Genomic DNA, 230,686 nt, shown 5'->3' with positions numbered 1-230,686 from the left:
TGTTGTCCCCCTGATGATACGCCACTTCTCCACACAGGGTCAAGGCAGTGCATTTGCCCGCCGGCAGTCAAGGTTGTATAATGCAACTGTATGCATTTATTCCCATATGATCCAGAGGAGGAATTGTAATGAACACCGGCTCCCAAGCAAAATATGCGAACATCATTCCCATGAAAGAACTCGATACCGTACACAAGCAGCTGAATCCGTTTGAATTCTACCGCGATGCCCGGGCGAACACGCCCGTACGGTACAACGAGCACCGCGGCGCATGGGATCTGTTCCTCTACTCCGATGTGCACCGCGTGCTGAAGGATCCGGCCGCTTTCTCGTCCCGCCGAGGAATGAATATGCGGACGGAAAGCCTGCTGGTCATGGACCCCCCGAGACATACCCAGATGCGGGATCTCGTTAACAAAGCCTTCACGCCCAAGGCGATCAATGCCCTCGAAGAGCATATCCGCAGTGTGACGGCGGACCTGCTCGATGAGGCCGCTTCACGCGGCACGCTCGAGACGGTGCACGATCTGGCAGGCCCGCTGCCGGTCATCATCATCGCCGAGCTGCTCGGGGTTCCCACCCGCGACCGGAAGCTGTTCAAGGAATGGTCGGACGTTCTGGTGAAGGGCGTGGACGAGAATACCGAGGAAGCGTTCGCCCGGATGGCGAAAGAGCGGGGCCAAGCGGCCGGCGAGCTCAGCGCCTATTTCTCCAAGATCCTGGAAGAGCGGCGCGCCGAGCCGCGGGAAGATCTCCTCTCCGCCCTGCTTGCAGCCGAGATCGAAGGGAAGCAGCTGACCGAGGAGGAAGTGATTTCCTTCGCGGTGCTGCTCCTCGTCGCCGGCAATGAAACGACGACGAATCTCATTACCAACGGTGTACGGCGTCTGACGGAAGAGCCTGGGCTGCAGACCCTGCTGCGGGAGCAGCCTGATCGCGTTCCCGCGTTCGTCGAGGAGATTCTCCGCTACTATCCGCCGATTCTCGCCGTCGGGCGTGTGGCCTCGCAGGATGTGGAGATTGGCGGACAGACGATCCGTGCCGGCGACCAGGTCGTCTCCTGGGTCGCTTCGGCGAACCGGGATGAGAACAAGTTCGAGGACGGCGAAGCGTTCCGGCCGGACCGGCGCCCGAACCCCCACCTCTCGTTCGGCTTCGGCCCGCACTTCTGCCTCGGCGCCCCGCTGGCCCGTCTGGAGGCGAAGGTCGCGTTCGAAGAGCTCGTCCGCCGGTTCGGCGATCTGCAGTTGACGCCGGGAGCCGAACTCGTGCCGATTCCGAGCCCCTTCGTGTTCGGCGTCAAAGCGTATCCAGTCACCTTCCGGGTGCAGAAGTAGACGCCGCCGCCCTTGGCTGGCGGGTGCCTTACCGCCCTCTTACTCCTAGGCATCGATCATTCCATAGCGAAGAAGCCGGCCCCTTGGGGAACCGGCTTCTTCGCTATGCTGCGATGCTGCAGCGTGTGTTCCTATCTCTTGCTGCTAGTGAGTGGGGATGCAAGGCATCCCTTCGCTTCCTACGTTTCCTCCGCAGCCCGATACCCTGCGATATACTTACCGGTCGTGCGGTTGAACTTGGCTATGAGCTCGCCAAGCGCCCTTGCTTCTTCCTCGGGCCATTCCTTGAGCAGCCCGGCGTAGAATGCGGCCCGGGTCCGGCCCATCCCGCCCAGCTGCACGCGTCCTTCCTCTGTGATCCGCAGCAGCTTGTACCGCGCGTCTCTCGGGTCGGTGATACGCTCGACATACCCCTTCTCTTCCAGCGCCGCCGTCTGCCGGCTCGCCGTCGATATGTCCAGCAAGAGCGCCTCCGCCAAGGCCTTGATGCCGAGCGGCCCCCTGCCGCTGAGCTCCTGAAGCAGCAGGTAGGTAGAGCGGTCCATCTGGTGGTCCTTCAGCAGCGCGATTCTGGCGGCCTCCGCCCGGCGGACGAACACCGCAATCTCGCGCTCAAGCAGACAGAAGACATGATCGTTCGGTGGATGCATGATGTGCCTGGTCTCCATTCCTGTTGCCGTTCTTTATACCCCTAAGCTTAGCGGGAGACGGCGCACGATGCAAGAGGCTGCTTCTGCGGCAGCGCGGCAGGCTCTGTCAGACGAAGCTGCGCTTAATCGACGAACTCCATGGGTTCCATCCGCAGCCAGACCCAGGCCAGCAGCAGATAAGGGATGATGAACAGAAGGAAGGCGGCCACGATCAGAAGCTTCCCGAATTTGCGGCGACTCCTGATTCGCTTGATGCCTGCTGCCAAACACCCTAGAGGGAGGAGCATCCAGCCCCCCGGACAATACAGGACGAGGAACAAGGCCGCAATACCGGCCAGCCATAGACGTACGCGTGTTGGTTTCATGCCTATTAGACGATGCAGGCCTGCCTGGTGTTCCCTTAGAGGACCATTCTACTCCTGGCAGGGTCTGCAGGCCATATGCACCTGCTGCATCTTCCGCTGCAGTCCGAGTGAATCCAGCGCTTTCATCAGATGAGGCTGCGTATCCGGCACGGCGTTCGCGGTCACTCTGCGGGCCCCGCCGACAGACAGCACACTGCGGAGCAGTACCTGCAGAATCTCCTGGGTATCCTGGCGTCCTCCGTCCGTGCAGCACTGCAGAATCGAAGTCGCTGCCAGTTTGCCTTCTTCGTTGTACGCGTTCCTGTACAAGAGATAGCCGGCCGTCCTTCCCGTCCCCGGATCCTCTGCGATCACCGCCTGCCCTTCCTTCGCGCTGCCCCACTGCATCTGCCAAGGTACCGGGTCCGGATGGAAGGCCATCTCGGCAGCCTCCCGCGGGCTTGCCGGCCGCAGCACATAGGCACCGGCACGATTCGCCGAAGCCTCACGCGGGCGCTTCTCCGTTGAACGGCCGCCGTCCTCCGCGACCTCGCCCCCGTACACATGGAGCGTCTCCACAGTACGGTAGCCGAACTGCTTGTAGAGGGCGATCGCGCGTTCATTCTGTGAGACCGCTTCCAACTGGGCTGAATCTACTCTCAGCGCCCTGTATTCTTCCAGCGTCCGTGTCATGAGTTCCCGGCCGACGCCCAGCCGCCGGAAGCCTGGGGCTACCGCCGTCCCGCCGTTCCAGACCACCTTCCGTCCACGAATGCTTCGGATCCCGTTCAGCAGCAGGCCTACGGGCACCCCGCCTACATAAGCCAGGAACGAATGGTCAGGATGAATATCTTCGATACCGTACTTCACACGAGTGAACAGGCTTGCCGTCATGGGAATATCGATATAATAGTCGCTGAACCCCTGGTTCCATGCCTGAACGGCATCGTTCAGCGTACAATCCGCCAGTCTTCTGATTTCCACAGTACTCATGTGTATCCTCCCCAATGATCGTTTACGCTTCCCTCTACATATAACTTCGAGCCCCTCTCCCCGAATTCCTTCCAGGATCTTCAAGAACGGCTGCTTGCCGGTTACTTTATCTAAGAAGACAGGATCGAGCCCTGGCGGGATATAAGTCTTATCTATTCAAAAGCGCCATAGACGCTGGGGGAGCGACTATGGCGCTTTTGAATTTTTATGGGGGACAAGCAGGTCTGGTCGTCCTTACGCTCCCCCCAATACGGTTAAGCAGTCCGCCTCCGCAGCGCCCGCAGCCCCGTATACAGGAGCCAGCCGAACGGGCCGAACATCAGCGTGAGGAACAGAAGAATGGACTGGACGGGCAGCGGGACGACGCGATGCTCCATGTTCTCCCGGTAGATCCGGTGTCCGATGGCCTGGTCGAAGCAGAGAATATGTATCCATACGATAAGGGCAAATTCCGGAGCGGCCAAAAGACGGATGACGCCTTCCTCCGACCCGAAGTCCCGGACGAATCCCAAGCCTCCTTGTACGACAGCAGTACCGACACCGACCGTATACAGCAGGGCGAGCAGGACCGGGAACACCTGACGGTCCGCCAAATACTTCGTAACGCGCCAGCCCGGCAGGAAGATCATGAGCAGCCAAAAGGGGGTTGCGAACCCCGCTGCGGCAAACAACCAAGAATACATGTGCGCACCTCTTCTAGTCTTACTAAAGGATTGGAATGATGCCACCGTCAGATCATCCATGCGGAACCATCGCCGAAATCTGCAGCCGGTTTATTCATATGAAGCTTGTGCAATACTCGCGGATTCCACGTCATGCCCTTCCTTCCGCCGGAGCCGCACCTCCCTCCCTCTCCCGCCGGACCGGCCGGCTGCGCCAGAGCAGGAAAGCCGTTACGGCTGCAGCTGCCCATACCAGAAGCAGCAATGCGGCGAGCAGCGGAAGCGGGCTCGGTTCGAACACCGTGAATCCCAGGAACGTTTGAATGCCCACCAGCACAACCCCCAGGTTCCATGCAATCCCCCCGGTATGAAGCAGCCTGCGTGCGCGGCGGGACTGCGCCCCGTCGAATTCGAGCAGCCAGCCGAGAAGCGGCACCGTCTGCAGTGCGTGAAATCCGAGTCCGTGCAGCACCATGAAGTTGCCGGATGAGCCCGTAAAACGGCTTTGCAGAGCAATCATAGCTATGCCTGCCACAAATGCCAGCATGGTGGATACGAAAGCATACCGGATGCCGATGACCAGCAGGGTACGGTCCCCTGCAGGCCGGCGGCGGAAGAAAGGGACCGCCACCAGGATCGTGGCCAGAATCAGCAGCATAGAGTCAATCCCGAACAGCAGCCCGAAGATCGAGTCCACAGTCGAGCCCGCCTGCGAGAAGCGCGGGTTGATGCCCCGGAGATGCTGGATCGTCTCAATCAGGTAAGCATACAGCGCCCCGGAGAGAAACAGTACGCGGAACCTCCGCTTCCCTGCTTCCCTCATCCCGCTCAGAGGCAGGACCGCACCTATGGACAGCACGAAGATCCCAAGAGCGGCATTGAACGAAAAGGCACTTTCCAGGTCTCCCTCCGGCAGTACAACCGCCCCTTTCCACAAGATCAGGACCCGGAGCAGCACGGCTAGGGCCAGACCCAATAACCCCACAAGTATAAACTTCCGTTCTCCTTTGAACAATGTCTGCTCCTCCAGCTGCAGCGATGCTTGTTTGGCCATTTTTTCCTGCATAACACCCATCCATCCCTTCCACTTTATTATTTATTGATAAATAAATGAATCTCTTTAGAAAAAGGCAGCGTCTGCTGCCCTGTCCGTAACCCTTGGTTAGCGCAATGAGTGGTGGAAGATGAAGCAGGAATGTATGCTGGCCGAACAATAGGGCCTCACGGAATCACCCGGGCTCCTTACCTTGAATCTCAACCCAAGCCATCGCTCCATGTCAGCACGCACCGTACCGGCACGCACTACACCTCTAAATCTAAACACGCGATCCGCGGCAGGCCCAGCACCTCGGAAGCGGTAATGAGCAGGCCCATGCCCATGAACTTCGAGGCAGCTTCGGCCGCACTGCAAGGCGGAAGTCCCGATTCTACATACTTCGCCGAGATGGTATCATAGATGAGCTCATATCTCCCGCGGACATGCTCCCGGATCTGCGGCTCGGCGATTACATACGCCTGCATGACCATCAGCGTCTCGTCCCGGTGCGCTTCCAGAATTTCCATGAACGCCCCGCCCATCGTATCGGTCAGCTGGTCTGCCGGCGCCTCGGCCTGATTGAAGGCATCGCGCATCCGGTTCATTGCACGGTCGATCACGGCCAAGAAGAGTTCTTCCTTGTTCTTGAAAAAGTGAAACACATACGGCTGGGTAACCCCCGCCGCTTTGGCCACGAGTGCGGTAGTCGCCTTGTAATAACCGCGCTCCGCGAAGATGCCCACGGCTCCATCGATGATTTGTTCTTTTTTGCTCTCGCGGACCAACAGCTTTGCACCCCATTTGATTTATTGATAAATAAATATTAATCGAAGAGCGGATGGTCTGTCAATTGTTTCCTGTTCTTACGGACTGCAATATTTTTCAAGCTGTTCAACGGGGCACTCTTGGGGAAGCATGCACTTGAATGGACAAAAAGCTCCCCGCCGCCCATCAAAATCAAGCTGCGAAAGGGAGCCTCCCTCATTCCATTCCTGCGCTTGCCTGCGTCTCGGGGCTCCGAGGCCTTCAAGCCCGGAACAAACCGTACCCCGCCAGCGGCACTACCGGTGCTTCGTCGGCATGGAGGCCGTTCGCTCCCGCGTTCGCCGCCGCATCCAGCAGCCAGCGCGTGAACGGCGCGACATTCATCGACTCGATCTCCTCCAGCGTGAAGAACCCGGCGGCGTCCACCTCGACCCCATCCGGGACCGGCTCCCCGCCCACATATTCCATCTCGAATGCAATATACACGTTATGTATCGTTCTAGGCTGGTCCCGCAGCGCGATGATCCGGCGTACGACCGCATCCACCCCGGCCTCCTCCCGCACTTCCCGGCGGATCGTCTCCTCGATCCCCTCGAGCTGTTCGATATACCCGCCCGGGTTGGTCCAGTAGCCCATCCCCGGATTCTGCGCCCGCCTTACAAGCAGGAACGCCTTCTCCTTCACAATCAGCGCGCCGACCCCGATACTGTAACTGCCCCAGTGGACAAAGCTGCACTCGGGACAGGCTCGGCGGATCGTTCCGTCCATATCCCGGTCTTCCAGCGCCGCACTGCAGTTCATACAAAAGTTCGCTTCCATGTGCCCCACCCTGCCTGCATCATAATGGTATCCCGCCAATCATTGGTCTATTGTACTCCAGCCACCTGTGAGGTACAAGGCAGGATTTCAGACTGCGGCACAGCAACTTATAGGGCAGCCGTCCCGTCAGGATGACTAAGAACAGTATAAGTAGGAGGAGGCGCTTGCCCTTGCTGCATCATATCGAATGTTACGTATCCGACTTGACAACCTCCCGCGCTTTCTGGGGCTGGCTGCTCGGACGTTTGGACTACCGGCCCTACCGCGAATGGGATGGGGGCGTGAGCTTCATCAAGGACGGAACCTATCTCGTGTTCGTTCAGGCCGAGGAACGGTTCCTGGACATCCCGTATCACCGCCGCAGGCCCGGCTTGAACCATCTCGCTTTCGTCGCCAGGTCCAGAGAGCATGTCGACGAAATCGCCACGGAGCTCGAGCAGAGAGCAGTTCCCCTTCTTTATAGGGATAAGTATCCTTATGCGGGCGGTCCGGAGCACTATGCCGTATTCTTCGAAGATCCCGACCGCATCAAGGTGGAAGTCATCGCGCCGCCGGAGGGCTGCGGTCTGCCCCGCCTTCACGGGTGAAGCATCAGAATCTCCCGCACCTCCTGCTCGGTGAGAGAGGATAAGGTCTCCTCCCCCGGCCGGATGATCTCCTCGATAAGGTTCTTCTTGCGCTGCTGCAGCTCGAACATCTTGTCCTCCACCGTGCCGCGCGCGACGAGCCGGACGACCTGCACGACATGCTTCTGCCCGATCCGGTGGGCCCGGCCCGCGGCCTGCTCCTCTACGGCGGGGTTCCACCACAGATCATACAGGACGACGGTATCTGCGCCCGTCAGATTGAGGCCGGTGCCGCCCGCCTTGAGCGAGACGAGGAAGAGGTCCCCTTCCCCCTCGTTGAACCGGCTGCAGAGCTCGACCCGCTCGGCGGCAGGCGTCCGGCCGTCGAGATAGAAGAACGGCACCCCGCGGTATCCGAGCTCCCGCGAGATGATGCCGAGCATCTCGGTAAACTGCGAGAAGACGAGCAGCCGCCTTCCCGCGCTCCGGCAGTCGTCGATGAGTTCGAGCAGCTGCTCGAACTTGGCCGAGCTCCCCTCGTAGCCCTCGACGAACAAAGCCGGATGGCAGCACAGCTGGCGCAGGCGCGTCAAGCCGGCCAGAATCCGTATGCGGTGCTTCTCGAAGCCCTGCTCGCTCAAATGCTTCAGCGTTTCTTCCTGGAGCTGCGCAAGGTACGCCGCATACAGCTTCTTCTGCTCCGGGAGCAGCTCGGAGGACTGGAGCGTCTCGATCTTGTCCGGCAGCTCCTTCAGCACGTCGGTCTTCAGCCTGCGGAGCAGGAACGGACGGATCCGCCGCGCCACGGACTCCCGGGTCAGTTCATGGAAGAGGCTGCGAGGCGGCAGCAGCTCAGGGAACACCCCGTTGTAGATCGACCACAGCTCTTCGAGCCGGTTCTCCACCGGTGTCCCGGTGAGTGCGAACCGGACCCTGGCGCGGACCGCCCCGACCGCCTGCGCCGTCTGCGTCGCATGGTTCTTGTACGCCTGCGCCTCGTCGAGGATCAGCGTGTGGAAGGTTTGTCCGGCATACCAGGCGATATCCCTCCGCAGCAGGGGATACGAGGTGATGATGACATCCGCTCCCGGCCCTGAGTCCCGCAGCAGGGCATTGCGCTGCGTCCTGCTGCCGTCGGCGACCACCGCGCGGATCTCCGGCGCGAACTTCCGCAGCTCCCCGAGCCAGTTGTACATGAGCGAAGCGGGGCAGACCACCAGTGCCGGCTGGCGCTCCTCCCGAATCTCGGGAAGCACGGAGAGCAGGAACGCGATGCTCTGCAGCGTCTTGCCGAGCCCCATATCGTCGGCGAGGATGCCGCCGAAGCCGTAGCGCGCGAGCGTCTTCATCCATTGATAACCGTAGGCCTGATAATCCCGGAGCACCGGGGCCACGCGGTCCGGAACCGGGAACTCCAAGTGATCCGGGTTGCGCATATGCTCCAGCATCCGCCGCAGCGATTTGCCGAGGCTCACCGAGCCGCTCCGCCCGTCCGCCTCCGCCAGGTGAAGTCCCCGGAAGACGGGCAGACGCAGCACCGGGCCAGACAGCTGCTCCGGCCGGATCCCGAGCTCCGTCATCGTACGGAGGATTTCCTGGAATGCCTCCCCCTCGAGCGGCAGCAAAGAGCCGTCCGGCAGCCGGTGATAGCGGCGCTTCTCCTGAAGCGAATGCAGCAGCCGCCGGATCTCGGATTCGGGGATGCCCTGCAGCTCGAACTTGAACTCCAGCCAGTCGGTGCGCTCGCCGACATCCACGGTGGCCTTGGGGAGGAGGGTCCCGGTGACGACTCTGAGCTTGACGGCCGAGGTGGCGAACACCTGCAACAGCTTCTCCAGCTGCGGTACGACCCGGTAGAGGAAGTCGTACTCCGCCTCTTCCTCATCCATCACGTACCCGGCTTCCGTCTTCGCGAATTCCCCCTGCTCCATGAGCTCCAGAATGGCCCGTTCCCGCTCGCCGTCCCGCATCAGGATCGGTCCCGACGTCCGCTCCGAAGCCGCGTCCTCGAGCGGATTGATAATCAGGTCGCCGTACTGGAACTCCAGTGCGGCAAGCAGCCGGTCCCTCACGCGGTCGAGATACAGTCTAGCCTTCAGCGGAGCGTGCAGAATCCGCTCCGACACCTCCTCCTCGATCCGGACGCTGCCGAGCTTCGCCAGGCCGGGAATGACCTTCTCGAGGAACGACTCCGCCTGCTCCGCGCCGATACGGACCGCTCTGCGGCGTGCGGCCCCGAGCATACGCTTCAGCTCCGAGAGCCGGACGCACTCCTCCTCCGGCACTGTCCGGAACGTGCCCTCGCACAGGACGAGCCGGTATGCCTCCAGTACGACAATCCGGTCCAGCCCTTCCACTTCAAGCAGGTAAGCCTGCCTCTGCCTGTCCTCATCAGCGGGCACTTCGGCGAGACGGAACTCCAGAGGGAGGGTTCCCCCCGCGACCGTTATACCGGCATGCACAGCTCCGTTCTGTTCGATCCGCACTGCTGGAGCCGCAGCGAGCAGAGGAGACAGCGTATCCCAGACATAGGGTGGAAGCTCGAGCGCCTGTTCCCGTCCGGCCGCTTGCGTACGGCTGCCGCTCCAGGACGGGTCCCGGTAGAGCGTCTCATTGCGGCAGATCCCGATGAGGCAGCGGAGCACCGCGTCATCCGCTTCGGCGAAACTGTGCAGATCAGGGTCATAGCGGAACCCTTTGGCGATCCCATAGGGCTCCCTCCGGTCAATAGCCTCGAGCAGCTCCCTGATATGCTGCACGGGATGCAGCCGCTTAGCCCCCATTCTCAGCGTGAGCACGAGCATACTCCGGCCGTCTCCGTAGGCGACGGGCTTACAGGTGAACTCCGCTCCCAGCACCGTGCGGGTATCGAAGAGAGGCCTGGCCCCGCTCGCACGCCGCGGCTTATAGCCGAAGAGACCGAGCATGCCTTCGGCAAGCTGCCCGTCCACCGCTTCGTCTTCCTCGGGCTCCGGGGGCGGGTCCCTGTGCAGATTCATCAGCACGGCGGCAATATGCGCACAGTATTTGTCATCCGGATGGTAGGCGGGACAGGAGCATTCCGAATACACCTCGCCCTCCCGGTCGAGATCGACCGATACCCGGCAGAGCCCCCGTTCCCCTTCGACGTCCGCTTCGTAGATTGCGGGCAGGCCCGACATCCTATCTCCTGGCAGCAGGTTTACTTTGCCCCCCTCATAGTACGCTTCTCCCTCCTCGTAAGAGAACCGGCCGCACAGCCCCTTGATGCTTTCCTCCGTCAATATGAAACCCATCACACGATTCCTCTCTCCGTCGAAGAACGTGTCCGTTCCTCTTCTTGTTCCTATTATGATACCAGAATACCGAATCATACCGGAATAGCGAAGGCCGGGAATGCGAGGAATGACCACAAAAAAATAAGGACCCTCTTCAGGATCCTTATCATCATGACGACACACTCTAGTTCCATCACCAGCAGAAAGTCACCGCTCGCTGCCGGTAACCCCCCGCTCTTTTTCCGCTGCCCTCTCCTATCCCCGTGTGGTTAAGCTCCGGACATCCGCTTTCCTCACTTCGTATATTCACTGATCACCCGCACCATGAGATCGTTCAAAAATTCCACTTTGTATTCCCCGACGACGGGGTCAGCATGCGAGCCTCCGATCCCGCTGTGGTTCGTAAGGAACACATAGGTCCCGCCGCTGAAGGCAGCCAGGGAGCGCATCAGGAATTCCGTATTCGTATCGACGCCGCTGGAGGCGACGGGTATGATCCGCACGCCCATCCTTGCCGCCGTGCGCGCCAGCTCCCCCATCTTGGAGACGGCGGCCTCGCTCCCGTGCGGAGGGGCGTCCAGCACGAGGAACAGCAGGCGTGCCCGCGCCGACTCGCTCCACTGGTGCCCCAGCAAAGCATCCTCGAGCGCTTCCTCTACGGCTTCCGGCGTATCGCCGCCCCCCTTCGCCGTCTGCCGGCCGAGCTGTCCTACGGCTTCCTTCACGTCCTTCGTAAACGAAAAGGGCCGGACCACATAGTCGTCCCCATGGTCCCGGTAGAAGTTCGCGGAGAGATTCATCTCCAGGGGCGCCCCCTCATGCTGCGACTTCACCCGCTCCACCACGTCCGATAGCTCGGCGGTGATATAATCGAGTTCATCCGCCATAGAACCGGTGGTATCCACCACGAGCATCAGGTCGGCGGTCCCGCCCGGGTTCCGGACGCCGCCGCCAAGATCGACTGCAAGCTCGGTCCGGTATTGCAGCTGGACCGCATCCAGCTCTTTCGACACTTGGCCGCTCGTCACCTTGATCTTGTAGGTGTCTTTCGGCCTCGGGCCGAAGGCGCCGACGAACAGCTCCGCCTCTCCCCTGTTGTTCGTACGCGCCTTCCAGACTTCCTGTCCGTCTCCAAGAGCCTGCAGCTCGACAGCCGCGTCCGCTGCCGGTTCCTGGCCGCTGGTCACCTTCACCGTGACCCGCTGCTGAGGATACATCCGCCAGCGGCCGAGGTATCCGCTGTACTCCGGCTTGTTCAGCGTGCCGAGCCACGCATCCCAACCCCGCAGGTCGTTCCACTCCCCGGCCGTGAGCTGTCCGGCCTGGGCTTGGTTCGCGGCCGGCGGTTGGCCCGTCGGCACCGTAATCCGCTTCTCCGCCGGCGGGCTGCTCTCCGGCGCCCGGTCTCCTGCAGACGGCTTAGCTGCACTGTCCGTTGTGGCGGACGGCGCCGCTGCTTCGCTCTTCGTAGAGGCCGATGAATCGGTTTGCGCCCCTGTCGGCGTTGTACCCGCCTGCTCCCGGGACGAGCTGCTGCAGCCTGCCAGGAGCATCAGGCTCATCAGCAAGCCGGCCAGCCCTGCGACTCCTGCCCGAAGGCGCTTTTTTCTTATATATTCCCCCACGACCCCTGCCCCTTTCGAGAACTCATCTTTCCCTCTCCAGACGAACGGCAAATGGGGGATGTTGCTTCCCTTGTTCATTTTATGCAAATCTTTCTATGCCGGTTTCTCCTGATGAGCTTAGAGTCCTAGATAGTGAGGGAGTAGGGGAGGATTCATAGAAACAAGGTACGGATAGACCTGGCTGGAAGATATAAGATTGCAAACAAGTATATTGTTTAAAAGTATAGATTGAGCGGGTCTACGTGTTGGTTGGTTAACGACAAAAAAGCCCCCTACAACAAGGGGGGGCCACTCTGCGCTTAATCGCTTTGCCGTAAACTATCGATTAACTTCAATTCTCTTCCCGCTCACTTCGGCTCCAGCGCTTCCTCGAGATCGGCGATCAGTTCTCCGGGAGGCTCCAAGCCGACCGCCAGCCGGATCAGGCCGGGAGATAACCGCTCCTGCTCCAAAGCCTCCAGGTTATATCCGTAGTTGGGCGATACGACCTGGCTCTGATAGCCGCCCCACGAGGGGGCGATCTCGAAGCGTTTCATCCGGTTGATCACCCCGGCGACCCGCTCATATGTCGCTTCCTTGAGCTCGATGCTGAACACGCCCGAATAGCCCCGGAGCACCTTGCGCCCGAGCGCATAATCCGGGTGCGAAGGCAGGCCCGGATGGTTCACTTTCGCTACAGCCGGATGGGCTTCGAGAGACCGGGCTACCGCCAGCGCGCCTTCCTGGTGCGCCCGCATCCGGTGAGGCAGCGTCCGCATCCCCCTCGTGAGCAGCCACGCCTCGAAGGGAGCGAGCGCCGCTCCGAACAGCTGGAACTCCTTTGAGAACATCTTCTCGAGCGCTTCCTGCGACCCGACGACCGCTCCCGCCAGCAGATCGTTATGGCCGCCAAGGTACTTGGATGCCGCTTGGATCACCAGATCCACTCCATGCTCCAACGGTTTCTGGTACAAGGGCGTAGCCCATGTGTTGTCGATGAGGGTGCGAATGCCAAGACTTCTGGCGAGCCGTGCGATCTCAGGAACGTCGGTTAGACGGTAGGTCATCGACGACGGGCTTTCCATATAGATGACTTGGGTGCGCTCCCCTATCGCCTCTTGGACGGTCTCGATCCGGCAGTCCGCCGTAACCGTATGCGAGATGCCCCAGCGCGCCAGATAGTTCAGCAGCGAGACTGTCGTTTCGTACACCCGGCCTACCGCGACGACATGGTCGCCCGCCTTCAGGCTGCTCATGAGCGCGGCCGTGATCGCCGCCATGCCGGAGGAGAAGCATTTGCAAGCCTCGCCCCCTTCGAGCTCGGCCAGCTTGCGCTCGGCGAGCTCCACCGTCGGGTTCGTGCCGCGCCAATACACGTACTGCCGCATGTCTTCGCGCTCCGCCTCAGCGTACGCCTCGAAGGTATCGTAGGCGAACGGCGCGGTCTGGTAGATGGGCGGCACCGCCGCGTGACCGAAGGCTTCCTTCTCGTCCCCGTGGTGCAGCAGCGTCTGCCGGTCCTCCTGCGGGATCTCCTGCTTCTCCAAGGGCCCAGCCTCCTTATAGTACAGTTCGTACAATCCAGCGCTTGCTTTGGCACTCAGTTTCTGCCACAACTCCCAGTTCTATACGGATCCATGGTCGAATCAAGGATTCAGCCGGATGGGAACCCTTAAGCGTCACGCCGCTGGGTTCGCCTTCTTACGGTATCTTCGCTTCAGGCGGCGCTTCCCTCTCCCCTTTTTCTCATAAACGCCAAAAAAGAGCGCCCGGTATCCCGCAGCGCCCTTCCTATGGAGAGTTCCTTGTTATGCGATTCCCAGCTCTTCCAGCTTGGCCCGAACGTCGGCCACAAGCTGCCTGGCATCTTCCGGACGGTTCACCACGTCCATCCGGTCCATATCCACGATGAGGACCTCCGAAGCGCGGTAATGGTTCATGACCCAATTGTCATAACCCGACCAGAGCTGCCGGTAGTATTCCACCAGCGAAGCATCTTGTTCGAAGCTGCGCCCGCGCAGTCCGATCCGGTACATGACAGTTTCGAACGAAGCCTTGAGATACACCATAAGGTCCGGCGCTTTCTTCGGCAGTTCGGCCAGCTCGGACATCATGTTGTCTGCCAGTCCCTCGTACACCTCGAACTCCAGCGGAGAGATCCTGCCGAGCTCCAGATTCACTTTGGCGAAATACCAATCCTCATAAATACTGCGGTCCAGCACGTTACGGTTATGTATAAGTGCAGCTTTGATCGCCTTGAATCTCGTATTCAAGAAATGAAGCTGAAGAAGAAACGGATAGCGCTTCTTCTCGATCTCCTCGGGCGCCGAAGTATAGAACAGCGGCAGAATCGGATTATCATCCACACTCTCAAAAAACACATCCGACTTCAACGTTTCTCCGAGCAGCGTGGCTACCGATGTCTTCCCCAGCCCGATCATTCCCCCAACCACTATCACAGACATATTCCCCTTTCCCCTCTAACCCGGTTCGCGCCCTGCCCGGCACCCCGGACAGAGCTTCCCTATTATAGCAGGGAATGAAGCGGGACGGGAGTCCTTTCTTTTGCCAGGCGGAGGTCCATCCGCTAGACGTCTCTCAGTCCCGGATACCGCTCTTCCATCGTGCGTACGAGCTCCGCGTACGTATCCCGCAGCTGCGTAATCGTCAGAAGCTCCGGTATATTCCGCTTCTCTTCATCGGAGTGCTGCTCCAGCACCCCGTTCAATCCTTCCAGATTGAAGAGCAGCTCCTTATAGGTAAGCTGCATTTTCTCCAGCACGACGCCGATCAGGTTCTGGTAGGGTTCCATCCTCTTCCCTCCTTTTTGCATGCTGTACTTCGATCATACACGATCCCCGCACGGAAGAGCCAGCGGCGTTCCCCGGACCACAGCAAAGCCCCCTGCGGTGATTCCTCTGAGAGGGGCTGCCCTGGCTTGCTTGCTCTACTCCTTTTGAAGTTACTTACTAGTTTTCAACATTTAGGCTCGAAGAAATCTTAACGATTGATGATAGAAGGGGTCATCCATAATATGCCACATGGTGATATAGTAGATACAACCCTTAGGATATACTTGTTCCAACCTGGGCCGGTACCCCCAAGATGTATTTCATCGTTTGTTAAGTTGGTTATATCAAAAGAAATCAAGTTGCATATCTGCCTATCAGGGCGATTGACTTCAGTTATAAACTCATAATCGACGGGAGGTTACGATAGTTACGTTTATGGAAAAAGAATATAAAGCTCGGATCTATCAGGTGGTCCGATACATCGAAGAGAATTTGGCTTCTCCACTTACCGTAGAGGAACTGGCCAACGTTTCCAGCTTTTCAGCTCATCATTTTCACCGTGTATTCAAACGCGTGATGAATGAGAATGTGCTTCAGTTTATCAACCGGCTGAGGGTGGAAATGGTTATCAAAATGATTCATCATAAACCGGAGCGCAGCTTCACCCAGATTGCGCTTGACTGCGGTCTGCAATCCCCCGCCCATCTGGCAAGGACGTTCCGCCGCTATATGGGGATGAGCGCTTCCGAATACAGGGGTTCTATGGACCCCACCAAAGAACGGTATGATAAAGCGCGGGTGGCTAAAGCGACCGGGAGCGATCTGACTCAGGAAATGGAGGAGAAAATGGAGGAGAAGTACCGCAACCTGGGAATCACGATCCGGCGGCTTCCTGAAAGGCGTGCGGCCTGCATTCAACGTGTAGGGACACTTATCCGTGACGTCGCCGAGCTGATTGTCGAACTAGAGTTCGACAAACTCTATACTTGGATGCGATCTCATGAACAGATAGAGAACGACAGTCAGGCAGTTGTTTCTATACTCGACGATCCTTATATTACCCCGGAGTCGAAGCAGCGTTATGCGATTTGCTTCACGACATCAAAGGCCATCCCCTCTGGCACAGAGATACAGTCCCTTACGGTTAAGGGTGGGATGTACGCCGTTTTACCACTGACCGGACCGATTGATGAGCTGCACCCGCTCATACATTTGGTGTCACTACAGTGGCTTCGTCTCAGTCCCTATCAATGGGATGAAAGCCGGCGTATGCTTGCGATATTTCCGGACAACTCGTGGGAAAATCTCCAACCGGTTCGTATGGAATTCTGTATTCCCATTCAACTAAGGTGAGGAGATGAGTTTACACGAGATTCCATGGGGCCTGGAAGGGTTAGCAACCGTACCAAATAAGCCTTAGCGCTGCGCGGAAAGATTCACCAATTGAACTCAAACTTCGTCATATTATAGCAAGAATCGTTAAAGTATCCAGCAAGAACTGGGTAGAGTCTCAAGCCTCTACTATATTAAACTATTATTTGTTGGGCAGTTAATTTACAGTCGTTTTTGAAAATTAAGGAGGTAAAATTATGTTAAAAGGTATGAAAAAGCTAACATTACTCACATTATCAGCAACTGCATTACTTAACATGGGCTTGTTTAACAACGAAACAGCTCAAGCGGCTGCTTATAGCTGTGATGGAACTCCCGGAGTTTATATTTATGCGGATGCCAATTATGGGGGAAGCTGCGTTCGACTTTCTGATGTTGGAGATTATGACCTTCCTTCTTCTATGAATATCGGAAACGATAGCGCTTCGTCCGTTAAGATTGTTAACGGCAATGGCAAATATTATGAAGCCACGCTTTATAAAGATTCATACTTTGTAGGATCAAGCAGCAGACTTCTTTCCTCTACTTCCGGGTTAGGTAACACTCCTGTCGGCAATGATAGTGTTAGTTCCGCGAAAATAAGAACCGTCTCGTCTGATGTTTCCCAGCCTACCGCTAACAATAGTTTGAGTTATGGTGAAGAGCTTCGATATGCTATGAAGTATCTAACATCACAAAACGGCAGATTCAAATTAATATTCCAATATGACGGGAATCTAGTGCTTTATAAAGATGGCGGTGTTCCTGTCTGGTCCACAAATACAACTGGTGTATATGGATTTAACTCTCACGCCAATAGAGCACAATTTACCGGCAAGCTTAACGTATATGCGAATACAGCTATTCTTGCGTGGAGTTCAAACAACTCCGTTATTGGACAAAATTTAGTTGTTCAAGATGATGGGAATGTCGTCATTCGGAATGCGGCGGCAGGTGGAGGCTCGACTATTGTCTGGTCTACAAATACAGCCGGACAATAAGAATATGGATTGTATAGAAACCCAGCGTCTTATCTTAAGACGTTCTGGGTTTCTTTTTTTCCAACTCGACATATTCCCTCCTTTTGTTCGCTGCTGCAGAACTCCATCTCCGGATAAAAAAATCCCCGTAACGATGATCGGGGATCCGACGCCATCCGTTATGGCGTTCATTATATTCTTCCAGCCGCGGCCTGCTCCATGATGTGCTCGACGACCGGATAGGACACGATATGCCGCAGCAAATAGGTGCCGTGGACCGTCTCCCTATGCTCGCTCAGGATGCCGCCCTGAAGGATAGCTGCTCTCCATCCGCGCTCAACGGCCCCCTGGTAGGTGAACAGTACGCAGTGTTCCGCGGCAAACCCGCATACGATAACGAAGCCTGCTCCGCTCTCCCGGAGCACCGCTTCGAGCTCTGTCTCCCAGAATGCATTCGAATGTGATTTCTCAAGGTGAAGATCTTCCTCCCGCACGTCAATGTCCGGCAGGATCGCCAGGTCCCCGGATGTCCACTCGTCCGCCGCTTCCACATCCCGGATATGAATGACCGGATGACCTTGGGCACGCAGCAGGCCTGCCGTATGATTGATAACCTCACATACCGATGCCATGCCGGGTTCGCTGCGCCGGTGTCCGAGGAACCCTTCCTGCATATCGATGATGCACAGTGCCAGTTTCGATTTCATAGCCAGTCCCATCCCTTCTCTTGTCAACCTACAGAATACAGGAACCCTGTCTCCCGGTCGAAGCCTTGCTTGGTTATAATTAAATTTTCTTATGAACCTCCCTTTCGCTTCCGAATGCCAAGACGCAGAGGCTCCTGCTGTCATACCTTCCAAATCTTGTATTCTGCTATTGAATCCGGCAAGGCAATATGGTAGGTTAATAAATAATTCACATCCATCACCTAAGTTCTACCTCCCCTGCTCTAATCTTCCATTCGCACTTCTCGCATTTTCATTTTGAATCTGCCTTACCGCATGGAGCCGGATCACCGAACGAGATCACTTCGTTCTTGATTGCATAAAACATGTGAAGGAGCGAATCTATGAAGCTGCGCAAATGGCTCTCCACCACGGTTGTACTCTCACTTGCCTGTGCACTGGCCGCCGGCTGTTCCGGCAGCACAGCGCCGTCCCAAACCGATACCGCTACGCCAGAGGGGAAAGAGACTGCGGCACCCAAGCAGCAAATTTCGGGCAATTACCGGGCCGAGCCTGGTGCGCTTGATGTCTCGAAGACAACCCAGATCGCCGCATTCACGATTCTTAATGCCGTAGGGGAAGGCCTGTACCGGCTCGATAAGAACAACAAAGCGCAGCCGGGACTCGCCAGCGGCATGCCCAAGATCTCGGAGGACGGCAGAACCTACACGATCACCTTGAAGGACAATATCACTTACTCGGACGGCGTGCCGGTCAAAGCGCAGGACTTCGTCTACTCCTACCAGCGCAGCGTGGATCCGGCCACCAAAGCCATCTACGCGTTCATGGTCGCCTGGGTCAAAGGCGGTACCGACGTCATGAAGTCCAAGACCCCGGAAGAAGCCGAGGCGAAGAAAAAAGAGATGGGCGTGAAAGCGCTCGACGACAAAACGCTCCAAATCACGCTGGAACGGCCGATCCCTTTCTTTACGGAACAATTATCCTTCCTGAACTTCTTCCCGCAGCGCCAGGATCTCATCGATAAATTCAAAGAGAAGAACGGTGCGGATGCCGAGTCCGTCATCGGAGCCGGCCCCTTCAAACTCGAGAAGTGGGATCATGACCAGCAGCTTGTCCTCGTCAAGAACGACAAATATTGGGACAAGGACAGCGTGAAGCTCGAACGCATCCAGCTCAATATCGTCAAGGATGAGAATACGGGCCTGAACCTGTTCCAGACGGGCCAGTCCGATCTCCAGACGGTTACGGGCGAGAATATCCGCCAATGGGAGGGCAAGCCGGAATACGTGCTGCAGCCCGAGCTCTCCTCGTGGTTCATCAAGCTCAGTGAGAAGAATGTGCCTGCCTTCCGGAACAAGAAGATCCGGCAGGCGCTCGCTATGAGCATCGACAATACCGCCTTCATCGAGACGGTCATGGGCAAAGGACCTGTCGCCGCGACCGGGTTCGTGCCTGTGGGCACCAGCGACGGAACCGGAGAAGAATTCCGCAAGAAAGCCGGCAGCATCATGCCGAAGTTCGACCCGGCCAAGGCCAAGCAGCTCCTGCAGGAAGGGCTGCAGGAAGCGGGGCTCAGCGCGATGCCGTCCTTCAAGCTTCAATGCGATGACCACAACACCGGCCCCAAAGCGCTGGAGTTCCTCGTCGCCCAGTGGAAGCAGAATCTCGGCATCGACGTCATAGCCGAGCCGCTGCCGCACAAGCTGCGGGTGGACAACGAGAACAATCACAAGTACCAGGCTTCGGTCTCCGGCTGGGGTGCGGATTACAACGACCCGATGACGTTCCTCGACATGTTCATCACCGGCTCCGAGCTCAACGATGTCGACTGGTCTAACGCCGAGTACGACAAGTTCGCCAACGGTGCCATCGCCGAGCTCGACAAGGCCAAGCGTTCCGATCTCATGGTGCAAGCCGAGAAGCTCCTCATCGAAGAAATGCCGATCGTGCCGAACTACTTCCGGGCGACGAGCTGGGTCAAGAATCCGAAGATTCAAGACCTCCTCTTCCCGGCTTACGGCGTCGAGCTTGAATTCAAATGGGCTTCGGTAAAATAAATAAGAATCCCCTAAAGGCCCTTGTCTCTCTATGGAGATCAAGGGCTTTTGGGGCTGGCGCAGGTGCGGTAACAGATGCCGCATCTCGAATCCGGCGCTGCGGATCTACCTCCCGGCGCTTCATCTTCACTTCGGAGGACAGTAGACCACCTGCGGCCAGGAACGTCCTGCCGCCTCCAGCCAGAGGCTCCCCGCAACGAATACAGCGAGGCTCCAGTCCAGTTCTCTGAGCACAGCCTCTCCCCCCATCGTTTCAATTTCTAATTTCATGTTTACGCAGCTTCCAGTTTGTCTAAGTACTGTAGGGAGGGGAGAACGAGAGCGTTTCCATAAGGAAGTAAACCAACCTAAATGAAGCATAGATTGGCACAATTATGAACGAATATGGTAGTATAGTGGAAATGCCGGGACCCAATCTTCAAAGTCCCGCCGAACAATTTGTTGCAAGACCTCCGCTGTAAGAGGCATCCGAGCGGCAAGGTCAGTACAAGAAGCACATACATAATGGGTTGACCCATGTATCGATTCCTATGGATAAGGAGGTTCCGCAGCATTGAAAAGACTGACAGCAGCAGCCACCCTATTCGCGGTGGCACTTGGGGTCCTAGGGACATCGGAAACCGCCCAAGCCTACACGTTAAAGCAAGGAAACAAAAGCGCGCAGGTGCTTGACCTGCAAGAGAGGCTCGCCAGCCTCGGCTATTTTAAGGTCGGCACGACAGGATACTATGGAACCGTAACGGCCGAGGCCGTGAAGAAGTTCCAGAAGGCGTACAAGCTGCCTTCGAGCGGCATAGCGAATGATGCCACCATCGCCAAGCTCAAGAAAGTAACCAAAGACAGCGGGAACACGCTCGAACAGATGGCACGCATCATTCATGCCGAGGCCCGCGGCGAATCCTATACCGGCCAAGTGGCCGTGGGAGCCGTCGTGATGAACCGGGTGAATCACTCCATGTTCCCCGGCTCGATCCGCGAGGTAATATTCCAGGAGGGACAGTTCGACGCGGTCCTCGACGGCCAGTACAAACTGAAGCCGAATGCATCCGCTTACCGCGCCGCACGGGAAGCCCTGAACGGCAGCGACCCCACCAAGGGCTCCCTGTTCTACTATAACCCGAAGATCGCCACCTCCAAGTGGAGCATGTCGCGTCCGCGGGTTACCAAGATCGGCAACCACGTGTTCACTCGGTAGAGCATACAGGCAGTGTAGCAGGAGAGGATGGCCCCCGCGGCCGTCCTCTTTTTTTGCGCCGAATCCGCGAAAAGCATGGAAAGCCCCCCCATTCCCGCACGATATCCCATGTTTCCCCACCCTCATTTCGACAGTAACTTCGCCAGGGTTCCTTTATGATATAAATATCATTTGGAAGTTGGAAGAGTAGTAGACACGGAGAATCGATCCTATCCCTTGCCGCTCCGGCTTACCGGGCCACGATGCCCGAAGACTTCACAACCGCCATCCCGGTCCCTGCCCGGCCGTTTGTTCTACGGAGAGTGCGGTTGTATAATCGAATGGGGGCGTAAATAAGCATGTTCGCACAAGAAACCACGGTGGATGTCCGATTGACCCATGATCTCGCCAAACAGCTCGGGATCTCCGACAGTTCGCTTCGCAGGTGGTGCCGCATTCTGGAATTCCAAGGATACCAATTTGTGCTCGGCGAAGACGGCGCCCGGGTATTCCGGGAGAGGGACATGGCCGCGCTGCAGCGGTTTCAGATTCTCGTGAAGCACAAACGCATGAATCTGGAAGATGCCGCCAAAGAGGTCATGGATGCCGAGGCAGGCCGACCCGAGGACGAGCCTGCGGCCTTTGAAGCGCAGCTCACCGCGCTGCAGCCGGCCGGGGAGGTACCTGTGCCCCAGGCGGATCTCATAGCCCATCTCAAGACCACGATCGAGACCGAAGTGCGGATGGGACTGCTCCCGGAGCTGCTTACGCTGAAGCAGACGATCAATGAGATGGATTTTGAACTGCAGGAGCTCAAAGTCCGGAGCAAAAAAATGCAGCAGCAGTTCGCCGAGCAGCAGCAGGAGCTCTTCACGCTGAAAGGCTACATCGAGAACCGGGTCGAACAGCGGGATAAGGAACTCATGTATGCGCTGCGCGAGATCCAGCAGACGAAGACCCAGATCGCCGCCTCCCGTGACCGGCGGTGGTGGAAGTTCTGGACGTGGAGCGAGCCTCAGCGGGGATAGACGGAGAGCATCCGCCAGGATAAGGAATCTGCTGCGAAGGTGTCATTCCCCTATCTCGATAGGCAAACAAGACAGGGGGACCTTGCCCATGAAAATTTATGTAGTGCTTTCCTTTACGGAAGAAGAACTGATCAATGTGTATGTAGGCGAAGACGAGGAACGGGCCCTGGCGCTGCGCCCTGAAGAATTCGACAACTGCGATGCGCTCTTCGTGGAAATCTGGGAGGATGGGGAGAAGATCGACGATTTCCGGCTGGAGCCTGAATCTCCCCTACTCGATGAGCCGGACTCTGGATTGGAACCTGGATAAGCGGTCAATGAGCAGCTTGGACAAAGCAGCCATGGCGACCAGGCTCAGCATGGAGAGGTGCGAGTTCCAGTGCTTCTCCATATAGATGCCGGCCAGCTTCATCAGCGGCAGGGCGATATAGGATAAGGCGAAGCTGAACGCACCGAGTGCCAGGAGGTATTTCCTCCATGGGGAGAAATACTGGTACACCAGTGTCAGGCCCATCGGGATGAAGAACAGGTTGGCCGGCAGCATCGTCGGAATGATCGGCTCGAGCTGCATCCGGTAATCATACCAATCCTGCGCCGTAGCCAGGTCGTCCAGATTCTTGTTCAGAAGATAGATCGCGCCGTAGTAGGCGGTCATGCGGAGGGCCTGCTTCTTGTCTATGAGCAGCAGCAGCGCTCCGAGCGAGAATACACAAGTCAAGGCAAGCATCCACCACTGCCATGTAAAGAGCGTATGCTGGTACCAGAAGTCCCAGCGGAGCTCCGTGAGCTGGTTGGACAGCTTGTCGATTTTTTTGCCCATCGCTTCCATTGCGGAACCTCCTCCGGTCGTTACATCAGCCCTCTTGTTCTTTACGGGTACGGTTCCCTGTTTCTCCCTGCCCTATGCGGGAGGGAGCCGCTTCTTGATGCAGCCGCATACGATATGAGCTATAGGAATGAGGATCCTCTCTTTGAGGAAAAGTAAGAGGTATAGGCTGCCCGTGCGAAGGGGCGCACTCCGGTCTGCGGCCCGGGAGGCGCCCTCCTGAAAGGAGAACCCCATGATTGCTTTTCTGCTGTGCGCGATGCTTCTGCTCTACCCCTTATTCCTCGACATCCTGGATATCCGGAGCCTGCAGGATGTGCGGGTCATCACGTATTTGCTCCCCTATACGATGGGATCCCTCGGCTTCACGATCATTCTCTCGGGCATCATCGATCTGTTCAAAACCAAAGAGGATTCCGGAGCGAAGTAAGTAAGCCATGGGGGCTTCCGCCTACGAATAGCGGACTAGGGGATGGCGAACTCCAGCACGCCCAAAAAGACGGCATGAGCTCAGGGCCCATGCCGTCTTTTGGTCGTATGTTCTTCGGTGACCGGCGAGGTGATTATCTCCGGTCCTCTTGTTCGTCCAACCGGTCTTCCTTGCGCTCCTGGCGCATCTCCTGGACCGGATTCTGCAGCACACGGTCTTCGCGTTCGTCAAGCAGGTCCTCCTGGCGTTCCTGCTGCATCTTTCGTCTTCGAATCTTCGCAGCCCGTCAACGCAGAGAGCAGCAGTCCCGCCGCCAAGATGGCTTTTACTCCCCGTCGGTTCCTCATGAATATAACCTCCCCTTGGGTGTTAAGTCTTGTTCAGCGTTAGATTGCGCTGTCAGGGGAGGTTTTATTTACAACACGGGATTCGGCGTTATTTCGCGACCGTCACGATCATGCTGCCGGTGACGCCCGAGCCGTCCTTCGCAGCCGCCACGACCTTCACCGTACCGGCGCCTTTGCCTGTCAGCTTGCCGTTCCCGTCGATGACAGCGAACGGGGTGGCCGCGCCGTTCAGGCCGACCACTTTCCAGCTTACGGACGGATCGGAAGCATACACGGGTATCACGGCCGCTTTCATCTGCAGTGTGGAACCGATGCGCACTTTGTTCGTGCCCTCCGCAGAGCTTACCTTAATCTGGAACACTTTCACCGGCTTCGTGATCGTGATGAAGGCGCTGCCCTTCACGCCGGAGCCGTCCGCCGCTACGGCGAATACTTTGACGATGCCCGTCGACTTGGCCTGAAGCAGTCCATCCGCCGTAATCGCCGCAATGCTTGTGGTGCCGCCGAATTGGCTCTGTACCTTCCACACCACCGCCGGGTCCGCGGCGTCAGCAGGCAGCACCGCCGCCTTCATCTGAAGCGTTCGGCCAGCTACCACGGCTGTCGCTCCGCCGGCGCCCGATACGGTCACTGAAGTTACCTTGACATTCGGCACGATCACTACGTCCAGGAAGCCCGCTGCACCCGAGCCGTCCTTGGCAGCCGCCGTGACCCGCACGGTTCCTGCCGCCTTGGCCTGCACGGTACCGTCTGTTCCGACGGCTGCCAGCGCTGTCGACGACCCGTCCGGATTCGTCACCGACCAGGTGACGGAAGCGTCTGTCGCGATCAAAGGAAGAACCAGCGCGGACATACGAAGCGTACCGCCCTCGCGCACTTCCGCTTTGCCGCCCTCGGCGGCGACGGAGACGCTCTTCGCCTTAATGGCATTGACATACATATGCGGTGCGGCCGGCTCGCTCATGCCCTGCCCCAAGAAGAAGCTCGGGTGCGGCGGCTGGTTATAGCCTACGTTCTGCCAAGCTACCGCCAGACGGTAGTTCGGATCATGCATCAGGGTACGGATGCGGTGCTCCGTCGGTGCCGTCGTCGTATAGATGCGCAGCTCCGAAGAATCCTCCGCCTTCCAGATGACCTCCTCGCGCCAGTCGCCGAACAGATCCGCTTGAAGGGCCGGCGTGGACTTCGTCCCGTTATTCGACGAGCTGCCTGCCGCGGTATACAGGTTGTTCGTCACCTGCGCGTTATAATCCCACTTGTCGATCCGGTTGGAATCGAGCAGCTCGCGCATCAGATCCCCATCCCACCAGATGCCGAAGTTCGTCGAGGAAGGAATCGCTGTCGAGATCTTCTCCCCTTTGGCGTTGTAGAGTCCCGATATCGGAATATGCTGCGCATTGGTGATCGTAGCGCTCCACATCTCTTCCCCGGCATAGTTCGGGTCGATATCCGCGGACATCCCCCGCCCGGTGTCGATGCCTGTCCAGACGCCCCACAGTATCTCGCCGGTCTCGGCATCCCGCATCTCCATGCCGTACGGCGAATCCGTATGCTCGTGCACATCGAACTGCTCGAGCCCCGGCCGCGCAGGATCGAGATCCCCGAGGTGCTGCGCATCCCCGTGGCCAAGCCCTGTCGAATAGAGACCGGTTCCGTCGTCGTCTACCGCCATGGCGCCGAAGGTGATCTCGTCCTTGCCGTCTGCGTCCACATCCCCGACCGTGAGGTTATGGTTGCCTTGTCCGGCATACGCGCCCTTGCCCTCGTCATTCGTATCGAACCGCCATACCTTCGTCAGCTGTCCGTCGCGGTAATTGTAAGCGCTGAGGACGGTTCTGGTGTAGTAGCCGCGGCTAGTAATGAGGCTTGGACGCTCGCCGTCCAGGTAAGCAACAGCCGCCAGGAAGCGGTCTACCCGGTTGCCGTACGCATCGCCCCACGAGCCGACGTCGCCGCGCGGCGGATCATACTCGGTCGTCGCCAGCGCGCGTCCCGTAGCGCCTTCGAACACCGTAAGATATTCCGCGCCCTGCAGGATATACCCCGAGCTGTTGCGATGGTCCGCATCCACCCTGCCGATGACCTGCCCGGCAGCGTCCACGGTGCCGTCCGCCGTCTTGAAAGCGACCTCCGCCTTGCCGTCGCCGTCGAGGTCATACGCCATGAACTGCGTATAGTGCGCACCGGCCCGAATGTTCGGCCCAAGGTTGATTCTCCACAGCCGCGTTCCGTCCAGTTTGTAGGCATCCATGTAGACGATGCCCGTGTAGCCTGCCTGCGAATTGTCCTTGCTGTTGGAGGGGCTCCACAGCATGACGATCTCGTATGTGCCGTCGCCGTCCAGGTCGGCCGCACTAGCGTCCCCCGCAGAGTAGGAGTAAGGCAGGCCGTCCTTCGTCACATCATCCGCCGGCTTCTGGACCGGCACGGAGAGATAATCCTTCTGCCAGACGGCCGTTTCCCCGGAAGCGGCGCGTTCCACGCCGTCCGCCACCACCGTCAGCTTGTACTTCGATTCCACCGTACCCGACGCATCGAGGAAATTGGTGCTGCCGGTGATCGGCGAAGCGTTCAGCTTGACGCCGTCGCGGTATAGATTGAAGGCTACCGTACCCGGATCCTGGCCGAGCATCCTCCAGCCGGCATAGACGCCTCCGCCAGTCTTCACGGCCACGAACGCCCGGTCGATATTCTCCATCTGACGCGAGAGTACGGTCACCGCCGGCGAAGCCAGCGTATCCGACGGCTCGGAGACGCCGCCCGCACTAACGGCTGCCACCCGGTAGTAATAAGGGATCGTCGTCAGCACTTCGTGATCCGTATACGTCAAGTCACGGGTCTTGCCGACAAGCACGAACCTGCCGTCCGCTTTCTTCGAGCGGTAGAGATTGTACGTCTGGGCCCCTTCGACCGCTGCCCAGCCGAGCGTGATGTCGTTCTTGCTGACCGTCCCCAGGGCAAGTCCGTCCGGCTTCGCAGGAACCGGGACGGACGGGTCGATCATCGAGACGCCCAGCGCCTTGGAGGCGACACTCTCGACACCGGCGCTGTCCACGGTCGTGACCGTGTACTCATAGCTCATGCCAACATCTGCCGTGGCGTCCGTATAGGCGGGCTCCGCCGACACGCCGAGCCGCTTCGCGGATGGGGCGCCTGCATCCTTACGGTAGACGCGGTATTCCGCCGCTTCCTCCACGGCGCTCCAGACGAGCTTCACCGAGGGCTGCGAAGGATCGAGCTGGAGGCTCTCCGCCTGGAGCCCGCCCGGCGCCTGCAGGACCGGTGTGATCTCCACGCCGTTCGCGATCGAATTCACCCCGGCCGCCGAGCTGCCGAAATAGAAGTTCATCTGGCCGTCTTTGACTTCGACCCCGTTGAACACCTTCTCGGCCACAGAGCCTTTGCCTGAGGACACGGTGCCGTAATCTTTGCCTTCGATGCTGACGACCGTACGCGCTGCACCGGTGGGCAGCATCTCGCCGATGAACGCTTTGACCGAATACAAGCCGTTCGGCACATCCACCTTGAACTCGTACCCGCCTGAGCGCATCAGGAAGTCGCGCTGGAGGTTCGTGCCGATCGCACGGTCCCGGCCGTCCATCCCGGCAAGGGAGGTAAGTCCGTACCCTGTTTCCGGCGTATACAGGGTCATGGTCGTGACTTGGGTATACCCGGATTCGACCGGGCTGGCCGGCAGACCGAAGTCGTACTTGTACAAAGCTTCTTTGGTCCGGAGGAGCAGCTCATCCGACTTCTCGGATTCGCCCCGGCCGTTGACAGCGGATACGCGCAGGGCGTACTGCACTCCCTCGGCCATCCCGCCGAGCGAGATCGTCGGCACGGTCGCCGTACCGACCAGCGTCTCTTCCGTACCGGCGGCCGGCCTGCGGTAGATCTTGTAGATCTCCGCCCCCTGCACGGCGTTCCACTTCAGAACCGCTCCCGCATTGGAGATGGAAGAGGCGGCCAGTCCGTCCGGCTTCGCCGGAACGGCAGCCGGCGGCTCCACATCCTGGACCAGCGGCGAGATCGCGAGGCCGAGATCCTTCACCGATCCGGAGATGATGCGGGCCAACTGGATTGCGCCGTATTCCTGGAAGTGGGTATTGTCCTGCGACCCGTTCGGGAACGCCTGGTAGATGCCCGGCTCCACATGCAGGAAGACGGACAAGGTGGCGGCCGCACCGATCGAGTCGTAGTAGGCCCGGCTCAGCGAGCTGAGATCGACGAGCTTCACGTCCAGCTCCGCCGCCACTTCTTTCATGCCGGCCACATACTCGGGGAAGCTGACGTTGAACTTCTCCGTCTCCGGATTGTAATCCCGGCGGCCTACCGGCGTGACGAACACCGGCTCGGCTCCGCGCTGCCTGGCTCCATTCACGTAAGTCTTCAGGTAATTCTTGTAATCCGGCACGGAAGCATACCGCTCCGGCACCGAGATCGTAGCGTCATTATGCCCGAACTGGACGAAGAGATAGTCGCCCGGCTTCAGCTGGCGCAGCACGGTGTCGAGACGCCCCTCCACGATGAAGGACTTCGAGCTGCGCCCGCCGATCGCATGGTTCTTGAACTCCACGCCGGAGCCGAAGTAGCGCGGCAGCATCTGGCCCCAGCCCGCTTGCGGCTTCCAGTATTCGTCGTAGGTCTGCACCGTCGAATCGCCGGCAATGTAGACGGTCGGCACTTCGCCCGGGGTGCGGTCTGGCAGCTTCGTAATGACGAGCGCGTTGATCTTCGGCTTGGCCCCCGAGAAGGCCAGATCGAGCGTACCGTCGACCAGCGCGATGTCGAACGACTGCTCCAGGAACTCTCCCGCATTCTTCGCGGTGAGCGGCAGCTTCTGGATCGATTCGGCGGCAATGGCCACCTCTGTCGCTTCCAGCGTGTCGCCGGCGGTCACCGACACGTGATAATCGCCACTCGGCAGATCGACCCGGAAGGTGGTGCCGGACGGCGAGACGAAGTCGCTCTGGAGCGGATCCGCCGTACCCCGGTCTCCCGATCCGACCTTGGACGGATCGGCGAAACCGTAGTGCAGCTCGCTGGTATATGCGGCCCAAGCGTTCACCTGCAGGTAGCCGGGAGCGACGGCCCCCGGGCCGAAGTCGAACTTCTGCGTCGTGCCGGCCGGAAGCGGCCCCGCTGGCTGGTAGATCCAGCTCGCCGCCGTATTCGAAGCTTCGGAGACCCCTGCCGCATTGTAGGCCGCGATGCGGTAGTAGTGCACGGTCGCCGTATCGGCAGCGGTATCCGTGTAGGAGGCGGTGCCGCTTGTGCCGATCTCGGCAAACGGCCCCTCAGGCGCCTCTGCCCGGAGTATACGGTAGCCGCCGGCGCCGGAGGACGCCGTCCACTGCAGCGAGACCGCGCCCGGCTCCACACGGGTGACCGAGAGAGCGGACGGGACGCCCGGAAGCTGCTGTGACACGCGGACTTCCGCCGTGACCGAAGTGCTTGGAGCGGACTCCAGCCCGGAGGCGTTCACGGAAGTGACGCGGTAATCATACGCTGCGCCTAGCGCAACCCCCCGGTCCGTGTAGACCGCATCCGTCACGCCGCCGGCCACAAGCCCATATGCATCAGCGCCGGATGGAGTCCGGTACAGCTGGTAATATACTGCGTCTGTGACGCTGCCCCACTGCAGGGATACCGAAGCGGGATCGCTGTAGGAGATGCCCGTGACGGTAAGCGCTTGCGGTACGGCCGGAGCCGAAGCCGCCGCGCTTTCGATCACCACGCCGTTCAAGTAGCCTCCGGCTCCCGCCCCGCTGATCGCGAGAGTCAATTGCCCGTCCCGGACGGTCGTCCGGTACTTGCCCTGAGTCACCGACTGCCGGGCCGTGATCGCTCCCTTCGCTTCCCCTTCGAGCGCAATATTCGTCTTGGTCGTGGAGGTGCCTGCAAGCAGATCTCCCGAATAGACCGTGACGTCATACTCACCGTTCGGCACATCCGCCATGAAGGTGTAATCAGGATTCAGCACAAAATCATTGAGCAGATCGTCGCCGCCGGACCGGTTGCGCGAGACGACCGTCCGATCGAGCCCATACCCCCGCTCCGCCGTGTAGAGCAGCGATTCGCTCACCCCGGTGAAGCCGGCCATAACCGGACTGGCTGCCGTACCGAAGTCGAACTTTTTGACGACTTGGGCTGCCGTTTCGGCCCGGGCAACGCCGCTGCCCGCAGGGATTCCTGCCGACAAAGCACCAAATACCATAACCGCGCTCATGAAAGCGCATACTTTTTGCCGCACCTTTCTTCTCATCTTACTGCATTCCCCGCTTTCCGAATGTTCATATCCACCTTGATACCATCATGAATTCCTTGGGCGCCTGCCCCGTTATGGGTCTGCTGACCATGCAGCCTAAGCCCCGATCCTCCCCTTCCGTCCTGCCTTCTGCAATGATCTTACTCTGCCTCGTGCGTTTTGGACATGCAAAAATCCGTAGTCTTTGTTCAAAAATCCGCTCATTCTGGGTAAAAACGACAAAAATACGAGACCGCTTCCTGCGGTCCCCTCCGTTAAACATAAGAAAAACGCCCGTCGGCGTCCTGTAAGATCTCTGCGTGCCAGTCCTTACGTTGGTGCACGGCGAGGGAATGGGCACGGGGTTCCAGCTGTTTATCGTTTATATAAGATAGATATGATTACGGGTGCGGTCGCTTTCTATTCACTTTCTGTCATTCGCCGAATCAGGATCTCAAGTCGGGCTTCTGCGCTGCTGAGCTCCGCATGCACCGACTCCAGGCCCTCCTCGTCCTTCATTCCTTCTCCCTGAAGCGCCCGCGTCATTTCCTTTGCCTTCCGGACCGTCTGCAATAAGGTTTGTGCTTGAAGCGGCGCGTTCCCTGTCTGCTCGGGAGCTCTCTCTTTATCGATATGCTCCGCAAGCTTCTTCATGTGGCCCAGAATCTCGCGCTCCACCAGATGTTCAGGGGTGGCTTGAAGGTAGAGCGAAGAGAACGAACGCACTAATCTGGCATGGGGCGCCCGGTAGATCAGTTTGATTTCCTCATCCACGGACTTCAGAACGCCTTGGCACACAACCCCTGCGTAATCCTTAAGCCTGCCATCCCCCACTTTCCAATGATACGTGCCTATCAATTCTTCCTTGCCCTCTTCCCCGGCAGCCCCGCGGCGCCATACGTACACTTCCGTCTCCATCTATCCAGACACCCCGATCCGCATATTCTTTTCACCGCTGCCGTTCTCTCTGCCTGTCCTAAGATTCCTTCCCCGGCAGCTCCGCGTCTCTCCCGATTCCTCTCACGTCTGCTGCATGAACCCGTCCTGTATTGGAAAATATATCATACATGATAAGGAGGAGACTGCATGCACCTTGCGTTTGCCGTAATGATAATCCTTGCCGCTTGGCGGTGGGCCGATTGGCGCAACTGGAAACAGTACCATTCCTCCATGCTGTTCATCACAGCCGGCGGGTTCCTCTACGAATACCTTACGAAAGACCAGACGATGTGGAAATTCCATCCGGACTTCTTATATAATCAAACGGTTACGGTAGTAGTGTATGCCATTGTGACGATGCCGCTCTCCGTTCTCCTCTTCCTATCCCTGTATCCGAGGACACCCGGAAAGAAGCTTCTCCATCTCGCCCTCTGGGTGGGTATTTATGCCTCCGGGGAATGGGCGCTCCATGCCTTCGGCAGAATCTCTTACCAGCACGATTGGAACCTGGCGTATTCCGTCTTGTTCGATATCATGATGTTCCCGATGATTCGACTTCACCATAACCGTCCCTTGCTGGCTTACGCACTCTCCGTCCCCATTGTCGTCACGCTGATCTATTTGTTTCACATCAAGCTTCAATAATCAAGTTCAGTAATCAAGTCCAATAATCGGACACGAGGGGAGGCGGTGGAGGGAGGCGCCAAAAGTCATCCGTCCGTCGGAGTTATCCGGAATGCGCCTCCGAAGCAGGGGGACGTCCGGCCCAAAGGAGCTCGTTCCCATGACAGACTGGAATCAAATCAATATACTGGAGGAAGCCAATCAAGATAAACAGGCCTTCCTCTTATTAAAAAAGGCTTGGACGGAAAGCGGCCCGAATCTGCCTCTGGCGGTCAGACTCGGTTTTTTGTGCTGGTATGCCCTGGTGGAGTGGGGCTGCAGCAAACCGGCGGACGCTGCCGAGGAGGATTATGACTCCTTCGAGAGCACGCTCCAAGAGGTGACGAAGCAGGGGATGCGCTGCTTTGCCGGGGACCCCGGCTTTTTGTGGTTCTTTGGATATGCCATCACCCTTTTTCCCTACCACTTTGGAGACTATGAGGAGTGGCACGCCATAGGGAGCCGGATGCTGCTGCAGGCTCACCGCCTGCGGCCCCACGACCCGTTCATTGAGATGCTCTATTGGGGCAGCCAGCCCTCCTCTTCAGCCGCGTATGCCGTGGCACGCAGCAAAGCCGCCCTCACCGCCAAAGAACGATTCGCAGGCGGCGGACGGTTCCAACGCTATTTTCTTGATCTGGTCTGCCGGATGTAACCGATTCTGAGCTCTCGGAAGCTTTGCCCGGCCGGTGCCAATCCACTATACTAAGAGCATGCCCCGCCCAGTCCTCAAGGCTCGGGAGACTCACTCTGCCAGGGGCAGGGAGAAGGCGCCGGCTTATTTGAAAAACAGCCGGATCACGTACATCACCAGCGAAAGCAGCACGCTGACCACGAGGCAGGTCACGATAGGAAAGTAGAATTTGACATGTTCCTTCTCGACCGCGATATCGCCGGGAAGCTTGCCTAAGGGCAGGAACCGGCCGGCGAGGGACCACAGCAAGCCCGCCAGAATCAGGACAATGCCGGCTGCGATGAGCATCTTCGGTATGGAACCCATGGATTGCATCCGCTCCCTTCGTATATGATTCCAGAGTGTGCTGCGCTCCAAGAGCCTTGGGGCACCAATGATACCTATTGTACCCGGGTGCGGCCCTCCTGCACAAGCCGCGCCCCACCCGAATACCGATACCCGCCGGAGTTCTCCAGGGGACGATCCGGCGGTCCGAAGGAGCCGACAGTCCGTTATGTACCGTAACCGTAAAGAAGCCGAAGAAGAAATCATCCGCGGATACCAGCGGGACGAACAAATGATGATCCTGGTGTTCGCCCAGTGGTGCGTGAACCAGGGGCTCGACCCGCACGAAATGTATCTGCGCGCTTATCCGGACCAAGCCGAGAATCCGGCGCTGGCCCAGGCCATCGAGCTCACAGTGCCGAAGGAGGAAGCCGGCGAGATCGAAGCCGAAACGGTGCTCGGAGTCCTCTCGCTGTTCGGCAACGACGAACTGGGCTTCGTGGTCACCGAGGAAGCCGACCGCCTGAAGAAGAAAAGACGCCCCTAGAACGCGTCCTACGCATGAAGGAGGTGCCTCATGAGTTCCATCCAAGGAATCCGCACGTCACGCCTGCGCAATTTTTTTGCTTTTCAGGGCGATCCGCTGGGATTCATGATAGGCCAGCTGCACGAAGGCGAGCTGGTCTCCCTGCGCACCAGCCGCACCAGGCCTACCTTCATCGTCAACTCGCCAAGGTTCATCCAGAGCATTCTCGTAACGCAGGATGCGTCCTTCCGCAAGGGGCGCTCGTCGGACGTGCTGCGCCGGACGATCGGCGACGGCCTGCTGACGACCGAAGGGGAAGCGCACGGTGCGCAGCGAAGATACATGCAGCCCGCCTTCTACAAAGAACGGATCCAGGCATACGCCGAGACCGTCCGGGATCTTACCCGCGCGGCGGCGGACCGGCTGAACCCCGGGGACATCGTATCCCTGCATGACGAGCTCATGCAGCTGACGCTGACGATCATCGCGAAGACGATGTTCGGCGCGGAGGTGGACGAGTTCAAAGCGGAGCTGGCCTCGGCCGTCAATGATACGATCGAGCGAACCGCGAAGACGCTGTTCTCGCCGCTGCTGCTCCCCCTCTCCTATCCGACCCCGGGCAACCGGGTGCACCGCAGAGCGATCCGCACCCTGGAGAGCATGGTCTATGAGGTCATGGATGCGGCAGCCCGGGATCCGGAGCGCTACCGGCTCACGCTGCTCGGCCTGCTGCTGGATACGAAGGATGAGCAGGGGGTACAGCTCTCCCGCGAAGAAATCCGGGACCAGATGATGACGATGCTGCTCGCCGGCCACGAAACCACCGCGAACCTGCTCACCTGGGTGTTCTACAGCCTGGGCCGCGAACCCGCTGCCGCCTCCAGGCTGTACGGCGAGCTGGATGCGCTGGCCGGCATGCAGGCGACCGCTTTCGAGACGTACCGCAAGCTCGATTACGTGCCGAAGGTGATCCAGGAAGCGCTGCGGCTGTATCCGCCAGCCTGGATGATCCTGCGGGAGTCGCAGGAGGAGGTCGCCATGCACGGCGATTCGTTCCCCGCCGGCAGCACGTTCCTGATCTCGCCGTATGCCATTCACCGCAACGGAAACGTGTTCGAGGAGCCGCTGGCGTTCCGTCCCGAACGCTTCGACGGCGGGGAGGCCGCTTGGCCCCGCTTCGCCTACTTTCCGTTCGGGGGAGGCTCCAGGGCGTGCATCGGCTCGAACTTTGCGATGATGGAGGCCGGTCTCATCCTCTCGAACCTGTGCGCCCGCCTTCGCTTTGAGCCGCTGGACCTATCGCCCGCCGTACCGGAACCGCTCGTGTCCCTGCGGATCCGGGGCGGCCTGCGGATGCGGGCGGTGCAGCGGTAGGGCGCCGGCCTTGGAGGGACGCCCACGGTTCCGCCGGAGGGCAGCCGCTGCAAAGAAGATCGGGCTGGATTACCGCCTCTTCCCGGGCCGGCGCAGCATGCCTCTACCGCAGGAGGCACCGTTCCCCTGTGCAGCTTGGTGAGCCGCTGCCGTTCCTAAGACGCAAAAGAGCCGTCCGGCGGTAACCGGGCGGCTCTTTTGCGTCTTAGGATCCTGCTTCCCTACCCTCTCGCCAAACTTGCGGCAGTCCGATCCTTGCGTAAGGGGGCCGGGGCAGGCCTCGACAGTTCGGCGCATTCGTCGAAGGTGAACTGCCGGCAGCCCGAGCACCGGGACGGACTGACCTTCGTCAGCGCATAAGCGATCGCTTCGCCTGTCCGGCGGAACAGCCGCTCTTCGCCGATGCGGGCACTCAGCCCGCTCGAATCCAGCACATGGCGGACGACCGGTGTGATCCCGGTGAGCAGCAGCGTGCCTCCGCGGGCCTTCACTTCATCCGCAATATCAGCCAGAGCCGCTTCCCCGGTCGTATCCATATCGGAGACCCGGCCCATGCGCAGCAGCAGAATTGGCTGCGGCCCGCCCGAAGCCAGCGTCTCCTTGATGCTGTCGAGGAAAGCCGGCGAGGTGCCGAAGAACAGCGGACCTTCCATCGTGAAGATCCCGATCTGCGGGCAGGCCCGCTCTTTACCGCCCCCGTGGGGCTTCACGAATTTGTCCTGCGGATCCGGCAGCGCGCCTTCGACGTGCAGCGTGCCGCTCATCCGCTTGATGAAGAGCACCGCCGCCAGGACGAGCCCCGCACCGACGGCCGTCGTCAGATCGGCGAACACGGTGAGCAGGAAGGTCACGACGAGTACGACCGAATCGCCCGTGCGCGTCTTCAGCACATGCAGGAATTCGCGGCGCTCGCTCATATTCCAGGCGACGAACATGAGCACGGGGGCCATGGCGGCCAGCGGAATATGGGAGGCATAGGGGGCGAATACCAGGAGCACCATCAGCACGACGAGAGCGTGGACCATGCCGGATACGGGCGAGGCCGCCCCGTTCTTGATATTCGTCGCCGTGCGGGCGATGGCGCCGGTGGCCGGGATGCCCCCGAAGAGCGGGGTCACAATATTCGCGATCCCCTGGCCGATCAGCTCCTTGTTGCTGTTATGCTTGTCTCCGCCCAACCGGTCGGCCACCATCGCCGACAAGAGGGACTCGATGCCCCCAAGCATCGTAATGACGAGGGCGGCCGGCAGGAGGCTCACCATGAGATCCCAGCTCAGAGCAGGGAACTGGAAGCTCGGCAGCCCGCTCGGAATCTCCCCGTAGGTCGAGCCGATCGTATCGATCTTGCCGCTGAAGAACACTACGGCTACGAGCGTCGCCGCGATCAGCCCCGCGAGCGCCCCCGGGATTTTGGTTGTGATGCGCGTGGTCAGCAGCAGGACGGACAGGCACACCAGTGCCGTACCTACACTGTACCAGTTCACGGTCTCCAGATGGACGGCGATCTCCCGCATATTCTCATGGAAGCTTTCTTTCTTCTTGATGTTGCGCAGACCCAGGAAGTGGGCGATCTGCCCGCTGAAAATAATAACGGCAATCCCTGCCGTGAACCCGATCGTGACCGGCCGGGGAATATACCGGATGATCGACCCGAGCCGCAGCAGCCCGAGCAGGACGAGCAGGACGCCGGACATCAGGCCGGCAATGAGCAGGTTCTCGTACCCATGCTCCATGACAATGGCGAACAGAATCGGCACAAAAGCTCCCGTAGGGCCGGCAATCTGGAACTTGGAGCCGCCGAGCAGCGACACGAGAAATCCGGCCAGAATGACCGTATAGATGCCGTACTCAGGACGCACGCCAGAGGCGATGGCAAAGGCCATCCCGAGCGGGATCGCCACGATTCCGACGATGAGCCCCGCCGCCAGATCTTTCTTGAGATGACCCGCCGTATACCCGGCGAATCGGCTGTCTCCTAACATTAGTTCAGTCCCCTTTCACTTGACTAACCGGCGGATGTCCCCGTTCAGGAGCCTGCGGCACCTGCCCGCGGCTGGACGGCGCCGCCTTCCACCACCACATCGAGCCGGCCGGTCGAAGGATGGATGACCAGCCCGTGGACCGGAACGGAATCCGGGAATAGGGGATGAGAGCGGATCATGCTGACGCTGTTCGCCACGCTCTCCTCGATATGCCGGAACCCGGTCAGCCAGCCCTTCAGATCGATCCCCGCCTGGGTCAGCGTGTTGATATGCTCCTCCGGAATGCCGTACCGCTTCGCGCTCTCAAGCACATTGGCGCTCTCCAGATTCGCCATCCCGCATTCATGATGACCGATGACGCACACTTCCTCCGCTTTCAATTCATAGATGGCGAGCAGAATGCTCCGCATAATGCTGCCGAACGGGTGCGAGACGACCGCCCCGGCATTCTTGATGATTTTGGCGTCTCCGTTGCGCAGCCCGAGCGCCTGTGGCAGCAGTTCGAGCAGACGCGTGTCCATGCAGGTGAGGATTACGAGCTTTTTGTCCGGAAACTTGGTGGTCTGATACGGCGTATACCTCTTTTCCTCGACGAACACCCGATTATGCTCCAGCATTGTGCGAATAGTTGACATCTAATTTACCCTCCATTCAATATTTTAGTAGAAAATAATTTAATAATATTACTTTTTATAGATTATTTTCCATTTATTATGATATATAAGTAACATTAAGCTAACCTTAAAGAAAGATAAATTTTACATGTTCATTTTATGAACATGTTAGGTTAACTTATCTATACGCCAAGGGATGCAAGACAAACGCGCATTGTCCTTAAAGGACGATGCGCGTTTATTAGAAAGATGACAGGATCGAGCCCTGGCGGGATATACATTCTTAGATATACAAAAGAAACGCCCTCCCCTTCCTCAGGGAGCGGCGTCTTTCGGCAGCCTTCATTCCAATTACACCAACCCAACCTATCCGATGCCGTATAAGGATGCCATACAGTCTACGAACATTTTGTTATAATCCTGGCGGGACAAATCCCGGCTGCACGCAATATCCCTGCCGAGAAACGCATGCCAGGTGATTCGAATGCCGTCTTTCTTATACACAAAAAGATCGGGCTGGAGCTGGAACGTCTCGTTCTCGAATTCCGGGACGTTGTTGTAATCCAGCTTCCCGCCTCTCTGTTCGGCTACCAAGGTAGCCAGCAGAATCAGCATTTTGAACGGATCGTCAAAGATTTCATACTGGGTCTCCATCATGGTTCACGCTCCCTTTCGAATTACTGCCATCTTACACCAGGAAGCCTTCCAGGCATAGGACTTGGGGCCAGTTCATGAGGATATCGAAGAAACTGGTGAGGATCCTATAGATTAGGACTCTTCCCCGCTCTCTCCAGTATGTTCAGCAGACTCTCCGTCCAACCCCGGAAGCTAAGGATCTAGCCAAGCACGACATCGCCCGCCAGCTCCAGCTCCGCGAACAACCCGCCCAGCACCATATGGTGATGCCCGATAATCTGCTGGGCCGTCAGCGTCCCGTTGTCGAAGGTCGTGTGGCCGTCACGCACGAGCACTACGCTGTAGCCTAGCCCGTACGCGGAACGGCACGCCGTATCTACGCAGTATTCCGTCTGAATCCCGGTGATGACGAGCCTCCCGATCCCTTCCGCTTGGAGCCTCTCATGCAGATTCGTGTTCAGGAACGGGTCCGCATGGGTCTTCATCAGCACCCAATCCCCATCCTGCGGTCCAATATCCGGATGGATATGCCACAGCGGCTGACCCTCCCCCCTCGGGGTCCCCTCCCCTTCGGTATACTGCAGATAAACGACCGGAACGCCGGCCCCGCGGGCTCTCCCGATCAGCGGCCCCAGCACTTCGAGCAGCTCCGCGCCGCGGTATAACGCCGGCCCTCCATAATCCTTCCATAGGAACGGAGCCACCTGTACATCGACGACAAGCAGCGCGGTTTTAGTCAGCCGCTTCCTCATCCGCCTCTCCCTCCTTCCGTTTGTTATACCCCTGTTCCCCGTAAGGCTGAAGCTTCTGCAGCCACTTGGCCTCCAGCTTCTTCAAGGCATCCTTGGCGTCAAAATATCCCGTCTCCTTGCGCTGCAGCACTTCAAGCACCTCCATCTGAAAGGCCGCGTCCCCGTACTTCGTCCAATCGGCCTGCAGCGCTTTGTTCTTGTGCACGCCCATGGATAGCTCAAGCCTCTTGCCGTTCATCGTGCGGAAATTCGGCGTACTGGCCACCCACCGTTTTCCGGTATTGGTATGGATGATTTGATATACCCCGCCTTCGGTTTTCGTCTCTTTGTACTGTTGAATCAGTTCGCTTCTGCGTTCCGATGGTTTCATCCTGTTCACTCCTCGATAGGCAACACAATCTTTTTGACTGTGTTTGTTTAATTATATATAGACATTTTATAATTTTGTTTGATTTAATGTCAACCTTTTTCCACAACATCTTCTGCCTCCGGGCTGATCTGCCGGCTCATATGGACAAGCGCAGACAATTTTCCGGCCAACAGGACATAGCAGCATACAGAAATGGAAGGGAACCCTGGGCTAAAATGAAAACGTTAACAAGAAGGAGCGGTCCGTTGTGACCATCCCGCCCGCATCCCGTTCACCCTACTGCATGTCCGGGCGTATTCCCATTCCCTATGAAGCCAGGAGGTTCCAACTATCATGACCATCCAACCTTGGAATACTCGGCGGCTGTTGTCCGCCGTCTGTGCCGCAAGCCTGCTCCTGCCCGCCGCCCCCCACGCTCTGCAGGCGGCCGAATCCACTTCCTCCGCACCGATCCGGATTGTCGACGCGAAGGCGGTCTCGCCGACGAAGATCCGCGTGACCTTAAGCGGCCGGCTGGCCTCGCTGCAGCCCTCGGACTTTGAAATTCAGCCGGCGCTCGGGGACTGGTACAGCCTGAATCCACAGCTTTCGAGCCCCTACGCCGTCAAAAAAACCGTGATGACCACGGACCGGGAGGGACGTACGGTCCTCACGTTCGAGACGGAGCAGGCGCTGAACCCCGATGCCACCTTCACGCGGACGCCGGCCGAGAACCCGAAGAGCGTCCCCTTCCTGAACGCCGCTTACTATACGGGAGACCGGGAGGCGGACATCCGGCAGGCGGATAACCTGCTGGGCTGGCAGATGCCCCACGGCGGCTGGTACAAGATGGGCGACAAGTACAAGCGCGCCTGGGACGGGAAGGAAGCCAAATCCGACTGGCTGGCTCCGGACGGCACCGAGCTCGGAACGATCGACAATAATGCGACGACGAACGAAATCCTGTTCTTGTCGATCATGTATAAGGAAACCGGCGATGAACGGTACCGGAGCGCGGTGCTCCGGGGCTTCGAGTTCCTGGAGAAGCTACAGTATGCCAGCGGCGGATGGGCGCAGGTCTACCCGGCGCGGGGCAATTATTCCGATTATGTCACCTATAACGACAATGCGATGATGCGGGTCATGAACGTGCTGCGGATGGCCAAGGAGTCCCAATATCCGTTCAACTCCGGTCTGCTCCCTGCGGAAAGCAAATCGAAGCTGCAGGCGAGCCTCGACCGCGGCCTGGATTATATTCTGAAGTCGCAGATCTTAGTGAACGGCAAGCTCACCGCCTGGTGCGCGCAGCATGATCCGCTCACCTACGAGCCCCGCGGCGCCAGGGCTTACGAGCACCCTTCGATCTCCGGTTCGGAGTCCATCGATATTATCAAATATTTGATGGCGCTGCCGGAGCAGACGCCGCAGGTGAAGAAGGCGGCCGAGAGCGCGCTCGCCTACTTCGAGGAGAGCAAGCTAAGCGGCATCAAATACGTATCCGCCGATCCGAACAACGTGTACTTCGTGCCCGATCCCGCTGCCGACACCTGGTACCGGTTCTATGATGTCGCCACGAACCTCCCCATCTTCTCGGGACGCGACGGGATCATCAAGCACAACATCCTCGAGATCGAGGCCGAGCGGCGCAACGGCTACCGCTGGGCCGGCTCCTGGGCGCAGAAGCTGCTCGCCACCGTCAAGAGCACGGGCTATTACGAAGGCCGCGTCTATGTCAAGATCGTCGGCAGCGCCTCTGCATCCGCCTCCGGTGCCCTGCTTGCCGCAGACGATCTGAGACGGATCGAAGACGGCATCCGTCCGGAGCTGCATGTGGATGAGCCGGGCCGGAAGACCGGCAGCCACTACCAGACAAGCAGCAGCTCCCTCTCCCTGTCGGGATCGCTCAGCGAAGCGGGCACGGTGAAGGTGAACGGCGCAGAGGCTCCCCTGAGCGGCGAACGGGCCTTCCGCTCCCAGCCTGTAGACTTGAAGCCGGGCCGTAATGTCATTACCGTATATGCGGTAGACCGGGCCGGCAACAAGTCGGAGCCCCAGCAGGTGAATATCGTACGGACCGGCCCGAAGTAAGCTGGCAGCCGGCAGGCGTCCTATAGAGGGCATACGGCGTCGCCCTTAAAGGACCATGCCCGTTTATAAGAAATACAAGAAGACTTCGATCGAGCTCTGGCGAGATATTTTCTAGTATTTGCACCAAAAAGGTCACACCCCTGTCCGGTACCGGACAGGGGTGTGACCTTTTCTTTTTTGTGCAGCCCTGCTGCGCACGGCTCTTGGAGAAGGAACGCGGCGGTGCAGAGCACTTGTTCGGAAAGCAGAAAGCGTGCGGGCTCGAGTTGTTCCTCAATCGACCCGCCTCCCCCATTCCATGTGGAAAACTAAAGGGAGAACCTAAAGGGATTCCCGGTAAACAGGTCGCTGCCGTACTGCCATTGTTTGACCAGCTCGGGCTTGGTAACAGCAGGAATGCGAGCGGTCCTAGCCGTCGTACCGCAGCTGCTCCTCTTCGGCTATGCTCTGCAGGTCCAGCGCATTCACCGTAACGATACGATACCCCGGCACCCGCTCCGCATGCTTCAGCGCCATCTCCCGGATGAACCTTGGCGAGCCTTCCTGCTCTTCATCATAGACGAGCAGCAGCCCGTCGGTATTGCGCAGCAGGAACCGGTCCTTCTCCTTGAACTGCCAGGGGCCGTCATATTTGGTCTTCGTGACGCTGTTCACATAATCGGCCCGGCCGGTCACACTGCGGTAACTGTTCTGCTTGTCTTCGCTCCAGTTTTCTTCCGGTTCCAGGAAGGGCGTGATGACGGCCAGCTGCAGCGCCCAGCCCTCCCCCTTCAATTCGAGCGCCGTTTCTGCCGCCCAGAACTCCACGCCCCACTGGCCGCTGACAATCACCCATTCGAGGCCATCGTCCAGCAGCGACAGCAGCTGTTTGCGGATCGCCTTCTTGATGATGGGGATGCCGGGATGCTTCAGCGAGAAGATGCCGAGCTCCGACGCTTTGTATCCGGTAACCAATACACGTTTCAACAGGGTAACGCTCCTCTGTCTGCACCTCATAGGAGTGCGGCTGTTCTGACCTCTGTAGGATTCCACGCCCGCCGGCCCAAACCCTGCTCCTCCACCCAAAAATAATCGGGACGCCCGCACCAATGCAGCAACCGAATGGGACAATCCTTAACCAAACAGTGTGGACTAAGGTACCGGATTAGGGGGCCTACGGAAATAACGGAGTGTGAAGAAGCATAACGGGACGTTATCGACTTCCGTCTTGGGGCAGGTCCCTGGCTCATCATCGGCATGAGGCCATGGCAGACGGCTACGCCCAGGCACAAGTTAAACGGCTTCCCGCCCTCTCAGGACGATGCGCCTTTATTAGATATATAAGATGACAGGATCGAGCCCTGGCGAGATATACATTCTTATATATAGACAAAACCGCCCGGGCGGATGCCCGGACGGCCTTGTCTTGCCGATAGGATTCAACATTCAAAAGCTGGGCTTCTTCCCTCCCAGGTTGCCTTGATCCTCCAGCTTCTCGATTCTTGCGCAGATCTCATGCTGCCACTCCGTATCCTGCGTCATCGAAGCGGCCAGCGACAAATTGTATAAGCCCGCCAGCTTTCTGGCGTAGATCGCATTATATTGCAGACAGGCGGACACTTCGGACTGCTCCTCTTCCGTCAGTTCCCTGGATTGCTGGAGCGTCCATAATTCCGCGAGCCGCCAATGTACAGGAAGCATTCGCCGATCCTCCTACGTATTCTCTGTCCCTACCAGTATGGACAGAGCTTCCCGGGTTTAGACCCGGGAGATGGCCGGGCTCTCCTTCCGGGAAAACTCGCCCAGCCCGTGCTCCTGAGCGGTCCGGGCAAGGGCTGGGCGGGAGTCTCCCTCTCCAGCTCCGGACGGCACGCAGGCCGGATCGCTTCTTCCCTTCATAGCGGCAGGAGCGCAGTTTCACCCGCACGCTACACTCCTCTTACCCAGACAGCGCACTGCGCACCGCAAGGATATATTTGGCCTGGTCGAGCGGGTTCACGCCGCGTCTCGGCCGTACTGCCGACGTACCCGCCGGGGCCTCCTGATAGCCGGCGAACGCCGTCGACAGTACCCCCCGTCCCTTCGTCAACGAACCGAGACGCGACGGGAAGTCCAGCGAGGAGGCGACCGGCAGCAGCCCCTCCATCTCCATCCGTCCCCCAGGCCCGGCGGCCGTCTCGAAGGAGGCCCGCATCTCCGCCAGCTCGTGCAGCAGCCGGCCGGCGGCCTCTTCGGGAGCCGACAGACGGAAGCGCAGCAGCGGCTCGAGCAGCCTCGTGCCGGTTCTCGCCAGCCCATCCATAATGCCCATCGGCGTCGCCACGACAAAGTCGAGCGGATGCGTATGCCACACATGGTGCTCTCCTTCGAGCAGCGTTACTTTCAGATCCGTAACTTCCCAGCCATGCAGCCCCTGGCGGAGCGCCTCCGGCACCCGGCGGGCGACCTCGTTCTGGTAGCTCTCGAGCAGCCTCTCCTCACGGGCGAGCGACGCATACTGCAGACCGCTGCCCCGCTCGCCCGGCTCGATCCGGAAGCGGAGCACCGCCCAGCAGGGCTTCGGCATCGTATAGGCGACGAACCCTTCGCCGGAGGACGCCGGCGTTTCCTTGTAGATGACGGACGGTGCGCCGAAGGTGACCCGCTGTCCGAACCGGCTCAGCAGGATGTGCTGGAGCACCTCCATCTGGATGGGCCCCATCACCTTCAGATGCAGCTCCCGGTCCTCCTGCATCCACTGGAGGTCGAGCAGCGGATCCTCGTCTGCCAGCTCCTGGAAGGCGGCTACTACGGCCGGATACGCCGCATCGCTGGCCCAGTAGGCCTGCACGGTCAGCAGCGGAACGGCGAGCGGCCGCTCGCCGGGCACACCGGCGGGACAACCGAGGATGTCCCCGATCCGGGCCCGGCTGAGCCCGTAGACCGCCGCCATGTCTCCGGCCCCCAGCATGCCCGTGTCCTCCGTCTTCGAGCCTTCGATCCGGCGGATCTGGGTGACTTTCTCCTGCAGCCCCTGGGTATGGTTGCTGACCGTGTCCCTGTTGCGCAGGACGCCGCCATACAGCCTCACATAAGCGATACGTCCCATAGCCGGGTCCTTATCGAGCTTGAACACGACGCCCGACACGTCCTCCCCGGCAGAGGACGAGGGGGGCGGCAGCAGCGCATTCACCGCACCGAGCAGCTCCGCGATGCCGATGCCCCGGCTCGATGCGCCGAAGAGGACGGGAAAGCAGCCGCCCTGCCGGGACGACGCAGCGATGACGGGAAGCATATCGGCCGGGAGAAGCCCGCCGTGCTCCATATAAGAGAGCATCAGCCCAGCGTCGCGGTCGGCAGCCGCTTCGGCCAGCAGGTCCGCGTAAGGCAGGACACCCGGCCCTCGGTCCCCGGCGCATTCCTCACCGGAGAGGCCGAGCAGATCCAGGACCCCGCTGAAGCCGTCCTCCACTCCCAGCGGTGCCTGCACGGGAACGGCATCCGGCGACAAGGTCAGCTTGATCCCCGCGAGCGTCCCGAGCGGATCGGCTCCCGTCCGGTCCAGCTTGTTGATATAGAGCAGCGTCGGAATCCGCAGCTCGCGGAGCGCCTGCCAGATCACCTCGGTCTGCGCCTGCACGCCCTCCACCGCCGAGACCACGAGAATGGCCCCGTCCATTACGCGCAGGGACCGTTCGACCTCCGAGAGGAAGTCGACGTGGCCCGGCGTATCGACCAGATTGACCGCCACGCCCTGCCAAGCGTAGCGGGTGACCGCCGACCGCACCGAGATGCCCCGCTCCCGCTCCACCTCCATCGAATCCGTCTGGGCCGTGCCGGCGTCCACGCTGCCGAGCGTCCGGATGCGTCCGCTGCGGAACAGCATTTGTTCAGTCGTGGTCGTCTTGCCCGCGTCGACATGCGCGAAGATGCCGACATTGCGCAGTTCCTGCTCTACTGCCCCTTCTTCTGACTGTACACGGATCACGTTACGGCTCCCCCATCGCTCTTCGAATAGGTCCGAAACCACTCGCGAAGCAGCTTATTCACGTGTGCGGCTTCTTCATGCTGTACCCAATGCGTCGCCTCGGGCAGCTTCTCCAGCCTCGCGCCCCCGGCACACCAGGCCATGCTCTCGCCGGCCATCTCCGGCAGCAGGAACAGATCCTGCTCCCCCCAGATGATAAGGACCGGGATCCGGATCTCACGGATCGGCGCCCGGCCCTTCTTCCGCCAGAAGCACCGGTACCAATTCAGCATGCTGGTATACGCCCGCGGCTGGTCCCAGGCCCTCCGGTAATGCTCCATGTCCGCCTCCGAGAAGGTGCCTGCCCGTGAGCTTCGCTCCAGAACTTCCACCAGCGTCTTCCATCTCCCCCACTTCGCAGCCGTCTCGGGAAGCCACGGGAGCTGGAAGAACATCGCATAGGAGCTGCGCACCATCTGGCGGAGCGAGCTCCGCACCTTGCGGAACATCACCTCGGGGTGCGGCACGTTGATCATTACCGCGCTGCGGACCTTCTCCGGGTACAGTGCCGATGCATACCAGGCGACCATGGCCCCGAAGTCATGGCCGACCAGATAAGCCGGCCCTCCGCCTGCGGCGTCGATCAATCCGGCCACATCGGCCGCCAGCTCGTTCATCGCATAAGCCGGGACGCCTTCCGGCTTGTCGCTCAGGTTATATCCCCGCTGGTCGGGCACCCATACCCGGTACCCCTCCGCCGCCAAGAATGGAATCTGGTCCTTCCAGCCGTACCAGAACTCCGGGAACCCGTGCAGCAGCACGACCAAGGGCCCGTCCTGCGGCCCGCAGGTCACCACATGCAGCCGGACGCCGTTCGTCTCCACGAACCGCTCCGACAGACCGGCCATTCCGCGCGCCCCCATTACACGCCCGCGGTTGCCGTCTTATAGTCGATCTCGAGGAAGCGGGTGACTTCCTTCTCCCATCGCTCGGACACGAAGGCGGTATGAACGGGATGGAGGTTGTAGGCTTCATAGGCGGCAGCGTCCGAGAAATCCATCGAGAACCCATACTCGTACTCGTTTTTGGGGCTCACCTGACGGAACACTTCAAAGCGTTCGACGCCGGGAATCGAAGTCAGCGCCGCTCTCCCGTCTTCCAAAAAGCGCTGTGCCTCCGGCGAACCCGCTGCATGCTTCAGACAAAAAATAACGCTGTGGCGTATCGTGTGTTCGTTCATCTCTCCTAGTGCCTCCTATACATAAGATTCATCGTTCCCCCCGCGGACGGATCCTGCCGGGTTATACCAGGTTCACCTGCGCGCCGCCCGGCACTTCCACCACCTCGCCGTCGACCTGCAGCCACACAGCCGCAGCCGAAGGATTCTGTACGAAGGAAGCATCGGCGGAGAAGCGCAGGCTCCGGAAGCTCTTCATATAATCCACAATCTCGATATTCGTCGCGTACCACATGTCGTCCCGGCCGCCGATGAACTCGCAGAAGTCCGCGAACATGTCCCAGTTGTTGTCGCTATCGAACTCGTAGCTGTGGCCCCAGACATACATCATGTAGAGATACTGCTGCTTGTGCAGCCCGGCGAACTGCTCCGCAAGACTCCGGAGCGCCCCGTTGTGGTGGCAGGTCGGCTTCCATTCGTACCAGTCGTCCGGCATGCCGAAGCCGCCTGTGCTCTCAACGGTCCGGGCATATTCGATCCCGAGATAAGGCAGCAGCTCCTTGATCTGCCGGCTGTAGGAGCCGTTCGGATACGACAGCCCCCGCACAGGATAGCGTACCAGCGCTTCCAGTCCCCGCCGGTCTTGGGACAGCTCTTCGACAAGCTGTTCCTTAGGACTGCGGGCAATAGTCGGATGCGTCACCGTATGGGCCGACACCTCGTGGCCCCGGTACTGCTCCGCGATCTCTTCAGCAGCCAGCCGGTCGCCGGTACCGAGCAGGCCCGAGTTCAGGTGGAAGGTTCCTTTGATTCCGCTGCGGTTCAGCAGTTCAACGAGCCGCCGGTCGGCCGTACGGCCGTCATCATAGCTCAGCGTGAGCACTTTGTGTTTTCCCTGCGGGAAGGTTACGACCACTTTGGGCATGGGATGGGTCCCCTCTCGTGAATATTTCGGGCTCTCGTCATGAAGCCCATAGTCTGCAGCCCTGTTGCCGAATCTAGCTGTTTTCTCTATTATAGAATAGATTGGAGAAGAATGCATAAAGCGCTTTCCCTCCCATTGATGTTGTTTGACGCGCCTGCTTCTGCTATGATAGTGTTTATGCCTTTTTCCCATAACATCTTACATGCAAAGGAATATATCCGCTTATGAAGCCCACAAATACACTCTCTCAAAAAATGCGGCAGCTGCTCGTCATTCTGCTGCCTATCCTGGTCACGCAGGTCACCATGTTCGCCATGTCCTTCTTCGATACGTTCATGTCCGGCCACGCCGGATCGACGGATCTGGCCGGCGTGGCGATCGGGGCATCGATCTGGGTGCCGGTGCAGACCGGCCTAACCGGGATTCTATTCGCCGTCACGCCGCTTGTCGCCCAGCTCGCCGGCGAGAACCGCAAGGACCGGGTTCCCTACACCGTCATCCAGGGCGTCTATGTTTCCATTATTGTCGCAGCGGCCGTAGCGGCCGCCGGCTTCCTCGCCCTCGATCCCATCCTGGACCGGATGAGCCTGGAGACGTCCGTACGGCACACCGCCCGCGGGTTCCTCACCGCGATATCGGCCGGGATTCTGCCGCTGTTCGTGTACACCGTGCTCCGCTGCTTCATGGACGGTCTCGGCCAGACGCGGATTTCGATGATGATTACCCTGATCTTCCTGCCCGTGAATGCGGGGCTGAACTACCTGCTTATCTTCGGTAAGCTGGGATTCCCCCGTATGGGCGGCGTCGGAGCAGGGGTCGCTTCGGCCATCACCTACTGGTTGATCTGTCTCGTAGCCCTGGCTGTCGTCGCGAAATACCGGCCGTTCGCCGAATACCGCGTCTTCGGCAGACTGTACGGGTTGTCGCTCTCCGCCTGCGGCGAACTGCTGCGCATCGGCGTGCCGATCGGCTTCGCGATCTTCTTCGAGACGAGCATCTTCGCAGCCGTCACGCTGCTCATGAGCGAGTTCGACACCGTGACGATCGCAGCGCACCAAGCGGCCTTGAACTTCGCTTCGTTCCTGTACATGATTCCGCTCAGCATCTCGATGGCGCTGACCATTCTCGTCGGCTTCGAAGCTGGAGCCCGCAGGGAAGCCCATGCGCGGCAGTACAGCTATCTCGGCATCGGGTCCGCACTCGGTATGTCGGTCGTCTGCGCCGTAGTACTCTACGTGTTCCGCGGCGGCATCGCCGGCATCTATTCGGCGGAGCCGGATGTCCTGGCACTCGTCGAGCACTTCCTGCTCTATGCGCTCTTCTTCCAGTTGTCCGACGCCCTCGCCGCCCCGATCCAGGGCGCCCTGCGCGGATACAAGGATGTGAACATCACGCTGGTCGTCGCGCTCGTCTCCTATTGGGTGATCGGGCTGCCTGTCGGCTACTGGCTGGCCCATACCTCGCTCGGCGCTTTCGGCTATTGGATCGGCCTCATCACCGGCCTGGCCTTCGGCGCTGCGGGCTTGTTCTCCCGGCTGGCCTATGTTCAGCGCAGCCGCGCCCGCGGGCAGGCCCATTCGTAGCGGAACCCCGCGCTTGGCAAGGCGCATACCGCTGCTGGGTGGACCTCCCCGGCCGTGGCACCTTCGCTCTTGCGCCCCGCCATCTCGCAGCAAAGCAAAAAACCACTCTCCGTGAGGTGCGGAAGGTGGTTTTTTGCTTTGCTGCGTCACGCTGGGCTTACTCCAAGCTGCGTGCGGGAAGCTGCGCCATAGCGCTTACGGATTCAGCTTCGGCAGTACCGGAATGCTCTGCGAGCAGTCGCCTGCGAGCGGCAGGTTGCGGCATACATATTGCCCTGCGCTGTTCTCGGTAGCCGCTCCAGCCGGAGCCGGCTGGTGAACGCGCTGCTTCCACAGCTGCCACAGCATGAAGCCGTCTGTCGCTTTGCCTTTGTTCTTGATATACTTCACCATGGTTTCCACATTGTAGTAAGAGGTTGCCATGTTGTTCTGTCCTGTCATCATGTCGGCATCGTACACGGTGCCGGCCGGCGCTTCCACTTCCAGCACCGCTCCGCCCGCACCTTCCGGCGCGACCTGCATGCCCATATTGAGAATGCCGCCGTAGATGGCACGGTAGGCTTCGTAGCTTTCTCTCGCGTCGAAGTAATCGCCGGCATCATAAGACATCAGGTTGATCATATCGATCTTGCTGCCCTGGTTCTTCACTACGGTGTACATGGTGCCGCCGAACGGCGAACCCCACTGGACCTTGCCTTCTTCGAACGGCGTGCCCTTCACATAGTAGGCCCCTGTAGACCAGCCTGCAATCGAGATCTTAAGCCCGGCCTGGCGGGATGCGATCTCGCTGTGAAGGGTCGAGATGATGCCGCTGATCTCCGCGTCCTTGGTGCACGAGAAAGTGGCTTCCGTTCCTTTATTGCACACGCTTGAGCTCGATTCCCAGTCGATATCTACGCCGGAAGCGCCCAGATCCAGCGCAAGATCCACCACGTGCGGAGCGCTGAAGCGCGACCACTGGTCGCCCTGGCTGTAAGACCAGCCGCCGACCGATACCCATACTTCCGTACCGCGTGCCTTCAGGGCCGCGATGGCGCTGCGAAGATCCTGCGACTGCTGGGCGGTGAACTTTTTCTGCCCTGCGTTCGTGGCTGCGCCTTCGAAGAATTCAAAACCTGCTACAGCTTGGTCGAACTGATAAGAACCTTTGACATATGCCGTATCCGGGCGGGCGAACGACAGGTTGACGTTCGTGATGTAGTTCGGGATGTTCTCCGGCTTCAGGTCATAAATGCTCGTGTTCCACGTACTGGCGTAAGCGACGTACTTGCGTCCGCCTGCCGGCGTCGTGCCCGCCTTATCGGTCGTTGCGCTCACAGAAGCGCTCGCCGCCGACGCATTGCCGGCCGCGTCCTTCGCCTTCACTGCGAACGTGTAGGCGGTGCTTGCCGTCAGTCCGCTCACGGTCGCCTCCGTGCCAGTTACCGTGGCTGCGAGCATCGTGCCGCGGTATACCTCGTACTGCGTGACGCCCACATTGTCGGTGGAAGCGCTCCACGACAGAGAGACGGAGGAGCTGGTTACGCCGGTCACCTTCAGGCCGCCCGGCACGGTAGGAGCGGCCGTGTCGGCCGGGGCCGGTGCGCTGGTCGTGACGGAGACGGCGCTGCTCGCTGCCGATACGTTGCCCGCCGCGTCCTTCGCCTTCACGGTGAACGTGTAGGCCGTGCTTGCCGTCAATCCGCTCACAGTGGCGGTCGTGCCGGTGACGGAGGCCGCCAGAGCCGTGCCGCGGTATACCTCGTACTGCGTGACTCCGGTGTTATCCGTGGAGGCATTCCAGGTCAGTGTTACGGATGTGGATGTCTTGGACATCACGGCCACGTTCGCCGGTACCGACGGTGCCGCCGTATCGCTGCCCGTGCCGCCGCCGGCTGCTTCCTTCCACAGCGACGGAACGTTCGGCGGTTCCCAGCCCTGCAGAGCCGTGTGCGGCTGGAGGCATTGGTACGTTTTGGCGCTGTACGTCACCTGGTCTCCCGCCTTGTAAGCGGTGCCGGCCTGCCAAGGCGCGGCTGCGCCCAGCGATTGGGACGGATAAAGCGGAAGGAGGCTGAGGAATAGAACGGCGATCAAAGTCAGAATGAGTGCTTTCGGCTTGGTTCGCTGCCGGGTCATGAAGAACACGCTCCTTTGGGGGATGGGCCATCGGGTCACTTCGATAAACCCTATGCTTCTATTTTTGGACAACCCGCCCTTTTCTTCAAGGTGGAAATAACAACAATCGAGGGGATAAAATCGGCTTGTCTTCCGTACGGTAAAGCATTGTTCCGTCGCCCCAGTACTCCTACTATCCGTAAATACTCACGTTGACGAAGGCGGCCGATGAGCAGCGGCTGGACTGCTGGCTTCCTTCCCCGCGAGCACGCGCAGGGCTGGCCGCTTCCAAAAAAGTTCAAGGCGCGCGCGGCGCCCCTATGATCACGTCCACTCGGAAAACAGCCATCCCTCATTTCGCCGCCGTCTTTTTGAATGCCGACAGCGTTGGATGAAGCAACAGAGATACAAGAACGCGTTTTGCGTCTTTCACTTTCAGTCATGACAAACAAGCCCGGATCCTGGGGTTCCGGGCTTGTTTGTTATGACTTTGTATCCTACTTCGTGTATGATCCCGATTACCGATTCAACTCTTCGCACCCTGCCCTGCCTGAAGCTCTTGCAGCAGGACGCCCGTAGGCAGCACCGCCTCGATCCGCGCGCGGATCGCGCCCTCTTCCGGCCGGTCTTCGGCGAACACCGCCACGATGCCCCGGTCCTCCCGGGAGCGGATCAGCCGGCCCATGCCCTGGCGCAGCCGCAGCAGCATATACGGCAGCTCCACTTCCTCGAACGGCGAGGCGGAAGCGCTCCGCTTCACCATAAAGACGGGATCCTGCGGCGGGAACGGCAGCGACCAGATGATGACATTCGACAGCGCCGGCCCCGGCACGTCGAGCCCCTCCCACAGGGAGACGGCGCACAGGACGCTCTCCTCATCCGATTGGAACGCTTCGATGAGATGGCTGATCTCGGCGTCGCCTTCGTAGAGGAAGCGAAGGGCTCCGCACGCCGGATAGCGGCCGATTTCGCTCTTGAACCGCCGCAGCTCCTCGCGTGTCGGGAAGAGCAGCAGCGCCCTGCCCGCCGTGCGCTCCAGGAGCCGGACCGCCATATCCAGTTTCTCTTCGAAGCGCCCCCCCTCCCGCCAGCGTGGATAGATCGCTTCCATCTGGTGCTCGTAATCGTAAGGGGAAGGCACGGAGAAAGAACGGTACTTCCCGATGCCGAGGCTCTCCGCCATGTAATCGAAGGACCCGTCCACGGACAGCGTCGCCGAAGAGAAGACGACCGGCATCTTCGCCGTGAACACCTGCTCCCCGAGCACTTCCTTCACCGTCCTCGGCATGATCGAGAGCGTCAGCGCGTTCCCGCTGCCCTCCGCCCAGCAGATCAAGGTATCCGGCGAATCGAAGAGCACCAGCGCCCGCTGCATCATCTCCAGATGCTCCTCGACGATGCGCAGCTGGTATTCGTTCAAGGTATAGAGCTCGCCCTCGAACACGAGCTCCTCTTCGATGGCGGTAAGCACGCTGCGGAGCGCCCGCACCTCCCGCAGCAGTTCCGGAACCAGCTCGATGCGCATGCGCTCCGTGCCCGGGACCGGCGTGCTCGCGCGGGACAGCTCCCGGAAGAGCATCTCGCTGGTGTCGATCGCCTCATCGATCAGCACCGCGAGCGTCTCCCGGATCTCGCCTTGCAGCAGCCGGGTGATGAGCTCCTCGAATACGGCATGCTTCAGCTTGTAAGTGAGCGCCTTCTGCGCAGCCGTCTCAAGCAGATGGCCTTCGTCGAAGACGACCGAGCTGTGCTCCGGCAGCAGCGGCAGCTGTCCTTCGCGCTTGCGGCTGTCCGCCGTCCATACATGCTCCATATAGAAGTCGTGGGAGCAGATAATGACGTCGGGCGAACGCCGGTAATGATCCCGGGACAAGGTTTGGCCGCAGCGGTGCCTTTTCTCACAGACGAAGCAGTCCTGGAACGTATCCCATCCGATCTTGTTCCACTGCCCGTCATTCAGATGGGGATAATGCTTGCGGTCCCCATACGGATGGAACGACTGCATGGCCGCATTCGACCGGGTGAAGTCCGGGAGCCCCTCATAGACTTCTTCGAACAGCTCGCCGTCTTCATCCTGGAACCGGGCCTCATCGAGCTTCATCAGGCAGAGATACTGGTCGGGCGACTTGCCGAGCCGCGCATCGATCACGAGGTTCAAGTGTTCCGCGAGCTTGGCGATGTCGCCGCCCGGCTTCACGAGCTGCTCGATCAGCGACTCGTCCGCACAGGCAATGACCGCGGGCTTGCGCGTGTACCTTGCATAGCACACCGCATAGAGCAGGTAGGCGAGCGTCTTGCCCGTACCGACTCCCGCTTCCGCGAAGATAATCTCCTTATCCGCATACGCTCTCTCGAGCTGGAATGCCATATAGATCTGCTCGTCGCGGACCTCGAAGCCCGCTTCCGGCAGGATATCATAGAATACATCCGCGACCCACTCCCCCACCTGCTCGGTGAAAGGACGGGACGGATCAAAAGCAAATGGGTACCGCTCCACTATAGTTCGTTCCTCCATGACGTAGAATCGTTCATTATATGTATTCGACAGACAATGGGCCCTCCCCTGCCGGCTGCCTCAGTCTTCTTCAAGTTCCAGGCGGTACAGGCGGATGCAGAGGTACCCGAACACAAAAAAGATCAGATACGTAGACAAGAGGAACAGGTCTTCCAGAAAATGAACGGAAATATTCGAAAACCAGACCGAGCAGAAGGTCAGGGCAATAACGAGCCGGTAACGGGCCGAGATGCTCGTTTTGCGGTGTTTGTTCACAACGGTGAACCCCAGCCGGAAGAATGTGAAGGCATACGAGAAGAGGAACAGCAAAAACGCAAAGATCCATTCCTGATGCATAATGCCGCTGGCCAAGGTGCTTGCGGCCCTCTCCATCTGGTAATCGTTGACGATCATGGAGGTGATATTCTCCATAAAAACGGCAATACCGTACGAGAGCGTGACCATCATGAATGAATCGGTTCCGTTCAGCTTGAACAAGTACCGCATGCACAAGGCTGCCGCCGTGATTTCCAGCGGGGCATTCAGGATATGGAAATAATGATTGATCTTCATGAGCTGGATCAAGGTCCAGGATAAAGGGGTTAAGACAAGGACGGTGAGCAGCATCGGTTTGATGTATGGATACAGTTTGATCCGAAAAAAAGCAAGAGCCAGTGAAAAGATACCGATCCAGGTGACAAAAAAGAAGACGGCCAACGGCAAATTATCCAAAAGACTCACCTCGACTCATATCCAGTTTTATGAGCCTTTGGACTTATGGACACATGACCATTAGACTCTTATAGGATAATATTCGACATTTTTCTCCGATTTCCTTTCGCGTCTAGTCTCTTTCTTCTCTCCATATTTATCCTCCGCTTTCTTCCACATAACCGTATACGGGCCGCCATTCATACAGGGCTCTTACATCGCATCCGAGCGTTCCGGCGATCGACACCGCCACTTGGAGCGGCATGACACGCTTCAGCTCCATATAGTCATAGAGCTTCTCTGGTTTATACAGCAGCCGGGCCGCCAGTTCCTCCGCAGCCATCCCGCTCTCCTTCAGCCTCTCCCGCAGCAGACAGGAGACGATTTCCATTTTCATCCCGGGTGTCCTCCCCTTCCTTGGAATGCTCTACGTTTCCCATTCTCCCCAGGGAAGGAAGTCTTATCCTCCCTGCGGGCTCGGGCAGCCCTTATTACCCGTTTTTCCTGAACAAAAAAAGCAGCACCCCCGAGGATGCTGCTCAGTACGCTGCCTTGCATGGTGCCTTAGTATGCTGCTTTGTCCGCCGCCCTGCATGCGGCCTTGCATGCCATAGATGCCTTAGATGCGGCCTTGAATACCGTGTCGTCCCTCTTCCGCACCTAGACGTAACCGAAACTCCGCAAGGCCCCAAGACACGCCTTACTTCGAATCCAGTGCGCTGCGCAGGCCGTCGCCGATAAAGTTGAAGCACATGATCGTCAAGAAAATCATAAAGCCCGGAATGAACGGCAGCCATGGCGCCTTCGTGAGTATCGTCAGATTCTGCGCGCTCTGCAGGAGATTGCCCCAGCTCGATGCCGGAGGCTGGATCCCGAGGCCCAGGTAGCTCAGCGTCGACTCCGTCAGAATCATCGTGCCCATCTGCAGCGTAGCCGAGATAATGACCGGCGCCAGGCTATTGGGCAGAATATGGACGAAGATAATACGGGCGTCGCTCATCCCGATCGTGCGGGCCGCCTCCACGAACTCGCGGTTCTTCACGGTGAGAATCTGGCCGCGGAGCAGGCGCGCCTTCGTCATCCAACCGAAGAGGACGAAGACGAGAATGATATTGAACAGGCTCGGCCGCAGCAGTGTCACGACGGCGATCATCACGAACAGGGACGGGAATGCCAGCATCATGTCGACGAACCGCATGAGCACGGCATCGACCCTGCCGCCGTAATACCCGGCGACCGACCCTACCGTGACGCCGACAATGACGTTCAGCACGACCGACACGATACCGACGGAGAGCGATACCCGCGCTCCGTAGAGCACCCGGGAGAGAAGATCCCGGCCCAGGTCATCGGTCCCGAACCAATGCGCCGCGCTCGGCGGCTTGAGACGGTTCAGCAGATCCTGCTCCGCGGGGTCATGCGGGGCGATCGCCGGCGCCAGCAGTGCGAGCAGCACCAGCACGATCATGATCACCAGGGAAGCCATCGCCGCTTTGTTGCGCTTGAACCGGGTCCAAGCCCGGCTTTCCTTCTTGACCGGTGCCTGCCCTGGCGGGACAGCTGGAATCGCTGCTTCCATAAGACTACCCCTTTGCTGCTTTAGTGGAATAACTGACTCGCGGATCCAGGAACGCGTAGGAGATGTCGGCGAGAATGCTGCCTAGCACGTACAGGAACGCCGAGATCGTCGTGATGGCGAAGATCACCGGATAGTCCCGCTGGAAAGCCGCTTCGGTGAATAAGCGCCCCATCCCGGGGATGGAGAAGATCGTCTCGACGATCAGCGTGCCGGCGAAGAGTCCCGGCAGGGAGAGGCCGAACAGCGTCGCCAGCGGAATGAGCGCATTGCGCAGCCCATGCACGCCGAGCACCCGGCCGTCCCGCAGTCCCTTGGCCTGGGCGGTCCGCATATAGTCCTGATGGATGACCTCTAGCATGCTCGAGCGCACATACCGGGTCCAGATCGCCACCTCACCGCACACAATAGTGAACAGAGGCAGCACCAGATGCTGCAGCCGGTCTCCAAGACTGAAGGAACCCCCCACCGTCTGAAGTCCGCCGGAAGGCAGAACCCCCAGCTTCACGGAGAAGAACATGATGAGCATGAGACCAAGCCAGAACGCCGGCACCGACATCCCGACGAAGGTCAGGGACGAGACGAGGCGGTCGAGCCGCGAATCCACACGCAGCGCGCATAGGATGCCGAGCGGAAGAGCGATGAGCAGCGAGATCGCCAGGCTGGTGATCGTCAGCAGCAGCGTATTCGGCAGCCGGTCGATAATCAGGTCCGAGACCTCCTGGTTCTTGAGGAACGAGGTTCCGAAGTCACCCGTCACCATCCCGCTGACCCACTTCCAGTACTGGATGTACATCGGCTGGTCGAGCCCGTAGGAGCGGATCAGGTTCTCTTTGTCGCTCGTCTTGATGGTCGGATCCTCCAGGAAAGCCGATAGCGGGCTGCCCGGCGCCATGTGAATGATGGCGAACGAAATGATCGTGATCCCAATCAAAATCGGGATCGCATTGATGAGTCGCTGCAGGATATAGCGGGACACGGGGTTCCCCTCCTATCGGTTAGGGTAGAGCGGCGGCCGCTTTCCTTTACTTGGTAAAATACCACTTTTCCACTTCCTTCAAGGAATCGCGCGCAGGGTTGAAGCCCTCCAGATTGGCCGGATACGCGACGGTCGCGGTCGGCGAGTACAAGAAGGTGTACGGCTGGTCTTCCGCGATCAGCGCATCAATCTTGCCGAGCAGCTCCTTGCGCTTGCCCATATCGAAGGTCCTCAGGTCCTCGTCGATGAGCTTGTCGACTTCCGGATTCTTATAGGAGATCGTATTGAGCCCGTGTTCGATCTCGGCGGAGTGCCAGATGCCCTTCGGATTCGGGTCCCCGTTGATATTCCAGGCGTACAAGATCGATTCAAACTGCTTGCTTTGGAAGTTTTTAGAGAAAGCAGATCCCTCGACGACCCGCGGCTGTACCGAGATTCCGATTTTTTTCAGCTGCTGCTGAATGACCGTAACCGCTTTCTCGCGTACCTTGTTGCCCTGGTTCACCTGCATCTCGAACTCGAACTTCTTCCCGTCCTTGTCGAGAATCGTGTCGCCGTCCGAATCCTTCCAGCCGGCCTCCGCCAGCACGGTCTTCGCCTTCTCGGCATCGAACGCGAACTTCGGCACATTGTCGGTGTAACTCCAATACGTCGGAGGCGTCTGGCTGTGGACGATCATCCCCTGGCCTTCCGCTACGCCCTCCACGATGCCCTGCCGGTCAATGGCCATGGTCAGCGCCTGCCGTACTTTCTTGTCCTGGAACAGCGGGTTCGTTTCGTTCCACGCCACGTACAGGTAGCTCGAGGACTTGATGCCCTTCTGCAGCTTAATCTTGCCCGATGTCTTCGCGTACTGCTCGATCACATCCAGATTGTCCGCCGGCACCGGACCTGCCGTCACCTCTCCGGTCTGCAGCTGCGCCATGGTGGCGTTGGCATCCGGTATAATCTTCACCGTAATCTTCTCGATCGCCGGCTTGCCGCCGTAATATTTCTCGTTGCGCACGAAGCGCAGATACTGCCCCTGCTTCCACTCCTCGAGCTTGTAGGGCCCCGAGCCGACCGGCTGCTTGATGAACGCCGACTTGTCCATATCCTTCACCGGCGTATCCCCAAGAATATGCTTCGGCAAAATATTGTAGGCCATGAGGTCGATATAGCCGGCATACGGCTCCTTGAACGTGAATTTGATCGTCGCATCGTCGACCTTCTCCACTTTGGCCAGCGGCTCGAATACCCCTTTGCGCGGTCCGTTATTATCCGGGCTCAGCGCAACCGAGTAGGTAAAGACGATATCATCCGCGGTGACCGGCTTGCCGTCGGTATAGAGCGCATCGGTGCGGATCTTCACCGTCATCTCCTTCTTATCCTCGGAGAAGACCGGCTGTCCGGTGGCGAGATCGGGTTCCAGCTCCTGCTTGGAGCTGTGGTGATACAGCGAGCTCGTCACCAGGTCAATGACTTCGCTGGAATTTGTCGTCGTCGCCCAAAAGTCGCTAAAGCCCTGCGGGTCGGCCAGAAAAGCCCAAATGATCTCGCCTCCGTCGGCTTTCTCTTTCTTGGCGTCTGCAGCCGGCTGGGCCTGTTCGCCGGACGGTGCCTTGGCCCCGTCGCCGGATGAGCAGCCGGCCAGCAGCAAGGCGGCGGACAAGAAAGCGGACATCGCAGCCGCAGCCGGACGGGAATACGGGAACTTCATAAACGTGGACATGGACATTCTCCTCACAATGGGATGTTAACGCATACTATCAGACGGCAGACAGCGGCCTGGCTGCAGTGGCTTGCTCGGCAAGATGGCAGGCGGCCATATGGCCCCGGTCCACTTCGCGGTAGGCCGGAACCTCCCGGCTGCAGCGCTCTACGGCGACCGGGCAGCGCGGATGGAACGGACAGCCGGACGGCGGGTTCGCCGCGCTGGGCACTTCGCCGCGCAGGATGATGCGTTCCCTGCGGCGGTCCACCTCCGGCTCAGGTACGGATGAGAGGAGCGCCTGCGTATACGGATGCCGCGGACGTTGGAACAGCGAGTCTCTGGAAGCCAGCTCCACGATCCGGCCGAGGTACATGACGGCGACGCGGTCGGAGATATGGCTGACGATGCTGAGGTTGTGCGAGATGAACAGATAGGACACCCGAGTCTGTTCCTGAAGATCCTTCATCAGGTTCACGATCTGCGCCTGAATCGACACATCGAGCGCCGAGACCGGCTCGTCCGCCACGATCAGCCGCGGCTGAAGGGCAATGGCCCGCGCAATGGCGATCCGCTGCCGCTGTCCGCCGGAGAACTCATGGGGATAGAGGGCGGCGGAGGCTGCCCCGAGCCCCACTTGGTCGAGCAGCTTCTCCGCGCGGGCCGCCGCTTCCTTGCGACCGAGCTTGCCTTGCACCATCAGCGGTTCGGCTACCGTCTGACCTACGGTCAAACGGGGGTTGAGCGAAGCGTAAGGATCCTGGAACACGCACTGCATCTGCCGCCGGTAGGGCCGCAGCTCGCGCTGGCTCATCCGGGCGATGTCCTTACCCCCGAAGTTTATTTCACCATCGGTCAAATCCAGCAAGCGCAACACAAGACGGCCCACGGTCGATTTGCCGCAGCCCGATTCGCCGACGATCCCAAGGGTCTCGCCTTCGTATACGGTGAAGCTGACGCCGTCGACCGCGCGGACCAGACCGGCCGCTGCGCCGCTCCCGTATGGGAAGCTTTTCTTCAATTGGTTCACTGTCAGCAGTGGAACGCTCATAGGATTCTCTCCTCCTCCGAAAGGGACGACTCAGGACGGCACGGCGATGCAGCGCACTTCGTGCGACGGACCGATGCTCCGCAGCGGCGGCATCCCGTCCCGGCATTCGGGCCTCGCGATCCGGCACCGGTCGGCGAACCGGCATCCGGGTCCATGGCTTCCGGGCCGCGGCACGCTGCCCGCGATGGGCTCCAGACGGCCAACGTTCCCGTGCATCCGCGGCGTCGAATGCAGCAGCCCCTGCGTATAGGGATGCTGCGGCGAAGTGAAGAGCGTACGCACGTCGGCGGTCTCGACGACCTGCCCCGCATACATGACGATGACGCGGGACGCCATCTCCGCCACCACGCCCAGATCGTGGGTGATGAAGAGCACGGCCATATCGGACTCCTTGAGGAGCTCCCTGAGCAGATCAAGCACCTGCGCTTGAATCGTCACATCGAGCGCCGTGGTCGGCTCATCTGCGATCAATAGCTCGGGCCGGCAGGCCATCGCCATCGCCAGCATAACGCGCTGCCTCATCCCGCCCGAGAGCCGGTGCGGGTATTCGCGGCAGATGCGCGCGGGCTCCGGGAATCCGACCCGCCTCAGCCACTCTTCGGCCGCAGCGGTTGCGGCCGCCTTGTCCACCTTGAGGTGACGGATCAGACTCTCGGTCATCTGCGTGCCGATCGTCAGGACCGGATTGAGCGAAGTCATCGGCTCCTGGAAGATCATCGAGATATGTTTGCCCCGGATTTGAGACAGCTGGCGTTTCTTCAGCCCCACCAGCGAGCGCCCGTTGAATCGCACATCGCCTCCGGATATCGATCCGGTCCGCGGAAGCAGACCCATGATCGAGAGCGAGGTCATGCTCTTGCCGCAGCCCGATTCGCCGACCAGGGCAACGACTTCCCCCTTGCCGATGGTGAAATCGATGCCGTCGACAATCGTTATTTCCCGGCGCTTGTCCCGGATGACGGTAGTGAGTGACTCTACTTCCAAGATGCTTTCGGACACTACGAACACCTCGCTTAGGGAATAGCCCGCGTTGATACGGAATGTATCTTCCGTAATCTAAAGATTCTTAAGAATCTTAAGAGAACTTCATAATTGCGTATGACCATTGTATAAGGTGAGGAAGAAATTGTCATCTAATATTTTTATAATTTGGGATTATTCAGGAGGTTGATTCGTACGCCAAAAAGGCGCAGCAACTGCCTGCACCTTTGGACCTATGAGAGCTCCCGCCTCCGAGACTTCCTCTAACGCAGGAGTACGCTCTGCTACGGCGTATGAACCTTCATCTCATCGAGACTCTTGAACTGGTATCCTTGGCCCCGCGCCTCATCGATGATGCGTCCGAGCGCCTGCGCATTGTCCTTCGATACGGAATGCAGCAGGATAACCGCTCCCGGATGCAGCTGGGCCATGACTTTGTCGAAAGCGTACTGGGCGCCCTTCTGGTCCGTCGTATCCCAGTCCTTGTAGGCTACCGACCAGAATACATTCGTCAGTCCCAGCTCCTTGGACACGGACAGCGACCGCTCCGTGAAGATGCCCCGCGGCGTCCGCAGGTAGCGCATCTCCTTCTGTCCCGCCACCTCCGCGACCGCCTCCTTCACCCGCAGCAGCTCTTCCTTCATCCGTTCCGCCGAGATGGCGCTCATATCGGGATGATGCCACGAATGGTTGCCGATCAGATGCCCCTCCGCCGCCATCCGCTTCAGCAGCTCCGGGTGGCTCTCGATATAGTGGCCGGTCACAAAAAAGATGGCCGGCACGCCCTTCTCCTTCAACGTATCGAGCATGCCCGCGGTGAATCCGTTCTCGTACCCGTTATCGAATGTCAGGTAGAGCTCCTTCTGGGCGGGATCTCCGGTGAATACCGCGTCGTACTTTTTCAGCAGGGGCTTGAAGCCTTCCTGGTCAATAGAGGGGGGCATGCCTTTCGACGACTTCTTGAAGCCGAAGTGAAACCCGCCGTCCGCGGATACGGCTGCTTGCGGTCCCGCTAGCTGGGCGGCCAGCACTAACCCGGCCGACAAGATGCCGATCAGGGCCTTGTGGCGCATGGAACAACACACTCCTCGCTGGTAGAATAGCATGGCCGGACGTGTAATCCGATCCCCTGTACTATTCCCACTTCACCCAAATTCAGGAGCGGCCGGCGGATGGAAAATGGCTCCAGCGCCAAACAAGCAGGCCGGCAAGCCTGCTGCTCTTACAGATGTCCCGGTCAACGGATGACCCGGGACTATTTGAATTTCCGCCAGTTGGGGTCCGAGTTCGACAGCAGATGCCCGAAGTCGTTATCCAGGCGTTTTTGCTCCGCCTTCCTGGCTTCCTCCGCCCGCTTCCTCGCTTCTTCCTTCTGCTGCTCGGCCTCCGCCTTCATGGATTCGGACTGCGCTTTCAGCTTCTGCAGCACATCCGCACCCAGCAGGTCCTTCAGTGTAGCCGGCTTCTCTTCACTGCTGGGCTTCGGCGCCGGCGCTCCGCCTCTTCTCTTCACCATGGTTCCAGCCTCCTTCCCGTAATTCCCGGTCCGGACGTTCCCGTCCGCTTCCCATCCGGGAGGTATCCTATTCATCATACCGCGTCTGGGAGACAGCCGCAACCGCCCTTCCCGGATAATGCTTCGGATTTTTATTTGGATTTTTATGCTTGACCGAGTAGACTGGAATCAAGCGAGCGCAAGCCTCAAAACGCATGTATAGGAGTTGAAAACGTTGTACCTTCGCGAAGTTTCCCTGGTCCGCAGCCGCATCGAGGACGACTCCGGATATCCGTTCACGATCCCCATGGTCCGGCATCTCGATACGATTTCCTTCACAGGCAGCATCACGTTCTTCGTCGGCGAGAACGGCTCGGGCAAATCCACGCTGCTCGAAGCCATCGCCTATCAGTGCGGCTTCCATACAGCCGGCGGCGGGCGCAACAACAGCTACGAAGTCGATGCTTCCCACTCGGCGCTCGGGGAGTATCTGCGTCTCTCGTGGCTGCCCAAGGTGACAAGCGGCTTCTTCCTGCGGGCGGAGACGTTCTACCAGTTCGCCTCCCATCTCGACGAGCATCCCATGTCGCTGCGTCATTACGGAGGCAAATCCCTGCACCACCAGTCCCACGGAGAGTCGTTCCTCTCCCTGTTCCTCCACCGGTTCGGGGAGAAAGCGGTGTACCTGCTCGACGAGCCCGAAGCCGCCCTCTCGCCCGCACGCCAGCTCGCACTCCTGCGCATCATGAAGAATCTCGAAGACCGCGCCCAGTTTATCATTGCCACGCATTCCCCGATTCTCCTCGGGTACCCCGGCGCCCGCATCCTGAATTTCGATGAGACTCCGATCGCCCCCATCCGCTATGAAGACACGGCCCATTATGTACTGACCCGCCAGTTCCTCGAGAACCGCGACCGGCTCCTGCATGAGCTGTTCATGGAAGACGGGGAAGACGGCTAGCCTGCCGCGGCGCTGCCGAACCAGGACCGGCACAAATCCAGCGAGCGCTGGATGCAGAGGTCCATGCCGTGGCGCACGTCTTCCAGCGAGAGGAGCTGCAGCTCCTCGGCCAGATGGGCCGCGGGATAGTCAAAATCCTGCAGCGCCCTGCGCTTCAGCTCCTGCAGAGCGGCGCCGTCCGCCTGCTCCTGCACCCCGTGCTGCGGAAACTCCGCTGCAGCCAAGGTATCATAGAGCCTTCGCCTCCCCGGATAAGCGTCCAGCAGCTTCGCATTGCAGAGCAGGAAGTCGCGGTAATAGGCTTTGGCGAGCGCCGGCTGTTCCATAATGCGGGCGCGTACGCCGCCGGCATGCACGAAGATCGACCAAATATCGTCTCCGACGAGATGCGACAGATAGCCAAGGAGATACAGATCGGGCATCCGGTGGGCGTACTGCTGCAGGAAAGCGCCGTAGGCGATATAACGGCGGCCGGCAAAATGGGCTGCTTCGGACCTGGCCGCATCCGGCTTCGCCGCGTCGGGAGCCAAGGAACCAAGCAGCAGGGCTCCTGATGAGGCCAATCCAAACTCCTCCGCCAGGCCGTCCGCTATGATCAAATGCATGATTCGGGATGGCATGCTGCATGCTCCTCTCTCGGGTTCTGGAGTCCGGCCCGTATAGCCGGCCCCCTGTCCCTCCACTATCCCACAGGGATGCCTGTTCCTTCAATGCCTCGCGGGTGATGGTTCCATGATACGCTTCTATTGGGATGATACGTTCTTCAGTCATGGTCTCCCGGGAAGAACGTTCATTTCCATTATGTACTTCTGGTGAAATCCATGTTCCCCCCGCTATGATAGGGGAAGAGGGGCTGCACCCGGCCCTATCCTTCACTCGGAGGCCCGCCATCATGAAATATCATGTCCTACATAGATTGACCCGGGAACTGCATGTGCTCTATCCCTTGGAAGTGCTCGACATGGAGACGGATGCGGAAGGCCGCATTATCGTTCACGGAACCGACGGGGAATTCTATTACCTGCTCGCCGACGAATCGCTAGCGACCTGACCATACCCCATTCCCAAGAGCCCCTTTTGCCGCTCCTTCCCCAAGGAGCAGCAAAAGGGGCTCTGGTCATTCCATGCCATGTATAGATTATTCAGGCAGCTTCACCTGCACTGGAGCCCAACCTCACCGGCTAGCGAATATGCGGCGTCTCCTGCGGTGGTGCGGCCGGCTCGGTCTGCGGACCTATAGCTGCTGCCCGGTTCCTCCCCATCCCCAAACGTCCCCATTCTCTTACCTCTGATATTATTGAATTTATTTCCATTTATTTTGTTATCGCCAGGTGTGGTCATGCCCCCCACTGCCCCAAAACATTTTGCCAGAATCTCTCGAAACGTAGTCCGGAAGTCTATACAAATCTGCCCGGAATCAATACAATAGAATTATAGCTTCCGACAAAGGCAAACTTCTCTAAAGGGAAGGACGCAAAGCCACGGGCCTACCGAACGAATCGTTCCATGGTTGCCGGGCTGCCGTGAGTGTATTCTTAACGGCTGTTCTGCCTAAGGCAGTCCATGCGTGATCAGCGACTATCAGATAGCAGGAATGGACACGACGACTCATCTGATCATCGCGAGAAATTGTCCTTTGGAGGTTACAAGCTTGAACCCTTCCCTTGAAAAATTATCGGATGAAGATCTGCTGGAGGCGTACCTCCTCGCTCTCGATTTGAAACTGGAGCCCAGCTTCGTCCGCTTGCTGCGGGATGAAATCGACCGCAGACAACTCCATATGGATTGATTCACAAAAGGAGCAGAAGCAGGCAGGATGTCAACTAACCTTCAAGGATTGCTGTTATCGCAAAAGAACCTCATCATTAGCCAGTGGACCCGCGAGGTGGACGAGAGGTATCCGGGCAGATACGATTTCACTGAGCTCGAGCGCACGGCGGATTCCTACTATCAGCTTGTCACGGACTGGCATGTCCCTTTAGAACTGCATCCGCTGTACCCGATCATCCCTGCGCTCTGCCGCTATCACTTGTCGATCAGCACCCCTCCGACGCACCTTCTTCAGAGTTCCCATCTCTGGCGTTCGCTTCTCACCTCGGCGGCGTGCGAATGGTACGAGAAGGGCCTGGCCACAGGTGAAGATATGGCTGTGTATATGCCGAAGATCCATGCGCGGATCGATGAGATCCAGTATGTCATCTCTTCGGGCTTCTGGGAGCACTCCCAGAAGCAGTTCGACTCCGCAATGACCCAGATGCACAAAGAGAGGCTTCAGATGGCCGGCAAGCTGGCGGCCAGCATGGCGCATGAGATCCGCAACCCGCTCACCACGATCTCCGGATTCCTGAAGCTGCTGACCTCAAAGATACCCGCAGAGTCGGCAGGCGCCGTCCAACACTATGTCTCGATCATTCAAGAGGAATTCAACACGATCCAGATGCATATCAACAACTTCCTGAACTTCTCTAAGCACAAGCAGGAGGAGCCCTTCCGGGAAGTCAGCATGGAGGAGCTCATCCACGGGATCGTCAATCTCGTTGCCCCCCGCCTCAGCAGCGAAGGCATCGAGCTGCATTCCGGGGTCGACTGCCAGAACATCCGCCTCAGTGTGCAGCATGTAGGCATGCAGCAGGTGCTCGTGAACCTCATCAACAACAGCATTGATGCGGTCCAGAGCATGGACCCCTCCTCCCCCAAGCTGATTGCGATACAAGGTTACGAAGACGGGGAGCATACCTGTATTCGCGTCACGGACAACGGTCCCGGCATTCCTCCCGATGTTAGAGACAAGCTCTTCTCGCCCTTCATTACCAGTAAATCGACCGGAACCGGTCTAGGCCTTGCCATCTGCAAGCAGCTCGTTGAGCAGCATGCCGGCCGGCTGGTCTGCGAATCGCGGCCCGGTGAGACGTCCTTTACGATCCAGCTCCTCAAGAGCCGGGCGGGAGCCGTACCGGTGAACAGCGCTACCGTATGATCTGCTATACCATGTTGAATGAAGCCCGCTGCGAAGCAGGGCTTTTTTTGCTGCAAGCGCTCCAGGCTGCGGTGTTAAGTTTGTGTGAAGATGGCTCCAGCCGGAGGAATGCAGGCAAGCCAGCAAGAATATAGATGGGATAGCCCGCCATTACAACACGTTGGGAGTTGGGACTTTCTGCATTGCATATGTACACCAAGGGAACATGGACCGTCTGCTTGCGCTTGACGCCAAGGTGTTCCCGCCGAATTACCGGATTGATGCAGCCACGACGGAGCAGCGGCTTTCGGTGAATCCGTACACGGATATTGCGGTTCTGGATGGCGAGGAGCTCATGGGCTACGTTTCTCTCTATCCGATCCCCCGTGCGATTTACCAGGAGATCCGCAGCGGCACATTTGACGAAAAAAGGGTGGAACGGCACACCCTGCCTTACCGGCGGATAGGCAAGTACGATGCCTATCTCTGCAGCATTGCGATCGACAAGGCGCGTTATCCGCGGCTGCGGGCAGCCTTCCTGTTCGGGCAGCTCTCCAAGCATCTCATGGCCCTGAAGCGTAGGGGCATGTTCATCCGCCGGATCATCGCGCACGCCGTATCGGCAGCCGGGCGGAAGACGCTCGAGCGTATGGGCTTCAGGGAAGGCAGCCCCGGCATTTATTGTTACCACTGCATCCGGCAGGGACTTCACTTTATTCGTCCGCGGTCTGTGGTCAGCGTCCCTCCGGTCATCTCCCCAGGGGAGTACGGCTGGATGTTCAGCGCGGCACCGAGCGCGTATAACGGTGAATCCGTCTGGGATACCGATACATAGCGGTCCGAACGAAGCATACATCAAGACAGATGCAAGGAAACCGATCAACAGGAAGAACCTCCCTGCGCCGCGCTACGGCGGAAGACAGGGAGGTTCTATTCGTTCATACGGCGCTGCCGGTGACCTCATGCGGCTCAGAGCTTTCTATACATTCACGCGTCTTTATCGGAGACCTCATGTAGTTCAGAGCTTTCCACCATACGGCGGTCAATAGGGCCCGCGGATGTGGGACGCTACCGAATCGCGGTAGAACGAGCGCAGCCGCTCCAGCTCCTCCGCGGAGAAGGCGCGCGCGTCCGCCGCACGCAGGTTATCTTCGACCTGCCTCACATTCTTGAAGCCCGGAATCACGCAGGTCACGTTCGCATCCTCGAGAATCCAGCGCATCGCCGCCTGTGCCATCGTGAAGCGTCCTTCCGCGATCCATGCCAGCTCTCCGGCCAGCTCGACCCCGCGCGGGAACGGCAGTCCGGCGAACGTCTCGCCGACGTTGAACTGCTCGCCGTTGGCATTGAAGCTGCGGTGGTCATCCGCCTCGAAGGTCGTGCTCTCCGTGAATTTGCCGGTGAGCAGGCCGCTGGCGAGCGGAAGCCGGGCCAGGATGCCGACGCCCGCTTCCTTCGCTGCCGGGAACAATTCCACGGCCGGCTTCTGGCGGAAGAGGTTAAAGATGACCTGAAGCGCTTTCACTCCAGGCACGCCAAGACAGAATTGGCCCTCCTCCACGGTCTCTACGCTCACGCCGTAGTGCCGGATCTTGCCTTCCTGCTGCAGCTTGTCCAGCACTTCAAAGACTGATCCGTCCTTCAGCACGGCCAGGGGTGGACAGTGAATCTGATACAAGTCGATCCTCTCGCGCTGCAGCCGCTTCAGCGAGTCCTCACAGTACCGGCGAACCTCCTTCTCCGAGTAGGTTCCGGGGTCATGGATATCTCCCGCACGGCAGAATTTGGTCGCGACATGGATGCGATCTTCCTGTCCCCGCGTCGCCTTCGCCAGCAGCTCCTCCGCATGGCCGGCCCCGTACACATCCGCCGTATCGAAGAAATTCACGCCTTCCTCGATGGCACGCTGCAGTCCCTTCAGTGCTTCCTCATCACTTGAGCGCCCCCAGCTGCCTCCGATGGCCCAAGTGCCGAAGCTCACCTCGCTTACGCGAAGCTCCGTATTTCCCAGCTGTCTGTAATTCATTTCCGAATTCCTCCTCATAGCGGTACTGTCTACAGCCTAACGAAATCGAAGGCTCGGCGCAAGAACTTACCTTGACGTTACTAGCTACCCTTTGCCTGCCGGGCTGCCCGGATTCGGAGAACCAAAAAAATCCGGGTCCCCGTATGGGTACCCGGATGGGCGTACGCTGCCTAGTGATGGGTCCCGCTGCCGCCGGATTGTTCGCTCCCCTGCAGGCCGATCTTGGCGATCGACGCCCCGATCCCCGGCTCGCTTGGTTTGTTCGCTCCGCGCGGCTGGTCAAAGTTGCTGATATACAGCGCTCCGCCCATGATATGCACGCTGGCCGGGAACTCGAGCGGCCCGTCGCTGCCGTTGGCCGCAAGCTCTGCCGCTTCCCCCTGCGGCGTCACCTTCACTATGCTGTTCCGCTCGTTCGCGCATACATACAGCACGCCGTCCGGTCCGAATGCGATCCCGTCCGCACCATAGAGCAGCGGGCTCTTCGCGAAGCGCTCCGCCGTACCGATGGAACCGTCCGCCGCGTTCACGGGCGCCTTCCAGATCTCGCCCGAGCTCGTATTGGCGATAGTCAGCCTGCCCTCCGCATCGAAGGCCAGGCCGTTCACCACGATCTTCTGCTCTTCCCGTTCGGCGGCAAGCCCGCTGGCCCATACCGTCAGCTTGCCGTCCGGCGTGACGATATACACATTGCCTGTCGCTCCGCCGCTCACATACAGCCGGCCGCCGGTGCCGAAGACGAGCCCGTTGGCCCCGTTCGTGCCGCTGACGAAGGTCTCGACCTTCGAAGCGTCGAAGGCGCCGCCATGCAGTGCTTCTCCGGGAATCCGCAGGACCGTGCCTTCCACACCCTGCCCTCCGCCGCTCGCCAGATACAAAGCGCCGTCCGGCCCGAAGGCCATCCCGGTTGCGGAGCGCGGCAGGATCGTCAGCACCTCGGCCTTGCCCGTCTCGGGCACGATCCGGTAAAGCCGCTTCGAGTCCATATCCACCGTATAAAGGTGTCCCTGCTTGTCCCCTGTCACGCCTTCGATCCGCATGCCGGCAGCCTGCTCCGGATCCAGATCGGCGATGATCGCCGCCTGGTGGGCTTCCGCGGCTGGAGTTCCCCCGGAGGTGACAGCCACCGCACGCTTCTGCGGGTCATACCCCACCTTGTACCCGAAGCGCTCATAGACGAAGCGGACGGGAACATACGCATTCTCGCCGATGACGAGCAACGGCGCGCCGGCCGGCTGCCCGGCGTCTTCCTTGCTCTCGGCCGGCTCGGCGCTGAGCTCGACGGTGACGTTTCCTTTGTGCAGCCTGAGGCTCTTGGCGTCCGCGTCCCACTTCGCCTCGGCTCCCATGGCAGACGCAGCCGGCAGGTACGGGGCATAGAGCTGGTTGTCTACCAGAAATGCGTTATTGCCGAGCGCCGCCGGCTCCCCGTCCCAGTGTACGGTCAAATTGGACGGAAGGGGCGCTGAGGCTGATGCAGCCGCAGAAGCGAAGGAAGCTGCCGGCCCGAGGCAAGCCAGAGCAGCCGTCAGGGAAATCACCATCGATTTTCTCATGATTATCCACCCTTTCTGAGTTAGGAATAGACAAGTTCCGGGTCTTCTTCCAAAACTTCGACACACCCCCAAGGGATTCCTGCCGCTGCGCCAGGTCCGCCCCGCAAAGACTTCGCCCTCCGCCTCCCCTTCTCCCAGCCGGCCAGGTATGGTAGACTGATGTATTGATAGATTCGCAGACTGCCCGCTTCTCGTACCGGAGAAGGGGGCTCCCGCCAATACCACCCCAAAGGATGATGAATTTCTATGAACGCAGTCGAAATGTTAAAAGGCCGCAGAGCCGTAAGGGCGTACCTCCCCCGTGAAGTGGAAGAAGCCAAAATTCAAGCGCTGCTGGAAGCGGCTACTTGGGCGCCGAACGACCGGCTGAGAGAGCCGTGGCACTTCTATGTCGTACGCGGGGAAGCTAAGGAACGCTATGGTGCCCTGGCCCGGACGTTCCTCGAAGAACGGTTCCCGGCCAAGCCCCACCTCGTCAAAGAATCGCTGCTTGTGCTGGAGAATACGCCGGTCGTTATCGTCGTGACGGCCGACATTGTACCCGGAGACGATGCCTCCTCCGAGGATAACGAGTATGCGGCAGCCTGCGCGATCCACTCGATGTGGCTGGCGGCGCAGGAGCTCGGCTTAGGCCTCGTCTGGCGGACGAGGGGGATTGGTCTGGCGCGCGACGAGCGGCTCCACGCCTTCCTCGGTTCGCCGGAGAATAAGAAGATTATCGGTTCCGTCTTCGTCGGATATCCGGCGGGCGACACCTCCGTTACCCCACGGAAGTCCTACCGCGAGAAGAGCACCTGGCTGTAGACTGGCTTGTACGCATCCGCGGGAGAGCAGGGCGCAGTTCAGCCTGCTTCTCCTGCGGATGGCCCCTTCGTGCCGCCTACTGCCCCTGCCCATCCACCCAGCGGTTGGAGGGCGGGGCCTCCTGTAGATTAGATGGTGTTCCTCATACGAAAAACCCGCTGCCGGGGCAGCGGGCTTTTCATATGACTCAAGAATCCAAGGTACTGCGATTAGATGAATGCACTGGAAACGATAACGAGCAAAATGAACAGGACCAGGATCGTTCCCGTACTAGTCCAGCCGCCGCCACAACCTGCGCCTACTCCGCCGACATAACCCATCGCTGCCGCCTCCTTCCGGTTTAGATTCTGCATTGTATGAGGGGGAGACCGTCAGGGGTTGGGCCGTACGCAAATTGTGTCCTTGTACGGGGCTGTCCGCACACTCCGGTTTGCTAGATTCACATAAGATATAAGTATGGAACCGTCACCGCCGGCGGTCCATATCAGCGCCCATCGTGCTCCTTCAAGAGATAGACGGCTGCATCGCCAGATGCGCCGTCTATTCTCATGTCCGGACCCGCTTATTCTAGAGTCTATGAACTACTGCGGACGCTAGATCAGGCTGGACCCGAACCGCTGCCGTAAGAGAAACGCCTGTCGGCGTCCTTTAAGATCTCTGCGTGCCAGTCCATACGCTGGTGCACGGTGAGGGAATGGGTATGGGTATGGGGTTCCAACCGCTGGTGGAAAACAAGCCCCCCATATGCCATCCCGGCCATTCCTGCCCCGGTACTCTGACCGATTACTTCAGCCGCAGCCAGCTGATCTGCACAGCTCCGCGCATGAGGAGATACACATCCCGCACCCCTTCCGCCCCTGCCAGCCCGGCGCTCACCGTCGTCCATGCCTGCCATCCGCCGGTAGGCGGCACATCCAATCTGCCTGCCGCCGGGCCGTCCGGCGCGTCCAGCCGGATCTCGAGCGTTCCTCCCGGCTGCGGCGCGGTGACACGTGCTTCGAAGGCGGCTGCTCCCGCGCCAAGGTCGGCGCCATAGAAGGCGATCCGGCTCTCGCTGCCGGAGCTGCGCACGCTCAAGGATCCCTCGCGGCATTCCTCGATCGTCACACCCTCGTAATCATCATAGTTCGCCGCAAAGACAGCGCTGTCGAGCCTCCGTGGCGGCACCGTTTCTCCCTCCACCGCCAGGTTCACCAGGAGAGGAAGTACGGCGGAAGAGCCTCCGGCCATGAACGTATACGTGCCCTTCTCCACACACCACTGCTCCCGGGTCACATCCCAGAATGCCAGCTGCTCGAATGGCACCGCGAAGGTGACGGTCTGTGTCTCCCCCGGCTCCAGGTGCACGCGACAAAAGCCTGCCAGCGTTTTCAGCGGCCTCTTCACTCGCGATTCGCCTGCTTGGACATAGAGCTGCACAACTTCGTCCCCGGCAAGGCCGCCCTTGTTCTCTACGGTAACGCTTAGGGTCACACTGCCGTTCGCAGCATCCCCGCCTCCCTGCACGGCTGCTGTATGCCCCGTAACGTCTGCCTGCAGATCCCTGTAACAAAACTCGGTATACGACAGCCCGTGTCCGAACGGATAGAGCACGTCCCCGTCGTAGTATTGGTAGGTCCGCTTGCCTTTGATAATGTCGTAATCGAGCAGATCCGGCAGCGCGTCCGTAGAACGGTACCAGGTCATGTTCAGCCGGCCGCCGGGGTTATAATCCCCGAAGAGCACATCCGCCACCGCTTGGCCCAGCTCCTGTCCCGCGTGTGACGAATACAGGATCGCAGGCACATGGTCGTCGGCCCAGTTCACGGCGAACGGATAGCTGCCGATGAGGACCGCAACGGTGCGCGGATTGGCCTCCATCACCGCCCTCAGCAGTGCTTCCTGTGCTGGAGCCAGCGTGAGATCCGGCCGGTCGACGCATTCCTTGCCGTTAATAAACGGCGAGTTGCCGAGGACTACGATGGCCGTGTCCGCTTGGCGGGCCGCCTCCGCCGCCGCCCGGATGCCGTCCTCGACCAGCTCGGTCACGAACCGCTCCGCTGCTGCATGGCCGGTATCGCCTCCCGCACCTGCCGTCAGGAACCCTTCACCGGCGGCTGTAATTTCCCTGCCGTCCCAGGACCTCCAGACCCAGGAACCCTCCGGCCCTTCTGCGAAGGAGAAAGCTTCCTTCACGAACCAGCCCCTGGCCTCCTCCGCCGAAGCCCGGAGCGTCCCCTCCTCGCTTTCCGTTACGAACAGCCCCCGGCTCTCGCTCTTCAAGGTGGTGCTTCCCCAGCCCCAATCCGTGAGCTCGAAGATCTCAGCGTCTTCGGCCGCACTGGCATCCGCCGTAAGAGTCTGACCCACCGCGCCGCTGAGCCGGACATACTTGCCCGTCCGCAGCGAACGGATGCGGATGCGGTCCCCGCCGGTGCGGTGTACGACCCCCTCACTGCACAGCCGCTCCCGCACACCCGCAAGCGGGGTAACGCGATACGGCGGCGTCCCGCTGTACCAATCGGTGTGAACCACGTCTGCCAGCGGGCCGATCACTGCGGCGCCCGCCGGTGTACCCAGCGGCAGCAGGCCGTCGTTCTTCAGCAGCACGATGCCTTCCCGTGCAGCTTGCAGCGCGAGCTTGGCGTGCTCCGGGGCGCAGAGCTTCTCCTCCGGCACATTCGCATACGGGTTGTCCTCTCCGCTGTCGAATTCGCCGAGCCGGATGCGGACTCGGAACGTATTGCACAGCGCCCGGTCGAGGTCTGCCTCTGCCAGAAGTCCCGCTTCCAGCGCATCCCGCACCGCGCGAAGCGTAATCTCTGCGTCATCGGTAATACTGTCGATGCCGCTGCGGACCGAGGCCGCCACCGCTTCCGCGTAGGAAGCGAAGTACCGGTGGTCGTTCACCGTGCCGAGCACGTCTCCCGCATCGCTCACCACGAATCCGTCCATGCCCCACTCGCCTTTAACGATGGCGTTCACATCCCCGTTCAGGTTGCACGGCGTACCGTTCACCGCGTTATATGCGGTCATCATCGACTGCGCTCCGCCTTCGCGGAAGGCCGGTTCGAACGCCTTGAGGTAATACTCCCTTAGATTGCGCGGGTCGATGGAAGCCGAGCATTCGCCGCGCCCGATCTCATTATTGTTGCCAAGAAAATGCTTCAGGGTCGCTGCCGTCTTGAGATAGAAGGGGTGGTCTCCCTGCAGTCCTTTCACGAGCGCCGTGGAGAGGCGTCCTGTCAAATACGGGTCTTCGCCGTACGCCTCCTCCGTGCGCCCCCACCTTGGGTCCCGTTCCATATCCACTGTGGGAGCCCAGATCGTCAGGCCGTTGATCTCCGGATCGCGCTGGTAATACACTCTCGCTTCGTCCCCGATGGCCGAGCCGATCTCCCGCAGGAGCTCCGGATGCCAAGTGCAGGCCAGCCCGATGTTCTGCGGGAATACCGTCGCCTCGCCGAGCCAGGCAATGCCGTGGGCGCCTTCGGTTCCATGCTTATACTTCCGTATGCCGAGCCGGGGGATCTCCTCCTGGTACTGGCACATCTGACCGATCTTCTCCTCGAGCGTCAACCGGGATACGAGATCCCGGACCCGCTCTTCAAGCGGCAGCCCCGTGTCCAGGAAGGGCAGCTTGGTATGTGTCGTCATGCTCCATCTCTCCTCGCAACAATCTATCTGTAATCGCTTACGAATCTCAGTATATCTGCTATTGTAGCTCCTCCTCTTCCCCCCTCCTACCCTGCGAATTCCCTCCCTTTTCATATCAAAACCGCACATACAAAGCTGGAAAGAAAGGACCCGACCCCATAGACCTTTGCCGGTTGGACAGAAAAGGGAGTCCCCGCTTCTCCAGCCCAAAAAGAGCTGCCGCCGGCAGCTCCTTAAGTGTGCGGTTCCCGCGTAGTGCAGTGCGCGGGCCATTTCCTTTTGTGTTTCAGGGACCGGACCGCGAGCTCAATCTGGATGACGGATAAGCCGGTCACCCTGGAGACCAGGGTCAGATCCTGCTCTTCCGACAAATACGGATGCCGGGTGAATACAGACAGCACCGTCTGTTCTTGAACGGACAAGTCCTCCGGTAGTGGCGCCTGCTTGGACTCTTTCATAGCTTCCTCCTCTGCTGTCAGAAGTGGACATGAACGGGTCCTACGAATGTATGCTTGTCCCCGCCATATTATTCGTCTCTGCCGTGCTTCCTTGAGTCTGGGGAAACTTGATAGGTTTTGATCGGAATTGTCCCCTTTTGTCAATCTTAGCTCGTCTCTCCTCATTCGGGTTGCTTTCCGCATTCGGCAACGTTATAATAACACTCAAGTGTATATGTTACAGTAAACTGTATATTTGTCACCTTGCTGATAAGAAGAAGAGCGTTACAAAGGAGGATACGCATGCAAACCTACACCGCCAAAGAAATCACCGAAAGACTGCTTGGGGATTATCCGCAGATTAATCTGCGGACGGTTCGGTATTACACGCAGATCGGCATCGTCCCCCCACTCGAGCTGTCGGGCAACAAGCGAGTCTATACGGAGAAGCACCTGCATTACTTCCGTGCTGTAATGACGCTCGCCAAGACCGGGGAAACGCTCGCTTCCATCCAGCAGAAGCTGCAGGATCTGCCTCTGAAGGAGATCGTCCGAATCGGAAACCAGAGTGCCGTGGTGGGAAGCCGGCAAGTCCTCCACAACGAAACCCATAAAGTGAATGAGGATGTGTACATCACTCTAGGTCCCCGTGTATCGGCTGAATTGAAGACTAAAGTCATTGAGACCGTAACCCGGCTCGTGAAAGGGGAGGATGCACCGTGATCCGGATCCAATGGGCCAAATCGGTCATGGAAAACGAAGAGGGAATGAACCACTTGTGGCTTCGGCTGCCGGCAGATCCGCACATCCGAACGATGGACATTACGGTCGAACTTCCCCCAGGGATGTTCCGGTCACCGAACTTGAACGGTTATCCCGAAGACACCTCGGGCGTAGCGCGGGTAAATCGGGGCGGCCCAGAGCTAGATCTCCTTTACGAGATCTATACGGTTCAAGCTGTTCCCTGCGGGGAAGCCGACCTGCTCATCCGGCTTCGCTGCATCGATATCGATGGAAAGTCTCGGGAATACATGCGGCAGGCCAAGCTTCTTCTAAGCGCCGACCCTTGCCTCGTGCCGGAGATCGACGAAGAGGTAGCTGAGCGGGTCAAAAGTCTCGCAGCCCCTCTGGACGAATCCTCGCCGCTTTCGGAGAACGGCAGTGATGCTTGGCAGGTTGTGGTTCCACGCGTGGATGCTTCCGGGGAGCTGTCCGAGTGGGAGCGCAAATACCGTGTCGATGGCTGAGGGGGTAACCCCCTCCTATCGGATTCTCCTCTGCCATTTTGAATAGCAGATTCTATGAATTGTTCTTTATAAAGGATTCTTTAGAACCGAGTTCTGTAATTTCTGATATAGTTAACCTAACAAGTTTTTGGGAGCTATGACTTCGACATCCGCAAACTGGGCACTTGGATGCGAACGAGCTGGTAGTGCAACCGACCATCTTCTATTTGGCGGAGGGTCTTTTTTATTATCCTCTCCAACATCAATTAGGGGGTGTCATCATGGAACAAGAGAAAATCGTCAAGGCAGAGGACATTATTGCATTCTTGGAAATCGATCCGAAAGCATTCACCGCCTGGTGCGAACGGAATCTGCCGCAGAGTTCTGCGTGTGGACCGCAAACCTACCGGGAGTTGAAGGAGCTCGTCTCCTAGAACAGCCTGAACGGACGTTACCGGTAGGATGAGGAAGTCTGCTTTTATATACCCGGCCCAAATAGGGACATGTCAAGCTTTCGTTGACATGTCCCTATTTATTTGGAGTACGCCCCCCATCACTCAACCCAAGCTACCCCGAACGATGCAGCCAGGCCGTAACCGCGCCAAGCACCTTCTCGAGATTCGTCGAGCCTTCGCTGTCGCGGTAAGAGGCTCCGCTGCGGAAGTAATCCGGATGCCCGCCGAGGAGCGGCAGCGAAACGACCGCCCCCGGCGCATACTTCCCGGCCCGCCATACCGGCAGCCCGCCCCGCCCTCTGTCCCAGCCGCCCCAATGGCCGAGCCGCGTGACGGGATCGGATGCCCGGCCTCCCGCATCCACGCCGCGGATGTACAATGTAACAGGGGCCAGATCCGGCGGAACCGGGCACTTCGGCGCACCGATCATCACGATTCGGAAGGCGTCCGGCGGCCTACCTGTACGGCGCATGAGGATCGCTGCCGCGTGGACGGCCGCAACGCCTCCGGCACTATGCCCGGCCAGAAGGACAAGCCTTCCCGGAGAAGGCGGCCCTGCAGACCATACCGTTTCCGCCGCCCGGCCGCCGCCCAAGGACCGCTCTACCCGTCCGGTTCCCAGCAGCAGATCGTGCCTCGATTCGTGCAGCTGCCGCAGCAAGCCCCGGCTCCGCTCTCCGTATGGATACAGCTGCTGCTGCGGAGCCGTTCCGCTCCCGGACGCAGGGAAGCGCCGCGCGAGTTCCCTGCCGAATTCCTCCATGAAATTCGGGTACGTCGCGATCCCGGCGAGGCAATAAATGGTTAAGGCAGACTGCTGTCCGCCGCAGGCGTGTTCATCGTTCATTAGGACCCTCTCCGCTCGACATGGAAGCTGCATCCATTATACCACACGAGCCTCCTTGCCCATTAACCAAGGAGTTTTTCGTTAGAATCGAACCTTTTGGGTAGTTCAAAGCGTATAGGGTGCGAATGAAGCAACAGAGGAGGAGCCCGTGGAACAACTTGGGATTTCGGAGATGGAAGCACAGGACATGTTCCGCGAACATGCCCCTTATGTTTATGGTATCGCCCTGATGATGACAAACTCCGCCGCTGCAGCGGATGATCTTACGCAAGAGACGTTCCTGCGCGCTTTTGCCAAATACAAGCTGTATGATCCGGCCAAGCCGCTGCGTCCCTGGCTGTACCGCATCACCGTTAACTTGGCAAGGAGCATGCACCGCAAACAGCGGTGGCTCACTTTCCTCGGACAGGTGCCGGAGACAGACAGCGGGAACTGCGTCGAGGACATCATGGTACGGCAGGAATCGGACCTGGAAGTCTGGCAGATGGTAGGCACGCTGTCCAAAAAAAGAAGAGAAGTCATCATTCTCTTCTATTATGCGGGTCTGCCCCTTCCGGAAGTGGCCGCGACCCTCGGCATCCGGCTCGGTACCTGCAAATCGAGACTGCACGCCGCGCTGCAGCAGCTGCGAGGGCTGGACCGCACGCCCCTCAGCCAGCATCCGGCACTTGTGAAGGAGGGCTTCAAATCAACGCAGGCCATACGAATGAGAAGATTGCCCCGGGGGGCGAGGCGGAGACGGCCGGGACTTCCACCAGGCACATGGAGTCGCTCTCTCCCTCCTTCCCCTTCGAGGTGCTGTGGCAGCGATATCAGCAGGGCGCAGGGGACAGGAGGCCGCGCAGTCGGAACCGGGCGGCTTGGGGAGCAGCGGTGGTCATCACAGGAGCCGCCATTCTGCTCGGCACCGCTTATACGTCCCCTGGAGTCAGCGCCGCGCTGAGACGCATTCCCATGATTGAGCTTCTGTATCAGAAAGCCGGGGAGAACAGCTTGCTATTGAGCCATGGGCTGGACCGGATCTGGGAGCAGGAGCTCAGTACGGCCGTCAATCTGTCGGTCACCGATCAGGATATCCGCTTCACGGTCACCGACGTTTTTTATGACGGGGTGCAGATCGTCGTCTCTTACGAAGTGGAATACTTGAAGATGGAGAGAAAGATGACCGAGCAAGAGGTGGGCGTCTATTACGACTACAGCATTGTCGGAGCACATCCCACCCTGAGCGGCACCCATGAGTATACGATTACAGGCGACCATACGTTCGTGTGCACAACGATCATCGAAAGCGATCCTCTGCCGGACCATCCCCTTCTGCATGTTGAGGTGCCGCGGATCGGCGATACGTACGGTCAATGGAACGTCACGGTCCCCCTCTCGCTGGCCAAGACCGCACCGGGTACGCACGTCATTCGGCCGGCACTTGTCTCGTCATATCGAGGAATGGAATTTACCGTGGACGAAGTGAAACTCACACCGGTGTCGACACAGCTCGTGATCAAGACGAACTATCATCAGCAGCTCGGATTTATGCTTCTCGACGACCTGGATACCCCTTGGAAATGGGCGGCGGCATGGGCGGCAAAGGAGAAGTCCGAATGAACTTCGATCCTCCTCCCGCCATTAATCCTCATCCTGAATTTCTGACATTGGTCGTCAGGCCTACAGATCAGATCAATGACATGGCTCAACGCGAGGTGTACCTGGAGTACACGGGAGTCTTCCCTATGGTGATGGAGGGCGCCCAGGGAGGAACCGTAACCGTGACGGATATAGAGTTCGGCCCGGAGAAGACCATCCTCCGTTACACCTCCAGCGACGCGGCCAACCAGCTCCCTTTCCTGAGGCTGGAGGATGCAGCCCAGGAATGGTACGGCGCGACAAGCCAGCCGGTCCGCACATCAAAGGACGCTTTCTCCTACGAAGCCGAATACCCGCCCATCCCTTCTACGGATGGCTTGCGGCTGCTTCTTGTCATCAATAAGTGGGAAGAGGACGCCCAGGCCAAGGAGCCACCCCTGCGCATTCGGATCCCTGTCGAGTGGCCGGATTCCACGGCGTCAGCCCCAGCCCGCTAACTGAGGACGCGTTTCCCCATGATGAAGAACAGCCGCAGACTTCCGGCAGGAAGTTTACGGCTGTTTTTTACAATACATCCTTATGATGACCGGATTGAAGCGAATTGACCCACATACGAGTCGAACAGCTTGTAGACCTTTTGCGCCAGCTTCACGCGGTCCGGAAGATCGGAGAGCAGCGCACGAAAGTAGACCATGCCGGAATCGGTGATCTCATAATACCGGTTATACCGGTTGTCGTCTCCCCATTCCCGCTTAACATGCCCGTTTTCCGCCAGCTTCTTGAGCCGGGCACTGAGATATCCGTCATTCACGCCGACCCCGTCCAGCGACTTGATGATCCATTGCTCCATCTCGCTTGCATACCGTCTGCCCTTCAGAAGTTCCGACAACACCATGAAGTCGATGACCTGCTGCACTTTCACTACATGTCCAAGCGATTCTTCCTTGACGACCGGGTCCTGGTTGCGTGCCATCCGCTTCTCACCTCGTCTTCTGGATATAGTCATCCGTCCTGCTCCCATTATATCCCACGATTTATGGGGAAACAACACACTTGTTCCCCTTTTGCGAGATTCATGGAAACGGTGTGCATCGCGACAACTTCATATTCAGCGCTGAAATATAACCGATTATCAAGCTCCCCGGCCTCTTCCTCTTCTTCTTATGAGAACATGTGCATCCGACCTCCCCTTCTGCCTTAGCAAAACTTTAGAATGGTATATCCATTTTATGCGAATACTTTTACCACCAAATGTAAAAGGGTGAGGGCACATGCCACCGAAGCAACAAACTTTTTTTGAGCACTTGCGGCAATTAAAAAAACAATTTTCTACCGATCATATGGAATACTGGTTTCAATATTCTACCATGAATACATGGCAGTTTTGGGTTTGCCTGATCTTACTCATCGGTCCGTTAGTTCTGCTTTACTTCCAGCTGGATCGGAGCAAAGCTTTTCACTTTGGATTTTTCGGTTACAGCGTCCATGTTTTTACCGCCTACGCGGATACTTTTGGCGTTACCAAGGGACTCTGGGACTACCCCTATAAAGTAATCCCGATTCTTCCCGTCAGTTTGATGGTCGATGCATCCCTGGTACCCGTTGTCTATATGCTGGTGTATCAATGGGCCGTCAATCACCGTAAATCCCCAGTGCTTTTCTTAACGCTAACCAGCGTATGCTTTGCCTTTATCCTCAAACCTTTTCTATCCCTCATCGGACTCTTTTTGCTATTTGACGGGATGAGTTTCTTCCTGCTGTTTATTGCCTATATGGTGGTCATGTCATGTGCATTGCTTGTCATGTACCTCTTTAAGTATTTGCAAAGAAGTTCCATTCGCAGGCTAACGTAACACTTGCCCGGACTGCCCTACCTTCACCGGCGCTTCCGGTTGGCAGTCTCCGCTGCCCTTTTCCTGCCCCCTTTCGAGCCTATTGAAGACCTCGGATACTAGAGAAGGCCGGCCGGTTCAGCCCCCAATGAACAAGGCAGAGGACGGCTTTCCATGCAATCTTTAAGTGTGCAAACAAGTGTATTGAAAACAAATATATTCCGCTTATCCAAGCTTAGACGAGGAAAGGAACGTGGTCCGCGCCGCCTTCAGCCCGGTCTGGCCTCTGGAGATTCTGAACACCTTGACTCTCACCGAACATGAGGGTCAAACTACGCTGACCCTCCGCGGGGTCCCGATTGATGCGACGGACGAGGAGCGTGCCGAATTCGAAGCCATGCGGGGCTCCATGGAGCAGGGTTTCGGCGAGACCTTCGACCAGCTCGCCAATTACCTGGCCAGCGGCTTGTAAGCGGGGAACGCCAAAGGGGCATCCAGCCAGCTTGGTCTGTATGCGCTCCTTCCACACCACCCGCAGACTCGGATTCCACATACACCCCTCGGCGCCATCGGAGCGCCCGTCGTTCCAGACGGGCCGTACCGATCGCTTTTTTGGTATGGGAGGGCTTGCCGAAGCTTAGGAATAATGCGCCAGCAGGCCATGGAGCCTGCGCTTGATCTCCTCCACGAGCTCCGGCGGCCGGGTCACCCTGGCTTCCGTGCCCACCCCCACGAAGAACGCCGCCAGAAAGGGCAGGTCACTCTTCGGCCAATCCCCTTCGAGCCAGCCGGTTCCATCCTCGCGCCGATGCAGATGGGACACCAGCCCCACCTCGGCCTCACAGTCTTCTACCCCACGAGGGCTCAGCTCCACATAGAGAGGGGCAGTCTCCCGCTTATCAGGACTCTGGAAGCTCCGGTTCTCTAGATGAACGTGCCGCAGATCGACCGGTTCTACACCGGAATCATCCGCCGCCGCCGCATGCATCCGGTCACAGCGGAATACCCGGATCTCCCCGCGGAGAAAGCAGTAGGCGGGGCAGTACCATAGCCCGCGGAAAGCATAGATGCCGACCGGCTGGATCCGGCGGGCCGCCTTGCTCTCCGGCGGGCCGTATTCTACCGTCAGGACGTATTGACGGACGGCGGCGTCGAGCAGCACCGGCAAATACGGAAACTGGGCCAGCCGGACCGGCGTGACAAAATCGATCCGGTTCTTCATCCCATCGATCCGCTCCCGGATGTCTCCGGACATATAATGGTAGAACTTGGTCAAGGCCGAGGCCATCTCGGTGTGGAACGGCAGATAGGTATAATGGCGGAGCGCGTGGCATGCAAAAAAGATACCGACAGCTTCTTCCTCCGTAAAAGCAATCGGAGGCAAGATGCGTTCGTTCAGCACCTGATAGCCGCCGTGGGGCCCTGTCTCCGAGTACAGGGGAACACCGAGCTCGCTAAGCTCCTGCAGATCGCGGAGCATGGTTCGGGTCGATACGCCGAATTCCTGGGCCAGCTCCTTCACTGTGAACTTCCGCTTCCGGTTGACGGTCTGCATGAGCTCCAGCAGCCGTTTGGATTTGGGCATAGTCTCCCCTCCCTCTCATTGTTGTGATCTGATTTTATAATTTGTGACAATTGTTGTCACTATTATACGTTACAATAAGCCTGCAGCCCACCCCAAGGGGGACGGGCAATCCCCAATCCAAAAACCAAAGGAGCTGTTGCACATGATTACCCTGCTGACCCCCTTTATTCTGCTCGACGGCCAGGCCAAGGAAGCGATCACCTTCTATCAATCCGCGCTGGGAGCCGAACTGCTCTTCGTCCAGACGTTCGGCGAGTCGCCCGACACCTTCGATCCCCCTCTTACGGAAGAGGCCAAACAGCGCGTGGCCCACTCTGTGCTGAAGGTCGGAGAGGCCGAGCTCTACGTGGCGGACCGGCTACCCGAAGAGCCTTCCCGCCCCGGGAACAGCGTCTCCATCTGCCTCACCACCACCGATGCGGAGCAGGCCCAAATGCTGTACGAAGCGCTTCAGCGGAACGGCCGGGTAGATGCACCCTTACAGGAAGTACACTTCAGTCCGGCATACGGCATCGTCACGGACGCCTTCGGCATCACCTTCCAGCTCTTTACGAAACGGAAGCAATAGAATAAGGAAGCGAAAGAACACGTTCTGCGAGTTCCACTTTCCGAAGTCCAATAAGAAACAGGCTGCCGCGGGCAGCCTGTTTCTTGTGATTCGCTATTCTGCTCAGGGCCCGAGCTTCTCGAGCAGCTCCCCTACGTTGTTCTCCGAGTACACTTCGATCCCGTGGCGCTGCAGCAGCGCGGTGGTAACGCCGAAGCCGGGCTCCTTCGTTCGCGTGTACGTGCCGTCATAGATCATCGAGCTGCCGCACGACGGGCTCGATTCCTTCAGCACGGCGTACTGTGCTCCCGCCGCCTGCGCGGTCTTCAGCGTCTGCTCGGCCCCACGGACGAACTCGGCCGTCACATCTTCGCCTCCGTTCGTCACGACCCGGGCTCTGCCATCGAGCACATCCCCGCCCCCGCCGCCTACAATCTCGGCCGGCGGCCTCGGAGTGGGCAGCCCGCCGAGCTGCTCGGGGCAGACGAGCACGGCCCGTCCTTCCCGCAGCAGCCGGGCAATATCTTCCCGGTAGTTGTCGCCTCCGTCGTAGCGTGTCGCAAGTCCCGCCAGACAGGAACTGATGAGTATCATACGGATTCTCCCTCCTCTTTATAGCGCTAATGCTTAAGGCTTCGCCCTCATGTCCCCCGGAGCACCCGCCGTCTGTCGATCAGCCTGTGGAACTCGGCATCGAGCTCCTTCGCACCCTCCACGCCCGGCATGCTCAGCCGCCCCAGCACTTCCGCCAGCCGCAGCTCCACCTGAAGCAGCTCGTTCGCGGTATCGTCCGGGGCCGGTGCGGCTTCCGCTCCGCCCTTCCGGCCCTCCCGGTACTCCGCATATCCTCCTGCGAAGGAAGATACCCCTCCGTCCCGGATCTCGAGGATGCGTCCGGCCGTCCGTTCCACGAAGCGCCGGTCATGGGAGACGAAGAGGACGGTTCCCGGGTAGCCGGCAAGCAGGCCCTCGAGCGCCTCCAGGGACGGCGTATCGAGATAGTTCGTCGGCTCGTCGAGGATGAGCACATTCAGGTCGCTGAGCACCAGCTTAGCGAGCGCCGTCTTCACCCGCTCGCCGCCGCTGAGATCCCCTGTCCGCTTATGAACGTCATCCCCGCGGAGCAGCAGGCGTGCCAGTACGAGGCGGGCTAATGCATCATCATGGATGCTGGTTTCCCTTACATTCTCCAGCACGGTACGCCCAAGGTCAAGAATATCGAGCGTCTGACTGAAATAACCGAGCTTCACGCCGGGTGCGGTGCGCACGCCCGCCCCGCCGCCGACGATGCGGCGGATCAACGTCGTTTTGCCGCAGCCGTTCGGTCCCAGCAGCGCCGCTTTCTCCCCGAAGCGCAGCCGCAGCGAGACATTGCTCCACAGCAGACGTCCGCCCGCCGAAGCTTCGAGGTCCTGTACCTCCAGCACCACCCGGTTCTTCGAGGAAGGCGGAACGGGCACGGTGAGTTTCACCTCGGGCAGCTCCGCCGGCTTCTCGACCTTCTCCAGCTTCGCAAGCCGCGTTTCGAGCGCTTTGCGGGCCTGGTGAATGCCTGCCTGCGTCGACCCTCTGCGGTCTTTGCCTAAGCGGGCTTCCGAGTTGCCGATTCGGGACGGGGCCTTCAGCGACCCAGCAGCCTTCCGCTCTTTGAGCCGGACGGCGCGCTCCAGCGCACTCCGCTTCTCGGTATAAGCTTCGTACCTCTCCTGGTGCCGCCGCTTCTCCAGCTCCTTCTGCCGTTCGTATGCACTGTAATCCCCGGTATAGACCGACACCCGCCCGCCGTCGATCTCCCAGATCTTCGTGCATACGCGGTCCAGGAAGACCCGGTCATGAGAGATCACGACCAGCGCCCCCCTTACCCTGCGCAGTCTCTCCTCCAAGTCTTCCGTGCGCTCCGCGTCCAGATTCATCGTAGGCTCATCGGCGAAGAGGATGTCCGGGTCCTGGGCCAAGACGGTATCGATGACTCTGCTCGTTATTTCGCCCCCGCTGCCGATCCCGTCTTCTTTGAACTGCGGAATGACACCGACGCTGCCGGAACGCGTCACATGACCCGCATCCGGCTCCAATGCCCCGGCGAGAATCCGCAGCAGCGTCGTTTTGCCGGTACCGTTACGGCCGACAATTCCGATCCGGTCACCGTCCTCTATTCTCAGAGCATCGGCCCCGAATAACAATCGGGGGCCGATCCCATGCTTCAAGCCGTAGGCTTCTATTCTGCTCATATACCACAAACCTCCTGTCCGGTATACCGGACAGGAGGCGCAGATGAACAGCACCCCAAGACCGCGGCAGGCAGGCCAACATGCCAAATATACGGCGGCAGGCCTGCCTTGCAGTCTTCCAGGAAGCAGCTCAAAAAGGCCGCACGAATCCTATCCGGTCCAAGATATCGTTACAGTACGATGGTCTTCTTGGGAAAGATAGGATTAGTTCTTCATCGGCCTCGGTTCACCCTCTCGTGCAATCTCTCCGTACAGCATATCTTAGACGGATCCCGCGGTTCAAGGGGGAGAATCGTTATACGGATTCTTTCCGTACCAGCTGCAGGAACGTCGCGCTCGAGGTGGACACAAGTTCACCCTGGTCCCCCCGGATATCGCAGGAAACCTGGAGCAGCTCCCGGGCCTGGTGGGTCAGACGGGCTTCGGCCGTGAGCTTTTTGCCTTTGCCCGGATGATGATAAGCCACATGCATATCGATCGTAACGAACTTGCTTCCCGGCTCGAAGCGGTGCTCGAGCATCCAGCCCATGGCCATGTCGGCCAGCGTAGCCGTTACCCCGCCGTACACGATCCGATACGGATTCAGCACTTCGGGGACGATCGGCATCGAACAGACGAAGACGTCCGGGTCTGTGCTCTCTTCCTTCACCACGTTCAGGAAATTGCCGAGAAACGGATACCGGTTTTCCTTCATCTTCTCCAGCGCGCGCAGCGTATTCTCCACGGCACGGAAACTGCGGTCGGGCAGCGCCGCGATCCGCTCAATCACTTCTTGACGGTCCATGAGATGCCTCACCTTTTATGCAAAATTGGAATGATTGTCCAGCTAACTGGATGGCTGGGCGGGATCCCCGCAGGTCATATCATGGACGATCGCCGCCAGCGTAACACTGCCGAGCTCCTCCTCCATCGCCGTTTGGGCCCTGGAGAAGGCGATCTCCAGCGTCGACTGGATGCCCCGGCCCACTGTACACTGCGGATTCGGCTTCTCGTGCAGGGAGAAGAGGCCCTCCGCTTCTCCGGCCTGCACGGCCCGGTATATGTCCAGCAGAGTGATGCGGTCCGCTTCCCGGGACAGGACCGCTCCGGGCACACCGGCCGAGGTGACGACAAGGCCCGCGCGGCTGAGCATGGACATCAGCCTGCGGATGACGACGGGGTTCGTATTGACACTGCCGGCAATATAGTCCGACGTGATGCGCTCGCCTCTATTTACCTCCAAGAGGGAGAGGATATGAACGGCGACGGCAAATCGGCTGGAGATGGCCACTGGAAGTCCCCCCTCGGTCTCATACAGTATAACGCAACTGCTTCTTGTATCGATTGTAGTTACAGTACGCCGGCTTGTCAAATGACTGGGTTCACCGGCAGTGACCGGACCAAGGCACAAAAAAAGCTGCCGAAGCAGCGAATTTTCTCTGTTATGAAATCATCTCTAGCGCAGAAGGGCAGCGATGATTGCGGAGACTACGCGCCTGCGGGAGACGCACCGGTTACTTCGCGTCAACCATCACGCTGTCAAACACGGCCGTTTGATTCACGGTTCGCAGGCCGATATGGCCCTCACCAATCAATGTGGTATCGGTGGCGCTAAGCTTCTCTACGCCGTTCACATACCCTTTCAGGGCATTGCCTTTCAGTTCAAGCCGAAGAATATACCAGGTGCCTGGAGCAGCGAACCAATCCTTCTCGGCCAGCCGGGTCCAAGTGTCATTCACTTTCTTGTACAACTGAATCTTATTCAATTCATAATTGATGCGAAGCGTGTAATAGCTGGACATATCGGGCGCTGCTCTGGCGATGAGCCCAGTGGAGGCTTGGGATCCGGTATCGTGCGCCTTGATCGCTGACGTCACACTGAGATCCGCAGGAGACAACGGGCCGAGGGCCTCCGCAATGCCGCCTCCTGTTTGCTTCATGACCTTGGTTCTCTCATCGGTTGCGAGCGACCAGCTGCCGCTGAGCAGTGTCCAGGAGTTCGTATTGCCGTCCTGGAAGCCGTCCCCGTAATAGACCGGCTCGAACATCACGGCATCCGCACGGTGATTGGCCGTAGTGGTTACTTTGAACTTGACGTAGTTGCCCGTACCCTGGCGCAGGTAGACGGTCTCGAGCAGGCGCCACTGGCCACTCGCGATCGTCGTCTGGTCCACGTACGAGTTGTTGTTGACTCCGTTATAGAGCGTATAGAGCACGTTCTCCTCGGAATCCTTGTGGAGCGGGTAGCGGACATACACATTGTAGTATCCCGCCTGCGGAATGTTCGGCGTCCACTGCACCGTGCTGCCGTTCGTACTGCTGAATCGGGAGAGGCCGCCATAGCTGCCGGGCATGTCGCTGTCTCCCCAGGTACCCGTCTCCGTGTATCCGCTGTCGCCCTGGTCGATCACGATCACCTTCTTGGGGACGATGGGACCGACCACATTCGAATACGGAGAAAGAATGCCATCCGGATTCTTCGCCCGGATCCGGTAATAATACGAACCGCCGACAGCGGCCGACCCGTCATCGAACAGCGGTACGGTGAACGTATGGTGCCTCGGCACGGTAACATCATCGGTCACCTGGCTTGCGATCATCAGCCACGGTCCGCCCGGCGCTTCGGCGCGTTCAATATCATATGAGCTGACACCCGAGGCCCCCAGCCAGGAGAGCGTATGAACCGAATCCGACGGGAACATCACCGGCGTCTCCGGCGCAGGCCATGGCGGCACCGACCCGCCGCGGATGGAGTACGCATAGGAACGCATCAGGTTGATCGTCGTGGTCTCGTTCGCCCAGTCTCCGGTGGAGAAGCCGGGATACCGCAGATAAGACCAGCCATTGGCGGGCTGCCAGTGCCATCCCCCTTGGCGGTGATGGTGCATCGTACCCCAGAACAGCGCGCCCGTGGTACCGTTCGACTGCACGGTGGAGAGAAGCTGCTCGATCTGGGCTGCGCTGTAGTCGCCGAACTCCCCGATCATCAGCGCCTTCTTGCCTTGGGTCGTCTTCCTCCACTCGGCCAGCTTCGCGCCGAGATCCACTTGATGATAACCATAAATATGCGGATCGATAATATCGATATTGGGATCTTTCAGTGCATTCGCCTTAATTCCCTGGGCACGGACATAGCCCCCGTCGGCCAGCAGGTGGTTGGTGTCGATGCTTTTGACATGGGCGGCCATCTCGGTCGTCCACGTATCCGAAGAACCGAGCTCGTTGCCGAGCTGCCAGGCCAGAATCGTTGGATCGTCCTTATACAGGGCTCCTGTATATTTATTTTTCCGGTTCAGGACATACGTAATGAAGGCCTTGAAATCCTGCTTGACCTGAGGGTCGCTGTAGAACTCGACCTTGGTCTTGCCGCGGAATCCCGCCCAATCCTCCACGCCGCCGATATAGTTATGGGAATCGACGAAAGGAACGATGAGGCGCACGTTATACTGCGCGGCGAGATAGAGCACCCGGTCCATCAGCTGGAACGCCTTCTCGTTGTATTGTCCGGGCGCCAGAACGTGTCTCGGCGTGCCGGGGGGATCGGCTTTCATTCTCACCTCGAAAGGGTAGGTGCGGATAACATCTATGCCGGACAGCCTTGCCGCCCGGATCGAATCCTCGACCTCCACCACATCCATCCACGAGCGCTCGAGGAACGGATGATTGGACCCGATGAAGCGGTACGGCGTGTCCCCGTCCATCAGCTGGTCTCCGCTGCGCGTAATAAAGCTCGCGAAGCCGGCCTCGGCACGACCCGGAAAGGACAAGCCGTTGAAAACGGTTACAAATATCACGACAAGTAAGGCGGTGGAGATAAACTTCAGCCATTTGTTCAAATGGATGACCTCCTCTTTGGGGTGACGGTCACCAGGCGAATGGACACACGGGCAAGGCGTTGCGGTGCAAATCCGAAATAGCGGTCCCTCCTCGGTGTCTTCTGCGCTGCAGCAGGCATCCCGGAAGGTAACTCCAATAAGCCCGCAGGCTGCAGAGCGTTCCTCCGCCGGCTTCCAGTCGAATGGTCTTGACGGAAATCCGCGCGTGTCTTACCGCCGACTTAAAGAGAACGGGCGACGTTCGTGGAAGCGTACTTCACTCGGTGCCAGCCATCGCCTTCAGGCGAACCCTCTATCTCTATACAAGCCCAAGCCCCCAGCCGTTCCTGCATCGACCCGCCAGTATTTCGGCGGATATACTGCCTTGTTGCCGCATCCTTGTTATATAAGGATGATCGGCCCTCCTCACCTCCCCGGGCTCCGCCCGCAGGATTATACACTTATGAGCTTACAATCGCTCCCATGCCCCGGCAGACCGTTAAGTCCCCGCAGGCACAAAAAGCGCTGTAAGCCCTCAAGTTCCCGGGAAGAGACTTCCCGGGAACGGAGTGCCAAGCTTATGGTACTGCCATCTGCTGCGGAATATCGGCGGCAGGAACGGCCTCGCCCGTGCCCGGGCCAGCGGCGTTCAATTTATTTAACGTACCCGAGCCCTTTCAGCGTTTTGTCCGCTTCGTCCAGATACCCCTTGAAGTTAAAGGTTTTCTCCAGGGAGCCGAGGAACGCGTCATACTCTTCGAGCTTCGCCTTGCCGGTGTAGAACTTCAGCATTTCTTCGCCGATGAACCGGTTGGCGTCGGTCACGTTGAAGCCTTTTGGCGGAATGACGAAGCCGTTGTAGACCTTGAGCTCGGGCAGAGAACTCGACTCCTTGATGAGCTGGGCCTGCGGAGGGAACTTGGTCATGAGGTAATCCATCTCCGGACGCCCGGTGAGCTGGTAGAGCCATGTATAGGAGGCTTCGCCCTTCTTCTCGGTCAGGACGATCTTCTCGCCTTCTTTCTTCCAGTGCACATCCTTCTGGCCGTAATAGACGAGATTCGCTCCGTCGCCGTCCGAGACGTAGTTCAGGAGTTCGAATACTTTAGCCAGCTTCTCAGGATCCTTCTCGAGCTTCTTCGGAATGGCGATGATGGCGGTAATCTGACCGACATCGTTGAAGCGGATGTTCTTCGCTCCCTGAAGTGCCGGCAGCAGCACCAGCTCGGCGTTGGGGTTGATTTCCTTCATCTTCTTGACATGCTCGTCGCGCACCAGTCCCGCCCACTGCTCGTAGAAGATCCCCGCGAAGCCTTTGGCCGCTTTGTCCGTCACATCCGCCACTTTATTCGTGAACAGCTCCGGATCAACCACGCCCGCTTTCAGGAAACGCTGGAATTCCTCGATACCCTTCTTCATGTTCGGGTCATAGAGCGAGTTGATCAGCTTGCCGTCCTGAATATAGAATTTGTTCGGCTCCGTCGTACCATGGGCGCCCAGGAAGCCGCGCTCGGTCTCCCGGGTGCCGGAGATGCCGTAGGTGTCTTTCTTGCCGTTGCCGTCCGGATCTTTTTCCGTAAACGCTTTCGCAACTTCGAGCAGCTCATCCATCGTCGTCGGCGGTTTCAGTCCCAGCTTGTCGAGCCAGTCCTTGCGGATCCAGAAGCCTTGGGGCACGATCCTTGGGGCCTGCGAGAAGCCGAATACTTTCCCGTCGACCTTCCCTTTCGTAAAGCCTTCTTCGCCCACCTGCTTTTTCACGGCGCCAAGCTTATCAAGATACGGCGTCAAGTCAAGCAGCAGGCCGTTGCGGGCCATCTGGTAGTAAACCGAGAGATCCTTCTCCTTGATCTCCAGCAGATCAGGCAGGTTCTGCGAAGCGGCCAGCACGCTGAGTTTGTTCGCATGCTCCTTATCGTCGGTCAGGTCGAGCTTGAAGTTGATCCCGAGCTTCGCGTCGAGTTCCTTCTTCACGAAGTCTTCTTTGGGAATCGCCGAAGGCGACCCCGCTCTCGCCATCGTGATCGACACCGGTCCGGCCGATGGGGCCGCTGACGGCTCAGCCCCTTTGGCCGCAGGCTCCTTGCCCGCAGCCGGATCCGCCGCTTTGGGAGCGCAAGCGCTTACGAGAAGCCCCGAAGTCAGCATGGTTCCCATCAATACCCGCACCCACCGTTTGTTGTTCATGAACGATCCCCTGCCTTTATATATAGATAAGGTACTATGCTGAATTTGGTTCCTCTGGGGAGGACCAAAATTTCACCCGATGCCCGGCCCCTCCCGATCAGCCCTTGATGCCGCCGAGGAGCATGCCTTTGGAGAAGTGCTTCTGGATAAAAGGATAGACGATGATAATCGGGATGCTCGCCAGCACGACCGCCGCCATCTGGAGCGTGGTGGTCGGCAGCACCTCATCGACGTTGGTCATCGAAATTTCGTTCATCGACAGGATGCCCCGGATGACGACCTGCAGAGGCAGCAGCCCCTTATCCTGCACGTACATGACCGCCTGAAAAAATTCGTTCCAGTGGCCGACCGTATAGAACATGCCGACAGTCAGCATTGCCGGTACCGACAGCGGAATCACGATCTGCAGCAGCACCCTCGCCTCTCCGGCTCCATCCATCCGGGCGGATTCGAAGAGCTCCTTCGGCAGTCCTTCGAAGAACGTTTTGAGCACGAGCAGGTTGAACGCCCAGACGATATTGGGCAGAATCATGGCCCACACACTGTTGAGCAGCCCCGTGGACTGCACGACCATGTAAGTCGGAATGAGCCCGCCGTTGAAGATCATCGTGAACACGACGAGGAACAGGAAGATCTTGCGGCCAGGCAGCGTCTGGCGGCTGAGCGGGTATGCCATCAGGACGGTCAGCACCATGTTCAGGAATGTGCCGACCACGGTGATCCAGACGTTGACATAGAGCGCGTTCGGAATGAGCGGCGTCTCCCAGAGCAGCTTGTAGGCTTCAAGCGTAATCTGCTTCGGGATGATAATGAAACCGCCGTTCTTCAGCACCTCGGAATACGGGGTAAGCGATACCGAGATGACGTACAGCATCGGAGCCAGCGAGACGACGGCAACGACGAGCAGCAGCGTGTAGACGAAGAGGTTGAAGACCCGGTCGGACGTGTGCTTTACCATATGCCTTCATCCCCCCATCGCTTCGCCAGCATGTTGGATCCCAGGACGAGCACGAGCCCGATCAGGGATTTGAACAAGCCGACCGCACTCGCCAGACCGAAGTTCATCTGCTCCAGCCCCACCCGGAACACCCAGGTATCGATGATATCGCTTACGGGCATCACGTGCACGTTGTACATGACATAGATTTGTTCGAAGCCCGCGTCGAGCAGATGGCCGAGCTTCAGGATCAGCATAAGCACGATAATATGGCGGATGCCCGGCAGGGTGATGCTCCAGATCATCCGCAGCCGGCCCGCGCCGTCCACCCGTGCGGCTTCGTACAGCGTCGGGTCGATCGAGCTCATCGCAGCCAAGTAGATGATCGCCCCCCAGCCCATGTCCTTCCACATATCGGTGCCGACCAGCACGCTCCGGAACCACTCGCTCGAGGTCAGGAACGGGATCGGGTCCACGCCGCTCTCCGTGAACCAGCGGTTGAACAGCCCTGTGGTCTCCGACAGGAAGGCGATCGAGATTCCGTAGACGATGACCCAGGACAGGAAGTGGGGCATGAAGCTCAGCGTCTGGACGATATTGCGGAACCATAAGGTGCGGCATTCGTAGAACAGGACCGCCACCAGGATCGGCGGGATCGTGCCGAACACCAATTTATAGAGCGAGATGAGAAGCGTGTTCGTCAGCAGCTGCGAGAAGTACGGCGACTGGAAAAAGAATGTGAAGTTCTTGTGCCAAGGGTCCGCCCAAGGGCTCGCAAGAATGCCGAGCGAGAAGTCGAATTCCTTGAATGCGAGAACGGCTCCAAACATCGGTACATACCGGTATACGATAAAATAGGCCAAGCCCGGCAGCAGCATCCAATACAGCATCTGGTGCTGCAGCACGGCCTTCCATAAGGAACGTGCCGCTCTTTTCTGCGGACGGGCCGTAGAGCGGATATCCAGAGCTCTCTCCATCTTCCACACCCTCCTTGTTGATACTTTCTCTTGTTGTACCTATCGTACCAGAGAGGCTTCCAAGGATGAATGCACAGGTTTGTCTTCCGGACTGCACATTTTTGGTGACGCTTACAGAGGAGCGCCGGAATGTGCAGTCCGGTGATGGAGACCGGGAGCGGTGCGCAGGCGCGATTGCTGGGACGAGCTGACCAGGGGCCGCGGGCGCCCGATGCTGCGGTGCGCAACGCAGGGGCACAACAGTGCGGATCCGCGGAACGGCGAGCGGCGCGGGGCCGACTCGCGGGCCGCAGCGCAGGATCAGCCGGCGGGCTGAACGGGCCGGTGCGGATCGGAGTCCGGGCAGAACGGGAGCGGTACGCTGGCGCGATTGCCGGGACGAGCTGATCAGGGTCCGTGGGCTCCCGTGCACCGCGCACGCAGCGCAGGATGGCGTACACAACAGACCGGCCAGTGTGCAGGGATTGCCGGGCCGGCGCTGGCCAGAGGCCGTGGCGCCCGCGCTCCTGGCACGTGGCGGCGGAACGGCGGCGGCAGGCGGACTTACGACGTCGGGCTGCCGCCCTTGCGGAAGGCGCCCGGCGTCTCGTTCGTCCACCGCTTGAAGGTGCGGAAGAAATAGTTCTCGTTCTCGAAGCCGAGGCGCTCGCCGATCTCCTTCACCGCGAGATTCGTCTCCAGCAGCAGCTTCTTCGCCTGCTCCACCCGCTGCCGCTGCACGTAAGAGATGAGGTTCTCGCCTGTTTTCTTTTTGAACAGCTTGCTGAAATAATGCGGGTCCATGTTCACGGACCGGGCCAGCCCCGTCAAATTCAAATCCTCGTGCAAGTGCGCATGAATGTGGCGGAGCACTTTGTTCAGTTCGGCGTGGTCGGTCTGCAGCGCCCGGCTCCCGTCTGCCTCTTCCTGGTAGGCCGCCAGCCGCCGGAACAGCGTCCGCTTCGCCTCCGCATGGCTGCGCGTGCTCCACAGTTCCTCCTCGGATGCGGCCGCAGCGCCCAGCACCTTGGCGAAAGTCCGGTCGCAGTGGAGGGCGAACGTCTTCACCGCAGGAGAAGGCCAGCGGCCTTCCTCCATCGCGGACCACAACCGGCCGAGCTGCTCCTCCGCCGAGCCGCGCTGCCGCTCTTCCACACTTTTCCAGAGATCCCTCTCCCACTCCCAAGCGGCATGGGGCGGCCGGCCCTCCTTACGGACGGAATGGGCAGGAAGCCGTCCCCTGGCGCCCGAATACCACCCTTCGTCGAGTGCGTCCAGCGCCGTCTGCCAAGCTGTCTCCCACTCCGAAGCCCGGACGGCCGGCAGCCATACTACGGGCTCCGGATGCTCCGGGGGGTCCAGCGGCGCCGGAGGACGTACCGGGCTCCAGAGGAACCGGGTGGCGACTCCCTCCCGCCGGTAAGTGAAGAGATACGCCGACTGGCCTTCGGAGTCCGTCCGGGGCTCCTGCGCTCCCGCCTCCTGCCCCGGAGCACCGAAGTCCGCGCTCCATCCTGTCAGGATGGTGACGTAGGGGAACGGCGACAGCGCCGCAGGCTCTGCAGGCGCGCCGGGGGATTCCGGCGGGGCCGAGGCTGCCGTCTGCATCCGGCGCGCCCAGATGGCGTCGCAGCGCCCCTGCAGATACACCGCGGCAGCCGCTTCCCGCCGGGACTGCTCCCGCTCCAGGTCCTTGGCCGCTTTGGCCAGCGCGCCGAGCAGCGCTTCAGGCCCCAGGGACAGCTTGAGCAGATACCCAATCGCCCCATGCTCCAGAGAAGAGCGGGCGTATTCGAATTCGTTCATGCAGGTGAGCATGATGAACCGGCTCTCGGGGTAAGCCTTGCTCGCCGTCTCCAATACTTCAATCCCGTCCATCACGGGCATGACGATGTCGCAGATGACGAGATCGGGACGCAGCTCGCCGATCAGCTCCAGCGCCTGTGCGCCGTCTTCGGCCTCCCCGACCAGCCGGAAGCCCGCGGAGGACCAGTCTACGGTCGATTTGATCGTTTCCCTGACGTAAGGTTCATCTTCCACCAGCAGCAGTGTCCACATGTCTCATCCCTCCTATGCTTGAACTTGCGCCGCCCCGTCCGAGAACGGTTTGGACAGCAGGAACGGCTGGCATACGACCGCTTTGCACCCGATAGGCAGAGGCCGCAGTTCCAGGTACGCCTCGTGGCGGAACAGCAGCTGCAGCCGTTCCCTCAGGTTGTGTAGGCCGATTCCTTTGCGGGTACGCAGCTTCTTCCTCGGCGCTCCTTCATCTGCAAGCCCCTGCCCGTTGTCGATCACTTCCATGAACAGCTTCCCCCGCTCCTGATACACCCGGATCCGGATATGCCCTCCGTGCTTCATGCGCTCGAAGCCGTGAATGATCGAATTCTCCACGAGCGGCTGCAGGCTCAGCTTCGGAACCAGGGCATAATCGAGGTCCGGTTCGTATTCGAATTCGACCGTGAATTTATCCCGGAACCGGAAGTTCTGAATCTCCGCATACGCATGCACGAGTTCGACCTCCTTGATAAGATGAATAAGATCCTCCTCCACGTTCAGGCTCTTCTCGAGGAGCTTCCCGAGCGCCAGACAGACGCGGGCCGTGTCCGGGTCCTGCTTCGAGGTGGCGTGCCACTTGATCGTGTTGAGGGTGTTCATCAAAAAATGCGGATCCATCTGCGCCATGAGCACCTGGAAGCGGACGGACTCCTTCTGCCGCTCCTCCGACTTCAGCCGCTGGATCAGCTGGTTCATATCCGTAATCATGCCGTTGAACGCCTGCACCAGCGTCAGAATCTCGCCGGAGTACCGGCCCGGCGGAATATGCAGCCGGAAGTTTTTGTGCACGAGATCCTTCATCTTTTTCTGCAGAAGGAGCAGCGGGCGCGTGGCCGCTGACAGGATATAATACGTCACGAGGACGAAGAACAGCGCCAAGACAAGGAACAGCGAGACGAATTGGCTCTTGATTTTGCGTGCGTTGCCGAAGTAGATGTCGAGCTTCGAGCCGGACACCAGGTGGGCGTCCAAGGCGGGTATCGGGGTGCTCTGGAGAAGAACGCCGAGCTTGTCGTCCACCATCACGCCCGAAGAACCTCCGGCCTGCAGCAGAGACCGGACCGTGTCCGAATGAAGGTCGCTCCGCCCGCTCTGCGTCAGGATCGTCCCCTGCCGGTCGATGAGGTAGTAATCTTGGATGATCAAGAAAGTCCTCGTATTGGCATATATCCACGAAGTGAACAGGAAGGAAATTTTGATCCGGCCGATGGCCTCTCCCTGCGCATTCGTAAGCACGTCGTAATAGGCCAGCATCTTGCCTGCGGGCGAATCCTCCAGCAGCGGCTGCATGCCGGGAGCCGGTTCCTTGGGGAAGGCGAACTGCTCGGCGTCCACATCGCCCATTCGGCGTTCACCCGACTCATAGAAATGCCCGTACCGGTCGGCAAGCTGCAGGTGAAAAAAAGACGAATTGTCCCCGCTGCGGGACTGGATCTTCTCGAAGGCTTCCGCGATCGTGCCGACCCGCTCCGACGTATCGAAGCGTTCGGGATATTCGATCATCTCCATGAGGCGGTAGTTCATCTCGATCGAGATCACCTCGGGAATGAGCATCCCGCGCGTCGTCTCGAAGGCGGATTTGAGCTGCTCTAGCTGAATCCGGCCCGACTCATGCACCTGGTCGAACAGGCCGTTCTCGATACGCTGGAACGCATAGAGCTGCAGGCCCAGCATCGGCAGCAGGACAAGCACGGTGAAGGCCAAGAAGACCCGGTGGCTCAGCTTAGACGGCATCATTCTTGCAATCCCTTGGATCATGGGGCACCTCCTTTTCATCCACCCTACAATTGTCATAATATTCGCACAATTAATATAGCATTCCTCGCGAACGGTGTCTAATCACCTTTTTGGAAACTTCTGGGCCCCGGGCGAGATAAACGCGCATCATCTTTTAAGGACGATGCGCGTTTATAAGAACTACAAGAAGACAGGATCGAGCTCTGGTGCGATATATATTCTTCAACAAAAAAAGCAGCCGCACCGGCTGCTTTCCCCCATCCTGTAAGGGATGTTCCGCTTAAACGATATAGAGCAGGTAGACTCCGATAATCGCCATATCCGCGATCGCATGGCTCGCCACCGACCCCCAGAGGGAGCCCGACCACTGCCGCATCACAGCCCATACGACCCCAGCGGCGAAGACCGGCAGGGTGAACAGCACATTGGCAGGCCAAAGCATCATGGGGAGGAGCGGACCAAGATGATAGAGCGCATAGAAGAACGAAGTCACGAAGACCCGCGCCCCGCCGGGCAGTCTCCCCTCGAGTCGATGGAACATGAACCCGCGCCAGTATGTCTCTTCGAGCAGCGGATTGACGGCGATCAGGATGAGAATGAGCCATCCGGTATACGCGCCGGTGAATTCCCACTGCTGCAGCAGCCGGTCCAGGTGATCCCGGTCGAAGAAATAAGGATGATACAGGTACATGGACACGGACATCACGAGGAAGAAGACCCCGCCTACGAGATAACCGGTGAAGAGATTGCGCTTATTGTAGAAGAGCCCGAACTGAAGCAGGGTCTCCCGGAGCCCCTGGCGCCGGATCAGCAGGCTGTCCACCAGCGGCGCGAGCAATAGCCATCCATAGAAGAGGATGAAGGTGACTGGAATATTCTCCAGCAACAGAAGGCCAAGGGCAATCATCACCGAAGGACCCAAAAGCAGCAGCAGCAAACTCATTCGTTCATTCACCCCAGCCCTGATGTTCTATCCCAAATCCCCGTAGGGGTGTTCGCAATGACAACGATACGGCATCCCAAAGGTTGGCGCCAGTACTAGATTTCCCTAGTACCGTCCCATTCAACCGCAGCCGCAGCCTCCTTTGGCTCGCCCCGCTCCTCATGCCCCCTGTCCGGCTGTGCATAACGGGAGCCGGATGGGCCATGACGTCCGCCCGCAATGACGTCCACCTCAATGATTTCTACCTCAATGACTTCTACCACAATGACTTCTACCGTAATGATGGTCCCGCAAAGAGCGCTCAGCGGCAATGGCACGATTCCGGGATCCGGGCAGGGATCCATCCCCGTCTCACTCGACCGTGACCTTCAGCCGGACCGGCTGTTCCAGGATTCCGGTCCGGCCGCCGCTATCCGTCAGAGCTGTATCCGGCAGCACCGAGAACTCGCCTGTGCCGGGCTGCAGCGCCCGGAACTTCAGCGTCAAGAGGCCTATCTCGCCGCTGCGTCCCGGCGTGGGGCCAAGCAGGACGCCTGCGAACGAGGCGGTCTCCCCCTTCAGGCTCCTGCCGAGCACCGCATCCGATGACGCTTGCCCGAAGCCGCTGCCGAGTGCTGCTCCGGTAAGCTTGAACCGGGCCGGATCATACTGCAGCTTGAGATGAAATCCATACAGGTCCGACGCTTCCGCGGCCCGCACCTGCAGCTCGACTTCGGATCCCCGCACGACCCTGCCGGCCTTCTTGGTCAAGGCGATCCGGCCCGACGCTTCCTCGGGTCCGTATACGCCCGTCGTGACGCTGATCTTCGGATTGTCCGTCGTGAAGCGCCCTGACGCATCGCGCGCCTCGACGGAGAATTCGTAGGTCGTCCCGGGACGCAGCCCTTCGGCCCGGTACCGGTTGACCCCGCCGGGGACGGCTCCCTGCAGCTCGCCGTCCCGGTAGATCCGGTACTCCGCAATCCCGGCGGATCCGTACACCCCGCCTGTGACCCCGCCGCCCGGGAGCGGCAGCTTCTCCGCTCCGCGGACCGGCCCCGAAGGGGCCCCGGCCGTGCCGATGGCAGGCAGCCACTGCAGCACGGCGGCATCCGGGCCGACCTCCGCCGCGGAGAGCGGGTCGCCTGCCGGCCACAGCGGACCGGATATACCGCCTGCCTCGCGAACCGCGAACAGCGTGTCGCCGAGCGCCTTATGCCAGCGCCCCCCGCCGAGCTCCTTCAAGCTCCCGCGGTCCGAAGCCGTCTCCTGCACCTGCGCCTCTCCCGGCAGGAGACGCCACAGCTTCCCGCCGCCGCGCAGGAACATGGTGCCGTCCTCGCCGAGTCCCGCTATCTCTGCGCCGCCGAAGGGCAGCTCCGCCTGTACGGCCTTCCCCTGCGGCGGAAGCAGAACAGCCTGCGTGGCTCCGTCCCCTGCGCCGCTCAGGTACGCGGCCCAGCCGCCCCGGCTCTCATAGGCCTTGTGGGCCTCCAGGGTGCCGGACAGCTCTCCCGCCAGCTCCTGCAGCCGGCTGCCGTCATACCGCATCAGCCGGTCCCCCGCCCGGAAGAGAATCCGGTCTCCGTCGGAGAGCAGCCCCGCCGCTTCACCCGCACCCGCCAGAACCTCGGTCACGGTCCCGTCCGGGTGAAGACGGGAGATCGCGCCTTCCGAGACATAGAGCAGTCCGCCGTCTTCCGTCAGGACGCCTTCCCGGTAGAGCGACCCGTCGAACGTCCGGAGACTGCCCGTCGACGTGTCGAGAATCGACCGGGTAAGGCCGTCTCCTTCGTCGAACAGCACATAGGCTCCGCGCACTTCGACCCGCTCCCCGATCCCGTCACGTATCGCCTCTACCCGGTGATCGCGCCAGACGTAGAGACTCCGGGATTCGGTGCCTTGGACGACCGCGGCCGCCCCGTTCGGCGTCAGCGCGGCAAGCTCCACCGTTCCGAGTCCGGCAGGCAGGACTACCGCGTCCCCGCCTCCGTTGCGCTCTCTGAGCACCAGCGCGTTCGCTTCTCCCCGGTACAGGATCCGGCGTTCGCCGAAATCGACGATCTCTCCGGGAGCGCGCTCCGCCTCAGCTATTGCTTCGGACGGCTCGTAATGGAGCAGATGAAGCTGCTCGTGCAGCACGTTCCGCTGCTCATCGAGCACGTTCACCCGGTACAGCAGCTCCGGACCTGCAGCCTCCTGGAGTTCTACGGCCTGGTCGATCCGACCTTGACCTTGGAATTCGGCCAGGGTTTCCCCTTCCGAGGTCGATACGCTTCCCCGGATCTCCATGGCGGCGGGGTCTTGTAAATAGCCGTACGGCACAATTCGGACTGGAAGACGAAGACTTGTGAGGGTGGTCAGCGGGGCGGGAGTCGTGAGGAGATACGGCGAGGGAACATAAAAGAACGGCTGCTCCGCCTTCGGTCCCGCGCCCGCGGCACCGGTCGGCTCAACGGTCAGCGTCCGGGGACCTTTGGGCAGCCCTCTCAAGTCCAGACTGCCCACCCAGGAGCAAGTCTCCGGGCAGACGCGGACCAGATCGATGCCCCGGCCGTCCACGCTGGCCGTCATCCTGCTCCACGATTCGACGCCGGAGGCAGCCACCTCCACATTCAGGAACGAATCCTGCCTCGTATCCGCATCGGGGCGGATGATCGCGGGAGGTGCGGCTTCGGCATCAGCCCCGGCCGGCAGCAGCAGGAGCATCAGCAGACCGCAGGCTGCAGTCCTCCATCGTTTGGTTGCCATGGTTACACAACACCTGTCCTTCCTTGGTCGATACGAAACGTATCGGAGATGTCCGCACACCGCGCTTGGCGGCAGCGTAAGGCTGTGCAAAGGATAGACTGCCCGACCTCCTTCCCGCTTTCCTCCCCGCTAGAGAAGAAGTAATAGAGTATAGACTGCAGCGTCTCGGGCAATAAGATCTACTACAAAGATTCGACACTTCCCAGCTTTTTCCTTCCCCTCCACCCATGTCGAAGCATAAAAAAAACCGTCCGGCTGCCCGGACGGCGGTGCTGGCGGCGAAGCCTACTGGTTAATATAGCGCTCGAAAACGGAGCCAAAATCCTTGACGCTGTACTGCTTGCGGGTTTCGACAAGCCACGCGAACGCACTCTGATTCAGTTCCTTGAAACCTTCGACCAGGTTCCCCTCCGTCTTCGTCATCCGGCCGAGCGTTGTGGACGCCAGCTCCAGGCTCTGCTGCGCAAACCCGAGCGCGACTTCATTCTCCCGCGTGATCTCGGAGATTTTGATCAGGGCCTTGTACAGGTCCTTCAGCTCTTCGAGATGCTTCTTATTCACATCGATCGAGTAGACCGATTGGCCCATGGTGAACTTAATCTCCACATCGAGGTCCACCGTACCCGCAGTCTCGAGCGATACGTTCGAGACCGGATACGCCGCATAGGCGAACCGCCGCAGCGTCCGTTTCTTGCTCGCCGCCGAGGTGCCGTCCAGATGGATCAGTGCCTGGTTCGTAAAGCAGTACTCGTCGGACCTCGATTTGATCAGAAAAAAAATTTTCTCCCCGTCTTCATGCAGGACATAATCGTCCGCATCCACCTTATCGTAATTCTCCGGACGGATAACGCTCCCCACATCGCTCAATCCAAGAATATCTGCCGCTACTTTACCGAACATTCCCCTCATCCTCTCTCTCAAGCGTTCTCATCCGGTTTATTATACCAGATCAAAGATGCTGCCCGCCAAGCGAGGAAGATCCGCGGCGATGACTGCCCTCATGGTCGCCGACGCCGACGCCCCGTAACTGCCCAGCCCCGCGGCGCCAACGAAATCCATCCTTGCACCCGCGCCCCCGGATTCATTAACAAGTTCGTCACATACAGTACCCCGGATACCGTATATAATAGGGACAGACTGACCATCCGCTACTCTAAGCGAAAGCGAGGTGTACTCCATGACCCCTTACATGATTGCATTTGCCGTTATTATGCTGGCTGGAGCGGCAGGAACCTTTCTCGTCGGCTTCTCCAAAACTAACAAGGAAGGCAACCCGGGCTACGACAGAAGCACAACCGGCAACCTGTCCCGGCTTACGCTGTTCTATATCGTCATGGTACTGATCCTTCTGGTGATGCTCTTCCTGCTGTTCCGGCAGTATTTATAGACGTATGACCGCTTCCCCCAATCGCTCCGCCTTCGGCGATGCTAGGGTTCCCCATGCCAGACATGCAAAGTTTATCCGCACCTTCAGCCATACAACCCAAAAAAGCTGCCCGGTCGGGCAGCTTTTTTGGTGCTTATCGAACCGTATCCCCGCTTACTGCAAAAGAGGCGTTTCCAAATGAAGATCCAGCTTCTGCCCGTCCGAGCGGATATAGCCCCCGGGCAGCGGGGTTTCCTGGACTTGATCGCGGCCGATGAACGCCCCGATTTTATCCTCCACCGCGTTCGCGTCCGAGAATACATTCGCGATGCGGATGATCGTTTGGGCCGCAGCCGCATCGCTTGAGACGGAGGATACGTCGAGCACCAGCATATTGCCGCTTACGCCGACCAGTCCGCTGACCCCCTGCCCCGAGGTGAACGCGATCCCGTTCTCCCGGTAGCTGAGGTCAAAGTCCAGCTCCTCCAGAAGCAGGATAAGCTTGGACGCTCCCTGCACCACCTGACTGTTCACCGCATCCAGCGAGGCGACGCTCGCCCCTATCGTTTCTCGGAGGCCGGATACTGCGCCTGCTACCTCGTCTTTGATACCGGCTACCTCATCTTTGATCACGGCCAGCCGGCTGTCCGCCTCCGCCGAGCAGCCGCCAAGCGCAGCCGCCAGCAGCAGGAGCACCGGCAGCAGCGTGCTGCGATTTCGTCTGTTTCTTGTTTTTGGATGCATGCCATTCGCTCCCCTTCGATATTCTTAGGATACATACGCACGAAGGAGCCCGCGGTTGTATGGGCGACAAAAAACGGGCTGGAATCCGAAGATACCAGCCCGTTTCAGTCTATCCTCTACTTGGAGGTATAGATCCGGTAGATCAGAACAGCCGTCTCCGCCCGTGTGGCGGTGGCCAGCGGCTTCAGCTTCGTTCCGTCTCCCTCCACTACTTTGTTCTTGATGAGGGTCGCCGCACTGTCGACTGCATAAGCCGCCACCTGTCCGCGGTCTGTGAACCCGCTCAAGTCCTCGGGTGTGCCTGCCTCCAGGCTGCGTCCGGCAGCCTTCAGCGCTCTCGAGATAAGCACCATCATATCCTGTCTCGAGATGGCCATCTTCGGATTGAACTTGCCGTCTTCTCCCCCTTGGGCTATGCCCAGGCGCTTCGCTATGCCGACGGCTTCCGCATAGTAGGCCGCCGAGGACACGTCGACAAAGGACATATCCGGTTCGGCCTTCAGTCCGAGCGAACGGACCAGCAGCGAGATGAAATCCGCGCGGGTTACATTCGCAGCCGGTGAGAACGTGTTCGGTCCCGTTCCGTTGACGATGCCTTTGGCGGCCAGCTCGCCGATCTGGCTGCTAGCCCAAGTATATTTGGCCGTATCCTGGAAGGACACCGCATGAGCCGGGATCGTGAACGTTGCCTGCATCACAGCTCCGAGCGAATCCTTGGCGTTCACGGTCATCTTGATCGTTGGAGTGGTCTGCGTCACTGTGATCCGCGGATCTGCGGATACGGTCGACACGCCTTCGTGGGCCAGCTCGACCTCGATGATGCCGTCCTCGCTGCGGGATGGATCGGAGATGCTGACCGTAAGCTCTTTGCCCTGTACCTGCGTCATCACGGCCGAACGCTTGTTGACCGTAATGCCCCCCGCATTCATCGGACCGTCATTCCAGAAGAGGGCGGCCGTTACGCCGCTGACATTCTCCTGCACCGCGTGGACGCTGCCGTTATTCGCCAGCACGCGGATATCCGGATTCGCGGCATACGTTCCGACCTGCTGGGCCGACTTGTTCGGCAGAAGCACGTACTGGTAAGAAGCGCCCGCTGGGTTGGTCCCGTGATCGAACCAGAGCGTAAGATAGTTCCGGGTATGCTCGGGGTTGCCCGGAGGAGCCTGCAGCACGTTGATCGTCCCCCACTTGCCCTTGCGGGACTCGCGCAGACCTTTCACATTCGCGGCACCTTCAGGGAAATAGTAGCCTATATCGGCTCCCTCTCCGTTGCCCGCCTGATGCGCCCACTGGACTCCCGTCATCGACTCGGTCCATCCAAGGGTTGCCGGTTTCTCGGAGCCGTTCACCGTCAGTGCGTTCGATCCGTCCTCGTTGATCTTGCGGTTGTCGATAATGGTCTCGACCGGATTATTGTCCGTCGAGTTGATATCCGATCCCAGCGCCACTACCTCATCATCGAACATGAACCAGGATTTCTTCGCGGTAAGCGTCGGATCCCAAGGCGATGCAAGGTCCATCCCCGCCGCACCGAAAGTACCGTTCGACACGCCTCCGACCCAATCCTTCGGATTCGTGAAGCCCTGCTGGTCCCCGGACTTGATCGCCTTCTGGGTCACAGTCGTCCCCGGCAGCCGGTACGGATTGACGGTGGCCCAGAATTCATCCGCATACTGGGTGTCATCCTCGTTGTAAAGATACGTCATCCCGCTGCCCGTGTACCAGCCGCGCAGGTTCTCCGGGTTCGCCTCATAGTTGGCGATCCGCTTGGAGAACATGCTCAGTCCGAATGCAAAACCAGGGCGGTGATGCACCGCGCGGGCCATCTGGTTGAACACTTTGTTCTGGGTGAGCTCGCCTTTTGGCTTCACCGATTGATGAGTGACCGTCGCCTTAGCGAGTACGAGCATGTTAAGCGTAGCGATATCATAGAAGCTCGGGTCGTTCGCCACCCAATTCTTGATCATGCTTTTGTATTCCGCCGCGTATTCGATCGGTGCGACCTGCGAGAGGCGCATGATGCCGCTGATAAGTTTGTGCCCGGCGACATCATCCTGGAAGTAATACCGTGAAATTTCGCGCCCGCGCACCATATCCATCAGCTGCCCGTCCTTGTAGAGGAACGGCTCGAAGGAATCATGCACCCATTTCCAGACGTTGGCGGTCTCCGGATCCTTGACTTCCCATTCCGTGCCCTTCAGCAGGTACATCAGTCCTGCAAGTTCCTGAAGGAACGAGTTGCCGTAACCTCCGTTGTAAGCGAACTCCCCGTGCTGTACGAACGATCCGTCGGCGTAGAAGCCGTCGTTCGAGGTGACGTACTTGAATACGTTCTTTTCCCCGGTATGCCCGTCGGTCAAGTCGCTGAGCCCGTCGCGCCCCATGACCAGCTTGTCCCGGTTCCCGTCGAGAATCCCCCGCACGGCGTGCACTTTGGCCCGCCATACGCGGTTCGCTCCCCAGTATTCATATCCGAGCCCGGCTTGGTTCGGGGAATGGTGGTCGATGGCCGCAATCCACTTCGCGCGCTGCTCCGGCGTCAGGTCGTTATACATGAGCACCATCGTGTCCTCAAGCCGCAGCGGCGCCCCGATCTCCCAGTCCCACCAGTTGCCGTAGGCCTTGCGAACCGTATAGCGGTTGTCTCCCATCCACTCGAGGCCGCGGATAATGTCGGCTTTCAGGTTCTGGTTCTTCTCTAGACCGCTCCCCTTGGTCGAATAGGCCAGGGCCATCGCTTTCAGCCTGTCGTACGCCTCGGTGATTTCCGCCGAAGCGCCGTTATTTTTGAGATCGGTCCATAAGCATTTGCATTCGGCGCTCGCCGCGTCCTTCTGGAGCGTGTCCCAATAGCCCGACTTCTTGTCGTTGGTGACTTCCCCGTCAATCTCTCCGATCCGCCTTGCGATATCCGGATCTTTGGGATCATAGGCCGTCCCCCCGGTCATGGTCTCCTTCCATTTCGTCCGCATCCGGCCGAACGTATCGGCAGCCTCGGCATCCCCGCCCGTCAGGGACTCACAGGAGACGAGGAGCAGCGATACCAGCGTGATCATGCCGACCCACTTTTTCATCTTTCCTTTCAATAGGAACACTCCCACCATCCGATAATTTTTCTCTGTTTGACTCACTTGTTCTTCACACGCTCTTCCAGTCGTTCTACTTGCTATTCCTCTTTCTCTTCCCTGTCTCTTGCTTCTTTCTCTTCGCGCTGTTCCTGTGTCAACTCGGTCAGACGCGCCCCCTGCCCGCCGGGCTGCATCGCGGGTTCGATACGAATTGTATCGAGCAGGACCTACCTGTGCCTGCAGCAGGTACTCCAGCCGGATTCTTCGATGGCTGCGGCCTGAGCATGCTGCGCCCGGTTCAAATTCACGGACACTCCATGAATGAAAGAGCCCTGGGATCTTGCGCTCGGTATACAGGAAATGGGGGTGCGCGGGGAAGAAGGAACAGCCAGAGGCTTGGGAAGAGACGGCGCTTCCGTGGAAGCGGCTGATTGGGCATCCGTGGACATGCGGAAGTCGATCGGAGCATAGATGTACACCGGGCACACCCTGCCGATCAGCCTGTTTCTACCATTGTAGCGCTAAGAAACTCTTTCTTGCAAGTTTATTCTCCGAAAAAAGACAAAAAGAACCCCTTGAAAACGCGTTCACTTCCGCCTTCTTTGCACCCGCAGGTTCGGTTGCGGGAACGTCAAGGCTCGAAAGCACCACGAAAGACTTCGCTCCGGTCCTATTCGCGGCAATTTCCGCTTATTAGGGCCGCACCCGGTCACCGGCAGCCGCCCTTTCGTCCGGAAGGCAGGATTTGGATTCACGTGCAATCCTGTGGGATAATCAGGAAGAAGGCCCGAAGTCCTGAAGGCAGCCGCCCCTGTGTGAACATAGACCGGCGGGCCGTCCCCCGGGCCGGCACTTATCCGATAAGGAGGCTATCCTAATGAATCCTTTCCTGACACCCGAAATTCTGCGCAACCCTTATCCGATCTATGAATCCATGCGAGCCCGCCAGCCTGTTATGTATATGGAGCAGATGAACTTCTGGTCCGTGTTCCGCTTCGACCATGTGCGTACCGTCCTCTCCGACTCCGCCCGGTTCTCCTCCGGCGGGCGTCCGCCGGAAGAGAAGGCGGCAGCCGGCCAGCGCGAAGGCGGCCTCTCCCTGATTACGACAAACCCGCCGCGGCACACCCAGCTGCGGTCCCTCGTCAACCAGGCCTTCACTCCCAAAGCGGTGGCTGCCATGGAACCCCGCATCGCCGAACTGGCGCATGAGCTGCTCGACCGGGCGGCCGAAGGCGGGGAGTTCGATCTCATCCGGGACTTCGCCTACCCGCTGCCGGTCATCGTTATCGCCGAACTGCTCGGCATTCCGAGCGAGGACCGGGACCGCTTCAAGCATTGGTCCGACGAGGTCGTCGCCTCGGCCGATACGATCCTCGGCGGATCGCTCTCCGGCTCCCAGCAGGCGCACCGGGAGATGAACGAGTATTTCTCCGGCATTATTGAGCAGCGCCGCAAAGAACCGAAGGACGACCTCATCTCCGCGCTGATCGCTGCGGAAGATGGGGAGTTCCACCTCTCCCAGTCGGATATCCTCGCCTTCTGCGCTCTGCTGCTCGTCGCCGGCAACGAGACGACGACGAACCTGATCGGCAATGCCGTCCTCGCCCTGATCGAGCACCCGGAAGAGCTGGCCAAGCTGCGCAGCCGGCCCGAGCTGCTCACCTCGGCTATCGAGGAAGTGCTGCGCTTCCGCTCCCCTGTACAAGCGATGTTCCGCACGGCATCCGGGGATGTGGAAATCGGCGGCCAGCTGATTCCGGCAGGCAGCCGAGTGGTCGCCTGGATCGGATCCGCGAACCGCGACGAGGACAAATTCCCGGAAGCGGGACGATTCGACATCGAACGGACGCCGAACGGCCACATCGCCTTCGGGCACGGCATCCACTTCTGTCTCGGCGCCCCGCTCGCCCGCCTGGAGGCTAAAGTAGCGCTCGAAGCCGTGCTCTCCCGGCTGCCGGAGCTGGCCCTGGCGAGCGAGGAGCCGCTGCCCCCGGCCCGCGGGTTCATCGTCCATGGCGTGAGCAAGCTGCCGCTGCGCTTCCGTCCGGAAGCGGGCAGGAGGTAACCGGTGCCCATGCCGCTTGGCTGGCAGGGGGCGGCATGGCTGCGGTGAGGAAGGCGGCCGGACTGCCGGTTCCTGAAGCCTAGGGCCCTTGGACTTGCCTCAGCGTCCTGATGCCCGCCTGAGGCCGAATCCGCGGCCGCACGGATTGACTTATGCGGGCAGCTTGTTCGGGGAGCTGCCAAGCCAACCCTTATCCTGGTAAGCCATCATATGACGCACTAAGCCACATAGCCGTGTCCGGTAATCCCCTTCTTCCGAAGGGGAGCCAGGCACGGCTATTGCGTCTGCACCGCCGGGTATCCAGGAAGGCTGATCCTGGCATCCTGGCCCCCCCGGCTTCACGGGGAGCTGCAGCGCGATCCTGGCGTTCTCTTCCTGCATGCAGTATATGCAGATGCCCAGTTCAAGTTCTTCCCGGGTCTAACAAGGATGGGGCGTTGATCACCAGAACCTTGGGCCCTGCGTATAAAAGGCAGACTCCGGTGGGAAACCATAGAGGACCGACAACTTAAGCACAGGGAGGAAATCGCATGAAGACTCGCCATACGCTAGCCTTCGCACTCATACTATCCTCTGCCGCGCTGACCTCTCCGGTTCATGCCTCAGGGAACATGCAGAACTGGAGTACCTCCCCCGATCAGGGAACGAGCAGCGCGCAGCGCGGCTATACCAGCCATATCAGCGGCAACAGCGGCTTCAGTGCCACGACCGACACGAGCGGCTACGGCAGCTCCAGCCTGTTCGGAACCTACAATTCCAATGACAACGGACAAGGCGCGATCCCAGGCCGTGATGCGAACATTCAATCCAAGGGTACGAGCAGCGGCTCCGAGGCCGGGAGCGGCACAGGAGCAGGTACACAGGGCGCCTCGGCCCATACGGGCGGCGCAGACGGACACCTGGGGATCCGCTCGGGAGACCAGGGCGTGAATATGCTGGATACCGATGCCGATCAGGATACAAATTGGGGCTGGGTGGGTCTTCTCGGCCTGCTCGGATTGGCCGGGCTCAGGGGCCGCAACAGGGAGAGCCAATATTAGAGAGCCCGGCAGACTAAGGCATGCCGACAATCCAAAGGAGGACCGACATGAACGACAAAGCGTCCGAGGGGCTGCTGAACAACTACCGGAAGGTTGCCGGCCAGAGTTATGATGTATCGGATTACACCAGCAGCGACGAGTCCTCGCAAGGCACGGCGGTAACCCATGAACAGTTCAGCGATGCCTATACGGCGGGAACCAGTGACGGAATGTTCCAGCTCGAACAAGGAGTTGTACATTCGCCGGCTGCAGGCTATGACGAGGAGCAAGAACAACAGCTATAACGCAAAAAGCCCTCGGGTACCCAGAGTCGGGTCCGAGGGCTTCTGCTATCCGGCGCTTATTTCGACGCCAGCAGGTTATATATCACTTGTGCGCTTTCGGCTCGGGTTGTCGTGCCGCCAGGAGCGAAGATACCGGCATCCCTGCCTTGGAGCAGCTTCAGCTTCACAGCGGACTGCACCGAATCCACGGCCCACGCGGATACATCACCCGCATCCGAGAAGATGCTTGAGAGTGTGCTGCCGGACGGAGCTTTACCGCCGGCCTTCACCGAGTAAGCGCGCATGATGAGCATCGCCATCTCTTCCCGGGTGATCAGCTCATCCGGTGCGAAGGTCTGGGCATCCCGTCCTCCCACAATCCCGCTGTTGTAAGCCGTCGCCACCGCTCCGGCGTACCAGGAGCCGGACGCCACGTCGGCGAACGGATGCGCTTGGTTTGGCCTTACTTCCAGCCGCAGCGCACGAACAACCATTGCCGCGAACTCGGCGCGGGTCACGCTTTGCTCCGGAGCAAAGCGCTTGCTGCCTGTACCGTTCACGATTCCCTTGGCTGCCAGCGCCTGAACCGCTGGGGAAGCCCAGTGGCCTGCAGGCAGATCGGTGAACTCGGCTTGGAATTCCAGTACGGCATACTTGCTGAAGTGGCTTACCTTCGCGCTCAGTTCGCCGCCGTTCCAAGTCCCTTCTGCATATTCCAGCTCTCCGTTGTCAGCCAGGTAATAGACACCTGTGGAGCTGCGGTCGGCCGAAGCCTCCACGCTGAAGGTCAGGGTGACCGGCTCACGGAAAGTCTGCAGGCTTTGACGCTTGCCGTCCTTGTCGAGGACCCCGAGCTGGAAGTCATACACCTCACTGAGAGCCTTCACTGCTGCTTCGTTTGCCTTTGACGCTTGGGCAGCAAGCGATTCAGCTTCAGCCTTCGGCAGGGCGGAGATGTGCAGTGTAAGGCTTCCTCCATCGCTGCCTGCCGGGAGCAGCTTCGCCAGTTCGCCGAGCAGAGCGGCGGTCAGCTGCACGGAGACTCCGTTCTTCTTCACCCGGAGGGAGCCGCCTTCCAGTAGCGTCGCAGCGTTCGCCGGAAGCTGCAGCTCGCTCTCCGCTGCTCCGAGCTCCACGGTGACTTGGCCGTCTTGACGCTTAGCCAAGTCGCCTGGGGTTACCTTCTTCGGCTGTTCCTTCGTCCCATCCTGTTGTGCAGGTGTACCCGCGGAATTCCCCGAAGTGCCGCCGCCGCTGCTGTTGTCGCTGCTGTTGTCATTATCGTTATCGTTACCGTTGTCTCCGCCGGAAGCGGCTTCTGTCACGGTAACGTCTACGACAGCCGTTTTGCCTTCATAGGTGACCGTAATCTTCGCCGTGCCTGCGCTCTTCGCCGTGATCCGGCCCGCAGCATCGACACTTGCCACCGCTTCGCTGCTGGATGCATAGGCTGCTTGCGCCGTAACAATCTTATTCAGCGCTGCGTCCGCATAGACCGCCGTGGTGACAACACTGTGCGTGCCTCCCACGGTCAGATTCACGGTTTCGGTGTTCACCGTGATACGCTCGGCAGCCGGAGCCGGAGCAGTTACCGTGACCGTCACTTCCGCTGTCTTGCCTTCGTAAGTGACCGTAATCTTCGCCGTGCCTGCGCTCTTCGCCGTGATCAAGCCCGCCGCGTCGACACTCGCTACCGCTTCGCTGCTTGATGTATAGGCTGCTTGCGCCGTAACAATCTTATTCAGCGCTGCGTCCGCATAGACCGCCGTGGTGACAACACTGTGCGTGCCTCCCACGGTCAGATTCACGGTTTCGGCGTTCACCGTGATACGCTCGGCAGCCGGAGCCGGAGCAGTTACCGTGACCGTCACTTCCGCCGTTTTGCCTTCATAGGTGACCGTAATCTTCGCCGTGCCTGCGCTCTTCGCCGTGATCCGGCCCGCGGCATCGACACTTGCCACCGCTTCGCTGCTGGATGCATAGGCTGCTTGCGCCGTAACAATCTTGTTCAGCGCTGCGTCCGCATAGACTGCCGTGGTGACTACACTATGCGTGCCTCCCACGGTCAGATTCACAGCTTCGGTATTCACCGAGATTCCCGTCAGTTCCGCCGAAGGCTCTTCTCCGCCCGTCGTGCGGGTGATATTTAGCGTCAGCGTTTTGGTCGCATTGTCCTTGCGTCCCTTGTCTTCGTACCATGGCTGGTTCAAGGTTTCGGCCGTAGGCTCGATGTGCAGTTCGAACCGGTTCTCCCCCGGATTCAGCGGGATCTGCTCCAGGTTCACTTCCCCGAACCTGCTCATGGCGCCCTCCGGCAGCGGCTGGCCGTTGATGGTGAAGGCGACGCCGTAAGGCACGACACCCTTCAGATGGAAGGAGCTCTCCGCGGTGGAGTAGGTCACATCTTCACCATAAGTGGTGCGCGGCAGGGTCAGGATCATCGGCATATCCTTCCAGCGGAGGATATAATCGTCGACGACCATCTGGTTGCCGCCCTGGTTCTTGATCGTCAGCTGCATATTCGTATTCGTGGAGCCGTAGGCCCAGTTGCCGTAATCTTCGGTATCCGGGTTCATCCGCTTGTGGCTCGTGAACGCTTCCGTCTCCCACTTGCCCCTTGCATACTTGTAGTCGATCGACTTGCCGGCCATCATCTTGAAGGTGTATTCCACCACCCGCCGGTCCGTAGCTCCGCTCGGCACCTGCAGCTTCGTCGACGATACATTCCAGCCGTTGAACGAGCCGGCTATCGTGATATCGTCGGTGGTCGGGGTGTAATCCGGCAGATGCAGACGCATCTTCACATCCACCATGACGAGCTTCGGCGTAACCGATTGTTCCGCGGAGCGGCTGCGGTTGTAGAAGGCGTCATAGGCCGCAACCGCATACGTGTAGGCCGTATCGTTGCTCACCGCATAGTCGGTGTATTCCCTGGCGGATGCAGGCATGACGGCGATCTTGCGGAACCCGGCCTCGCCGGCTTCCTTGCGGAGCACCTCGTAGCCCGATACGCCTTCCGCATCGGCTGTCCATTTCAGCGTCGCCCGGTTGGATTCCGTCGCGATCTCCTCCAGGAGCGGCGCGGCAGGCGGCGTCGTATCCGCCGGATCGCCGTACACGGCTACGGTCACCGAAGGAGACACGGTGTAAGTCTCGCCGTTATCGGCCGATACCTTGGCCAGGTAGCGGTACAGCCCGGTATCGGTCGGCTCGAACGCCGCCTGGTACACTTTGCTCCCGAGATCCGTATCGCTCTGGTAGCGCAGCTTCGTATCCTGCGCCGCTTCCGGATCCGTGCCATCCTTGTAATAAGCGAGCCTTGTGATCAGGCCCGGCGCTTCTTTGCCCGTATAGGCCGGATTGTCGGTCAGCCCGTACACCGTCACGGTCACCGTAATCGGCTGCGTAGCTTTACCAACACCCGCATAGACACTCTCCGTAATCGTGGATGGCGCGCCTACTTCGTTCACGAGATAGGCAGGAGTGGCGGACGCCATATCGCTGAGGAAGCCTTCGCCCCCGCCAGCCAGTGCCGTTACGGCGTAATAATATTTGGTACCGTTGGCAACGGTGGTATCCTTGTAAGCCGGAACCTCCGCCGTGCCGATCAGCGTCACGGCGCCGCCTTCCATAGCTGCACGGTAGATCCGGTAGCCATCGGCCCCTTCCGCCGCGTTCCAGCTCAGGGAGACTTCACCGTTGCCGCCGGAGGCCGATACCCCGGTCACCGCCGGCGCCGCGTGCAGCTCGCCTTCGGACACCATCATCAGGCCTGTCGTCGCAGGAACCGTAAGGGTCACCTTGCCGCCGGACACTGCCGCCGTAAGGCCGCCCTGGAGCAGATCCTTCAGCTGCAGGCCTTCCGGCAGGAAGCCCGCTACGTCCGCCTCGATCGTCTTCGCTTCGCTGCTCCGGTTGATTACGACCAGCGCGCCCTTGGCGTCGTCCTTGCGGGCATAAGCGATCACTTCCCCTTGGGCGTACGCCGCCTTCAGGTCGCCCGTACGGAAGACGGGATACGTGTTACGCAGCCCCGCCGCTTTCTGGTACGTGGAGAACAATCCGGCGTATTTGCCGGTGCCGGTGAAGGTGCCGTCCCCGTTCGCGCTTACGCGCTCCCACGGGAAGGCTTTCCGGGAATCCGGGTCCTTGGTGCCGGAGAGGCCGACCTCGCTGCCGTAGTAGGTCGACGGCGCGCCGGGATAGCCCATCTGGAAGATCGCAGTCAGCTCTTGCAGCTTCACCGCTTTATCGCTAGCCTCCTCTGCGATGACCAGATGCTCCTCTTCCCACTCCGGATGATCGTACTTCGTAATGGAGCGGATCGTATCGTGGGAGTCTACCAGGTTCATCAGTGCCTGCCAGGCTTCCTTCGGATAATCCTCGCGGATCGATTCCAGCGCCTCGTTCATCGATTCGGCGCTTCCGCCGCCAAGGAAGGACTGCAGAGCCGCGCGGAAGCGGTAGTTCATGACGGAGTCGAACTGGTCGCCGAGCAGGAACTTCGTCGCCACGCCCCACTCTTCGCCGATCAGCACCGGCTCGTCGATCGTGCTGCCGTTCGCATCGGTGCGGCCTGCAGTGGACTTCACCGCTTCGCGGAACTTGGACCAGGTGCCGGCAGAGACGTCAGGCGCCACGTCGAGCCGCCAGCCGCTGGTGCCCATCCACAGCCACCGCTGGGAACCCGTAGTCTGGAGATGCTTCTGCGCCTCGGCCTCGCCGAGTCCCGCCAGGCTGCTGCCGATCACGTTGTCGCGGTAGTGGATACTGTTCCACTCATGCTGTCCCGGCAGAGACATGCCGTCCGCCGGCAGATACTCGGTCGGTGCGAGCTGCGGTTCCTTCGCGTCCATGACCGGAAGCGAATCATAGCCCCACCAGGCGTCATATTTGTAATGCAGGCCGTCGTCGTCCCGGTTTTTGACCATGGCATTCTCGACCGTGAACCAGGTGACATACATAAAGTCCTCTGGGAATTTGTAGTTCACGCCGGTCAGCGGGTTGATCTGCGAGGTGAATTCGGCCCGTACCGCGGCTTCCGCCGCTTCCTTCGACAAGCCCTCCCCGTTCACCTTGCCGTAGACGGCTGCCCAATACTCGTAGGCTCCGATCTCCGGGTACTTCGAGTACCTGTCAAAGTAGATCGAATCGTCTCCGACGTGGTTGAATACGCCGTCGTTGATAATCCGGATACCGGCCGCCTTGGCCGCCTTCGCGAAGTTCGAGAACACGAGGTCCGACGCTTCGCGGGTCTTGACATAGTCGAGGCCCGAAGCAGGATCGCCCGGCGTGTTGTACACCGGCTGCCCGAACATCGGATCGAGGTGCTTGTAGTCGGTGGCATCATACTTGTGGTTGGATGCCGCCCATGCGACCGGATTGAGATATACGGCCGTAATGCCCAGGTTCTTCAGGTAGCTCAGCTTCTGCTCGATCCCCTGGATGTCGCCGCCGTAGAATTCGTTCGTCCACGCACCGTCCGACTCCGACTCCGGATAGTACGGCTGATTCTCCGGCTTGAGGCGGTCCGGGTTCTCCGGCGCATCATTCCAGGCGCCCCACACTTGGTCCGCTGCGGGATCATTCGGCACGCCGCCGTCAAAATACTGCAGCTTCTGCCCGTTCTTCGGAGTAGCGTGCTGCGGATCCAGCGCTCCGCGTGCACCGTCGAGCAGCTTCGCGCGGTTGTTGTCCTTGCTCCCGTCGAAGAACCGGTCCGGGAAGATCTGGTATACGACCGCGTTCTTCATCCAATCCGGCGTCTTGAACTGCGGAGCATAGACGGTCAGGTCGTACGGGAGCGCCCCTTCGTCCGCCACCGCGCCGCTGCCACCGCGGGCGCTGTCGTCGCCGAACTCCACCTTGCTCATCCCGTCCACGAGAATGAACTTGTAGCCCCATACGCCGATACGGCCTCCGAACGCGGAAGCAGGCACGGTTACCTCGAAGTAATCCTTGCCGTCCACCGTCGTCGCTTTGGTCATCAGGTAGGCGGCCGACATGCCGTCCGGCGAAGTCAGCTCCGCCTTGGCCGTCTGTACGTCGCCCGCTGCCGCTGCGATACGCAGCTTAAGATCCTGCCCGGCAGCCGGGATCGCGCCGAATGGCTTCTTGAACGTCACGGAGCGGCTGTCGAAGGCGATCGCTTCCTTCTTGATCTTGCCGTCGAAAGCCCCATCCTGTGCCACATAATTATGGCTAAGCGCTTTCACATCGGCCTTGAGGTCGATGGTGAACGTGACGGCCCCCGCATCCAGCACAGCCAGCTCCAGATTCTTCCCGTCGGCCGTGCCGTAATTCGCGCCCGACCAGCTCGATCCGAAGAGCACCTTGGCTTGATAAGTCCCTGCCGGCAGAGTGCGCTGCAGCTTGTACACGGTGTTGTTGAAATTGTAGTCAACGAAAAACTGCTGCGCCTGGTCCGGGGACCATTCCGCTTCGCCGAATACCCGCTGCACATCGCCCACAAGCCGGGGATGCTGCGCCGCATCCAGCTGCGGGATATACTGCTGCAGGCCCGCTACGCCAGGGACGGAGATCCGGGCTTGCCCCAGCTCTTCGTTCACGTAGAACTTCACGGAGGCAGGCTCCGCCAGCTGGAGCGAGAAGTTCTCGCCGTTGTTGTCGTATCCGGTCCATGTGCCGCTCTTCACGAGCTTGAATTCATGGGTTCCCGCCGGTAGAATCTCACTAGTGTAAGTATAGAACCCTCCCACAATATGCTTCATCTGAGTCTTTTCGGAAGCATTGTTCCAGCCTTGGAAGCTGCCGACGACGACCCACTGGCTCGTCCCGCCCGGCTGCTCCTCATACGTTACGTTGTCCGAAGCGGCCGAAGCCGAACCCGCGAACACGCCCGCAACCAGCTGAATCATCATGAGAACGGCTGTGAATGCCGCCAGCAGTCTGACCCTCTGTCTCCTCTGCCATAATGACATGAATATGTATCCTCCATTCGCAAGATGTGGTAATAAAGCGTTTTCTCGAACATCATAGCATGGGGCAGAAGCCCCCGGCGGTGTACAATATTGACTACCTGCTCGTATTCCGTTGACCATTTGAGGTAGATGGAAGGAATTCGGGAACCCCGCGGATCAAGGAATAAAAACCGGTTTCCTATTCTTCTTGCATTACTGGGTAAATTTGTTTATAAATGCCTTTATTAGGGGACTCTATGGCATGAGAATGCTTGAACGGAAGAGAGCACCATGGACGGAAGCCAAGATTCCGCGCAGGACCTCATGCACGTGCTGCAGGTCTCTTTCAGTAGAGACGATGATCCAATGACCAAGATGCTCCCAAGGACCATATCGAGACAAGCCCCACTAGGGTAAGACGATGGTATAAGAGCGACCGGCTGCGGGGTTCACCCTTGCCAACACGACGGGGTTCGCACCCATAAATTACTCCGTCTCCTCGAATTTGCTCAGTCCCTGAAATGGGCACCGTTCCTTGAACATCGATCCATCCGGCAGCCGTTACCGCCTCCCCCTCGCTTCAGGAGGAAATGCCGGTGGCCGCAAACGAAATCGCCTCCCGCCTGATCGGTACCATCGAAGAGCGCATGACCGAAGCGGGATGATTCCGGTGCATTGCCTGTACACCTGCCTTTCCTGTAAAATAACCGACGGAGGGGAAGTCATGGAAACCGCACTGCTAGGAAGCTTAATCTCAGCCATGGCTACGGTCCTCGGCGCCGTACCCTTATTCTTCGTGAAGACGCTGTCGGAGAAGTGGAAGGATATTCTCATCGCGTTCACCGCTGGCATCATGGTGTCGGCCTCCACCTTCGGCCTGATGCCCCAAGCGATCAAGGAATCGGGCATTGCGGCCTTGACGGTCGGCCTGCTCATTGGCATCGTCGTGCTCGATCTCATCGAGAGGAACATCCCGCATATCGACGTCGAGAATGATACGGGCATCTCGCAGTTCGACTCGAAATCCCTGCTCGTCATCATCGCGCTCTTCATCCATAACATTCCTGAAGGCCTCAGCACCGGCTTCAGCTATGCGAGTGCTGATGAGGGACTCGGTCCGATGGTGGCGATCTCGATCGGCGCGCAGAATATGCCGGAAGGACTCGTGCTTGCCGTCTTCCTCATGAACTCAAAGGTCAGCCGGCTGCGCTCGTTCCTGCTCGTCACCTTGACGGGACTTATGGAGATGGTCTCGGCGGTCATCGGGTATTTTACGGCAAGCTACATTCAGTGGCTCGTAGGCTACGGACTGGCCTTCGCCGCCGGCGCCATGATGTTCATCGTATACAAGGAGCTCGTCCCCGAGAGCCACGGCCACGGATTCGAGAGGCAGTCCACCTACTCGTTCATTCTCGGCCTGCTCGTCATGGTGTACATCAGCTATTGGTTCGGGTGAGGTTCCGGTGCATCTCGCGCGCCGGCCCGTAGGACAAACGCAAAGAAGCCCCGTCGGCCGCCTCAAGCGGCGTGCGGGGCTTCTCTTGCTTACCCTTCGGGCGGATAAGGGTCGTTACCATACGAAACAGACTCGGAGATCCGACCGTCCTTGTTGTGAATTTTGTGCTCCGTCTCGTCCTTCTTGGCCTCTTCCCGGCCGCGCTTCTCCGCTTCCTTCTTCGTATTCTTGTGGCTCACCTTCTCCCCGCTCTGCTGGACGTCCCAGCCGCCTTCCGGGTTCGGCGTCGTATGCACGGTGATCGTGCGCCGGTCTTCCGCCATATGCGTATCCTCCTCTTAGGCTTGGATGATGTTGGGATGATGATGATTGGATAAAGATGCCGGGATGATGAGCTAGGGATAGACAGCTCAGCAGGAAGCCGGTGGGCTCTTCCGTAGAAACCGCACAATGTCACCCAGCGACTGCCGCTCCGCAGCTGCCGGGAGGTCTCCCCGCTCGTCCGGAAGCCGTCCCACTTGATCTCATAGCCCCAGGGCGTCCCTTCCCGGAAGCGTATCGCATAGGATGGGAGACGATTGGCTTGAAGGAGTCCATAGGCTCCTTACGCTCCCGTCCGCTTCGGGCGGGGCTTGGCCCGCCGGGTCTTCGGTTGCGGCTTGCCCGGCGCCGGCGTACGGTCCGCCCCTTTGTCCGTGGACTGGGCCGCTTTCATCTCGTTGAGCGAAGCCTGCAGCGCCTCCATCAGGTTCACGACCTTCTTCTCCGTCTCCTCGGGTGCGAAGGTGACCTCTTTGCCTTCCACCTTCTCCTCGATGGCTTGGAGCAGGCGTTCGCGGTATTCATCCTCGTACTTGCCGGGATCGAAGGAGGCGGAGAGCTGCCCGATCAGCGACTTCGCCATCTCCAGCTCGCGCTTGTCCACCTTATCCTTCTCCCGAAAGCCCGGGATTTCTTCCTTTGGCCGGATCTCCTCCTCGTAATAGAGGATCGCGAGCGACAGGACATCGCCGATAACCCGCAGGGCCGCCAGGCTTCCCTTGCCCCGGATCGCGACATTGGCGATGCCGATTTTCTCCGTGTCCTTCAGCGCTTCGACCAGCAGGTTATACGCGTGGGAGCCCGTTTCTTCGGGTGCCAAATAGTACGTTCTTTGATAGTAGATCGGATCGATCTCTTCGAGATCCACGAAGTCGAGTATGCGGATCTCCCGCGACGTCTCGGAGGCGAGCTCTTCGAGTTCTTCCTTTTCGAAGGTCACATACTTGCCGGGCTCGTATTCGTACCCCTTGACGATCTCGCTCCATTTGACTTCCTCAGCACACTTGGGACATGTACGGGAATAATGAATCGGCACCTTGTGCTCCTTATGAAGCATGCGCATCGGGATATCGTTCTCCTGGGTCGCGGTATACATCTTCACGGGGACATTCACGAGCCCGAAACTCACGGCCCCTTTCCACAGCGTCTGCATCGTTCCCCCTCCTCCACACTCTCTTCAGCGGATGACCACTAACCGGGCCCGCCCGTATGCATTTCATTAACCGGAGGATCTCCCCGTCAATCATAGCGGATGAAGGGAATGGGCGGGCCTTCCGAACCGGCTGGAGCGCCACGGGCTGTGCTGGATGATTCCGCCTGCTGCCTCACCGCCCGAAGGCCGGGTGCCCCGCCCCTAACCGAAGCCGGGGATTCTTCTGCACCTCACCGGCCAGCACGGCATCGACCCTGCTGCCGGCAAGATGGGCTGCGGCATGGAGACCGATGTGTCCGCCGGCCGCTTGATCCGGCAGCCGGCCGACTATATTTGCCTCACCCGGGCATCCGCCCTAGCGGCGGGCGTATAATTTGAATTCATTAGGGTATAAGGGATGGTGAATGGAATGAGCGATACCCGATTGATCCCGCTGCAGCAGTGGATATGCGATAGCTGCGGGGAAACGATCTCCTCCGTACAGGAAGGACAGCTGGAGTGGATTCAGCACAAGGACCGCACGTCGCTCCAGGGCTTCCGGATTGTCCATCTGAGCGGGTGTCATTACCAGGAGGATGAGCTGCAGAAGATGGAGATTTCCGAACATACGGCCCTTCAGGACTGCGTGGGTTCCAAAGGTCTGGTGAAGCTGTTCGGCCTCCTGGAGAGCAAGAATTACGTAGACCGCACGGAAATTATGGACCTGATCCGGCGATTGCACATCCACTATTATGAGGAAGCAAGATTGTATTGGCCCCGGGCCATCCAGGAGGATATCATCGCCAACAGCAGCAGCTGGAGCAACTATGATCCCGATTTCCTGCTGGAGCTGATCCGCTATTACAACCGGCCCCGGGACTTCCGGAGGAAGGGAGCCTACTGATGCGTCCCGGCACGGACCCGGGGAAGGCTTCAGCATAAGAGTTCCCCTTACGCCGGAAGGTTCTTCCGCGCTGCGATTCCAAGGTCTTCACGCGTTCCATGGCCTTCGCCCAGGTACCCGAGGCTCCGCTCCTTCTTGTCCTTTGCAGGTGCTTTTTGACGATGCGGCAGGATTGACTTCAGGTTACGGCCTGCCCTTTTGCTCGCTCCCTTTGCAGGGCTACTTTGTCACAGGGCTTCAGCCTTAGGAGCTCTCCACCAGGGCTGCCTGTCAGCTACGAGGCGACTTGGCTCTTACCTCGGCCGGACTTGCACCGGCTCGTTGTGCCTAGCTTGGCTAGGCGGCGATATCAAAAAAGCCGGCACCGAATCGGTCGGTACCGGTCTGCTTCTGACTCTGCCTGTTCATTGTCCGGACCGGACCGGGCTGACCGCCTGCTCTGGCCGGCGGCCGCACACCGGAACCAAGTCCCGGCAGCTTACCAGGCGTATGCCTGCGGCGCTTCCCCTCCGGGACCCGGGAAGATCTCATCGAGCTGCTGGCGCGTGTCCTCGCCGAGCTCAATGTCCACCACGCGCAGCGCCTGCTCGAACTGCTCCAGGGTCCTCGGCCCGATGATGGGCGCGGTCAGTGCCGGGTGGGCCAGCGTCCACGCGAGCGCCACGTTGGCCTCGCTCTCCCCCAGCTCGCGGCAGAGGGTGGCGAATGCTTCCAGCTGCGCCCGGTGCTTCTCCGTGCGCTCCGGGTTGTTCGCGCGCTTCGAGCCGGCGGCCGGCTTCAGCGCGCCCCCGCCGAGCAGGCCGCCGTCCAGCGGGCTCCAGGCGATGACGCCGATGCCGTGCTCCTGCGCCGCCGGCAGCACTTCCAGCTCCGGCAGCCGGCACAGCAGGCTGTACTTATGCTGCTCCGAGACGAGGCCGAGCAGGCCTCTATCCTTCGCTTCGTACTGGGCCTGGACGAGGTCGCGTCCGGCGAAGTTGCTCGAGCCGACATAGCCGATCCGTCCGCTGTGTATCGCGACCCGGAAGCCTTCCCACAGCTCGTCCCATGAGACGCTGCGGTCGACATGGTGCATCTGGTAGAGCTCGATATGATCCGTCTGCAGGCGGCGCAGGGAAGCTTCGAGGTGACGCCGGAGCTTGTACGCGGACAGGCCTCCCTGCCCGTTCGGCCCGTCGGCCGCATCGCTCATATCCCCGTAGAACTTGGTGGCGAGCACCACCTTCTCCCGCCTTCCGCCGCCTTGGGCGAACCAGCGTCCGATGATCTCCTCCGTGCGGCCCGCGTTCTCTCCCCAGCCGTAAATATTCGCCGTATCGAAGAAATTCACGCCCGCATCCAGTGCCGCATCCATGATGCGGCATGCTTCCCGCTCGTCTGTGTCTACCCCGAAGTTCATCGTGCCGAGACACAGCCTGCTGACCCGCAGACCTGATTTTCCAAGCTTCGTATAGTTCATTCGATAGCTCCTCCTCTTCGCTCTGCTCACCGGTACTCCGTTAACGCTTCCATCATACCCCAGATGCAGGAAGGCGCCCAGTACGCACTTTATCTGCAACTGCTCTCCATAAGGGTACAAACTTACCTGGGCGTAAGTGTGAACCCGCCCGCATGGCGGCCGCGCGGACCTCTGTCGGTTACCCGCCGCCAAACCCGCCAAAATAAGTCCAGCGCTCTGCCGGCCGCTTCAAGGTCAGCCGCATCGAACCCGGAGCCCCCTCGATGTCCCCGGCCGAGATCCACTCTGCCGCCAGGTTCTCCCGGAGCCGGTCCGGCTTCCACTCCGTAAGCGAAACCTTCTGCGGACGCTGAAGCACATGGATCTTCGCCCCGGTCATGTCCTTGCTGTAACGGTGCACCCAATACGCCGCGAAGCGCAGCAGATTGCGCTCCGTCTGCTCCATGGGGAGGCCGGGCCGGGCCGTCTCGAAGGTCCAGACCTCCCACAACCGGCCGAGCGTATACCCTCCGGTGAATGTTTCCCCGCCATCTCTCCGGTTCATCGGCAGCACCTCTTCCCTGCCGTCCTTCTCGTAGACGAGCATCGTCTGGAAGCGGTAGTCCTCGAACTGCTCGTCCATGAATACGTTGTGGGAGGTCCAGCCCGTCCAGGGATACACCAGCCCTTTGTAGGCCTCAGCCAGCCGCTTCAGCTGCCGAACCTCCTCCGTATCGCCGAGCACATAGACGCGGAGAACCGGGCTGCCGAGTAAAATAACGCCGAACGAGAACAGCCATGCAGCCAGGAATCCGTAAGCGAGCCGGCGGCCCCGATTGGCGTTCGTACGTTTCCTCACGCCGGGCTCCCCGGCGGACGGATGGGGATGTCGCAGGGAGCATACGCCGTCCCGGCAGCCGCCCTCCCTGGCCCGCCGCTCCGCCACAGCCTCGTAGATGCGCCGGGCGGCAGAACGCACCGGCCACAGGGACAGCAGCAGGCCAAGAGGCCACAGCCAGCCGGCGGCCCGGAAGACGGCGGCATAGGTGACCGCTCCCCGGTAGACATGCCCCCGGGCATCCACCGCGCGGATGTCGTGCAGCAGGTCCTCCTGCGGCAGGCCTGCGAGCTTCGGCTCGTCCGCCGCGTGCTCCTGCACCGTCTTCCACGACACCGCACCGCGCGGGTCTAAGGCTTCGAGCACGGCCGCCGTCCGCCTGCAGAGCGGACACAGCCGGTCATAGTACACGGCAAGCGAGGGGCGGCGGGAGCGCAGCCAGCCTCCCGTCCGTTCCCACACGCCGGCCGGAACCATGCCCAGGTAGAGGCTCACGGTCATCAGCGAGATCACCGGAATCGGCAGGACGGCCATCACCCCGAGATGGAAAGCGATGCCGGCTGCGATGAGCGGCAGCCGCAGCGGCCGGAACCAGAACAGGAAGATGAACAGCGTCTCGAACGCTGTCACCGTATAACTCATCATCTGGACGAGCAGGGGATGCTGCGTCAGCCAGGAGGCGTCATAGAAGGCATTGATCGCGAGCGACGCAGGCGCCCAGACGCCGAGACCGTTCAGATACATCGGCGAGGACAGCTTGAAGAAGGCCGAATCGAGATAGAACAGGCCCACCGTCAGCACAAGAAAAGCGGTATGTAGATAACCTACGGTAACCGGCCCCCGCTCCGTCGGCTGCTCATCTGCCATCCGCTTTCGTTCGAGCAGCCGGTCGACGGACAATGCACGTCCCGCCGGCATGAAGACGAGCAGCAGCGACGAGGTCAGGAGGAGCGAATCGCTCTGCCAGTCCCTGCCGTGCGAGGAGGCGCCGAACCCGAGGAGAATGACCGCCAGCACGTACTGGCTGGCCGCCGCCAAGCGGGTCCGGTACCCGAGCAGCAGACACGAGGCGGAGGCGAGCCAGACCCATAAGAGCGGGCCGGAGGGGATGATGCTCTCCAGCACATAAGGCACCGGATCGAACAGCAGGTGCCGGAATGCGTACATCTGGCCGATCTCCGCGAACAGGACAAGCGAGAAGGCGATCCGGAACACCGCCAGCGGCAACGGGTTAACCTGCTTGTCGAACAAGGAGCTCAGCTTCGTTCCCATCCCTCTCGCCTCCTATCTGTGGATTCGAAGGGCGCTTCCCTTCCATCCCCTCTCATTACCCTCCCCCAACCTTATCCAAACCTTATACAACATAGATACACTTATTGATCCATTCTTGATCCAATCAAGCCTCGTTCTCGTTTCTCCCGCCATGGGACGAAGCATGCCGGCCGCAGCAGAGGCGCGGCCGCCTCCGCTGCGGTCAGTCCACGCCGAATATCCTGCTCGCACCTGCGGCAGGATATTCCGGTTCTTTCTATGTCGCCCCGGGGCAGAGGCCATACCTCATCCGCGGGGTCACCTCGGCTCCGCCGCCTCTTCCTTGTTCATGGCCACCAGGTGGCTCAGCACGAGCCCGGTCAGCGCTGAGAGGAGCATCGCTCCGCCCCAGCCCGAAGGGGACCAGCCGAGCCCGCCGCGCAGATGCAGCAGCAGAAAGTAGAAGCCGGTAAAACAAAGCGGTACCGCAGTGAAAAGGACGTGCTTCTTCCAGTTATTGCGGTGCGAAGCGCCGAGGAACCCGTACAGCAGATCCGCGGCTACGCCAGTGAGGATCCCCGCCGAGCCTGCATACAGCGACTTCTGAAGCAGGCTCATGAACAGTACCGGCACGCCGGCCAGCAGCAGGAAGGAGCCGAACGGCAGCTTCCACCGGTTCACCGTCCATATCAGAGGCAGGATGAGGATCGCTACAGTCAGAAGAATGCCCGCCATAGCATGCTCGTATGCCGTTCCGAGCAGCTCCGTACGCAGGCCGGCCGCCAGAGGCGCGATCCCCGCTTCCAGCCGCTCCACGGCCCCGGCAGACGGAGCGTCGTTATTGTACATCCAATAGCCTCTGGCGAGATAGGCAGCCACCGATGAAGCCAGGGCCATCGACAGCAGGCCAGGCCACAGCACGCCCCGGGCGGGAATCCGCCCTGCCGTGCGCCAGACCGCACGCAGCGGTGAGGAGACCATGAGCGCCGCTCCGACAAGCTGCAGCAGCCCGGACGGCGAATAGATGGCCTCCGCCCCGGCCGGCTCCCCCAGGATCGCACGCCAGAGCACTCCGCCAAGCATGCCGATCCCCCCGAGTACGGCTCCGGCCATACCGGATCCATAGCCTTCCGGCACTCCGCTCCTCCAGTACCCCGTGAGAAGTCGGCCGCTGACGGCGAGCCATGCCAGCCACAGCACGGAGACGGCATATCCGGAATACCATACGCCGTTCCATGGCGTTAGCATATGGTCGTTAGCCGCCGGCAGGCGGTCAAGCGCTGCTTCCCTGAGGAAGAGCCCGGCGGTCATCCATCCCCCGAACACCAAGGTCAAGATCTGGCTTGTCCTGCCTGCCCTTCGGATCCCACGCTCCCCTTGCATTCGCATCCCTCCCTCTTCTTTATCGATTGTCGGATTCGTGTACACCGCTTGGGCTCCATCTTTCATCCTTCATCGTTCAGCCTTATGCCCAAAGTCTATCATATTCTCCCGTTCCTTGCCTTCTTTATCCTATCTTTATAAAATAGAGAGAACCTTTTGGCCCCTGCCGGAGTATAACTAGATAGAAACCGCATGAGGAGGGCTCCCCATGACCGAAGCTCAGCAAAAAATTCTGGAAGCATTAAAGCGCGACCGCTTCGTCAGCGCGGCAGGACTCGCGCTGCTGACAAGCCTGCCGGTGCCCGAAGTAATGGAGGAGCTGCCGATTCTCGTAAGCACCCACAAGATCAAATATTTGGCCCTCAAAAATGGACAGGGCAAAGAAGAGAAAGCCTATTATCTCTCCTCTCGTTAAACCGCGGCAGCCTGCCGGACGCCGTGCCCCTCTTTTGGGGGTCCTCCTGTGATCGGAGAACCCGCCGGACACAGGGTGAGGCTTCCCCTTTGCGTGCAGGAGGTACTCCCTCCCTCGGAAGGGCAGCCCTATGATGTACCGGCCTGAGCCCAGGATTCCGCCGCCCGACCTTCCCGCAACACAAAAAACCAGCACGCAGGAGCCTGCGTGCTGGTTTTTTGTGGTTGCCGCCCGCTTGTCCGGCGGGCCCTCTCCTGGCTAATTCAGCACATTCGGATACCCGCCGAGGCTCTGCTCCGAAGCCGCTCCTTCCCCGCCATCCAGCCAGCGGCGGATCATCGAGAGCAGCTGCGCGGAGTTCACCGGCTTCGTGATATAATCCGAAGCCCCGGCGTCCAGGCACGCCTCCCGGTCGCCCTTCATGGCCTTGGCCGTCAGGGCGATGATCGGAAGATCTTTGAATTCCGGCATCTCCCGGATCGCGCGGGTCGTCTCATACCCGTCCATCACCGGCATCATGATATCCATCAAGATAATCTGGATATCCGGCGTCGTCTCCAGAATGTTGATGGCGTCGTAGCCGTTCTCTGCCGGAATCACCTTCATGTTGTGCCGCTCGAGGATGGTCGTCAGCGCGAAGATGTTGCGGATATCGTCGTCGACGACGAGCACCTTCTTATACTTGATCATCTCATCGGATTGATGGAGCTTCACCAGCGTCTCCCGCGAACCGTCGGGCAGGTCTTCCGCCTTCCGGTGGAGGAACAAGCTCGTCTCATCCATGATCTGTACTGCTGAGTGCACCTCTTTGATGACAGCCGACTTCAAGAGATCCTCAAGCTCGCTCTCCTCTTCCGGCGAGAACTTGCGGCTGCGGTTCATGACGACCGGCTTATATTTGTTCTTCGCATTCTTCTGCATCTCGCGGACGAACTGCAGAATGCCCAGATCCGGCAGGTCGTTGTCGGCCAGCACGCAGTCGAACTCCTTGCTCTTCAGCTGCTGCAGCGCCTTGCGTCCCGTATCGACGGCGGTGATGATCACATCGTCGCCGCCGATCGTCTCGGCCCACTCCTGCCGCTGCTTCGCATCGCTGGCCGCGACCAGCAGGTGGTGCACCGCCCGGTCGGCGAACCCGTTGAGCTTGTCGAGCGCATTCTCCAGCTCTTCATTGGACACCGGTTTGCAGATGTAATCGAAGACGCCCTTCTGCATGAGCTGAACCTCGTCTTCTTCCACCGTAATCACGCAGACCGGAATATGACGGATGCCGATGTCATTCTTGAGATGCTCGATGACAAGCCAGCCGTCCATGTCCTTCAGACGCAGGTCGAGGGTGATGGCCACAGGCTTGTACTTCTGGGCCAGCTCCAGCGCATCGGAGCCCTTGGCCGTGATGACCGCCTTAATCCCGCGCTTGTGCAGCAGCTCCAGCAGAATCTCATTGAACTTCAGGTCGTCTTCGATGATCAGGAACACCCGGTCCCCCGGCTGAATGCGGTCCCGGTCATCGGTCATGTCGGCGACCGACTTGCGCGGCAGCAGCCGCGTCTTCTGCGGCGGCGTCACATCGATGACCTCCGGCACGTACTTCGGCTTCGGCTCCGGACTCGGCGCGTCCGCATCCAGCGGCAGGTACAGGTTGAACGTGCTGCCCGTATTCACGACGCTGTACAGCGTAATCTCGCCGCCCAGCATCGCCGCAATCTCGCGGGAGATCGCAAGGCCCAGCCCCGTACCGCCGTACGTGCGGTTCGTGCTGCCATCGGCTTGCTGGAACGCCTCGAAGATAATCTGCTGCTTCTCCGGATGGATGCCGATGCCCGTGTCGCTGACACAGAAGCACAGCACCAGCTTCGCCCGGTTCAGCGCTTCGTGATCCCGGCTCCATCCGTTGTTCGCCCGGCGGACCAGCAGCTGTACCTGGCCTTCCTCGGTGAACTTGAAGGCATTGGAGAGCAGGTTCTTCAGAATCTGCTGCAGCCGTTTGGAATCGGTGACAAGCGTGTTTGGCACGTCCGGATCGACCTTGATGCGGAAGTCCAGCTTCTTATCATCCGCCATATGGCGGAACGTCCGTTCCATCCCGTCCGTGATCTCTTTCATCGTGGTTTCGACATAGTCCGGCGTGACCGTACCCGATTCGATCTTCGACAGATCGAGGATGTCATTGATCAAGTTGAGCAGCTCGAAGCCGGATTCCTGGATCGTCATCGCGAACTTGACCTGATTGTCGGTCAGGTTCGTCTCCGGATTCTCCGCCAGCTGTTCGGCCAGCAAGAGCAAGGAGTTCAGCGGCGTGCGCAGCTCATGCGACATGTTGGCCAGGAACTCGGACTTGTACTTGGAAGTGAGCGCAAGCTGTTCCGCTTTCTCTTCGAGGAAGCGCTTGGCAAGCTCGACTTCATTATTCTTGCTCTCGACTTCGGCCTTCTGCAGGACGAGCAGCTTCGCTTTGTCCTCCAGCTCTTCGTTCGTGTTCTGCAGCTCGAGCTGCTGCTTCTGCAGTTCCTCGGTGAGGGACTGGGACTGCATCAGCAGTTCTTCGGTCCGCTGGTTCGCCTGCATCGTGTTAATCACGATCCCGATCGACTCCGTGAGCTGGTCGAGGAACGCGATATCGATCTCGCTGAACTGGCGGAACGACGCCAGCTCCAGTACCGCGAGCACCTGGTCTTCAAAAATAATCGGCAGGAGCACGATATTCAGCGGCGTGCTTTCGCCGAGTCCCGAAGAGATGACGACATAGTCGCCCGGCACATTCGTCAGCAGGATACGCTGCTTCTCGATGAGGCACTGGCCGACAAGGCCTTGTCCGGCGCGGTATTCGTTCGAGAGATGCTTGCGTTGCTGGAACGCGTAGCTCGCGAAGAGCACGAGGGCGCTCTCGCCGTTCTTCGGTTCGTTGATGTAGATTACGCCGTGCTGCATAGAGACGAGCGGCGCCAGCTCCGAGAGGATCATCCGGCACACCGCGTACAGGTCGCGCTGGCCCTGAAGCAAGCGCGAGAACTTGGCGAGGTTCGTCTTCAGCCAGTCCTGCTCGGTATTGATCCGCGTCGTTTCCTTCAGGTTGCGGATCATCTCGTTGATATTGTCCTTCAGCGTCGCCACTTCGCCCGCCGCGGCTACGTCGATCGAACGGGACAGATCGCCCTTCGTCACGGCCGTTGCGACGTTCGTGATTGCGCGTACCTGGGTCGTCAGCGTACTCGCCATGTAGTTAACGTTATCCGTCAGGTCGCGCCATGTCCCTGCGGCGCCCGGCACGTTCGCCTGGCCGCCCAGCTTCCCTTCGGCGCCTACCTCGCGCGCCACGGTGGTGACCTGGTCGGCGAAGGTGGCTAGCGTATCGATCATGTTATTGATCGTATCGGCCAGCTCGGCGATCTCGCCCTTGGCCTCCACGGTCAGCTTCTGCTTCATGTTCCCGTTCGCTACGGCGGTAACGACCTTCGCGATGCCCCGCACCTGGTCTGTGAGGTTCGTCGCCATGATATTTACGTTATCGGTAAGATCCTTCCAGATCCCGCCTACGCCGCGCACCTGGGCTTGACCGCCGAGCTTCCCGTCCGTGCCTACCTCGCGTGCCACCCGGGTGACCTCGGAAGCGAAGGAGTTCAGCTGGTCCACCATCGTATTGATCGTATTTTTGAGTTCCAGAAGCTCGCCCTTCACATCGACGGTAATCTTCTTCGACAGGTCGCCGTTCGCCACCGCCGTCGTCACGCCGGCGATGTTCCGCACCTGATTCGTCAGGTTCGACGCCATGTAGTTCACGGTATCGGTCAAGTCCTTCCACGTACCGGAGACGTCCTTCACGTCCGCTTGCACGCCGAGCTTGCCTTCCGTGCCTACTTCGCGCGCCACGCGCGTCACCTCGGATGCGAAGTTCGAGAGCTGGTCCACCATCGTGTTGATCGTGCTCTTGAGCTGAAGCATCTCGCCTTTGACGTCGACGGTGATTTTGCGGGAGAGGTCGCCCTTCGCTACCGCGGTCGTCACGTCCGCGATGTTGCGGACCTGGTCGGTCAAGTTGCTCGCCATGTAGTTTACGCTCTCGGTCAGATCCTTCCACGTGCCGCCGACGCCCTTCACCTGCGCCTGGCCGCCCAGCTTCCCTTCCGTGCCTACTTCGCGCGCTACCCGCGTAACCTCGGAGGCGAACGTGCTGAGCTGGTCCACCATCGTATTGATCGTGTTCTTGAGCTCGAACATCTCGCCCTGTACGTCGGCCGTGATCTTCTTCGACAAGTCGCCGCCCGCTACCGCCGTCGTCACGACCGCGATGTTGCGCACCTGGTCGGTGAGATTCGAGGCCATGTAGTTTACGCTCTCGGTCAGATCGCGCCATGTGCCCGCGACACCCTTCACCTGCGCCTGGCCGCCGAGCATCCCTAGCGTACCTACCTCGCGCGCCACCCGCGTAACCTCGGAGGCGAAGGTGCTGAGCTGCTCCACCATCGTATTGATCGTATTCTTGAGCTCGAGTATCTCGCCGCGGGCATTGACGGTAATCTGCTTCGACAGATCGCCCTTCGCTACTGCCGTCGTGACCTCCGCGATATTGCGCACCTGGTCGGTCAGCGTGCCCGCCATGTAGTTCACGGAATCCGTAAGATCCTTCCACGTGCCCGACACGCCGCGGACATCCGCCTGGCCGCCCAGCTTCCCTTCCGTCGATACTTCCCTGGCTACCCGGGTGACCTCGGAGGCGAAGGTCGACAGCTGCTCCACCATCGTATTGATCGTGCTCTTGAGCTGGAGAATCTCGCCTTTGGCGTCGACGGTAATCTTCTTCGACAGATCGCCTTGGGCTACCGCCGTCGTCACTTCCGCGATGTTGCGCACCTGGTTCGTGAGGTTCGACGCCATGTAGTTTACGCTCTCGGTCAAGTCGCGCCATGTGCCCGACACGCCCTGCACGTCCGCCTGGCCGCCAAGCTCCCCTTCCGTACCTACCTCGCGCGCTACCCGCGTCACCTCGGAGGCGAAGGTACTGAGCTGGTCCACCATCGTATTGATCGTTACTTTCAGTTCGAGAATCTCGCCCTGTACGTCCATCGTGATTTTCTTGGAGAGGTCCCCGTTCGCCACCGCCGTCGTCACGACCGCGATGTTCCGTACCTGGTTCGTGAGGTTCGACGCCATATAGTTAACGCTTTCGGTGAGATCGCGCCAAGTACCCGACACGCCTTTGACGTCGGCCTGGCCGCCGAGCTTCCCTTCCGTACCTACCTCGCGCGCCACCCGTGTGACCTCGGAGGAGAAAGTGGAGAGCTGGTCCACCATCGTATTGATCGTGTTCTTGAGCTCGAGTATCTCGCCCTTCGCGCTCACGGTAATCGTCTTGGAGAGATCGCCGTTCGCCACCGCCGTCGTCACGGCTGCGATGTTACGCACCTGATCGGTCAGGTTCGTCGCCATGTAATTCACGCTGTCCGTGAGATCCTTCCATGTGCCGGAGACGCCTTTGACGTCCGCCTGGCCCCCGAGAATCCCTTCCGTACCGACTTCCCGCGCCACCCGCGTCACCTCGGAGGCGAACGTGCTGAGCTGGTTCACCATCCGGTTGATGTTGTTCGCGGTGCGCTGGAATTCGCCCGTCAGCGGCCGGCCTTCGAACTCCAGCTCGACTGTCTGCGACAGGTCGCCCTGCGCCACCGCGTTGATCACCCGCACCATCTCGCTCGTGGGCTGAATGAGATCGACGACCAGTCCGTTGAGCGACTCGGTCACTTTCTCCCAATCGCCTCCCGTGTTCTTATGGGCAAAACGGCGGGACAGCTTGCCTTCCTTGCCGACCACCGTCGCCACGGTCTGGATCTCGGTGGCGAGGCTCTCCTGCATATCCATAATTTCATTGAATGTATCTGCAACCTTGCCCGCGACACCGGTGTAATCATAAGGCAAGCGGTATGAGAAATTTCCTTTTTTGAAAGCCACCAAGGCATTGAGCAGTTCTCCCGCATCTAACTGATCCACGGAAGATTGAGGGGTATGTTCCTGTTCCTGTTCCGACATGATCTTAGTCCTTTCGTCGATAGATTCGGATGTTCGTCTTCTTATATATGAAGGGATGCATTCATCCTTTCTATTCTACTATCCGGCTTCTTCGCTGTCACAGGACTAATGTCCCAAGTATGGAGATCTCAACAGTCGAATATAGTCGAATAACCATATATTCCTAATCCGCATCCGGTCCGTCAAGCGACCGTCTCCCCTGGGGCAAAATCCGCACGCCCACCCCGCTTCCCCTGCACGCCCCCCCGGGCTGCTCCTCTCCTGCCCCGCCGGCCTCCTCGCCCAAGCAAAAAAGTACAGCCGCCGGGCGGTTGGCATGCTTTCCTGACGTGCCGTTGTACTTCGAACCGTCCCTGGGTCTCTTGCAGTTAGTCTGCAGTAAACGGCCGAATCATCGGACGGGCCGCGCCGGCAGTATACCTGTCCGCACCAAAAAACCGTGCCCCCCGGAACAACGTCCGAATCAAAAGGGGCACGGCTTCAGCCGTAAGGGAATGCTATGGATTATGCCGTCTCGCGCTTGTCCTCCGGCTGCGCCGCACCGCCGGTCCGCGTCACGCTGCTCCGTCCGTCAACGCCGACAGGCACATCGCCGGCGATGGTCACGCGGCGCACGATCCGGTGCTGGCTGCCGTAATCGTTCACGGCGTAATGCTGTGTGGCCCGGTTATCCCAGATCGCCACATCGCCTTCCTTCCAGCGCCAGCGGACGGTGTTCTCGATCTGGGTCACATGGTTCTGCAGCACGGTGAAGATATGGGCCGAATCCGCGGAAGAAAGCCCGACGATCCGTTTCACGAAGTGCCCGAGCAGCAGTACGCGCTCGCCGGTCTCCGGATGTACGCGGACTACCGGATGCTCCGTCTCGTAGACGGTAGAGGCGAACACCTCCTTATGCCGGCGTGCCGCCTCGCTTGAAGCCTGCGGCCGTCTTGCGGCGTAATCGTAATCGTTCGAATGCACGGCCCACAGCTTGTCGGCCAGCTCGCGGAGCTCCTGCGGCAGATGCTCGTAAGCCGAGGCCGTATTCGCCCATACTGTATCGCCGCCCGCTTCGGGTACCTTGACCGCCCGCAGGATCGACGCCTGCGGATAATCCGCCACGAACGTGACGTCCGTGTGCCAGGAATCCGCCCGGCCGCCGTGGCCGGAAGAGTCGAGCTCGAGCACATAGTCGCTGCCTTCCTTGACCGGTACGGTCGGATGGGCCACAGGCTTCCCAAGCAGGCTGGCGAAGGCTTCCTGCCCCGCATCATCAAGCTCGTGCTGGTCACGGAAGAACAGCACCTTATGCTGCAGCAGCGCTTCGCGGATCGCGCCGATCTGCCGTTCGTCCAGGTTGTCCGACAACCGGACCCCCTCGACTACCGCGCCGATTCTGCCGGCCACCGGCCGTACTTCCAGTCCCCTGCCCGCTTCTTGCTTCTCCACTGTGCTCATATGGATCTCCTCCTTGGGTTCTTCACCGGCGCAGGCCGGGATCGGTATGGACCTCTCTTACGGTGCGGCTGCAGTCCGCCCGCCGTAACAGCAAAAGGCCGGATAACGGCTTGCACCGTTCCGGCCTCCAGTGTTCTGGCGGGCAGCAGATTATGTAATTAATAATTCATATCGGATTACTTGTATTTTAAACCATGCAATCCCCCCTGTCAATATATTCCTCAATAAAAAGATAACTCTGTTTCTAACCGGCGCCAAATGGTTATATTTATAATAACTACATATACTTGGATGGTGATGAGCATGCGTTCCACAGTAATGGCCAAAATCGAGTCCCTGCGCAGCGAACTCAATGAACTTGCGCCGCAAAAAGAAAAACTGGTGGACGGCGCCGTCGTCCGTCTAAGCCAGGAACTCGATAAGATGATCATGGACTATTATAGAAGCAGAGCCCGCAAGGCCGATGCCCGCAGCGCCAAACTCGCGCAATCCTAACCAGCTTATGCCACGGCTTTGATGAACCCGCTACTCTACCTGAGCAGCGGGTTTTTGATTGCGGATCCGGCTGCGCTTCCTTCCCCCGGATCTCCGCTTATCCACGGGCTCTCCCTCCCCCGCCTGCGGCCTCCGCCCTTCTCCCTTCGCTGCGCTTGCGCAGGATGATGAACAGCAGGGCCGGCAGCAGCAGCTGCACAGGCAGCGCCAGCACCGGCCAGAACCGGTTGAAGCTCAGCAGCTGCGTCGTATTGTCGAACAACCAGAAGGAGCCCACGAAGGCCACGAGGCCGAAGGGGCCGGCCAGCTTCCGGGCTTCGACCTTGGGGAGTATCCGCTGCAGCCCGTGGCAGACGACATAGAGGCTGAAGGCCACCTTCGTGATCATCGTCGGTAGATAGATGCCCACCAGGGGCAGATCGAACCGGTCGAGAAAATCCGTCGCCCGGATCTGGCGGACCATCTCGTAGGTCGGGAAGAGCAGCCGTTCGGGAATGAGCGTACCGAGCGACAGGACCGTATACAGATTGATGAGCTGCAGAGCCGCCATAGCCATGGCCAGCGCGGTGAGTCCCGTGCGGAAGCGGTAAGTGCCTCCCGGGCAGATCAGCGGCAGGGCGAGCACCTCACCGATATACGGAGCGATGATCCAGGCGCCATGAAGCGGCCGCACGAGACCCTCGTCGAAAAAAGGGCGAAGGAACCGGGTGTCGAAATCCTGGAAGAGAAAGACCGGAACCAGCACGATAATGATCAGGAGGGCGGGAAGCCACAGCTCGGTCATGCGGCCGAGAACCTCGACCCCGCCCCGGGCTATGAGAACCAGCGTGACCGCGATCAATGCCGCAATGATGGTCAGCGGCGTCAGCGGCAGAAGCACGATGCTCACGAAGTCGGTCAGCATCCGGAGGTCGCGTATCAAGACGAAGAGGTACAAGCCTACGAAGGCTCCCGCCATGAGGCGCCCGGCGGCCGGCATCCCTTGGATCATGGCGCCGAACAGGTCCTGGCCCGGAAATCGCTGGAGCACCCGGGATAGCATCCACAGTACGGGAACGAACAGAAGCCCGGCGGCCAAATAGGAGAACCAGGCGTCCATCCGGGCCATCCCCAGCACCTGGTTCGGTACAGAGATCAGCGTGGCGTTCAGAATGTACGCCGTACCGATCATGTATAGCTGACGTTCCGACACCTTCTCCATGCCGATCGGGCCTCCTCTAAGGGCTTTGGGGCACATAGGGCTCCATCAGTTTTTGAAACCATACCGTGGGCCGCGGCACCTGGAACGTAAGCTGCATGTACAACCATACCGCGATGCATGCAGCTACGACCCCGTACGTAAGCCACCGGTTGATTCGCGCGCTGCCTTGGAGATCCGGCACACTCCACCCAAGGATCAGGGCGGTGAATAAGCACATGACCAGCACATCTCTAACCATCGGACAGCTTCCGTTCTACCCGGCCGATCGGTTTGACGATCGTCCCCGTGTGCTGAACCTGCGTCTGCACGTTTACGTTCATTTGGATTTCTTTGTATTGCTCCTTCCAGCGGCCTTTGATTTCCTTCCACAGCTTCGGTTCGCTGCGGTACAGAATATCCCCGAACCCGACGGGATCGGAGCCGTATTCGGTCTGCAGCTCCTTCAGGCTTTTCTCGACCATTGTTTTGATCTTCTTGTTCAGCGTTTCTTCGAGCTTCGAATGGGTATAATCTTGGCCCGAAATATAATTCGACTGGTTCTCCGCAATGGAGCCGCGGGCCCGGATGTTGATATTCATCGTAATCTTGCCGCCGCTGACCACCGGCTTGATCTTCGTTTCGGCGATGGTGAAGTGGATCGCCTGCTTCCCCGTGCCCCCGGGAGCGGGGAGGACGATAGTCGGCCGTTTGGCTTCGTTCATCACCCAGAGCACGCCCTGGGCGGATTCCTCCTTGAGCAGGCCGGCCAGCTTGTCCCCGCTGAAGACCGCGAGGCCTTCGACCTTCATCATCGGCTTCGGCTTATCAGCCTTGCCCGGGCTTGTCCGCTCGACGATACAGTAAGGCAGCGCCGGATCCATGCCTTCCGACAGCAGCGCGTTCACCGTCTCCTTGACCGTGCGGGGCATCTTCATATAATTCACGGCCAGCTCCCGGATCATCTCTGTCGGAATCTTCTCGATCTGCACGTCCACATCCATAAAATCCCTTGCATCCCCCTTGCTCACCACGATATAAGCGGTCAGCCGGTTCTGGGGCAGCCGTGCCACAATATCGAGTATGGGCGCAAGGCCCGAACGCGCAGCCCCTTCCCCGATGACGAGCACCCGCCGGTGGGCGAAATACAGCTGGCGGGACAATGACTGCTGCTGGATGTTGTTCGTATCCTTCAGCGAAGCGCCCGACACCGAATCGAGGTGCCAGGACCGGCTGCCGCTCGTGCCGCCGCCGCCGCCCGAGCTTCCTACCCCTCCGAGCTGGCCGGCGAGCGGAAACAGGACGGTGGTACGGTAGCCTTCCTTCACTTTGTCGATCCCGGTGCCGGAGACGAAGGCTACGTCATTGACCTCCCGGCGGTCCCAGCAGCCGGAGAGCAGCAGCATGACACCAAGCGCCGCAGCCTGCAGCCAAACCGGTCTGCTCATCGAAGCCTCACCTCTTTCCACTGGAGTCCGGCGGGGCCGGTTTCTGGCCGCGGGGCATCCTCGTCCGGCCCACCCCCGAGAGACTGGATGGCCTGCTGCGCATGCTCCACCACGGCCGGCGGATCAGAATATCCCCGAGCTCCCCCTTCTGGTAAGGCGCAATGCCCGACAAGTAAGGCAAGCCGAAGGAGCGCAGCTGGCACAGGTGTACCCCGAGCCAGACGGTAGCGATCACCATGCCGAATAACCCGAAGAGGCCGCCCATAATCATAATGGGAAACCGGAGTATGCGGATGGCGATCGCCGCATTGAACCGGGGGATCGTGAAGGAGGCGATGCCCGTCAGGGAGACGATAATCACGACCGGCGCGGAGACGATCCCGGCCTGTACCGCCGACTGCCCGATCACCAGCGCTCCGAGAATGGATACCGCCTGCCCTACGGTCTTCGGCAGGCGGATCCCCGCTTCGCGCAGCGCTTCGAAGGCCACTTCCATCAGGAGCGCTTCGACCAGCGCCGGGAACGGAATCGACTCCCGGGAGGCCGCAATGCTCAGCAGCAGGTTGGTGGGCAGCATATCCTGATGATAGGTGGTCACCGCCACGTACAAGCCCGGAAGGAACAGCGCGAAGAAGAGAAACCCCATACGCAGCCACCGCAGCAGCGTACCGATGAAGTACCGCTCATAATAATCCTCGCTGGCCTGCAGCATCTCCCAGAATGTAACCGGAGCCATGAGGACGAAAGGCGTTCCGTCGACGAAGAGCGCGAAGCGCCCTTCAAGCAGCTGGGCCGCCGCCGTATCCGGCCTCTCTGTGTAATGCAGCTGCGGGAACGGCGAGAAGGGCTCGTCCTCGATCATTTCTTCGATATAGCCGCTCTCCAGCACGCCGTCGATCCGGATATCCCCCAGCCTGCGCCTCGCTTCCCGGATCACCCCGGGATCGGCCACCCCTTCGAGGTAAGCGAGCACCACCTCGGTCCGCGTCTGCTCCCCGACCGTGAAGGACTCCATCTTGAGGTCCGGGGATTTGATCTTGAAGCGCACCAGGGAGGTGTTCACCTTGATATCCTCGTTAAAGCCTTCCCGCGGTCCGCGGACCACCGATTCGGTCGCCGGCTCCTCGATAGAACGCCGGGGCCCCCCCGCCGGCACTGAGCAGCAGAGCCTCTTCCTGCCCGTCACGGAGCACCACGGCCTGCCCGGCAAGGATGGCTTCGACGATCTTATCGTAATCGGAGGAGCAGGCAAGCTGCGTTGAGGTCAGGATCGGCTGCTTCTCATCCTCGCTGTCCGTCACCGCCAGCAGCGGGCGCAGCACCTCCTCCCCGATCCGGGCGGAATCCACGATCCCGTTCACATAGATCAGACAGTAGCGGTGCGTCTTCGAGGTGCCTTCCGCAGCCCGGAACAGGACATCGGAGCAGCGGTCGAATGTCTTGCGGAGCCGGTTCACATTCTCGTCCAGCTGCCGGCTGATCCGGGAAGCCGGCGTGGCATTGGGCTTCAGGGTCATAAGCCGCCTCCATCCAGTCTGTCAGGGGGGACGATGAGCGAATTGCCCGCTGATGCGTCCGTACCGCTGCCTCTTCTCAAGGTAGAAGCATTTCCCCAGGCAGCCCAAATTATCCAAGCTTAGGAAGCGGCGCACTGCGGCACGTGTACCAAAAAGCAGAGAGGAAATCAGTCCTCTCTGCCCTTTGCCTCCCGCAGCTTCTTGAGCAGCCGCTTGGACGCGGTGCGCCCGTACCCTTCTACAATCAAGTCTCGCAGTTCGTCACCGGGCACCGCATCGGGGCCATGCAGGGATACCCAGCCGTGCTGTCCGATATAGGGCGTCTTGGTATAAGGCCCTTTTGCCAGCAGGAACGCCTGCGTCTCCTTATCGGCCTTGATGGAGATCGAGATGCCCTGCTCGCCCTCGCCCAGGAAGACGAACGGCTTGTCCCCCACCCGGAACGTCGTGTGACCGAAGCCGTCGATCTTCTCCACCGTCTCCGGCAGCCGGGCGCAAATCTCCCTTACGTCTGCCACGAGCCTCAAGCCTGCGGGGGAAGTGATGGTCTTGTGAACGGTGTCCATTCTTGAGGGTCTCCTGTCGGCAGTAAAGGGTTGTACCTCCCTCATGGTGTCATAAGGAAGAAGCGCCTGCCAAGCTGCAGGGCATCGTTCATTGGAGGCTCCTCAGCAGGACAAGGACCCGTGTATACAGGGAACGCCAGTTGGCAAAAATAACCTCACAAAATATCCGAAGGAAGGTAAGTGTCCATGCATCATGCCGTCCCCTATGTCCTGCTGAGTGCAGCGGACCTGAGCCTCCTGCTGTACACATGGCTTCGCAAGAAGCAGTCCTTTATGTTCGTTCTTCTCCTGTCCTTCACCGGCATGGTCTATACCTTTGAGTACGTGATTATGGTTCTGCTCGACAGCTACACCTATCTCCCCCGCATCTTTCCTGCGCGGCCTTACCAGGATAACGTCATCGGCGCGACCATCTCGAATCTCCTCACGGTCCCTGTCCTGGCTGTTGCCATCGTCCAATTCAGGCTGCGGTGGGTTCCGGTCCTGGCGGTCACGCTTTTGTTAGGCCTCATCGAGTGATCCTTCGTCCGGATGGACGTTTATGAGCTGCATTGGTGGAAGATTCCTTACACTCTCGCGGCCCTGAACTTCTTCTTCCACTTCGCGAAGGCTTGGGCAAAAGGGCTGGCCCGTGGCTCGCGGCCCCTTGCATTCCTCACGCTGTTCACGTCAGCCTTCTCGCTGGCCGCGACCCTGATGTTCGCCTTGTCGCTGGGAGGCGTGCGTTTATTTCAAGCCGGCCTGTTCCTTGACCCGTATCGTGATGACGTGTTCCTTGCTACATTGGACGCTGCCGTGAAGGCCGCCGTCCTCTCCGGCGTCTTGTGCTGGACGCGAAGCCGGGTATGGTGGGGCGGGGCGCTCCTTCTCTTCGCAGGGCTCCAGCTTTTTCTGATCGGGACGGGCCGGCTGCTGCTCTTTATGCCGCAGCCGGCGTATTTCGCCATGTATATGCTGTGCTGTCTGGCCGTACTCGTGCTGTTGTCCAAGGTTGACGACATGATCAATCGCTTCGCCCAGCTCCGCTGACCCTTCTCCCCCTAAGCCGCCCTTCCCGCACACGACCAAACCGAGCAGGTAGCCTTACGGCTTCAGCACCACCTTAATGCAGTCTTCGAGCTTATCGGTGAATACTTCGTAGCCCCGCTCCGCTTCCGTCAGCGGAAGCCGGTGCGTGATGATGTCGGCCGGATCCAGCCTGCCCGACTTGATCTGGGCGAAGAGCTCCGGCATGTAGTGGATAACAGGGGCTTGTCCCATCTTCAGCGTAATGTTGCGGGCGAAGAGATCCCCGAGGGGGAACATGTTGTAGGTCATGCCGTACACTCCGATGAGCTGGATCGTGCCGCCCTTGCGGACGATCTGTCTCGCCGTCTGGATCGGCCCGAGCGTGCCGCCCTGCAGCTTCAGCGCCGTCTCCACCTTCTCCACGACCGACTTCTCCCCGTCCATGCCCACACAGTCGATGACGACATCGGCACCGCCGCCGGTAATCTCATAGAGATGCGATTCGAGATTGTCCACATCCTTGAAGTTGAACGTCTCCACCCGGTTCGTGTTGCGCGCATGGAAGAGCCGGTAATCGAGATGATCGACGGCGATCACGCGCTTCGCGCCCTTCTGCCAGGCGAATTTCTGGGTGAGCAGCCCGACCGGCCCGCTGCCGAGCACGATGACCGTATCGCCGGGCTTCACGCCTGAGTTCTCTACCGCCCAATACGCCGTCGGAAGAATATCGGAGAGGAAGAGCACCTGTTCGTCTTCCACCTCCGCGTCCTGCGGAATGACGAACGGCATGAAGTTGCCGTAAGGCACCCGCAGCAGCTCCGCCTGTCCTCCGGCATAGCCGCCGTACGACTCCGAGTAACCGAGATAGGCTCCCGTATCGTAGAGGGGATTCTCGTTGGAGTTGTCGCACTGGCTCTCGAGCTGGTTCTTGCAGTAGAAGCATTCCCCGCAGGAGACATTGAACGGAATGATGACCCGGTCCCCTTTTTTGACGCGCGTCACCTCGGGCCCCGCTTCCTCCACGATCCCCATCGGCTCGTGGCCGATGACATAGCCTTCCGGCATGCCCGGCACCATCCCGTTCACCAAGTGAATGTCCGAGCCGCAGATGGCCGTCGAAGTGATCCGCACGAGGATATCGTCGCCTTTCTCCAGGATCGGGTCCTTGACCTCTTTCACCTTTACTTGCTTCTTGCCCTGATACGTTACTGCTCTCACGCCTGCCAGCTCCTCTCGCCATCCTAGGCTAAGTTTCCTGCAGGCCGCAGCCTGCGGGACTCGCCACTACTTACCCTTTTTCCCGGTCCAAAAACCACGGGGAAAGGGCTAACGCCTGTCGAGAGAAGCGGTAGAGCCTTACGATATACGCCGGCTTCACCTGGCACGGTCGTACCCCGCCTGCTGGGTCTCCTCCGGCGTAAACCTCCAGGGCAGATCCACTCCCTTGGATATGCCGATCCGCGGGGTCGCCCTCCAGGGCAGCGGGAGCGAAGACGGACTCCTCTCGAGCCACAGCCCGCTGTCCGTGTCCAGAAGGTTCCGCCCGTTCCATTCGATCCCGATCCCGAGCCCCTTCGCCAGCTTGCCCGGTCCGTTCAGCAGCGCCTTGGCAGCAGCGCCGGGCCGGTTGGCCCGCACGAGCTCCTCCCCTTCCTGTACGCAGGCCCCGCGCAGGAGCACCGCGCCTACGCCGCCCGGCTCATGCGCCACAATATTCAGGCAATAATGCATGCCGTAGATCAAATAGACGTACAGTACGCCGGTATCGCCGAACATGAGCCGGCTGCGGGGAGTGACGCCGCGGCTTGCATGCGATGCCGGGTCCTCGGCCCCTTTGTACGCCTCCGTCTCGGTGAGCACCACCCGGATCTCCCCATGCTCCGTCTTCCGCACCAGCGTGCAGCCGAGCAGCTCCCGGGCCACTTCCACCGTATCCCTGTCGTAGAACGGTCTATCCACTCTCATCGTAAGTTTCCTCCTTCTCCCCGCCGTCATGCCAGCACGTAAAAATGGGCAAGCTCCCGACATCCTCCTGTCAAGAACTTACCCGTTCTCCTGCCTTGTCTATCTCTGGGCCGCCTTAGCGCGCTGCAGGGAGATATAGACCCAGCCTGCCGCCGCGCCTGCCGCCAGCCCCCCGAAGTGGGCATAGTTGTCGATCCCCGGCACGATAAATCCCAGCACGACGTTCATGCCGAGGCCTCCCCACATCCCCACGCCTCCGGTATCGCCCCAGAGATCCGGATCCATCACCGAGAGCACGAGCAGAACGCCCATCAGCCCGAAGATCGCGCCGGACGCCCCGGCTGAGATCGACGGGGAGAAGGTGTAGGAAGCGATGTTGCCTGCAATCCCGGCCAGGAGATAGAAGAGACCGAACCGCAGCGAGCCGATCCCGCGCTCGAGCCTGCCTCCAATCGAGAGCAGGGCCGTAGAATTGAACCAGAGGTGAAGCCCTCCGATATGCAGGAAGATCGGCGTCAGCAAGCGCCAATATTCGCCTCGGTCGATATAAGGATTGTATTTGGCCCCGAAGCGGATCAGCGTCTCCGGATTGTCCGACCCGCCGTAAGCGGTCATAAGCAGCCATACGATCACATTCAGCGCCGTCAGCGCGAACGTGACAGGCGAGCCCTTGCGGCGTGCGCCTTCCTCCTGCCGCGGCAGCCGCTCTTCCTGCGCGCGGACGATCGCCCCATGCTGGCGCTCGATGCCCGCATTCAGCGCTTCGAGCTCGTACATCGTAGGAATCGGCTCCCTCAGAACCGCTTCCAGCGACTCGCGGCCGGTTACCTTCGTCTCGCTGGCGAACATCTTGTGCTCTCCGGGATCGGCCACCCAGGCTTCCGCACGGTACCGCTCCGTGACTGAGCTGACCCGGATCTTCGCAAGATCCTCCAGCGGCGTCTGGAGACCGGGGGACGTGCGGATATACAGATGAATCTTCCGGTGGACGAGCGCCGACTTGCGCCTGCCAAAGGTCTTCATCCAGTCGACGGATTCCGCGAGCTGGCTGCGGATGAGCTCCTGCTGGGCTTCCGGCGTCTCGCCGTAGTAGAGGGGCAGCAGGAAGACGTAGGTCACCCGGATGCCCTCCTGCTTGCGCAGCGTAAGCATGCCTTCGTCATTATCGATCAGCGTATAGCCATGGCGGACGCCCAGCTCGTGGGCCATCCGCCAGATGAGGTCGTTGAGCAGATGTACGTTCATTCGGTACTCCTTATCTTCCAAGGGATACCTTTATTATAAGGGGACCAAGAATTACTATTCAAAATTAAATTCCTATTCAAAATAAATTTCTATTCAAAATTACAATTGCCCCCAATACCGCCGCGAGATGCAGTGCTCATCCGCCAGGCGGTACGAAGCCAGGTCGACCAGCCCGATCCGGGATGCCGAGTCCGGCGAATGCAGCATCCGCCCCTCTCCCGCATAGATGCCGACATGGTGGATCCGTCCCTCCCCCCCATCGTGGGCAAAGAACAGCAGATCGCCCGGCTCCAGCTCCGAGGGCTCCACCAGCCGGCCTTCTCTCGCCTGGTCCGAGGCGTCCCGCGGGATCAGGATGTCCAGCGCCCGGTGCATGGAGTGGGCGAATCCCGAGCAGTCGTAACCGTAAGAGGACATCCCGCCCCAGAGATATGGCAGGCCGGCGAATCGCAGGCCTTCCCGGACGATCGCTTCGCCCGTATGCAGGCCGGCATCCCGTCCGCCAATCCCCACGCCGGCAGCCGCCTCCCCTCCGCCGCCGCTATTGCTCAGGCGCACATCCCCCCGGAGAACGATTCCCGGTCCGTGAGGCGTAAGGACCCCGACCCGGGTGGCGTGTATCGAGAGGACGGGCAGCTTCGTCAGATAGCTGAGCTCGATACACTCGCCGGTCGAGGCGAAGGAGAGGATCGTCCGCGGCGCCGTCACCACGGCGAAGGCCCCGTCTTCCCCTGCAGGTTCGAAAGTCCCGTCCAGAGGAGCCAGCTGGCGGGACGGCACCCAGCCCGGGTAGCCGAGCGGCTCCTTGGATGTCCGCTGATCCGCGATGAGGACCTTCGACCAGCCGCCGTGTTCCTCGCATACCTCTACTGGAGTGCCGTAGAGAAGCTGGGTCTGCACCCGGTTCGATGCGTAGAGATCGAGCCGCTCCTCCGGCGTCAGCGAGCGGGTCCACCCGGCCGTGTCCGCGGGCGCGCCAAGAGCCGCCTCATCCACGGGCCGCGTGGACTGCGGGGAGGTCCATACGGTGGCGACATTGACGGCGGTGACCAGCCGCTTGCGCTCCGTCATGATCCCGCTCCGCAAGCTGCTGCCGCGTCCCCAGCTGCAGCAATGCCCTGTCCGCGGACTTCCGCGAACCCCCTCGCGCTGCCGGCATCGTATACATCCCCGCGCACGTTATCGCGGTCGAGTCTCAGCGGGGCGGCATCCGGGCAGCCGAATCGCACCCTGTCCTTGCTGCGCACATGCTTTCCCGTGAGCAGCGGATCCGGCCGGCATGCCGCCGCAGCTTCGCTGCCGCAGAGACCCTGCCCGGATAGGGCCTCAGCCGGCGGCGCTTCTCCCCGCACGGCCCCTCCGTCACCGGTAACGAAGGGGCTCCGTACCGGTTCGGCATGATGAACGGTATGCACTACGGCAGCGGACGTGTTCTGCTGCGCTGCAGTTTGACGTTTCGCCTGGATTCCATGAATATACACGATAATCTTCCTCCTCTAGACCGAGACTCCCGGCTCCAGCCACTGCGCCTCTCCCCCGGTGGCGTCGAGCTTCACCATAGTGCCAAGCGGCACCCCCAAATGCGGGGTCGAGTGGCCGATCGGAAAGCCCGACACGGCGGGTTTGCCGGCCGCACGGATGTAATGTTCGATCACTTGCCGTGCGGTGAACGAATCCTTCCTCTTCACGGGACCGCAGTCCCGGAAATCGCCGATGAGAAAACCGGCGGCCTCCTCCAGCTTCCCCGCCTGCCGCAGCTGATTCAGCATCCGGTCCAGACGGTACGGCTCCTCGCCGATATCCTCGAGCAGGAGCAGCTTCCCCTGGGTATCGAGCTCGTAAGGAGTGCCCAGCGTGCTCGCGAGCAGCGTCAGGTTGCCTCCTGTGAGCCGCCCGCAGGCTTGCCCCGCCACTATGGTGGTCAGGGGAGCGTCCTTCCGTGAACAGCGGAGGGGCTGCGGCCCGAAGAGCTGCCCGAAGCTCGACAAGGTCACGGGATGCGTCTGCTCACCGGCAAGACAGACGAGCATCGCGCCGTGGAAGGTGACCAGCCCCGCCCACCGGCCGATGGCCGCATGCAGGAACGTGATGTCGCTGTAGCCCCAGAACACCTTGGGGTTCGCCCGGATGACCGCGTAGTCCAGCAGCGGCGCAATCCGGGCAGAGCCGTACCCGCCCCGGGCGCAGAAGATTCCCCGAATCTGCGGATCGGCGAATAGGGAGAGCAGCTCGGCTGCCCGCACTTCGTCTTCCCCTGCAAGATAGCCGTGCCGCAGGGACAAGGTCTCCCCCAGACGGACACGAAGCCCGAGCTGCTCCAGCACGGACGCTCCCCGGAGAATCCCTTCCCGGTCTCCGCAGGAAGCCGGGGCCGTAATACCTACCGTGTCCCCGGGCCTGAGGGCCGGCGGACGGATCATTCCGTTATTCATCGGTTCACCCCCTCCTTACAACATATCGGCCCACTTCAAATCAATATATCCGTAAGGATGCCTCACGATGTCCTTTACTTTGTCGCTCTGCAGGTACGTGGAACTATAGAAGTAAATCGGCAGAATCGGTGCTTCCTCCATGAGGAGCTTCTCCGCTTCATGCATGAGCGCGAACCGCTTCTTCTCGTCGGTCTCCTTGTACGCGCTGCGGATCAGCCCGTCGTACCGGCTGCTGCTCCACCCCGTGCGGTTCATCGGGCTGCCGGTCTGGAACCCGTCCAGGAAATTGATCGGATCCGCGAAGTCCGGGAGGAACGACGAGCGCGACATCTGAAGCTGCAGCGCCTTCTGCTCTGCGGTCAGCACCTTGCTCTCCATGTTCGCCAGCAGCACATCCACGCCGAGGTTCTCCTTGAACATCGCCTGCAGCGTCTGGGCGATCTTCTGGTGGAGGTCGTTCGTGTTGTACGTCAGCGTCACCTCAGGCCGCTTCGCATAGCCGGCTTCGGCCATCCCTTGGGCAAGCAGCCGCCTGGCCTCGGCCGCATCGAAGCTTACGAGCTTGCCTCCGGCCTCCCGGAAATCGCCTCCCGCCGGATCCTTCAAGCCGTAAGAGACGAAGCCCCATGCTGGCTTCTGCTTCTGCTTTGTGACGAGATCGACGATTTTTTGCGAATCGACGGCAAGGAGGAACGCCCGGCGGATCGACGTGTTGTCGAACGGCGGCATCTTCGTATTGAACCGGTAGAAATACGTTCCCGCCCCATCCTCTACGATGACCTTTTGGTCCGCGAACAGCTTCTCGCTCATATCGGGCGGCACTACCGAGGTATGGAGTTCCCCGGTCTGGAAGAGCTGGTATTCCGTATTGGAGTCGTTGACCATTTTGAACGTGACGCCGTCCAGCTTCACATTCGCCGTATCCCAGTACTTCTCGTTCTTCACGAGCTTCAGCTCGGCATCATGCTTCCACTCCGCTAGCTTGAAAGGCCCGTTGCTCACGATCGTGGAAGCTTCCGCCGCCCACTTCGCGTTCTTCTCCGCCGCAGCCTGATGGACCGGGAAGAAAGCCGGGTTCGCCACCATCGAGATCAGCCAGGACGCCGGCTGCGTCAGCTTGACCTCGAGCGTCTTCTCGTCGATCGCCCTGATCTTGACGTCCTCGGCGGTCCCCCTGCCGGAGTGGAATGCCTCGCCCCCTTGGATCACATAGGCTAGAGGCGCCGCCTGGGACGGCTGCTTCGGGTCGAGGAGCCTCTTCCATGCGTACTCGAAGTCCGAGGCTCTGAGCGGCTCGCCGTTCGACCACTGGAGCCCGTCACGCAGCAGGAACGTGACGGTCTTCCCGTCCGGCGAGATCTTCCACTCCCGGGCCATAGCAGGCTCGGGCGCATGGTTCCTGCCGAGGCGCGTCAGCCCCTCCATCAAGTTATTGAGAATATCGTAGGAGGCCATGTCAAAGCCGACCGGAGGATCGAGCGAAGTCGGTTCGCGGACATTGTTGTACATGAGGATCTTGGCCCCGCTCTCCTTCTTGGCGGCATTCCCCTGGGAGGCCTCTTCCCCCCTGCAGCCGGCCAGGATAGAGCTTAGCGCCAGCGTACCGCAGACGAGCAGCATGGACAACTTCTTCATATAATCCGCTCCTTCGTGGAATGGGATGGATGGCCTGAGATCGTCACGGCCGGGGCCTGCAGCCTCTCCGGTCCCCGGCCCGGATGAGCCTTACGTGCGCGGGGGTCCTGCAGCCAGCAGGCAGCCGTATGCGTCTCGGTCAGCTTCGAAGGGGGCGGGGCATAGCTGCCGCACACCTCCATCGCCGCCGGGCACCGCGCAGCGAAGGCACAGCCCGGCGGCGGCGAATACAGATCCGGCGGCGTGCCGGGAATAGACTCCAGGGGCCGGTCTCTCGGCGTATCGAGCCTGGGCATCGAAGCCAGCAGCCCCCGGGTATACGGGTGCTGCGGAGCGCGGAAGATCTCAAGCACCGTGCCGCTCTCCACGATGCGTCCCGCGTACATGACGGCTACGCGGTCTGCGGCTTCCGCCACAACCCCGAGGTCGTGGGTGATGAGGATGACGGAGACGCCGCGCTCGCGCTGCACCGACCGCAGCAGATGCAGAATCTGCGCCTGGATCGTCACATCCAGGCCGGTTGTCGGTTCGTCCGCAATGAGCAGGGAGGGACGGCAGATCAGTGCGACTGCCATCATGATGCGCTGGCGCATGCCCCCGCTGAACTCATGCAGGTACTGCCCGAGGCGGGTCTCCCCCTGGGCGATGCCCACCTCGCCGAGCACCTCGAGCGCCCTTCGCCTCGCCTCGCCGCGCGGTACCTTCCCATTCAGGACGAGCCCTTCCATGAGCTGCTCGCCGATCGTCAGCGTCGGGTGGAGCGCGGTCATCGCATCCTGGAAGACCATCGCCATCTCCGCCCCGCGCAGCGGGCGCAGCTCCGCTTCCTTCAGTGAGATGAGCTCCCGGCCGCGGAAGCGGATGCTCCCCTGCTTGATGCGGGCTGTGCGCCCGGGCAGCAGCCGCAGAACCGCCCGGGCGGTGACGCTCTTGCCGCAGCCGGACTCGCCCACGACCGCCAGCGTCTCTCCCGCGCGGAGCGAGAAGCTGACTCCGCGGACTGCCTGCACTTCCCCTCCTCGGGCGGCGAAGGAGACGTGGAGGTCCTCCACTTCCAGCAGAAGCTCCGACCGGGACCGCGGCGAAGATGCCGCAGCCTCCGGAGAGCGGGCGTCCGGCTCCCGCCTGGCTGCATCGCCGGACATCGAAGTGAGAGACATGGAAGTGTGGGGTATGGAAGTATGGGTCATGGAAGTATGGGTCATGGAAGTAGGTGCCATAGAAGTATGGGTCATAGAAGTAGGTGCCATAGAAGTAGGTGCCATAGAAGTAGGTGCCATAGAAGTAGGTGCCATAGAAGTATGGGTCATAGAAGTATGGGTCATAGAAGTATGGGTCATAGAAGTATGGGTCATAGAAGTATGGTACATGGAATTAAATGGAAGGCCCTGGGAGCTGATCTTGTCGGAATCAGGGTCTCTGTTCACGCGGACCTACCTCCTTTTGGGATTCAATGCATGCTGCAGTCCATCCCCCAGGAGGTTGAATGCCAGCATCGTCAGCGAGATGAAGAGCGCCGGATAGAACAACCGCCACCAGTGCCCTGAGAGAACGGCAGGAAGACCGTCGCTCGCCATCACGCCCCAGGAAGCGAGGGGCGGCTGGATGCCGAGCCCGAGGAAGCTCAGGAATGCTTCGGCGAACACCGCCGACGGGACGGAGAAGGTCACCTGCACGATGATGACGCCGGCCGCGTTCGGCAGCAGGTGCCTGGAGATGACTCGCCAGGCTCCGGCGCCCAGCGTCCGGGCGGCGAGCACGTACTCGGAGGAACGCAGCTGGATCACCTGCCCGCGGACCATCCGCGCCATGCCGAGCCAGCCTGTGGCGCTGAGCGCCACGATAATCGTGAGCAGCCCCGGCCCCATCGCGACCATGAGCAGGATGACCACAAGCAGGTACGGGATGCCGTACAAGAGATCGACCAGACGCATCAGGAGCTGGTCGGTCCGGCCGCCGAGATAACCTGCGATCCCGCCGTACAGGGCACCAATGCAGAGGTCGATCAGCGCCGCCGTAATCCCAATGAACAACGAGATCCGGGCGCCGTACAGGATGCGTGCGAATACGTCGCGTCCGAGCTCGTCCGTGCCGAAGAGATGCTCTGCCGACGGGGCCCCGTTCGCGTGGAGGAGATCCTGCTTCAGGAAGTCATGCCCGGTGATCAGCGGGCCGAAGGCAGCCAGTAGGATCAACCCCGCGATGACGATGAGGCCGGCTGCGGCGAGCCTGTTCTCCAGCAGCCGTCCGCGCGCTTCCTGCCAAGCTGTCAGCCGCGGGCGGACCAGGGCCTCCCGGCTCCCCTCCTCCCTTTGCACCGGCACAAACAAATGATCGGGAACCTGCATCCGGCTCTACGCCTCCTTCCGGTGAAGCTTCATGCGGGGATCGATGAACCCGTAGACGATATCGACGAGGAACGTCATCACGAGCAGCAGCGCGCTGTAGAATACCGTGGTCCCCAGGATGACCGCATAGTCCCGGTTGTTGATACTCTCCACGAAATACTTGCCCATACCCGGCACCGCAAAAATTTTTTCGATCACAAAGCTGCCCGTGAGCACATTCGCCATCAGCGCCCCGAGCAGCGTGATGACGGGCAGGATGGCGCAGCGCAGCGCGTGCTTCAGGATAATCACATGCGGAGGCAGCCCCTTGGCACGCGCCGTATCAATGTACTCCTGCGTCAGCACCTCCGCCATCTGGGCCCGCGTCAGCCGTGCGATCATGGCGAGGGGCCCCGCTGCCAGGGCCAAGGTCGGCAGTACGGCATGCCTCCAGGTTCCCCAGGTCGCTGCGGGGAGCAGTCTCCACTCGACGGCAACATACTGAATGAGCAGCGGCGCGATGATGAAGCTTGGGACGGCCGTACCGAGGACCGCAAGCAGCATCGAGAGCGAATCGATGAGCCCGTTCTGCCGGAGCGCAGCCAAGGTGCCGAGCACCACGCCGCAGACGACGGCCAGCGCCAGCGAGGCCAGTCCCAGCTGGAACGAGACGGGGAACCCTCGTCCGATCATTGAACCTACGCTGTCCGGGTAATGGGCGATGGACGGCCCGAGATCCAGTGTGGCCAGCCCCTTAAGGTACAGCACATATTGGACAGCTAGAGGCTGATCGAGATGATAATGTTCCATCATGTTCTTCACCGCGGTCGGATTCGCATTCCGGCCGTCCTTCTCGAAGGGCGAGCCCGGCACCGCGTGCATCAGCAAAAAGGTCACCGTCACAATCAGCCATAAGGTGAGCAGCATCGAGAAGAGCCGCTTCAGGATATAAGGCAGCATAGTCCATAGTTCCTTCCGTTCCGGCTTGAATTACTAGCACGAATGATTAGCAAAATGAGGTGCGGGAAGCCAGCTCGGTCATCACGAGCATCGCACGGTACGCTTCCAGAATATCGGAAGCGGGGAACGTCACCACGGGCGAACGCTGCTCCAGCTGTGTGCCGGGCATCAGGCTCGCCCACTCCGCCTGTCCGTAATTCGCGAACTCGATGGACAGCACGGGGCGCTCCGGCGGGCTCAGCGGCTGTATCCGATCTTTGGCGGCCAGCGCTTCCGCCGTCTTCCCCCGCAGCAGCTCCTCGCTTTTCTCCGGCGTAAGGCAGAGAGCCGAGGTGCGGGATAGGCGACGCTTGACGCTGGCGGTCACGACGCCCGGAATGAGCGCTTCGGCCTCGGCCGCCGCTTCGTCGTCGCCGGCCACGAGCAGCACCGGCACCCCGTAGTGGCCCGCCACGTACGCATTGAATCCGAGCTCCCCGATCTCCCGGTCCCCGATGTACATGCTCCGCACCCCGAAGATCATCGTGTGGCTGAGTACCCCGGCCTTAGACGCCATGGCATGGTACCCGAGGAATGCCGCCCCGGTGAAGCCGGGCCCGAGCCCCTGGACCATCGAGAACGGCTTGACGTCGCCGGTGATGAACTGCACCTCGGGGTGAAGCCGTTCGATGAGCAGATTGTTCATCTTGGAGTGGCTGTCGTTCACGAGCACTTCGGTACAGCCGCTGCGCAGCGCCGTCTCGGCGACCGCGTTCGCTTCCATCGTCATCAGTTCCTGGCCCCGCCGGTAATTGCGTCCTCCCGAGTCGATGAAGGTTGTGTCCGCCAGTCCCGTGATTCCTTCCATATCGATGGAGATGTAGAGTTTCATACGGATCCTCCTCTTCCTTGTCTACTTCAAGGTATATGCAGGAAAAACTAAAAAATCCGGCAAACGTCACCCCGGCTGCCTGAAAGGCGGCCAAAATGATCTTTTGTCGGATTTTCTCGTCCTTAAAGGACGGCGAAGCCGTTTATCTTACGTGACAGCCCTCTCCAGGGCATGGAAACAAGCGGCTCCGCTCGCCCGCCGGGAAGGGCCGGCGACGGAATGACCGCGGACAACAACAGAGAGGCTGCCCAAGGCAGCCCCCCTATCGTGCTATTTGGCCGAAGAGGCCACCGCGTTCGCAATATACAGCACATCCGCGCTGTCGACCGCTCCACTGTTGTTGAGGTCGAATCTCGCCTCGTAGCCGGGCTGCCCGGCCTTCGTGCCGCTGTGCTTCGAGATCAGCACGAGATCGCTGAGTCCAACAATCCCATCTTGATCGAGATCCGCGCCGCTCACCTGCACGGCCAGCTGCACCGGGTTATCTAGCCGGACGATCCGTCCTTGGCTGTCCGACAGGGTGGATCCGGGCTGCAGGAAGAAGGTCCCCGTCCCTTGGGCCAGCACGGTGAACTTCAGCGTCAGCAGGCCTACCTTGCCGTTCTTGCCCGGTACGTCGCCGAGAAGGGTCCCTGTGATGTTCGCCTGATTCGCAGCCGGACTCGATTTGGCGAGCACGGCTGTGTCATTCTCCCGGCCGAAGCTGTCCTGAAGCTTCACCTGCATGAGCTTGAACTTCGCGGGATCGTAAGTCAGCTTCGCCAGGAACGCATACAGATCCGCCGCGTCTCCCTGCACGTTCACTTCGAGAACGGAGCCGGTATCGAGGAAGCCAGGCTTCGCCTGCAGGCTGAGCTTGGCGGACGGCACCGGCTCGCCCGTTCCGGTCGTGACGGTCGATGCCAGCGGGGTCTCGCTCACATTCCCCGCCGCATCCCCCGCAGCCACGGAGAACCGGTAGGCCGTCCCTGCCTGAAGGCCGCTCGCCGCGTACCCGTAGACCGATCCGTCCACCGTATCCAGCAGCTGTCCGTCTCTGTAGATGAGATAAGAAGTGACCGCCGTATCGTCCTCTGCCGCAGGCCAGCTCAGCTGTGCGCGGTTGTAGGTGACATCCGTAACCGTAAGCGCACTGCCGGCAGGCCATACAGGAGCCTGCCGGTCCCCGCTCTGGTATGCGGAGGTCGTCACGGTGACGGCAGGGTTCGCTTTGCTTTTGTTGCCTGCGGCATCCCATGCTTCCACGGTGAATTCATAAGTTGTGGCTGGCGCAAGGCTGTCATCCACATAACCGTATACGTCCCCGGCCACGGAGGCCAGCGGCTCGCCGTCCCGGTATACGTGATAGGAGGCCACCCCTGTGCCGTCCGACGCCGGCAGCCACTGAAGAACCGCGGAGCTGTAGGTCACCCCTGTGACCGTCAGCGCCTGCCCGCCGGGCCATACGGGCCCTTCCGCGTCCGGTCTAGCCGTTTGGAAGCGGAACAGGGAGTTGCCGATGGTTTTGTACCAAGCGCCGTCCAGAAGCTTGATCGAATCCAGTTCGGCTGTGCCCGCCGATACCGGTGCTTCATTCCCGGGCTGGTACAGATAGACCCGGCTTCCGGAAGCATAGCTGAGGCTTCCGTCCGCTTCCAGCCGGCCGATGCTCGGTGAACCGTTCACCGTCGCTACCCGGGTGACTGCGCCCTCCGGAGACCGCAGGAAGAGACCCGTTCCTTCTTCATCGGCAGCGATATAAGCTATCCAGCCGCCGTTCAGCTCATAGTCCTCGTGTGCCGCCGCCCGTACGTCAAGCCCGCCCGAGATCAGCGCAACTTGGCTCCCGTCATAGGCATAGAGCTCCTGTCCCTGCTGGAAGAGCAGCCGGCTTCCGCTGGCGGCCAATCCCCGGATGCCCTTGCCCTCATCACCCGATACATAGGCCTCTGAGGCGCCCTTCAGCGGATGGCGGAAGATCGTGTCCCCTTGGACAAAGTAGAAGCCTCCGTCATCCGTCAGCTCGAACCCGTCGAATGATTCCGTGATCGTCTCCGCCGGCGTACCGGGGATCGAAGTATCATAAAGTACGAATGGCGTCGGTGCCCCTTTGTGGTCAAATAAGGCGTAATTCCCCTTGATCCCGAACTTCGACCGCATGGAATACGGCGCCTTCGTCAGTTCCCCTTTCGTCCAATAGTGCACGAAATTCGAAGTGCCCGGACTTTGGATGAACAGGGCTCCCGTCGGGGTTAACTGCATCCTGTTATTGAATTCGGCCCTGTCGGCCACGAGAGATTCGGTCCCGTCCTTCCGATCCTTGATCACAAGAGCGTACCCGTGCGGACCTGACCGCTCGAGCAGATACCGCTCCCGGTCGAAGTCCACGATCCGGCCGGATGCCGTGTCCACCGGAATATTCCTCGGATCCGATGTAACGTGTACGGTATGCCAGAGGCTGTCGCTCTCGGCTCCCTGATCATCCTTCGCCGTCACATAATATTTCAATTGCTGTCCGGCATAATCCGAGACATCGATCACTTGGTCTATGCTGCCCTTGCCGCTGAAATCTGCGATCGTGTTGAAATCGCCAGTGACCCGCACCCGGATCTCCGGCACCGAGCTGTCATCCTCCGCAGCAGCTACGGCATGAAGCTTGCCGTCCGTCACGACGGCTTCATGGGCCGGCTCTACCCTGGTCAATACGGGAGCCGAATTATAGTAGAAAGGAGCTTCCTCTGTGCTGATCCCGCCCAGTTCATCGGTTACCTCGATTGTGAGCCTCTTGGCTCCTTTGGTTAATCCTTCGAGCGCAATTTCTCCGCGCCATCCGCATTCGCCCACGCATGAGTACACGAGCTCAGCCTCACGGTCTTCCACCTTCGCGACGGCTCGCACAGCCTCGATTTCCGAATACGTGCTCGCCCTGATGCCCAGAACACGGTCATAAGAAGTGTTCGGATAAGGGCTGTCGATCCGAATCATGACCGGTCCTTCCGCCTGCACGCCAATCGCCAGCAGCAGTGACAACATGCAGCCCATCCACAGCGCAATGAGTGTCTTACTCACAACGAACACCTGACCTTCCACCCTAAATTGATCGGTAATGCGATACAGAATGTATCCATGGCAGCAAATGAATACGCTTCTTTTTCCATTTCTATCATTCTGCCTCTCATTATACTCTACTTCTTCTTTCAAGAAAATTAAAAAAAATTGATATAATAGGTTGAAAAAATTGATATTTCTTCCTCCTATAGGAAATTAAAGGCTATCCATTAGTACGCAGATGAGGCCAGTCCCGATTACTTATTCTAAAATAAATTACAAAAAACAGGTTCCGGTGTCCCCGTCCTGAAGTAAACCAGCCGCGGCAAAAAGCACGACTCCCCCATGGCGGAATCGTGCTCTGAATGTCATACCTGTTACGGCTTAAGAGTTAAGGGGGCTTCGGCGGCAAAGATACTGCCGTCCTTCAGCTTCCCGCGGAAGCTTACCCTGTGAACGCCGGCCGGTGCGCCTCCCAGCGCCCGGGCGAGCCCATGGCGGTCGAACTTAACCATGAGATCCGGGATGCGGTCGCCGTCTGCATCGCCTATCGACGAAGGCCGGCTCTGTGCCGTGACGCTCTGCCCGTAGACGCTGAGCGTCACGGAGGAAGGCACGAGCTCACGCGCCGCCCCGTCCGGCAGCTCGAGGTAAGCCGTGACGGAATTCGCCCCGCCCCCGCCCTTCAAGCTCCATGCGGAGGGCTCGAGCGCTGCGGTCCCCCGGCGTACCACGTAGACTGGCGGCGCAGGCGGCGGCGCCATCCCCTCGCCCAAGTAGAAGCTCGGATGCGGAGGCTGGTTGTAGCCTACATTCTGCCAGGCCACTGCCAGCCTGTATACAGGGTCGTGCATGAGCGTCGGCAGCCGGCGGTCCGTCACCGCGGTGGTCGTATAGATCCGCAGCTCCGAGGAGTCGGTGGACCGCCATACCGCCTCTTCCCGCCAGTCGCCGAAGAGATCGGCCTGCAGATTCGGCGTCGCTTTGGTGCCGTTATTCGAGGCAATCTCTGCCGAGGTGAACAGATTGCGGGTCGTGCCGGTCTCATAGTCCCACTTGTCGATGCGGTTCTGGTCGAGCATCTCTCGCAGCGGGTCGCCGTCCCACCAGATGCCGAAGTTCGTGGAAGAAGGGACCGTGGTGCCGATCGGCTCGCCTTTGTCACTGTACAGCCGTCCGTTCGCCCATACCTCCTCCCCGCGGTAGCGCGGGTCGATGTCGGCGGACATGCCCCGGCCCGTATCCTTGCCGGTGAACACGCCCCAGATCATCTCGCCGGTACGGGCGTCCCGGAACTCAATGCCGGCAGCTGCGTCCTTGTGCTCGTGCACCTGGAACACTTCGTAGCCCGGACGGTCCGGATCGAGATCCCCGAGGTGGATCGCATCCCCGTGCCCAAGTCCTGTCGTATACAGCGGCTTGCCGTTATCATCGATGGCCATGGCACCGTAAGTGATCTCATCCCGGCCGTCCCCGTCCACATCGGCCACGCTCAGGTTATGGTTCCCCTGCGCCGTATACTGGCTGCCCTCGATATTGCTGTCGAAGGTCCACTGCTTGCTCAGCTTCCCGTCCCGGAACGTGTAGGCGGCAAGCACGGCACGGGTATAGTAGCCGCGCGCCATCACGAGGCTCGGATGCTGGCCGTCCAGATACGCCACAGCCCCGAGGAACCGGTCGACCCGGTTGCCGTAGTTGTCGCCCCAGTCGCTCACATTGCCCCGCGGAGGATCGTACGGCACTGTATCCATCGCCTTGCCCGTCAGCCCGTCGAAGATCGACAGGAACTCGGGGCCCGACAGAACCCGGCCCGAAGCATCGCGGTAGTCCGCCGTGGCGTCGCCGATGACCTGTCCTGTGCCGTCGACCGTACCGTCCGCTGTCTTGAACGCCACTTCCGCCCGGCCGTCGCCGTCAAAGTCATACACCATGAACTGCGTATAATGGGCCCCCGCCCGGATGTTGCGGCCGAGCGAGATCCGCCACAGGAACGTGCCGTCCTGCTTGTAGGCGTCGATGAACACTTCGCCGGTGATTCCGTTCTGCGAGTTGTCCTTGGAATTGCTCGGGTCCCACTTCACGATCAGCTCATACTCCCCGTCGCCGTCGAGATCCCCTGCGCTGACGTCATTGGCGCTGTAGGTGAAAGCGGTGCCGTCCGGATTCACGCCGTCCGCCGGCTTCTTCAGCGGTACGCTGAGATAGTTCTGCCCCCAGACGCCTGCCGGCTTCGACGGCGCCTGCTCCGTCCCGGATACCACAGCGCGGACGGTGTACTTCGACGAAGCCGTACCGGCCGCATCCACGAAGTTCGTCGAGGCCGTAAGCGGCTTGCTGTTCAGCTTCACTCCATCGCGGTACAGATTGAACGCCGTCCCGCTCTTGTCCGTGCCGAGCAGGCGCCAGGAGACGAAGACGCCGGCTTCGGTCTGCACGGCGACCAGACCGCGGCCCAGGTACTCGGCCTGCCGCTTCAGGGCCGCGGCGGATGAAGTGCTGCCGGAATCGACCGCAGCGTCTGCGGCGGAGACAGGAAGGGCCGCTGCAGGAACAAGCAGGGCGAGGGACAGAACCGCACTCAGCAGACGCTGCCGCTGGCGGCGGGAGATGGAACGTAGTTTCACAGGAATATTCCTCCTTGAATTGGGATTGAAGGTAATGGCAGGCAGCGGCCGGCCGAAGTCACGCCGCTGCCGCTGCACTTACGATGGCGAAGTAACTGGCTCACCTCCCCTGTCGGCTGTGCCGGCTTCCTCGCTCCCGAGCCACCGGCCGATGAGCTCCAGGCATAGAATCGTATTGAGCGACCACTGGGAGACGGAGTTCGTCGAGACGTCCGGGATCTCCCGGAGCGGGCGAACGAACGCCAGCCGGTCCACCTCGTCCGTGCGGTCGATGCGCTGCATCAGCTTATCGCCGCGCAGGATCTCCCAAGCCTGGCGGGCCAGCGCTTCGTCGCCGTACCGGGCGGCGGCATAAGCCATCATCACCGTGAAGAACACGGGATGGTCCCAGCCCTGCCTGCCGATCGCCCCGCCCGTGCGGGCCGCCTTCTCCTCCGGCGTCAGCGGGTAGAACGCGCCGAACTCGGCGAGCATCTCGCGCCACTGGTCGTCGCCGAGCAGCTCCGCAAGCTCGAACCAGACCTGCGGCGCACCCATGCAGATCATGAGGTGCCGGCCCCAGTTGTCGTCGCTCATATGGAGCAGCCCCCCGGTTTTCGGGTCATACCCGAAGGTCGGGCCCGTGAGCAGGCGGTGCGGCATCCCCTTCATCGCTTCCCAGCCGACGAGCAGCTTGTCGCGGTAGGCGGTATCTTCGAAGCGCTCCCAGCGCGTCATCCAGTTGGAGCAGAACGCCGACCAGTCCGGGCCGACCCGCGTATGGGTCGGGAACTCGTCCTTCGGGAAGTAGTAGCGCATCGGATCGAGCGTGACGGTCGTGTAATCCGCATCGACCACTTCTTCCATGATGTCGCCAGTCCGCTCATCCCCCGTCAGGTAGTAGAAGTAACGGTGCAGCCCGGCCATCGAGATCCGGGCTTCCTTGCAGCCGCAGCCCCAGTGCACGACATTGTGGCGGGAGCCGAGCCCCGCATACTCGCCGAAGTGGTAGGTGTCCACCTCGCTCGTATGGCGGGTCATCGCCTCCGCGAGGCGGAACACATCCTCGCGTCCCGTGCGCAGGAACGTCAGCCACAGCCACATGTTCGGCACAAGCTCCGTGTTCTGCCACGCGCACCCGCCGATGTCGTAGCGCCACGTGTGGCGGACCGGATCGTAGCTGTGCATCACATCGCCGTAGTCCCAGAATCCGTACCAGCGCCGCTGCTCGATCTCCGCCTTGTAGAACTCGACCGCGGCATCGAGCCGGTCTTCGAGCTCCGCCTGCAGCGGGGTCTCCCGGGATGGCAGGCTCCACACGCCGAAGGCGCCTGTGTCGTAATAACGCTGGGGCCGGCACACCAGCTGTGCGGGCCGCTCGAGGGAGCCGGCCATCGCATCCAGCTCCTCATGCGACGGCGTGCGCTCCAGGCACCAGAAGGTGATCTCGTTCGTGTTCGCCACCCCGTACGGCGTGCTTCGCAGCTCGTGGAATCCCTCGTAGGACGACTCCAGGTGCGTCGTCGTGTCGTAGTGGCGCAGATCCATCGCCGGCGCATCGGGCGACCAGAACCAGGCCGTGGCTTCCGCCTCTCCCCCCGACAGACCGGAGATCTCCAGCGAGGCCGGGTGCTTGCGCCAGAAGTGCCGCAGACCTAACGCCAGCCCTCCCGCCCCGCTGCCGGCATAGGCGACGCCGCGGGACCGCGAGCCGGTGACCGCCCTCAGCCAGGAGCAGCCCGGCCCCGTCCGCTTCGACACCGAGTACGTGTCCGCACTGTTCTGCACGAGCTTGAAGTGGTCCCAGACGGCGGAGTCGTCGAGCAGCGAGAGGAACCGGGCATCCTCCTGCGGATCGAAGCTCACGTTCTCCCCCGACGTCTGGCTGCGGTACAAGTCTTGATAACGGCCCGTCGTACGGATCGTCATCAGCGTCTTCGGCGACTCGCTGAAGACGCCCGTATCCCCGGTGAACCGGACATGGCGGTTATACAGCGGCCCTTCGAGCGGAATAGAGAACGACAGGCCGAGGCCCTTGACCCCGTCCTTGCCCGGGTCCCCGTCATAGACGAAGGTGTGCACCGCCCGGACGGACTCCTGCCCCGCATAGAAATACAGCCGTACGGTGAACGGGAGCCACGCTCTCGGGCTGAGGCCTCCGAGGAGCTCGTGGCGGCCTTCGAACTTCACGACGGCCCGCACCGGTCCCCGTTGTTCGACGGTTACCCTGCTCAGCCGGCTTCGCAGCGCCTGTGTCCGGGTTACCCGGGAGCCTTCGGTGAGGCTCTCTTCTTCCCTGAACCCGACCAGCCGGGCTCCGGTGCACAGCGTCTTCTCCCCCCGCACGATGGAGCGGATCAGCGCATCCCCTGCCGTGCCTAGCGTGAAGACGGCTTTGCCCGTATCCACAATGACATCCCCGGCGTTCTCCTCCACGGATATGCCCTGCAGCGGCGCTTCGCCTTCGCCTTTGGCCAGCTTGTAAGAGCCTTCGGCCCCTTCTCCCAGGGACACCGCATGCGCCGTCCACTTCACGCTGCCGTCCGGGTAATAGGCGGTCGGCCAGCTCTGCACGGGAACCGGCATGCCGGAGTCCGAGAGCAGCCTCAGCGGCTCCTCCCTGTCCAGCTCGCCGGCTTTCCAGGGCACCCCCCATGTGACTCCGGCAGCCCCTCGCGGTGCAGCTTCACCCAGCCAAGATACCGTTACAGCCGGCTCCTGCACCGGCGCCTCACGAAGACCGCTGTCCTCCGCCGGCGCGTTATTGCTCATGCCATGCTCCTGCTCTTCCCTGTCCATCTCCGTTCCTCCTCGCGTTTCTGCCGGTGAAGCGGACTTTCCTTCTGTTATGATCCCGGCAGGATCCGGGAGCCCAGCGCGCACGCACCGTCAGCCCCCTCCCGCCTCTGCTTACTTCTTCGTTTTCTCGTATAGCTCGTTGATCTCTTTCACATACTCGTCCCCGCCACTCTTGCGCCACAGGTCGACCGCCGCCTGGAAGCCCGCTTCGTCGATCTGGCCGACGATGAACTTCGTCCGCGCGTCGCTGATCATGGTGTCGAGCTGCGGCCCCTTCTGGGAGTACACGTTCGAGACCAGCGGCTCGGCCGGGTTCGGCACGATATACTGCTCAGCGTCCTTCTGCAGCTTCGCGATCTTCTGGCGCAGCGGCGTCTGCACGACCTTCAGCGTGCGGTCCTCGGGCAAGAAGGTCAGCATCTGGTTCAGCCCTTCCACTTCCCCTTCGATCTTCGCCGCATCCTTGATCATCTCGATCCCGCCTTCGACCTTCTTGTAGTGGGTGCCTTCAATGCCGTTGCCGGCCAGAATCTGCGCCTTGTCGTCACCCAGCTTGTCGAGGAAGGTCAGCGCCTTCTTCAGGTCCGCTTCGGTCTTCGCGCCCGACTTCGAGACCGCAATCACGCCGGCATAGCCGGAAGTCGGCAGGTTCTTCTTGCCCTTCGGCCCTTCCACCGTGTCGAGTATATCCATGAACTGCTTGCTCTTGTCGTCCTTGCCTGCCTTCTCCAGCGCCGCATGGATTCTGTCCTCCACCCGGGCCGAGTTGTCGGTGACATCGACGATCACGCCGGCCTGTCCGTTCACCACCGGATCGCTCCACTTGGCCGTATCCATCACAGCGAAGTCGGCGTTGATCAGCTTCTCGTCATAGAGCTTCTTGAAGAACTTCAGCGAATCGAGGTATTCCGGGAACAGGTGGGCCGGCTGGAGCTTGCCGCTCGCATCCGGGCCCCATTTGTTCGGCACGCCGAACCAGGTTTGGATAATATCGAACGGTCCCGAGAACTTGGAGATGACCATGCCGTACGTATCGTTCTTGCCGTTCTTGTCCGGATCCTTGGTTGCAAAGGCTTTCAACATATGGTAAAAGTCGTCGATCGTCTTCGGCTCCTGCAGTCCTACGTTCTCGAGCCAGTCTTTGCGGTACACGATGCCGTTGCGTGCGAGGGCCCGTGTCCGGTAAATGCCGTAGATTTTGCCGTCAATGGAGGAGTTGTTCAGTACGATCGGATTCGCCTTGCTCAGGTTCGGATAGTCCTTCAAGTAGGGACCAAGCTCCCAGAAGGCGCCTGTCCGGGCCGCATTGATGTACGAAGGCGACTTCGAGTCGATCACCATGATCGTCGGCAGCTTGCCGGAGGCCAGCGTGATATTCAGCTTCTCCGGATAGGAGTTGTTCGGCACCCACTCGAGGTGCATCTCCGCATTCAGGTACTTGTTGAGCTCCTGCACGACCGGGCCGTTATCCTTCGGGAACGTCGTCTTATGCGCCGGCAGCATGATATTGAGCTTGTACGGCCCGCTGTCCGAGCCGGATGCGCCTCCGCCCGCAGCTCCCGAGGCCGGTGCGGCTTCCTTGCCTCCGGATGAACATGCTGCAAGTGTCGACAGGGACAGGACAGTGACGAGGAACGAGGCGGTCCACTTGCGCCAGGCTTTGGATGGTGTTTTCATGTAAGATTCTCCCCTTCGGTACGATTTGTTGTGGGACGGCTATGTTTATTTAATGGATCCGATCAGCACACCCTTGGCAAAATGCTTCTGCAGGAACGGATAGACGCACAGGATCGGGATCGTCGCGATCACGATAACGGCCATCTTGATCGTCTGTTCGGGCGGCTGGACGAAGTTCGGGTCGAGCATCCCCGTGTCGCCGATGGACGACTGGGAGAGCATGACGATCTGCCGCAGCATCACCTGCATCGGCCACTTCTCCGGATCGTTGATGTAGAGCAGCGCCTGGAAGAAGTTGTTCCAGTGGCCCACCGCATAGAACAGGGCGAAGGTCGCCAGGACCGGCTTCGAGAGCGGGAGCACGATGCGCCAGAGCACGCCGATCTCGGTGCAGCCGTCGATGCGGGCCGATTCCTCCAGTCCCGGGGGCAGCTGCTCGAAGAAGTTCTTGATGACGATCAGGTTGAATGCCGAGATCGCGCCCGGCAGGGTCAGCGCCCAGAACGAATCCAGCATCCCGAGGCTCTTGATGACCAGGTATGTCGGAATCATCCCGCCGCCGAACAGCATCGAGAACACGATCAGGTTGAGCACCGTGCTGCGGCCCATGAGCGAACGCTTGGCGAGCGGGTAAGCCATGGTTACCGTGAAGAACAGGTTGACGAGCGTCCCCGATACGGTCACGAAGACCGATACCCCGAGGGAGTGGAACAGCGTATCCGAAGAAAAAATGTACTGGTATCCCGCCATCGAGAAGGTGCTCGGGATGAGGAAGAATGCCCTCTGCGTCAGCTCGGCGTCCGATGCGAACGAGCCGGCGATCACGTAGAGGAACGGAATCACGGTCACCAGCGCAAAAATGCCGAGGAACGAATAGTTGAAGATATCGAACACCGTGCCGCCGAGCGTGCGGTACTGCTTGCCCATAATGCTGCGCCTCCTTATGAAAAGTTAGTCAAGTTCGGGTTCTGTCCAAGCGCAGGCGTTCCCCCGGATGCCTGAGAGCCGGCGATCCTGCCGGGAATGCTGGACGCCGGGGACCTGCGGGGAGCGCTTAGTAGATCCCCGTCTGTCCGAAGCGCTTCGCCAAATAGTTCGAGGAGAGCACAAGCGTGACCCCAATGACGGATTTGAAGAGTCCCACCGCCGTACTATAGGAGAACGCGCCCTGCGTGATGCCCATCATGTAGACGTACGTATCGAAGACATCCGCCACTTCCCTGTTCAGCGCATTGCTCATGAGATAGATCTGCTCGAACCCGTTGTCGAGGACATCGCCGAGCCGCAGGATCAGCAGGATGATGATCGTGCTCTGGATCGACGGCAGCGTGATGTGCCACAGCTGGCGCCAGCGGCTCGCTCCGTCCACGATGGCCGCCTCGTACTGTTCCGCGTCCACGCCGGCCAGCGCCGCCAGGAAGATGATCGTGCCCCAGCCGCATTCCTTCCAGATCGTCTGAAGGATGATCATCGGCCGGAACCAGTCGGGACTCGCCAGGAAGTCGATCTTCTGGCCGGTGAACTTCTCGAGCATCAGGTTGACGATCCCGCCTTCCGTGGTCAGGAAGACATAAGAGATACTCGCGACAATGACCAGCGACATGAAGTGCGGTACATAGATCAGCGTCTGGATCGCCCGTTTGTAGAGAGAGACGCGCACTTCATTGAGCAGCAGGGCCAAGATAATCGGGGCCGGGAAGAAGAAGAGCAGGTTGTACAGGGACAGGATCAGCGTGTTGCGCATGAGCCGGCCGAAATCCGGGTTCGCGAAGAACTGCCGGAAGTGCTCGAGGCCCACCCACTCGCTCTCCCAGAAGCCGAGGAACGGCTGGAAGTTCTTGAAGGCCAGCAGCACGCCCCACATCGGCACGTACTTGAATAGGAGAAAATACAGCAGTCCGGGCAGCAGCAGCACATAGAGCCATTTGTCCCTCTGCAGACGCCGGAGGACGGAACCGTCCGCGGACAATTTTGTTGCCGCTTTCTTTTGAACGCCGGTGTGCTCCATGATCTCACTCTCCTTTGGTTATGTGGTTCGCATATGTGATGGAAGACTCGCCTGGCGGGTGCCATAACCCGTTGGCTCGGGATTGATGTCATTCTCCGCCACAGGACCGCTGCACCGCAATGAGAGATTTTTGACCGGGGCCGGGCGCGGGCGTTCTTCCATCCGCTCCCTCCTTTTATCACTTTTTTGCACGGGTAGGATTATCTTGTGAAGGGTCTACAGCCGCATAAGGACGGGCTTCACGCCCGTTCCTAGCTCTCGCGGCTCAGCTCCCGGTAGCGGCTCGGGGTAACGCCTTCCGCCTTCTTGAAGATGCGGTTAAAGTAGCCGTGCTGGTAACCGACCTGCTCGGCGATCTCGTTGATCCGGCGTTCCGATTCGCGCAGCAGCTCCTTCGCCTTCGTGAGCCGGGTCTGCGTCACATAATCGACGAAGGTCATGCCGGTGACGCTCTTGAACGAACGGCTGAGCGTGAACACGTTCGTGCCGCAGCGGTCCGCGCAGGAATCCAGCGAGATATCCTGCATGTAGTGGGTCTCAATGTACTGGATCGCTTCCTCGATCATCCGGCGGGCGGTGCTGCCGCTGCGCGATTCCATCTCCTTCAGATACGGGCAGAGGATGCTCCGGCGCAGCCACCGCTCGACCTGCTCCGGCTCCCGCAGCTCGGCCAGCTGGGCGAACCGGTTGCCGTGACCGTAGAGCCGCCCGGGGTGAAGCCCGCTCTGCAGCGTCATATGCTCCAGGGAGCCGAGCAGGTTCAGCACGCCCTGCTGGTAATCCGCCTCGGTCGGCGCCTGATCTGTTAACGCTTTCATAAAAAGCGCAAGCGCGGACTCCGCCTCTTCCTGCCTGCCCTTGCGAAGTGCCTGGAGGAGCTCCTTCTCCTCCGTGAACGGATAAGGCACACGCTCCTGGCCGTCTTCGCCGTACACATCCCCCGCGCGGAGAATCTGGTTCTCCTCGCCGAAGCTCCGGTAGCCGAGCAGCCGCTTCGCCTCCTCGAAGAGATCCGGCAGCTCGCGCAGCGAGGCCGTGCTCCGGCTCACCGCCGCGGTGACATTCATCCGCAGGATGCCCGTGACCGCCTCGATGATGTTCCCGCACAGCGGCAGCCAAGATTCCTTCGCGGCGTCTTCCTCCGGCAGGGAGACCAGCAGCCCGGCGGTCAGGTCATGGAAGTTCATGACATGCGCCTCGGGGAAGGCTCCGCAGGCCAGTTCCTCGATCATGTTCGCTGCCGCGAAGGTAACAAGCCCCTCGTCCTCCGCGGAGAAGCGGCCCTGCGCTTCGAGTCGGCTCATGCCGGTGAGCTGCAGGCAGATCACCGTGAAGACGCGTCCTTCCGGCTGCCAGCCGAACGACCGCAGCCGCTCCGCGAGCTCCTCCTCCGGATACGTGCTCAGGTGCCCCTGCATCAGCTGCAGCAGGAAGCCTTCCTTCACCTGCGGCAGCTGCTTCGCCAGCCGGTGCTGCAGGTCCGCGCTCTCGCGGTGGAGGTGCACCCAGCGCTTCTCGAGCTCGGCGAACTCGTCGCTGCCTTCCGGCGCCCGTTCGCCGCCGAGCAGGCGCACGAGCCGCTCCATCGGCGAGTAGATGCGCCGCGAGGCGAACCAGGCGAGCAGGCAGCCGAGCAGAAGGCCCGCCAGCGAGAGCCCGATGATCGTCTTCGACACGATCACGACCGGGGCCGTGATTGCATGGATCGGCGCTGCAGTGACATAGGTCCAGCTCGAGCCGAGCCGGTCGAAGGTGCCGTATGACACCGAATACGTGCTGTCGTTCCAGTCGAGCTTGAAGGAGGTCTCCCCCGCTCCCCGCTGCGCCAGTACCGCGGTTCGCAGCTTCTCCAGCAGCGGCGACGGCTGCGATCCGGTGTCGGATGAAGCCAGTACCGAGCCGTCCTCCGCGAGCAGGAAGGCTTCGCCCTCCTCGTACGGCGTCAGGGTCCGCAGCTGCTCGACGACGCGGGCTTCGTTCAGCCGGAAGAGTACCACGCCGAAGGGCGTCGTGGAGCTGCCCGGCACCTGATGCACCAGGGAGAGGGAAGACGCAGGAACCCGCTGCCCGGGATCGTCGAGGCGCGTCCAGTAGACCGGGACCCCCGGCTTCAAGAGCGGCTTCCACGCCTGGCGCTCTTCCTCGGTCTGGAGCATGTTGAAATCCGGGGAGAAGTGCGCGGGCACCTTCCCTTCGACGAACAGTTCCATCCGGTCCACGAGCGGCAGGGCGCCCTGAGTCAGCAGCAGCGTCTTATACAGATCCCGCGTGACGGTAAAATTGCGCAGAAAATCCGTCTGCGCGAGGGTATAATCAAGCTTCGGGTCGAATGCCAAATGCGAAAGGGACAGTTCCAGATAGGAGAACTGCCCCTCTATGCCTTCCGCCCGCTTCGCGATCTGGTTCTTGTGCAGCTGGACCAGCTCGCTCTCGATCCGGCCGGCGGTGAACCAATAGATGGCACCGCCGGTAATGAGGCCGGGAATCGAAGTAATGATCAGTATGAGAATAAGGCTTTTCCGAAAATGACGACCTTGGGGAAGCATAAATCTCACCGCCTGTCGCAAAGTTGACTAGAAGGACCTTGATCTGCGTGGCTTACTTGTACGCCGGCGCCGGCGCCGGCGCCGGCTCTGAGCTGCGGAGGTGCTCCGCAAGCCGGCGGGTCTCGATGCCGGCGAGCAGAACGATGCCGATCCCGTGCGTATCGTTGAGAAGCGGCAGCAGCTCATCCTTGTAGTACGAGGAAGAGAACGAGTAGCCGGAACCGCGGCAGACGCCGTACACGTTGCCCCGGGCATCGACCGCATGGCGGCTGAGCCCTTCCCAGCCTCGCAGGACGGCTTCCGTATAGGCTGCGGCTGGCTCGAGCCAGCCGTAGCGGACCCCGCGGGCGAAGGCATAGACGAACATCGACGTGCAGGACGATTCTTCATAAGACTCCGGATTCGTCAGCACCTGGTGCCACAGCCCCCGCTCCCCCTGCAGCCGCAGATAGCCGGCGCTCAGGTCCCGGAAGAAGCCCAGCAGCTCAGGCCGCTGCGGGTGATTCTCCGGCAGCACCGCGAGCAGCTCGGTCAGCGAGAAGAGCACCCAGCCGTTCCCGCGTCCCCAGGGGATGCCGTTCGGCTTGCCGAACTTGAAGTCGTATACATGGGACATGATCTGGAGCTCCGGCATGTACATATACTTCTTGTAGAGCAGGAACTGCCGGGCCGCATCGTCCAGGTACCGCCCGTCTCCGGTCAGCCCCGCATACCGGCACAGGAACGGCACGCTCATATAAAGATCGTCGCACCACATCGTGTCCTGCATGAAGTCCGTGCTGCCGTGCACCCGGTACAGGGCGCCGTCCGGCTGCCGGTCCTGCACCTCCGTGATGTACCGGGCGATCCGGTCGGCCGCCGCCCGGCCGCCGGGCAGCTCCCGGCGGCTCATGGCGACCAGCATCGTGGCGCCGAAGGAACCGCAGTCATCGAGGGAGTCGATGGAGACTAGCTGGTGGTTGATGCCCGGCGCGCCGAACTGCCTTTTGTCCCACAGGGCGTAGTCATGCAGCGCGGTGCACTGGCCGATATGGTCCAGCACATACTGCTCGGTATCGGGGCGGCCGAGCTCGACGCCGGTCTGCAGCAGCCCGTAGAGCGTGACGCCGAGCGGATAATTCCAACGCCCGAACAGCGGCGTCTCGAGGTAGGCGCGCACGTAAGTCCCGGGCAGATCGGCCTGCCAGAACAGACCCTCCGCACCGTCGGCGAACGGACGCTCCAGCTGCGGAATATCTTCCGCTGCGGGGGACTGCCCGGCAGGGAACGGCCCGAGATACAGCCACGGCTCCCGGAGTCCTTCGATCCGGCGGGGCGGCTGGAGGACGGCGGCGTTCCCCGCCGGATGAAGGCCGAGATCGAACCCCCAGAGCGGGCCTGTGCAAGTCGAGCGGAGGAGCAGGTCATGGGTTCCGTACGGCAGCCGGAGCGTCACGGCGAAATCGGCGGAGGGTTCGGAGGAAGCGTAGATCTCCCGGCCTCCGAGCAGCAAGGTCATGTCCCCTTGATGCGATCCGCTTAGACGGATCTCCTGCGCTGTGCCTCTGCTGCGGATCCGGGTCCATGCCCAGGCCTGCGCTCCGGGGCGCTTCCCGAAGAGTCTGGCGAAGACGCCTGAGGCACGCTCCAGGTCGGTCCACTGCTGCTTCGGACTCCAGACGATCTCGGCCTCCACAGACGCATCCTCCCACGCCTCCCCGCCCGGCAGCGCTTTCAACTCCTCGTTGAACGGGCCGCTGTACACCCAGCCTTCCTGGCCTGCCCGCTCTTCCAGCGGAACGAGGAAGTGCAGCGGGGCTCCTTTGATCGAGCCTGTCCCGAAGCGACCGCCGCACCCGGTCGCCGTCTTCGTGAAGCGCAGCACGATATGATTCCAGCCCGGGCTGACCCTGACGCGGAACCAGCAGCGGCGGTCCGGGAACACGTCGTCGTTCAGGTTGGAGGCGAAGGCCTGCGAGCCGTTCACATACACGCGGGCCGGCGAGAAGCAGGAGAGGCTGAGCGGAATGTCCGCCTCCTTGTCGCTCCACAGCTTGGACCAGCAGTATACGAACTGCCCTTCGGCCAGTCCTTCGAGCTTCGCGTCCAGATCCATCACATAGCGGTAGTCTTCCTCCCTCAAGAACGCTTCCGTGCTGAAGAGCCGGTAGACCGGCCCCTGCTTGCCATGCTCTCCTATGTAGCGGCCCGCGATGGCGGAGAGAACGTCCTCCACGCCGGCGCCGAACTTCGCATAAGCCGACTGCTCCTCCGGAAAATAGGTCATGTCCGGTCCCCCTCCTCTGTGAATCAGCGTGCCGCCCCCTCAGGAGGACGGCCATGCTGTTCATTTCATATACAGCATCAGCGGCAGGAGCTGGAGTTCCTTCAGCCCCTCCGCCACCAGGGCGGCAATGCGCAGCGCTCCCTGTTCGTGGAAGTGCGTATTGTCCTCCGCCCCGTCCGGCAGCGAGGCGTATTCGCCCGGCACCGCCCACAGGAAGACCGACTTGGTCGCCTCCGGGCCCAGCTCTTCGAACAGCCTGCGGCTCTTCTCCGCCAGGTCGATCAGCGGCACACCCTCGGCGGCGGCCAGTTCCCTCACCGCGGTCAAGTACTCCTTGTGCGTATCGATCAGCGTGCCGTCCCCGGCAAAATACCGCCGGTGCACGGAGGTCACGAGAATCGGATACGCCCCCTTCTCCCTCGCCGCATCGACGTAGACCTTCAGCCACTCCTTGTAGGTTGTCTCCGGGTCCGTGTACCGCTCGGCATCCGTCTTCTGGTCGTTGTGCCCGAATTGGATCAGCAGGTAGTCGTGGGGCTTCATCGCCGCTAAGACCGGCGCGAGCCGCCCTTCGTCATGGAAGCTCTTCGAGCTGCGGCCGGACTTCGCATAGTTCGCGACAGCCACACCCGGCTTGAAATAATGGGGCAGCATCATGCCCCAGCCGGCGTACGGGAAGTTGTCCTCCGCTTCGTCGGTCACCGTCGAATCCCCGACGAGGAACACGGTCGTCGTGTTCGGCGACGGCGTGACCACCAGCGCGTTGATCCTTGGCGCGGAGCCGGAGAACACAAGCCGCAGCCTGCCGTCATGCACATGCACGGCAAAGCTGCGTCTGGTGAACTGTCCCGCTTCCGTCCGCACCTTGTGAAGCATGAGGCGCCCGGAGCCCGCCTTCACGGTCGTCTCGGTCGGGGCGATCGCATCTCCGATCGTCAGGGCGACATCATAATTGCCGCTCGGCACATTGACGATGAAAGCCGTGCCGAGCGGGATGCAGAAGCCTCCCCGCAGGGCACCCTGCTCCCCCCGCTCCCGTGAGGCGACCCGGGACAGGTCCGTGAACCCGTACCCGAGATCCTCGCGGTAGAGGGATTCGTGCGTGACCTTCATATACCCCGGCTCAGGAGCACCTGAGCCAAAATCGAACTGATAAAGCGGCGGCATACCGTATTCTCCTCCTTTGGGCTAACGGACGGCGGGCAGCTTGTACGCTCCTACCAATCCTGGCGCGCGAGCAGTGAGGCGAGGAATGTCAGCGCGAGGCCCTGTCCCCAGCCCTGAAGGCGCTTATGAGGCACTTCGCGGTAGCCCTGCGCATCGTTCATGACGGCCGTGCCGGCCGACACGCCGTTCACGCTGCCGTCTTCGCCGATGCGGCCTAGGAGGCCGTCGATCGCCGGGTTGACGTATTTGTTGTACAGCCGGCCCTTCGACAGCAGCGCCGCCGCAATGCCTGCCGAGCCGGAAGTCTCGGTGTAGGATTCCGGATCGGTCAGGACCGTATGCCACAGGCCGTCTTCGCCCTGCAGCCGCACAAGGGCGCTAAGCTGGTCGCGCAGCGAGCCTTCGATGATCATGAAGGACGGGTGCTGCACCGGAATGATCTCGAGCGCCCGGGCCATCGTGATCGCTGCCCACGAGTTGCCGCGTGCCCAGTAGATGCCGGACATGTGGCTCTGCTGGATATGGTCCCAGCCGTGGTAGTACAGGTTCGTCTTCGGATCCTGCAGGAAGTTCTCGTGGCCGTGGTACTGCTTGATCCCGTCTTCAAGGTAATCCTGGCGGCCAAGCATACCCCCGATGCGGATGAGGAAGTAGCCGGCCATGAACATCGTGTCGACCCAAGCCTGCTGCGGGAAGTTGTAGGTCTCGGAATTCACCGTATGCTGGAAGATCCCGTCAGCGAAGCGCACCGCTTCGTGTGTGAGGTACTCGGCCATCTCGGTCGCTACCTGAATGTAGCGCTCTTCGCCTGTGTATTTGTACAGGGAGAGCAGCGAATGCCCGATGGACACCGCGTTGACCGATAGCTTTGGCAGGCCGTCGTCGAGCTGCTCGTCGACCCAGGTTTTGAGCAGCTCCATGTATTTTTTCTCCCCGGTGGCTTCATAGGCTTCGGTAACTCCGTAGAAGGCTACGCCGCCCGGCCAATCCCAGTTGAAATCCATCTGGAATGTGCGTTCAACTACAGCGTCGATCACCTTGCGGATATGGGCTTCTTCGAATTTGAGTGGGGGCATTTCGTCTCTCTCTCCTTTAGTTGTCTCTGTACTCATCGATTTTCACTACTCTCTACATTCTCTAATCAGGCTGGTTCTCTAATTGGGCTGGTTCTCTGAGCCTGAAGTGCCTCGGGCGCCCTTATTTCAGACCGCTGGTGGAGATGCCTTCCACGATATATTTCTGGAAGACGAAGAACACGATGACGATAGGAAGCAGCGACAGTGTCGCCATGGCGAACATCCCGCCCCAGTTGTTGATGGACTCGGCATCGAGGAACAGCTTGAGCGCCAGCGATACCGGGTAGAGCTCCGGACGGTTCAGGTACAAGAGCGGGTTGATGAAGTCATCCCATCTCCAGTAGAAGGAGAAGATCGTCGAGGTGACGAGGGCAGGTACGATCAGAGGCACCACGACTTTGAAAAAGATGCCGTACTTGGAGCAGCCGTCCATCTTCGCCGCCTCGTCGAGCTCCGGCGGAATCGTGCGGATGAACTGCATAATGAGGAAGATAAAGAACGGCGTCGCGAAGAAGTTCGGCACGATGAGCGGCTTGAACGACGACAGCCAGCCGAGCTTCGCGAACATGACGTACTGCGGGATGACCGTTACGTCGTGCGGCAGCATCATCGTCATCATGACGCAGGCGAACCAGAAATTCTTGAACTTGAAGTTGATCCGGGCGAACCCGTAGGCGACGAGCGCCGACGAGGCCACCGCGCCGATCGTCGAGATGATGACAATGATGAAGGAATTCTTGAAGAAGGTGCCGAACGTCGTGCCGGCAAAGCCCTTCCAGCCGCTGGCATAGTTCGAGAAGTCCAGCGTGCTCGGGATCAAGCTGTAGGCGTTCGAGAAGATCTCCGCGTTCGGCTTCAGGGAAGAACTGGCGAGCCACAGGATCGGATAGATCATCGCCAGGGCCAAGCCGCCGACGATCAGGTGATAGAAGAGCGGCTTCAGACGCTTCGCGCTCCAGGCCTGCGAGCTGCGCCGGGACTTCGCGATCGGTTTCGTGCTGTTCATGCTCATGGCCATGTTATTTGTCCCCTTTCGCTTCGTAGTGGACCCAGAACTTCGATGTCTGGAAGATGAGCAGCGTAATCAGGCCGACGAGGATCAGCATGACCCATGCCATGGCGGAGGCATAGCCCATCTCGAAGAACTGGAACGCCCGGCGGTACAGGTAGAGCGAGTACAGGAGCGTATTGTCGAGCGGACCGCCCTCGCCGCGGGAGATGATGTAGGCCGGCGTGAACGTCATGAAGGCGGCGATCGTCTGCATGATCAGGTTGAACAGGATGATCGGCGAGAGCAGCGGCAGCGTGATCTTGAAGAACCGGTGGACCGCATTCGCACCGTCAACGGAGGCGGCTTCGTACATGGCTGCCGGAATGTTCTTGAGGCCCGCCAGGAAGATCAGCATCGAGGAGCCGAACTGCCAGACAGAGAGCGCGATCAGCGTCCACAGCGCGCTGTCCGGGGAGCCGATCCATGAGGTAGTGCTCTGAATCCCGATGAGGCCGAGCGCCGAGTTGAAGAGGCCCTTGTCGCCGAAGATCTGCGTCCACATGATCGATACGGCCACACTGCCTCCGATGAGCGACGGCAGGTAGTAAGCGGAGCGGTAAGCCCCGATCCCTCTGGCTACCGTGTTCAGCATCATCGCTACCGCCAGAGCGAAGGCAAGGCGCAGCGGCACGGAAGCGAATACATACGTCATCGTCACCTGCAGCGACTTCATGAGCTTGTCGTCATTCGTGAACATGTTCTCGTAATTCTGCAGCCCGACCCAGCGGGGCGCTTCGAGCAGGTTATACTCCGTGAACGAATAATACAGCGACGAGAGAATCGGGAACATCGTGAAGATGAGGAACCCCAGAATGAACGGCGCGGTGAACACATATCCGATCACGTTTTCGTTCTCGCGTAAAGATACGGCTTTCATGGTCTCAACCCCTAGCATAAGGTGTGGGTGTGCAGCGGAAAAGCGCTGCCTTTGTGCTGCCAAACAACAGAAGATCTTCCTTGCGAGCGCTCCTTGAGTCCTCTGTTATTTTTATAAACGCGTATCGCCCTGGCGAGGACGATGCCGTTTATCTTATATCTTTATGATAAAAGAATCGGGACTTCTTCTGAAGGCAAAAAACCGCTCTCTTTGTTTAAAAACCCGACATTCGGCCGATGGCGGCATGACGAGGGCAGAACGCCAATAGAGTAGAAGTAACCATTTCATCCGAAAGAGGTGCTGTCCATGCCATCCCCTCCCTTCTACGCTGCGGTTCCCCAGCCCCCTGCGGGGGCGTTGTACCGGCAGCCTGGGCCCGGCCGGATCGAAGTGACGGGCGAAGCGTCCGTCTCCGCCGAGCCCGACCGGGCGGTGATCGTGCTCGGCGTCGTTACAGAGAACCTGAGCCTGACCGAAGCGCAGGCCGCGAATCGTGAGGCCTCCGCCCGGGTGATTGCCTCCCTGACGGCCCTGCCCCTGCCGAGAGACGCGATCGCCACGGTGGACTACCGGATCGAGATGCAGTATGTTTTTGAGGAGAACAAGCAGCGCTTCACCGGCTACAAGGTCACGCATATGCTGCAGATTACGCTGAACGATACGGCCCGGGCCGGCACCGTTGTCGACACCGCCGTGGCCAGCGGAGCCAACACCGTGAGCAGCGTCTCGTTCCGCCTGGCGCACCCGCAGCCGTATTATCACGCCGCGCTGTCAGCCGCCGTGCAGGAGGCGTACCGCAAGGCCGGCACCGTCGCCAGGACGCTCAGTGTCCGGCTCAGCCCGCAGCCGCAGCTCGTGGAAGAGCTGAGCCGCGTGCCGGAGCCCGTTCCTTACCATACCGCGATGCTCGCTGACAGTAAGGTGACGCCGCTCCAGCCCGGGACGCTGCAGGTTACGGCCTCGGTGAAGGTGGTGTATACTTATCTCTAAACCGGAGGAGGGATGATTCTTGGTGTATTCATCACAGTGTGGGGACAAAGATTTCTCCGCCCGCTTCGATAAGCGGGGCGGTCCTGGAATGAGCGCGGGCAAGTGTCTTTTCCATTTTTTCATGGTGGTCTTCCTCCTGCTCGCCACCGTGGGCTTCGGCGCGTTTTTTGTCTCCTATGCCGGCATCCTCGGGGTTCTCCCCACCTTGATTCCCGCTTCGGCGCTTCTCGCCTTCGTCGTCTCCTGGATCCGCAGCTACTAGGACTGCTGCTCGCTGAGACAGCACGGCGGGGCGCGCAAAAAGGCTCTGCGCTTAGGTTAGCGCAGAGCCTCTTCCCTCTTGCCTTACTTCTTATTCTTCGCGAGGATCGCAGTCGCATCCTTACGGAACTTCGCGGCCGCGTCTTCCGGCGTGATCTTCTTGTACATCATCTGCTCATTCAGATCCTTCAGCAGCTTCTCGATCTCAATGGAGCCGATCGGGTTCGGAGGATCCATCGGCGAGGAGTTCTGCTCGGCCCAGGCGACATAGTCGAAGACCTTCACTTCTTCCGGCTTCAGCAGCGGCTTCAGCGCTTCCTTCACCTTGGAGGAGACCGGAACGCCGCGCTCGCCCTTGATAATCTTGTTCGCTTCGATGTCATTGATGAAGAAGTCGATGAACTTCGCGGCCTCTTCCTTATTCTTGGAGCTCTTCGTCACGGAGAGATACATGCTTGGCTTCAGGAACATCCCCTTGTTGGCGTTCGGGCCAACCATCGGCTGCAGCTCCAGCGGACGCTTCGCTGCATTGACGAGACCGATGTACTGGTTCGACCAGCCGTTCGAGGTGAACGAGTTGCCCAGCGTCACTTCATCGTCCTCCGGCGTGCCCTTCTTCTGCGCTTCCTTGTCGAGCGTGAGATAGTAGCCGGCTTCATACCACTTCTGCTGTCGCTTGAAGTAATCGACGAAGTGCTTGTCGTCCGTGTACCCAAGCGTAGAGCCGTCGGCGCTGTACAGCTTCTGGTCGACGGTTCTCAGGTAGTAGGAGAAGAATACGTCCGGACGGTAGCCGCCCATGAACTTCCCTGCCGCCTTGGCCTTGATTGCGATCTGCTCGAGATCATCCCAAGTCCAATCCTTCTTCGGCGGCTCGGCGCCAATCTTCTTCAGCATCTCAAAATCCATCAGGTGAGCCAGTGCGTTCACACCCGTGGTCATCGCGTACAGCTTGCCGTCCAGCTGGCCGCCGGAGAGGATATTCGGGGAAACCGAGCTGACGTCGATCGTGCCGTTCTTCGTGTAAGGCGTCAGGTCCTCCAGCTGGCCGCGTCCGCCATATTGGGTCAAGTAGGAGATATCCATCTGGAGAATGTCCGGCAGCCCGTTGGCCGCAGCTTGAGGAGCGAGCTTCTTCCAGTAGTCGTCGAAGGAGGCATACTCCGCTTCGATCTTCACATTCGGGTGTTTCTGCTGATAGAGTTCGATCACCTTAAGAGTATAATCGTGGCGCGCCTGGCCGCCCCACCAAGCCATCCGCAGCTTGACCGGCTCGCTGCTTCCGGAAGCGTTTTCGGTTTTGGCTGCCGTGCCGCCATCCGCCGCATTCCCTCCGGACGGAGCCGTTCCGCCGCAGCCTGCGGAAGTGAGCACCAGTGCGAGCGAGAGCAGTGCCGTGATCGGTTTTTTCATCTCTATTTCCTCCCCTGTGAGTGTGACCCGATAATGATAAGGCTTACATTCCCTATTATCCTCTGGAAGCCGAAGAAGAGGAATTCAAAAAACCGTGAGGATTGTTCAAAAAACAGGCTTTCCATCAACCGGGACTCCGTTTTTTTGAACCCCCCGCACTTGACCCGCATGCTGCCTCACGACGATTTCATATACTCGGAGGGCGTGCACCCTGCATATTTTTTGAACACCTGGGAGAAATACTGCGGATTGTCCCCGAAGCCGAGGCGCTCGGCGAGCTCGAAGATCTTCACGTCCCCTCCCTGTCCGAGCAGCTCCGTCGCTTTCTTCACCCGCTGCTTCATGACGTAGTTCGAGAATTTCTCTCCGCTCTCTTTCTTGAACAGCTTGCCGAGGTAATCCGCGTTCATATAGAGCATCTCGTGCGCCACCCACTGCAGGGAGAGCTCCGGATTGCCGAGCTGGGCTTCGATAATCTCCATGACCTTCGAGAGGATCGCCGACTGCTTGCAGCGGGTCTGCTCGTAGTTGCGCTGCGCGATCTCCTGGGCCGTACGCTGGAAGAAGCTGCGGATCGACTGCAGCGTATCGAGCTCCAGCAGCGTGACCAGGCGGCCCATGTGTGCGTTGCGTTCGCCCGGCTCACACAAACGGATCATCTCCATGAACCACTGGATGACATAGGACTTGGCCGTATGAATATCGAGGCGCCGGTCTCCCAGGCTCCCGAACATCGCGCCGATCTCCTTCTCCGCGTCCTCCCAGTGTCCCGTGCGGATCGGCAGCGTCCACTTCTCCGCATCGAACGCAAGCTCCTCCCCTTCGACCGCAGGCAGGCCTTCCGCGATATCCGATTCCGTGATGACGCTGCCCTCCCCGAGGTAGAACCGGTGGTTGAGGCAGGCCAGCGCCTGCTTGTACAGCTGCCGGCTGTGCACCATATCCCCCGGTTCGCTCAGCGCGATCGTCAGGTCGATTTTGTAATACTGCAGGAAGGTCGAGCGGATGCTCTCCAGCCGCTCCAGCAGCGCCTTGGCATCTCCCCCGCCTTCGACCGCCATCAGGACATGGTCGCCTACCGTGGAGCTCAGCACCGCCTGCTCGAGCAGATCTCCCGCAATATTCTTCACGGCGAACAGGTGCTCGAACTCGAAGGTCCCTTCCAGTCGGAAGACGATGAGCCGGATCGTACGGGAATCCGTCTCGATATGGAAGAGCTTGCGGTAATACTCCCAATCGCCGCTGCCGTACGTTTTATTCGTGACGAACTCCTTCAGGAACTGTTCCTTGACATGGGGCAGCACCTTCTCGAGCCCCTCCCGCATGGAACGGACGAAGTCTTCCTGCTTCCGGGACTGCCGGAGCTCCTCCGTCAGCTCGCTCAGCGCTTCCACAATCTTATTCTCGTTGCACGGCTTGAGCAGGTAGTGCCTCACGCCGTTCTTCATCGCCGTCTTCGCATATTCGAATTCACTGAAGCCCGAGAGCAGGATAAAGCGGATCTCCGGGAACTCGAGGTGGACCTTCTCCACGAGCTGCAGGCCGTCCATCCCCGGCATCCGGATGTCGCTGATGACGATATCGGGCTGATCCCGCACGATGGCATCGTAGGCTTCGATCCCGTTGCGGGCGGTGCCCGCGAGCTGCGTCCCTGCCGACCTCCAATCGACGACCTGCGAGATGCCGTCGAGAATCATTCTTTCGTCGTCCACTAGCAGGACGTTATACATGGTTATCCCTCCATCTCCATCACGCTATCTCTATCTTCATCTACTTCTCTATCTTCATCTACTTCTCTATCTCCACCGGGATACGGATGCCCACTCTCGTGCCGCGGCCCGGCTCGCTGTCGACTTCCACCCCGTACTCTTCGCCGAAGGCGATCACGATGCGCTCTTGAATGTTCCCGAGGCCGATGCCGTTGCCCCGGGAAGGCTGCGCGCCTCGGCGGACCAGCTCCAGCAGCCCGGGCTCCATCCCTGCGCCCGCGTCCTCCACGGTCAGCAGCAGGCTCGCTCCGCTTGCCTTCGCGGATACCCGGATGAGGCAGGGCTCGATCATCGGCTCGAGACCGTACTGGATCGCGTTCTCCAGCAGCGGCTGCAGGGTCAGCTTCGGAATGCGGCAGCCCCGGACCGCGTCCGGGACATCGAGCTCGAAGATCAGCCGCTCCTCGAAGCGGAACTTCTGGATCGTGATGTAGTTCTTCACGATCTCGAGCTCTTCCTCCAGCGTGATCAGCGCGTCCTTCATCGAGATGGCGCTGCGCAGGAGGAAGCCGAGCGCCTCGACCATCTGCGAGATCCGGGGCTGTCCGTTCATTTTGGCCATCCAATTGATCGATTCGAGCGTATTGTACAGAAAATGCGGGTTGATCTGGGCCTGCAGCGCCTTGAACTGCGTCTCCTTGATCGTGAGCTGCTTCGCGTAATTCTCGGTGATGAGCTCGTTGATCTGGCCGATCATAACCCGGAAGGTCCTATGGAGCTGGCCGACCTCGTCCATCGTGAGCGAGTTCGCATCGGCTGCGGCAATCTCGGCCTCCGCTTCCGCGAAGTCCCCCTTCTGCACCTGCTTCATCCGCTCCATGAGCTTGTCCATCGGCCGCGTGATGCCGCGGGCGAACTGCATGGCCACGGCCATCACCGCGACCAGCGAACACAGGAACCCGATCAGCAGCACATTCTTCATGAGTACGATCCGGTTGAAAATATGGCCGTACGGAATCAGGCTGTAATAAGTCCAGCCCGAGTAAGAGGACCTCACCTGGGTGAAGAAGTACGGCTCCCCGTCCATTTCCTTGATGACATAGCTGTGGTTGGACGAGAATTCACCGGGCAGCGGCAGGTCCTCGAGTGTCCCGTCCTTGCCGAAGAGCACGCTGCCCCCCGCCATGATCAGCAGCTGGCCGTTCTGCAGCTCCGTCCCTTTGACCGCGTCCTCCACGATCGCATCGCTCTTGATGCGCAGGGCAAGGGTGCCCAGCGAATTGAGCTCCAAGCTCTGGTAGGAGCGGATATCCCGCGCGGCGACGAGCTTCTCGTCCGCACGGTCCGGGTACACCCAGCGGCTCTCGCCGAGTCCTTCCTGCGCCGTCAAGCGGATCAGCCTTCTTCGCGAATCGCTCACCGGCCCTGTCTGTCCGACAACGTGGTCATATCCCTGGTTGTCCGTAATGATAATCGAATGCAGGTAGGGCTCATAGCCGGCATATTGGACCAGCTTGTCCTGCAGCTCCAGGCGGATCCGGTGCTTCTCGTATTCCGGCGCATCCCCGTTCAAGCCCCTCAGCATGCCCTGGATCCCCGGATCCGTAGCCACATTGAAGGAGAGGTTGTCAATCTTGCGCAGCTCGCTCTCGATCCCGCTCGAAGACAAATTGAGGACCTGGGACGACTTCTCGTAGAGCTGCTCGTCATAGATCGTGTAAGCATACTGCATGGAAAAAAAGGTGACGGAGAAGCAGACGGCCATCACGAGCGAGATCAGCACGAACATCTTGTGCTTGATCCTCAGGTTGCGGTACAGGGGTGGCATTCCTCTCATGAATCGGGTCATGGTCAGCTTCCTTCCAGGGATCGTATGCGCTTCCTTTCCCCAAATCATAGCATCCCCGGCGAAATCCCGTCTACCCGCAGCCAAATGACAAGGGCCGCGGTCGGACTGGCTGCCCTCCCAAAGCCGCAAAAAAAGGCCGGCTTCCGAAGAAGCCCGCCGGGTGATGACGCGGTGCGATCCGCTTGTTCCGTCAAACGGTTGGACGGCTCATTTCTTTCTTGTCCTTGTGGTAAGGTCTGCCCATACCCGCCTGATTCTCCGCTGCGTTATTGGATTCCGCCGACATGGCCTGCTGCTTCTGCTGGAACGTTTTGTTGCTTCCCATACATACCCCTCCGCTCTTCTGATGAGATTATGAGTGCCTAGGTAGTATGCCACAGCCAGCCGCAGCCATGCGCGGAAGCCGGTTGGAGATTCGCGGGTTCTTTCTTATGGACCGTCGCACGGGCACATCTTCCCATTTCGGGCGCCCTCGGTATCAGGTGCACCGGGTTCATCACCGCTGCGCGGCCCAGCGGTCCCGCAGATAGGATGCAACGCCGTGCTCCTCATTGGAGGCAAGGATACCGTCCGCCGCCTCCAGCGCCAGCGGGTGGGCATTGGCCACCGCATAACATTCATCGGCCGCCTCGAACATCGACAAGTCGTTCAGGTTGTCACCGAAACAGACGAGCTCGTCATACCCTCCCATATCCTTCAGCGCAAGGACCGCCTCCCGCTTCGTCGCCCGGGAGCTGGAGATCTCGAGCCAGTGGTAATCCGGCGCGTACACGTCCGGGCCATAGTGGCAGACGCAGGCCCCGTGGGTGCGGAAGCGATCGAACACCGCCTCCAGCTTGCCGGGCGGGTCGATCGCGTTCACGGTAATGATGGAGTCCCCCAGCACGCCGCGGTAATCCTCCACCCGCGTGAACCGCCGGTCCCCGCCGGCCGTCCGGTTGCCAATGTACAGCGCTTCGCTTTCGTTGTAGATGCCGCGGTAATATACTTTAGGCTCCCCTGCCGCGTTCATCGTATACACGAGGGGATTCAGCCCTTCCTCGAGGTAAGCCTCCAGAATCTCCCGGGCAAGCTCAGGGTCCAGGTAGTTAGCCGTCAGATAACAGCCCGCTGCCATGTCGCGGATGAATACCCCATTGAAGAGAATCACCGGTACCCTCAGGTTCAATCCTGCCACAATCCGCTTCACGGATTCGTAGGCCCGTGCAGTCGCAATTGTAAAATGCATCCCTTCGCCGATCAGCCGGTTCAGCACTGCCAAAGATTCGCCGGAGACCTCCTGCCGGCCATTCAGCAGCGTACCGTCCAGATCGGATACATACAGCACTCGTTTGGTCATCCTTGCGGCAGCGCTCCTCTCTGCTGTCCGGAATGCCCCGCCAGATCCAGCTCCTTGCTCATGATCACCCAGCTGTCCCGGCCGCATGGGTATTCGTGCCTCTCTATAACCGCATATCCGAGCCGCTCGTAATAGGCTACGTTGCCCGGAATGGACAGCCTGACCCCGACCCGCGACCGGCGGTATCCTAGCCCCACAGCGACTCCTTCGAGATGCTGCAGCAGCGCGGCCCCAAGTCCCCGTCTGCGGTAGGCCGGGAGAACCGACACCCGCCCGATATACAAGAAGTCAGCCTCCTTCTTGTACCTGGCGCTCCCTACAGCGGCGCAGCCATCCCACGCCAGCACGGCGCCGCCCCCTCCCTCGAGATAGGGCAGCAGATCTTCCGGCTTCTCGCCAAGCGCTCCGGAAGGAGGCTGCAGCACGCCGCGGTATTCCTTGAATGCTTCCTGCATGATCTCATACACGAGCCCGATCTCTTCCCTGCGTACCGGAGCAATCATCACGGCTTCCATCCGCCTTCCCGGCTGAAGGGCAGCCTGGCATCGGCCGCTCCCTCCAGATCCAAAAGTAACCATAGTATAGCACAGCCCCGGCAGAGGCTACCCCCTGCTTTGGGCCTAACATACAAAGAACCTGCCAGCGCTCCCCGTAGGGAGGCGGCAGGTTGCCGGGCAGGCTTCCAGCTTACTTTCCGTTGATGAGTCCGCAGGCAATGCGTTCGCCCGAATTGCCGGACGGGTCGGTCTTGTTGTCATCGGGCTTCGCATGGATGACAAGCGATTTGCCGTCGCCTTCCAGCAGCGAATTCGACTTGCCCTCGCTGAGTGTCACTCCCGTCGACACGAGCGTCGTGCTCACCTTGCCGTCCTTATCCGCGGTGATCGGCGGCAGGTCTCCGATATGCGGCCCTTCCGCATTCTCGAGCCCGTGCTTCTTGCCGTCCGGGTTGAAGTGATCGCCCGCCGACTTGAAGTCGGGCGCTTCGCACCTGGCATTCTGGTGAATATGAATGCCGTGCTGGCCCGGCGGCAGACCGGTCACTTCGAGCTTGACGGCCACGCCCTTAGGATCGGAGGTGAGCTCCGCGGTGCCGAGCTTGGTCATCTTCGCGTCGGTGATGATCACCGTCAGCGGCTGCTCCGAAGCCGGCGCCGCCTGCGTCACGCTCTGGTTGTTGCCGTTCTTGGCATCCTTGCCGCTGCCTTCCGATGCGTCGGTCCCCGGGCCGCTCATGTTCACCTGCGAGCCATCCCCTGTGCTTGTCCCGCTGCCGGCGGCGCCGCCGCCCTTGGTTCCGTTGTCGCTCGTGCCTCCGCCCGTCGTGCCGCCCCCCGGGGTATTCGTCGTCTCGCTGGTGCCCGCCCCGGTGCTCGTCTGACCGGTGTTGTTCTGCGTGGCATTGGCCGGGTTGCCCGGGTTCTGGTTGCCGGATGTCCTGTCGCTCGCCCCGCAGCCGCCCAGCGCCAAAGTTAACGTAAGCAGGACGGCGAAGGGAACCTTCGAATGCTTATTCATTCTGCTATCCCTCCTCGGATTGTTCTCTCCCCCAAAAATACCCTTTCCCTTCCATCCTGAAACGAAGGCGGGGAGCCAAGAGCAGATTGTCACCAATCCGGCACAGATCCGGCGAGGCACCGATTCCAAAAGCGAGCGGGCTTGTATGCTTGGCTGCTTGGCTGCAGGGAGGCGGCGCTTGAGAGACTGGCCTGCCCGACCGCCCGGGATACTCAAGCCGGCGCGGACCAGAGTAGGCTGCATGGCAGACAAGCCCAAAGACCCCGGTCGCTTGACCGGGGCCTTGGCACTTCTGCGTCGCGCAGCATCAAAGAAGCGAACGGGCTGTCCGTCTGGCACCCGCACCTCAGAGAGGCCGGTTACGTTACGGAGCGGCCCTATTGCCCTTAGTGCCGTTTGTTCGGCAGCTTTTTGGCCGGATGGTTGTCCCCGTGTGTCCGGCGGTTCTTCTCATCCTTAGCCTGCGTATCGTGCACTTTCTCCACCCACTGCTGCGTATCGCCGCTAAGATCTTGTCTAGTCATGGATTCCCCTCCTTTCGGTCGTCAGGCCTATTATGCCCCGCCCGCCCGAAATGACCCTGAGAAGCGAGGCAGAGCACCTTGGCACCTGCTACTTCGCCATGCCCCCCCGGGCTTCGGAGAACTGCGGGTTCTCCGTGTTCGCCTCGTCGACCTGTCCGTAGACCGGTTCGCCGGGCAGCTCCATGTTGTAGATGATATTGAGCTGCCTGACATGCGGCAGGTTCATCCGTTCGTCCCCGCCCGGAACGACGAAGGAAATCGTCTCGAGCGTCCCGTCCTCCGGCGTCTCGTAGATGAACATCGCTTCCTGCAGCAGCACCCAGGGAATGGTTGCCGTCCGTCCGTCCACCCCAATGAGCAACAGATGGGTCGGGACCCGGTATGATTCGCCGCTTGCCATCGCGGCCCAGGATTTGTACCAATGCTGCCAGTCCACCGCCCTTCCTTTCAAGCCGGGCACCCGCTCCTCCGCATCCAGATGATAGGTGCTGACCGAGATCAATTCCCCCGTATCAAAAAACTCGTCCCCCTTATGATCGTCGAAGATCTGAATCATTACGCATACCCCTCTCCTTGACTTTGGTCACCGTTCTTACCTCTTACTACCATCCCCGGCGCCAAACTAAACACGCAGCATCCCGGAGTATGCGCCAAGCATAGTAGAGAGCGCCTCCCGCCGCCGGATATTCGGATATAATGAACCCATGGCCAAATATAAAAAAGGCCGCACAAGGCGGCCCGCTAAGGGAAGGCTTAAAAGATCGGAAGCCGGTACTTGTCCCCGTCCGGGGTAAAAAGCATCGCTTCCTCGTCATAAAGGTCAATGCGGACCGGCGGTTTCCGTAAGGAAGAGAGCGTTAATTTATTATGCCGGAGTGCCGAAAGGAGCGAAGGTATCCGCCTGAGGTCCGTACCGATCAACCGGACAAGAATGGAATTGTCGCGAAACATGATACTGGTGCTCTGCATTGTGCTTTGCATGTGTTCCGCCTCCTGACTGGAATAAAGAGTATTTGGGAGAGAACTCCCTGCGGGGAATCCCTCCCTTCTTATTACCCGCCAAGCGCCCGCCTTTAACAGAAATTTACACTTGGCGCAGCACCTCGCAGCCGAGCAGCCCATCCAGCTGGCGCAGCTGCAGCGAAGGCGGCACCCTCCTCAGCAGGGCGCCCCGCGCCGCTATCGCCAGCGGCAGATCCAGCTGCATGAGCCGGGCCATCCGCCTGGAGTTCACCACTTCCCCATAAGGATTCACCACTCCGATAGAAGTTCCTCCAAAAATTGGAGGGCTACCCTGCCAAAAACAAGCCATCCCCCGAATGGTATCCCTGTATGGATCGTACACACGATTCTTAGTCTAGTAAAGGAAGGAGGCATTCCCCCACATGATCGCACTCAATCTCCGTATGGTCGCCGAGCAGCTGGGACTCGATCTGGACCGGTTTCACGAAGAGCTCGTCGATGTGCTGCATGCTTCTCACGATACGTTGGACGAATCGAACAGCGAAGCTAGGAACGGTTGAATCTCAGACTCAGCCGCTTCTTGAACAGATAAGCCATGGCATTAATCTCTCCCCCCACGATAATAATGAAGGCCGATAAATAGAACCACGTCATCAGCACAATCACTCCCCCCAATGACCCGTAAGTAGAACTGTAATTCCCCCAGTTGCTTACATAATAGGAGAAACCCAGGGACGTCAGCTGCCACCCGGCCGCAGCGATAAGCGCCCCTGGGATCACATCCTTACAGTGGAGGCACGTATTGGGCGCCACGTAGTAAATCCCCGTGAACACCAGCAGCAGGATCGCGAAGTTGATCACCCACCGCAGCACATTCCACAACTCGATATGCCCCAAAGAAATCACCGTATGCGCCGTCATCCAGTCCCCGATCACATGTCCGAATACGCTGAGAAGCAGCGCCGAGCACACCACCACAAGCATAGCCGCCGTCAGTGCCACAGCCAGCAGCCGCGAACGGATGTAGCTCTTGCGTGCAGCGAGCCCGTACGCCTTGTTGACGGCCAGCACGATGGCATCCATCGCCGCACTGGCGGTCACCAGCGAGAAGAGAAGACCGAATGACAGCGTCACTCCCCGCTTCGTATCCAGCACTTCCCGCAGCTGCGCCTCCATCCCCGAAGCGGCTCCGCTCGGTATATACTCCTTGATCAGGGAGAGCACATCCTGCGAGGTTACAGGCATGAACCCCAGCAGACTCATTAGAAACAGCAGGAACGGAAACAGGGAAAGCAAAAAATAATAAGCACATTGGGCCGACAGCCCCAGCGCGTCATCGGTTTCGATCTGTCGCCACAACTCTTTGAGGAAGGAAACCATGCTCATACCCCTTTCGGAGGAATCGGCATTTCGTTCTTCTTGTTGTTTCCTATCCCGGGCGGCTTCATGCCAAGAATCGCCCTCCCGCGAGTGGGCAGAGGGCGATTGGCTTGAGGGTATCCTTACATTGGGATTCCGCAGCCCAAGGCAGAACAAAGCTTCGCGGCAAACTCCCGCTGAGAAGCTAAGAGCCGCTCTGGGCGTACAGCCCCTGTGTCTGCGTCCATTCGGCATAGATGACCTCTTCCAGACGAAGGAATCCTTGGTCTTGCAGCTCCTTCTCCAGCCAGAACTTGTCGCGGCCGATGCTCTTCAGCTGGTCTTCGTCCACTTCCCCGTTGTCGATGAGCAGCACAGGCATGTCTACAGGCTTGTCCGCCAGATCCAGATCCTCACGGGTGACGCTGTCCACCGCTGACTTCTTCATGACGCTGAGGTTGCCGTTCGTCTCGAAAACGGCAAAGGCCACCTCCCGCAGCGTGAACACATTCTGCTCCCGCAGCAGCATCGTCACTTGGTGCATATCGAGTTTATTGCGCTTCAGCGCTTCATGATCCACCTTGCCGTCCCGCACGATCAGGTCCGGGCGGCCGCCGATCTTGGAATTCAGCCAGGGGAACGTCTGGACCAGCTTCTCCAGTCCGAGAGAGAGTCCGGCCCACAAGGCCAGCGCAAACAACAACTCGGAGTAATGCACTTCCTTGTCGTAGATCGTATTGCCCACCAGCTCGCTGAGAATCAGCGAAGATACGAAGTCGAAGGGCGTCAGCTGCGAAATCTCTTTTTTGCCGAGCAGCCTCGTGATCAGCCACAAGCCGAAAAATCCGGTAACCAGCTTCACGCCAATGTACATAAAATCCATAAGGCCCCTCCCCTGCCGGCTTGCTTTGTTAGGGAGTCATTACCCCCCGCTGCCCGGCTTGAACCGGGAGGTGGGAGGTGGCCCGGGGAAGAAAGCGCTCGGCAGCAAAACCCAAAAAGACGCTCTATCCCGAGCGTCTTCCGGTAATTCCTCTATCCAGCGCATAAGCGCATGCAATGCCTGCCGCATAGCGCAGCAGGTCGATCCACAAAAAGCCGCGGCCGAGGACGAGCGATCCCGGCACGGTGGCGCGGAGCGCATCGATCCACGGGCTGCGGTACAGCTGGCTCGCCTCGATCCCGAAGCTGAAGAGCAGACTCAGCACCGCCGATAGCCCCGGCCCCCGGGGCGCGAAGAGGAAGCGGCAGCCGAAGTATACCATCGCCGCCCACAAGGCGTCGCCGAGGTGGGCGGCGGCGAATGCCGGCAAGTATTCCGCATACGCCCGCGATGCCAGTCCGAGCCCCATGGCTCCAAGGGTCAGCCCCGCATATGCCCAAGCTGTGCGTCTGGCAGGCAATTACACCTGCTGCGCGCTGCGGGCCTGCAGCACTTCGTAGAAGTCCGGGGAGCCCGTCAGCAGCCACTGGCGGTGCCGCTCGACATCTTCGTTGTCTTCCGGATCGCCGTACGGCCATCCCTGGCCCATGCCGACCGAGTATTCCCTCATCAGCCGGAGGAGCGCGGCGGCCCAGTTGCGGGTCGCTTCCACATGCGGCACATACGGATAGACACGGTCATACGCGGCACGGATCAGCATATGCGACACTTCCTGGAGCACGGCCGGCACGTCTGCTTCGTTCACCTTCGCCACGATGTCCTCAGGGAGCTGAACTTCATCGGTCGCCGCGTGCAGCTCGTACGTCTCGGAGGTGATCAGACCCTGCTCCTTCGCCACCCACAGCTTCGTGCGGTCCAGTGCCGGACGGAACGCGGTCGGCACCGAGACAGTCAGCTCCGGATCCGGCTCGTCGAGATTAATCACGAACGATTCGCCGAACTTCTGCAGCTTCGCGTTGCCTCGGACGCCGAGCCAGCGCAGTGCGAGCAGGCCGTGCGTCCGGACCTTTGCATCGACCGCCTCGTTGCGGCAGACGCGGCGAAGCATCTTCTCGCTGCGCGGGTCGGGCAGCATGCAGAGCAGACGGACCGCCGGCAGCACCATCTCCGGGTCCTCCAGCCACTGGGCCAGATGGCCGAAGATGTTGTCGATCGACTCCTCGAGCAGCCAGTCCAGCTCGATCTTGCGCAGAGCATAGTCCCTCAGCTCCACCATCCCCTGCACCTTCAGCTGCTCTTCCCCGTGTTCCGTGACGAGCCTCCCATAGGTTTGCTCGAGATCAGCCGCAAGCTCGCCGAGATTCGTCCGGTCCTCTTCGGAGATCCCGTTCATTTGTAGAATGCCCCGAAGCCACTGCGCCATCGCCAGCGGATTGTGCTGGTACAGCATCATAGCGAACGTAATCATATCCCGGTCAAAATTCAGCTTCGGGTTCATCGCATAGCGTGCCAGCATCGTCTGCGAGTCGCCTTCCTTGCGCATCAGGCTCAGCGATAAAATAATGCCGTTCCAGGCATTGTTATTGTTCTTGTCGTCGAGCAAAGCCCGGTAAAAGCAGAACGCTGCGGCCCCGTAGGATTCCGCCTGCAAATACTGCCGGCCCATGCTTCCGATATCCCCATATTCACTCATTGTGCAGTCCCTCTCCCGGCAACGTTGGTTTCGTTGGATTTGTAAGATCATCATGGGCTGTATAAAAACATGAATGGAGTGCTGCCAAAACATGGCGCCTCCGGCCCGTTATTCAAGTATACCTTATTCTGGTGGGAGTTTAAATCATTTGTATCCGTTTTCTCTTCTCGCAGCATTCGGCGAAAGGAAGTTCCGCTTCCCGCCCGAGCAGAGCGGAGCAGACAAGGAAAGCAGACTCTGCCAGTTCAACTTACGGTTCTATGAAAAGAAGCCTGTCCGTCCGAAGACGGGCAGGCTTCAGCAGAGCCGTACGGTCAACCGCGAGGGACCGGTTCCAGGCACCAGCGCTGAGGACGCTATCCGTTCGCAGCCTTTTCTTGGGCACGTACGCCCGGAGGAACCGAAGAGGGCTTGCGTCCCCGCAGACCCTTATTGACCCTGCCGTACGCCCAGGCAAGGAACCAGGAGCCGAGCAGCGGCCAGAGGAAGCCGAGCAGCATGTAGAGATCGTAAGAGAGCATGCTGCCGGTAGGAGCCATGCCGTAACGGTAGAGGCTCAGCAGGGCGGGATGCGCCAGATAGATGCCGAACGAGGCGGATCCGAGCGCAAGCAAAAACCGGTGAAGCCCGGGCGCCTTTGGCGTGAGTACGGCGCCGACCCAGATCAGGGCCATGCCAAGCAGCATCGCATACAGGTTCTGCGTCACTTCGAACCAGGTATGCCCGAAGCCGCCGCTGCCGTACCGGTCATTGAGGTACAACGCGCCAAGCGCGGCCCCCCCCAGCACCGATGCCGGCAGGACGGCCAAGGCGCCCCTCCGCATCCACTGCATGAAAGCGCCGTAATGGATGCCGAGGAACCCGCCTAGCATGAAGACGCCGATATAGGTTACAGCCAGCGACGGGCGGTGTGCCAGCGGGGCCACCGAGTGATTGCAGGCATAGAATCCCGCCTGGATGCCGAAGCCGATCGGCACCATCAGCTGCCGCAGCACGGCAGAGGATTTGACCGCGGTCATCATGAGCGGGAAGAGGAGATAGAATTGGATGATGATGATCATGAAGTAGAGGTGATAGCCTACATCCGCCCACCGCAGCATCTTCAGGAACGGCACCCACTCGATCACGACCGTGCGGGTAAAGAGCCACTGGTTGAATACGTAATAAATAAAAGACCAGAGTACATAAGGGATAATCGAGCTGACGATACGTTTGCGGTAAAAGCCTGCCGCCTGCTTCAGGTTCCACGAGTCGTAATAGCGGTAGAACAGCACGACCCCCGAGATGAAGAGGAAGAGCGGTACGGCGAACAAGCTCATTCGGTTGACGGCGACGAACACCATCTGCGTCAAGCTGCCTTCCCCCAGCGCCAGGGGCGACTCCCCAGTTCGGGCTGTGGCATCGGCTGTCGCATGGATCAGAACAACCGCCAGAATGGCGAACGCCCTCACAATATCGAGCTCCGCAATCTTGGGTCGGTTCTTCTTCTCTTTCGATGATTCCATGAAGTACCTCCAAGAGAAAAAATTTCATTCTGTCCATCATAACACGAAAGCCCGCTTAGTTTGAACCCCAGCCCCCGTTTGAAGTCAAGGAAGTCGTCTCCTGCCAGATAGCGCAATGATCCGGTCCACTCCGCTTCCCACGCCAAAAACCCCGCCAAATGACGGGGCCTCCCTGTATCATCCTGCCGGGCAAAAGAAGTGCGGCGGGTTACCGCGTGTACCTGTATCCAGCTCGCGCCTCACCGCTTGGCGGAATCCCGGCCGAGCTCCCGGTCTTCGAGCAGCGGCTTCGCTTCGTCCTTGCCGACATACTCCCGGTAAGCGCCTGCCTTCTGCACATGGCGCTCGTCTCCGCCGATTCCGCTGCCGGTGAAGGTCTCCAGCTCCTCCACATGGCCCCGCCGGTCCAGCTTGTCCTGCGAGAGCTGGTCGTATGAGGTCACCTCCCGCTTCGCCGCCATCGCCGGCGAATCCGAGTTGCCGTAACTCTCCACCGTCTCCCAGGCATCCGCATCGTCGAAGTGTCCCGCTGCCCGCTGCCGGTTCTCCCCGGCTCCTGACGGAGGACGCGTCATGACCTCCTCCTCTACCGGTCTGCGGTCCGCCTCAGCGCCGCTGTCCGCATGTTCCATACATACCGCGACATAGGGCAGCGCCTCCAGGCGCTCGTACGGAATTCCCTCGTCGCATACCTCGCACATGCCGTATGTACCGGCTTCGATCCGCTCCAGTGCCTCTATAACCTCCTGCAGCTGGCCATCCAGCGTCTCGTTCACCGCCAGATCCCTTCCGCGCTCGAACACTTCCGTCCCGAGATCCGCCGGATGATTGTCCGCCGCGGACAGCTCCCCGGTCGAATCGCGCAGCGACTCCTGCAGGCCTGCCGCCGTCTCGTCCTGAAGCTCGAAGTGCTTCGTCAGTTCCTCTCTTTCCTCAAGCAGCATCTCTCTCAGCCGGTTCGTCTGCGTCTCGGACAAATGATTCATGGTTTGTCCCTCCTTCGGTGATTTCCTTCTACTTACCCCCGTTCCCGAAAGAGTGACGCAGGAGGATGAACAGGTTCATCCCCCGGCCTGGATGGAATTACGCCGTAACATGACGCTCTTGCACTTCAAGGGCGGGCCAGAAGCCGTTCCACTATCCGGTCGGCTGCCTTGGCCGTGGAGACCCGGAACAGGTCCGCTTCCCGGAATACATCCCTCAGCGTGCCATAGACGGCCTCCACCCGGTGGGCGGCTTCCTTGGCCGTGCCGCCTTCGAGGTCAACGGCCGTCGTAATGACGCCTCCCGCGTTGATGACGTAATCCGGCGCATACAGGATCCCGAGGGCCTCGAGCCGGTCCCCGTGCTCGGGCCGCTCCAGCTGGTTGTTCGCCGCCCCGGCCACGATCCGGCAGCGCAGCTTCGGCAGGCTGGCGTCATGGAGCACGCCTCCGAAGGCACAAGGGGCGAAGATATCGCAGGCTGCCTCGTAGATCAGGGCGGGACTCACGGGCAGGGCGCCGAACGAGGCTGCCGCATGACGGACCTTGGCATCGTCGGGGTCGGCGACGATCAAGGCTGCGCCGGCTCCGTGAATATAGCGGCACAGCGCCGTGCCGACTTTGCCTAGTCCCTGCACGGCGACGGTCCGGCCGGCGAGCGTATCCACGCCGAAGACCTCTTTCACCGAAGCCAGCATAGCGATGAACACTCCGTAAGCGGTCATCTCTGCCGTCAGATTGCCGGTGGCGCAGAGCGAGCCGGTCTGGTCAGTGACGTAGCGGGTCTCCAGCGCGACGCGGTCCATGTCCGCGACATCGGTCCCGAGATCCACTCCCGTGATGTAACGCCCCGCCATAGACTCCACGAACCGCCCGAAGGCCCGCATCCGCGCCTTCGACTTTTGCGTCCCCGGATCGCCGACAATGACGGCTTTGCCCCCGCCGTAAGGCAGTCCCGCCATGGCGGATTTGTAGGTCATGCCCCGTGCCAGGCGCAGCGCATCCGCCGCGGCAGCGGAGCCCGAAGCATAGGCGTGCATCCGGCAGCCGCCCAGGGCCGGCCCCCGCTGCGTGCTGTGGATGGCGATCACCGCCTGCAGTCCGCTGTTCGCATCCCTTGCGAATGACAATCGTTCGCAGCCGTAATTTTTCATTGCTTCGAGCATATCCATGGGAGTTCTCCCCTTCCGCAGTGGCCGGCCGGAGAGAAACTATTGGCAAGAGGGCCGCGCTTGTTATCAGCATATGCCTTCTCCATACAGGCGGTGCCAAGGGAGAATAGGGCCCTGAAGTCGTACAGCTCTTCCGATCCCTGCCAACGGCCAAAATACACGGCTTCGCCATCCTTGAAAGGACGGCGAAGCCGTGTATGAGAAATATAAGATTACAGGATTGAGCCCCGGTGAGATATAAATTCTTACTTGCGGCCGCTGCTATGGTGAACTCCCTGCTTACTGCCGGATAATAACTGCCGGATAAGATCCTTGTAAGAGATCTTCTTACAGGGCGGGCTTGCGCGCCCCGAAGGCGACGCAGTGCCCCTTCATCTGTACAGGCACCTCGCCGCGGTTAATAGAGAGATCCAGCGGCTCGATCTGTGCATGAAGCTCCTCCCAGCCAGGCACCGCATCGCGCAGCAGCGACAGCGCCTCGGACGATTTCAGTACCACTTCAATCAGCGTCTCGCGCTTCTCCCCCGTCCGCCGGTCGAACTCCTCGATGTCTGTGTTCATCAGCACGCATAGGATCCCGCCCGGCCTTACGCCGTCTGCCATTGCGCACACGGTTCTTCGCAGGACTTCCTCGGAACGGCAGTGCTCCATGGCTCCTGCGGCGAGGATAAAGTCGTAGGCTTCCCGGCCGATCGCGTACTCCCCAAGATCCGCCTGTTCGGCAGTCACCGCGTTCTCGGTGCCGTATCGGCGGCTGTATTCCTTCAGCTTCCCGAGTGCGGAGTCCAGTAGATCGACGCAATGGACCGAACCGCCGGCTCCGCCAACCCGCTTTGCCAGCGGAATGGCATTGCGGCCGACGCCGCTTCCGAGATCGAGCACCTGAAGCGGCTGTGAAGCATCCAGCTTCCCGGCCAGCTCGAGCACCAGCGGGATCGGTTCGCTGAGCCATGAGCCCTTTTGGTACAAGCCGACGTTCTTGTAATACTGCTCGTGATACTGCCGCTCGGCCTTGCGGATGCGCTTCAGTTGAACGGAATTCATAAGATCCCCCCCCCCATCTAACTGCAGGCGTATTTCTTGGTGCCTGCAGCCTTTCCTATGGAGCTTTACCCCGCCCGTCACCTAGTTGACGCAGTCAGCTTTTCTCGAAATTTTTGCGGATGCGCCCCAGGGAGAAATCAAGCGGGTCCTTGAGATCTGCCCCGCCCTTGAACTGTTCCACGAGCCGGTCGAGCCGCCCGGTCTGGTATCCGTAATCGTACAGGACGGCCGCTACGACGGACAGCCGCACCGAGCCCTCCATCCCTTCGCTGCCGCGCCGCATCATCCAGTCCATGAAGCGATGGTTCTCTTCCTCGACCGTCTGGGCTTCGTGGCTGTCCGGCTTTAGCTTGTCGTCGAATTTGAGCATGACATGCTCATGGTACTTGATCAGCCGCTCCAGGTGGTGGTCGAACACCTCGTCGATCTCCGGCGAACGGCCGGCTCCGAAGTAATGCTCCTCAATGACATCGAGCACCTCCGCCCCTTTCTCCATCGTATGCAGCATCTGCTTGTAGACGACGAGATGGCGCGAGCGGCTGTACTTGGCCCGCTTCAGCTTCTTCTGTTCTTCCTCGAAGAGGGAGTATTTGCCAGCCAGCGACTTCAGCGCCCCATCCAGGGCCTGCCTCTCCTCACGGAACACCGATTCCTTGATTTCGTCGGAGATCATCGTCCGCAGCAGCAGCGACATCTTCTGGAAGACGCTGTGAATCTGCGAGACGAACTGCACCTTCGGCTTCGGAGGAATGAAGAAAATGTTGACGAGGAATGCCGCCCCGATGCCGGTCAGCGACAGCAGGAACCGGTTGAGGGCGAAGTCCCACTGCCCCGATGCTTCCATCACGGCCACAACCGTGACGAGGGTGATGCCTATCGTTTCTTCCATTTTCATTTGAAGACAGATAAGAATGACCAGAATGCATACGATGCCGATCGCAATCGGTTCGTTGGAGAAGAAGTGCCCGGCCGCCAGGGCCAGCATGGCGCCCAGCAGGTTGGTCTGGAGCTGGTCGAGAAAATAGCGCCACGACCGGTAAATCGACGGCTGCATAGCGAAGATCGCCGCAACGGCCGCAATCACCGGAGGGGTGAAACCGAGCAGCATGGCGACATAGAGGGACAGGGTGACCGCTATCCCCGTTTTGAGCACACGGGCTCCCAAAGCCACAGCAATCACTCCTTCAAAGGGTACGAGTTTACATACAGCCCTTATCTTACACGGGTTCATCCCGATTGGCAAAAGAGGCCTGTTCCCCTTATTACCCACGAACGCGGCACCGCCCCATGGCAGCGTAAGAATAAGGCGTCCCGTTCCCCCGTCCCTATGCCCGGATAGCAGAAAAAAGGCTCCCGACCGTCAGGAACCCCTCTACTGTTCTTCATGCAGCATGCCCGATGATGTATTCGTCCGGCTTCATATTACCTGGCTTTATGGAAGCTTCTAAGGATGAGGCTGAGGATGAACACCAGCGCCACCGCACCAATTATGGCCGGTATGAAATAAAAGCCGCCAATGACAGGCCCCCAGTGGCCCAGCAATGCCGTGCCCACCCATGATCCGATAAAGCCTGCGATAATATTGCCGATGATGCCGCCGGGAATATCTCTGCCGGCAAGAGCTCCCCCCAGCCAGCCGATGATACCGCCGATAATGAGAGACCAGATCATTGCTCTTCCCCCTTTTCATGTGGTTCCTTTCATTATGGCGCATTCCCGCCCCCTTCAATCATCCTTATACTGGAATACATGTACCGGGTTCCAAGTCGCCCCGCCATGAATCGCTTAATCATGAATATTGGCTCGCTGAATATACTTTGGAGTGTCCATATCCCATTTCTAATAGGAAAGGAGTGATCCTGCGAATGACAGCCACGGGCCAGCCCGTCGATTACAGCTCCCCATCATTAGATTTATCGTTTGACTTAAGAACTTCCCCCTACTTCGTGAAGGACGACCGGAACTTCCTTCTGTATCAAACAGCGAAACAATTACCCGTCATGCAAGGCTTAAGCCTAGTCGATACCTATCTAAGCAGAGGGCATAGCATAGAGCCACATTGGCACCCCAATGCGAACGAACTTATCTACACGATTGAGGGTGAGATCGTCGAATCCATCTTGAACCCCTTTACCCTTGAACTGCTTAATTACCGTCTCGGCCCCAGGCAATCGGTATATATTCCGCAAGGATGGTGGCATTGGACCCTTGCAGTTTCGGAGCATACCCGCTTCGTGGTTACGTTTGACCATAATAAATTCGAGATCGTGTATGGGTCCGATATCCTGAGGATTACGCCTCCTGAGGTGCTTCAGGCAGTATATGGCATCAATGCCGGCCAATGGGCCGAAGTCACCCATCCGATCGATCAGACCGTTATCATAGGCCCGCCGGAGCCGAATTCCAAAGAGAAGCGATGGCGGATAGGAACAGACGAGTGGTCATCCCCCCGTCATATCGACATATAGATTTTTTATTAAATTGGCGGCCGTATCCCTATGCATCTGAGGGAGCGGCCGCCATGGTTTTTTATCAAGTATGAACCGCCCGGGTCAACGGAAACAATAGGAGATATGGCCTTTACGGAAGGAAGTTGACTTATGCCGAATATCATCTGGTACTATGGGTTGATTGTCATCGGGACAGCCATTGCCGGCTATACTGTGTATCGAAAAGGGAACGCGGCGGATGTGTTCACTTATTTTTTGTTCACGACGGCTTGGACATGGGTAGGCGAAGCCGTCGTGCTGTTCGTATTTAATGCTTACGCCTATAAACCCGGACTTTATACGGATCCTTTCCAAGAGAATATTATCGGCCATATGATAGCCAATTCGACATGGGCGTCGACCGCGGTATGGGTGCTGTATTTTCAGCCGTCCTACCTTCGGATTGGATTGATTGCCGCCGGGTTTATGCTGACCGAGGAAGTGTTTCTTAGATCCGGCTCCTATTCCCACTATTGGTGGGGCACTTATATGACCGGTATCTGCATCTTTATTTTTATGGCTGTCATGAAGAAGTGGTACATCCTTTTACATGAAACCGAACGCCAATCCCCGCGGATCACCGTCTTTTGGACGATCGCCTGGGTCATTTTGCAGACTCCGACAAGCGTGCTGATGCTTTTCGACAACCAATTTTTCCGTGTGTATTGGACCGCGAACCTTTACAGGGACAGCACGTTATTCAGCGGCTTTTTATACCACGTGCTGGCGGCTTTTATCGTAATCTTCTTTATGTACGTGCCCAAAAGTAAATACTGGAAGGCGGCGCCCTTTTTGATCCTGGTATGCGGCGATATCCTCCTGTGGAACGCCGGAGTATTGATTTTATACAACGATTGGAAGTTGATTGATTTCATCTGCATTCGCGCGGCAAGCCTGCTGCTGATATACCTGCTTGAACAATTCACGTTGAACCGGATTCGGGTAGCCAACCCGGCTAAAGGATCATCAATTCCATCCAAGGCCGGGGACTAGCATTCCATCATTTCAGGTAAATTCGGAGCTGTCCCTCCGGCGTCACTTGGGCGAGCAGGACGTCCTCCCGGCGCAGCAGCGAGAAGACGGATATCGATACGACACCCACCCATAAGGAAACCGTATGATTAAACATCATTTATCTTTTTTCGTCCCCATTGATACCTATGGTATTGTAACAGCGAATGTAACGATTAATCTCTCGTTCCAAATCAGCCAGTGTTGTACAGTTTCGGCTTTTCACATGATCTTTAAGATGCCAAAGAAGAACTCTTTAGGAGCATTATCCCAGCAGTTGCCTCGTCGTGACATGGACTGTCCAAGGCCCTTCATTTTCAATAATTGCTGGTACGTTGGACTCGTGTAGTGGCTCACTTGATCCAAAAGGATGTACGCATCCTTATGGAGCTTCAATCGACGCTGCCTCATTAACGATTGGACGGTGTCTGTAGCAAGGGTCAAATGGAGGGTGGTGGAGAAGTTATGGGCAAGCAATTCGCCTGTGGATGCACCCAAAATGGTCGACAAATAAGCCGTCTGCGACTTGCCATACGGGAGATAGGTGATGTCGGTGAGCAGCGCAAGTCCAGGAACATTCTTGTTGAGGTCCCTCTGTAGCTCATTAGGAACGGTGCGATGCTCGAGTGTAGCCTTCACCATCCGCCGATACGAATTGGCGCGTCGATGGGGACATACAAGGGTAAACTTTTTCAACAAGTCGTTTGATTCGATTGAGGTTGTACACCGTGCCATACTCGTGTTCCAAAATCATTTTGATGGAGCGCGAGCCTTTCTTGAATCCTCTTCGATGAAATGCTTTCGTTAACAAGGCCACCGGCTTGTTCATCTCTTTGCTTACGTTCCTCGCGTTTACCAGCAGATAAAAGGTAGTTGTATAAGCCTGAGCGTGAGACGTCAAGGAGCGCTCGTCATGCGTTCAAAGCCTTGTTTAATCGCGCCTTGAATAAGTTCGAACCGTTCACTAGGTTTTCTCCGTTTGCTAACAGCCTCCTTTCGCTCCTGTCTAACTCTTTCACGTATTCCAGTTGTGCCTCCAGCAGCTTAATCTTCGCTTCCTGTTCGCAATAATCTCATCGGGTGATAGCGTTGGTTTCAACGGACGTAGGGCTGTTCTTCGCGTGAGTCCGCCAATCCAGTGATTCCGTCTTTGTCACCCGGCGTCACGCCGGTCGATGCCCTGAGCCGGCTGAAGGCCCATGCGGAGGAGCCCGTCTACTTCCACACGGACCATCATTGGACGGCGGACGGCGCTTATTACGGTTATGCGGCCTTCATGGAAGCCCGGGGGCTGCAGCCGCTGCCGCTGTCGTAGTTCGAGAGGGGCGAAGTGTCCGGTTTCCTTGGGACACTTTACTCCGCGACCCTGAACAGGAATCTGCACTGCACAAGGCGCCCGATCGGATGGTCTATTACAAGCCCCGGGGGCAAGCGAATATACAGGGCAGAATGCCGGTGCGCTGAAGCTGGGCCTGATCGATCTGAACCATGCGAAGAAAAAAACAAATACCGTCTGTTCCTGAGCGGGGACCGGCCCTGGCGGCGGATCTCTACCGCAGCGAACAAAGACAAACGGCTTGCCGTAATTAAGGACTCCTACGACAATGCATGATTCATTTTCTCATCCCCCACTATGGGGGAATCTATGTGATCGACCCCCGGCAGTTCCCGCGCACGATGATAAAACTTTAAAAAACAGGCTGTCGAACCTGCAGGCAGCATCAATAAGCCCGGCCGGGACCCCACGGTCCAGCTGGGCGAAAATAATTATTTAGGTAGCTCTAGTTGGTAAAATAACTTGATTTTCAATTATGTCACAGGAGTATAAGCACACAATCTTTCTTTTGTACCAAAGTATTTACTCCTAAAACTATTAAGATCTTAAAACTATATCACTATATTTATTTGTAATTTTAATAATTATTGGTAATTATTTACTAATTTGTCTGCTCTTCATATGTCTTTTTTTGTCATGCAGTAGACGAAATTGAATTACATATTTAGTATTTTTGTACCTTAATTTACCATTTTATTTTTAGTAATTTATTCATGAGCAGTCATTGAATGAACACTTGCTGCTACAATCTCACCTGATAAGCAAAAGGAAAGGAGGCATGTCTCTATGTTTAAAAAAATCAACATCAATCCAAATGAAGGCCTCAAAGATAACGGGGGCGGGGGCGGTGGAGACGATAAGGATCATTGCTACTTTTGTGACACGGGAGATTGGTGCTCTTCTTGCGACGCTGCAGACTTCTGTATTTTCTCCGATACTTAATTGCTAAGTTATTGAAAGGAGGTGAAAGAAATGTTCCAAAAGGTAAATGCCACTGCCGTAAATCCTAACGATGGGCTTAAATCGGATTGCGCTCATACGGACCATTGTTATTTCTGCGACACTGGTGATTGGTGCTCTTCTTGTGATGCTGCGGACTTTTGTGTTTTCTCTGATACTTAGTAGATGATTCAATTTAGAAGGTAGAGGGGCTGTAGTATTCACGACGCCCTTCTATCTTCTACAACTGTGCAATAGACTTTATAGTAATCTCGCCGTTCCCAAATTTTATAAAGAGAATGGTTGAAAAGAAAAATAGGAGGAAAAAATATGCAGAACGCTACATTGGAATTCTACCCCAATCGTATTTTTAGGAATAGTGGTAAAGTGTATTATTATAATATTCTTACCAATGGTCTTTTTGAAATTGACGATGATACTTTAAGTTTCATTAAGGCAGCTGGTAAAAAGCCGTTGGAAGATGTGTACGCCGAAATGTCAGATAAATGGACGGGCGAGTTTATGGATACATTAATACAAGATATGAAGGACTCAATGGTCATTAAGACCCCAGAAAATTCCAATAATATTAAAGCTATAAGAAATAATAAGCCTCAACCATCGCATGCTGTTTCTTCTTTAATATTGTTTATGGTACAAGAATGCAATTTGCGATGTACATACTGTTATGCCGGCGACGGTGAATATAACGATAAAGGAAGAATGTCGATAGATGTAGCCAAGGGTGCAGTTGATTATCTAATTAGAACAAGTGGTGAAAGAAAAGATTTATATTTAATCTTTTTTGGAGGAGAACCTCTTTTAAACTATAATTTAGTAAAAGAAACAGTCCTATACGCGGAACAACAAGGTCAAATCCATAATAAAAGGTTTTCATTTTCTATGACAAGCAATGGTACTTTAATAACAAGTGAGATAGAACAATTTATCATAGAACATAAGATTGGTGTTCAAATCAGTATTGATGGAGATAAAGAAACCCATGACCATAATAGATTTTATAAGGGTAGAGTGGGATCATATGATAAAATAATAGAAAAAACAGAAGGATTGAGAAAAAAACGTCTTCTTAGCGCAAGAGCAACCGTTACAAATAAACAATTAAACTTATCACATACTTTTGAACATTTGACCCAGCTGGGTTTCAGGAATATAGCAATGTCGCCAGCTGCAGCAATGTTAACAAATGATGATTATAAAACATTAATTAAAGAAAATTTAAAACTAATAAAGGAATTCGAAAATCTAATTAACGAAGGTAACTTTGAGAAAGCTGTAAAAATGAAGAATGTTTTAGGTTACCTCCAAAAAGTAAATGGTGGGCAAACCAGCACTTACTTTTGCGGTGCCGCTACAAACATGTTGGCAGTAGATATTCATGGGTCGTTATATCCATGCCATAGATTTGTTAGTGAAAAAAATTACTCCCTTGGCGATATTTACCGCGGCACTTCAATTAAGTATGATAACTTTTTGGATGAAGTTCACGTTGAAAGCAGGAGTACCTGTACCTCCTGTTGGGCAAGAAACTTATGTACAGGTGGATGTCACCATGAAAACTACGTTGCCAATGGTACAACGCAGACTCCGGCTGAAAACTATTGCAAATTAACACGCGCTGTATTTCAAGAAATTATCTATTTATATATGAGGTTAACTGAAGAACAAAAGAACAAGCTTTTCCGTTCAAAGAAAAAAGAAGAATTACAACCAACATCATAAAATATATTAATTCACTTTGCACTTGATTGCTCAAATTCAAGTGCAATTGCTGTTACATTAACATAAGGTAGTTTTGAGATTAAATTGTGAGGTCATACATGATCACTTCCTTTTTATTAAAATACATCCCCCCTCTAAAGAAACGCGTTCTCTTTATCATTGTTCTCATAGTAATAGATATGTTTGCTCTGTTATATCAACCATATCTAATAAAAAACATAGTTGACTCAATATCTGCAGGCAAGTTATCCGCAGACTCCCTACGGATTAATTTGTCCCTTTACTTCAGTCTAATAGTAACTCATATCCTTTGTGGCAGCGGTCGTGATTACTTACTTGCATACCTTAGAAATAAGATTAGATTAAAAGTGCGAAACGATTTGTATTACAAAATGATTTCCACTAAAGATAAACTAAACATAGGCCAATCGATCACAACAGTACTAAACGACGTAGACTCCGTAATTAATTTTATTACCGGAGCCCTTGTTATCGTTCTTACTGACTCATTATTTCTAGTCATATCATTAACTATATTATTTAACATGAACCCCAAACTTGCGTTTTTGTCTTGTTGTTTTTTTCCAATCTATTATATCATCTACGCCCTTACAAAGAAAAAAAGCTATCAACTGAGTATGAATTTAAAAAAACAAGCGGGTAACGTATCAGATACGCTCCAAAGTGGACTGCGGACAAGGCGGTTAGCTCAACTTCACAATAGAAAAAAAAAGCATCTTCTTATATTCTATCGTGAATTAAAAAAATTTATGAAGCTTGAGTTACAATTGTCGTTATTTCAAAACATTCTAAATTATGGTCGATATGCTATTTCTGCAAGCGCCCCTTTTATTATATTATATGCGGGAGGATTATTATTAATTCATCAGGAGATTTCCATAGGCCAGCTTGTTGCCGTATTCTCTTATTTATATATCATATTCAAACCGTTATCCCGACTGACCCAAGTGAATATTAACTTTCAATCAACATTAGCCTCCTTAACGCGCATAAATTCTTACCCAGATTCATCTGCTGACCCTAGTAAAAAGTTTGCTATGAAAAAATGGAATAACTATATTTCATTCCACAATGTTTCTTATGAAAATGAGTCAAGTTTAATCATTAAAAATCTTAGTTATACCATTCCAAAAGGTCATTTTGTCGGTATTGTGGGTGAAAATGGATCTGGAAAAAGCACTTTATTACGAATGTTACTGGGAGAAGTGAAATGTTCAACTGGGTATATAACATACGACGGAATACCAGTGGATGAAATTGAAACAACAACTCTTTATAGGGATATTGCTGTAGTTCCACAGGAAATTAACCTAATAGAAGGAAGCATATATGAAAATATAGCTTATGGATGTCCTGGAGCACCGCCCAGTACAGTCTTTGAAGCCGCCAAACTAGTGGGTTTAGAAGAAATCATTCAACGTTTGCCAGAAGGATACGACACTTGGGTTAACGAAAATTCACTAGAGTTATCCCAAGGCCAAAAACAAAGAATTTCTATAGCAAGGGCATTACTGAAAAAAGCGAGCATTCTTATATTGGATGAGCCCTCCTCTTCCCTTGATCCAGAATCAGAGTTAATTATTAACTCATTATTAAAGCAATTAAAAGATGCTCAATGTACTATCATTTTGGTAACTCACCGTTTTAGTCCGCTTCTTTCAGCAGATGCGATACTCGTCCTGGAGAGGGGACGACTTGTGGAAGAAGGTACCCACCATACGCTCATTTCTCAAAATGGTGTTTACCGTAAGTTATTTATGCACCAATCGGAACCAAGCGGTTTTATGAACGAGAATGAAAAATATAGTCTTCTGGGAGAGAAATTATAGTATGGAGTATATTTTGAAGACCTGCCATTTAAGCAAATCTTTCGGGCAAACCCAGGCAGTTCGAGATATAAATATAAACATCAAGGAAGGAGACATTTACGGTCTTCTTGGTAATAATGGAGCAGGTAAAACGACAATAATACGAATGATTCTGGGACTTATTACACCCACAAATGGTGAAGTTTTGCTATTCGGTAAAAATATACAGTCCCAGCGGTCGAGTTACTTAAGAAATATAGGAGCAATTATTGAATATCCTGGTGCCTACGAAAACCTATCGGCAATAGAAAACCTGCAGCTACATCAAAGGTTGATGGGTGGGGTCAGTAACGAACGCGTTGATGAAGTCCTTCATTTAATTGGACTTGAACATGAGAGAAGTAAAAAGGTTAAAGATTTTTCACTGGGGATGAAGCAACGGCTTGGCATTGGAAGAGCGCTTCTCCACGAGCCTAAGTTTCTTATCTTGGACGAGCCCACCAATGGCTTGGATCCAATGGGCATTAAAGAAATACGAAATTTGATTATATATCTAGCTCAACATGATAAGGTGACAATCATGATATCAAGCCACATCCTGAGCGAAGTGGAACAAATGGCAACAAAAATCGGAGTTATTAATAAAGGTGTACTGGTGGAAGAGGAAGATCTTCACTTACTTCGAGAACGCAGCAGTCATTTTATAAGAATCTTTACGAAGCAAGTTAAGGAAACTGCCATACTTCTTCAAACCCATTTTGCTATGTCCCCTATATTATATTGTTCTGAAGAATTTATAGATATTAAGGGGGGATATTACGAAAACTCAAGTATTATAAATAAACTTGTGCAAGAAGACATAAAAATTGATGAGTTTCATAACAAAAAAGAAACTCTAGAAGAATATATCCTCAAGAAGATCGGGGGTGACTCTCGTGTCTAGCCTAATCAACATCACTGTTACCGAGTGGCTAAAGTTAAAAAAAGCAAAAATATTGTGGATTCTGCCGACTAGTGTATTGATTCCAAACTTACTTACATTTTCAATGTATGCCTTTAATCCAAAATACCCCAACGTATTATGGGACGATTACTTTGTCTTGACTGAAATGATGATTAACATGATGGTAGCAATCGGCCTGTACAACATTTTAACAGGATACATTTTTTCAAGGGAATATCAAGAAGGTACGGTTCAGTATTTGTTTATCTATCCTTACAGCCGAGAATTATTTTTAATCGGGAAGCTATTGCTGCTTTTTTGCATGATTCTTGCTACTATTGCTGCCTCTTTTCTTCTCACAATAATCACTGGGCTACTCCTAAAACACGAGCTGCTTACTTGGGCAATCATAACCAAATACCTTGTAGTTTCTCTCCTTATGGTCATACTTCATTTTGCGCTGGTACCCATTGCGGCAAGCATTAGTATCTTCCGAAAACATCTGGTGTCAACGGTAATATTTAGCGTTTCGGTTATGCTGCTCAATCTTATCTTAGTAAACACCCCTTTAGGGATTTTTTTTCCTTGGAGTATTCCTAATCTTTTTAGCCCTCATGAGAACGGAAGATCTATTGTGAATTATCCTATTGGTATTGCAACTATAACGGCAACCTTTGTCATTGGCATATTCTTATGCATAAAAGCTATAAAAAAAGATGTCTCATAACTATTTGTTAGTAACATTACCGGTCTTTCTTCATGCCCATTTCTCATAAGAGCCTAATTTGATACATAGCCCGGTGAGATCTAAAAACTCACCGGGCTTTCATAATTTCCTACACTAATGGAACCATACCCTGCTCGATCCAAGTTTCCCGGGTGGGGCCGTAGATATCCGGCACCCGCAGACCCGCCTGCCGCATCAGCACCGTCATCTGTCCCCGATGGTGCACCTCATGCTGGATCACGATCCGCAGGGTCAGGCCGTTAGGCCACTGCTCCCCGTACATATCCACGAGCTTGGAGAGATCCGCATCGGTCCACTGGGCTTGTACGGCTGCCAGCATGGAAGCGGATGCCTTGCGGTACGTATCGGCAATGAAGGCTGCGGAGGCCGGAGCCTGCTCCTCCCCTTCCGGCGCCGGGAATTCGAGTCCCGTACGCGATAGCATCTCGTGTATCGTAGTGGTGATGTGCCATCCGATCTGGCCCAGGCTGCGGTAGTCCGGCGCAATTCTCTGTTGAAGGGAACTGTCGGTAAGCGCATCCAGGATGCGCTGGGTGGAAGCGGATTCGTTCTGCCATGAAGCGGCGAATTCAGACACAGTCTTAAACATAAAGCGGATAACCTCCTAATAGATGGTTGGTTACGGGTCCCAAACCCGTATATGTCCCTATCTTATAATGGCAACCCTGACAGCCTTATGTCAGCGATGGTTCGGCGGACAATATTTCTTGGGCAGATGTGGAAAGATAGTAACGAATTTCTTTCGCCGATGGCGCTACAGGAAAGGGACGCGGGACCATGCTCAATAAGTCGATGATTTCTCCGAACCAGCTGCTGGCCATGATCATCCTCTTCGAGTTCGGCACCGCTCTGGTCATCCGGATCGGAGGGGGTGGCCAACCCGGCTAACGGATCATGAATTCCATCCAAGGCCGGGGACTAGCATTCCATCATTTCAGGTAAATTCGGAGCTGTCCCTCCGGCGTCACTTGGGCGAGCAGGATGTCCTCCCGGCGCAGCTTCCGCTCCGCAAGCATCCCCTGCAGCCAGCCGGTGTCCTTGCCCACGGCGCTCAGGTGCTTCTCCATAATCCGTCCGTCGATGATACAGGACACCGGCGTGCCGTCCGGGGCCGGATCCAGACCCAGCTGTTCGGGAGTTACCGGGCGGAGACGGCCTTTCTTCTGCAGCGAGATCGTTCCGTCCGTTTCAAAATAGGCCGTCTCGACCTCCTCGATCGAGAAGCTGTCCTTCTTGCGCAGAAGCATCAGCAGATCGTTCACGGTCAACCGCGACCTTCTCATCGCCTGCACCTGGATCTCGCCATGCTCTATAATCAGCTTCGGCTTGCCCTGCAGCAGATTCCTGGCTGTGGCGCTCTTCAGACTTATATAATCGGAGAGCAGCACCAGAAGCGAGAAGACGGATATCGATACGACACCCACCCATAAGGAAACCGTATGATTAAACATCATATTCCCGCCGATGGCACCGAAGGTGACACCTGCCACAAAATCAAAAAAGGTCATGTGCGAGATCAGCTTCTTGCCTATGATCCGCGACCAGACCAGCAGTGCGGCAAAGGCAACGGTAACCCGCAGCAGCTGAAGCGCAAAGTCCATTGCTTCTCCCTCCTTCTGCGGCGGCCGGGCGGCCCTTCCCCTCCGGTTCAAAGGCCAAGCCGGTTCCTTCCTATCCGCGATTCCTATATATGGATAGCATTCGCATAACGAAAGGGGCCTATGCGCCTTCAGGACCAAGCGAAACAAGTGAACGATGCAGCCGGGAGCTCCTTTACTCTTTGATCTTCTCAAACTGGGCATCGTACAGGCGGAACATCGTCTTATAGCCGGATTCGTCGATCTTGATCCCCACATCGAGGCGGCCCGTGATCTTAAGCGGCCCCTGGGTGTACCTCAGCTTCACATCGTCCGGAACGTAGACGATCATGATCTTGTTCCAATAAGTTTCATCCCCATTGTCGAACGGGCATTCCGCACCCGGCTTCGGAATCAGCAGGAACCAGTTCTTCTCCATGGAGAGCACCTCGCCCATGTAGCCCTTGATCTCAACGGACTTGCCGTTCAAATCCCAGAATTTGTTCGACGGCGTCTTCTGCTCCTCGTTGTCGAAGAATTCATCCCAGCTGACCACGGGCGGGCCCGAAGTGTGCGCGGGAGCCGCCTTAGTGGCTTCCGCCGCTGCGGCCGGCTGAGCCGCGGCTGCGGGCTCGCTCCCGGCGGCCGCGCCCTGCGGCGCCGTCTCCGGCGCGGGCTGCGCCGCTCCCGCCGCTGCGGCCGGCTGAGCCGCGGCTGCGGGCTCGCTCCCGGCGGCCGCGCCCTGCGGTGCCGACTCCGGCGCGGGCTGCGCCGCTCCCGCCGCTGCGGCCGGCTGTGCCGAAGCTGCGGGCTCGCTGCCGGCGGCTGCGCCCTGCGGTGCCGTCTCCGGCGCGGGCTGCGCAGCTCCCGCCGCTGCGGCCGGCTGTGCCGCGGCTGCGCCCTGCGGCGCTGCGGCCGGCTGAGCGTCCCCGAACGAGCCGCGTGCTCCCGGCACCTCGGCGGCCGACTGTGTACCGCCGGCCTTCCCGCAGGCCGTCAGCAGTATGCAGCCGCACAGCACTGCATAGGTAAGCTTTTTCATCAAGATCAGCTCCATCTCAAGATTAAGTTAACTCACGCTTACGATCTGAATAACTGCAGCGGGTCCGCCCGGTACACCCGGGCTGCGGGGCCGAGCGAAGCAGCCGCCCCGATGAGCAGCGTCCCTGCGGCAAGCCACCCTTCGCCGCTCTGGAATGTCAGACCCGCCACATGAATACCCGAGAACTCGAACATCGCTCCGGCGCCAAGGAAGCTGCCGACGTGGCCGATGAACAGCCCCAGCACGAGACCGATGGCCGTAATCAGCAGCCCTTCGCCGAGCATCGTGAACCAGATGAACGATGCCGGCTTGCCGATCAGCCGCAGCAGCCCCGCATCCTTGCGTCTCTCTCCCGCTGCCGCCACGAGCGACAGCAGCACGGAGATCGCCGCAAGCAGCACGCAGAGCAGCGAGACGATATTCAGCAGGGCGGAGCCCTGATCGACTAGGTTCACGACATCGGCTACCGCCTTGCTCGTATAGACCGCCTGTACGTTGTCCAGCTTGTCATAGGCGAGCTTCAGTGACTGGGCGCCTCCGATGGACCTCGGCTTCACGAGTACGGCCGTCACCTCCCGGTGCTCCTGCGCTGCGGCCCCATGCACCTTCCACGCATAATCCACCGTAGTGAACACGGCCCGGTCGTCGGCACTGTTGAGGGACGGGAGAATGCCGACGACATGGTATACGAACGAAGCATGCGCATCGCTCTCGTGTCCGGCTCCGGCTTTTTCCTCGCCGTCTGCATGCCCCGCCTCTTCGCCGGTTTCCCCTTCGTGCGCTTCCTCATCCGCATGCCCTTCTTCCTCGTCGCCATGGGTGTCCACCAGTCCGTGGCCCCCCTTGAACGTGTCGCCTACACGGACACCGAGCTCCTTGGCCGCGTGCGCTCCGATCACCACCTCGCCGGAAGCGGCGTACAGCCTGCCCTCGGCAAGCTTGCGGTCGCCGTAGCGCTCAGGAAAGTAGCCGGGCTCGATGCCGACAATCGGATAGCCGTTGTAATTGTCTCCCGTCGTCAACGCATAGGCGGCGGCCGTCTCCTTCTCTTGGGCCAGCTTCTCGAACACCGCGTATGGAATATTGCCCGTCGGCGCATCGACATGGTAGAACGTGTTCAGCACGAGCTGGGTCTCGCTTCCGTCCGCTCCGACCACCAGTTCGAAGGGACCGTAACCCTTGGCCGCCCCCTCTTCGATTCCCGCCTTCACAAGCAGCAAGAAGACGAGCAGCCCGACCGTCAGCGCCACAGATAGAATCGTCAGCAGCGACAGCATCTTACGGTGCAGCAGATTGCGCCACAGCAGCATGATCACAGCGCCACCTCCTCCTTCTCACGGACAGGCGGCCGATCCGCTGCAGGAGGCACCAGCGTATTCAGCTCGCCGATATGGACCGTACGGGAGAAGGAGCGGGCCAAGTGCAGGTCATGCGTCACGGTGACCAGGGTGCCCCCTTCCTTCTCGCAGAGACCGAGCAGCAGCTTCATCAGGGCGCCTGCCGTCTCCACATCCAGTGAGCCTGTCGGCTCGTCGGCCAGGATCAGGGGCGGCCGGTTGATCAGCGCGCGGACGATCGCCACACGCTGCTGCTGTCCCCGGGAGAGCTGCGCAGGCCTATGGCCCATCCGGTCTGCCATGCCGGCGGCTTCCATCCACTCCCGGATGCGCTCCCGCTTCTCTTTCTTGGCCATACCTGTTGGCAGGACCAGCTCCACGTTCTGCTGCGCCGTCAGGGAAGGGATCAGGTGAAAATCCTGGAAAATGTATCCGATCTTCTCCGCCCTGAACCGGTCCCGGGCGCGTCCGGACAGCGCTTGGACCGCCTGGCCGTCGACCCGAACCTCTCCGGTGTCCGGCGTTCCAATGCCGCTCAGCAGATGCAGCAGCGAGCTCTTGCCGCTGCCGTTCGGGCCGATCAGCGCTATACGTTCACCGCGCGAGACTTCCCACGCGGGAATATTCAAGATGGGAAGCGTGCGGCCGTTCACCGCGAACGCTTGGGTCACCCCGCTCAAGACAATCATGCGGTCCGCCGTATTCTTGCTATGTACTGTATTCATGCCATTCATGCCATTCTTCCCCCAAGTCCTTCATGAGAGTTCCCTTGCTTCCTAGTTCCACTGCCCGGCTCATAAATAGCAACAGGAGAACCGCGGTTCTCCTGTCTCGTTACCTATTCATAGGATGCGCTCATAGGTTGCTTCTTGCGTCAGACCATTCATTAGGGACGTTTATTGCAGAACCAGACGCTCGGACAGCGAATCCCACGTCATCTTCAAACCGGCCAGGCTGTTGAACGCCTCCAGCGGAAGATAGAGGGTCCCGTTATCCACATTCGCCGCATAAGCACTCTCTGCGCCGTTCTGCTGGACTTTGCCCGTCTCCACGTTCACGAGCAGGGTTTGGCTGCCTTTGCTCAGCTTCACGCTGCGGGAGGCTTCGTCCCAGGCCACGACTGCGCCCAGTCTCTCGGCAAGCGCCTTCGCCGGATAGAGTACCGCACCCTCGCGGGTAATTTTGAACTTCGGATACACGTACTTCGACTGCATCTCTGCCGATACGGCTGCGAGGTCCACACCGATCATCGCCGCGCTGGCCTTGGCGATCTGGGTGTTGTCGATGTTGCCTTTCACCTGATCGGCGATCGGACCGTAGGCCCAGACGCCTACGTCTACGGCAGAGTGGCCGTGTCCCGACCAGCCGATGAGCAGCCGCTTCGCGACGACATTGTTGTACGCGCCTTCGCGCTGGTAGGAGGAACCGTCGCCCGCGAGGATGAACTGGGCTTCCTCTTCCGACAGATCCGTGATCCAGGTGTTGTCCGCAACGACCTTCTTCACGTCATCCGCCGTAACGGCCTTATTCAGCAGCGGGATGAGGGCTTCGGAGGACTTCTTCTGCTTGTCCCACAGATCGATGTTCAGCTCGTAGATATTGTCGCGGGAGAGCGACAGACCGCCGGTTTCGTGGTCGGCTGTAATGACGACGGAGGTATTGCCGTCTTTCTTGGCAAAATCCATCGCAACCTTCACTGCCGCATCAAAGTCGATCACTTCCTGCACGGCCGTCGGGAAATCGTTGGCGTGGGAGGCGTGGTCGATCCGGCCGCCCTCGATCATCATCGCGAAGCCCTTGTCGCCAGTCGAGAGGAGCTCCAGCGCTTTGCTCGTCATGTTCGCCAGGCTTGGAATCGAAGCGTCTCGGTCCGGCGTATAAGCCACGTGGGAGGAGCCGAAGAGACCGAGCGCCTTGCCGCTCTTCAGCGACTGCAGGCCTTCTGCGTTCTCCACGATCTGGTAGCCCTTCGCCTGGAATTCAGGCAGCAGGCTCTTGTCGGTCCGTTTGCCCTTCTCGTCCTTCGTCACGAAGAACTGCTTGCCGCCGCCGAAGAGGACATCTACGCCGCTGTCGAGGTACTGCGAGGCGATCGCGCTCTCGTTGTCCCGGTTGCGCACATGGGAAGCGAATACCGCCGGCGTCGCGTGGGTGATCCGGGCGGTGGTGACGAGGCCCGTCGCTTTGCCGCTCTTCTCCGCCGCTTCGATCACGGAAGCGAACGGCTTCGATGCGTCTTCATTCGATACGGAGATGCCCGCGTTATACGTTTTGTTCCCTGTCGCAAAGGCCGTACCGGCCGAGGCGGAGTCCGTTACCGCACCGGACACAACTTTGCCGCCGTCTTCCCCGCGGTCGGCATATGTTGTCGCTTGTCCGACATAATAGCTGTCGAGGTTCAAATGCTCCTGCTTCAGCTTGGATTTGGAATAGTAGCGTGCCGCCGTCACTTGAGCCGGCCCCATGCCGTCGCCGATGAGGACGATCAGATTTTTGGATGCAGGCCCTTTGGCCGGTACTGCTGTATTCGCCGTGTCGCCGGCTGCCGTGGAGATGCCTGCGGGTATCATGGACAGAATCAAGCTGGATGCTACCATGCCTTTAACGATGTTCTTCTTCAAGTGAATCCCTCCAGAAATCAATTCGTTATGTATACCTTGTAAAGGTAAAGCATGACGATTCGGAGAAGATCAACCGATTGTAAATTTAGCATTAAGATTATCGGATTTTGTAAATTAAGAAGCATAATTATGGAATCTCGTTCCAGACCTTCCATCATTCTCATAAGAAAAACGCCTTTCGGCGTCCTTTAGCATCTCTGCGTGTCCCTCCATACGTTGGTGCACGGCGAGGGAATGGGTATGGGGTTCCAGCCGCTGTTAAAGTCCTGTGGACATGCTTGGCTCCTACCTTACCGAGAACAAAAACAAGGTGGAAAACAAGCTCCACCCCGAAATTTTATAAATGATCGAGCCCTGGTGAGATATACATTCTAGTATTTTCAAAAGAAAAGCGCCGCTCCATAAAGAAGTGACGCTACCGCTGACCTCCTCCGCACTGGAAGGGATCGTCAGATTCGGATTCGATACATACAACGGCTGATAGACAGAGTGAATGTGAAGACGGGCCACGGGAACGGGCTAGCTGCAGTATTCCATGGGCCCGGCGAACGGGCTCTATGGAAGCAGCCGGGCGCCGGACTCCGGTGCCTCTATGGAGGGGATGGCGGCCCCGCTGCCGCCCTACTGCTTCTGGTGCTTCTTGATCAGATTCATCTTCAGCTCCCATGCTGCCGGGCTGAGGTCGATCGGATACCGCTCGGGATTCAGCTTGCGCATGTACTCGGGCCAGAACATCCCCAGCCTCGAACGGTGATACGTCCGGATCTCTTCGGGCTCCGGAAGCGCATAGACCTGCTGACCGTCCCGGAACACTTCCTTCAAGAGCGGCTGCGCCTCATAGTCCTCCACGATCTTCGAGAGGTACGGGTGAACCGGATCGAACAGGTTGAGCGGGAGCCCCTTCACCATGTCGTCTTCGTGCTTCAGGGCAATATAATCGGCCTCCGCCTTGCCCGTCTTCCTGTTGACGATCCGGTACGTTTCCTTCAGCCCCGGCGTCGTCATCTTCTCGGGATTGCCCGAGATCTTGATCACCGGCACGATTTCGCCGCCGCTCTCGCGGGCGACCAGCTTGTATACTCCGCCAAGCGACGGCTGGTCGGCCGAAGTGATGAGCTGGGTGCCGACCCCCCACGAATCGATGGCAGCCCCCTGCGCCTTCAGGTTGAAGATGATGTTCTCGTCGAGATCGTTCGACGCCGTGATCTTGACATAAGGCAGACCCGCCTCGTCCAGCATCGCCCGGGCCGCCTTCGACAAGTAAGCGAGGTCTCCGCTGTCCAGACGCACCGCCTGCATGCGCTTGCCCTGGCTCTCCATCCGTTTCGCCGTCCGGATCGCATTCGGGATGCCGCTCTTCAGCGTATCGTATGTGTCGACGAGCAGCGTCACCTGGTCGGGCAGCGCGGCCGCGAACCGGTCGAACGCTTCCTCCTCCGTCGCATGCCCCTGCACCCAGGCATGCGCATGCGTGCCTTTGGCCGGAATGCCGAAGCGCATGCCTGCGCGCAGGTTCGACGTAGCGTCGAAGCCGGCCAGGTACGCCGCTCTTGCCCCCCATACGGCAGCATCCGCCTCCTGCGCCCGTCGCGTGCCGAATTCAAGCAGCACGTCTCCCCCGGCCACCTGCCGGATCCGGGAAGCCTTCGTTGCGATCAGCGTCTGGTAGTTGAGGAAGTTGAGCAGCGCCGTCTCGATCAGCTGAGCCTCGAAGACCCGGGCTTCCACCCGCACGAGCGGCTCGTTCGGGAACACCAGCTCTCCCTCCGGCACCGACCACAGCTGGCCGGTGAACCGGAGATTGCGCAGCTCCTCGAGGAACGCAGGGTCGTAATTCTCCTCCTGCTGTGCCAAGTAGGATAGCATCTCTTCGTCGAAGTGCAGCTCGCGGATGTACTCAACAATCCGCTGCAGACCGGCAAAGACCGCAAAGCCGTTGCCGAACGGCAGCTTCCGGAAGTAAGCTTCGAAGACCGCTTTATCGTTCAGCGTACCATGAAACCAATGGGCGTACATCATGTTGATCTGATATTTATCCGTATGAAGAGTCAAATTGTCGTAAGGCATGTCTGCTCGTCTCCTGTCTGTCGGTCCGTCTATGGCTGCATGATGCTGACGGTTCACTATGCTTTATGTTTATTGGGCTTGCGTTCTATAGAATGAGTTCTATAGATTGCGCTCTATAGATTGTCTTTTATCGTTTTGGGTTCAATTTAATTACACTCAATTCATTAGAAGTCAATCGGTGCGAATTCCAAATGACTGCCCTCCGGCACGGCCCGGCATTCAGACGACCTGCGCCCCGAGTGTTCCCGCGAAGTGGCCCAGCGCCCATTCGTGTCCGGCAGGGTTGAAGCTGGCTACCGCCCCGCCGTGCACCGTGATTCCGAAGCCTTTGTTATAGGCATCCACGGCGGTGTGCAGCACACAGATGTCTGTGCAGACGCCGGCCAGATGCACCTCCCGGATGCCTCTCTCCCGCAGACGCAGCTCCAGATCCGTGCCGCAGAAGGCGCTGTATCTCGTTTTGTCCATCCAGTGGATCTTCTCCCGGTTCGCTTCGTAGACATCCTGGAGCCGGCCGTACAAATTCCTCCCGCTCGTCCCCCGGATATTGTGGGGAGGGAACAGCCGGCTCTCGGGATGATAAGGATCTCCCTCTTCATGCAGGTCGACAGCCATCACCACTTCGCCGCCTTCCCGGAGGAACTCCTCCGTAATACGTACCAGTTCCCCCTCGATCGCCATGCCTGGTTCCCCGCAGGGCAGCTTGCCGGTAATAAAATCGACCGTATAATCGATAACGATGAGTGCCTTCCCCATGTTATTCTCCCCTTCCGTATCTTTCCTATAATCAAGTTTCCTATAATCAAGTTTCCTATAATCGCATTTCCTTTAATCCAGTTTCTTACTTGTTCCTTCATGATCCAGTGCAACATGATCTTATCCCGATCCCGGTTGTCCCGCCGGGACAAATCCTATACAGTATATCATAATGACAATATCGCGGGCCAAAAAAACAAGCAGCACCGCAGCAATGCCGCGGAGGTTCCAAAAGAGAAGATAGGAGCCTCCGCGGCTCTGACGAATGACGGCACTGCTCTGCAGCTGCCAAGAATACCTCCTTGGCATCCTTGCCTTTCACCGCTGAAGGGAAGCCTTATAGGAGTCTTCGCGGATCCCATTATTTCTCAGGAAATGATGTCCATTACCCCTCTGCCCTGCTGCCGCTTTACCCTGTTAATTAGTGCGCCTCCCCCCGGCATGTACTCATGCCGTGCTGTAAGAAAACGCGAGCACCATTCAATAATGTCATTATGACTTTATTGAATGGGATTGTCAAGGGCATTTTGCTTCATGTAAGTGTCATGCGGCGTATCGCGCAGCAGACCGCTGGGCTCCCCCCGGCTGAACAAGTGGAGCTCGTGCATCGCCCGGGTGCATGCCGTATAGAGGAGTTTCCGCTCGCGCTCGCTGCCATAGTTCGCCTGCGATACGTCATAGATCAGCACCGCGTCGAACTCCACGCCCTTGGCCAAATAAGCCGGAAGCACGAGAACACGGGGCTCGAAGCCTCCTGACCTGCGGCTGATCCTCGACACGTCCATCACGTTCCGGAGCGCTTCGTAAGCTTCTATGCTCTCGCTCTCGTTCTTGCACAGGATGGCAACGGTCCGGTGTCCCGAGGCCAGAACCGCCTCCGTCCTCCGGCGGATCGCAGCGGGGAGTGCCTCCTTCTCCCCCTCCTCCAGAACAGTCAGTGTCGGCAGAGGGCCTTCCCGCTCGAAGGGTTCGATCACCGAGCCTGGCAGCAGCGACCGGGTAAACTTCACGATTTCCTTCGTCGAACGGTACGTTCTCGTAAGGGCCATGCGCTCCGTGTCGGCCGGCTCCGCCAGCTCGGCCAGATGACCGAACCCGCCTCCCTCCAACTGATGGGCCCCGATCCCCTGATAAGGATCTCCGAGGATCGTCCACCGGCTTCGCGGGAAGATCCGCCGGAGATAGGCCCACTGGAACGGCGTGTAATCCTGTGCCTCATCGACGAACACATGACGCACAGAAGCATTGATCCGGAATCCTTCGAGCGAGTCCTTGAAGAACAAGTAGGGCGCCCCGTCCTCATAAGCGAGCTCGCCCCTGCCCATCCGGCGGACCGTGTAGCCGCACCATCCGTCTATGATGCCGGTATCCTCTTCTTCCGAGGCCAGACCGTACAGATACGTCCGGCGCAGCGCCGGATCAGCGAACAAGGCGGCGTACATGCCGGCCGTATCGACGAACCGGAGGCTGCGGATCCATTTTTTGAGGGGCGCGGCATAGTCCCGCAGCAGCGCTTTGGCCAACTCATCGTACTCCCGGTCATGGTCATCGAACGTATGCTCCGAGAAACGCTTGCGCTGCTGCAGCCGATTGTACGCGGCCAGGTAAGCCTCCGAATCCAGCGTCTGCACTTCTTCCTCCACCCAGGGGGCGTGGAGCTGGCTTCGCAGATAGGCTTCCGCCGATTGAACCAGCTCCCCGGCGAGCATCTCGAGCCGGTTCGGGATGGACATGCCGGGATCCAGCTCGTAGAACCGCCGGTTCATCTCCTCCTCGCTTACGATCACGGCGCCCCGGAACTCGAGCTCCCTCCACATCATGCCGCCCTGCCGGCCCAGCGCATCCTTATAGGTGTTCAGCCTCTCCATGAAGGCCCTCTGCGCTTTGGCCGTGATTCCCGCCAGACGCAGCCCGTATTCCGCTCCTTCGGCGTTACCGTACACATACTCCAGGGAATCCAGCATGTCTTCGGCCCGGAATTCGTCCCCAAGCCGGTAATCGAGATACTCCTGGAAGGTCGACTGCACCATATTGTCCTCCCCGAGCTCGGGCAGTACCGTGGATACATACGAAGAGAACATCGCGTTCGGCGAAAACAACACGATCTGCTCCGCGCGCAGCGTCTCGCGGTAGCGGTACAGCAGGTAGGCGATCCGCTGGAGCGCTGCAGACGTCTTGCCGCTGCCAGCCGCTCCCTCCACGACCAGCAGCCGGGGGCGCTCGCTGCGGATAACCCGGTTCTGCTCCCGCTGGATCGTGGCCACGATGCTTTTCATATGGGTATCCGAGGCTCCGCCCAGCACATGCTGCAGCAGTTCGTCCCCGATCGTGAGCCCCGTATCGAAGAGCGCCTGGATGTGTTCCCCCCGGATGATGTACTGCCGCTTGCGCACCACCTCCCCGGAGATGGTCCCTCCCGGCGTCTCATAGCCTGCCGGACCCGGACCGTAGTCGTAATACATCGAAGCAACCGGCGCTCTCCAATCGTAGATCAGGAACGACAGCCCGCTCTCGTCGATCAGCGATCCCGTACCGATATAGACGGCCTCCGGCCCGCGGTCGTCGCCCTCTTCCCGAAAGTCGATCCGGCCAAAGTAAGGGGACTCCCGCAGCCGCCGCAAAAGCCGGATTTGTTCCTGCACCCGCCTGTGGCTGCGCTCCCTCTCCGAGAGGATCTCCGCCTGCTGCTTCAGGCTCGCGAAGGTCTCATACACTTCTTCCGCCCCGTCGAGATTGATCGTCACATCGTCCCAGAAGTGCTTGCGTATGCTGACGATGTCCGCCTTGAAGCCGCCGCTTTCTTCCTCGAGGGCGTCCAGCCGGCCGCGGATCTCCTTCGCCACGGCGGTTACCCGCCGCTGTTCTGCCGCCCGTTCTTCTTTACTGATTGACATAGCACCGCTCCTCTAATAAGCAAAATCGGTCCGCGGTTTGACAAGTAAGCTCTTGTGTGCTAATATTATATTAGGATATTTTTATTCACACACTTGTCAATTTTGACGAACCAGATTCCATTGTAACACGGGCGCTTCGCCATATGCAATGGGTTGGTTTTTTTTGTTGCGCATAGACTTACGAACAGAAGCCTGGCCGCCGGCCAGGCTTCTTCGTAAGAAGCAGACACCAGACCGCGCAGAAGCCCGTTACTGTCATCTGATATTTTCAATAAACGCGGCCCCTCCCCGTGGGACGTGCCGGATATATCTTTTAGGCGGATGCTGCAGCAGGCCGCATTGCCCCACCCGCAGAAGAGGCAGGCGCGGGAAGCAGGCCGCTTCCTTCTACAGGGACTGCTTCAGCTTCAACAGCAGCACCGGGTCACCGTACGGACCGGTCTTCTCCGCCCATTCATACGGCTTGAATCCCAGCTTGCGGTACAGGAGGAGGGCAGCCGTATTCGTGCTGTGGCACATCAGCTGCACCTCACCTGCCCCCAGCTCGCTTCGGGCTTTCTCCATGAGCGTACGGATCAGCGCCGTGCCTGCTCCTTGGCCCCGGTGCAGCGGAGATACGATCACGTTGCCGATCCACACCCCTTCTTCCCCTGCAGCATAGTACAGGTTGCCGTATGCAGCCGCTTCCCCGCCGCGCAAGAGAACGGTGGGCGCCATCCGTCCAGCAGCCACTTCCCGCATCTCTGCTGCACTCACCGGATAGCTCCAGCGCGGATACATGTAGAACTGCTCCACCTTGTTCTGCGGGAAGGCACACAGCTTCTCGTAATCTTCCGCCACCGCCAGCCTGTGAGTATAAATCATGGCCTCATTCCCTCCTTAACCCGATTGTAAGTCTGCTGTACTCCCCATTAAGCGATATCCCTACCGCGTTCCACTGCCACTGCTTCGTCCATCTGGCGGCAACGGTTCGGGTTCAAGGCTTCTTGTTCTTCTTCTCCTCTTCGTCAGCGAAGGCTTCCAGTTCTTTTTCGATCTCCAGATCCAGCTCGCTCATCCCATCGGCAGGCTCTTCTTCCGCATGCAGCAGGTACAGCTCCTCCTCGATCTCTTCATCGGTCATGTGGTAATTCCGCCCCTCTTCATCCCCTATACCGAGATGCTTCTTGATCATGCGAAGAGCCTCCTGGATCTCCTTGTGGCGGAGGTAGGAGCTCAGTGTCAGACCGAAGGTCATAGCGAGCACCAACATGATCCCGGGAGGACCGAGAAAGAGGATCAAAAAAAGTGCAGCCGCGATCGTGAGCAGGGTGCCTAGTGTCGTCATGCGATACCATCATCCTTTCTCTTCCCTCTGACCGGAAGTAAGCAGTCGTTTGATCGTGTGATTCACGGTTGTCATGGCCTGCCCTCAATCGCGTGTTCCTGGTTTTTGTTGACGTTAATAGGCGATCAAGGCGCTCCATGATCCGTTCAGTGTTAGAGAGCCCCGCTTCCGTCGGTTACTGATGCCGTTTATGGCACAGGGACCCGTTAGTTCAGGACTTCCACTCCTTTCTCCCGGAACAGAGTGATGAGCTCCTCCGTCCCCACGGCCACAACAATTTTATCCGGATAGTCCGGTTTCCGGTGCCGGATGACAAGCCCGCCGAAGCTCTCTTTCACGGACAATATCTCGGAGTAACGGAACATCCATTTGGAGGAATAGCTGATAACAACAAATTCCGGGTACGCTCTGACCTGCACAAAAGGATACGTGAACTTCGTCGTAAGGGCCCCGTACTGAAACCGGCCGCCGCCGGTGAAGATGCCGATAGGCTCCACCTCCTGCTCCACCTGGATCCGTTCGTTTCGCTCGCGGACAAGATGGACGAACAAGAGGATGATGAACAGCGGTAATGCTGCCGCTATGAAGATGGCAAGGATTTCATTCATGTGTCGATCCCTCCGAACTAGCCGCCGATGAATGAAGTCCATGAACGGCCTGCCTTCATACTAACATGGAAAACCTATTGTACCATTAGAATAAATTGGAAATCCACGCCTTCCTTCCCGGGTCAATAAAATGTTGTGAGAATCCCCGTTTCTTCCGCTCAAACCAGTCCTTCGGATAAGCCTCCGGCGTGGCGTTCCACGTCGAAAAATGGTATAATTGTCCATGGTACTTGTTCTCCCGCAGGGACGGGCGCGCCTCCGTGAAGGGAGGTGATCGCCTATGTCAACGTTTGAAACCATAGTGTCTTATCTTGCGTTCGGAACCTTCATCCTAGCGCTTCTGACCTATATAGACAAACGAAAATGACCGTCCTCAAGGGTTCGCGGCCCGGACGGTCATTTCGCTGTTATGTCTTTGCTGACATGAGACGGATGAGACGCTCGAATAACAAGTACCGAGGGAAGAGGTGCCCGCCTCTTCTCTCTTTTGTTATCCTATGCGTTATGTGTATATTTTACCACAAGCTTGTCCCCATGCAAACCCTGCGCCGCACGGTCAAAGCCACCGATGGATCTCATGCCCATCCTCCGCCTCTTTTCATGAGCCATGGCATCACTTATCTGCAGTAAGCTACAACCTCCCGGTAGCTCAGCTTCCCGCCGAAGATATCCAGTGCGCTGCCGATGGTGATATCGAGCTTGTCCCCGCCCAGCCGGCGGAACAGCGCGAGATCCTCCAGCGACCGGGCTCCCCCGGCGTAGGTCGTCGGGATCGTAACCCCCTGCGCCAAGTGCCTCACCAGGCCCTCATGGATGCCGGCCCGCTTGCCTTCCACATCGACCGCATGGATGAGGAATTCGTCGCAGTAGCCCTCGAGCTCCCGCAGCGACGCAGCTGTCACCTCGAAGGTGCTGAGCGTCTTCCACTGGTTCGTCGCCACGAACCAGCCGTCCCCGCTTGCCTTGCAGCTCAGGTCGATGACCAGGCGCTCCCGCCCCACCTCGGAGACGAGCCGGTCCAGACGCTGCATATCGAGCTCCCCGTCCCGAAAAATATACGAGGTCACAATGACATGCGACGCCCCCTTCGCAAGGTACGAGGCCGCAGTCTCCGCCGTAATGCCCCCACCGATATGCAGCCCGCCGGGATAGGCTCCGAGCGCTTCCGCCGCCGCCTCTTCGTTCCCGCTGCCTAGCATGATCACGTGGCCACCCTTCAACCCGTCGGCTTGGAACATGGATGCGTAATAGGACGGCGTGTGCTCCGACACGAAATTCTCGACAACCGCGCCGCCGGCCGCGCCGAGCGTCTCGCCCACAATCTGTTTTACTTTGCCTTGATGCAGATCAATGCATGGTCTGAATTTCATCGACAGTCTCTCCCCCGGTTGGTTCACAGCTATTCCCCTAGGATACCACAACCGCAGGAGGATGGGCAGTCCGGTTTCGCAGCCCGTAAGGTTAGCCCCCGGGCGTTAGTACTGCACCTCCGTCCCCGTCACGGCTGCAGGAGTAAATCTCCGCCACACGTTCCGCTCCATACTCGCGCTCGATCTCAGATAAGCTTTTCGCAATATAGATCTTGGCTTGAATCTCAGCCTTGCTTGCGGCTTCCGCTTCCACCTTGTAGTCTCCCTTCATCCAAGGTGAGCTCATGCGTTACGTCTTCCCGGTCCTTCCGGACCTTGAAGCCCCAGGCTTCATACCAGGCTGCCGCAGCCTCCGAGTCCGTTCGAAGCTCGAGCCGGCTGAAGTGCCCCTTGGCTTTAGCGGCCACCGCCTGCAGCAGGGCGCTCCCCACGCCGGTACGGCGGCTTGCTCTAAGCACATACATCCGCCGTACCCTCCCTGCTCCGGCGTCCTCGCCGGCCCGGTTTAGGCCGTATACGCCGACCACCTGATCACCGTCGTATGCGAAGAACAGGGCTTCGCCCTCCCGGTCGAAGCGGTTCGTCCCCGACTCGTACTCTGCCGCCAGCCTCCCTACATGGCGGAAGCCTTCCTCCATGCTCTCGGCGAGCAGTCCGGCGATGTCTTTCATGGCACCGGGACCGGCCTCTTGGATCCTTAGCGGTGCATGGTCCAAAGCTTCCGCTCCTTTCTGCTCCGGATTGCTTACTCCTCTTCATCTTACCACTCCACCCTCGCTGGATCACCGGCAGCATACAGCATGCGGCAGGCCAGTGAGAACGAACGGCACCCAAAAGCCAAGCCGGAGCCAAGGAGAAGGCTCCCTTCTTCTGGCTCCAGCTTGGCTGAAATCCTCCTGTGCATACTGCTCCACCACAGCCACGGCGGCGATAAACTGCCGGAGCACCGGACAGCCCGGCGCTGCCGGGGGATTCCAACCTGTGGAGCATCCATTGGGTCTATCCCCCCCTGAATCTTGCCGCCTCTTCTTACGACCGTCCCTTCCGCCGGGCCTCATCATACTGGCGGATCCATTCCCCGCCGGTACTCCAGGACTTCACAGGACTTTCTTCCTGCAGGATATCTTCGCAGGCCTTCGCCCGGATCCACCCTTCGAGGCTGTCCCCCTTCGCCCCCCGCAGCTCGTTAAGAAGGTGGGGAAGTGCGGCTTCGCCCAGGCTGACGATCTCATCGTACCGTTCGCGCTCCGCCGCAATATAATCCCCGGGGCTGCTCGACGTGACCGCCGAAGAGGCTGAAGCGATGCTCGCCACTTGCATATCGATCCGCTCTTCCAGGGCGGCATCGTCCCCGCACCCGCCAAGCAGCAGCAGCGCCGCAAGCAGCAGGGCTGCACCGCTTTTCTTCATCATTTTCCGCCGCCCTCCCTGCTTATCTCTATCTAACTTAAATGCCATAGATACTGACGACGCGGCGTCCCCAATAGTTCAGAGCAGCCGCTGCCAGCACGGTTCCCGTCTGCCGATCGCTCCTTAGGAACTGAAGTTCATCTTATGAAATCAGGTTCATCTTGCTCCGGTATTCCATCGGCGTGATGCCCTCCATCTCCTTGAAGACCCGGTTGAACTGCTTCGTATTCTCGAAGCCCACCTGCTCCGCGATCTCGTAGATTTTGCCGTCCTCCGACTCCAGCAGCTCTTTGGCCCGCTGTATACGGATTTTTTTGAGATAGGCGACGAAATTCTCACCGGTATATTCCTTGAACGCCTGGCTGAAGTAGGTGTAGCTCAGCGAGACATGATTGGAGACCATCGCCATGTTGAGGTTCTTGGCATAGTTCTCCTCCATATACGCGACCGCGCGCTTGATTTCCTTATGTTCGGCATGAACGGCACGTACATTCGCAATGTACTGGTCGAGGAGTTCCACGAGCTGTTCCACGCTGTGCATGTACTGGTGATAGTGGTCAAAATGGTCGATCGAGCCGGCTTTCTTGTACAGCCTCAGAATGTCGACGGATTCCTCCCCGTAAGCGTGGAACACCTGGTCGAAGAGAAGCTCGTTGAGACTTCGCGACAGGTTCTCCGCATAGACTATCCCTTGGTCCAGGACGGTCTTCGGGTCGAGGACTTCGGCGAGCAGCGCCTTCACCTCGGGGAAGCGGCGCATCCCGAGCATATTGGAGATCCGCCGGATCGTCCCCGCCGGGACCGGCGCGGGAGTGCGCTTCGGGAGAGCCTCGAAGCGGCGCACCCCCCGGCCTGAGTACAGGAAGCCCGAGCGCAGGGCAGAAACCGCTTCCAGATACACCTGCCGGAGCGATCCGCCATGGGCCGGGCAGGTACGCAGGCCTGCACGCAGGTCCGAAGCGTTATCAGGGGCAAGCGCCGCATCCAAGAGCCCCCCGGCTTCTCCGCCATCCGCCAGGATGACGAGCTGGCGGTCCTTGTCCAGGAACGCCACCGTCCTCCGCAGCGCTTCCTGCTCCTCCTCCGGAAGAAGGCGCTCCAGGCGGGATAATGCTTCTTCCAGCCGCCGGGGCCGCTCTTGCGGCGGAAAGCGCAGCACGCCGGCCGTCCAGCCCGGACCGAACCCCCCGGCTCCCGCCGACTCCAGCCGCTCCCGGACTTCGCTTTCCTCCATATCGGGATGCAGCAGGATATAACCTAGCTGGCCGGCCTTCAGCGTCCGGAGCTGGCCGCTGCCCTCCTGCAGCCGGCTCGCCAGCTGCTCCTGCCGCTGCAGCTCGGATTCCAGGCGGCGGAGCGCCGTGAACAGCTCCTCCCGGACAATCGGCTTGAGCAGATAGCCCTTCACCTCGCATTCGATCGCTTCCTTGGCGTAAGCGAAATCGTCATGCCCGCTGAGCACCAGAAGCAGCGGCCTGCGCTCCATCGCCTGAATCCGCTTCATGAGCGCAATGCCGTCCATCCGCGGCATGCGGATATCCGTGATGAGCACATCGGCGCAGGCATCAGCCAGCTTCGACAAGGCCTCCTCCCCGTCGCCTGCCAGCTCGATCCTATACGTATCCGGGAACTCCCTGGCGATCATGGCTGAGAGTCCGATCCGGATATTCTTCTCATCGTCTACGATCATCAATGTGCGCATGGCGCTCTCATCCTCCTCCGGTCAGCAGCTGGAGCGGAAGCTTCAAGACGACCTCCGTGTAAGCCCCTTCCCTGCTGTCTACTGCGATTCCATACTGGGGGCCGTAATAGAGACGGACCCGCTGGTTCACGTTCCGAAGACCGATGCCGCTCCCCTCGGATTCGGAACCTCTCCCCGCGCTCCCCGGGCGGTGCCGGAAGAACTCCCGGTCTTCCATCGGCAGCACGGAGGCCAGCACCTCCAGCTGCTCGGGTGTCATACCGATCCCGTTGTCACGGATCCGGATGACCATGCAGCCCTCTTCCGCTGCGGCGTTCACCCGGATCACAAGCAGATGCGCCCCTTCCGCGGACGGGCCCATCGCGTGCTTCACCGCATTCTCCACTACCGGCTGCAGCGACATCTTCGGCACCTTCTGCTCCGTGTACGGGTGCGGGACATCCACCTCCAGCCGCAGCTGCCCGTCATACCGTACGTTCATGATCGCGATATAGTTGGCGATATGCTGCAGCTCATCGGCAAGACGGACATAGTCGCTCGTCCACTTCAGGTTGTAGCGCATCATGCCGCCAAGCGAGGTCAGCGAATCCGAGATGACGTACTGCCCTTCGATCTCCGCCAGCATCTTCAGATTCTCAAGCGTATTGTAGAGAAAATGGGCGTCGATCTGGTTCTTCAGCGAATTCAGCTCCGCTTCCTTCGTGGCAGCCTGCTTGTTCACGGCATCGGCGATGAGCTCGTTGATCTTGCGGAGCATGAGACGGAAGTGGTGGGCCAGCTCGCCAACCTCCCCGCCGCCGTGGATGTCCACATCGAAGTGAAAGTTCCCCTGCCGCACCTTTTTCATCGAATCCTGGAGTACATGCAGCTTCTTCAGGATGAGGGAGAGCAGGAAATACGTCGTCACGGCCAGCAGGACGATCAGGGCGATATTCGCCAGGATAATCCGGTTGCGCGTCTCCCGGATGTCCGACAGCGGCTCCTTCAGGGAGACGACGTTGACCATCTTCGCCTGCAAGCCATCCAGCGACGCGAACACGGCAAGGTAAGGCGTCTCCCCGCTCGTGAACTCGAAGCTCCCGCTCTCCTGTCCGCTGCGGCCGCGCAGCTCCCGCTGCACCACCGCCTGATCCAGTCCTGCCAGGAACGCCGTATCTTTCTTGGTATGCAGCCGCCCCAAGGGGTCTTGGATGAACATCTGCGACTGCTCGTCCGTTACGGTTGAGAACGTTTTCGGAAACATCTGCTCGAAGAGCATATCGACCTGCACGATGCCCGTATGCCTGCCCTGCACCAGAGAGATCTCCCGCAGCAGCGACACTTTGCCGTGCGCTGCCAGGTTCTCGGACCCCATATGCTGAATAACGTCGCGGTCCGATTCCTCGAACACCCAGGTCACCTGGCCCGGATGGTCCAACACCAGCTCGTACCAGGGCTCGTCCGCGATGCGGGCCTCCTGCAGGAACACCGGCCAGATCTCCTTCACATTCGGGTTGTTCGAGAAGAGGCGGATGTGGGCAATACTCGGGTTGTTGAACTGCAGGCGCAGCAGGTTGTCGTAAGCTCCCGTGCGGATATCGATGAGCTCGCTGACCTCGAGTTCCCTCGTGCTCTGCAGGTAATTCTTCACAGCTTTGTCGGAATCCACGAGCTGCGCTGTGCGCTCCATCGTCTCCATCTGGCTGCGGATATTGACGGCTTCGACCTCCAGCATCGATTCGTTGGTCTTGATGATATCCCGGATCTTGTTCTGGTAGAACGTGTTGAACGTATAGAGCGACAGCAGCAGAATCGGAATCAGAATAATAACAATATACGATACAATCAGCCGGGTCTGCAGCGAGACGCCCCCGGCCGTGTAGGCGATTCTAGTTTTCCAGTCTTTCCATTTTCCCCTCATGCTTCCCAGTCCCGCTCCGCCCCTTCGCTTGCCGCAGTCATGATCGGCCTGCCCCGTAGAATGCTATTATTCTAAACCAGAATTCCCCTTCTGGGAAGAACTCCTCCCTTCCCTTCATTCCCCTGCGGGATACCCGAATCCTTAACATCGGCGCAACGCCAAAGAACCCAAGGGCATTCCCGGGTTCTTCGGCAGGGGCTTACTCGCATGCTACTTCATGAACTGCTCGAGCTTCTTCACATTCTCCTCATACTTCTTCTGCTGGTAAGCGGTCACCTTGTCATACCCCGCACTCTGGCGGTCCTTGAGGAATTTCTCGAAGAGCTGGTCGAACTCCGCGTCGCTCTTCGCGAGCAGCAGCTTCGGCAGCGTCTTGCCGAACGTCTGGGCGATCTTGTTCTGGGCGATGCCCTCCTCGGAGGTGCCGGTCGGATTGATCTGATCGAACTGCGAGAAGCTCTTCGTCTTGCCCTTGGTCCAATCCTCCGTCTGCTTGAACGGCTCCACCGCGGGCGGCGCCCACTGCAGGTTCATGTTCGTATCCATGAGCATCCAGAACGTATGGGATGCACCGAACTTCTTGTCGAAGGCCGAGCGGTCCTTGTTCAGCAGCTCGAGCGCCTCCGGCTTGAACTGGTCTTTGCCGTCTATCGTGTCGTACGTCACGCCCTTCTCCCCGAGATACATATCCTTCTGCCCTTCCTCGCTAAGGAGATAAGTCAGGAAGCGGACCGCTCTCGCTTTGTCCTTGACATCCTTCGAGATCAGGGTGACCGCCCAGCCGGAGATGGCAGGCCCCGATAGCGCCGGCGGGTCGAGCTTGCTGTTCGCGGGGCCGTCCACCGCAATGTACACGGAGTTCGGATCCTTGGCGAACAGGGCATTCTGCTGTGCGGCGAAGTCGCTGCGCTGGTACATCATGGCGAAGTAGCGTCCCTGCGATATTTTCTCCTCCATCTGAGGCCGCTTGTCGATGAACAGGTCCTTGGCGAGCAGCCCCGACGCATTCGCTTGGCGGAAGGTCTTCAGCCACCTCAAATATTCGGCATCCGTATACCGGTCGTAGAGCTTGCCGCCCTTCTCCTGCGGAATCGCCAGGAAATTCTGCAGGAAGCCTTCCAACGAGTAGTTGCCGGTCTCCGTGAAATCATGCAGCCCGAGCGGAATCAGCGGCTGTCCTCCCACCTCGGGGAACTTCTCCTTCGCGGCCTTCAGCGCATTCAGGAAGCCCTCGGGGGTGCGCATATCCGGTTTGCCGATCGCCTCGTACATGTCCTTGCGGACGACGAACGTCTGGTTGGAGGTCTGCTTGTCCCCGAACTTCTGGTAATCCTTCGGCGACGAAGAGGCGTTCGGATACCCGTAGACATTGCCGTCCGGCTGGGTATACCAGGAGACTTTGGCCGGGTCAGCCACTTTGACGAAATACGGATCGTACTGCTCCGCCAGCTTGTTCAGCGGAAGCACCAGGCCGCCCTCGATCATCTTCTTCACGTTGTCCTCGTACCATCCGAGCGTAATGAAGTCCGGCAGCTTGCCCGAGGCGATCATGGTATTGAGCTTCTCGTTCTCGTTGCCCGCCGGTACGATGAAGTTCAGATTCACGCCGGTCTTCTTCGTGATGTACTGGGAAGTAGGGTCGACGCCCCATTTGTTCGGGAACCAAGAGAAGTTCAGATACCAGTCGAACGTAATCGGCGAGGTATCCGCCTTCCAGCCCGGGGCGTTCGGATCGGCAGCCACCACAGCCCCCTTCTCCGCCGTAGAGGCGTCCTTCCCCTCAGTCCCCGCGTTCGAGCAGGCAGCCGTGAACGCCAGGGCACAGCCCATGACGAGTGCCAGAAATTGTCGCGTTGTCCGTATCATCGGTTGATCCCCCTAAGTAAGTGAACTATGTACGCTGAGCAATTGTGGGTATGGGGATGTCCAGCGTTTGGACGACCCTCTACCCTTTGATGGAACCGATCATGAAGCCCTTCACAAAATACTTCTGCAGGAACGGATACACGAAGACGATCGGCAGGGTCGTGACGACCATCGTAGCCAGCTTGATCGACTGGGACGTCACACTCTTGGTGATGCCGCCGGGCGCCGCCGCCATCATCTGGTTGGAGCTCGACTGGGCGACCACCCGGTACAGATAGGTCTGGATCGGTTGCAACTCCTGGTTGTTGATATAGATCATGCCCGTGAAGTAATCATTCCATTGGTATACCCCGTGGAAGAGAGCGATGGTCGCCACGACCGGCATCGAGACCGGCAGCACGACGCCGTAGAAGATCCGGAAGTCATTCGCCCCGTCGATCTTCGCCGCTTCCTCGAGCCCTGCCGGGATCTCCCGGAAGAAGGCCAGGAATATAATCAGATCGAAGAAGTTGAACATCGCCGGGATAATATACACCCAGAAGCTGTCGAGCAGCCCGAGATCCCGGATGAGCAAGTACGTCGGGATCAGACCGCCGCTGAAGAACATCGTCACCGTACCGAGGAACATATACAGCCGCCGCCCAACGAGCTCCCGCCGCGAGAAGGCGTAAGCGACCATCGCCGTGAAGAAGACGTGGAGCACGGTGCCGGCGAGCGTTTTGGCCACGGTGATGCCCATCGCCTGCATGATGCCGCTGTTCGCGAACACGGCTTGGTAGCTCTCCAGCGAGAAGATCCGCGGCCAGAAGTAGATGCCGCCGCGCATCGCATCCGTTCCGTCGTTGAACGAGTTCACGAGCACGTACCAGATCGGATACAGCGTCATCAGGCAGACGAACAGCATAAGCACGGCGTTGAACCCGTCGAATACCGCTTCCCCCGGGGTTTTGCGCCGCAGTTGAAGCATGATTGGTCAGACCTCCTTTTCGGACTAGAACCAGGACTCGAATCCCGTCTAGAACAGAGATGTGTTGTTGAGCTTCTTCGTTACATAATTGGCTCCGAGGAGCAGGGCGAGAGCGATCAGCGACTTGATCAGACCGACGGCCGTAGCGTACGAGTAGCGGGAGTTCACGATCCCCATCTGGTACACATACACGTCGATGACGCTGCTCGCGCTCTCATTAAGCGAGTTGCGCAGCACCAGAATCTGGTCGAAGTTCGAATTGAGCACGCCCGAGATCGCCAGGATGAAGAGTATCGTAATCGTGCCCTGGATGGACGGCAGCGTGATGAACCACATCTTCTGGAACCGCCCCGCCCCGTCCATCGTGGCAGCCTCGTAGAGCTCCGGCGAGACGCTCGAGATCGCCGCGAGGTAGATGATCGCCGACCAACCGAGCTCCTTCCAGATGTCGGTGGTGACGACAATCCCCCAGAAGTACTCCGGTTCGGCCAAGTACGAGATCGGCTCCGTGATCATTCCGAGGGAGAGGAGCAGCTTGTTCACGATACCTACGTCCGCCAGCCACGTCGCCAAGATCCCGCCGAGGATCACCCAGGAGAGAAAATGCGGGAGATACGAGATCGTCTGGACCGACTTCTTGAAGCGGACCGACTGCAGCTCATTGAGGAACAAGGCGAACAAGATCGGCAGCGGAAAGCCGATAACCAGCTTCAGCAGACTCATGCCGAGCGTGTTCTTGATGACATAGGGCAGATTCTCGTCGGTCAGGAACGCCCTGAAGTGTTCGAGCCCCGTCCACGGGGCGGCGGAGATCGATTTGATGATGCTGAATTCCTTGAACGCGATGATGATCCCGTACATCGGAATATAGTTGAACACGATCATCCAGGCGACCCCCAGCAGGGCCATCACCTGCAGATACCGCTGTCCGTATACTCTTTGAACCCACTTTGCCGCTCCCGTTCTCCGGCCGGCAATCCCGGGAGCCGGCGCATGGGAGCGAATGCCGCTGCGCATGGGGCAGCACCTCCTGCTTGGCTCTCATAGGCTGAGAGCCTGTTCGATTTGGACTTCCTTTGCTGTTCCTATTGTAAGCGGCGGAAGACGCCTCCGTAAGGCTTCATTTTTCCCGTCGATTCCCCGAATTTCGGATTCGAAGCCGGGGCGCGCAGCCCAAAAGAGGGCTATCCCGGCAAGGGAAGCCCTCCGCTTCATTAGTCAGAGTCCTCGCGGTACATCGCATACCGCTCGCGGCGATATTGCTACAGCAGGAACGCGCCGCACTCCGTCTCCATCTTCCACTTCAGATTCAGCCAGCCCCGGCGGACCGGCTCGATCTTCCCGATCTCCCTCCAGCCCAGCCTGCTGCGGCACGCCCTCAACAGATCCTCCGGGATCTCCCCGTGATGCCCTGTCCCTCTTCGCCCCATACCGCCCGCTCCTTCACTGCCCGCACCGGGCCGCAACCTTTTTCCCTCATGGTACCCCAACCGCCCGGGAATGTGAACTTCCTGCCGAACGCGGTATAATGGGTAAGGAATCTATCACTTCAGAGGCAGGGAGAATCACAATGGACTTTATATTGGACAAAATCGAAACCAAGGTCGAATTCTTCGAATCCTACGATCTGAGCACGCTCGAGAGACTCATCGAGGACGGCATCAATCTGAACAAAGCCTTACTGCTCGACGTTCATTCCATCCAGCATCAAGTCACCTTCCATCCGGTAAGGAACGGCATGCTGTATACGGCCGTCGTGCACTACAGGCTCAAGCAGGTATAGCGGAATGCGATAGGGGGGAGAAGCTGCCAAGAACAGTGCTGCTGCCGTTCTCAGCAAAGGATCGATGAACCGCCACCCGGGATGAGCAGCGCAACGATGATCGGATGAACGGAAGCAGCCTTGAAAAGAATGATCAGGATCGAACCCTGGCGAGATATACATTCTTAGATATGAAAAAACCACTTCCGCCCTCTCTTACAAGGGGCCTTGAAGTGGTTCGTCGCGTTCTCTGTTATCCGCGATATATGCCGGTGGGCGGTCCTCACGCCGCTCTCTGGTAAGTGACAGAGGTCAGACCCATCCTTCTCTTCTGGCCTTCCGGTACAGCTTGTACCCGATAGCCGCTCCGATGGAGTTCAAGAGCAGGTCGTCCACATCGAACGTGCCTACCCGCAGCAGCATCTGCAGCAGTTCCAGCAGTACCAGGGGCCCCAGGAAGGAAGCGGCGAAGACGGCGGGTCTGCGCCTGCAGCGCCGGAACAGAACCGGCAGCAGGATCCCAAAGGGAACGAAGACGCCGACATTGCCGAAGAGGTTGATAATCAGGTCCAGAGGTTGGTGCTGCCCGGCATGTAACACAAAATCTCCCACAGTCCGCAGCGGAACCAGATTGTACTGAAAATCCGGCAAATAAATACGCCGCGCGGGCCGGTTGAAGCCCAGGAACATCGTATACAACAGCAGCGCAGTGTATGCGATAAGGATTCCCGCGGCCGACCGGCTCATGGCGCTATCCCTCCTAGCCATCGTCCAGCCTCCTATCCATCCGCCGCGTCACTCGGTCCTCCGCCTGTCGGCGGCCTTCCGGTGCGCGGCTTTTCTCTCTGTTTCTATTGCAAAGAATACCATAATCAAGGGGGGATTGTGAATCATTCGGGAGATCAGGTGCCCCATCCCCTATAGCATAAGAATATGGGGGAAGGCAGCCACAGCAAACAACCCCCGGAACCTTACGGTCCAAGGGGCTGTCGGCAAGCTGCATTCCTCACTGCCATTCCTGCCGTTCCAGCAGGGAAGTAATCCTCTCCAGCGCTTCTTCTTCGTCATTGCCTTGGGTCAGGATCGTAACCCGCGTGCCGCGCCTCAGCGGCAGCATCATCATCCCGAGCAGGCTCTTCGCATCCAATTGAATCCGTTCGCTCTCGAACTTGATTTTTATATCAGAGCGGAATTGGCTGGCCTGCTGGGCAATCCGCTGCAAATGATCCGGCTGAAGATCGTCCGTTACCGTTACATCATGCACTCTCATGGCATTCCTCCGTTCTTTTCTTGTCGCTTCCCGAAGCGGGGTGAAGTCATTATACTACAGAACGGGGCCGGCCGGAAGCGGTTGCAAGCATTTTCATAGAAAAGCGGCCGGCCCTTTTTTACGGGTATGAATTGCTCTTCCTTGCACACTCAGCCCCGACCTTGGTCCAGTTCGGATACCGCCTTGGGACGGTTTGCGCGGCGCGCCGAATACGATACAATAAGAACATAGATTGACAAGTTCACGCAGGGGAATGGTGAAGAAAATGAAATGGGATTGGAAACGGGTAGCAGGTGCGGTCCTGATCGGACTGGGCATCTGGGGATTGTTCTTCTGGGGCGGGCTCGCCGGGTTCTTCACTTACCTGTTCGCCACGATCCTGCTCGGAGTGGGTTACCGTCTCTGGCGGGGGGCGGACACGCTGCTCAAGCGGATCTGCAGCGGTCTGGCGATGGCAGCCGCCGCCGCGCTCATGCTGTTCAAGCTGAATCTTCTGCTCGGCATGCTGTTGTCGCTGGCCCTTCTCTATCTGGGCTGGAGGCTGATGCGCCCCGCAGCGATGTACTTCGGAAATTTCCGTTGGTAAGTAAGATTACCGGTACACGCAGGGCTGACATGAGGGTTGACAAGCCATGGAGCTATGACAGCCTGTTAGGATAAAGGCAGCACCAGCACCAAAAAACTCCACGCCCGCCCCTGGCGAAAGTGGAGTTTTTTGGCATGCGCGGGTTCTAGCCCCTTGTCCCGAATTCACGGAATCGTCCTTTGCCTCACGAGCGTGGACGGACCCGGCTGGTGGGCAGCGCGGCGAGCGGATCTTCCGGCCAATAATGCTTCGGATAACGGCCCTTGAGATCCTTCTTCACCTCAAAATAACCTTCGCGCCAGAAGCTGGCGAGATCCTTCGTCACCTGCACGGGCCGCTGCGCCGGGGAGAGCAGATGGAGCACGAGCCCCACCTTCCCTCCGGCGATGCGCGGCGTTTCCCTGAGGCCGAACAGCTCCTGCAGCCGCACAGCCAGCGCCGGCGCCTCCGGATCGCTGTAATCGACCGGGATGCGCGAACCGCTCGGCACGCTCACGTGCGTCGGCACGTATTCGCCGAGGAGCTGGCGCTGCGGCCAAGCCAGCAGCGACTCCAGCGCCTCATACAGCGGCGCCCGCTGCAGATCGCTCCGGCTCTTCATCCCGTACAGATGCGGCGCGAGCCAATCCTCCAGGCTGCCGAGCAGCGCCTCGTCGGAGACATCCGGCCAGTCGCCGCGGTGGCGGTGGAGGAACCCGATGCGCTCCCTCAGCTGCCTCGCCGCCTTCGACCAGGGCAGCAGCCCCAGCCCCTCGAGCCGGATACCCTCCAGCAGCGCTTCGAGCTGGCGGTCCGGATCCGGATCCGCCAGCACCGTCTCGCGCAGCAGCAGCGCCCCGAGCCGGTCCCGCTTGCGGGCGCGGACCGCGCCTGCCCCCCGGTCCCAGACGATGCTCTGCTCGCTGCGGATCGCGCCGGCGGCTCCGCGGTACAGCTCCTCTTCGTCCAGCGGGGCGGCAAGCCGGATCCGGCTCTCCGCCCCCTGGTCGTCGAGCTCCGCCGCCACGATGTAAGCGGCGTTCCAGAGCAGCTGCTGGCGGTTCAGCACCGCTCCCCGGCCGCTGCTGAGGAGATAGCGGCCCCCGCCGCGGTTCTGGCCGATCCGGTCGGGGTACGCCAGCGCGAGGCAGACGCCGCACGAAGCCGGCTCGCCCTGCCCTTCGCCGCGGCGCAGACCGAGCTGGCGCCGCCACTGGTCCGCTTCCGCGGCAATCCGCGCCAGCACGGCCGCTTCGGCCCCGCCGGCGCGCCCGCCCGAGCGGAGCAGTTCCACGCGCGTGCGCAGGTCCGCGTCGTCCGCCCGGCCGAGCACGTCCCGCTCGCCGAGCAGCGCGGCGAGCTCGCAGGCGAGGCCGCCGAGGCCGAGCGCGGCAGAGTGCAGCAGCATATGCCCGAGGCGCGGATGCACGCCGAGCCCGGCGATGGCCCGCCCGTGGGCCGTGACCGCCCCTTGCGCATCCAGCGCGCCGAGCTGCTGCAGCAGCTCGGCCGCCTGCGCGTAGGCGCCGGCCGGCGGCGGGTCGAGCCACGCCAGCGCTTCCGGGCTGCCTGCGCCCCAGGCTGCCAGCTCCAGCACGAGCGGGGCCAGATCCGCCTCGCGGATCTCGGGCACGCTGTGTGCAGCGAGCTGGCGGTGGTCGGCCTCCGACCAGAGGCGGTAGCACACGCCCGGACCGAGACGGCCGGCACGCCCCCTCCGCTGGTCGGCCGAGGCGACCGAGACGGTAACCGTCTCGAGGCGGCTCATTCCCGTCCGGGGGGAAAAGCGGGGCACGCGCATCAGCCCGCTGTCGATGACGACGCGGACGCCCTCCACCGTCAAGCTCGATTCAGCAATGGACGTGGCCAGTACGACCTTGCGCATACCGGGCGCGCAGGGCGCCAGCGCCGCATCCTGCGCTTCGGGCGACAGCATGCCATACAGCGGCGCGATCCGGACGCTTGGGCCGTGCTTTTGATCCGCGAGCAGCTGGGCGGTGCGCCGGATCTCCGCCGCTCCGGGCAGGAAGACGAGCAGGTCGCCCTCCTGCGAGGAGAGCGCCTCGGCGATCACCCGGGCCGCCGCCGGTTCGATCCGGCCGTCCGCCGGCCGGCTGAGATATCGCGTATCGACCGGGTAGCTCCGGCCTTCGCTTGAGATGACGGGCGCGCCGCCGAGCAGCCGGGCGACACCCTCTGCCTCCAGCGTCGCCGACATAACGAGCAGCCGCAGGTCCTCCCGCAGCACGCTCTGCGTCTCGAGGCTGAGGGCGAGACCCAAGTCCGCCTGCAGGCTCCGCTCATGGAACTCGTCGAAGATGAGCAGCCCGATCTCCTCCAGCGCCGGATCGCTCTGCAGCATCCTCGTCAGCACCCCTTCGGTCACCACCTCGATGCGCGTGCGGGGGCCCACCTTCGTATCGAGCCGGACCCGGTAGCCTACGGTCTCTCCGACCGCTTCCCCGAGCGAGCGTGCCATGAACCGGGCCGCCGCCCGCGCCGCGAGCCGCCGGGGCTCCAGCATGACGATCTTGCGCCCCGCAAGCCAAGCAGCGTCCAGCAGCGCCAGAGGGACCCTCGTCGTTTTGCCCGCTCCGGGCGCCGCTGTTAAGACCACACCGTTATGTACAGCCAGGGCTTCCCCCAGCTCCTCTAATACCGAATCGATCGGCAGTTGTGCCATGCGCGAATCACTCCACTGATTGTACTCAAATAAGCTCCATTGTATCATAGGCTGCCGGATAGATACACGCCGTACACGCCTGCCGCGGCTGCGGCCGTCCCCTGGTCCGCCTGTACCACAAAAAGAGCTCCCTTAATCCGAGGCCACTGAAAAAGTCCGTCCTATAAAAAAGCACAGCACTTCAAGAAAATTGAAGTGGCTGTGCTTTTTTTGACGTATAATTGAGTCATCACGAAAAGTGGGTGAGACGGATGATCCAACAACAACAAAGCTTGGTTCTGAGTCCTTATGCGGCTCTGTATGATATCGTCGTGCCGAAAGATAACATGCTCCGTCAAATTAATGAA

At 59.3% G+C, this 230,686-nt stretch carries 203 protein-coding genes, 1 pseudogene and 1 riboswitch; of the genes and pseudogenes, 56 read left to right on the top strand and 148 right to left on the bottom strand.

Annotated elements, in window-relative coordinates; genetic code table 11:
- The first annotated feature begins 128 nt into the window (after positions 1-128).
- Complete coding sequence (locus O9H32_RS17295; protein WP_269867369.1) at positions 129-1,337, top strand: cytochrome P450; 1,209 nt, start codon at positions 129-131, stop codon at positions 1,335-1,337.
- Between the two features lie 179 nt (positions 1,338-1,516).
- Here O9H32_RS17295 and O9H32_RS17290 read toward each other — a convergent pair whose 3' ends face one another.
- The 7 genes from O9H32_RS17290 to O9H32_RS17260 all read right to left on the bottom strand — a co-directional run bounded on the left by O9H32_RS17290 (position 1,517) and on the right by O9H32_RS17260 (position 6,606).
- On the bottom strand, positions 1,517-1,987 hold the full coding sequence (locus O9H32_RS17290; RefSeq protein ID WP_269867368.1) for a MarR family winged helix-turn-helix transcriptional regulator: 471 nt from the start codon (positions 1,985-1,987) through the stop codon (positions 1,517-1,519).
- 122 nt (positions 1,988-2,109) lie between these two features.
- Positions 2,110-2,352 carry a hypothetical protein gene (locus tag O9H32_RS17285; RefSeq protein WP_269867367.1) on the bottom strand — a complete coding sequence of 81 codons (243 nt, stop codon included), beginning with the start codon at positions 2,350-2,352 and terminating at the stop codon, positions 2,110-2,112.
- Positions 2,353-2,400: 48 nt separating this feature from the next.
- A complete protein-coding gene (locus O9H32_RS17280) occupies positions 2,401-3,324 on the bottom strand; it encodes a GNAT family N-acetyltransferase (protein WP_269867366.1) in 924 nt (307 codons plus the stop codon).
- A gap of 254 nt (positions 3,325-3,578) precedes the next feature.
- Entirely contained in the window at positions 3,579-4,007 is a 429-nt protein-coding gene (locus O9H32_RS17275; protein ID WP_269867365.1) for an ABA4-like family protein, read from the bottom strand.
- Between the two features lie 130 nt (positions 4,008-4,137).
- Entirely contained in the window at positions 4,138-5,040 is a 903-nt protein-coding gene (locus tag O9H32_RS17270; RefSeq protein ID WP_269867364.1) for a hypothetical protein, read from the bottom strand.
- 248 nt (positions 5,041-5,288) lie between these two features.
- Entirely contained in the window at positions 5,289-5,807 is a 519-nt protein-coding gene (locus O9H32_RS17265) for a TetR/AcrR family transcriptional regulator (protein ID WP_269867363.1), read from the bottom strand.
- Between the two features lie 241 nt (positions 5,808-6,048).
- A complete protein-coding gene (locus tag O9H32_RS17260) occupies positions 6,049-6,606 on the bottom strand; it encodes an NUDIX domain-containing protein (RefSeq protein ID WP_269867362.1) in 558 nt (185 codons plus the stop codon).
- A 170-nt stretch (positions 6,607-6,776) separates the two neighbouring features.
- Here O9H32_RS17260 and O9H32_RS17255 point away from each other — a divergent pair, with 170 nt between their 5' ends.
- Entirely contained in the window at positions 6,777-7,193 is a 417-nt protein-coding gene (locus tag O9H32_RS17255) for a VOC family protein (protein ID WP_269867361.1), read from the top strand.
- Here O9H32_RS17255 and O9H32_RS17250 read toward each other — a convergent pair.
- The 5 genes from O9H32_RS17250 to O9H32_RS17230 form a co-directional block, all read right to left on the bottom strand.
- Positions 7,184-10,447 carry a DEAD/DEAH box helicase gene (locus O9H32_RS17250; protein WP_269867360.1) on the bottom strand — a complete coding sequence of 1,088 codons (3,264 nt, stop codon included), beginning with the start codon at positions 10,445-10,447 and terminating at the stop codon, positions 7,184-7,186. The two genes, O9H32_RS17255 and O9H32_RS17250, sit on opposite strands and share 10 nt — an antisense overlap.
- 275 nt (positions 10,448-10,722) lie before the next feature.
- Positions 10,723-12,132 carry a VWA domain-containing protein gene (locus O9H32_RS17245; protein ID WP_269867359.1) on the bottom strand — a complete coding sequence of 470 codons (1,410 nt, stop codon included), beginning with the start codon at positions 12,130-12,132 and terminating at the stop codon, positions 10,723-10,725.
- Positions 12,133-12,401: 269 nt separating this feature from the next.
- A complete protein-coding gene (locus O9H32_RS17240; protein ID WP_269867358.1) occupies positions 12,402-13,580 on the bottom strand; it encodes a trans-sulfuration enzyme family protein in 1,179 nt (392 codons plus the stop codon).
- A gap of 261 nt (positions 13,581-13,841) precedes the next feature.
- Positions 13,842-14,498: a deoxynucleoside kinase gene (locus O9H32_RS17235; protein ID WP_269867357.1), complete on the bottom strand. Its 657-nt coding sequence runs from the start codon at positions 14,496-14,498 to the stop codon at positions 13,842-13,844.
- Positions 14,499-14,620: 122 nt separating this feature from the next.
- Positions 14,621-14,845, bottom strand: coding sequence for a hypothetical protein (locus tag O9H32_RS17230; RefSeq protein ID WP_269867356.1), 225 nt, complete (start codon positions 14,843-14,845; stop codon positions 14,621-14,623).
- Between the two features lie 415 nt (positions 14,846-15,260).
- Between O9H32_RS17230 and O9H32_RS17225 the strand changes: the two genes are divergently transcribed.
- On the top strand, positions 15,261-16,178 hold the full coding sequence (locus tag O9H32_RS17225; protein ID WP_269867355.1) for an AraC family transcriptional regulator: 918 nt from the start codon (positions 15,261-15,263) through the stop codon (positions 16,176-16,178).
- A gap of 236 nt (positions 16,179-16,414) precedes the next feature.
- Complete coding sequence (locus tag O9H32_RS17220) at positions 16,415-17,197, top strand: hypothetical protein (RefSeq protein WP_269867354.1); 783 nt, start codon at positions 16,415-16,417, stop codon at positions 17,195-17,197.
- Positions 17,198-17,367: 170 nt separating this feature from the next.
- On the opposite strand, the gene O9H32_RS17215 is transcribed toward O9H32_RS17220, so the two are convergent.
- Positions 17,368-17,883, bottom strand: a complete 516-nt coding sequence (locus tag O9H32_RS17215) for a cysteine hydrolase family protein (RefSeq protein ID WP_269867353.1) — start codon at positions 17,881-17,883, stop codon at positions 17,368-17,370.
- A 362-nt stretch (positions 17,884-18,245) separates the two neighbouring features.
- Between O9H32_RS17215 and O9H32_RS17210 the strand changes: the two genes are divergently transcribed.
- Positions 18,246-19,919: a peptide ABC transporter substrate-binding protein gene (locus tag O9H32_RS17210; protein WP_269867352.1), complete on the top strand. Its 1,674-nt coding sequence runs from the start codon at positions 18,246-18,248 to the stop codon at positions 19,917-19,919.
- A 126-nt stretch (positions 19,920-20,045) separates the two neighbouring features.
- Here the strand turns inward: O9H32_RS17210 and O9H32_RS17205 are convergent, their stop codons facing one another.
- Complete coding sequence (locus O9H32_RS17205) at positions 20,046-20,189, bottom strand: hypothetical protein (RefSeq protein WP_269867351.1); 144 nt, start codon at positions 20,187-20,189, stop codon at positions 20,046-20,048.
- A 283-nt stretch (positions 20,190-20,472) separates the two neighbouring features.
- Between O9H32_RS17205 and O9H32_RS17200 the strand changes: the two genes are divergently transcribed.
- From O9H32_RS17200 to O9H32_RS17190, 3 genes are all read left to right on the top strand, one after another.
- Positions 20,473-21,114: a cell wall hydrolase gene (locus O9H32_RS17200; protein ID WP_269867350.1), complete on the top strand. Its 642-nt coding sequence runs from the start codon at positions 20,473-20,475 to the stop codon at positions 21,112-21,114.
- 338 nt (positions 21,115-21,452) lie between these two features.
- Positions 21,453-22,121 (top strand): DUF3967 domain-containing protein, encoded by a 669-nt coding sequence (locus O9H32_RS17195; protein WP_269867349.1) that lies wholly within the window; start codon positions 21,453-21,455, stop codon positions 22,119-22,121.
- An 88-nt stretch (positions 22,122-22,209) separates the two neighbouring features.
- On the top strand, positions 22,210-22,431 hold the full coding sequence (locus O9H32_RS17190) for a hypothetical protein (protein WP_269867348.1): 222 nt from the start codon (positions 22,210-22,212) through the stop codon (positions 22,429-22,431).
- Here the strand turns inward: O9H32_RS17190 and O9H32_RS17185 are convergent.
- Positions 22,393-22,950, bottom strand: a complete 558-nt coding sequence (locus O9H32_RS17185) for a hypothetical protein (RefSeq protein ID WP_269867347.1) — start codon at positions 22,948-22,950, stop codon at positions 22,393-22,395. The genes O9H32_RS17190 and O9H32_RS17185 overlap by 39 nt on opposite strands.
- A gap of 232 nt (positions 22,951-23,182) precedes the next feature.
- Between O9H32_RS17185 and O9H32_RS17180 the strand changes: the two genes are divergently transcribed.
- On the top strand, positions 23,183-23,377 hold the full coding sequence (locus O9H32_RS17180) for a hypothetical protein (RefSeq protein WP_269867346.1): 195 nt from the start codon (positions 23,183-23,185) through the stop codon (positions 23,375-23,377).
- A gap of 133 nt (positions 23,378-23,510) precedes the next feature.
- Here O9H32_RS17180 and O9H32_RS17175 read toward each other — a convergent pair whose 3' ends face one another.
- The 3 genes from O9H32_RS17175 to O9H32_RS17165 all read right to left on the bottom strand — a co-directional run bounded on the left by O9H32_RS17175 (position 23,511) and on the right by O9H32_RS17165 (position 30,889).
- A complete protein-coding gene (locus O9H32_RS17175) occupies positions 23,511-23,636 on the bottom strand; it encodes a hypothetical protein (protein WP_269867345.1) in 126 nt (41 codons plus the stop codon).
- A 176-nt stretch (positions 23,637-23,812) separates the two neighbouring features.
- Positions 23,813-29,953 (bottom strand): rhamnogalacturonan lyase family protein, encoded by a 6,141-nt coding sequence (locus tag O9H32_RS17170; protein WP_269867344.1) that lies wholly within the window; start codon positions 29,951-29,953, stop codon positions 23,813-23,815.
- Positions 29,954-30,391: 438 nt separating this feature from the next.
- Entirely contained in the window at positions 30,392-30,889 is a 498-nt protein-coding gene (locus O9H32_RS17165; protein ID WP_269867343.1) for a hypothetical protein, read from the bottom strand.
- Positions 30,890-31,057: 168 nt separating this feature from the next.
- Between O9H32_RS17165 and O9H32_RS17160 the strand changes: the two genes are divergently transcribed.
- Entirely contained in the window at positions 31,058-31,555 is a 498-nt protein-coding gene (locus tag O9H32_RS17160) for a CBO0543 family protein (protein ID WP_269867342.1), read from the top strand.
- A gap of 139 nt (positions 31,556-31,694) precedes the next feature.
- Positions 31,695-32,228: a hypothetical protein gene (locus tag O9H32_RS17155; RefSeq protein ID WP_269867341.1), complete on the top strand. Its 534-nt coding sequence runs from the start codon at positions 31,695-31,697 to the stop codon at positions 32,226-32,228.
- A gap of 123 nt (positions 32,229-32,351) precedes the next feature.
- Here O9H32_RS17155 and O9H32_RS17150 read toward each other — a convergent pair whose 3' ends face one another.
- Positions 32,352-32,573, bottom strand: coding sequence for a DUF2905 domain-containing protein (locus tag O9H32_RS17150; protein ID WP_269867340.1), 222 nt, complete (start codon positions 32,571-32,573; stop codon positions 32,352-32,354).
- Positions 32,574-32,760: 187 nt separating this feature from the next.
- On the opposite strand from O9H32_RS17150, the gene O9H32_RS17145 reads away from it, so the two are divergent.
- On the top strand, positions 32,761-33,078 hold the full coding sequence (locus O9H32_RS17145; protein ID WP_269867339.1) for a hypothetical protein: 318 nt from the start codon (positions 32,761-32,763) through the stop codon (positions 33,076-33,078).
- 30 nt (positions 33,079-33,108) lie between these two features.
- Positions 33,109-34,431, top strand: coding sequence for a cytochrome P450 (locus tag O9H32_RS17140; protein ID WP_269867338.1), 1,323 nt, complete (start codon positions 33,109-33,111; stop codon positions 34,429-34,431).
- A 221-nt stretch (positions 34,432-34,652) separates the two neighbouring features.
- On the opposite strand, the gene O9H32_RS17135 is transcribed toward O9H32_RS17140, so the two are convergent.
- The 5 genes from O9H32_RS17135 to O9H32_RS17115 form a co-directional block, all read right to left on the bottom strand.
- Complete coding sequence (locus tag O9H32_RS17135) at positions 34,653-36,413, bottom strand: SulP family inorganic anion transporter (RefSeq protein ID WP_269867337.1); 1,761 nt, start codon at positions 36,411-36,413, stop codon at positions 34,653-34,655.
- A 44-nt stretch (positions 36,414-36,457) separates the two neighbouring features.
- Positions 36,458-37,048 (bottom strand): beta-class carbonic anhydrase, encoded by a 591-nt coding sequence (locus O9H32_RS17130; RefSeq protein ID WP_269867336.1) that lies wholly within the window; start codon positions 37,046-37,048, stop codon positions 36,458-36,460.
- Between the two features lie 345 nt (positions 37,049-37,393).
- A complete protein-coding gene (locus O9H32_RS17125) occupies positions 37,394-37,684 on the bottom strand; it encodes a hypothetical protein (protein WP_269867335.1) in 291 nt (96 codons plus the stop codon).
- A gap of 179 nt (positions 37,685-37,863) precedes the next feature.
- Positions 37,864-38,415: a cysteine hydrolase family protein gene (locus O9H32_RS17120; RefSeq protein WP_269867334.1), complete on the bottom strand. Its 552-nt coding sequence runs from the start codon at positions 38,413-38,415 to the stop codon at positions 37,864-37,866.
- On the bottom strand, positions 38,396-38,785 hold the full coding sequence (locus tag O9H32_RS17115) for a GIY-YIG nuclease family protein (protein ID WP_269867333.1): 390 nt from the start codon (positions 38,783-38,785) through the stop codon (positions 38,396-38,398). Before O9H32_RS17115 ends, O9H32_RS17120 begins: the two co-directional genes overlap by 20 nt.
- Positions 38,786-39,118: 333 nt before the next feature.
- Here O9H32_RS17115 and pelA point away from each other — a divergent pair, with 333 nt between their 5' ends.
- Positions 39,119-40,852, top strand: a complete 1,734-nt coding sequence (pelA, locus tag O9H32_RS17110; RefSeq protein ID WP_269867332.1) for a pectate lyase — start codon at positions 39,119-39,121, stop codon at positions 40,850-40,852.
- Positions 40,853-41,260: 408 nt separating this feature from the next.
- On the opposite strand, the gene O9H32_RS17105 is transcribed toward pelA, so the two are convergent.
- The 6 genes from O9H32_RS17105 to O9H32_RS17080 form a co-directional block, all read right to left on the bottom strand.
- Positions 41,261-41,821 (bottom strand): DUF1273 domain-containing protein, encoded by a 561-nt coding sequence (locus O9H32_RS17105; protein ID WP_269867415.1) that lies wholly within the window; start codon positions 41,819-41,821, stop codon positions 41,261-41,263.
- Positions 41,822-42,277: 456 nt separating this feature from the next.
- A complete protein-coding gene (locus O9H32_RS17100; protein WP_269867331.1) occupies positions 42,278-42,532 on the bottom strand; it encodes a DUF7667 family protein in 255 nt (84 codons plus the stop codon).
- A 238-nt stretch (positions 42,533-42,770) separates the two neighbouring features.
- A complete protein-coding gene (locus O9H32_RS17095; RefSeq protein ID WP_406627334.1) occupies positions 42,771-44,798 on the bottom strand; it encodes a GTP-binding protein in 2,028 nt (675 codons plus the stop codon).
- Entirely contained in the window at positions 44,795-45,685 is an 891-nt protein-coding gene (locus O9H32_RS17090; RefSeq protein ID WP_269867330.1) for an alpha/beta fold hydrolase, read from the bottom strand. The genes O9H32_RS17095 and O9H32_RS17090 overlap by 4 nt, the downstream gene beginning before the upstream one ends.
- A gap of 14 nt (positions 45,686-45,699) precedes the next feature.
- Positions 45,700-46,017 (bottom strand): Dabb family protein, encoded by a 318-nt coding sequence (locus O9H32_RS17085; protein ID WP_269867329.1) that lies wholly within the window; start codon positions 46,015-46,017, stop codon positions 45,700-45,702.
- Positions 46,018-46,078: 61 nt separating this feature from the next.
- The gene (locus tag O9H32_RS17080) at positions 46,079-46,879 is read right to left on the bottom strand and encodes a polysaccharide deacetylase family protein (RefSeq protein ID WP_269867328.1); all 801 of its coding nucleotides are present in this window, start codon (positions 46,877-46,879) and stop codon (positions 46,079-46,081) included.
- A 224-nt stretch (positions 46,880-47,103) separates the two neighbouring features.
- Here O9H32_RS17080 and O9H32_RS17075 point away from each other — a divergent pair, with 224 nt between their 5' ends.
- Positions 47,104-48,462 (top strand): MATE family efflux transporter, encoded by a 1,359-nt coding sequence (locus O9H32_RS17075; protein WP_269867327.1) that lies wholly within the window; start codon positions 47,104-47,106, stop codon positions 48,460-48,462.
- A 195-nt stretch (positions 48,463-48,657) separates the two neighbouring features.
- Here O9H32_RS17075 and O9H32_RS17070 read toward each other — a convergent pair whose 3' ends face one another.
- From O9H32_RS17070 to O9H32_RS17020, 11 genes are all read right to left on the bottom strand, one after another.
- Complete coding sequence (locus O9H32_RS17070; protein ID WP_269867326.1) at positions 48,658-50,580, bottom strand: fibronectin type III domain-containing protein; 1,923 nt, start codon at positions 50,578-50,580, stop codon at positions 48,658-48,660.
- A 505-nt stretch (positions 50,581-51,085) separates the two neighbouring features.
- The gene (locus O9H32_RS17065) at positions 51,086-53,056 is read right to left on the bottom strand and encodes an ATP-dependent DNA helicase (RefSeq protein ID WP_269867413.1); all 1,971 of its coding nucleotides are present in this window, start codon (positions 53,054-53,056) and stop codon (positions 51,086-51,088) included.
- 78 nt (positions 53,057-53,134) lie between these two features.
- On the bottom strand, positions 53,135-53,794 hold the full coding sequence (locus tag O9H32_RS17060) for a hypothetical protein (protein ID WP_269867325.1): 660 nt from the start codon (positions 53,792-53,794) through the stop codon (positions 53,135-53,137).
- 127 nt (positions 53,795-53,921) lie between these two features.
- Positions 53,922-54,161: a helix-turn-helix domain-containing protein gene (locus tag O9H32_RS17055; protein ID WP_269867324.1), complete on the bottom strand. Its 240-nt coding sequence runs from the start codon at positions 54,159-54,161 to the stop codon at positions 53,922-53,924.
- Between the two features lie 303 nt (positions 54,162-54,464).
- Positions 54,465-55,343, bottom strand: coding sequence for an oligopeptide ABC transporter permease (gene opp4C / locus O9H32_RS17050; protein ID WP_269867323.1), 879 nt, complete (start codon positions 55,341-55,343; stop codon positions 54,465-54,467).
- A 4-nt stretch (positions 55,344-55,347) separates the two neighbouring features.
- The gene (locus O9H32_RS17045; RefSeq protein ID WP_269867322.1) at positions 55,348-56,319 is read right to left on the bottom strand and encodes an ABC transporter permease; all 972 of its coding nucleotides are present in this window, start codon (positions 56,317-56,319) and stop codon (positions 55,348-55,350) included.
- Between the two features lie 46 nt (positions 56,320-56,365).
- The gene (locus O9H32_RS17040; protein ID WP_269867321.1) at positions 56,366-58,030 is read right to left on the bottom strand and encodes a peptide-binding protein; all 1,665 of its coding nucleotides are present in this window, start codon (positions 58,028-58,030) and stop codon (positions 56,366-56,368) included.
- A gap of 37 nt (positions 58,031-58,067) precedes the next feature.
- Positions 58,068-59,060 carry an ABC transporter ATP-binding protein gene (locus O9H32_RS17035; protein WP_269867320.1) on the bottom strand — a complete coding sequence of 331 codons (993 nt, stop codon included), beginning with the start codon at positions 59,058-59,060 and terminating at the stop codon, positions 58,068-58,070.
- Positions 59,061-59,090: 30 nt separating this feature from the next.
- The gene (locus tag O9H32_RS17030) at positions 59,091-60,059 is read right to left on the bottom strand and encodes an ABC transporter ATP-binding protein (RefSeq protein WP_269867319.1); all 969 of its coding nucleotides are present in this window, start codon (positions 60,057-60,059) and stop codon (positions 59,091-59,093) included.
- A gap of 266 nt (positions 60,060-60,325) precedes the next feature.
- Entirely contained in the window at positions 60,326-61,114 is a 789-nt protein-coding gene (pdaA, locus tag O9H32_RS17025) for a delta-lactam-biosynthetic de-N-acetylase (protein WP_269867318.1), read from the bottom strand.
- Between the two features lie 182 nt (positions 61,115-61,296).
- Positions 61,297-61,557 carry a YqkE family protein gene (locus tag O9H32_RS17020; protein WP_269867317.1) on the bottom strand — a complete coding sequence of 87 codons (261 nt, stop codon included), beginning with the start codon at positions 61,555-61,557 and terminating at the stop codon, positions 61,297-61,299.
- A gap of 214 nt (positions 61,558-61,771) precedes the next feature.
- Between O9H32_RS17020 and O9H32_RS17015 the strand changes: the two genes are divergently transcribed.
- Entirely contained in the window at positions 61,772-62,497 is a 726-nt protein-coding gene (locus tag O9H32_RS17015) for an AAA family ATPase (RefSeq protein WP_269867412.1), read from the top strand.
- Here the strand turns inward: O9H32_RS17015 and O9H32_RS17010 are convergent.
- Positions 62,494-63,102 (bottom strand): hypothetical protein, encoded by a 609-nt coding sequence (locus tag O9H32_RS17010; RefSeq protein ID WP_269867316.1) that lies wholly within the window; start codon positions 63,100-63,102, stop codon positions 62,494-62,496. The two genes, O9H32_RS17015 and O9H32_RS17010, sit on opposite strands and share 4 nt — an antisense overlap.
- 287 nt (positions 63,103-63,389) lie before the next feature.
- Between O9H32_RS17010 and O9H32_RS17005 the strand changes: the two genes are divergently transcribed.
- The 4 genes from O9H32_RS17005 to O9H32_RS16990 all read left to right on the top strand — a co-directional run bounded on the left by O9H32_RS17005 (position 63,390) and on the right by O9H32_RS16990 (position 66,288).
- Positions 63,390-63,548 (top strand): hypothetical protein, encoded by a 159-nt coding sequence (locus O9H32_RS17005; RefSeq protein ID WP_269867315.1) that lies wholly within the window; start codon positions 63,390-63,392, stop codon positions 63,546-63,548.
- A 387-nt stretch (positions 63,549-63,935) separates the two neighbouring features.
- A riboswitch (cyclic di-GMP riboswitch) is annotated at positions 63,936-64,023 on the top strand.
- A 125-nt stretch (positions 64,024-64,148) separates the two neighbouring features.
- Positions 64,149-64,286, top strand: a complete 138-nt coding sequence (gene sda / locus O9H32_RS17000) for a sporulation histidine kinase inhibitor Sda (RefSeq protein WP_269867314.1) — start codon at positions 64,149-64,151, stop codon at positions 64,284-64,286.
- Between the two features lie 48 nt (positions 64,287-64,334).
- A complete protein-coding gene (locus tag O9H32_RS16995; RefSeq protein WP_269867313.1) occupies positions 64,335-65,474 on the top strand; it encodes a sensor histidine kinase in 1,140 nt (379 codons plus the stop codon).
- 205 nt (positions 65,475-65,679) lie between these two features.
- Positions 65,680-66,288, top strand: coding sequence for a hypothetical protein (locus O9H32_RS16990; protein ID WP_269867312.1), 609 nt, complete (start codon positions 65,680-65,682; stop codon positions 66,286-66,288).
- A gap of 207 nt (positions 66,289-66,495) precedes the next feature.
- On the opposite strand, the gene O9H32_RS16985 is transcribed toward O9H32_RS16990, so the two are convergent.
- The gene (locus O9H32_RS16985; protein WP_269867311.1) at positions 66,496-67,479 is read right to left on the bottom strand and encodes an aldo/keto reductase; all 984 of its coding nucleotides are present in this window, start codon (positions 67,477-67,479) and stop codon (positions 66,496-66,498) included.
- Positions 67,480-67,649: 170 nt separating this feature from the next.
- A complete protein-coding gene (locus O9H32_RS16980) occupies positions 67,650-69,035 on the bottom strand; it encodes an SMP-30/gluconolactonase/LRE family protein (RefSeq protein ID WP_269867310.1) in 1,386 nt (461 codons plus the stop codon).
- Positions 69,036-69,281: 246 nt separating this feature from the next.
- Here O9H32_RS16980 and O9H32_RS16975 point away from each other — a divergent pair, with 246 nt between their 5' ends.
- Complete coding sequence (locus tag O9H32_RS16975) at positions 69,282-69,839, top strand: nitroreductase family protein (protein WP_269867309.1); 558 nt, start codon at positions 69,282-69,284, stop codon at positions 69,837-69,839.
- 209 nt (positions 69,840-70,048) lie between these two features.
- Here O9H32_RS16975 and O9H32_RS16970 read toward each other — a convergent pair whose 3' ends face one another.
- The 3 genes from O9H32_RS16970 to O9H32_RS16960 all read right to left on the bottom strand — a co-directional run bounded on the left by O9H32_RS16970 (position 70,049) and on the right by O9H32_RS16960 (position 73,933).
- A complete protein-coding gene (locus O9H32_RS16970; protein WP_269867308.1) occupies positions 70,049-70,159 on the bottom strand; it encodes a YjcZ family sporulation protein in 111 nt (36 codons plus the stop codon).
- A gap of 463 nt (positions 70,160-70,622) precedes the next feature.
- Positions 70,623-73,475, bottom strand: a complete 2,853-nt coding sequence (locus tag O9H32_RS16965) for a glycoside hydrolase family 3 C-terminal domain-containing protein (protein ID WP_269867307.1) — start codon at positions 73,473-73,475, stop codon at positions 70,623-70,625.
- Positions 73,476-73,708: 233 nt separating this feature from the next.
- Positions 73,709-73,933, bottom strand: coding sequence for a hypothetical protein (locus tag O9H32_RS16960; RefSeq protein WP_269867306.1), 225 nt, complete (start codon positions 73,931-73,933; stop codon positions 73,709-73,711).
- Between the two features lie 282 nt (positions 73,934-74,215).
- On the opposite strand from O9H32_RS16960, the gene O9H32_RS16955 reads away from it, so the two are divergent.
- The 3 genes from O9H32_RS16955 to O9H32_RS16945 all read left to right on the top strand — a co-directional run bounded on the left by O9H32_RS16955 (position 74,216) and on the right by O9H32_RS16945 (position 75,572).
- Entirely contained in the window at positions 74,216-74,635 is a 420-nt protein-coding gene (locus O9H32_RS16955; RefSeq protein ID WP_269867305.1) for a MerR family transcriptional regulator, read from the top strand.
- Entirely contained in the window at positions 74,632-75,159 is a 528-nt protein-coding gene (locus O9H32_RS16950; RefSeq protein WP_269867304.1) for a hypothetical protein, read from the top strand. The genes O9H32_RS16955 and O9H32_RS16950 overlap by 4 nt, the downstream gene beginning before the upstream one ends.
- A 260-nt stretch (positions 75,160-75,419) precedes the next feature.
- Positions 75,420-75,572, top strand: a complete 153-nt coding sequence (locus O9H32_RS16945; protein ID WP_269867303.1) for a hypothetical protein — start codon at positions 75,420-75,422, stop codon at positions 75,570-75,572.
- A 133-nt stretch (positions 75,573-75,705) separates the two neighbouring features.
- On the opposite strand, the gene O9H32_RS16940 is transcribed toward O9H32_RS16945, so the two are convergent.
- Positions 75,706-76,440, bottom strand: a complete 735-nt coding sequence (locus O9H32_RS16940) for a hypothetical protein (protein ID WP_269867302.1) — start codon at positions 76,438-76,440, stop codon at positions 75,706-75,708.
- 148 nt (positions 76,441-76,588) lie between these two features.
- Between O9H32_RS16940 and O9H32_RS16935 the strand changes: the two genes are divergently transcribed.
- Genes O9H32_RS16935 through O9H32_RS16925 form a run of 3 tightly spaced genes read left to right on the top strand, consistent with a single transcriptional unit; the run spans position 76,589 to position 78,518 of the window.
- Positions 76,589-77,383, top strand: coding sequence for an RNA polymerase sigma factor (locus tag O9H32_RS16935; RefSeq protein WP_269867301.1), 795 nt, complete (start codon positions 76,589-76,591; stop codon positions 77,381-77,383).
- On the top strand, positions 77,314-78,042 hold the full coding sequence (locus O9H32_RS16930; RefSeq protein ID WP_269867411.1) for a DUF4179 domain-containing protein: 729 nt from the start codon (positions 77,314-77,316) through the stop codon (positions 78,040-78,042). Before O9H32_RS16935 ends, O9H32_RS16930 begins: the two co-directional genes overlap by 70 nt.
- Positions 78,039-78,518 (top strand): hypothetical protein, encoded by a 480-nt coding sequence (locus tag O9H32_RS16925; RefSeq protein ID WP_269867300.1) that lies wholly within the window; start codon positions 78,039-78,041, stop codon positions 78,516-78,518. Before O9H32_RS16930 ends, O9H32_RS16925 begins: the two co-directional genes overlap by 4 nt.
- A gap of 80 nt (positions 78,519-78,598) precedes the next feature.
- On the opposite strand, the gene O9H32_RS16920 is transcribed toward O9H32_RS16925, so the two are convergent.
- Positions 78,599-78,994 (bottom strand): PadR family transcriptional regulator, encoded by a 396-nt coding sequence (locus O9H32_RS16920; RefSeq protein ID WP_269867299.1) that lies wholly within the window; start codon positions 78,992-78,994, stop codon positions 78,599-78,601.
- Between the two features lie 298 nt (positions 78,995-79,292).
- On the opposite strand from O9H32_RS16920, the gene O9H32_RS16915 reads away from it, so the two are divergent.
- A complete protein-coding gene (locus tag O9H32_RS16915) occupies positions 79,293-79,874 on the top strand; it encodes a CBO0543 family protein (RefSeq protein WP_269867298.1) in 582 nt (193 codons plus the stop codon).
- A 193-nt stretch (positions 79,875-80,067) separates the two neighbouring features.
- Positions 80,068-80,325 (top strand): SRPBCC domain-containing protein, encoded by a 258-nt coding sequence (locus tag O9H32_RS16910; RefSeq protein ID WP_269867410.1) that lies wholly within the window; start codon positions 80,068-80,070, stop codon positions 80,323-80,325.
- 165 nt (positions 80,326-80,490) lie between these two features.
- Here O9H32_RS16910 and O9H32_RS16905 read toward each other — a convergent pair whose 3' ends face one another.
- The gene (locus tag O9H32_RS16905) at positions 80,491-81,438 is read right to left on the bottom strand and encodes a helix-turn-helix transcriptional regulator (RefSeq protein WP_269867297.1); all 948 of its coding nucleotides are present in this window, start codon (positions 81,436-81,438) and stop codon (positions 80,491-80,493) included.
- A gap of 142 nt (positions 81,439-81,580) precedes the next feature.
- Here O9H32_RS16905 and O9H32_RS16900 point away from each other — a divergent pair, with 142 nt between their 5' ends.
- Entirely contained in the window at positions 81,581-82,006 is a 426-nt protein-coding gene (locus tag O9H32_RS16900; RefSeq protein WP_269867296.1) for a VOC family protein, read from the top strand.
- Positions 82,007-82,108: 102 nt separating this feature from the next.
- On the opposite strand, the gene O9H32_RS16895 is transcribed toward O9H32_RS16900, so the two are convergent.
- From O9H32_RS16895 to O9H32_RS16830, 14 genes are all read right to left on the bottom strand, one after another.
- On the bottom strand, positions 82,109-82,579 hold the full coding sequence (locus O9H32_RS16895; RefSeq protein ID WP_269867295.1) for a DUF523 domain-containing protein: 471 nt from the start codon (positions 82,577-82,579) through the stop codon (positions 82,109-82,111).
- Positions 82,580-82,626: 47 nt separating this feature from the next.
- The gene (gene abc-f, locus O9H32_RS16890; protein WP_269867294.1) at positions 82,627-84,213 is read right to left on the bottom strand and encodes a ribosomal protection-like ABC-F family protein; all 1,587 of its coding nucleotides are present in this window, start codon (positions 84,211-84,213) and stop codon (positions 82,627-82,629) included.
- A gap of 295 nt (positions 84,214-84,508) precedes the next feature.
- Complete coding sequence (locus O9H32_RS16885; RefSeq protein WP_269867293.1) at positions 84,509-84,997, bottom strand: PaaI family thioesterase; 489 nt, start codon at positions 84,995-84,997, stop codon at positions 84,509-84,511.
- A 42-nt stretch (positions 84,998-85,039) separates the two neighbouring features.
- Complete coding sequence (locus O9H32_RS16880; protein ID WP_269867292.1) at positions 85,040-85,483, bottom strand: Rrf2 family transcriptional regulator; 444 nt, start codon at positions 85,481-85,483, stop codon at positions 85,040-85,042.
- 223 nt (positions 85,484-85,706) lie between these two features.
- Positions 85,707-88,028, bottom strand: coding sequence for a golvesin C-terminal-like domain-containing protein (locus O9H32_RS16875; RefSeq protein WP_269867291.1), 2,322 nt, complete (start codon positions 88,026-88,028; stop codon positions 85,707-85,709).
- 633 nt (positions 88,029-88,661) lie between these two features.
- A complete protein-coding gene (locus tag O9H32_RS16870; RefSeq protein ID WP_269867290.1) occupies positions 88,662-90,194 on the bottom strand; it encodes an extracellular solute-binding protein in 1,533 nt (510 codons plus the stop codon).
- Between the two features lie 97 nt (positions 90,195-90,291).
- Positions 90,292-91,152 carry a carbohydrate ABC transporter permease gene (locus tag O9H32_RS16865; RefSeq protein WP_269867289.1) on the bottom strand — a complete coding sequence of 287 codons (861 nt, stop codon included), beginning with the start codon at positions 91,150-91,152 and terminating at the stop codon, positions 90,292-90,294.
- Positions 91,146-92,108, bottom strand: coding sequence for an ABC transporter permease (locus O9H32_RS16860; RefSeq protein WP_269867288.1), 963 nt, complete (start codon positions 92,106-92,108; stop codon positions 91,146-91,148). The genes O9H32_RS16865 and O9H32_RS16860 overlap by 7 nt, the downstream gene beginning before the upstream one ends.
- A 543-nt stretch (positions 92,109-92,651) precedes the next feature.
- On the bottom strand, positions 92,652-94,145 hold the full coding sequence (locus O9H32_RS16855) for a response regulator transcription factor (protein WP_269867287.1): 1,494 nt from the start codon (positions 94,143-94,145) through the stop codon (positions 92,652-92,654).
- Between the two features lie 12 nt (positions 94,146-94,157).
- Positions 94,158-95,903 (bottom strand): sensor histidine kinase, encoded by a 1,746-nt coding sequence (locus O9H32_RS16850; protein WP_269867286.1) that lies wholly within the window; start codon positions 95,901-95,903, stop codon positions 94,158-94,160.
- Between the two features lie 259 nt (positions 95,904-96,162).
- Entirely contained in the window at positions 96,163-96,825 is a 663-nt protein-coding gene (locus O9H32_RS16845; RefSeq protein ID WP_269867285.1) for a CPBP family intramembrane glutamic endopeptidase, read from the bottom strand.
- A 95-nt stretch (positions 96,826-96,920) separates the two neighbouring features.
- The gene (locus O9H32_RS16840) at positions 96,921-97,136 is read right to left on the bottom strand and encodes a hypothetical protein (RefSeq protein WP_269867284.1); all 216 of its coding nucleotides are present in this window, start codon (positions 97,134-97,136) and stop codon (positions 96,921-96,923) included.
- Between the two features lie 40 nt (positions 97,137-97,176).
- Complete coding sequence (locus O9H32_RS16835) at positions 97,177-99,555, bottom strand: hypothetical protein (RefSeq protein WP_269867283.1); 2,379 nt, start codon at positions 99,553-99,555, stop codon at positions 97,177-97,179.
- A 285-nt stretch (positions 99,556-99,840) separates the two neighbouring features.
- A complete protein-coding gene (locus tag O9H32_RS16830) occupies positions 99,841-100,455 on the bottom strand; it encodes a PH domain-containing protein (protein WP_269867282.1) in 615 nt (204 codons plus the stop codon).
- A 277-nt stretch (positions 100,456-100,732) separates the two neighbouring features.
- Between O9H32_RS16830 and O9H32_RS16825 the strand changes: the two genes are divergently transcribed.
- Positions 100,733-100,942 carry a hypothetical protein gene (locus tag O9H32_RS16825; protein WP_269867281.1) on the top strand — a complete coding sequence of 70 codons (210 nt, stop codon included), beginning with the start codon at positions 100,733-100,735 and terminating at the stop codon, positions 100,940-100,942.
- Positions 100,943-101,095: 153 nt separating this feature from the next.
- Here the strand turns inward: O9H32_RS16825 and O9H32_RS16820 are convergent, their stop codons facing one another.
- A complete protein-coding gene (locus O9H32_RS16820) occupies positions 101,096-101,665 on the bottom strand; it encodes a hypothetical protein (protein WP_269867280.1) in 570 nt (189 codons plus the stop codon).
- Between the two features lie 116 nt (positions 101,666-101,781).
- A complete protein-coding gene (locus O9H32_RS16815) occupies positions 101,782-104,742 on the bottom strand; it encodes a polysaccharide lyase family 8 super-sandwich domain-containing protein (protein ID WP_269867279.1) in 2,961 nt (986 codons plus the stop codon).
- 315 nt (positions 104,743-105,057) lie between these two features.
- On the opposite strand from O9H32_RS16815, the gene O9H32_RS16810 reads away from it, so the two are divergent.
- The 4 genes from O9H32_RS16810 (at position 105,058) to O9H32_RS16795 (ending at position 108,128) form a co-directional block, all read left to right on the top strand.
- Positions 105,058-105,207, top strand: coding sequence for a hypothetical protein (locus O9H32_RS16810; protein ID WP_269867278.1), 150 nt, complete (start codon positions 105,058-105,060; stop codon positions 105,205-105,207).
- Between the two features lie 406 nt (positions 105,208-105,613).
- Positions 105,614-106,804 (top strand): cytochrome P450, encoded by a 1,191-nt coding sequence (locus tag O9H32_RS16805; RefSeq protein WP_269867277.1) that lies wholly within the window; start codon positions 105,614-105,616, stop codon positions 106,802-106,804.
- Positions 106,805-107,334: 530 nt separating this feature from the next.
- Positions 107,335-107,844, top strand: a complete 510-nt coding sequence (locus O9H32_RS16800) for a WGxxGxxG family protein (protein ID WP_269867276.1) — start codon at positions 107,335-107,337, stop codon at positions 107,842-107,844.
- 47 nt (positions 107,845-107,891) lie between these two features.
- Positions 107,892-108,128, top strand: a complete 237-nt coding sequence (locus O9H32_RS16795) for a YozQ family protein (RefSeq protein ID WP_269867275.1) — start codon at positions 107,892-107,894, stop codon at positions 108,126-108,128.
- 56 nt (positions 108,129-108,184) lie between these two features.
- Here the strand turns inward: O9H32_RS16795 and O9H32_RS16790 are convergent, their stop codons facing one another.
- Complete coding sequence (locus tag O9H32_RS16790; protein WP_269867274.1) at positions 108,185-115,048, bottom strand: S-layer homology domain-containing protein; 6,864 nt, start codon at positions 115,046-115,048, stop codon at positions 108,185-108,187.
- Positions 115,049-115,751: 703 nt separating this feature from the next.
- Between O9H32_RS16790 and O9H32_RS16785 the strand changes: the two genes are divergently transcribed.
- Positions 115,752-116,483 (top strand): ZIP family metal transporter, encoded by a 732-nt coding sequence (locus O9H32_RS16785; RefSeq protein ID WP_269867273.1) that lies wholly within the window; start codon positions 115,752-115,754, stop codon positions 116,481-116,483.
- An 89-nt stretch (positions 116,484-116,572) separates the two neighbouring features.
- Here the strand turns inward: O9H32_RS16785 and O9H32_RS16780 are convergent, their stop codons facing one another.
- The gene (locus O9H32_RS16780) at positions 116,573-116,806 is read right to left on the bottom strand and encodes a DUF2188 domain-containing protein (RefSeq protein ID WP_269867272.1); all 234 of its coding nucleotides are present in this window, start codon (positions 116,804-116,806) and stop codon (positions 116,573-116,575) included.
- Between the two features lie 281 nt (positions 116,807-117,087).
- Positions 117,088-117,957, bottom strand: a complete 870-nt coding sequence (ku, locus tag O9H32_RS16775) for a non-homologous end joining protein Ku (protein ID WP_269867271.1) — start codon at positions 117,955-117,957, stop codon at positions 117,088-117,090.
- Between the two features lie 409 nt (positions 117,958-118,366).
- Between ku and O9H32_RS16770 the strand changes: the two genes are divergently transcribed.
- Positions 118,367-118,840: a hypothetical protein gene (locus O9H32_RS16770; protein WP_269867270.1), complete on the top strand. Its 474-nt coding sequence runs from the start codon at positions 118,367-118,369 to the stop codon at positions 118,838-118,840.
- A 478-nt stretch (positions 118,841-119,318) separates the two neighbouring features.
- Here the strand turns inward: O9H32_RS16770 and O9H32_RS16765 are convergent, their stop codons facing one another.
- The 3 genes from O9H32_RS16765 to O9H32_RS16755 form a co-directional block, all read right to left on the bottom strand.
- On the bottom strand, positions 119,319-120,299 hold the full coding sequence (locus O9H32_RS16765) for an aldo/keto reductase (RefSeq protein WP_269867269.1): 981 nt from the start codon (positions 120,297-120,299) through the stop codon (positions 119,319-119,321).
- Between the two features lie 178 nt (positions 120,300-120,477).
- Positions 120,478-122,388, bottom strand: a complete 1,911-nt coding sequence (locus O9H32_RS16760; RefSeq protein WP_269867268.1) for a DCC1-like thiol-disulfide oxidoreductase family protein — start codon at positions 122,386-122,388, stop codon at positions 120,478-120,480.
- Positions 122,389-122,685: 297 nt separating this feature from the next.
- The gene (locus O9H32_RS16755; protein WP_269867267.1) at positions 122,686-123,816 is read right to left on the bottom strand and encodes a hypothetical protein; all 1,131 of its coding nucleotides are present in this window, start codon (positions 123,814-123,816) and stop codon (positions 122,686-122,688) included.
- Positions 123,817-123,958: 142 nt separating this feature from the next.
- Here O9H32_RS16755 and O9H32_RS16750 point away from each other — a divergent pair, with 142 nt between their 5' ends.
- Positions 123,959-124,165, top strand: a complete 207-nt coding sequence (locus tag O9H32_RS16750) for a hypothetical protein (protein ID WP_269867266.1) — start codon at positions 123,959-123,961, stop codon at positions 124,163-124,165.
- 258 nt (positions 124,166-124,423) lie between these two features.
- Here the strand turns inward: O9H32_RS16750 and O9H32_RS16745 are convergent, their stop codons facing one another.
- Together O9H32_RS16745 and O9H32_RS16740 are read right to left on the bottom strand one after the other, a co-directional pair.
- A complete protein-coding gene (locus tag O9H32_RS16745) occupies positions 124,424-130,150 on the bottom strand; it encodes a HAMP domain-containing protein (RefSeq protein WP_269867265.1) in 5,727 nt (1,908 codons plus the stop codon).
- Between the two features lie 543 nt (positions 130,151-130,693).
- Positions 130,694-131,629, bottom strand: coding sequence for a TauD/TfdA dioxygenase family protein (locus O9H32_RS16740; protein WP_269867264.1), 936 nt, complete (start codon positions 131,627-131,629; stop codon positions 130,694-130,696).
- Positions 131,630-131,932: 303 nt separating this feature from the next.
- Here O9H32_RS16740 and O9H32_RS16735 point away from each other — a divergent pair, with 303 nt between their 5' ends.
- Positions 131,933-132,124, top strand: coding sequence for an aspartyl-phosphate phosphatase Spo0E family protein (locus O9H32_RS16735; protein WP_269867263.1), 192 nt, complete (start codon positions 131,933-131,935; stop codon positions 132,122-132,124).
- Between the two features lie 97 nt (positions 132,125-132,221).
- On the opposite strand, the gene O9H32_RS16730 is transcribed toward O9H32_RS16735, so the two are convergent.
- The 5 genes and pseudogenes from O9H32_RS16730 to O9H32_RS16710 all read right to left on the bottom strand — a co-directional run bounded on the left by O9H32_RS16730 (position 132,222) and on the right by O9H32_RS16710 (position 136,832).
- Positions 132,222-133,325 (bottom strand): GerAB/ArcD/ProY family transporter, encoded by a 1,104-nt coding sequence (locus tag O9H32_RS16730; protein WP_269867262.1) that lies wholly within the window; start codon positions 133,323-133,325, stop codon positions 132,222-132,224.
- Between the two features lie 16 nt (positions 133,326-133,341).
- The gene (locus O9H32_RS16725) at positions 133,342-133,563 is read right to left on the bottom strand and encodes a hypothetical protein (RefSeq protein ID WP_269867261.1); all 222 of its coding nucleotides are present in this window, start codon (positions 133,561-133,563) and stop codon (positions 133,342-133,344) included.
- Entirely contained in the window at positions 133,556-134,749 is a 1,194-nt protein-coding gene (locus tag O9H32_RS16720; RefSeq protein WP_269867260.1) for a Ger(x)C family spore germination protein, read from the bottom strand. The genes O9H32_RS16725 and O9H32_RS16720 overlap by 8 nt, the downstream gene beginning before the upstream one ends.
- A gap of 7 nt (positions 134,750-134,756) precedes the next feature.
- Positions 134,757-136,266: pseudogene (locus O9H32_RS16715) on the bottom strand (spore germination protein).
- Between the two features lie 167 nt (positions 136,267-136,433).
- On the bottom strand, positions 136,434-136,832 hold the full coding sequence (locus O9H32_RS16710) for an MmcQ/YjbR family DNA-binding protein (protein WP_269867259.1): 399 nt from the start codon (positions 136,830-136,832) through the stop codon (positions 136,434-136,436).
- A gap of 186 nt (positions 136,833-137,018) precedes the next feature.
- On the opposite strand from O9H32_RS16710, the gene O9H32_RS16705 reads away from it, so the two are divergent.
- Both O9H32_RS16705 and O9H32_RS16700 read left to right on the top strand, forming a co-directional pair.
- A complete protein-coding gene (locus O9H32_RS16705; protein WP_269867258.1) occupies positions 137,019-137,351 on the top strand; it encodes a hypothetical protein in 333 nt (110 codons plus the stop codon).
- A 12-nt stretch (positions 137,352-137,363) separates the two neighbouring features.
- Complete coding sequence (locus O9H32_RS16700) at positions 137,364-137,861, top strand: hypothetical protein (RefSeq protein ID WP_269867257.1); 498 nt, start codon at positions 137,364-137,366, stop codon at positions 137,859-137,861.
- 54 nt (positions 137,862-137,915) lie between these two features.
- Here the strand turns inward: O9H32_RS16700 and O9H32_RS16695 are convergent, their stop codons facing one another.
- The 23 genes from O9H32_RS16695 to O9H32_RS16585 form a co-directional block, all read right to left on the bottom strand.
- Positions 137,916-139,058, bottom strand: coding sequence for a zinc-dependent alcohol dehydrogenase (locus tag O9H32_RS16695; protein WP_269867256.1), 1,143 nt, complete (start codon positions 139,056-139,058; stop codon positions 137,916-137,918).
- 156 nt (positions 139,059-139,214) lie between these two features.
- Positions 139,215-139,805, bottom strand: coding sequence for a DNA-3-methyladenine glycosylase (locus O9H32_RS16690; RefSeq protein WP_269867255.1), 591 nt, complete (start codon positions 139,803-139,805; stop codon positions 139,215-139,217).
- A gap of 99 nt (positions 139,806-139,904) precedes the next feature.
- Complete coding sequence (locus O9H32_RS16685) at positions 139,905-141,050, bottom strand: rhomboid family intramembrane serine protease (protein ID WP_269867254.1); 1,146 nt, start codon at positions 141,048-141,050, stop codon at positions 139,905-139,907.
- A 99-nt stretch (positions 141,051-141,149) separates the two neighbouring features.
- A complete protein-coding gene (locus O9H32_RS16680) occupies positions 141,150-142,121 on the bottom strand; it encodes a C40 family peptidase (protein ID WP_269867253.1) in 972 nt (323 codons plus the stop codon).
- Complete coding sequence (locus tag O9H32_RS16675) at positions 142,118-142,531, bottom strand: hypothetical protein (RefSeq protein WP_269867252.1); 414 nt, start codon at positions 142,529-142,531, stop codon at positions 142,118-142,120. Before O9H32_RS16675 ends, O9H32_RS16680 begins: the two co-directional genes overlap by 4 nt.
- 15 nt (positions 142,532-142,546) lie before the next feature.
- Entirely contained in the window at positions 142,547-143,482 is a 936-nt protein-coding gene (locus O9H32_RS16670) for a S66 peptidase family protein (RefSeq protein WP_269867251.1), read from the bottom strand.
- A gap of 15 nt (positions 143,483-143,497) precedes the next feature.
- On the bottom strand, positions 143,498-145,117 hold the full coding sequence (locus tag O9H32_RS16665; RefSeq protein ID WP_269867250.1) for a peptide ABC transporter substrate-binding protein: 1,620 nt from the start codon (positions 145,115-145,117) through the stop codon (positions 143,498-143,500).
- On the bottom strand, positions 145,114-146,337 hold the full coding sequence (locus O9H32_RS16660) for an ABC transporter ATP-binding protein (protein ID WP_269867249.1): 1,224 nt from the start codon (positions 146,335-146,337) through the stop codon (positions 145,114-145,116). The genes O9H32_RS16665 and O9H32_RS16660 overlap by 4 nt, the downstream gene beginning before the upstream one ends.
- A gap of 213 nt (positions 146,338-146,550) precedes the next feature.
- Entirely contained in the window at positions 146,551-147,465 is a 915-nt protein-coding gene (locus tag O9H32_RS16655; protein ID WP_269867248.1) for an ABC transporter permease, read from the bottom strand.
- A 6-nt stretch (positions 147,466-147,471) separates the two neighbouring features.
- A complete protein-coding gene (locus O9H32_RS16650) occupies positions 147,472-148,404 on the bottom strand; it encodes an ABC transporter permease (RefSeq protein ID WP_269867247.1) in 933 nt (310 codons plus the stop codon).
- Positions 148,405-148,450: 46 nt separating this feature from the next.
- Positions 148,451-149,275 (bottom strand): M55 family metallopeptidase, encoded by an 825-nt coding sequence (locus O9H32_RS16645; RefSeq protein WP_269867246.1) that lies wholly within the window; start codon positions 149,273-149,275, stop codon positions 148,451-148,453.
- Between the two features lie 270 nt (positions 149,276-149,545).
- On the bottom strand, positions 149,546-152,323 hold the full coding sequence (locus tag O9H32_RS16640; protein WP_269867245.1) for a fibronectin type III domain-containing protein: 2,778 nt from the start codon (positions 152,321-152,323) through the stop codon (positions 149,546-149,548).
- Between the two features lie 356 nt (positions 152,324-152,679).
- Positions 152,680-154,926 (bottom strand): rhamnogalacturonan lyase, encoded by a 2,247-nt coding sequence (locus O9H32_RS16635; RefSeq protein WP_319946938.1) that lies wholly within the window; start codon positions 154,924-154,926, stop codon positions 152,680-152,682.
- 78 nt (positions 154,927-155,004) lie between these two features.
- Complete coding sequence (locus O9H32_RS16630) at positions 155,005-157,704, bottom strand: exo-rhamnogalacturonan lyase family protein (RefSeq protein WP_269867244.1); 2,700 nt, start codon at positions 157,702-157,704, stop codon at positions 155,005-155,007.
- 111 nt (positions 157,705-157,815) lie between these two features.
- A complete protein-coding gene (locus O9H32_RS16625) occupies positions 157,816-159,381 on the bottom strand; it encodes an extracellular solute-binding protein (protein WP_269867243.1) in 1,566 nt (521 codons plus the stop codon).
- 45 nt (positions 159,382-159,426) lie between these two features.
- Entirely contained in the window at positions 159,427-160,308 is an 882-nt protein-coding gene (locus O9H32_RS16620) for a carbohydrate ABC transporter permease (RefSeq protein WP_269867242.1), read from the bottom strand.
- Positions 160,309-160,435: 127 nt separating this feature from the next.
- A complete protein-coding gene (locus O9H32_RS16615) occupies positions 160,436-161,389 on the bottom strand; it encodes an ABC transporter permease (protein WP_269867241.1) in 954 nt (317 codons plus the stop codon).
- 251 nt (positions 161,390-161,640) lie between these two features.
- Complete coding sequence (locus tag O9H32_RS16610) at positions 161,641-163,935, bottom strand: helix-turn-helix domain-containing protein (RefSeq protein WP_269867240.1); 2,295 nt, start codon at positions 163,933-163,935, stop codon at positions 161,641-161,643.
- Positions 163,936-163,987: 52 nt separating this feature from the next.
- Positions 163,988-166,201, bottom strand: coding sequence for a glycoside hydrolase family 88/105 protein (locus O9H32_RS16605; protein ID WP_269867239.1), 2,214 nt, complete (start codon positions 166,199-166,201; stop codon positions 163,988-163,990).
- A 60-nt stretch (positions 166,202-166,261) separates the two neighbouring features.
- Positions 166,262-167,368 carry a rhamnogalacturonan acetylesterase gene (locus O9H32_RS16600; protein WP_269867238.1) on the bottom strand — a complete coding sequence of 369 codons (1,107 nt, stop codon included), beginning with the start codon at positions 167,366-167,368 and terminating at the stop codon, positions 166,262-166,264.
- A 50-nt stretch (positions 167,369-167,418) separates the two neighbouring features.
- The gene (locus O9H32_RS16595) at positions 167,419-168,444 is read right to left on the bottom strand and encodes a glycoside hydrolase family 88/105 protein (RefSeq protein WP_269867237.1); all 1,026 of its coding nucleotides are present in this window, start codon (positions 168,442-168,444) and stop codon (positions 167,419-167,421) included.
- A gap of 121 nt (positions 168,445-168,565) precedes the next feature.
- On the bottom strand, positions 168,566-169,339 hold the full coding sequence (locus O9H32_RS16590) for a carbohydrate ABC transporter permease (protein WP_406627339.1): 774 nt from the start codon (positions 169,337-169,339) through the stop codon (positions 168,566-168,568).
- Between the two features lie 124 nt (positions 169,340-169,463).
- Positions 169,464-170,372, bottom strand: a complete 909-nt coding sequence (locus O9H32_RS16585) for a carbohydrate ABC transporter permease (RefSeq protein WP_269867236.1) — start codon at positions 170,370-170,372, stop codon at positions 169,464-169,466.
- A gap of 306 nt (positions 170,373-170,678) precedes the next feature.
- Here O9H32_RS16585 and O9H32_RS16580 point away from each other — a divergent pair, with 306 nt between their 5' ends.
- Positions 170,679-171,362: an SIMPL domain-containing protein gene (locus tag O9H32_RS16580; protein WP_269867235.1), complete on the top strand. Its 684-nt coding sequence runs from the start codon at positions 170,679-170,681 to the stop codon at positions 171,360-171,362.
- 19 nt (positions 171,363-171,381) lie between these two features.
- Entirely contained in the window at positions 171,382-171,624 is a 243-nt protein-coding gene (locus O9H32_RS16575; protein ID WP_269867234.1) for a hypothetical protein, read from the top strand.
- Positions 171,625-171,707: 83 nt separating this feature from the next.
- Here the strand turns inward: O9H32_RS16575 and O9H32_RS16570 are convergent, their stop codons facing one another.
- The 10 genes from O9H32_RS16570 to O9H32_RS16525 all read right to left on the bottom strand — a co-directional run bounded on the left by O9H32_RS16570 (position 171,708) and on the right by O9H32_RS16525 (position 181,233).
- Positions 171,708-173,036, bottom strand: a complete 1,329-nt coding sequence (locus O9H32_RS16570; RefSeq protein WP_269867233.1) for an ABC transporter substrate-binding protein — start codon at positions 173,034-173,036, stop codon at positions 171,708-171,710.
- 176 nt (positions 173,037-173,212) lie between these two features.
- Positions 173,213-174,766 (bottom strand): response regulator, encoded by a 1,554-nt coding sequence (locus O9H32_RS16565; protein WP_269867232.1) that lies wholly within the window; start codon positions 174,764-174,766, stop codon positions 173,213-173,215.
- A gap of 58 nt (positions 174,767-174,824) precedes the next feature.
- The gene (locus O9H32_RS16560) at positions 174,825-176,582 is read right to left on the bottom strand and encodes a sensor histidine kinase (RefSeq protein WP_269867231.1); all 1,758 of its coding nucleotides are present in this window, start codon (positions 176,580-176,582) and stop codon (positions 174,825-174,827) included.
- Between the two features lie 202 nt (positions 176,583-176,784).
- On the bottom strand, positions 176,785-176,919 hold the full coding sequence (locus tag O9H32_RS16555; protein WP_269867230.1) for a hypothetical protein: 135 nt from the start codon (positions 176,917-176,919) through the stop codon (positions 176,785-176,787).
- Between the two features lie 171 nt (positions 176,920-177,090).
- Complete coding sequence (locus O9H32_RS16550; RefSeq protein ID WP_269867229.1) at positions 177,091-177,933, bottom strand: HAD family hydrolase; 843 nt, start codon at positions 177,931-177,933, stop codon at positions 177,091-177,093.
- Positions 177,930-178,436 (bottom strand): GNAT family N-acetyltransferase, encoded by a 507-nt coding sequence (locus O9H32_RS16545; protein WP_269867408.1) that lies wholly within the window; start codon positions 178,434-178,436, stop codon positions 177,930-177,932. Before O9H32_RS16545 ends, O9H32_RS16550 begins: the two co-directional genes overlap by 4 nt.
- Positions 178,437-178,620: 184 nt before the next feature.
- Entirely contained in the window at positions 178,621-179,451 is an 831-nt protein-coding gene (locus tag O9H32_RS16540; RefSeq protein ID WP_269867228.1) for a superoxide dismutase family protein, read from the bottom strand.
- A 386-nt stretch (positions 179,452-179,837) separates the two neighbouring features.
- Complete coding sequence (locus O9H32_RS16535; RefSeq protein ID WP_269867227.1) at positions 179,838-179,975, bottom strand: DUF4023 domain-containing protein; 138 nt, start codon at positions 179,973-179,975, stop codon at positions 179,838-179,840.
- Positions 179,976-180,063: 88 nt separating this feature from the next.
- Positions 180,064-180,531, bottom strand: a complete 468-nt coding sequence (locus O9H32_RS16530) for a hypothetical protein (protein WP_269867226.1) — start codon at positions 180,529-180,531, stop codon at positions 180,064-180,066.
- A 528-nt stretch (positions 180,532-181,059) separates the two neighbouring features.
- Positions 181,060-181,233: a hypothetical protein gene (locus tag O9H32_RS16525; RefSeq protein WP_269867225.1), complete on the bottom strand. Its 174-nt coding sequence runs from the start codon at positions 181,231-181,233 to the stop codon at positions 181,060-181,062.
- A 127-nt stretch (positions 181,234-181,360) separates the two neighbouring features.
- On the opposite strand from O9H32_RS16525, the gene O9H32_RS16520 reads away from it, so the two are divergent.
- A complete protein-coding gene (locus O9H32_RS16520) occupies positions 181,361-181,498 on the top strand; it encodes a hypothetical protein (RefSeq protein WP_269867224.1) in 138 nt (45 codons plus the stop codon).
- On the opposite strand, the gene O9H32_RS16515 is transcribed toward O9H32_RS16520, so the two are convergent.
- From O9H32_RS16515 to O9H32_RS16470, 10 genes are all read right to left on the bottom strand, one after another.
- Positions 181,485-182,324 carry a YihY/virulence factor BrkB family protein gene (locus tag O9H32_RS16515; protein WP_269867223.1) on the bottom strand — a complete coding sequence of 280 codons (840 nt, stop codon included), beginning with the start codon at positions 182,322-182,324 and terminating at the stop codon, positions 181,485-181,487. The genes O9H32_RS16520 and O9H32_RS16515 overlap by 14 nt on opposite strands.
- Positions 182,325-182,502: 178 nt before the next feature.
- The gene (locus O9H32_RS16510; RefSeq protein ID WP_269867222.1) at positions 182,503-183,180 is read right to left on the bottom strand and encodes a DUF421 domain-containing protein; all 678 of its coding nucleotides are present in this window, start codon (positions 183,178-183,180) and stop codon (positions 182,503-182,505) included.
- Between the two features lie 124 nt (positions 183,181-183,304).
- A complete protein-coding gene (locus O9H32_RS16505; protein ID WP_269867221.1) occupies positions 183,305-183,700 on the bottom strand; it encodes a ribosomal maturation YjgA family protein in 396 nt (131 codons plus the stop codon).
- Complete coding sequence (locus O9H32_RS16500) at positions 183,701-184,873, bottom strand: HEAT repeat domain-containing protein (protein WP_269867220.1); 1,173 nt, start codon at positions 184,871-184,873, stop codon at positions 183,701-183,703.
- A 356-nt stretch (positions 184,874-185,229) separates the two neighbouring features.
- Positions 185,230-186,378: an acyltransferase gene (locus O9H32_RS16495; RefSeq protein WP_269867219.1), complete on the bottom strand. Its 1,149-nt coding sequence runs from the start codon at positions 186,376-186,378 to the stop codon at positions 185,230-185,232.
- A 239-nt stretch (positions 186,379-186,617) separates the two neighbouring features.
- Positions 186,618-187,364, bottom strand: coding sequence for a TraR/DksA C4-type zinc finger protein (locus tag O9H32_RS16490; RefSeq protein WP_269867218.1), 747 nt, complete (start codon positions 187,362-187,364; stop codon positions 186,618-186,620).
- A 125-nt stretch (positions 187,365-187,489) separates the two neighbouring features.
- Complete coding sequence (locus O9H32_RS16485; RefSeq protein ID WP_269867217.1) at positions 187,490-188,533, bottom strand: Leu/Phe/Val dehydrogenase; 1,044 nt, start codon at positions 188,531-188,533, stop codon at positions 187,490-187,492.
- 327 nt (positions 188,534-188,860) lie between these two features.
- Positions 188,861-189,577: a class I SAM-dependent methyltransferase gene (locus O9H32_RS16480; RefSeq protein WP_269867216.1), complete on the bottom strand. Its 717-nt coding sequence runs from the start codon at positions 189,575-189,577 to the stop codon at positions 188,861-188,863.
- Positions 189,578-189,671: 94 nt separating this feature from the next.
- A complete protein-coding gene (locus O9H32_RS16475; protein ID WP_269867215.1) occupies positions 189,672-190,748 on the bottom strand; it encodes an FUSC family protein in 1,077 nt (358 codons plus the stop codon).
- A gap of 251 nt (positions 190,749-190,999) precedes the next feature.
- Positions 191,000-191,248, bottom strand: a complete 249-nt coding sequence (locus tag O9H32_RS16470; RefSeq protein WP_269867214.1) for a GlsB/YeaQ/YmgE family stress response membrane protein — start codon at positions 191,246-191,248, stop codon at positions 191,000-191,002.
- A gap of 194 nt (positions 191,249-191,442) precedes the next feature.
- Here O9H32_RS16470 and O9H32_RS16465 point away from each other — a divergent pair, with 194 nt between their 5' ends.
- Together O9H32_RS16465 and O9H32_RS16460 are read left to right on the top strand one after the other, a co-directional pair.
- A complete protein-coding gene (locus tag O9H32_RS16465; protein WP_269867213.1) occupies positions 191,443-192,045 on the top strand; it encodes a cupin domain-containing protein in 603 nt (200 codons plus the stop codon).
- A gap of 132 nt (positions 192,046-192,177) precedes the next feature.
- On the top strand, positions 192,178-193,059 hold the full coding sequence (locus tag O9H32_RS16460) for a hypothetical protein (protein WP_269867212.1): 882 nt from the start codon (positions 192,178-192,180) through the stop codon (positions 193,057-193,059).
- 7 nt (positions 193,060-193,066) lie between these two features.
- On the opposite strand, the gene O9H32_RS16455 is transcribed toward O9H32_RS16460, so the two are convergent.
- Positions 193,067-193,198, bottom strand: coding sequence for a hypothetical protein (locus O9H32_RS16455; RefSeq protein ID WP_269867211.1), 132 nt, complete (start codon positions 193,196-193,198; stop codon positions 193,067-193,069).
- Between the two features lie 101 nt (positions 193,199-193,299).
- Positions 193,300-193,773, bottom strand: coding sequence for a DDE-type integrase/transposase/recombinase (locus O9H32_RS16450; RefSeq protein ID WP_269867210.1), 474 nt, complete (start codon positions 193,771-193,773; stop codon positions 193,300-193,302).
- Between the two features lie 442 nt (positions 193,774-194,215).
- Between O9H32_RS16450 and O9H32_RS16445 the strand changes: the two genes are divergently transcribed.
- The 7 genes from O9H32_RS16445 to O9H32_RS16420 all read left to right on the top strand — a co-directional run bounded on the left by O9H32_RS16445 (position 194,216) and on the right by O9H32_RS16420 (position 200,594).
- Positions 194,216-194,392: a DHHW family protein gene (locus O9H32_RS16445; protein WP_269867209.1), complete on the top strand. Its 177-nt coding sequence runs from the start codon at positions 194,216-194,218 to the stop codon at positions 194,390-194,392.
- 807 nt (positions 194,393-195,199) lie between these two features.
- Positions 195,200-195,355 carry a freyrasin family ranthipeptide gene (gene papA / locus O9H32_RS16440; RefSeq protein ID WP_269867208.1) on the top strand — a complete coding sequence of 52 codons (156 nt, stop codon included), beginning with the start codon at positions 195,200-195,202 and terminating at the stop codon, positions 195,353-195,355.
- Between the two features lie 30 nt (positions 195,356-195,385).
- Positions 195,386-195,535, top strand: a complete 150-nt coding sequence (gene papA / locus O9H32_RS32910) for a freyrasin family ranthipeptide (RefSeq protein WP_406627333.1) — start codon at positions 195,386-195,388, stop codon at positions 195,533-195,535.
- Positions 195,536-195,682: 147 nt separating this feature from the next.
- Complete coding sequence (gene papB / locus O9H32_RS16435) at positions 195,683-197,095, top strand: PapB family radical SAM/SPASM ranthipeptide maturase (RefSeq protein WP_269867207.1); 1,413 nt, start codon at positions 195,683-195,685, stop codon at positions 197,093-197,095.
- Positions 197,096-197,193: 98 nt separating this feature from the next.
- Positions 197,194-198,945, top strand: coding sequence for an ABC transporter ATP-binding protein (locus tag O9H32_RS16430; RefSeq protein ID WP_269867206.1), 1,752 nt, complete (start codon positions 197,194-197,196; stop codon positions 198,943-198,945).
- Position 198,946: 1 nt separating this feature from the next.
- Positions 198,947-199,867, top strand: coding sequence for an ABC transporter ATP-binding protein (locus O9H32_RS16425; RefSeq protein ID WP_269867205.1), 921 nt, complete (start codon positions 198,947-198,949; stop codon positions 199,865-199,867).
- On the top strand, positions 199,860-200,594 hold the full coding sequence (locus O9H32_RS16420) for an ABC transporter permease (protein ID WP_269867204.1): 735 nt from the start codon (positions 199,860-199,862) through the stop codon (positions 200,592-200,594). The genes O9H32_RS16425 and O9H32_RS16420 overlap by 8 nt, the downstream gene beginning before the upstream one ends.
- A gap of 109 nt (positions 200,595-200,703) precedes the next feature.
- On the opposite strand, the gene O9H32_RS16415 is transcribed toward O9H32_RS16420, so the two are convergent.
- The 12 genes from O9H32_RS16415 to O9H32_RS16360 all read right to left on the bottom strand — a co-directional run bounded on the left by O9H32_RS16415 (position 200,704) and on the right by O9H32_RS16360 (position 214,844).
- Positions 200,704-201,204, bottom strand: coding sequence for a DinB family protein (locus O9H32_RS16415; protein ID WP_269867203.1), 501 nt, complete (start codon positions 201,202-201,204; stop codon positions 200,704-200,706).
- Positions 201,205-201,544: 340 nt separating this feature from the next.
- A complete protein-coding gene (locus O9H32_RS16410) occupies positions 201,545-202,216 on the bottom strand; it encodes a DUF421 domain-containing protein (protein WP_269867202.1) in 672 nt (223 codons plus the stop codon).
- Between the two features lie 172 nt (positions 202,217-202,388).
- Positions 202,389-203,234 (bottom strand): hypothetical protein, encoded by an 846-nt coding sequence (locus O9H32_RS16405; RefSeq protein ID WP_269867201.1) that lies wholly within the window; start codon positions 203,232-203,234, stop codon positions 202,389-202,391.
- Positions 203,235-203,272: 38 nt separating this feature from the next.
- Positions 203,273-204,550 (bottom strand): ABC transporter permease, encoded by a 1,278-nt coding sequence (locus tag O9H32_RS16400; RefSeq protein ID WP_269867200.1) that lies wholly within the window; start codon positions 204,548-204,550, stop codon positions 203,273-203,275.
- On the bottom strand, positions 204,547-205,296 hold the full coding sequence (locus O9H32_RS16395) for an ABC transporter ATP-binding protein (protein WP_269867199.1): 750 nt from the start codon (positions 205,294-205,296) through the stop codon (positions 204,547-204,549). The genes O9H32_RS16400 and O9H32_RS16395 overlap by 4 nt, the downstream gene beginning before the upstream one ends.
- A 171-nt stretch (positions 205,297-205,467) precedes the next feature.
- A complete protein-coding gene (locus O9H32_RS16390; RefSeq protein ID WP_269867198.1) occupies positions 205,468-207,192 on the bottom strand; it encodes an alkaline phosphatase in 1,725 nt (574 codons plus the stop codon).
- Between the two features lie 621 nt (positions 207,193-207,813).
- Positions 207,814-209,259: a nicotinate phosphoribosyltransferase gene (locus tag O9H32_RS16385; RefSeq protein WP_269867197.1), complete on the bottom strand. Its 1,446-nt coding sequence runs from the start codon at positions 209,257-209,259 to the stop codon at positions 207,814-207,816.
- A gap of 219 nt (positions 209,260-209,478) precedes the next feature.
- Positions 209,479-210,015, bottom strand: coding sequence for a cysteine hydrolase family protein (locus O9H32_RS16380; protein ID WP_269867196.1), 537 nt, complete (start codon positions 210,013-210,015; stop codon positions 209,479-209,481).
- 500 nt (positions 210,016-210,515) lie between these two features.
- Positions 210,516-212,909, bottom strand: a complete 2,394-nt coding sequence (gene helD / locus O9H32_RS16375; RefSeq protein WP_269867195.1) for an RNA polymerase recycling motor HelD — start codon at positions 212,907-212,909, stop codon at positions 210,516-210,518.
- 387 nt (positions 212,910-213,296) lie between these two features.
- A complete protein-coding gene (locus O9H32_RS16370) occupies positions 213,297-213,773 on the bottom strand; it encodes a GNAT family N-acetyltransferase (protein WP_269867194.1) in 477 nt (158 codons plus the stop codon).
- 112 nt (positions 213,774-213,885) lie between these two features.
- On the bottom strand, positions 213,886-214,236 hold the full coding sequence (locus O9H32_RS16365) for a hypothetical protein (RefSeq protein ID WP_269867193.1): 351 nt from the start codon (positions 214,234-214,236) through the stop codon (positions 213,886-213,888).
- A gap of 206 nt (positions 214,237-214,442) precedes the next feature.
- Positions 214,443-214,844, bottom strand: coding sequence for a hypothetical protein (locus O9H32_RS16360; RefSeq protein WP_269867192.1), 402 nt, complete (start codon positions 214,842-214,844; stop codon positions 214,443-214,445).
- A gap of 280 nt (positions 214,845-215,124) precedes the next feature.
- Here O9H32_RS16360 and O9H32_RS16355 point away from each other — a divergent pair, with 280 nt between their 5' ends.
- Positions 215,125-215,211 (top strand): putative holin-like toxin, encoded by an 87-nt coding sequence (locus O9H32_RS16355; RefSeq protein WP_269867407.1) that lies wholly within the window; start codon positions 215,125-215,127, stop codon positions 215,209-215,211.
- A 250-nt stretch (positions 215,212-215,461) separates the two neighbouring features.
- Here the strand turns inward: O9H32_RS16355 and hisA are convergent, their stop codons facing one another.
- From hisA to O9H32_RS16310, 9 genes are all read right to left on the bottom strand, one after another.
- Complete coding sequence (hisA, locus tag O9H32_RS16350) at positions 215,462-216,214, bottom strand: phosphoribosylformimino-5-aminoimidazole carboxamide ribotide isomerase (RefSeq protein WP_269867191.1); 753 nt, start codon at positions 216,212-216,214, stop codon at positions 215,462-215,464.
- Positions 216,215-216,438: 224 nt separating this feature from the next.
- On the bottom strand, positions 216,439-216,930 hold the full coding sequence (locus tag O9H32_RS16345) for a GNAT family N-acetyltransferase (RefSeq protein ID WP_269867190.1): 492 nt from the start codon (positions 216,928-216,930) through the stop codon (positions 216,439-216,441).
- Positions 216,931-217,243: 313 nt separating this feature from the next.
- Positions 217,244-217,627 (bottom strand): hypothetical protein, encoded by a 384-nt coding sequence (locus O9H32_RS16340; RefSeq protein ID WP_269867189.1) that lies wholly within the window; start codon positions 217,625-217,627, stop codon positions 217,244-217,246.
- Between the two features lie 139 nt (positions 217,628-217,766).
- Positions 217,767-219,326: a response regulator transcription factor gene (locus O9H32_RS16335; RefSeq protein ID WP_269867188.1), complete on the bottom strand. Its 1,560-nt coding sequence runs from the start codon at positions 219,324-219,326 to the stop codon at positions 217,767-217,769.
- A 7-nt stretch (positions 219,327-219,333) separates the two neighbouring features.
- Entirely contained in the window at positions 219,334-221,226 is a 1,893-nt protein-coding gene (locus O9H32_RS16330; protein WP_269867187.1) for a cache domain-containing sensor histidine kinase, read from the bottom strand.
- Positions 221,227-221,436: 210 nt separating this feature from the next.
- Positions 221,437-223,056, bottom strand: coding sequence for an extracellular solute-binding protein (locus tag O9H32_RS16325; protein WP_406627337.1), 1,620 nt, complete (start codon positions 223,054-223,056; stop codon positions 221,437-221,439).
- Between the two features lie 115 nt (positions 223,057-223,171).
- Entirely contained in the window at positions 223,172-224,059 is an 888-nt protein-coding gene (locus O9H32_RS16320) for a carbohydrate ABC transporter permease (RefSeq protein ID WP_269867185.1), read from the bottom strand.
- Between the two features lie 48 nt (positions 224,060-224,107).
- Positions 224,108-225,076, bottom strand: coding sequence for an ABC transporter permease (locus tag O9H32_RS16315; RefSeq protein ID WP_269867184.1), 969 nt, complete (start codon positions 225,074-225,076; stop codon positions 224,108-224,110).
- Between the two features lie 245 nt (positions 225,077-225,321).
- On the bottom strand, positions 225,322-225,489 hold the full coding sequence (locus tag O9H32_RS16310) for a hypothetical protein (protein WP_269867183.1): 168 nt from the start codon (positions 225,487-225,489) through the stop codon (positions 225,322-225,324).
- Positions 225,490-225,629: 140 nt separating this feature from the next.
- Between O9H32_RS16310 and O9H32_RS16305 the strand changes: the two genes are divergently transcribed.
- Complete coding sequence (locus O9H32_RS16305) at positions 225,630-225,842, top strand: DUF2536 family protein (protein ID WP_269867182.1); 213 nt, start codon at positions 225,630-225,632, stop codon at positions 225,840-225,842.
- 291 nt (positions 225,843-226,133) lie between these two features.
- Here the strand turns inward: O9H32_RS16305 and O9H32_RS16300 are convergent, their stop codons facing one another.
- Together O9H32_RS16300 and O9H32_RS16295 are read right to left on the bottom strand one after the other, a co-directional pair.
- Complete coding sequence (locus tag O9H32_RS16300) at positions 226,134-226,589, bottom strand: VanZ family protein (RefSeq protein WP_269867181.1); 456 nt, start codon at positions 226,587-226,589, stop codon at positions 226,134-226,136.
- Between the two features lie 238 nt (positions 226,590-226,827).
- On the bottom strand, positions 226,828-227,091 hold the full coding sequence (locus O9H32_RS16295) for an HPr family phosphocarrier protein (RefSeq protein WP_269867180.1): 264 nt from the start codon (positions 227,089-227,091) through the stop codon (positions 226,828-226,830).
- 265 nt (positions 227,092-227,356) lie between these two features.
- Between O9H32_RS16295 and O9H32_RS16290 the strand changes: the two genes are divergently transcribed.
- Complete coding sequence (locus O9H32_RS16290; RefSeq protein WP_269867179.1) at positions 227,357-227,677, top strand: hypothetical protein; 321 nt, start codon at positions 227,357-227,359, stop codon at positions 227,675-227,677.
- A gap of 184 nt (positions 227,678-227,861) precedes the next feature.
- Here O9H32_RS16290 and hrpB read toward each other — a convergent pair whose 3' ends face one another.
- Positions 227,862-230,339, bottom strand: a complete 2,478-nt coding sequence (gene hrpB / locus O9H32_RS16285) for an ATP-dependent helicase HrpB (protein WP_269867178.1) — start codon at positions 230,337-230,339, stop codon at positions 227,862-227,864.
- Between the last annotated feature and the right edge of the window lie 347 nt (positions 230,340-230,686).

The sequence above is a fragment of the Paenibacillus caseinilyticus genome (genome assembly GCF_027533645.1).
Lineage (GTDB): Bacteria > Bacillota > Bacilli > Paenibacillales > NBRC-103111 > Paenibacillus_G > Paenibacillus_G caseinilyticus.
This window is presented reverse-complemented; position numbering and strand designations above follow the sequence as displayed.

Bases quoted from the DNA above. Each gene is read 5' to 3' on its own strand.
- O9H32_RS16405 (WP_269867201.1), bottom strand. From the start codon at position 203,234: ATGAAAAAGCTTACCTATGCAGTGCTGTGCGGCTGCATACTGCTGACG.
- O9H32_RS17165 (WP_269867343.1), bottom strand. From the start codon at position 30,889: ATGGAGACGGAAGTGTACGTATGGCGCCGCGGGGCTGCCGGGGAAGAG.
- O9H32_RS17020 (WP_269867317.1), bottom strand. From the start codon at position 61,557: ATGGTGAAGAGAAGAGGCGGAGCGCCGGCGCCGAAGCCCAGCAGTGAA.
- O9H32_RS17250 (WP_269867360.1), bottom strand. From the start codon at position 10,447: ATGGGTTTCATATTGACGGAGGAAAGCATCAAGGGGCTGTGCGGCCGG.
- O9H32_RS17055 (WP_269867324.1), bottom strand. From the start codon at position 54,161: ATGAAAATGGAAATCGTCTCCTGTCTGCTGCGGGAGAGGCTGAAGGAG.
- O9H32_RS16830 (WP_269867282.1), bottom strand. From the start codon at position 100,455: ATGTTCGGTAAAGTAGCGGCAGATATTCTTGGATTGAGCGATGTGGGG.
- O9H32_RS16545 (WP_269867408.1), bottom strand. From the start codon at position 178,436: ATGATTGCTCCGGTACGCAGGGAAGAGATCGGGCTCGTGTATGAGATC.
- O9H32_RS17040 (WP_269867321.1), bottom strand. From the start codon at position 58,030: ATGTCCACGTTTATGAAGTTCCCGTATTCCCGTCCGGCTGCGGCTGCG.
- O9H32_RS17115 (WP_269867333.1), bottom strand. From the start codon at position 38,785: ATGAAACCATCGGAACGCAGAAGCGAACTGATTCAACAGTACAAAGAG.
- O9H32_RS16925 (WP_269867300.1), top strand. From the start codon at position 78,039: ATGAACTTCGATCCTCCTCCCGCCATTAATCCTCATCCTGAATTTCTG.
- O9H32_RS16620 (WP_269867242.1), bottom strand. From the start codon at position 160,308: ATGGGCAAGCAGTACCGCACGCTCGGCGGCACGGTGTTCGATATCTTC.
- O9H32_RS16495 (WP_269867219.1), bottom strand. From the start codon at position 186,378: ATGGAATCATCGAAAGAGAAGAAGAACCGACCCAAGATTGCGGAGCTC.
- O9H32_RS16740 (WP_269867264.1), bottom strand. From the start codon at position 131,629: ATGAGCACAGTGGAGAAGCAAGAAGCGGGCAGGGGACTGGAAGTACGG.
- O9H32_RS17035 (WP_269867320.1), bottom strand. From the start codon at position 59,060: ATGAGCGTTCCACTGCTGACAGTGAACCAATTGAAGAAAAGCTTCCCA.
- O9H32_RS16655 (WP_269867248.1), bottom strand. From the start codon at position 147,465: ATGCAGGTTCCCGATCATTTGTTTGTGCCGGTGCAAAGGGAGGAGGGG.
- O9H32_RS17260 (WP_269867362.1), bottom strand. From the start codon at position 6,606: ATGGAAGCGAACTTTTGTATGAACTGCAGTGCGGCGCTGGAAGACCGG.
- O9H32_RS16895 (WP_269867295.1), bottom strand. From the start codon at position 82,579: ATGATACTCATCAGTTCCTGTCTGGCGGGACTTGCGACACGCTACGAC.
- O9H32_RS17140 (WP_269867338.1), top strand. From the start codon at position 33,109: ATGAGTTCCATCCAAGGAATCCGCACGTCACGCCTGCGCAATTTTTTT.
- O9H32_RS16510 (WP_269867222.1), bottom strand. From the start codon at position 183,180: ATGGATTTTATGTACATTGGCGTGAAGCTGGTTACCGGATTTTTCGGC.
- O9H32_RS16645 (WP_269867246.1), bottom strand. From the start codon at position 149,275: ATGAAACTCTACATCTCCATCGATATGGAAGGAATCACGGGACTGGCG.
- O9H32_RS16300 (WP_269867181.1), bottom strand. From the start codon at position 226,589: ATGGCTAGGAGGGATAGCGCCATGAGCCGGTCGGCCGCGGGAATCCTT.
- O9H32_RS17230 (WP_269867356.1), bottom strand. From the start codon at position 14,845: ATGGAACCCTACCAGAACCTGATCGGCGTCGTGCTGGAGAAAATGCAG.
- O9H32_RS16360 (WP_269867192.1), bottom strand. From the start codon at position 214,844: ATGAATGAAATCCTTGCCATCTTCATAGCGGCAGCATTACCGCTGTTC.
- O9H32_RS16680 (WP_269867253.1), bottom strand. From the start codon at position 142,121: ATGACGGAGCGCAAGCGGCTGGTCACCGCCGTCAATGTCGCCACCGTA.
- O9H32_RS16850 (WP_269867286.1), bottom strand. From the start codon at position 95,903: ATGATCCAAGGGATTGCAAGAATGATGCCGTCTAAGCTGAGCCACCGG.
- O9H32_RS17175 (WP_269867345.1), bottom strand. From the start codon at position 23,636: ATGCAGCAGGAACGCCAGGAGGACCTGCTTGACGAACGCGAAGACCGT.
- O9H32_RS16605 (WP_269867239.1), bottom strand. From the start codon at position 166,201: ATGACCTATTTTCCGGAGGAGCAGTCGGCTTATGCGAAGTTCGGCGCC.
- O9H32_RS16615 (WP_269867241.1), bottom strand. From the start codon at position 161,389: ATGGAGCACACCGGCGTTCAAAAGAAAGCGGCAACAAAATTGTCCGCG.
- O9H32_RS16940 (WP_269867302.1), bottom strand. From the start codon at position 76,440: ATGAACGATGAACACGCCTGCGGCGGACAGCAGTCTGCCTTAACCATT.
- O9H32_RS16795 (WP_269867275.1), top strand. From the start codon at position 107,892: ATGAACGACAAAGCGTCCGAGGGGCTGCTGAACAACTACCGGAAGGTT.
- O9H32_RS16710 (WP_269867259.1), bottom strand. From the start codon at position 136,832: ATGGACACCGTTCACAAGACCATCACTTCCCCCGCAGGCTTGAGGCTC.
- O9H32_RS16975 (WP_269867309.1), top strand. From the start codon at position 69,282: ATGAACGCAGTCGAAATGTTAAAAGGCCGCAGAGCCGTAAGGGCGTAC.
- O9H32_RS17170 (WP_269867344.1), bottom strand. From the start codon at position 29,953: ATGAGCGCGGTTATGGTATTTGGTGCTTTGTCGGCAGGAATCCCTGCG.
- O9H32_RS17275 (WP_269867365.1), bottom strand. From the start codon at position 4,007: ATGTATTCTTGGTTGTTTGCCGCAGCGGGGTTCGCAACCCCCTTTTGG.
- O9H32_RS17220 (WP_269867354.1), top strand. From the start codon at position 16,415: ATGTTAAAAGGTATGAAAAAGCTAACATTACTCACATTATCAGCAACT.
- O9H32_RS16485 (WP_269867217.1), bottom strand. From the start codon at position 188,533: ATGGATATGCTCGAAGCAATGAAAAATTACGGCTGCGAACGATTGTCA.
- O9H32_RS17285 (WP_269867367.1), bottom strand. From the start codon at position 2,352: ATGAAACCAACACGCGTACGTCTATGGCTGGCCGGTATTGCGGCCTTG.
- O9H32_RS17195 (WP_269867349.1), top strand. From the start codon at position 21,453: ATGTTCGCACAAGAAACCACGGTGGATGTCCGATTGACCCATGATCTC.
- O9H32_RS16825 (WP_269867281.1), top strand. From the start codon at position 100,733: ATGACCCCTTACATGATTGCATTTGCCGTTATTATGCTGGCTGGAGCG.
- O9H32_RS16980 (WP_269867310.1), bottom strand. From the start codon at position 69,035: ATGAGAAAATCGATGGTGATTTCCCTGACGGCTGCTCTGGCTTGCCTC.
- O9H32_RS16900 (WP_269867296.1), top strand. From the start codon at position 81,581: ATGATTACCCTGCTGACCCCCTTTATTCTGCTCGACGGCCAGGCCAAG.
- O9H32_RS17225 (WP_269867355.1), top strand. From the start codon at position 15,261: ATGGAAAAAGAATATAAAGCTCGGATCTATCAGGTGGTCCGATACATC.
- O9H32_RS16315 (WP_269867184.1), bottom strand. From the start codon at position 225,076: ATGCGCAGCGGCATTCGCTCCCATGCGCCGGCTCCCGGGATTGCCGGC.
- O9H32_RS16455 (WP_269867211.1), bottom strand. From the start codon at position 193,198: ATGATGTTTAATCATACGGTTTCCTTATGGGTGGGTGTCGTATCGATA.
- O9H32_RS17130 (WP_269867336.1), bottom strand. From the start codon at position 37,048: ATGTCAACTATTCGCACAATGCTGGAGCATAATCGGGTGTTCGTCGAG.
- O9H32_RS16610 (WP_269867240.1), bottom strand. From the start codon at position 163,935: ATGCTTCCCCAAGGTCGTCATTTTCGGAAAAGCCTTATTCTCATACTG.
- O9H32_RS16535 (WP_269867227.1), bottom strand. From the start codon at position 179,975: ATGACTAGACAAGATCTTAGCGGCGATACGCAGCAGTGGGTGGAGAAA.
- O9H32_RS16570 (WP_269867233.1), bottom strand. From the start codon at position 173,036: ATGAAAAAACCGATCACGGCACTGCTCTCGCTCGCACTGGTGCTCACT.
- O9H32_RS16720 (WP_269867260.1), bottom strand. From the start codon at position 134,749: ATGAGCAGACCGGTTTGGCTGCAGGCTGCGGCGCTTGGTGTCATGCTG.
- O9H32_RS16885 (WP_269867293.1), bottom strand. From the start codon at position 84,997: ATGGACCGTCAAGAAGTGATTGAGCGGATCGCGGCGCTGCCCGACCGC.
- O9H32_RS16660 (WP_269867249.1), bottom strand. From the start codon at position 146,337: ATGGCACCTACTTCCATGACCCATACTTCCATGACCCATACTTCCATA.
- O9H32_RS16965 (WP_269867307.1), bottom strand. From the start codon at position 73,475: ATGACGACACATACCAAGCTGCCCTTCCTGGACACGGGGCTGCCGCTT.
- O9H32_RS16735 (WP_269867263.1), top strand. From the start codon at position 131,933: ATGCGTTCCACAGTAATGGCCAAAATCGAGTCCCTGCGCAGCGAACTC.
- O9H32_RS16325 (WP_406627337.1), bottom strand. From the start codon at position 223,056: ATGGGCTGTGCCCTGGCGTTCACGGCTGCCTGCTCGAACGCGGGGACT.
- O9H32_RS16630 (WP_269867244.1), bottom strand. From the start codon at position 157,704: ATGGACAGGGAAGAGCAGGAGCATGGCATGAGCAATAACGCGCCGGCG.
- O9H32_RS16985 (WP_269867311.1), bottom strand. From the start codon at position 67,479: ATGAATTACAGACAGCTGGGAAATACGGAGCTTCGCGTAAGCGAGGTG.
- opp4C (WP_269867323.1), bottom strand. From the start codon at position 55,343: ATGGAAGCAGCGATTCCAGCTGTCCCGCCAGGGCAGGCACCGGTCAAG.
- O9H32_RS17160 (WP_269867342.1), top strand. From the start codon at position 31,058: ATGCACCTTGCGTTTGCCGTAATGATAATCCTTGCCGCTTGGCGGTGG.
- O9H32_RS16800 (WP_269867276.1), top strand. From the start codon at position 107,335: ATGAAGACTCGCCATACGCTAGCCTTCGCACTCATACTATCCTCTGCC.
- O9H32_RS16700 (WP_269867257.1), top strand. From the start codon at position 137,364: ATGGACGTTTATGAGCTGCATTGGTGGAAGATTCCTTACACTCTCGCG.
- O9H32_RS16945 (WP_269867303.1), top strand. From the start codon at position 75,420: ATGGAACAAGAGAAAATCGTCAAGGCAGAGGACATTATTGCATTCTTG.
- O9H32_RS17210 (WP_269867352.1), top strand. From the start codon at position 18,246: ATGAAGCTGCGCAAATGGCTCTCCACCACGGTTGTACTCTCACTTGCC.
- O9H32_RS16970 (WP_269867308.1), bottom strand. From the start codon at position 70,159: ATGGGTTATGTCGGCGGAGTAGGCGCAGGTTGTGGCGGCGGCTGGACT.
- O9H32_RS16905 (WP_269867297.1), bottom strand. From the start codon at position 81,438: ATGCCCAAATCCAAACGGCTGCTGGAGCTCATGCAGACCGTCAACCGG.
- O9H32_RS16470 (WP_269867214.1), bottom strand. From the start codon at position 191,248: ATGATCTGGTCTCTCATTATCGGCGGTATCATCGGCTGGCTGGGGGGA.
- O9H32_RS16550 (WP_269867229.1), bottom strand. From the start codon at position 177,933: ATGACCAAACGAGTGCTGTATGTATCCGATCTGGACGGTACGCTGCTG.
- O9H32_RS17215 (WP_269867353.1), bottom strand. From the start codon at position 17,883: ATGAAATCGAAACTGGCACTGTGCATCATCGATATGCAGGAAGGGTTC.
- ku (WP_269867271.1), bottom strand. From the start codon at position 117,957: ATGCAGACGCTGTGGAAAGGGGCCGTGAGTTTCGGGCTCGTGAATGTC.
- O9H32_RS16860 (WP_269867288.1), bottom strand. From the start codon at position 92,108: ATGGAGAGAGCTCTGGATATCCGCTCTACGGCCCGTCCGCAGAAAAGA.
- O9H32_RS16670 (WP_269867251.1), bottom strand. From the start codon at position 143,482: ATGAATAACGGAATGATCCGTCCGCCGGCCCTCAGGCCCGGGGACACG.
- O9H32_RS16395 (WP_269867199.1), bottom strand. From the start codon at position 205,296: ATGAATACAGTACATAGCAAGAATACGGCGGACCGCATGATTGTCTTG.
- papA (WP_269867208.1), top strand. From the start codon at position 195,200: ATGTTTAAAAAAATCAACATCAATCCAAATGAAGGCCTCAAAGATAAC.
- O9H32_RS16920 (WP_269867299.1), bottom strand. From the start codon at position 78,994: ATGGCACGCAACCAGGACCCGGTCGTCAAGGAAGAATCGCTTGGACAT.
- O9H32_RS17235 (WP_269867357.1), bottom strand. From the start codon at position 14,498: ATGTCTGTGATAGTGGTTGGGGGAATGATCGGGCTGGGGAAGACATCG.
- O9H32_RS16755 (WP_269867267.1), bottom strand. From the start codon at position 123,816: ATGAAAGATGGAGCCCAAGCGGTGTACACGAATCCGACAATCGATAAA.
- O9H32_RS16560 (WP_269867231.1), bottom strand. From the start codon at position 176,582: ATGAGAGGAATGCCACCCCTGTACCGCAACCTGAGGATCAAGCACAAG.
- O9H32_RS16835 (WP_269867283.1), bottom strand. From the start codon at position 99,555: ATGGCAACCAAACGATGGAGGACTGCAGCCTGCGGTCTGCTGATGCTC.
- O9H32_RS16960 (WP_269867306.1), bottom strand. From the start codon at position 73,933: ATGAAAGAGTCCAAGCAGGCGCCACTACCGGAGGACTTGTCCGTTCAA.
- O9H32_RS16730 (WP_269867262.1), bottom strand. From the start codon at position 133,325: ATGGAGAAGGTGTCGGAACGTCAGCTATACATGATCGGTACGGCGTAC.
- O9H32_RS16310 (WP_269867183.1), bottom strand. From the start codon at position 225,489: ATGGGGCGAAGAGGGACAGGGCATCACGGGGAGATCCCGGAGGATCTG.
- O9H32_RS17190 (WP_269867348.1), top strand. From the start codon at position 22,210: ATGAAAATTTATGTAGTGCTTTCCTTTACGGAAGAAGAACTGATCAAT.
- O9H32_RS16845 (WP_269867285.1), bottom strand. From the start codon at position 96,825: ATGAGTTTGCTGCTGCTGCTTTTGGGTCCTTCGGTGATGATTGCCCTT.
- O9H32_RS16295 (WP_269867180.1), bottom strand. From the start codon at position 227,091: ATGAGAGTGCATGATGTAACGGTAACGGACGATCTTCAGCCGGATCAT.
- O9H32_RS17085 (WP_269867329.1), bottom strand. From the start codon at position 46,017: ATGAACGAACACACGATACGCCACAGCGTTATTTTTTGTCTGAAGCAT.
- O9H32_RS17005 (WP_269867315.1), top strand. From the start codon at position 63,390: ATGAAATATCATGTCCTACATAGATTGACCCGGGAACTGCATGTGCTC.
- O9H32_RS16750 (WP_269867266.1), top strand. From the start codon at position 123,959: ATGACCGAAGCTCAGCAAAAAATTCTGGAAGCATTAAAGCGCGACCGC.
- abc-f (WP_269867294.1), bottom strand. From the start codon at position 84,213: ATGAGCAGAATAGAAGCCTACGGCTTGAAGCATGGGATCGGCCCCCGA.
- O9H32_RS16585 (WP_269867236.1), bottom strand. From the start codon at position 170,372: ATGAAAGCCGTATCTTTACGCGAGAACGAAAACGTGATCGGATATGTG.
- O9H32_RS16955 (WP_269867305.1), top strand. From the start codon at position 74,216: ATGCAAACCTACACCGCCAAAGAAATCACCGAAAGACTGCTTGGGGAT.
- hrpB (WP_269867178.1), bottom strand. From the start codon at position 230,339: ATGGCACAACTGCCGATCGATTCGGTATTAGAGGAGCTGGGGGAAGCC.
- O9H32_RS16355 (WP_269867407.1), top strand. From the start codon at position 215,125: ATGTCAACGTTTGAAACCATAGTGTCTTATCTTGCGTTCGGAACCTTC.
- O9H32_RS16760 (WP_269867268.1), bottom strand. From the start codon at position 122,388: ATGGGAACGAAGCTGAGCTCCTTGTTCGACAAGCAGGTTAACCCGTTG.
- O9H32_RS16410 (WP_269867202.1), bottom strand. From the start codon at position 202,216: ATGGACTTTGCGCTTCAGCTGCTGCGGGTTACCGTTGCCTTTGCCGCA.
- O9H32_RS17070 (WP_269867326.1), bottom strand. From the start codon at position 50,580: ATGACCCGGCAGCGAACCAAGCCGAAAGCACTCATTCTGACTTTGATC.
- O9H32_RS16330 (WP_269867187.1), bottom strand. From the start codon at position 221,226: ATGAGGGGAAAATGGAAAGACTGGAAAACTAGAATCGCCTACACGGCC.
- O9H32_RS16765 (WP_269867269.1), bottom strand. From the start codon at position 120,299: ATGAACTATACGAAGCTTGGAAAATCAGGTCTGCGGGTCAGCAGGCTG.
- O9H32_RS17010 (WP_269867316.1), bottom strand. From the start codon at position 63,102: ATGCATTTGATCATAGCGGACGGCCTGGCGGAGGAGTTTGGATTGGCC.
- O9H32_RS17090 (WP_269867330.1), bottom strand. From the start codon at position 45,685: ATGGCCGGTCTGTCGGAGCGGTTCGTGGAGACGAACGGCGTCCGGCTG.
- O9H32_RS16790 (WP_269867274.1), bottom strand. From the start codon at position 115,048: ATGTCATTATGGCAGAGGAGACAGAGGGTCAGACTGCTGGCGGCATTC.
- O9H32_RS16580 (WP_269867235.1), top strand. From the start codon at position 170,679: ATGCCATCCCCTCCCTTCTACGCTGCGGTTCCCCAGCCCCCTGCGGGG.
- O9H32_RS16460 (WP_269867212.1), top strand. From the start codon at position 192,178: ATGCCGAATATCATCTGGTACTATGGGTTGATTGTCATCGGGACAGCC.
- O9H32_RS16500 (WP_269867220.1), bottom strand. From the start codon at position 184,873: ATGAGTGAATATGGGGATATCGGAAGCATGGGCCGGCAGTATTTGCAG.
- O9H32_RS16815 (WP_269867279.1), bottom strand. From the start codon at position 104,742: ATGAAAAAGTGGGTCGGCATGATCACGCTGGTATCGCTGCTCCTCGTC.
- O9H32_RS16805 (WP_269867277.1), top strand. From the start codon at position 105,614: ATGAATCCTTTCCTGACACCCGAAATTCTGCGCAACCCTTATCCGATC.
- O9H32_RS16855 (WP_269867287.1), bottom strand. From the start codon at position 94,145: ATGTGGACACTGCTGCTGGTGGAAGATGAACCTTACGTCAGGGAAACG.
- O9H32_RS16665 (WP_269867250.1), bottom strand. From the start codon at position 145,117: ATGAAGAAGTTGTCCATGCTGCTCGTCTGCGGTACGCTGGCGCTAAGC.
- helD (WP_269867195.1), bottom strand. From the start codon at position 212,909: ATGTCAATCAGTAAAGAAGAACGGGCGGCAGAACAGCGGCGGGTAACC.
- O9H32_RS16515 (WP_269867223.1), bottom strand. From the start codon at position 182,324: ATGAGCATGGTTTCCTTCCTCAAAGAGTTGTGGCGACAGATCGAAACC.
- O9H32_RS16770 (WP_269867270.1), top strand. From the start codon at position 118,367: ATGAGCGATACCCGATTGATCCCGCTGCAGCAGTGGATATGCGATAGC.
- O9H32_RS16870 (WP_269867290.1), bottom strand. From the start codon at position 90,194: ATGAACAACAAACGGTGGGTGCGGGTATTGATGGGAACCATGCTGACT.
- O9H32_RS17295 (WP_269867369.1), top strand. From the start codon at position 129: ATGAACACCGGCTCCCAAGCAAAATATGCGAACATCATTCCCATGAAA.
- O9H32_RS16690 (WP_269867255.1), bottom strand. From the start codon at position 139,805: ATGAGAGTGGATAGACCGTTCTACGACAGGGATACGGTGGAAGTGGCC.
- O9H32_RS17180 (WP_269867346.1), top strand. From the start codon at position 23,183: ATGATTGCTTTTCTGCTGTGCGCGATGCTTCTGCTCTACCCCTTATTC.
- O9H32_RS17205 (WP_269867351.1), bottom strand. From the start codon at position 20,189: ATGAAATTAGAAATTGAAACGATGGGGGGAGAGGCTGTGCTCAGAGAA.
- O9H32_RS16785 (WP_269867273.1), top strand. From the start codon at position 115,752: ATGGAAACCGCACTGCTAGGAAGCTTAATCTCAGCCATGGCTACGGTC.
- O9H32_RS16385 (WP_269867197.1), bottom strand. From the start codon at position 209,259: ATGCCTTACGACAATTTGACTCTTCATACGGATAAATATCAGATCAAC.
- O9H32_RS16490 (WP_269867218.1), bottom strand. From the start codon at position 187,364: ATGAATCATTTGTCCGAGACGCAGACGAACCGGCTGAGAGAGATGCTG.
- O9H32_RS16810 (WP_269867278.1), top strand. From the start codon at position 105,058: ATGAAAGAGCCCTGGGATCTTGCGCTCGGTATACAGGAAATGGGGGTG.
- O9H32_RS16430 (WP_269867206.1), top strand. From the start codon at position 197,194: ATGATCACTTCCTTTTTATTAAAATACATCCCCCCTCTAAAGAAACGC.
- papB (WP_269867207.1), top strand. From the start codon at position 195,683: ATGCAGAACGCTACATTGGAATTCTACCCCAATCGTATTTTTAGGAAT.
- O9H32_RS16415 (WP_269867203.1), bottom strand. From the start codon at position 201,204: ATGTTTAAGACTGTGTCTGAATTCGCCGCTTCATGGCAGAACGAATCC.
- hisA (WP_269867191.1), bottom strand. From the start codon at position 216,214: ATGAAATTCAGACCATGCATTGATCTGCATCAAGGCAAAGTAAAACAG.
- O9H32_RS16625 (WP_269867243.1), bottom strand. From the start codon at position 159,381: ATGAAAACACCATCCAAAGCCTGGCGCAAGTGGACCGCCTCGTTCCTC.
- O9H32_RS16915 (WP_269867298.1), top strand. From the start codon at position 79,293: ATGCCACCGAAGCAACAAACTTTTTTTGAGCACTTGCGGCAATTAAAA.
- O9H32_RS16465 (WP_269867213.1), top strand. From the start codon at position 191,443: ATGACAGCCACGGGCCAGCCCGTCGATTACAGCTCCCCATCATTAGAT.
- O9H32_RS16305 (WP_269867182.1), top strand. From the start codon at position 225,630: ATGGACTTTATATTGGACAAAATCGAAACCAAGGTCGAATTCTTCGAA.
- O9H32_RS16425 (WP_269867205.1), top strand. From the start codon at position 198,947: ATGGAGTATATTTTGAAGACCTGCCATTTAAGCAAATCTTTCGGGCAA.
- O9H32_RS17150 (WP_269867340.1), bottom strand. From the start codon at position 32,573: ATGGGTTCCATACCGAAGATGCTCATCGCAGCCGGCATTGTCCTGATT.
- O9H32_RS16340 (WP_269867189.1), bottom strand. From the start codon at position 217,627: ATGATGAAGAAAAGCGGTGCAGCCCTGCTGCTTGCGGCGCTGCTGCTG.
- O9H32_RS17080 (WP_269867328.1), bottom strand. From the start codon at position 46,879: ATGCCCAAAGTGGTCGTAACCTTCCCGCAGGGAAAACACAAAGTGCTC.
- O9H32_RS16565 (WP_269867232.1), bottom strand. From the start codon at position 174,766: ATGTATAACGTCCTGCTAGTGGACGACGAAAGAATGATTCTCGACGGC.
- O9H32_RS16520 (WP_269867224.1), top strand. From the start codon at position 181,361: ATGATCGCACTCAATCTCCGTATGGTCGCCGAGCAGCTGGGACTCGAT.
- O9H32_RS16865 (WP_269867289.1), bottom strand. From the start codon at position 91,152: ATGGTAAAGCACACGTCCGACCGGGTCTTCAACCTCTTCGTCTACACG.
- O9H32_RS16555 (WP_269867230.1), bottom strand. From the start codon at position 176,919: ATGGGAAGCAACAAAACGTTCCAGCAGAAGCAGCAGGCCATGTCGGCG.
- O9H32_RS16595 (WP_269867237.1), bottom strand. From the start codon at position 168,444: ATGCCCCCACTCAAATTCGAAGAAGCCCATATCCGCAAGGTGATCGAC.
- O9H32_RS16380 (WP_269867196.1), bottom strand. From the start codon at position 210,015: ATGGGGAAGGCACTCATCGTTATCGATTATACGGTCGATTTTATTACC.
- O9H32_RS16540 (WP_269867228.1), bottom strand. From the start codon at position 179,451: ATGAATAAGCATTCGAAGGTTCCCTTCGCCGTCCTGCTTACGTTAACT.
- papA (WP_406627333.1), top strand. From the start codon at position 195,386: ATGTTCCAAAAGGTAAATGCCACTGCCGTAAATCCTAACGATGGGCTT.
- O9H32_RS16780 (WP_269867272.1), bottom strand. From the start codon at position 116,806: ATGGCGGAAGACCGGCGCACGATCACCGTGCATACGACGCCGAACCCG.
- O9H32_RS17125 (WP_269867335.1), bottom strand. From the start codon at position 37,684: ATGATGGAGACCCAGTATGAAATCTTTGACGATCCGTTCAAAATGCTG.
- O9H32_RS17290 (WP_269867368.1), bottom strand. From the start codon at position 1,987: ATGCATCCACCGAACGATCATGTCTTCTGTCTGCTTGAGCGCGAGATT.
- O9H32_RS16725 (WP_269867261.1), bottom strand. From the start codon at position 133,563: ATGGTTAGAGATGTGCTGGTCATGTGCTTATTCACCGCCCTGATCCTT.
- O9H32_RS16530 (WP_269867226.1), bottom strand. From the start codon at position 180,531: ATGATTCAGATCTTCGACGATCATAAGGGGGACGAGTTTTTTGATACG.
- O9H32_RS17120 (WP_269867334.1), bottom strand. From the start codon at position 38,415: ATGAGGAAGCGGCTGACTAAAACCGCGCTGCTTGTCGTCGATGTACAG.
- O9H32_RS16600 (WP_269867238.1), bottom strand. From the start codon at position 167,368: ATGCCGCCGCTTTATCAGTTCGATTTTGGCTCAGGTGCTCCTGAGCCG.
- O9H32_RS17135 (WP_269867337.1), bottom strand. From the start codon at position 36,413: ATGTTAGGAGACAGCCGATTCGCCGGGTATACGGCGGGTCATCTCAAG.
- O9H32_RS16650 (WP_269867247.1), bottom strand. From the start codon at position 148,404: ATGCTGCCTTATATCCTGAAGCGGCTCTTCTCGATGCTGCTCACCTTA.
- O9H32_RS16320 (WP_269867185.1), bottom strand. From the start codon at position 224,059: ATGCTTCAACTGCGGCGCAAAACCCCGGGGGAAGCGGTATTCGACGGG.
- O9H32_RS17270 (WP_269867364.1), bottom strand. From the start codon at position 5,040: ATGGCCAAACAAGCATCGCTGCAGCTGGAGGAGCAGACATTGTTCAAA.
- O9H32_RS17075 (WP_269867327.1), top strand. From the start codon at position 47,104: ATGAAGCCCACAAATACACTCTCTCAAAAAATGCGGCAGCTGCTCGTC.
- O9H32_RS16685 (WP_269867254.1), bottom strand. From the start codon at position 141,050: ATGAACGTACATCTGCTCAACGACCTCATCTGGCGGATGGCCCACGAG.
- O9H32_RS17280 (WP_269867366.1), bottom strand. From the start codon at position 3,324: ATGAGTACTGTGGAAATCAGAAGACTGGCGGATTGTACGCTGAACGAT.
- O9H32_RS17245 (WP_269867359.1), bottom strand. From the start codon at position 12,132: ATGAACAAGGGAAGCAACATCCCCCATTTGCCGTTCGTCTGGAGAGGG.
- O9H32_RS17185 (WP_269867347.1), bottom strand. From the start codon at position 22,950: ATGGAAGCGATGGGCAAAAAAATCGACAAGCTGTCCAACCAGCTCACG.
- pdaA (WP_269867318.1), bottom strand. From the start codon at position 61,114: ATGCGCCACAAGGCCCTGATCGGCATCTTGTCGGCCGGGTTAGTGCTG.
- O9H32_RS16820 (WP_269867280.1), bottom strand. From the start codon at position 101,665: ATGCATCCAAAAACAAGAAACAGACGAAATCGCAGCACGCTGCTGCCG.
- O9H32_RS16335 (WP_269867188.1), bottom strand. From the start codon at position 219,326: ATGCGCACATTGATGATCGTAGACGATGAGAAGAATATCCGGATCGGA.
- O9H32_RS16290 (WP_269867179.1), top strand. From the start codon at position 227,357: ATGAAATGGGATTGGAAACGGGTAGCAGGTGCGGTCCTGATCGGACTG.
- O9H32_RS16705 (WP_269867258.1), top strand. From the start codon at position 137,019: ATGCATCATGCCGTCCCCTATGTCCTGCTGAGTGCAGCGGACCTGAGC.
- O9H32_RS16480 (WP_269867216.1), bottom strand. From the start codon at position 189,577: ATGAATTCCGTTCAACTGAAGCGCATCCGCAAGGCCGAGCGGCAGTAT.
- O9H32_RS16590 (WP_406627339.1), bottom strand. From the start codon at position 169,339: ATGATCTATCCGATCCTGTGGCTCGCCAGTTCTTCCCTGAAGCCGAAC.
- O9H32_RS17100 (WP_269867331.1), bottom strand. From the start codon at position 42,532: ATGCTTCCTGTACATTGGCGGCTCGCGGAATTATGGACGCTCCAGCAA.
- O9H32_RS16365 (WP_269867193.1), bottom strand. From the start codon at position 214,236: ATGACGACACTAGGCACCCTGCTCACGATCGCGGCTGCACTTTTTTTG.
- O9H32_RS17155 (WP_269867341.1), top strand. From the start codon at position 31,695: ATGACAGACTGGAATCAAATCAATATACTGGAGGAAGCCAATCAAGAT.
- pelA (WP_269867332.1), top strand. From the start codon at position 39,119: ATGACCATCCAACCTTGGAATACTCGGCGGCTGTTGTCCGCCGTCTGT.
- O9H32_RS17145 (WP_269867339.1), top strand. From the start codon at position 32,761: ATGTACCGTAACCGTAAAGAAGCCGAAGAAGAAATCATCCGCGGATAC.
- O9H32_RS16370 (WP_269867194.1), bottom strand. From the start codon at position 213,773: ATGATTTATACTCACAGGCTGGCGGTGGCGGAAGATTACGAGAAGCTG.
- O9H32_RS16990 (WP_269867312.1), top strand. From the start codon at position 65,680: ATGGACCGTCTGCTTGCGCTTGACGCCAAGGTGTTCCCGCCGAATTAC.